The sequence below is a fragment of the Arthrobacter sp. HS15c genome, assembly GCF_040812005.1.
Taxonomy (GTDB): Bacteria; Actinomycetota; Actinomycetes; order Actinomycetales; family Micrococcaceae; genus Arthrobacter.
The window spans coordinates 1-227,633 of record NZ_JBFOHM010000010.1; the positions used below are offsets into that span (position 1 = coordinate 1).

The window sequence follows — 227,633 nt, forward strand, 5'->3', positions numbered from 1 at the left end:
CGCAGCGCCGCCTACCCCCACACGCGGTACGGATTCACTCAAGCCGGCGCTGCGGGACCGCCCGGCGATAATGGCCGACCCGGACGGGCGAACCCGCACACCCCTCACTTCATATCGTCTAGGGACGCAGTGTTTCGCGCAGGATAAATCCATAGTACGGAAATGTTTAACCGCAAAATGGAAAAGTAGCGGTCCTAGACGATATGAGCGTGGGCTTGCCGCTGGCGTAGGACTGGAACCTCGGGTTCAAAGAGGTTCGTGGGTTACCAACTCCGGGTCTTTCCGCATTCAGCTGCGGGGGGGGGGTGTGGACTGGCAGAGCCACATTTGAACGTCTGGAGGTTCCAGCCATGAATAAGCGTACTTACGTCGGTTTGGATGTCCATGCACGCAGTGTGAAAGGCTGCGCGATAGACTGGGAAACCGGCGAAATTCTGAGACAGACCCTGGCCGCCAGCGATGCCGGGATTGCCGAGTGGGTGACCGGGCTGCCGGGCCCCGTTCTGGTTGTTTATGAGGCCGGTCCCACGGGATTCGGCTTGGCCCGGCTACTGACCGGTGCAGGCATCGAGTGCCTGGTCGCGGCACCCTCGAAACTTCAGCGGCCGTCCGGGGACAGGGTGAAGACCGATGCCCGGGATGCCGAGCACCTGGCCCGGTTGGCCCTGCTGGGACAAATAACACCCGTGCGGGTCCCCGGCAGCGCGGACGAAGCCGCCCGGGACCTTGTGCGCGCCCGAGAGGACATCCGCGCGGATCTCATGCGAGCCAGAAACAGGATCTCCAAGCTCCTGCTGCGCCACGGCCTGGTCTACTCCGGAGGCAAGGCATGGACCGAAGCCCACCACACCTGGCTGCACCGGCAACACTTCGAGAACCCAGCCTTGCAGGCAGCCTTCGAGGCCAGCCTCGAAGCAGCGCAATTGACCCTGGACCGCAGGAACCGTCTGGACGCTAAGATCACCGCTCTGGCCACGACTGACCGATACGCCCCGGTGGTCCGGGCGTTGATGTGTTTACGTGGAATCTCCGTGCTCACCGCTTTCGGCTTGGCAGTGGAGATCGGTGACTGGACCCGTTTCACTGGCAGCACCATTGGCGCGTACCTGGGCCTGGTGCCTTCGGAGCATTCCTCCGGAGCTTCAAGGTCCTTGGGCGGTATCACCAAAACAGGCAACACCCACGCCCGCCGACTGTTGGTCGAGGCCGCTTGGCACCACCGCCGGCCCTACAGCAACGTCAGCCGTGAAATGCGTGCCCGCTGGGATGCAGCCGATGAGCACTCCCGGGTACGTGGTCACCAAGGTAATCACCGCTTGCATCACAAGTGGGACCAGTTCGAAGCGCGCCACAAGCGCAGGGTCATCGCGAACGTCGCCGTTGCCCGTGAACTGGCCGGCTGGTGCTGGTCCCTCGCCTCCGCGGTCCAACAGGAACAGCCATGGACGGATGAATAGACGTGTGCCGTTCCCGGCCCCGACCCGATGACTCGGCAGCGTGGAGGAGACCCGCGATTGACCTATGGACAACCGGCCATAGCCGGCGACGCCCGACATTTCTAGACCAGCGGCACCCCTCCAGCCGAACACCTCGTCCTGCGGTAACCAACCCGCGCATATCAGTCTGACAGCGCCCCCGTCGATCAAGACGCGCCAGCCACCCCAACGGACCCCGAACGGACACAAACGAGCGGTCCACGACAAGCCAGCCGCGGACCGCTCACCCTTGCCCTCTTGACAAGAAACCCCTACATATCAGTTCAGGGAAAGGACCAGGTAGAGGGCCGTGAGGACCACGACTGTGGGTGTCATGGACGTGGCGCTGCCGATCCGCAGCTTGGCGGGGAGCACGTCATGCTGGCCGCCCCAGGCGAACCTCCCCAGCGGCGCCCCGGCAATAAGGGCGGCTTGGAAGACGGCCAGCGCGGCCAGAAGGGCGCACGCGGCAATGGCGGCAAGCTGGACAATGGGCATCGGACGCACGCTCCTGGTGTCAATGGCATACCGTTGCAGGCAACCGTCGGCCTTCAGCTTATTGTGACCTCCGACGCACGGCGGGACGATCACGCGGTCCCTACCGTTAAACCATTGGCGAAAGGAGGCTACGTGCTTATTGTCTTAACCGGAATCGACGGCTCGGGAAAATCCACGGCCGCCCGCGCCTTGGTATCCGAGGCCCAGGCCGAGGGCAGGAATGCCCTGCTGCTCAGCAACCACGCCGGACGGCGCAGCATGTCTGTGCTGGCCCAGCGGCTGGGCATTCAGTGGCCGCACCGCCTTGCGGACGCCGCGGAAACCACGCTCCGCGTGATCAACGTGCTCGCTTCCCACGCCAAGGCCAGCCATTTCGACGGCCTGGTGGTCATGGACCGCCACCTCCACTGCCAGCTGGCACTGCGCACCGCCAAGGGCCTGCCGCGCGGCCGGTTGCTCCCGTGGCTCCTGTCCGCCCTGCCCGCACCCGACGCCGTCGTGCACCTGGACGTGGAACCCGCACTGGCGCACCAGCGCATCCTGGCCCGCGGCACCGACGAAGAAACGCTGGACGACCTGGCGGCCCTGCAGGACGCCTACCGCGCCATGCCCGAGTATCCGGGGTTTGTCCTGCTCGACGCCGACTGCCCGCCGGCCGAAGTGGTGGCCCGGCTCACCCGCATCGTGGACCAGGAGGCAGCCGCTGCGGCCTTGGCCGGGCTGACCTGAACCCGGCCTCAGGTCAGCGCATGCATCCCATGGCTGCGGGGGCGGCCAAACGAAGCGGCACCCAGGAATTCGATGGCGACGAACGGCTCATCCCCGACAACCCACTCATCATGCCCTGGCGGCAGTGCATAGGTGTCGTTCGCGTGGATCGTAGAGCGGACGCCGTCGGCCGTTTCAATCTGGAGCGAGCCGGAGACGCAGTAGCCGAGGTGGTTGTGCTCGCAGAACGCGGTCAGCTCGGTGGGTTTGGCGGACTCGGACCAGCGCCAGCCTGGCGCCAGGATCAGCCGGGCAACGGAGTAGTCGTCAACGGTGACAAGGTCGAACTCCGCCTTGTCCGGGCACCGCTTCCTGTCAGGAATATCAAAGGACTTAACTGCCAAAGCTCTGATGAAATTTGCGGTCATGAGGACACTGCCTACGGATCTGTTGGTGGGTGCCTGGCGGCGAACCAGACGATGGGTTCGGATACCGACGTGCGGTGAAGTTATGCGGAGACCAAGGAGTCGCGTGCGCTTCTAGCCCCGGCGCACACTCAACCAGCAGACCCCTGCTGGTGTATCTCTAAAGGTATCCCTGTGGCACCTGAAGTCAATGGGTTCCGCTAACCGGAGGATGCCGCCCTGATCAGTCGTGGGCGGGTTCGCCGGAGATCCGGTGGTCAGCGTGGTTGAACGTCTCCCGGATGAGCCGGACAAGGTGTCCGTCATGGAGGGAGTAGATGACATGGCGGCCGTTTTTGCGGGTGTCCACCAGGCCGCTGAGCCGGAGCTTGGCCAAGTGCTGGCTCGTCACAGTCCGGGGCACACCGGCTGCCGCTGTGAGTTCGGTGACGGTCTTCGGACCCTCGGCGAGCTGCCAGAGCAGATGCAGGCGGGTCGGCTCGGCGAGCATCCGCAGCGTTCCGGCAGCGGTTTCCAGCAGCTCCGGGCCCGGCGTGACCGGATGGACCAGCGAAGGCTTGTCAGGCGCGGGGACCGGTGGGTTGCCGGGTTGGGTGCTCAAGGCTGTGCTCCTCCTCCGACGATTCCAAGGCTGCTCCGGCGGGGCGCCGTGGCCAGGACAGGAACGCACTTGCGCTTCCTATCATCGCAATAATTGTCAACGCCGCGGCCGCCCAGCCCAAACCGGCCACGGCCCCGACCCACCCGGCCAGCGGATAGGTCAGGATGTAGCAGGCATGCGAGAGAGAGAACTGGGCCGTAAACACGTACGGCCGCGTCTCCTCCGTTGATGCGTCCCGCAGCAGCCGCGACGACGGCGTAAGAACCGTTGAATTCGCGGCGCCGAGCAGGAACCACAACCCCACCAGCGGCCACCAGCCCCCTCCCGGGAGACTGAGCAGCGTGAGCGTCGCCGCGCCAGCCAGGACAACCGGAATAACGGCGGCGCCGGTGAGCATCACGGCCCGGTCCCCGAACCGGTCCAGAACCCGCGGCGCCGACAGGGCCACGAGCATGGAACCGACGCCGAAGCAGGCCAGCGCCAAGGCAAGGTCCGTGTCCGGCCGGTGCAGGACGTCACGGACGTAGACCACGGTATTGACCAGCACCAGGGCCGTCGGCGCCGCGACCACCAGGTTCAGCGCCAGCAGGGACCGCAGCCGCCGGTTCCGCCAGAAAATCCTGGCGCCAAGGGTGGTCCGGTGCCACAGCGGGGCCTGCGGGCCGGACGCATCCGGAACCTTTGGCAGGACGGTGATCGCGACCATAAGTGCGGAGAAGAGGAACCCGCCCACGGTGCCGAGGAAGAGGTTGTTGTGGCTGAGCACCGTCAGCAGCAGGGCGGCCACCGCCGGGCTGACCAGGGCTTCCAGGTCATAGGCCAGCCGGGACAGGGACAGCGCCCTGGTGTAATCCTTCTCCCGGGTCACGATGGTGGGGATCAGCGACTGGAACGCCGGGGTGAACGTCGCTGACGCGGATTGGAGCAGGAAGATCACGACGTAGATCTGCCAGACGTCGGTGATCAACGGCAGGGACAGCGCCATGGCCGCCCGGATCAGGTCCGCCCCGATCAGGACAGTCTTCTTTGGCCACCGTGCCACCAGGGCGTTGATCACCGGGGCCAGCCCCACATAGGCCAGCATCTTGATTGTGAGCGCCGTGCCGAGCACCGCGCCGGCGTTGCTCCCGGCCAGATCGTAGGCCAGGAGTCCCAGCGCTACCGTCAGCAGGCCGGTGCCGATCAGGGCCACGGCCTGGGCGGCGAACAGCCGCCGGTACGTTACGTTCCTCAAAACCGACAACATCAACCCTCTTTAGGTGCACGCGTGCGCGTATATGCACTTATTATACGACCCCCCATCCCCCTTGACGCACCCGCCCTCCTTTCCCTACACTTTTCATAAAGCAGAATCTAAATTCCACAAAGCGGAAACTCGACACCGAACGAAGCGGCGGGAAGATAGATCAAAGCCCCTCCTCGGAAGGACCTACGATGACGTACACAGTGAACTGCTCCATCCTCCTGACGGAGCTGCCGTTGCTCGAGCGCCCGGCAGCCGCGAAGGCAGCCGGCTTTGACGCCGTCGAGTTCTGGTGGCCCTTCGAAACCTCAGTCCCCACCGACGCCCAGGTCACCGGATTCGAGAACGCCATCAAGGACGCCGGCGTTCAGCTCACCGGCCTGAACTTCAACGCCGGCAACATGCCGGGCGGTGACCGCGGCCTGGTGTCCTGGCCCGCACGCTCCACCGAATTCCAGGACAACATCGACGTTGTCGCCGGCATCGGCGAGCGCCTGGGCTGCAAGGCCTTCAATGCCCTCTACGGCAACCGTATCGACGACGAATCGGCTGAGAAGCAGGACGCCATCGGCGCCGAAAACCTCGCGACGGCGGCAGCCGGCGTCGCGCGCATCGGCGGCACCGTCCTCCTCGAACCGGTCAGCGGCGCACCCAGGTACCCGCTCCTCACCGCCGAAGACGCACTCAAGGTCATCGCCCGGGTGAAGGCGGAGTCCGGCGTCGACAACATCAAGCTCCTCGCGGACTTCTACCACCTGGCCGTCAACGGGGACGACGTCGCCGCCGTCATCGAAAACCACGCCAAGGACTTCGGCCACATCCAGATCGCCGACAACCCCGGCCGCGGGGCTCCCGGAACCGGCGGGCTTCCCCTCGGCGAATGGATCGCCCGCAGCCGCGAACTCGGCTACGAGGGCTACATCGGCCTCGAATACAAGGAACCGGCGGAGACCGCGTTCAGCTGGGCCATCCGCCAGCGCGTCAGCCGCTAACCGGTGATCGAGCCTGCCGAGATCCAGGTTTCGACAAGCTCAACCACCGGAATCCGCACCACAAAGACTTCAGAAAAGGAACCATCATGAGCAACGTTGCAGTCATCGGACTCGGAATCATGGGCCTGCCCATGGCCATCAACCTCGTCAAGGCCGGCCACACGGTCACCGGCTTCAACCGCAGCCAGGACAAGATCGACAAGCTCGTCTCCGAAGGCGGCAAGGGTGCCACGAGCATCGCTGACGCCGTGAAGGATGCCGACGTCGTCATCACCATGGTGCCGGATTCCCCCGATGTTGAGGGTGTCGTCAGCGGCCCGGACGGTGTGTTCGCGAACGCCAGGAAGGGCACCCTGTGGATTGACGCCTCCAGCATCCGCCCGGACGTCGCCAAGCGACTCTCCGAGGAAGCAGCGGCAGCGGGCATCCGCCCGTTGGATGCGCCGGTTTCCGGCGGCGAGCAGGGCGCCATCGACGCCGTCCTGTCCATCATGGTCGGCGGCGAAAAGGCAGACTTCGAGGCAGCCCAGGAAGTCCTAAACGCCGTCGGCAAGACCATCGTCCACGTCGGCCCAGCCGGCTCCGGCCAGACCGTGAAGGCAGCCAACCAGCTTATCGTCGCCGTCAACATCCAGGTCCTCGGCGAGGCCATCGCCTTCCTCGAGGCCTACGGCGTGGACACCGACGCCGCCCTCAAGGTCCTCGGCGGCGGTCTGGCCGGCTCCAAGGTCCTGGACCAGAAGGGCCAGAAGATGCTCGACCGCAACTTCGACCCCGGCTTCCGCCTCGCCCTCCACCACAAGGACCTCGGCATCGTCACCTCCGCCGCCCGCGAAGCCAACGTCGCCGTCCCCCTCGGCGCCGTCGTCGCACAGCTCGTCGCCGCCACCGTCAACCAGGGCGACGGCGGCCTCGACCACTCGGGACTCTTCAAGCAGGTCCTCAAGCTCAGCGGCCGCGAGTAACCGGTAATTGAGCGCGTCTAACCGGTGATTGAGCTTGTCGAAATCCAGGTTTCGACAAGCTCAACCACCAGCCGCTGAACCAACGCACTTTAGGACCCCGACGACGGGGCCTTCCCCCAGCACACCCAAAAACAGGTTTCGACAGGCTCAACCACCGGGCCGAACCACAGACTTTCCCAAGGAGCACACCATGAGCAAGATGCGTACCGTTGATGCAGCGGTTGCCATCCTGGAAAAGGAAGGCGCCATCGAGGCGTTCGGCCTGCCAGGCGCGGCAATCAACCCCTTCTACTCCGCCATGCGGGCCCACGGCGGCATCCGCCACACCCTGGCCCGCCACGTCGAAGGCGCCAGCCACATGGCCGACGGGTACTCCCGCGCCAAGGACGGCAACATCGGCATCTGCATCGGCACGTCCGGCCCCGCCGGCACCGACATGATCACCGGGCTCTACGCGGCCTGGGCCGACTCCATCCCGATGCTCTGCATCACAGGCCAGGCCCCCGTGGCCAAGCTGCACAAGGAAGACTTCCAGGCCGTGGACATCGAGTCCATCGCCAAGCCGGTCACCAAGATGGCCATGACGGTGCTGGAGCCGGGCCAGGTTCCGGGCGCCTTCCAGAAGGCCTTCCAGCTGATGCGCTCCGGCCGTCCGGGCCCGGTCCTGCTGGACCTGCCCATCGACGTTCAGATGGCCGAGATCGAGTTCGACATCGACACCTACGAGCCGCTGCCCATCGAGAAGCCCAAGGCCAGCCGCAAGCAGCTGGAAAAGGCCCTGGACATGCTGACCGCAGGCGAACGCCCGCTGATCGTGGCAGGCGGCGGCATCATCAACGCCGGAGCCTCCGAGCAGCTGGTGGAGCTGGCCGAGATCCTGAATGTTCCCGTGATCCCCACACTGATGGGCTGGGGTTCCATCGCGGATGACCACCCGCTGATGGCCGGCATGGTGGGCCTGCAGACCTCGCACCGCTACGGCAACGAGAACTACCTGCGCAGCGACTTCGTGATCGGCATCGGCAACCGCTGGGCCAACCGCCACACCGGCGGCCTGGACACCTACACGGCCGGACGTAAATTCGTGCACATCGACATCGAGCCCACGCAGATCGGCCGCGTGTTCTCGCCGGACCTGGGCATCGCGTCCGACGCCGGTGCGGCGCTGGCCGGGCTCATTGAGCTGGCCCGTGAGCGCCGGGCGGCGAAGTCCCTGCCGGACTACTCGGCCTGGGTCGCCGAATGCGCCGAGCGCAAGGCAAGCCTGCACCGCAAGACGCACTTCGAGAACATCCCGATCAAGCCGCAGCGCGTGTACGAGGAGATGAACCGGGCCTTCGGCCGCGACACCATCTACGTGTCCACCATCGGGCTGTCCCAGATCGCCGGCGCACAGATGCTGCACGTCTTCGGCCCCCGCAAGTGGATCAACGCCGGCCAGGCAGGTCCGCTGGGCTGGACCGCACCGGCGGCCCTCGGCGTCGTGCGCGGCAAGCCGGACGAAACCGTGGTTGCGCTGTCCGGCGACTACGACTTCCAGTTCATGATTGAAGAACTGGCCGTGGGCGCGCAGTTCAACCTGCCGTACATCCACGTGGTGGTGAACAACTCCTACCTGGGCCTGATCCGGCAGTCGCAGCGCGGTTTCAGCATGGAACAGAACGTGTCCCTGGCGTTCGAAAACGTCAACAGCGCGGACTTGTCCGAAAACGCACGCGGCTACGGCGTGGACCACCTCAAGGTTGCCGAAGGCCTGGGCTGCAAGGCCATCCGCGTGGAGGACCCCAACGACCTCGCCGCGGCATTCGACAAGGCCAAGGCGCTGATGGGCGAATTCCAGGTGCCCGTGGTGGTTGAAGTGATCCTGGAAAAGATCACCAACATCTCCATGGGTGTGGAAATCAACGCCATCAACGAGTTCGAGGAACTGGCCGAGACCGCCGCCGACGCCCCCACCGCCATCCTGGCCCTGCAGGCCTAACATGCGGATCGTGATCGCACCGGACAAGTTCAAGGGATCGCTGTCCGCCCCGGACGTCTGCAGGCACCTCGAAAAGGGCCTGCAGGCAGCTGCCGGAACGGCACAAATCAGCAACCTGGACATCATCCGGATCCCCGTGGCCGACGGCGGCGAAGGCACCCTCGATGCCGCCGTCGGCTCCGGCTTCACCCGCCGGAGCGCCACGGTCAGCGGCCCCACCGGCCAGCCGATCAAGGCGGACTTTGCCGTCCGCGGCCACGAGGCAGTCATCGAGATGGCGGCGGCCTCGGGCCTGGCCCTCCTCCCGCAGGTGCGGGGCGGCGGCCAGCCCGACTCAGCCACCGCCACCACGGCCACCAGCCTGGGCACCGGGCAGCTGATCCGGGCAGCGCTGGATGCCGGCTGCCGGCGCATCGTGCTGGGCGTCGGGGGCAGCGCGAACACCGACGGCGGCGCCGGGCTCCTGCAGGGACTCGGCGCCAGGTTCCTGGACGCCACGGGCAACGAACTGCCTGCTGGTGGCGCTGCGCTGGCCAACCTGCACCGCATCGACTTCACAGAGTTTGAACCCCGTCTCGTGGAAACACGCTTTGTGCTGGCGTCCGACGTCGACAACCCCCTGCTGGGCCCCCAGGGCGCCGCGGCGGTTTTCGGCCCGCAAAAGGGCGCCACACCCCAGGATGTCGATCTGCTCGACACCGCCCTGGCCAGGTTTGTCGAAGTCCTGGCCAGGGAAATCGGATTCCGCGCCGAGCGCGCGGCGGAAGCACCGGGAGCCGGGGCAGCCGGCGGAGTGGGCTACGCGGCCATCGCGGTCCTGGCCGCTACCCGCCGGCCGGGCATCGACGTCGTGCTTGAATTCACCCAGCTGTCCCACCGCCTGGCGGGCGCAGACCTGGTGATCACCGGCGAAGGCAGCCTTGACGAGCAAAGCCTGCTGGGCAAGACGCCCATGGGCGTGGCCCGGGCAGCAGCCTCGGCCGGGATTCCGGTGGTGGCCGTCTGCGGACGCACCACGCTGAGCCCGGAGCAGCAGCAGGATTCGGGTTTCCGGCAGGTCTACCCACTGACCGCCCTGGAACCCAAGGTAGATATATGTATAGCTGAAGCAGGGTCCCTGCTTGAACAATTGGGAAAGAACATCCTCCACGAGCTGGCCAACCCGGCCGCGGCGGATGCCACCGGCACAAAGGAGCCCCTGAATGTCTGAAGAACGCTTTGACCTGGTGATCCGGGGCCGGCGCATCCTCACCACCGCCGGCATCGCACCGCGCGAAGTAGGCGTGCGCGGCGGCAAGATCGTTGCCATCGAACCGCTCGGCAACGGCCTGGCCGGCACCGAAGTGATCGAACTCGCCGACGACGAGACCCTGCTCCCCGGCCTGGTGGACACGCACGTCCACGTCAACGAGCCCGGCCGCACCGAGTGGGAGGGCTTCGCCTCCGCCACCCGCGCCGCCGCGGCCGGCGGCGTCACCACCATCATCGACATGCCGCTGAACTCCATCCCGCCCACCACCAACGTGGACGGCCTCAAGCTCAAGCGCGAAGTCGCCGAGGACCAGGCGTTTGTGGACGTCGGATTCTGGGGCGGCGCCATCCCCGGCAACAAGGCGGATCTCCGCCCGCTGCACGACGAAGGTGTGTTCGGCTTCAAGTGCTTCCTGCTGCACTCCGGCGTGGACGAATTCCCGCACCTGGAAGCGGACGAGATGGAAGAGGACATGGCCGAGCTCAAGTCCTTCGACTCGCTCATGATCGTGCATGCCGAGGACTCCCACGCGATCGACCACGCCCCGCACCCGGGCGGGGACCAGTACTCCACGTTCCTCGCCTCCCGTCCGCGCGGCGCCGAAAACAAGGCCATCGCCGAGGTCATCGAGCGGGCCCGCTGGACCGGCGCCCGCGCGCACATCCTGCACCTGTCCTCCTCCGACGCGCTGCCCATGATCGCCACGGCAAAGCGCGACGGCGTCCACCTCACCGTGGAAACCTGCCCGCACTACCTCACGCTGATGGCCGAAGAGATCCCCAACGGCGCCACTGCGTACAAGTGCTGCCCGCCCATCCGCGAGGCCTCCAACCGGGAGCTTCTGTGGAAGGGCCTGCAGGACGGCACCATCGACTGCATCGTCTCGGACCACTCCCCCTCCACCCTTGACCTCAAGGACCTGGAAAACGGCGACTTCGCGGTGGCCTGGGGCGGAGTTTCCTCGCTGCAGCTGGGCCTGTCGCTGATCTGGACCGAAGCCCGGCACCGCGGCATCCCGCTGGAACAGGTGGTGTCGTGGATGGCCGAGAAGCCCGCCGCCCTGGCGCGCCTGACCACCAAGGGCCAGCTCGCCCTCGGGTACGACGCCGACTTTGCCGTCTTCGCCCAGGACGAGGCCTTCGTGGTGGACGTCTCCAAGCTCAAGCACAAGAACCCCATCACCCCCTACGACGGCAAGGCGCTCTCCGGCGTGGTCCGGAAGACCTTCCTGCGCGGCAGCGTGGTGGACGGCCAAACCCCCTCCGGCAAGCTCATCCGCCGCGGCGGGGTCTGAGGCACGCAGCCATGGCTGTGCAGGTACATTCCCCGCGGGGCATATGTGCGCGGCCGCCCCTTTCGGCGAGTCGGTCGCAAGAACGCGGCCCGTCGGAAGAGCGCGGCCCGTCCGCGCTGGCCGCAAGGGGACTGGCCGTCTGGGTCACCCCGGAGCCGGGCAGCGAGATCGACCCTGACCTCCTTGTCCGTGCAGCGCGCTTGCTGCTGGAACGCGCACTCAAGTTTGCTCCGGAGGCGGAAGTCCACTGGCCTGCCGCCGGGGCTGCCACGTCCGCCGTCGGGACTTCTCCGGCCGGAGCGCCCCCTGGGGAGGGGGCACCGGCCGGACCCGACGGCGGCACTCCCGCGCCGTCGTCGTCCGCCACGGAGGACTCCCCGCACACGGACGACGACGGCGCCTCCCCCTTCCCGCGCCCGGCCGGCCTCCCGCTGGCTGGGCTCCCGCCCGCTGCCGGACCGGTCAGCCATGTGGCTGTCGACCTCGCCGCGGACCAGGTGCTGCTGGACGGCCGGCAGGTGAACCTCACCGGCGTGGAATATAAGGTCCTGCGCTACCTCGTGGAGAACTGTTCCCGGGCCATCGGCCGCGAGGAGCTGCAGCACTTCCTCGATTCTTTTGAAAGTCCGGGGGCTTCCACCAGGGCCATCGACGTCTATGTGGGCCGCGTGCGGCGGAAGCTGGGAAATGCCCGACATGCCGTGGCCACGGTCCGGGGAGGCGGCTACCAGTTCGTCCCCGGCGCCTGCGCCACCGTCCGCGGGCCTGCCGAATACTCCATCTGAGACCAATACAAGGAGCACCATGACCGCCACCAACCAGATCATCACCGCTCTTCCCGGCAAGCTGCAGCCCGGAACCACCGCGCCGGACTTCACCCTGTCCGACGCCTCCGGGCAGGAAGTTTCCCTCGCGTCCCGCCGGGGCAGGAACGTGATCGTGTACTTCTATCCCAAGGCGGCCACTCCGGGCTGCACCACCGAAGCCTGCGACTTCCGCGACAGCCTCGCCTCGCTGCAGGGCTCCGGCTATGACGTCATCGGCATCTCCCCCGACGAACCCGCAGCCCTTGCCGAGTTCAGCGGGGACTTCGGGCTGAACTTCCCGCTGCTCTCCGACCAGGACAACGCCGTCGCGCTGGCCTACGGCGCCTGGGGCGAAAAGGTCATCAACGGCGAAATTGTTGAAGGCGTCCTGCGCTCCACCGTGGTCATCGACGCTGACGGCGCGGTCGTGCTGGCCCGGTACCAGGTGGATGCGCAGGGCCACGTCGCCGCGCTCCGCCAGGAGCTGGGACTCTAACCCCCTTCAGAACGCTCTCTCACTTCCTGCAGCTTTTTGGCCAACGCTCTCGCACTACCTGCAACTTTCCCCAACGCGGGCGTACCCCGCGTGTCACGCCGGGCAGGCTTTTGGTGAGCGGACGACGGCGGCGGCCCGGTTTGAGGGGCGAGCGGCACCCGCGGCAGGCCAAAAGAGTGCCGTGCGTGACGCCGTCGTGCGTCCTGTCCCCGACGCTCGTGACTCCCGCCTCAAAATGCCCTTCCGCATGCGGAAGGGCATTTTGCACACCGGCCGCATGGGACCGGCACAGGAAGGGCACAGCTGCGCCCGGGACGGTGGAATGAACCCATTCCCGAGCCTGAAGCAGGACCCATGCGACGTTCCCCCGGTGCCGTCCTTTCCTCCTCCGCCCTGGCGGCGGCCCTCGCCCTGACGGGCTGCGGAGCCGGAGCAGCTTCCGACGCTCCCGCCACGTCATCGGCCGCTGCCGGCGCCGGTGCCGGTGTCGAAGCGTCGGGAACCGGAACCACGACGGCGGAGACCACCCTCTTCGCGGACGGCGCCTCCCATGAGGTCAGCATTGAGTGGGACGAGGCTGCCAATGCCGACATGATCGCCGCCTACGAGGCGGACGGGTCGAAGGAGTGGATCCAGGCGGACATCACCATTGACGGCACACTGGTCTCCGACATCGGCGTCCGGCTCAAAGGAAACTCCACGTTGCGCAGCCTCAGCGGCGACGGTTCCTATGACAACGGGGCAAAAGGTGGCGGGGCCGCGGTTTCGTCCGGCATTTCCTCCGATGTTCCGGAGTCGCTGCCGCTGCTGATCGACTTCGACAAGTACGTTGACGGCCAGACGTACCAGGGGCTGACCCAGCTGTCTCTGCGCCCCGGATCGCCGGTCCTGAACGAGGCCCTGGCCCTGGCCCTCACGGAGGCGAGCGGCCAGGCGACACAGCGCTACGCCTACACCACCTACTCCATGAACGGCAGCGCCACCCAGACCCGGCTGCTGGTGGAAAACCCGGACGAAGCCTACGCCGACGCACTCTTCGATACCGCCGGGGTCCTGTACAAGTCCGACGCCGAGTCCAGCTTCACCTACCAGGGCGACGACCTGGCAACCTACGAAGAGCAGTTTAAGCAACTCAATGCAGAGGACACCGAGGACGTTCAGCCCATCGTCGATTTCCTCAAGTGGCTCTCCGAAGCCAGCGATGAGGAGTTCGACGCCGAGCTCGCCAACTGGGTGGATGTGGAATCGTTCGCCCGCTACGCCGCCACCATGAACCTGCTGGTCAACGGCGACGACATTGCCGGCCCGGGCCAGAACTACTACCTCTGGTACGACCTCGACACCAAAAAGCTTTCCGTCAATTCCTGGGACCTGAACCTGGCGATGACCGGCAACGCCACCGCCTCGCCGGATGAGCAGGTGTCCATGGGAGGAGGCGGCGGAATGCAGCGGCCCCAGGGCGAAGACGACGACGCCGGGGCCCCGCCGGCGGGAGCGCCGGGGGCGGCGGCGCAGCTGGCGGCGCCGGGGGCGGCGGCCGTGGCGGCAACGAGCTCAAGGAGCGGTTCCTGGCCTCCGACGCGTTCGCGTCCCTGTACGACGACGCGTACGCGGAGCTTTACGACCAGCTTTACGGCAGCGGAACCGCCGCCGGACTCCTGGACCGGATCGCCGCCGTCGTGCCTTCCAGCGATGGCCTGACGCAGGAGGAACTGGCCGAGCAGGTTGAGACGCTCCGCACGTTTATCCAGGAACGCACCGAAGCCCTCAAGGACCAGGTTTAGGCGCTACACCGGCCGTGGCCGGAATACAGCATGTGACGCCGGAGTTGTTCCTAGTGCGGGAAAGCCGCTTCACTTGTTGTTTGCCTGTAACTGACAGAGTCTGCCAAAGGAATGCCATGAGCCACACCCTGACCACCAAGCTTCAGCCCGGAACCCAGGCCCCTGACTTCACGCTCAAGGACGCCGCCGGCCGCGAGACAGCCCTGGCCGACTACCGCGGCAAGAACGTCATTGTCTACTTCTACCCGGAGGCTGCCACCCCCGGCTGCACCACCGAGGCCTGCGACTTCCGCGACAGCCTGGAATCACTGCAGGGCAAGGGCTACGAGGTCCTGGGCGTCTCTCCCGATGCCCCCGAAAAGCTGGCCGCCTTCACGGGCGACTTCGCTCTTACCTTCCCGTTGCTTTCCGATGAGGACCACAACGTGGCCCTCGCTTACGGCGCGTGGGGCGAAAAACTGGTGGACGGCGAAATCACCGAAGGCATCGTCCGTTCCACCGTTGTCCTGGACACCGAAGGCAAGGTCAAACTGGCCCAGTACCAGGTCAAGGCCAAGGGCCACGTCGCAGCGCTCAAGGAAGCACTCGGCGTCTAGCCTTCCCCCAGCCCCAACGCTCTCGCAGATCCTGCAGCTTTTCGCCCAACGCTCCCGCACCGCGGGGGCGTTTTGGCGTCTACCGACGTTTGCCGGTTCCACGGGGCCGGTGACAGGATGGCGGCATGGGCATCGAAGTCCGGCCGGCAACGCAGTTCGAGGACCTCAGGACAATGGTGGGGCCGAAGCGGCCCGACGCCAACGTGTGCTGGTGCCTGAGCTACCGCATCCCGTCAAAGCAGAACCTTGAGCTTCGCGGGACGGCGCGCGGCGATCTGGTCAAGGAACTCGTGGGGCAGGATCCCCCGCCTGGAGTCCTCGCGTACGACGGCGGCGATGTGGTGGGGTGGGCAGCAGTCCACCCGCGCGCGGAAACCAGCTTCGCCCGCAACCGCCGGATTCCGCAGGTGGATGACCTGGAGGTGTGGTCCGTATGGTGCATCCGGGTACGCCCCGGGCACCGCGGCGGCGGAATCTCCCACCATCTCCTCAAGGGCGCCGTAGAGCTCGCGCGCAGCTATGGGGCGCCGGCCATCGAGGGGTATCCGGTGGACAACCGCGGCAGCAAAGTGGACCTCACCATGGCCTACGTGGGCACCCGCAAGCTCTTCGAGAAGGCTGGATTCACGAAGGTGGCCGATACGGACTCGGTGCTCAACGGATTCCCGCGCGTGCTGATGCGCCTGGATCTGCGTTCAGCCGGTGACCCGCGCTGATCAGCGCTTCTTCCACCAGCGTTTGGGCCAGTCCTTGTCCATGAGCCACAGCGCAAGGAGGAGGGAATCCGTGGTCATAAGGAACGCGATGAGATAGGCCCACCCTGTGTACCAATGCACGGCAATCTCCTGACCTGGTTAGCCCCAGCCACTCGATTGACCTCAAGTGTGGCACGGAACGGGCCAGGATGGAACGGCTGCCGCGGAGCAGTCCGGAGCGCTGCCCGGGCGCAGTCAGGCGGGTCGCAGTGCGCCGCTTCCGGCTGCCCTGAAAAGTGCTGCCAGGCGGCCGTGTGCCTTGGTTTCCAGGTAGAGCCTGTGCGTGAGCTTTTCGACCCTCTCGGAGAGCTCGGCGCCTACCGGCAGGCGGTCTCCGGGCCAGCTGGAGGACTCCTTGGAGTCGGCCAACGCGTCTGCCAGCGCCTTGGCCGCTGCCCGGACCTTGAGCGAGTGGAAGTACAGCCGGAGAAGTGCCCGACTCTTGTCCATGCCGGCGCGGAACAGCTCATGCGTCCGCGACTGGTGGCCTGCCGGTTCGTCCCCGATGTTGATGTGTCCCATGTGGCTTCCCCGCCTTCCGCAAGCCGTCCAACGTCCGGGCCGGATCCGGGAGGCGCCCCGGCCGGGAGATTGCTGCCTGTTTTGAGTGTCCCGGGCCTTCCTCAACGTCTGCCCAAGCCAAAGCCAAGATTTGCTCAAGATCGGCAGGTCCGGGCGGAGCAAGTCAGCCCTACCGGCAGCCAGCACGGATTAACTGCGGCTGTGAGCCACGTGACAATGCCTGGCGCGCCTTAATACGGTAGAAGTAGAGCTATGCATTCCACGCCCGATATTCGCCGTGCCGTTGTAATAGAGGACGACCCGGACATCCGTGGGCTGCTGGTAAGGGTCCTGGCCAAACGGGGCTTCGAAGTCTCCGAAGCCGATTCCGGCCTTCCAGGCGTGGAACTTGTCCGCAGCGTCAAGCCGGACCTGGTCACCCTGGACCTGAACCTCCCGGACCTGGACGGCCTTGAGGTCTGCAAGCTCCTGCGCGAGTTTTCGGACGCGTTCATCGTGATGCTGACCGCCCGGGCCGACGAACTGGACAAGCTCACGGGCCTGGACAACGGCGCCGATGACTACATCAGCAAGCCGTTCAGCCCTCGCGAGCTCCAGTCCAGGATTAACGCCCTGTTCCGCCGCCGCCAGTCCCCCGCCGTGGACACGGCCGCGCGCAGCGAACTGGAGCGCGCCACCGAGGTCCAGCAAAGCCTCCTGCCCAAGGAGGACGTCCGGGTGGAGGGCTACGACCTCGCCGGCGTCTTCCGCCCCTCCCGCAGTGTGGGAGGCGACTTCTACGACTGGTACCGGACCCCGGACGGGCTGCATCTCACATTCGCCGATGCCATGGGCAAGGGCATGGGCGCAGCGCTCATCGCCGCCACCGTCCGCGCCGTGATGCGGTCGACGGGCCACCGGCTGGACCTGGAGGGGGCGTTCGCCTCGGCCAGCCAGGCCATCGCCACCGACCTGGATTCATCGAACTCGTTTGTCACCCTGTTCCACGCACGCCTCGACGCCGCGTCAGGCACGGTCAGCTATGTCGACGCCGGCCACGGGCTCGCGCTGCACGTCACGGCAGGCGGTGGTGTCCACCGGCTACCTTCCGGAGGACCGCCCGTGGGAGCCTGGGCCGGCAGCACCTGGCCGAAGTCCTCCATGGACCTAGCTCCCGGAGACTCCCTGGTGGTGGTCAGTGACGGCGTGCTGGACGTCTTTGATTCCGTGGAAGCCTTCACCGAGGCCGTACTCACGGCAGCGCAGGGGCAGGACTCCGCCCAGTCCGCCAGCGACGCCATCCTGGCCCTCGCCCCGGCGGAGTCCGCCGAGGACGACGTCACCGTGGTGGTGGTGCGCCGCCTGCTGGAAGGAGCCGCAGTATGACCCGCTTCTGGACCCGGCTGGTGGTGGTCCTGACTGTCCTTTTCGGCCTGAACTACGTGGCCTGGCGCTGGGCGGCCTCGCTGAACTGGGACGCCTGGTGGATCGCCGTGCCCCTGGTGGTGGCCGAAACGTACAGCCTGATCGACGTGATGCTGTTCGGCATGACGGTGTGGAACCTGAAGATCCGCGAGGCGGCCCCGGCGCCGCCCGCAGATGCCACCGTTGACGTCTTCATCACCACGTACAACGAAGAGCTGGACATGGTCATGACCACGGCACTGGCCGCCCAGAGGATCCGGCACCCGCACAGCACGTGGATTCTCGACGACGGCGCCCGGCCCGCGCTCAAGGCCCTCGCCGAGGAGCACGGCCTGGGTTATGTGACGCGCAGCGGGGACTGGACAGCCAACGTGCCGCGCCACGCCAAAGCCGGCAACCTGAACAACGCCCTGATGGTCACACACGGCGAATTCCTCCTCATCCTGGACGCGGACCAGATTCCTGAACCGGACATCCTCGAAAAGACCCTGGGCTACTTCACCAATGACCGGGTGGCCCTGGTCCAGACCCCGCAGTACTTCACCAACGTGCCCCCATCCGATCCGCTCGGCAGCCAGGCACCCCTGTTCTACGGCCCCATCCAGCAGGGAAAGGACGGCTGGAACGCCGCGTTCTTCTGCGGCTCCAACGCCATCCTGCGCCGCGAGGCACTGATGCAGCTGGGCCTGGTGGGCTACGTCAAGGAAACCGAAAAGAGCATCCGCCGTGCGCTGGCCGCCTCACGGTCCGCCATCGGCAAGGCCCGGAAATCGGCCGACGTCGGCACTCCCCTGGTAGCCGACGTGCTGGACGAGGTGGAGGCCGCCACCCGGCAGGCCCAGGAACAGCTGGAGGCCGGTGAACCGCTGAGCGAGATCACCTACCGGGTCCGCCGCCGCGTGGATGCCGCTGTGCAGACGCTGGTCCTGGCCGATGTCTCCGCGCTGCAGGCGGATCTCGAGGAGATCGCCGCCATGGAACTGGCGCACGTGGGCGACGCCGGGGTCCCTGTGGTTGCCGACGACGCCGTCCAGCGGATGTCAGCCCGGGACTGGTCACCGCTCGGCGCGCTGGAATCCGTGCAGGCCGTCCTGGATGCCCTGACCGTCGAGCGGAACGACGAAGCGCAGCCGGTCATGCCGCTGGCCACCATCTCCGTCACCGAGGACATGGCCACGGCCATGCGGATGCACGCCATGGGCTGGGAAAGTGTCTACCACCACGAAATCCTGGCCTACGGACTCGCGCCTGAGGACATCAAGACCATGCTCACCCAGCGCCTCCGATGGGCGCAGGGGACCATCCAGGTGCTGCTTCGCGAAAACCCGCTGGTGCAGAAGGGCCTGAAAATCGGCCAGCGGCTGATGTACTTCGCCACCATGTGGACCTATCTGAGCGGCTACGCAGCAGTCATCTACTTCGCCGCCCCCATCATCTACTTGCTGCTGGGGATCCTGCCCGTCACCAGCCTCAGCTGGGACTTCTTCATCCGGTTCATCCCGTTCATGATCGCCAACCAGCTGCTGTTCGCCGTGGCCGGCCGGGGCATTCCCACCTGGCGCGGCCAGCAGTACAGCCTGGCGCTGTTCCCCACCTGGATCAAGGCGTGTTCGACGGCGGCCCGGAACGTCTGGTTCGGACGTCCCCTGGGGTTCGCCGTCACCCCGAAGGCGCGCCAGACCGGCGGCCCGAGCTGGAGCCTGATCCGCCCGCAGATCGTGGTGGCAGCGCTGCTGGCGATTGCCGCCGTCGTGGGCATCATCCGGCTCGCCACCGGACTGGCCGAGCCGCTTGGCACCCTGGTGAACGTGGCCTGGGTTATTTTTGACCTGGTGGTCATGAGCATCCTGGTTCGAGCCGTGCTGTACAAGGGCTACGAACCCGCTGTGGACGTAGAGGCTGGAGAGAGGAAACCCGATGGAGTTTAGTTACGAGGTCAAGGATTCGTACGCGGAGGTCAAAGCGGACGGTCGGCTGAACATGGTGTCCGCGCCCAAGCTCCGGGAATTCGTCACCGACGTGATCGCCGGTGGTTCCTCCCGGATCGTGGTGAACCTGGAGAACACGGCCTTTATGGATTCCTCCGGCCTCGGCGCCCTGATCGGCTGCCTGAAGGCGGCCCGGCAGGCCGGCGGAGACCTCCGGATTGCGGCCGTCCAGCCGCAGGTGAGGATGGTTCTGGAGCTGACCAGCATGGACCGGGTGCTCACCTCCTACGCCTCTGCCGAAGAGGCGTTCAGCAATGACTGAGGTCCTGGCCCAGCGGAGCTTCCGTGGGTTGGCTGACGTCGAGGCCATCGATTCCGTCCACAACGAGCTGGACGGCCTCTGGGAGGATGCCCCCCTGGTCCAGGCCGTGGACCAGATGACATTCACTACGGCAGTCATCGAATCAGCGTCCAACATCGTCCAGCACGCCCAGCCGGCCAAGGCGCAAAAACCAGTGGAACTGGGCGTGGACATCAGCGTCCAGCCCACCCTCCTGCGCGCCAGGGTCAGCGCGTTCTACGCCAAGCCGCCATTCGGCACGATGGAACCGGGAACGCCCGACGACGACTCCGAGTCCGGGCGCGGGCTGGCCCTCATCCAGGCGCTGGTCACCACAGTGACGTTCGAGCGGCAGGACGGCACCAATACGTGGGTCCTCACGCGGACGTCCCAGGACTGAAGGCGCCCCGCTCCGAATTCGTTCAGTTCTCCAGGGGCTCCCTGTACCGGAACTTCCTGGCGCTGATCGGCGGAAGCGGGCGCCGCATGCTGCAGCAGCGAATTCCAGCCCTCGGCCGATGACAGGGGCTATCGCAACGCTGCTGTATTCTCTTGACACCTGCCAGTGTCATCGGCTTCACTATTACGTATGCTGAAATAACAGTTCCATGATGCGGAAGCTTCAACTGTGAAGCCGCCCAAACCCGGCCCTCCGCATAGCCGTCACCATGGATGCCAGCACCTGCAACGAGGAACCAGCCAGCATGAAGCTTGCCGAATTCAACACCGCAGTCCCGGCTGCGGCCGCCAACGCGCTAAAACCCTGCATCGATGTCCGGCGCTGGGTGGAGACCATCACCGATTCCCGCCCGTTCGCCTCCCGGGCAGCACTCCTTGACTTTGCCGCAGCAGCGGCGTCGCCCTTCACGGCCGCCGAGGTTGAAGCAGCCCTGGCGCACCACCCCCGGATCGGCGAGCGTCCCACGGCCGGCACTGCCGAGGCCTCCATGTCCCGCTCGGAACAGTCCGGCGTGGACCCGTCGGATAACGGCACCGCCGCAGCGCTGGCCGCCGGCAACCTCGCCTACGAGGAGAAGTTCGGCAGGGTCTTCCTGATCCGCGCCGCCGGACGGACTGCACCGGAAATCCTTGCTGCGCTGAACACCCGGCTCAACAACTCACCGGCGGAAGAAGACGCCATCGTCGCCCAGCAGCTGCGCGAAATCGCCCTGCTGCGGCTTGAAGGAGTGATCAGCGAATGAGCGTTTCCCATGTCACCACCCACGTCCTGGACACCGGCGCCGGACGCCCGGCGGCGGGAATCGCCGTCGTCCTTTTCCAGCACGACGGCGGCACCTGGCACCAGCTCGCCACGTCCACAACCGACGCCGACGGCCGGGCGAAGGACCTCGGGCCCGAGCAGCTGGCGCCCGGGCGCTACCGGCTCAACTTCGCCATCGGCGAGTACTACGCCGCACTGGAGACCGCTACGTTCTTCCCCGAGGTAGACCTGGTCTTCGAGGTGACCGGCGCGGAGCACTACCACGTGCCGCTGCTGCTGAGCCCCTTCGCCTACTCCACCTACCGCGGCAGCTAAACGCCCGCGTTGCCCTGCCGGCAGTAGGCTTGATGGCATGGCTTTTGAAGAAACCCCCGCCGAACGCCGCGAGGTCACCGTCCGCCGGGCACCCAAATATGTGCCCTTCCTCATCCTCGGTGGCCTCGTGGGCGTCGCGGTGGCTGCCGTCGTGGCGTACGGACTCCCCGGCGACGAGAGCTTTGACCGCGGATCGGTGTTCGGGTTTTTCCTGGTCATGTTCGGCGCCGGCGGGGCGATTCTGGGCGCAATAGCGGCCCTCCTGCTGGACCGGCGGAGCGTCAAGCGCCAGCAGCGCGCCATCGTGGAAGCCGTTCCGGACTCGGAACCCGACGACGGCGCCCAGCCCTAGGCGCAGCGCCGACACAAGCACACGCACGGGCGCGTAGCCAGTCACAAACGCCGCGGCGGAAAAGTCTTACCCCATGTCGTGAGATAATCGACCAGTGGCACGCGGCGATGGAAAACTTTCTCATGATCTTCTCCCTGGCGAAAAAGGCCCTCAGGACGCTTGTGGCGTCTTCGGGGTCTGGGCACCAGGTGAAGAAGTAGCAAAACTCACCTATTACGGGCTGTATGCACTACAGCACCGCGGTCAGGAGTCGGCTGGTATAGCCACCAGCGACGGCAAGCGGATCAACGTCTACAAGGACATGGGCCTCGTATCCCAGGTCTTCGACGAGACCACGCTGAACACCCTGACCGGGCACTTGGCGGTGGGACACTGCCGCTACTCCACCACCGGAGCCAGCCACTGGGCCAACGCCCAGCCCACCCTCGGCGCCACCAGCACCGGCACCGTTGCCCTGGCGCACAACGGCAACCTGACCAACACCGCCGAGCTCAACGCCATGATCCTGGAGCGCAACGGCGGCCAGCTCAGCGGCGAAATGAAGCAGGGCAACACCTCGGACACCGCGCTGGTGACGGCGCTCCTTGAAGGCGAAGAGGGCAAGACCCTCGAACAGACCGCCATCGAGCTCCTGCCCAAGATCAAGGGCGGCTTCTGCTTCGTCTTTATGGACGAAGGCACCCTCTACGCCGCCCGTGACACCTACGGCATCCGTCCGCTGGTCCTGGGCCGGCTGGACCGCGGCTGGGTGGTCGCGTCCGAGCAGTCCGCACTGGCCACCGTGGGCGCCAGCTTCATCCGCGAAATCGAGCCCGGCGAGTTCATCGCCATCGACGAGGACGGCGTCCGCTCCCAGCGCTTCGCCGAGGCGACGCCGGCCGGCTGCGTCTTCGAATACGTCTACCTCGCCCGCCCGGACGCCGCCATCGCCGGCCGTTCCGTGTACGAATCCCGGGTGGAAATGGGCCGCCAGCTGGCCCGCGAAAACACCCAGGAAGCGGACATCGTCATCCCGGTGCCGGAATCGGGCACCCCTGCCGCCGTGGGTTATGCCGAGGAATCCGGCATCCCCTTCGCGCATGGCTTCGTCAAGAACTCCTACGTGGGCCGCACGTTCATCCAGCCCTCGCAGACCCTCCGCCAGCTCGGCATCCGGCTCAAGCTCAACGCCCTTGAGTCCGTGATCCGCGGCAAGCGGGTGGTGGTCGTCGACGACTCGATCGTTCGCGGCAACACCCAGCGCGCCATCGTGCGGATGCTCCGGGAAGCCGGCGCCGCGAGCGTCCACATCAAGATCTCCTCCCCGCCGGTCAAGTGGCCCTGCTTCTACGGCATCGACTTCGCCTCCCGGGCCGAGCTGATCGCCAACGGCGCCACCATCGAGGAAATCACCCAGGCCATCGGCGCCGACTCCCTCGCGTACATCTCCGAAGACGGCATGATCAACGCCACCCGCCAGCCCCGCGAACGCCTCTGCACGGCCTGCTTCACGGGCAAGTACCCGATCGAACTTCCGGGCGCGGACAAGCTGGGCAAGAACCTTCTGGAACGCACCGATCTCGGCGGCCTCACGCCGTCGCCCTCCGCCCTCCCCGGCTCCACGGCCGCCCTGGCGATCGACGCCGACGAGGACCCGGCAGAGAAAGCCGGCGCCACGGGCTGCGACCCGGGACCCGACGCCGAGTTCGAGAACCTTCTGACCGAAGCCGACCTTGTGCCAGACGTGCACGCCGCCACCACCGGCGCTGACAAGAAAGAGTCCGTATGACTTCCGCAACCCCCGCCGCCGGCAACGCTTCGAACAGTCCCGCGGGCATCACCTATGCCTCCGCCGGTGTCGACGTCGAAGCCGGCGACCGCGCCGTCGAGCTGATGAAGGGTGCCGTGAAGGCAACCCACAATTCCTCCGTGATCGGCGGCGTCGGCGGGTTCGCCGGGCTGTACGACGTCTCCAGGCTGCTGACCTACAAGCGGCCGCTGCTGGCCACGTCCACCGACGGTGTGGGCACCAAGGTTGCCATCGCCCAGGCCATGGACATCCACGACACCATCGGCTTTGACCTGGTGGGCATGGTGGTGGACGACATCGTGGTGGTCGGCGCCGAGCCCCTCTACATGACCGACTACATCGCCTGCGGCAAGGTTGTCCCCGAGCGCATTGCGGACATCGTCCGCGGCATCGCCGCGGCCTGCTCCGTGGCCGGCACCGCCCTGGTGGGCGGCGAAACCGCCGAGCACCCCGGCCTGCTGGGCGAGCACGAATACGACGTCGCAGGTGCTGCTACCGGCGTCGTCGAAGCCTCTGAGCTGCTGGGCCCGGACCGCGTCCGCGCCGGCGACGTGGTCATCGGCATGGCCTCCTCCGGCCTGCACTCCAACGGCTACTCCCTGGTCCGCCGCGTGATCAACCACGCCGGCTGGGCACTGGACCGCCAGGTCTCCGAACTCGGCCGCACCCTGGGCGAGGAACTGCTGGAGCCCACCCGCGTCTACGCCGCCGACTGCCTGGACCTGGCCCGCGCCTTCCCGGTGAACACGGCCAACGCCGTGCACGGCTTCAGCCATGTCACCGGCGGCGGCCTGGCCGCCAACCTGGCACGCGTGCTGCCGCGGGGCCTCGTGGCCACCGTGGACCGCGCCACCTGGGAACTGCCCGCCATCTTCAAGCTGGTCTCGGAACTGGGCAACGTCCCGCTGGCTGACCTCGAGCGCACCCTGAACCTGGGCGTGGGCATGGTGGCCATCGTGTCCGCCGAAGCCGCGGACGCCGCCGTGGCCCGCCTCAACGACCGCGGCCTGCCGTCCTGGATCATGGGCACCGTCACGGCCGACTCGGACTCCATCCTCAAGTCCGGCCCGGACTACGTCCAGGGCGCCAAGGGCGTGGACGGCGGCGCCGTCCGCCTGGTCAACGCTTACGCCTAAGCAAGTCTCAGGATGCCCGCGCAGCCGCTACCTGCGGCTGCGCGGGCATCCGTGCTTAAACCTCCAGCAGGCTGAACACGCCGCCCTGCGGATCCTTGAGGGTTGCCGTGGAGCCGGGGGCATCGGGGTCTGAAACGTCGGGCTCGATCAGCACTTCCGCCCCGGCCGCCACCGCCTTCCGTACAGTGTCGGCAACATCTGTGGCGCCGAAGTAGATATGCCAGCCGGGCTCATCCTCAGTGGCGGCTATCCCGGCCACCTCCGCACTGCCCACCATCAGCGTGGTGTACGTGCCGCCGTCGTCCTGGGGATACTCCGTGACCTCGTGGCCGAAAAGCTGCTGGAAGAATCCGACGGCGGCCTGCGGCTCGGGCGTGAGCAGTTCCGCCCATGACAACGCACCGGCCTCGTTGTAACGTCCGGCGCCGATGTGTGTTCCGGGCTGCCAGACGCCCGTAGTGCCGCCGCCCGGCGGATCAAGGAAGACCATCACGCCGGTGTCCTCCACCTGCTCGGGGCCGAACTGGACCGCACCGCCCAGGTGGGCTGCTTCCTCCGCTACGGCCCGCGCGTCATCGGCCGCCAGGTAGATGTTCCACTGTGCCTGCGTGCCGAGGGATTCCTGGTGCGGATTCTGCGGCGCAATGGTGGCTACCAGGTCGCTGCCAAGGAATGCCTTGGCATAGCTTCGGCCGTCCGGCGTGGGCAGGTCCTCGAACCGCCAGCCGAACACCGCGCCGTAGAAGGCCTTGGCCGCCGCGACATCGCGGGTCTGGACATCCGCCCAGCAAGGCTCGCCGTGCCGGTACGTGGGTGAACTGGAGTTTCCGGGCATGAAGGTCCTTTCGCGGTGACAGCGGCGGGTGGGTTCCCTGGGTCAACAGGACCAGTCAACACCAAAAAGCCCGCTGCCTGCACCGGAGATCCGGTTCAGGCAACGGGCTTAATAACTGAGGTCAGCACAGAACGGCTGAGGTCACTGCATATAACTAAAGTCAGCACCGGGGTCCGTCCGGATTCCGGGTGCTGCAAAAGAAGCGCTGTACTGACGGACAAGATGCGGCATCCGATCGTACTGCGGCGTCACGAGGCCGGGCGCCTCGCGGCAACACCGGCTTGCGACAACTAGCCGATCCGACGGCTGTCTACGTCGTCGTCGTCTTCTTCCAAATCGTCCGCGTACTTATCCACATAAGCCGAATAATCCGGTTCGACCGGTTCATTCGCGAAATGGCTCGTGGCACGACTTCCCGGACCCGTCAGCTCACGCTGAAGTGCCGAATAGTCAGTGTTCGGGGAGTAGTACTTAATATCCCGAGCCTGCTTGGTAGCTTTTGCCTTTTGACGGCCGCGCCCCATGGCGTGACCCCCTTTTGTACTTGGACCGGAGGTGGTCACCTTGGCTATCGGTGAGGCCCCGGAATGTTTGGTCAATTTGTCGTACACCTAGATTACATGCTTTCGGCAGCACCTGCTTGCCAGCAGCCGCCACCGGATGGCATGTCGGGCGACCCGATAGAGCCGAACAACAGGGTTCCCGGGTTTTTTGTTCGGTAGAGTCGCTTCATCAACTGCTGAACACCGGCCACGGACCGGGGTTATCAGCCAAGGCAACGCAGGAGGGCACACTCCCGTGAACCAAGAGGACACCGCCACAGGACCTTCGGGCGGAGACCGGGATTTCGCTGCCGGCCGAACGGAACGCCCGCCCAAACCCGCTGCGCCGCCCACGGCAGGCCTGCCCCTAGTGCCTCCGGCGGCTCCTCCCCGTGTTGAGCTGCCGGGCCTGCCGCCGGCGCCTCCTTCGCGCAATCCGCGGCGGACCGGGCAGATCGTCCTGAAAACCGTTTTTGTCCTGGTGCTCGCGGGCGTGGTGGGATCCCTTGTCTGGTTGGCGTTGTGGCTCAGCGACAACGCACAGAACAGCGGCAATTCCGGCGCCGACGGTTCAGGAATCATCGAAATTTCGCCGACCGCGCCGGCCAGCGCCCTGCCTCTGCCCCGTGAAGGCGTGGCGCCGGCGGACTTTAAACTTGGGGATTGCTTCAAGGATTTTGATCCGGAAGCACTGAAGTCGACCGTTGTGGCTTGTGATGCCGGCCATTCGGCCCAGCTGGTGGCCACTTACCGCTACCCCGCCACTGATTCCTACCCGGGCGGCGAAGCACTCAAAGCCAAGGCCCTGGAGGCATGCCAGGCCGCGAAGCTTGCACCCCCGGCCAACGACTTCACCTTGAACTTCCAACGGGCCTATCCCAGCAGCACCAGCTGGGAATCCGGTGACCGGCGTGTGGACTGCTACGTCACCGCGCCCGGCGGGAACGTCATCACCGCGAGCGTGCTCCCGGCGATTCCGTAAGCGCGCTGGCCGGACGGGAAAGGCCGATACCCAAACGGCTCACCACAAATGGACGGCCAGGAGGAGAATGAGGGTACTGGTGGGCTTGGCCGTGTAGGAGTGCGTCCAATGCCGGGCCCCGCATACTTCTTTCAACGGCGGAAGAGATGTCGCAAGTCAGAGCCCAGATTCCGGTGACGCCTCAGCCCCTGACTGTGAGGGAGACCGAGGTGGCACTTCTCCTCGCCGAGGGCATGGGCAGCGCGGAGATTGCCACTCGGCTCAGCATCGCGCCAAGTTCAGCGAAGTGGTATCTGCGACAGATTTTCCATAAGCTCGGTGTCCACACGCGTGAGGATGCAGCGCTCCGGGCACGTCAATTGGCCCCGTCGGTCCGGGCAAATGCCGGGTCTGAGGCCCGTCCCCTCGGCGCCGTTCCCCGGCCCGTGACCAGCTTTGTAGGCCGGGAACGGGAGACTGCCGCATTGTTGAGGTGGCTGGATTCGGGGACGAGCCGCCTGCTCACGATCACCGGCGCCGCAGGTTCCGGAAAGACACGGCTGGCGCTCACCGTAGCGGCGAGGGCCGGCCAAGCCTCGCATCCGCAGGTCTGCTGGACCGATCTCACTGCCACTGCCAACCCGCAGCTCATCGGGTCAACCATCGCATCAGCCCTTGGCGTCTTCATCAAGCCTGGCCAGGGCGAGATCATGGCAATTGCTGAACATATAGGAGATTCACCGGCACTGCTGGTGCTGGACAACTGTGAGCACCTAGCCCGCGACTGCGCCAAAGCCGGCGTGGAGCTGCTGACTGGATGTCCGGGCCTGCACATCCTTGCCACGAGCAGGGTGCCATTGCCTGTAGAGGCATCAAGGACCTGGCTTCTTGACCCTCTGCCAGTACCGGCCAGCGAAGATCTTCCGGCCGGCGAGATCGCCGCGTCTGAGTCCGTCAGGCTCTTCACTGAACGTGCGTCCATGGTGCTTCCGGAATTCGCCGTCACCCGGCAAAACGCCGTCTCCCTGGCACGCGTCTGCCGCCGGCTGGACGGACTGCCGCTCGCCATCGAACTGGCCGCCAGCCGGGTGAGGATACTGACGACGGCGCAACTTGCCGAGCGCCTGGAGGGCGCCCTGGGACTCTTGGCTGGCGGCGGGCCGGTTGGCGCCCAACGACATGCCACACTCCGCGCTGCCCTGGACTGGAGCCACGGGCTCCTGCCGCCGCCTGAGAAGGCACTGTTCAGGCGGCTTTCCGTCTTTGCGGGCGGCTGGGCCCTCGAAGACGCCGAGACGGTGTGTCCCGGAGGCATTCTGGAGCCGGCGGACATCCTCCCCGCGCTCTCCGGACTGGTGGACCAGTCTCTGGTGGTGGTGGAACGGCCAAGCGGCGGGACCCGGCGATTCCGGCTGCTCGAAGTTGTCCGCCAGTACGCCGACGAGCAGTTGAGGGCGGCGGAAGAGAGGTCCTTGCTGCGAAGCTCCCATGCGGCCCGGTTTGCTGCCGTTGCCATGGAGGCGCGCGGGGAACTGAACGGTCCAAAGCAGCCCGCCTGGACCCGGCGGCTGGAGCAGGACAGGGGCAACCTGAGGGCGGCCATGGCTTGGGGCCTCGACGAGCCCGACGGGCTGGAGTCCGGAGCCGAGATCGCGGTCGCCCTTTCCCAGGTGTGGCAATTGCGTGGTGAATTCGCCGAAGGGCTGATGTGGCACCGGCGCTACCTTGCCAGCAGCCATGCCATTCCGCGCCGGCTCCAGGCGAATCTCCACGAATCGAGGGGTTTCCTCGCCGTCCATGCAGGGCACGGTGAAGAGGCGCGAAGCCACTGGGAGGAAGCAGCCGCCATCTTCGCCGAGCTTCAAGACCCTGCCGCCGTGGGACGGCAGATGCATTATCTGGCCCACGCAACCATGGGCACAGATGCTCCCCGGGCCGCGGTTCTTGCCGCGAAAGGGCTGGCGCTGGAGGAGGAGGCCGGGGACCAGTGGTGGACCTCTGCCTGCCTGTTCGCGTTGGGAGACGCCTCCTTCCTGCAGGGCGACGTCGACAAGGCGGCCGAATGCTACGAGAAAAGCCAGGTGCTCGCCCGCCGGATCGGCCACGCCTTCGCCATCGCCCGGCGGTGCGTCAGGCTGGGACAGATAGCCAGGACCCGCGGGAACCTCGAAGGAGCACGCCATCATCTTGCCGAATCACTCCGCGTGGCACGGGACGGCCACGATGACTGGGGCGTCACGATGGCCCTGGCCGCCTGGGCTTCGGTGGCTGCTTCTGGTGGGTCGCCGCGGACGTCGGCGATGCTTCTGGGCGCAGCACAAGGGCGCCTCGACCAGTATGGAGCAGTGCTCTGGGCGCTTGACCGTGCCGAATTTGACCTCACTGCGGCCGCCGCCACCGCTCTCCTCGGAGGGGGAGCCTTCAGCGAATGCCTGTCGGCCGGCCGGGCACTGACGCCGCAGGAGATTGACGCCCTGGTGAAGGAAATTCGGGAACCGCAGGCACCGGCATCCGAAACGGGATCCCTCGTTTCAGCTGCCACTCGCCTCACACCACGGGAGGCCCAGGTGCTTCACCTCATTGCCGGCGGCGAGAGCAACCAATCCATCGCGGCGGGTCTGGGGCTCAGCGTGCGGACGGTTGAAAGGCACATTTCCAACCTCTACCTGAAGATTGGAGTGGACGGCCCGGCGGCCCGAACCGCTGCCGCCAATTACGCGTTCCGCCACGGGTTGGGGCCCGAACAGGACGCCCTGGCGGTCCCGCGCAAAAACCCTCCCATGCGCTGCTGATTCCCCCTGCCGACTGGGTACGTACACGGAGTCGGATCGTCCCGCAGGCTCCTAGTGTGTGCCTATCCGGAGCATCCCGGATACGAATCGAAAGGGACAGTCCAATGACTACTGACCAGAACAAAGACGTGGTGCGCAGGTTCTTCCGGGCCTTCGAAGACCAGGACGAAGCCGGGCTCATCAGCGTCCTGTCGCCCGACCTCCAGGCGTACGTACACGGGAATACCGAACCGATGGACCGTGGAACCATGGTGCAGGCCATCAAGGGCTGGAACGCCATGTTCAGCGGCACCAGCTTCACCCTGGAGGACCAGGTCGCCGAAGGCGACCTGGTGGCGTGCCGGGTGACCATGCACGCGGTGCACAGCGGCGGCGAATTCGAAGGAATCGCCCCAACGGGGGCTCCCATCACCAGCGAGAGCCTCACCCTGGAGCGCGTGGTGGACGGCCTGATCGTGGAACGCCGCGTGGCGAGCAACTGGGAGGACATCAAGCAGCAACTGACTAGAGTGCCCTCCCAGGCACGGACCGCGGGCTAACCCAGGTGCCTAGCCCTTCCGCCGGACCACCAGGCCTGTGCCGGCGGGAGCGCCGCCGTCGGGACCGGAGAGGGCCTCCAAGCCCTCGATGGTGAGTTCATCGACGTCGGCCGCAGTGTCCACCAGCACCGTGTCACCGTCCGTGATATCGCCGGACAGGATGGCCCTGGCCAGGCGGTCGCCAATCTCCTTCTGCACGAGCCGGCGCAGTGGCCTGGCGCCGTAGGCGGAGTCGAAGCCGGACATGGCCAGCCAGGCGCGGGCGCCGTCGGTCACCTCGAGGGTCAGGCGGCGCTCGTACAGGCGCCTGCCGAGCTCTGCCACCTGCAGCTCGACGATTTTCGCCAGCTCATCCACGGTCAGGGCGTCGAACAGCACCACTTCGTCCAGCCGGTTCAGGAACTCCGGCTTGAAGGAGGCATTCACGGTGGCCATCACCGCGTTACGCTTGGCCTGCGCGTCCAGGGACTGGTCCACCAGGAACTGGCTGCCCAGGTTCGAGGTCAGCACCAGGATGGCGTTGCGGAAGTCCACGGTGCGGCCCTGGCCGTCGGTGAGGCGGCCGTCGTCGAGCACCTGCAGCAGGATGTCGAAGACTTCGGGGTGGGCCTTCTCCACCTCATCCAGCAGGATCACGGAGTACGGCCGGCGCCGGACGGCTTCAGTCAGCTGGCCGCCTTCCTCGTAGCCGACATATCCGGGGGGCGCACCGACGAGCCGTGCCACCGAGTGCTTCTCGCCGTACTCGGACATGTCGATCCGAACCATGGCGCGTTCGTCGTCGAACAGGAAATCCGCCAGCGCCTTGGCGAGCTCCGTCTTGCCCACGCCGGTGGGGCCCAGGAACAGGAACGAACCCGTGGGCCGGTTGGGGTCGCTGATGCCCGCCCGGGCGCGCCGGACGGCGTCGGACACCGCAGCTACCGCCTTGCTCTGGCCGATCAGCCGCTTCCCCAGTTCCTCCTCCATGTGCAGCAGCTTTTGGCTCTCGCCCTGCAGCATGCGGCCGGCGGGGATGCCGGTCCAGGCGGAAATGACCTCCGCGATGTCGTCCGCGGTGACCTGCTCCGCCACCATCTGGGCAGGCTTGTCCGTCACCTCGGCCTCGGCCTCCGCTGCGGCGCTCAGTTCACGCTCCAGGGCCGGAATCTCGCCGTAGAGAACGCGCGACGCCGTCTCCAGGTCGCCTTCGCGCTGGGCCTTGTCTGCGGTGGAGCGGAGCTCGTCCAGCTTGGCCTTCAGGTCACCGACGCGGTTGAGCCCGGCCTTCTCGGCTTCCCAGCGGGCGTTGAGCGCGGACAGTTCCTCGTTCTTGTCGGCCTTGTCAGCCCGGATCGCGGCCAGGCGTTCCACCGAGGCCGGATCCTTCTCGTTGGCGAGGGCCAGCTCCTCCATGGTGAGCCGGTCCACGGACCGCCGCAGCTGGTCGATCTCCTCCGGCGCGGAGTCGATCTCCATCCGGAGCCGGGAGGCGGCCTCATCCACCAGGTCGATGGCCTTGTCCGGCAACTGGCGGCCGGAGATGTAGCGGTTGGACAGCGTTGCGGCAGCCACCAGCGCGGAGTCCGCGATGGTGACCTTGTGGTGTGCCTCGTAGCGCTCCTTCAGGCCGCGCAGGATGCCGATGGTGTCCTCCACGCTGGGCTCGCCCACGTACACCTGCTGGAACCTGCGCTCCAGGGCGGGGTCCTTCTCGATGTTCTCGCGATACTCGTCCAGCGTGGTGGCGCCGATCAGCCGCAGCTCGCCGCGGGCCAGCATGGGCTTGAGCATGTTGCCGGCATCCATCGAGGACTCCCCCGTGGCACCGGCGCCCACCACCGTGTGGAGCTCGTCGATGAACGTGACGATCTGGCCGCCCGAGTTCTTGATCTCCTCCAGTACGGCCTTGAGCCGCTCCTCGAACTCGCCGCGGTACTTGGCGCCGGCCACCATTGACGCGAGATCCAGCGCGATCAGCGTCTTGCCCCGCAGGCTTTCGGGGACGTCACCGGCCACGATCCGCTGGGCGAGGCCTTCAACGACGGCGGTCTTACCCACGCCGGGTTCGCCGATGATCACGGGGTTGTTCTTGGTGCGGCGGCTCAGCACCTGAATGATGCGCCGGATCTCGGTGTCGCGGCCGATGACCGGGTCCAGCTTCCCGGAGCGAGCCATCGCGGTGAGGTCCGTGCCGAACTTCTCCAGCGACTGGAAGGTGTTCTCCGGGTCCGGGCTGGTGACCTTCCGGTCGCCGCGGACACCCGGCAGGGCGGCGAGCAGCGCCTCATGGGAGGCCCCGGCGTCGCGCATTAACCGCCCGACGGCGTCGCTCCCCGCCGAGAGCCCCAGCAGCAGGACTTCGGTGGAGACAAACGAGTCACCCAGCCGGTCCGCCTCGTTCTTGGCGTTCTGGATGGCCTGCAGTGCGGGCCGCGACAGCTGCGCCTGCTGCGTGGAGCCTCCGGAGGTTGTCGGCAGTGCCTTGATGGCGCTGCTCGCCTGGACGCTGACGGCGTCCGGATCAGCGCCGGTGGCGCGGAGGAGCGCGACGGCGACGCCCTCCCGCTGATCCATCAGCGCCTTGAGCAGGTGGGCGGGTTCCACCTGGGGATTTCCGGCCGTGGAGGCGTTCATGGCTGCTGCCGAAAGAGCCTCCTGGCTCTTGGTGGTGAATTTGACGTCCAAAGAGAGCTCCTTCCGGGGATGCGCGTTTTCCGCTAAGTTGAGTCTACTACGCTCAACTTTCACAGAGGTTGCCGCCGAGGCGATGTTTGCCCACAGCGAACCCCGCACCAGGCGAGCCCGGGGTTCCGCAAATCGTTACTCCTGCACTGTATCCCCGCGGCCGCGGCAGCCCCAGTGTCCCGAGACCGAGGTGGCACCCGCGACTTAAACAATCCCGGGCGGGTGACTCCCCCAAGGAGCCACCCGCCCGAGGCCTGCGTTCGCCGATCGGCTCAGCTGAGTGGATGGACCGACCATGGGTGCGTGGCGATCCACAAGAAATATTACTCGCTGCCGTGAACCGTGTCACGCAAAATGACAAAGCTAGTCAATTACATTTCGGGAGCTGACCGGCCACTTAGGGATGGCCGGCAGCGGGGGTCTGCTCCACGTAGTTGATGACCAGGAAGTCGCCGTCCGGGATGAGCTCCACGTACCAGCGTGTGGGCCTGTCCCACTCCTCCCATGGGGTTCCTGCCGGCGTTCCGGCGGCCGGCTTGTACACGGCATCGAACTTCAGGAAGGTGCCGTTCTCCGTGGAGCTTGAGTCGATCTCCTTCAGCAGCTCGAAGGAGCCACGGCTGCCCTGGCCTTCCGTTGCGTCGCGGACGCCCTGCAGCGTCTGGGCGTTCATCCGTTCGACGGCACTGAAGTACTGCTGCCAGGCCACGTCGGTGTGGCTGGTGAAAATGGTGGTGGAGTACGCCTCGGCGTTTGCGGCGGCCAGGCTGTCCGCACATTCCCGCGGGACCGTGCCGCCGGCCTGCCACGTCGACAGGGTCTCTGACCCTGCGTTGAGCCATGCCCCGAAGGAATTCAGCACTCCCCCGATGGCTTCCTTGGGCGTCCCCTGGGGAATCCGGACCGGGCGGACGTCCTCCGGTGCCAGGAACGGGCAGCTCGCCGGAAGCATTGATGTGGGGGTGGCCGGCAACGGAACAGGCGGCCGGGGTGACGGGAAGAGGCTGCAGCCTGCCAGTCCGGCCGCGAGCACCAACCCGGCGGCCGTCGTCGTAATTTTCCTGTTTCCTAACTTCACTGCACTCCCCCAATCATTGCCGGCGCGGTGGGGCCGGCGCTGACCAGCCTAGCCAAGGCGGCGGCGCACGGGTTCAGCCCAGGGGATGACCTCAGGCCGGATAGATGGAGACGGCGGCGGCTTTGACCACGAAATACACCTGCGTGCCGGGGACGAGCCCCAGGTCGGCGGCGGCTTCCGGCGTGACGTCGGCGCTCAACTGCCCTCCGGTTCCGGCGCGGACCCTGATCCGGTCGCCGTAGGGTTCGAGGTCCGTCACCGTGACGGCGAAGGAGTTCCGCGGGCTGCCGTGCGCCTCGGTGAGGAAAACGGAAACGGCCGACGGCGGAAAGACCGCCACCCCGGGCTGGCCTGCGGGCAGTTCCCCCGGCAGTTCGTCGTGCTGGCCGTAAATCGCCAGGTCGCCGGCCAGCAGCCCATGGCCGGCGATGGTGCCGGTGACGAGGTTCAGGCCGGCGAGCCCTGCCGCGAACCGGCTCCTCGGCACCTGCAGGACCTCGCGCGTGGGACCCTGCTCAGCGATCCGCCCGTTTTCGAGGATGACCACCCGGTCAGCGAGCATTAGGGCGTCCAGGACGTCATGGGTGATGATGATGGCGCGGCGGCCCGCGAGCACCCTTTTGAGCAGCCGCCGGAGCAACGGGGCGGTATGGATGTCCAGGGCGGCCATCGGTTCGTCCAGGAGCAGGAGGCCCGGGTCGGCGGCGAGCGCACGGGCCACCGCCACGCGCTGGGCCTGCCCGCCGGACAGCTGCGCTGGCCGGCGGGACTGCAGCTCCGCCGCTTCCACCTCGGCCAGCCAGTGCAGGGCCGACGCCCGTGCCACCTGCTTCGAAACGCCGGCGCTGCGGGGGCCGAACGCCACGTTCTCCAGGACGCTCAGGTGCGGAAAAAGCAGCGGTTCCTGCGCCAGCAGGGCAGTGCCGCGGCGGTGCGCCGCGGTCCATTCACCGCGGCCGGCGGCCAGGTTGAACAGTGTCCTGCCGTCCAGCTCGGCATGGCCCGAGTCCGGGTGCAGCAGGCCGGCGACGACGTTGAGAAGGGTGGATTTGCCCGCGCCGTTGGGGCCCATGATGGCCACGGTTTCGCCCGGCCCCACGGTCAGGGACACGTCGAAATCCCGGGCGGCCACGGCGGCCTGGACCGTAAACGTCACCGGACTGCGCTCCGCGCCGTGGGCGCCGCCGTCGGGCTTTCCCGTTGGCCCGGGGAGCCTGCCGGACCGCGGCCGGCGGTGCGGGGACTGCGGTAGGCAAGGGCCACCACGGCCGCCGCCACAGCCACCAGGACCAGGGAAAGCGCGACGGCGGCATCGGCGTCCGTCTCCCGCTGCAGGTAGATTTCCAGCGGCAGCGTCCGGGTCACCCCCTGCAGGCTTCCGGCGAAGGTGAGGGTGGCGCCGAACTCGCCCAGGCTGCGGGCGAACGACAGCACCGCCCCGGAGGCCAGGCCGGGGAGGACCAGCGGAAGGGTGACCCGGCGCAGCACGGTGGTGGGCCGGGCGCCGAGGGTTGCAGCCACCGCCTCGTAGCGGTTCCCGGCCGTACGCAGGGCGCCTTCGAGGCTGACCACCAGGAACGGCAGGGCCACAAAGGTCTGGGCGAGGACCACCGCCGTCGTCGAGAACGCGATCTGGAGTCCGGCGACCTCCAGCGTCCTGCCGAGGAGCCCCTGCCGGCCGAAGGTGTACAGGAGGGCGATGCCGCCCACCACGGGCGGCAGGACCAGCGGGAGCAGGACGAAGGAGCGGAGCAGGCCCTGCCCGGGGAAGCGCCCGCGGGCCAGGACCAGCGCCAGGGGAACCCCCAGCACCAGGCACAGGAAAGTGCTGGCCGCGGACGTGCGCAGGCTCAGCCCGAGCGCGGTCAGCGACGATTCCGAGGTGATCAGCGGGATGAACTGCGGCCAGTTGACCTTGGCCACCATCGCGGCGAGCGGCAGCAGGACGAACAGGCCGCCGGCGGCGGCGATGACGTAGATCCAGCGCGGGATGCCGCCGTACCCGCCGTTCCTGGCCTGTCCCATGGTCTCCTTCGCTGCGGCCTGCTGAGGGCGGCGCTTGCTTATGGTGCGGCTTGCTTACGGTGCGCCGAAGCCTGCCTCGCTGAGGGTTTTCCTGCCCTCGGCGCCGGTCACCATGGCGATGAAGGCGTCCGCCAGTTCCTTGTTCCGGCTCGAGCCTACTGTGGCGATGGGATAGGTGTTGACGGCCTCGCCGGACTGGTCAAACGGGATGCCCTTGACCTTGCTGCCGGCGCCATTGACGTCGGTGACGTAGACGAGGCCGGCGTCGGCCTCGCCGGAGGTTATTTTGCCCAGGACATCAGTGACGGAGGATTCCTCGCTGACCGGGGACAGCGTGACGCCCGCGGCCTTTTCCACGGTGTCCGCGGCGGCGCCGCACGGAACCTGGCTGGCACAGACAACCACCTTGACGCCGGGTTTGGCAAGGTCGGCAAAAGTGGAGATCGACGCCGGGTTGGACGGCGGGACGGCAATCTCCAGGACGTTGGTGGCGAAGTTCCTCGCGGTTCCGTCGAGGAGTTTGGCGTCGGCCAGTTTGGCCATGTTCTTGGTGTCAGCGGAGGCAAAAACGTCAGCCGGCGCACCCTGGGTGATCTGCGTGACCAGGTCCGAGGAACCGGCGAAGCTCAGCGTGACCTTGGTGCCAGGGTTCCTGGTTTCGAAGTCTGCGGCCAGCTGGGTGAACGGGGCTTTCAGGGATGCTGCGGCGAAGACGGTCACTGTTCCGGAGAGCTGGGAGGTGGCCGCGGACGCGGAGTTGCCCGCAGGGGCGGCCGAGCCGCATGCGCTGAGGGCGCCGGCCAGGCCAAGGGCAACCACCGCCGCCATGGTGCGCGATTTTCCGCGGAGGTTCCTCATACGATGCTCTTTCCCTGCTGGGTTTCGATGATGACGGTGGTGGCCTTGACCACTGCGGTTGCCACGGAACCGAGCTCCAGCCCCAGCTCGCGGACGGCTTCGCTGCTCATCAGCGACACCACCCGGAACGGCCCGCACTGGAGCTCCACCTGGGCCATGACTTTGTCTGCGGTGATGCCGGTGACCAGGCCAACGAATCTGTTGCGGGCCGAGCTTCCGGTCCGGTGCGGGTCCTCGGGCAGCTGCGCGAGCTTTTGCGCATGGCGGGCCAACTCGAGGCCGTCAACGGCCAACCGGCCGGCGTCGTCCTTGACCGGGGTCAGGCTGCCGTTCTCCGTCCAGCGGCGGACTGTGTCGTCACTGACACCAAGGAAACGGGCGGCTTCGGAAACGCGGATCGTGGGCATTTTGCCATTCTAGACCGCATATGCGGATTCATCCGTGGCTATATACCGCGAAAACCAAACATGACCTTGATTGCGGATTGCCGCACGCCGGTTGCCTGGCTCGGCCGTCTATGGAACGCCGGCGCCGGGAGTCCTACGCTAAGTGGAGGGGAAGAGCCGCACTCGCTGAGGAGCGTTGTGATGAAGTGGATCAAACCTGACAGCCCCGACTTCGACCTGGCCCGCAAGGTCTTCAATGCCATGATTGACCGGCGTCCGGCCGTCATCGCCCAGTGCTCCAACGACGCGGACGTGGCTGAGGCCCTCCGCTACGGGCGTCAGAATTCCCTCGCCATCGCCGTCCGCGCCGGCGGCCATTCAGTGGCCGGAATGTCCATGAACGACGGCGGCCTGGTGATCGACGTCCGGCCCATGAAGTCGATCGACGTGGACCCCGAATCCGGCATCGTCACCGCGGGGGCAGGCGTCACCTGGGGCGAGTTCGACCACGCCACCCAGGAGCACGCCCTGGCCGTCACCGGCGGGCGCGCCTCCACCACCGGAATCGCCGGCTTCACGCTCGGCGGCGGGTCCGGCTGGCTGGAAAGGTCCTACGGGTTCGCGTGCGACAGCCTGGTCTCGGTGAACCTGGTGACGGTCGACGGCGAGCGCGTCACCGCGAGCGCCACGGAGAATCCCGAACTCTTCTGGGCGCTCCATGGCGGAGGCGGGAACTTCGGCGTGGCCACCTCCTTTACGTTCCAGGCGCACCGGCTGGGCCCTGTGGTCCATGCCGGGATATGGCTGTGGCCAGGTGAAGAGGCACTGGACGTCTCCCGCGCGTATCGGGACCTGGCCCTGGCAGCCCCCGATGGGGTCGGGTTGGGACTGCTGTACCTGACCGCGCCGCCGGAGCCGTTCGTGCCTGAGCATCTGGTGGGAAAGTTAGCAGTCGCCGTTGGCTACGTCTTCGCGGGTGACGCCGAGGAAGGCTCCGAACATGCCCGGCCGTTCCGCGAACTAGGGCCCGCCGTCGATCTGGTGGGCGACACAGGCTATGCAGAGTTCAACGGCTCCCTGGACGATCCGCCGGACCACTACAACTACTGGAGCGCGGACTACCACGACGAACTTCCCGATGCAGCCCTGGACATCTTTGTGGAATCGGCCCGGAACCTCCCCGATGCCACATCCCAGCAGCTCATCGCGCGCTGGGGCGGCGCCGTCGGCGGGAACGCTGGATCGGCCACCCCGCTGATCAACCGGAACGCGGCCTGGGTGAGCCACCCGTACGGCATCTCCCCCACCCCCGAGGAAGGGCAGCTGGCCAAGGCCTGGGTCAAAGACTTCCGCGCCAAGATCGCCCCCTACGCCAACGGCGGCGTATGGCTCAACTTCATTGGCAATGAAGGGCAGGACCGGATCCGCGCCGCCTTCGGCAACGGCAACTACGCCCGGCTGGCCAGGGTCAAGCGCGACTTCGACCCGCAAAACGTCTTCCGCGGCAACCAGAACATCCTGCCTGCCGGCTCCTGACCGGGTGGCGCGTACGTTCCCGCCCGGTTGCCTGCGCCGCCCGTGGTGGGACACGGCGTGTCGGCCCGGTAATGCAGCAATACCAGCCACTAACTGGGCGGGAGCGTACGGTGACGGACCCGGCCAGCCCATGCCAAGTCATCACCCCGGCTGAACTTCGTCATCCTGGGTGTTGAACTGTCCGCAAGCGCGCCGTTCCGGGCAAAAAGCGCGCTTAGGGTGGAAACATGCTCCCCCTCCTGAACCGTTTCCGCAGGCCAGCCCGCGAGGCAGCCGCCCCAGCCACGGCCTTGGCCGTGCTGCTGGCCCTCCTGGTGCTGGAGCAGCGCGGCTTCAACCGGGACAGTACCCTGCTGTTTGCGCTGCTGTCCGCCGTGGCGGCCGCCCGGATTTTCCCGGCCGGCGCCCTGGTGTTCGCAGCCGGCACGCTAGCGCTGCAGGCATTCAAGGTGCTGCCCGTAGTCATGGTGTCCGGAGTCCTGAGCTATGTGGCGGTGCCGCTGCTCATCCTCTTCGCCACCCTTGGCCTCCGAGGCCGGTACCGGTGGCTGCTGCCGGTGTTTGCCGTGGCGTCAGCCGGGCTCATCACGCTCAATTGGTTTGCGGACAGCACCTGGGTCAACTTCGTGTTCGGGGCCCAGCTCTACGGCCGGGGCGCCCTGCGGACCGGCACCTATGTCTTCCTGGTCTTCGGCGCCTTCGCCGCTTTCAACCTTGCCGCGTGGGCCGCAGGCCTGGCGGTGAACAATGCCGGCAGCAGCCGTGGGGCGCAGCTCCGAGCAGAGGCCGAGCTGCAGCAGGCCGCCACGGAACTCGCCGTGGAACAGGAACGTAACCGGATCGCCCGCGAGCTCCACGACGTCCTGGCCCACTCCCTCACTGTCATCACGGCGCAAGCCGAGGGCATCCGCTACATCCACCGCAGCGAGCCGGACGCCGTCGAGGAATCAGCACAGATCATCGCCTCCGCCGCCAGGACAGCGCTGGTGGAAACCCGGCACATGCTGGAAAACGTCGCCCCTGCCGACACGTCGCCGGCACCCACCCTGGACCAGCTCGAATCGCTGGCGGGCCAATTCACGGCCAGCGGCATGCGGGTCACTGTGGACGCCCCGGCCGAGGAACGGAGCGTGACACCTTTGCAGCAGCTGACGGCCTATCGGCTGGTCCAGGAAAGCCTGACCAACGCCTTCCGTCACGGCGACAGGACCAAGGGAGCCAGAGTGTCGGTCAGGCCCGGACCGGACGGGCTGATCGTGCGTGTCAGCTCCGAACTGGCATCCGCGGGCAGCGCTCCCAGCGCCGGAAACGGGAGGGGCATCCCCGGCATGAAGGAACGCACGACGGCGGTGGGCGGCTCGTTCGCGACCCGCACCACCGGAAACCGCTTCGATATGGAGGCACTCCTGCCATGAACGCTCCCGTCACTGGCGGGGCCGGCACCGCGGCCGCCAGCACACCAGCCATCCGGGTCGCCCTGGTGGACGACCAGCCGCTTTTCAGCGCCGGCCTCAAGATGATCCTGCGCAGCCAGCCGGACCTGGACTTCGTGGGTGAGGCGCACGACGGTGCCGCGGCTGTGGAACTGGCTGCCGCCGTCGGACCCGACGTGATGCTGATGGACATCCGGATGCCCGTCATGGACGGAATTACGGCAACCCGCACCATCTCCTCCGGGCCCGGCACCCCGCCCAAAATCATTGTGCTCACCACAATCCAGCACGACGAAGCCGTGGTCCGGGCCATCCAGGCCGGTGCCGCTGGCTTCCTGACCAAGGACGTCACGCCCGAGTTCCTGCTGGCCGCGATCAGGACGGTGCACTCCGGCCACGCCGTGATGGCTCCGCATGCCACCAACCAGCTGCTCCGCGACTACACCACGCCGTCGGCCGGGAACACCTCGGCCCTGGACGCCCTGTCCGGGCGCGAGAAGGACGTGTTCCTGCTTGCCGCAACGGGCCAGGGAAATGCCGAAATCGCGGCAGGACTGGTGCTGAGTGAAGCCACGGTGAAGTCCCATGTGGGCAGCATCCTGGCCAAGCTCAAGCTCCGCAACCGCATCCAGCTGGTGGCATACGCCTACGAAAACGGGCTGCTCGGCGGCACCTGACGCCGGGCAACACCACACCATCACCAACTATTGGGGGAAACATGAACAGGAAACTGATCGGCTTGGCCGTGCTCGCGGCAGGAGCGGCCGCAGCGCTCGCCGCATCCGCCGTGCCGGGCGGCAGCATCCCGGCGTCGGGAACACCCATCAGCGGAATCACCGCCCGGGCCGAGGCTTACGCCACTCCGGATTCGGCCGCCGAAACGGGCAGAGCCGCGGCGGTCAGTGAGTGCATGGCCGCCGCCGGGTACGACTTCGCACCTGCCGTCAATACCTACACCGTGGACTTCCACAGCAACATCGGCTTTAAACGGCTGGACGTGGCCAGCGCGAAAGCAAGCGGCTACGCGTCGCTGCAGCCAGCTAGCCCGCACGAAGCTGCTGCTGGTTCAGAGGACGCAAAGCTCTGGGCTGATCCGGCGTTTGTGCTTGCGTTCTCGGGCCCCCAGACAGAGGACAACATGGTGACGGTGAACGGCGCCGGAACCTACGGCGGCGGCTGCGGCGGAGAGGCTGCCAAAAGGATCTACGGGAGCGTGGAAAACTACGTCCTGGCCACCGGCGTCGCCATGAACTCACTGAATTCCGCCGCCAGTGCAGCCGCGTCCGATTCAGGATTCGAGAAGGCCATCGACTCATGGAAGACCTGCATGGCGGAGTCGCCGTACGCCAACTTCCGGAGCCCCGCCGACGCGGTATCTGCTGGTCAGGCGGCCGGTGGCCAGAACGAGTTCAAGATCGCGGTGACCGACGCTACTTGCCGTGAACAGGTCAACTTCCATGGCCAGCTGGACGCCCTGCTGGACAAGTACCTCACCACCCGTATGCAGCAGCTGGAGCCGGAGATCACCAAGGTCACCGGGATCCGGCGGCAGGCAGTGGACCGCGCTGCTGAGCTAAGGAGCGGCCGGGATTAGACTTCCACCATGGCCATTTACCTTGATCCGCCCCTCTGGCCTGCGCACGGAACCCACTTCTCGCACCTCATTTCGGACACCTCGCTCGAGGAACTCCACGCCTTCGCCGCTGCGGCCGGGATCCCGGAGCGGGCCTTCGACGGCGACCATTACGATGTGGCGGAGCGCCGGTTCGAGGACCTGGTGGCCGCGGGCGCCATCCCGGTTGAGGGACGGATCCTGGTGCGTAAACTCATCGCCAGCGGACTTCGGATCCCGGCACGCCGGCGCAGCAAGTCGCTGAAAGTTCCGCTGTTGAACCGCTGGGAGAACATCATGCCCGGCCACGACGCCCTCTTCCTGGACCTGCTGGACCGGTGGGGTGAGGAGCACCGCAAGTACCACGGCCGAACGCACCTCCTGGCGGTGCTGGAGGCCCTGGACCTGCTCGCCGAACCCGCCGACCCTCCCCGCACCGTCCAGCTGGCAGCCTGGTTCCATGACGCCGTGTACCGCGGCTCCGCCGGCCAGGACGAGGAGGACTCCGCCCGGCTCGCCGAGGAACGCCTGGCCCACGCCGGGCTCCCCGCCGCGGACATTGAGGAAGTGGCGCGGCTGGTGCGGCTCACCTCGGATCACCGCCCGGATCCGGGGGACGACGACGGCGCACTCCTCTGTGACGCGGACCTGTCAGTACTCGGGGGCGAACCGGAGCCCTACGCCAGGTATGTGGCCGCCGTCCGGCAAGACTACGCGCACATCGGCGACGCCGACTTCGCCGCCGGGCGCGCCGCCGTCGTGCGCCACCTGCTGGAGCTGGACCCGCTCTTCCACAGTGAGCGGGCACGGGAATTGTGGCTCGACGCCGCCCGCCGGAACCTCCAGGGCGAACTGGCCTGACCCCGCACCTGCGCGCCCTGCACCGGGACGAGCCTTTACGGCATTGGCAGCCGGTGGAAGACTGCTCGGATGAACCTGCGCATCCAAGCCCTCAGCATCGACTCCACAGACCCGAAAGTACCCGCGGATTTCTGGGAGAAGGCCCTTGAGTGGCGCCGTACGTTTGAGGCGGAGGACGAGATCGTGCTGGAGCCGCCGGCAGGCAGCCCTGCCGACGGTGTCTGCCCGGACCTGCTGTTCCTGAAAGTGCCCGAGCGGAAGGAACTTAAGAACAGGCTGCACCTGGACCTCCGTCCGGACGACCAGGCCGCGGAGGTCAAGCGGCTGGAGGCCCTGGGCGCCACCCGCGTCGACATCGGGCAGGGGCCGGAGGTGACCTGGGTGGTGATGGCGGACCCGGACGGCAACGAGTTCTGCGTGCTGCGGGCCCTGCGCTCCGACGAACTGGAAGCCCAGGGCCTGGTCACGGGCACGGCCTAGCGGTAGGCGGTGATGAACGGGCGGTCGGTGGGCACTATCTGCTTGCCCAGCGGCATCAGGCTCACCGGGATGAGCTTCAGGTTGGCGATGGCGAGCGGAATGCCGATGATGGTGATGGCCATGGCGATGGCTGTTGCCACATGGCCGATCGCAATCCAGATGCCCGCGACCAGCAGCCAGATCACGTTGCCAAGCAGTGAAAACACGCCTGTGCCGCCCGGTTTGTCCACCACCATGCGCCCGAACGGCCACAGCGTGTAGGCGGCAATTCGGAAGGACGCGATGCCCCACGGAATGGTGACGATCAGCAGGCAGCAGATGATGCCGGCCAGGAAGTAGCCCAGGGCAAGCCAGAACCCGCCGAAAACCAGCCAGATGATGTTGAGCAGTGTCTTCATCTGTCCATTGTGCCCCGGCGGGTCCGGCAGAAACCTCCGGGACTGCCCTGATTCACCCCTGAGTCCTGGCCGCGGGCCGGACGCCCCGATGGACCCGCGGTCAGCCCTTGGCGGCCGTGACGAAGGCGCGGATCTTGGCCAAATCCTTCACCCCGCGTGAGATTTCCACCCCGGAGGAGACGTCCACGCCCCACGCGCCTGAGGCTGCGGCGGCGTGCGCCACGGTGTCCGGATCCAGTCCGCCGGCCAGCAGCCACTTGCGGTCCTGGAGTTCGGTCACGTCCACCATGGACGCGTAGTCCCAGGCCTCGCCGGACCCGGGCACGGCGGCGTCAATCAGCAGGAGTTCCTCGCCCCAGTCGGCGAAAGCGTCCGCAGTGGCTGCCATGGTGACCGCCCTGATCAGCTTCATGCCGGCGTCGTGCACTGTTGTGACGTCTTCCGGGGTGAGGTCCGCGTGGAGCTGGACCCACTCGAGTCCGGCGGCACGGGCGATGGCAATGGCATCGGCGACAGGTTCGTGCCGGAAAACACCGACGGCAACCACGCCGTCCGGCACATCGGCCAGAAGCGTGGAAACCTGCGACGGCGTGACCACCCGCGGGCTGGCCGTCAGGACAAAGCCGACGGCGTCCGCCCCGGCCTGCACGGCCTCACGGACTGATTCGGGCGTACTGAGACCACAGACTTTGACGAACATTTCCGGCTCCTTCAGGCTGTCTTCGTGACGTCCCCCGGGAGGACATTAGCAGGGAAGCGCCCCGTGCGCCGATGTGACGCCGGTCTTTTTCAGCCGGCGGCCAGCACCCGCTCCACCATGTCGCGCCCGGCCTGTTCGAAGGCGGTGTCCCCCATCTGGTGCGCCCACACCACCGTGCCGATGGCCTGGTTCAGGTTCTCCAGGCGCCACAGGTCCGCCTCCGCCGGCCCGACGGTCCTGCCCAGGCCGGCATGGAAAGCCTCGGCAAGTTCGGGCCTCTGAACGAATTGCTGGTGGCTGAGCCGCACGAGGTCGTGCACCCACGGACGCCGCTCCGCCCGGCCAAAGTCGATGACCTTGATCTGCCCGTTGTCCTGCAGCCAGTTCCGTGGCTGGTAGTCGCCGTGCGTGGCCACCAGCTCCACGGTGCCCGGCTTCAAGGCATCCAGGTTCCGGGCAAGGCTGGTGAGCTGGGTTTCCGGCAGCAGCCCATGGGCGCGGTCCATCCACGCGCGGGTTTTTATGGCCAGGGCGTTGGCGTAGTGCGGCGAGGGCCCGGCAGGCCGGTGGATGCTCCCCAGCAGCGCTCCCGCCTGGCGGTAGGTTTCAGGATCGCCCTCGGCCGGGGTGCCCTCGACCAGCGTCCCCGGCAGGAACTCCGTCACCAGGATTCCGGCCCGTGCGGAGGCATGCCGTAAGGCCGGCACTCGTCCGTCGAGCCCTTCGAAGCCCGCGGCGTGGGCTGCGATCTCTCGGTGGATGTGATGGCTGGTGGTACTCGCCTTGATGATGAACGCCGTGCCCGACGGCGTGACAACGTGGAGGACGTTGGTGTCCTGTAGGGGCCAGGAGTAGTCCCGGACCACTGTGAAACTGCCAAGCCAGGACGCCAGAAGCCGGTTCTGTTCGTCGGTGATCCCCTGGCGCATCTCCCCAGCATGCCACCTAAGGCAACGCGGCCCAATGAACTACACCGCCCGGTAGGACCGACAAACTAGGCTGGACGGATGGAGATCATCCGCTTTGCAGAACTCAGGTCCGAACCGTGGCGCAACGGCGGCGGGGTGACCCGTGAGTTGGCCAGCCATCCCCAGGCCGCCTCAGCGCAGGACGGCGCCTGGGACTGGCGCGTCAGCATTGCCGAAGTCACCAAAGCCGGCGACTTCTCGCCGTTCCCCGGCATGGAGCGCGTCCTGACCGTGATCGAGGGCGAGCTGCTCCTGCTGACCGTGGACGGCGAAGAGCATCCCCTGGAAAAGTACCGGCCCTTCAGGTTCTCCGGCGAAGCCGCCACCCACGGGGCGCTGCCCACCGGGGACATCCGCGACCTCAACGTCATCACCCGGACAGGCTCCTTCAAGGGCTACACGTCCATCATCGAGCTGTCCAAGAAGCGCGCACACCCCGTCTTCGACGGCCAGCTGGCGGTGCTGCTCCAGGGCCAGGCCACCGTCAGCCCCGGCGCCGCTGCGGAGGCCGACGACGGAACGGATGACATACGTGAAGCAGCCCCGGCTACCGCACCCGAGGCACTGGGCCGCTACGACGCCGTCGTGGGTTCCGAAGCCCGTTCCCCGGAAATCCTGGGCCGCGGCTTCCTGGCCGTGGTGTCGATAGACCGCGTCCAGGCCTAGCCAAGGGGTTGGCAGGCTAGCCTCGCCTTCGTTATCTGAGCCTTTCCACACTGGCCACGGGTGGGCGCCGCTCCTAGACTCGGGCTATGACCTCCACACCCTTTAATGCGCTTCTGTCCACCCAGATCGGCAACGAGTTTGCGGCCTCGCAGCAGTACATTGCCGTGGCCACCTGGTTCGCCAACCAGGACCTCCCGCAGCTGGCCCAATACTTCTACCGGCAGTCGGTGGAGGAACGGAACCACGCCATGATGATGGTGCAGTACATGCTGGACCGCGACATCGCTTTCAGCATCCCGGGAGTCCCCACAGTGCGCAACGACTTCTCCACTGTGACCGAGCCGCTGGCCCTGGCGCTGCAGCAGGAGAAGGAAGTGACAGCCAGCATCGAGGCCCTCTTCCGTGCCGCACGGGCCGAGGACGACGCCCTGGGCGAGCAGTTCATGCTGTGGTTCCTCAAGGAGCAGGTGGAAGAAGTCGCAGCCATGACCACGCTGCTGAACATCGCCGAGCGCGCTGACAACCTGTTCGACATCGAGAACTTCATCGCCCGCGAAACCATCGGCGACGGCGGCCGTGACGCCTCCGCCCCGGAAGCAGCCGGCGGCGCCCTGTAGCCCGGCCCAACTGAGTAGCAGCAGATGTCGTTTTGAGCTCTCAAAACGACATCTGCTGCTACCTACTTGGGCTCCGGAACCCGGCGGTGAGGTTGGCCACCAACGTGGCCACCCGCCGTCGGGCGTTGCTAGGCTGGAACCAAGGCTCCGCATCGGATCCTCCGGACGACGGTTCAGTACCCGGCACGCGACAAGACTGGCCAAAGGATCTGTCATGTCGTGGTTAATCCTCATTCTTTCCGGGGCGCTGGAGGCCGTCTGGGCCGCCGCGCTGCACCGCACGTTCCAGGCTTCAGGCCGGCGCCGGCTCGCCCCCGCGTTCCTCTTCCTCGCAGCCGTGCTCGCCAGCATGGCCGGCCTCGCCATTGCCATGCAGGCCATCCCCACCGGGACCGCCTACGCCGTCTGGGTGGGCGTGGGCGTGGTGCTGACGTCCGCCTACGCGATCATCACCCGGGCGGAACGTCCGACGGCGGCGCGACTGCTGCTGCTCACCGGGATCGCCGCGTGCGTGGTTGGCCTGAAGGTGGTGGCGTGATGAACAAGCGCTCCGTCGCCTGGCTGCTGCTGTTAGCTTCCGCCGTGCTGGAAGCCGTTTGGGCTACGGCCCTTGGCCTGTCCGACGGCTTCACCCGCCCGCTCCCCACCGTTGTCTTCGCCGTGACGGCAACCCTCAGCATGGTTGGCCTGGGGCTCGCCATCCGCAGCATCCCGCTCGGCACGGCCTATGCCGTCTGGGTGGGGATCGGGGCTGCCCTGACGGTCGGCTGGGCGATGGCCACCGGCGTCGAGCCTTTCAGTTTGCTGAAGGTGCTGTTCATCGCCGGGATAGTGGGCTGCGCGGCGGGGCTGAAGTCCCTGCCTGCCGGGAAATCTGCGAAGGTTATGCCTCGCTCTTCTCGGTGATCCACCAGCCGATGCCGAGCGGAAGCAGATACCAGAGGGTCAGGGACGAAACCACTTCCAGGGCCGTCGGTGCTCCCGGTCCGCCCATCAGTGCACCGAGCGCGGTAATAGTGCTGAGGTAGCCGCTGGCATCCGGGAGGAGCGTGAGGATGAGGCCATTTCCGACGAGGCTGACCAGGATGACGGTGATGATTGCCAAGGCAGTCCGGCGGATAGCTGCGGCCAGGGCAACCCCGAACATGGTGCTCAGGAGGCACGCGGCCAGCCCGTCCCACAGTTCCTGCCCTGCACCCTCGAACTGTCCGGTCCCGCTGCCGCCCAGGGCAGCAGCCACAACAGCCGACAACACAAACACGAAGAGCTGAAGGGCCACTGCCAGGAGGGCAGCAGCCAGAACCTTGGCCCAGAACTGTCCGACCCGGCCCCGCAGCAGCGGGTAGTAGACCAGCGTGGTGCGGTGCGCCGTGTCGGAGGTCATGCCTAATATGCCGATCAGTGGCATGGCCAGGGAGGTAAAAAGCCCGATGCTCCCTGCCAGGCTGGTGAACGTGACGGGGGTGCCTTGTCCCGTGCTGAAAACCGCCAACCCAACCACCAACGCCACAGCGATGACCGCGAGCACTGCGAAGATCGCCAGGGAGCTGCGTGTGTCCACCAGCTTGCGGATTTCGACGGCAACCAGGCGCGTAAAGCCGACCTGCCGGCTCTTGCCGTCACGGACAGGTGCTGACCGGAGAGTGGACTGGCTCATCGGATCTGCTCCAGAGTGTTGTTGCGGCTACTGAATTCACCAGACGTCAGCGCAAGGAATCTCTCCTCCAGCGCTGATTCGGTGACGTTGGACAGGTGCGTCAGCACGACCATGTGCTCAAGGCAGGCCCGGCTGATGTCCTCGGGGGCGGCGTCAATGTAAAGCTCTCTGCCGGAGAGGTGGAAGGTCCACCCCCGCCGGGTGCAGACTTCCGCGAGGCGGTCCGGTTCGACGGCGGCAGCTTTGGTGCTGGAGCTGACGCTGAACTCCCTGGCGGTGCCGGCAGCGACGATTCGCCCCCGGTCGATCATGACAATGTGGTCTGCCACGGCCTGCATGTCACGGAGGAGGTGGCTCGAAAGCAGCACAGTGCCGCCCTGGGCGCTGAAGTGCTTTAGGTAGTTCCGGACCCAGAGCGCACCGTCGGCGTCGAGTCCATTGGTTGGCTCATCCATGACCAGAAACTGCGGCCCGGCGAGGAGGGCCATGCCCAGGACCAATCGCTGCCGCATCCCCAGGGACAGCGATCCCACACGCTTTTTCCGCACCGTTTCGAGGCCCGCAAGGCTGAGCGCCTCCGCGACGGCGGAATGCGGCAGATCCAGCAGCATCGCGTTCAGTTTCAAGGTCTCCTGCAGCGAGCGGCCGGGGTGCAACGCTGTCGGGTCCAGGACGAAGCCGATGGTGCGTCCCGGACTTTCAAGGTCCTCGCGCCGGCGTCCGTCGAAAAGGACTTCGCCGGCGTCGGCGCGCGTCAGGCCGGCGGCAATCCGCAGCGTTGTGGACTTGCCCGCGCCGTTCGGCCCGAGGAAGCCGGTGATGGATCCTGGCGGGCAATCGAAGCTGACCGAGTCCACCACGTTCCGCCCGGCATATGCCTTGGTTACTCCCGTGAAGGAAATCCCCGAAACGGCCTCAGAAGCTAACCCCAATGGACAATCCCCTCACTATCCCCGGGCGCATCCCCTATGGCCCCGTTGAAGATATCACTAAAAATGATTGATAAACGCGGCATCCTGTGACTTGACGCCGAAGAGAACCGGCGGCCGGTTTAAGCTTTTGCCATGGACTCCCCCGAGATGAAGCAGGCACTCGCTACGCTCAGGCAGAGGCTCGACGGCGGCCGCCGGACGCTGCTGGGCATCACCGGTGCCCCCGGCTCGGGAAAGTCGACCTTCGCGGACTGGCTCCAGCAGCAATTCGGTGCGGGCCAGGCCGTGGTGGTTCCCATGGACGGTTTCCACCTGGGCAACGCCATCATCGACGGCACCCCGCTGCGGCAGCGCAAAGGGGCCATGGACACGTTCGACGTCGGCGGGTACCTCTCGCTGTTGCAGCGGCTGGTGCGGCGTGATGAGGCTGTGGTGTACGCCCCGGAATTCCGGCGCACCCTGGACGAACCGGTGGCGGCGTCGATCGCAGTCCCGGCATCCGTGCCGCTGGTGATCACCGAAGGAAACTATTTGCTTGCGGAGACACCGGAGTGGAAGAACGTCCGGGCGCAGCTGGACGAGGTCTGGTTCATGGACACCCCTTCCGCGCTTCGGTTGGACCGGCTCGTGGACCGGCACGTGGAATTCGGCATGGCGCGGACGGCGGCGGAAGCCTGGGCGATGGGCCCGGACGAGACAAACGCCGTGATGATCGAGGCCACGCGCCAGGGAGCGGACCGGATCATCCCCTGGGGCTAGGCATCAGCCCGGAATACTGGGGCCGAGGCCGGGGTTCTTGGCTGGGGAACAAGTCCACAAGGAACGGAGCACGCTCATGACTGCACCATTGATCCACCTCGGCGACGGCCTCAAGGTCAGCCGCTTGGGCTTCGGCGGAATGGCCCTCACACCGGTCTACGGCGGGACTGACCCGCACGACGCCCTCACAACCCTGCACCATGCCGTGGATGTTGGCGTCAGCTTTATCGACACCGCGGACATCTACGGCGGAGGCACCAACGAGGAACTCATCGCCCAACTGCTGAAGGACCGCCGCGGTGAAGTGCAGCTCGCCACCAAGTTTTCCCTGGTGGGCAACCCGGCGGACGGCTACACAGACATCCGGGGCGACGCCGCCTACGTCCGGCACGCCGTTGACGCCAGCCTGAAACGCCTGGGCACAGACGTGATCGACCTCTACTACATGCACCGCCGTGACCTCCGCGTTCCGATTGTGGAAACCGTGGAGGCCATGGCGGGGCTGGTACAGCAGGGCAAGGTCAAACACCTTGGCCTGTCAGAGGTGACCGCGACGGAACTGGCCGAAGCCCACGCCGTCCATCCGATCGCCGCGGTCCAAAGCGAATGGTCCATCTGGAGCCGCGATGTGGAACGCAACGTTGTTCCGACCGCGGCTGGCCTGGGTGTTGGCTTTGTGCCGTATTCGCCGCTGGGCCGGGGATTCCTCACCGGCACAGTGGACGCTTCCAGCCTCGGAGCCAATGACTTCCGACGCCGGATCCCCCGTTTCGCGCTGGAAGCGGCCGACGCGAATCAGGGAGTTGTGGAGGCAGTCCAGGCTGTGGCTGCCGAGCTTTCCGCGACGCCTGCCCAGGTGGCACTCGCGTGGCTGCTGGAGCAGGGCAAACGGCTGGGACTGGCGGTGGTCCCCATCCCCGGCACGCGCAATACGCACCGGATCGACGAAAACCTGGGCGCCCTGTCCCTGGACCTGACCCCGACGCAACTGGACGCACTGGACCTGGCCGCGAACGCCGTCGTCGGCTCCCGCTCGGCGGACCCCAACTGGGTGTCCCAGGGCCGTGAATAAACTGAAGCCCATGGACACGCTCATTCACGACTTACGAGACATCACCATCCGCCGGATTTCGGTCAGCGAGATGGACAACAACGTCTATCTGCTGACCGCCAAGGCGTCCGGCGCGCAACTGCTGATTGATGCCGCGGACGACCTTCCAGCAATCCAGGGATTGCTGCAGGATGCCGCCGCGGACACCGCGGCGACACCCAAACTGGAGCTGATCGCGACCACGCACCAGCACTGGGACCATGTCCGCGCACTGCCTGCCCTGGTGGAAGCAACCGGCGCCAGGACGTCGGCCGGAACGGACGACGCCCCGGAGCTCCCGGTGACGGTGGACGTACTGCTGGACCACGGCGACGTCGGCAACTTCGACGGCTTCGATGTGACAGCAGTACACCTGCGCGGACACACGCCCGGGTCGGTTGCTTTCGTTTACCAGGACCCGGCCGGGCCTGCCCACATCTTCTCCGGGGATTCGCTCTTTCCCGGCGGAGTGGGCAACACCCAGAAGGATCCTGAGAGGTTCAACCAGCTGATTGACGATGTCAGCGAGCGGCTGTTTGATGCATACCCGGACGACACCGTGGTGCATCCGGGCCACGGCAAACCCACTACCCTGGGCGCGGAACGCCCCCATCTGGAGGAGTGGCGCGCCCGCGGCTGGTGACAGTGCAGTACCAGAAAGGTTTCGGCAGGCTCAACCACCGGTGGTTGAGCCTGTCGAAACCGAGTTAGTGCTGGTTAGCGGCTGCGGCGTTCGTTCGACGCCGGAGCTGACGCACGGCGCGGGCCGCTGCGGGCCGGACGGCCGTTTCCGCCGCCGTTGCCTGCGTAGGATCCGCCGGACGTTCCGCCAGTGTTGGAGGACCAGACTGCCTTGTTGCCGCCGTTGCCGCCACCGGCTGCGCCGGCACCTGCTGAGCGCTGTCCGCCACCAGAGCGGGCACCTGCACCGGCGCCGGCTGCTGCACGCTGGCCCGTTGCCGGGCGTCCGCCGCGCTGTCCGCCGGTGGTTGCCGGGCGTCCGGTACCACCGCGGGGAGCATCACTGCGGGTAACGCGTGAATCCGTGCGGCCTTCAGCGGAACGTCCGTCCGAACCGCGGCCGGCCGATGCACGGCCACCTGCCGCGGGGACGTCGTTGCGATGCGTCGAAGCTGCAGTGCCGCGGCCACGGGCGTTGCGGCGTGCGGCCGCTGCTGCGATGGCGCGGTCTTCGTTCTGCTCGATGACGCGGTCTGCGGCGGCGCGCGCTTCAGTGCGGCCTTCGTAGGCCACGGCGCGTCGCTCTGCACGGGGCAGGTCGGTGCGGGGAGCCTCAGCCGAGACCCGTCCGCGTCCGCCACGTCCGCCGCGGCCACCGGCGGTGGGTGCAGCCTGGGTAGTGCGGCGGGCGCGCTTGCGCTCGGCGTTGGCACCGGTGGAGGTGCCGCCGCCCTGCTGCTTGGCTTTGGCGGCCAGCAGCGCGGCGCGGGTGCGCGGATCGATTTTGTCGGCCATTTCGCCCACGAGTTCAGCAACCAGCGGGGAGTTGGCGGTGACGCGCTCGAAGTTGACCTCGACGCCGGCAGCCTTCATCAGCTTCTTGACGTCGGACTGCTGCTCCGGAAGGGTCAGCGTGACCACGGTGCCGTCCGAACCCGCACGGGCCGTACGGCCTGAGCGGTGGAGGTACGCCTTGTGCTCGGTGGGCGGATCCACGTGGATCACCAGTTCGACTTCGTCCACGTGGACGCCGCGGGCTGCGACGTCGGTGGCCACCAGGACGCGGACTTCACCGGAGGAAAACTCGGCGAGGTTGCGGTCACGGGCGTTCTGCGAAAGGTTGCCGTGGAGGTCGACGGCGGGGATCCCGGCGTCGGTCAGGGTCTTGGCCAGCTTGCGGGCGTGGTGCTTGGTCCGCATAAAGAGGACGCGGCGGCCGGCGCCGGAGGCGAGCTCAACGATCAGCTGCTTCTTGACGGTCTGGTCGTTGACCACCAGGACGTGGTGTTCCATGGTGGTCACCGCGGCCTGCGGGTCGTCCACGGAGTGTGTCAGCGGGTTGGACAGGTAGCGCTGGACGATCTTGTCCACGCCGTTGTCCAGCGTGGCGGAGAAGAGCAGGCGCTGGCCCTGGCTGGGGGTCATGTCCATGAGCTTCTTCACGACCGGCAGGAAGCCGAGGTCGGCCATGTGGTCGGCCTCGTCCAGGACGGTGACCTCAACGGCTTCGAGGGTCAGGATGCGCTGGCGGATCAGGTCCTCCAGGCGGCCCGGGCAGGCGATGACAATGTCGACGCCGGCGCGCAGGGCCTTTTCCTGGCGGGCCTGGGAGATGCCGCCGTAGATCACGGTGGTGTTCAGGCCCATGGCCTTGGCCATCGGCTCGATGGTGGCGTTGATCTGGGTGGCCAGCTCGCGGGTCGGTGCGAGGACCAGGCCCATGGGGCGGCCCGGCTTGCGGAAGTGCTTGGCTTCCCGCTCAGCGAGTCGTGCTACAAGCGGGATGGCAAAAGCGATGGTCTTGCCGGAGCCGGTGCGGCCGCGGCCCAGGACGTCGCGTCCGGCCAGGGTGTCCGGGAGGGTCTTGACCTGGATGGGGAACGGCTCAACGATTCCCTGGGCGGTGAGGGTGTCGGCAAGTGCTTTGGGCGTGCCGAGGGCAGCAAAAGTAGTCATGTAGTCAAAGGTCTTTCAGGCGGTATCCGTGCGGATATCGGCCCCCGATGCCGGTTGGCTCAAGGGTTTCGCCGAAGAAAAGTCAGGTGATCAACCGTGCTGCTGCCCAATTCAGGGCGGCGGCTGGGACCAAATGGAACGCGTTCATCGACGCAGGATGTGCCTCTCACATGAAAAAACCCGCTTCCCAAATAAAGGGCCTCCGATTTAAGGAGCAAGCGGGCATCACTGCACATCAAGTTCCACCAGTCTAGCATCCCCGCGCGTCTGGCCCCGCCCGGGACGGAAGGCCGTTGCCAGCGGGGGCCCTCCGGGAGCAGGCTTGAGGCATGACGCAACAGGGTGAGGACCACCACCACATAACGGACGACGGCGGCACCCGGCTCACGGACGAACCCCGCCAAAGTGCCGCTGAGGCCTGGGACGAAAGGTACCGCAGCAAGCCGAAGCTCTGGAGCGGCAAACCCAACCAGCAGCTGGTCCGCGAAGGAGGCGGGCTCCGGCCGGGCAAGGCCCTGGATCTGGGCTGCGGCGAAGGGGCCGACGCCATCTGGCTCGCGCAGCAGGGCTGGACCGTCACCGCCGTCGACGTTTCCGCCGTCGCGCTGGAACGTGCCGCCACACACGAAAAAGCCGCGCTGGAACGCGAAAGCGTGCACGCCGAAGGACCCGGCGAAATTCCCAGCCGCATCCACTGGGAACAGTGCGACCTGGCGGAATGGCAGCCGGAGGGAACGTACGACCTCGTGTCCTCCCAGTTCCTGCACTCACCGCAGTTTGCGTGGCAGGGTCCGCTGCGGGCGGCCGCCGCCGCCGTCAAGCCGGGCGGAACGCTGCTGATTGTGGGCCACCACCCGGACCGGCTGCCGCCATGGGGAAACCACACAGCGGCGGAAATGTTCTACACCCCGGCACAGCTGGTACAGGAACTCGGCCTCGACTCGCCGGAATGGCAAGTGGAGGTCAAAACCACGCGCGAGCGGGTGACCGCAGGACCCGACGGCCGGGAAGCCATGATCGGCGACACCGTGCTCCGGGCCACCCGGCTGGCGTGAGTTAGCGCGTAACCCGCGGCGCCACGGCGACCGCGGCGGCCGCAACCACAGCGGCAAGGGCGAAGACGCCGCTGAACGATCCCGCCGTCGTCGTAAATGCCGCGAACACGATGGCCGTGGAGGCGAGCGCCAGCGCGCCGCCCAGCGAGTCGGAGATGGACATCGCCGAGCTGTTGAAGCCCTCGTTGTCCTTCGTGGACAGTGCCAGCGTCATGACGCTGAGCCGCGGGTACAGCAGCCCCATGCCGCCGCCGGCAAAGATCCAGCCGGCAATCGCGACGGCGGCAGGCCAGTTAAGTGCCGTGGTGGCCAGCGCCAGGGTGATGGCGGCCAGGACCAGCGCCGAGCCGATACGCACCGCCGCACGGTGGTCCAGCCGGGCGCCGAGCCGGCCTTGGATTGCGGACGCACCGGCCCACGCCAGCGCGCCGCCCGTGAGGGTGAGGCCGGCGAAGGTGGGCGAGAACGCGTACTGCTCGATCAGGAGGTAGGGCAGATACACCTCGGCCCCGAAGAACGCAGCAGATGCCAGGCCACGCGTCAGGATCACGCTCGGAAGGCCCCGCCTGGCGGTCAGCGTTCCGCGCGGCACCAGCGGCCGGACGGCCAGCAAAGCAACCGCGACGGCGGCGCCCGCGAGGACGGCAGGGGCGGCGGGAATGCCGCCGATCCGGACCTCCGCGGACAGGTTCAGTGCCAGCACAGCCAGTGCCGCGAGCGCAGCCCAGGCCAGGCGGCCCACAGCCCACGGCGGGATTACTGCCCCCTGGGGTTGCCGGTCCACGCCGCGGAGCACCGGAACGATCATCACCAGTGCGGGCACCACGAGGCCCACCACGCCCAGGAACACCCAGTGCCAGCTCAGGACCTGCGCCACCAGGCCGGCCGCGAACGGGCCCACCAGGGACGGGATCACCCAGGCGGCGGCGAACGCGGCGAAGATCTTCGGGTGCAGGATCGCGGGGTAAACCCGGGCCACCACCACGTAGAGGGCCACAGTCATGGCGCCGCCGCCGAGCCCCTGCACCAGGCGGCCGGCCACGAGCGCGGGCATCGACGCGGCCATCCCGGCAATCAGCAGACCCAGGACAAACAGTGCCACCGAGGCGTAGAGCGGGGCGGCCGGGCCGCGCCGGTCGGACCAGTTCCCCGCCGCCACCATGCCGATGACTCCGGTGGCGAGCGGCCCCGCGAAGGCCAGCGCATACAGGCTTGCCCCGTCCAGGTCGCGGCTGACCACGGGCATGATGGTGGTCACCGCCAGCGACTCGAACGCTGCCAGGAACACCAGGGCACACGCACCGATGGTCACCCACAGGTAGGGCCGCTGCAGGATCCCTGCGGCGGGGTCGGTGGCTGGGAGGGTTGAATCGCGCACGGTAACGGCCTGGTCAGATGTCATGGACGCTAACCTAGGACCTCAACTAAGGTTGAGGTCAAGGCGTGCGGCCGGCTGGCGGAGCGGACAGGACCCCCGGCCCGGAACGCCGCTGATCCAACAGGGGGAAGCATGCCACAGGTAGCAGGCGGGACGCACCATGCCCTGAGCATCGGCGAGTTATCGGACCGCAGCGGAGTGGCGCCGTCGGCCCTTCATTTCTACGAACGCAACGGGCTCATCTATTCCGAGCGCACCTCCGGCAACCAGCGCCGCTACCGCCGGGATGCGCTCCGCCGCGTGGCGTTCATCCGGGTGTCGCAGCGGGTGGGCATTCCGCTGAAGGACATCCGCGCAGCCCTGGATTCCTTGCCGGAAGGACGCACCCCCACCAAACAGGACTGGTCGCGGCTGTCCCGGCTCTGGCGCAGCGAACTGGACGCCCGGATCGAGGCGCTGGAGCACCTCCGGAGCGACCTCGACGGCTGCATAGGCTGCGGCTGCCTGAGCCTGAAGGCATGCCGGCTGCAGAACCCGGAGGACAGCCTGGGCGGCGGCGGCACGGGCGCCCGCCGCTGGGAGACCGCAGGCGGGGCGGCAGGCGCCGGCGGCCAGGCAAGCAGCCAGGGCAGCAGCTAACCGCCGAGTTGCAGGCCCACCGCCGGCACAACGGCGCCCGTGGTGGTCGAGTCCGGATTCAGCATCCAGCCCACGCGCTTGACGCTGCTGAGCATCACCACACTCTCCACCAGCTCGATCCCGGGGATGCGCTGCTGCAGTGCGAGCTCCTGGGTCAGGACATCGGCCACGGACTGCAGCCACATGATGATCACAAAGTTGGTCCGCCCGGTGGTGGACGCGGCAAGGCGGACGTTGCGGAACCCGCGGATCTCGGCGGCCGCGGCATCGTGCTGGCCGGCCGGAACATTGGCGAACCACTGGCAGGTGACCGGATACCCGGAGAACTTCTGGGCCACCTCGCAGCGGAACGACAGCACGTGGCTGGCCAGCACCCGGTTCAGCTGTCGCTGGACGGTGGCGGGGTGCCGGCCAAGGGCGCGGGCGATGTCCGCCGCCGTCGCCCTGCCGTCCCGGGCCAGGAACGGCAACAGGTCACGGTGGCTTGCGGGCAGCGGCTCGTGCGTTGACGACGGCGGTGCGGAGCCGGCCGCCTCCGGACCGGCCTTGGCGCGCAGCGCGGCGACTTGGCCGCGGTCAAGCACGTTGAGCCTCCAGGAGTAGGCGCCGGTGTGCAGCCGGGTGCACAGCGCCGTCTGGTATTTCACCAGCCCGTCGATGTCCTTGAGCCGCGAGGCCACGGCGGTGCCGAATTCCTCCAGGGACGCCGTGATGGCCGTCAGCATCAGGTCGCGGTTGCTGGCCGCTTCGTCCACCGTGACGATTTCCGGGACGGCGGCCAGCGCCTCCGTGACATCGTCGCGGCGGTGCATCTCGCATTCCACGTCCACGAACGCCAGGCACATCTGCTGCGGATCTCCCATCAGGTGCGCCGTGACCCAGGACGCGCCGGCAGACCGCAGCCGTTCCCACCGGGCCGCAAGCGTGGTGGCATGGACGCCCAGCACCTCGGCTGCATCCGCCCAGCTCAGCCGCGGCGCGATCTGCAGCGCGTTGATGAGGGCCAGGTCCTCTTCGGTCAGCTCCACGTCAACCCCCTTTCGAGTGCACGAATCCAGCTAAATATAGCTTCAGCATGCATTTTTCCAGCGGTTTCTCGGGGTGTGAAGCAAGTCACGCCAGACTGGTGGCAGCAACACGCCCCCTGCACGAGGAGAACAGATGCCGATTACCGCCGACGCCCGCGAACTCCAGCCGGACCTCGCCCGTTTCCGCCATTCCATGCACCAGGAACCCGAAATCGGGCTGGACTTGCCCCGGACGCAGGAAAAGGTGCTTCAGGCCCTGGACGGCCTGCCCTACGAAATCACCCTGGGCAAGGACACCACGTCGGTCACAGCGGTACTCCGAGGCTCGGGCACCCCCTCCTCGGCGGACAGGCCCGCCGTGCTGCTCCGCGCCGACATGGACGGCCTTCCGGTGCAAGAGAAGACCGGCGTCGAGTACACGTCCAGGATCGACGGCGCTATGCACGCCTGCGGCCACGACCTCCACACCGCCATGCTCACCGGCGCCGCCACCCTGCTGGCCGAACGCCGGCACCGGCTAGCCGGTGACGTCGTCCTGATGTTCCAGCCCGGCGAAGAGGGCTTCGACGGCGCCAGCTACATGATCCGCGAAGGCGTGCTGGACGCCCCGGGCCGCCGCGTGGACGCAGCCTACGGGATGCACGTGTTCTCCGCCCTCGAACCACACGGCACCATTTGCACCAAACCCGGCGTCATGCTCAGCTCATCCGACGGCCTCGTGGTCACCGTCCTGGGCGCCGGCGGCCACGGCTCGGCCCCGCATTCGGCCAAGGACCCGGTGACCGCCGCCGCCGAGATGGTCACCGCACTGCAGGTGATGGTCACGCGCCAGTTCAACATGTTCGATCCCGTGGTCCTCTCCGTCGGCGTCCTGCAGGCAGGCACCAAGCGCAACGTCATCCCGGAGACGGCCCGGATCGAAGCCACCATCCGCACGTTCTCCGAAGCGTCAAGGCAGAAAATGATGGCCGCCATACCCCAGTTGCTGCGCGGCATCGCCTCGGCGCACGGGCTGGAGGTCGACGTCGAATACCTCGAGGAGTACCCGCTGACCATCACCGACGAGGACGAGACGCACACCGCCGAAAACGTCATCGCCGGCCTGTTCGGCGAATCCCGGCTTTCGCGCTGGGCCACACCGCTGAGCGGCTCGGAGGACTTCTCCCGGGTCCTGGCGGAGGTTCCAGGCACGTTCGTCGGGCTGAGCGCCGTCCCCCGCGGCACCGACCACGCCACGTCACCGTTCAACCACTCCCCGTACGCATCGTTCGACGACGGCGTGCTGGCTGACGGGGCCGCCCTGTACGCGGAACTCGCCGTCGCCCGCATCGCGGCGCTGGCGGCAGCACCGGCGTCGGCCGCCTCCTGACCGCCAGTTCCCAAGCCCATCTCCTGACCGCCCCTTCCAGGAAGAGAACCATGACCACAACCGCTAACCTCCACCGCACAGACTCCAGGTCCATGCGGAAAACCATCATCGGCACCGGCATCGGCAACGCCGTGGAATGGTACGACTGGGCCATCTACGCGACGTTCACGCCCTTCATCGCCAGCCAGCTTTTCAGCAAGGCGGATCCGGCGTCGGCAGTCCTGTCCACCCTGGCGATCTTTGCCGTCGGCTTCGTTGCCCGCCCGTTCGGCGGCTTCCTGTTCGGCTGGATCGGTGACCGCGTGGGCCGGAAGACCTCCATGACGCTGGCCGTGGGGCTGGCGTCCCTGGGCAGCCTCATGATCGGCATCGCGCCTACTTTCGCGAGCGTCGGCGCCTGGGCTTCACTCATGCTGCTCGTGGCACGGCTGGTCCAGGGCCTGGCCCACGGCGGGGAGCTCCCGTCGTCGCAGACGTACCTGTCCGAGATGGCACCGAAGGAAAAGCGCGGCTTCTGGGCCACCCTGATCTACACCTCCGGCACGGTGGGAATCCTCTTCGGCACGCTGCTGGGCGCCGTCCTGAACATGGTGCTCAGCACCGAGGTGATGAACGCCTGGGGCTGGCGCATCCCGTTCCTGATCGGCGCGGCCCTGGGGCTGTACGCCCTGATCATGCGGTCCCGGCTGCACGAGACGGAAGCGTTTGAAGGCGAGGCTGCCGCCGAGAAACGCGCCCCGATCTGGCCTCAGATTGTCCGGCACCGCAAGCAGGCCCTCCAGGTCATCGGGCTTACCGTCGGGCTCACGGTGATCTACTACATCTGGGGCGTGGTGGCCCCCAGCTACGCCACCACCGCGCTGAAAATCGACCGCGGCGAAGCCCTGTGGGCGGGCGTCATCGGGAACATTGTGTTCATCGCCGCGCTGCCGTTCTGGGGCAAGCTTTCGGACCGGATCGGCCGCAAGAAGGTGCTGTGGTCCGGGGCCATCGGGGCCGGCCTGATGCACTTTCCCATGACCTGGCTGTTGAAGGATTCGGCCTGGCAGCTGGCGGTGGGCATGTCCGTGATGCTGATCTTCATCGCCGCCAGCGCCGCGATTGTGCCGGCCGTCTACGCCGAGCTGTTCCCCACCAGCATCCGGACCGTGGGCGTGGGCGTTCCGTACTCCATCTGCGTCGCGGTGTTTGGCGGCACGGCACCGTACTTGCAGCAGTGGCTCGGCACATCGCTGCAGATGCCCGGCCTGTTCAACATCTACGCCGTCCTGCTGCTCGCCATCAGCGCGGCGTTCGTCTTCACCATTCCGGAGACGATGGGCAAGGACCTGACGCACTAACGTTTATCCCAAGCAGGTAGCAGCGGGTGCCCAACACGGCACCTGCTGCTACCCGGTTAGGACCTCAGCCGCCGATGAAACGGTTCCGGCCTGCGCGATAGCCAAACACCGCAGCCAGCACGCCGATCACCAGGAAAAGCACTCCCGCGGCCGTGAAGGATCCGGTGGCCTGGTGCAGCTGGCCCACCATCAGGGTGCCCGTGGACCCCAGCCCGTAGCCCACGCCCTGCATCATCCCGGAAAGGTGCGCGGCGGTGTGGCCGTCCCGGGTCCGCAGCATGATCATGGTCAGCGCCACGGCAGTGAGGCTCCCCTGCCCCAATCCCAGCAGCCCGGTCCACACCCAGATGACGTCGAGAGGGCCGAAGATGCTCAGGGCGAATCCGCCGCCGGTCATCAGCGCCACCACGGTGTTGATGGCCCGCTGGTCACGGAACCTCGCGGCGAGCGCGGGTGCGAACAGGGAACCGAGCATCTGCAGCCCGATCGATACGGACACCATCAGCCCGGCCGTCCCGCCGTCCACGCCGCGCTCCCGCAGGATGGGCGCCAGCCAGGCGAAGACGCTGAACGACATCATGGCCTGCAGCACCATAAAGACCGTTACCTGCCAGGCCACCGCCGAGCGCCACAAGTTAACGCCGTCGGAGACGGCCTGGTGCCGGACCGGGCGCTGCCGCAGCGCTACGGGCAGGAACAGCAAAAGTACGACGGCGGCAGGCACGGCCCAGGACCACAGCGCCGAAGTCCACTCCCCCGTCGCCGCGAAGACAGGGTAGGTAAAGCCTGCTCCGAGCGCGGCCGAAGCACAGATGGCTGTGGTGTACAGCCCGCCCATGAGCCCGAGGCGGTGCGGAAAATCGCGTTTCACGAGCCCGGGCAGGAGGACGTTGCAGAGCGCTATGGCGGCACCGCACGCAGCCGTTCCGGCCAAGAGCGCGGGAAGATGTCCTGTCCCCGGGATCAGGCCGCCGGTGTCCAGCGGCCGCAGCAGCAGCCCGGCCGTGAGCACCGCCATGGCGCCCAGCAGGACGCGTTCGGCCCCAAGCCGCCGTGCCAGGACCGGCGCGAGGGGAGCAAAGACGCCCAGGAGCGTGACGGGCACGGTGGTCAGGACAACGACGGCCCAGCCCGGCAGGCCGGCGTCGGACCTGATTTCGGGCAGCACCGCGGCGAAACTGGAGAACACCGTGCGCAGGTTCAGTCCGATCAGCACCAGGCACAGGCCCAGGTACACCAGAGCGCGGCGGCTGCCCGGGCCGCCCGGAAGCGCGGTGGGGGACGCGGCGGGAACGTCGTCGATCTCGGCGTCGACCAGGAGGTCCGGCCCGTCGGCGGGCTTGGAGGCAGTCACGCGCCTATTCTGTCAGGCTGTCCGCCCGCCTGGCGCCTGGCGGACCGTGGGAGGCCGCAGGATTACGCTGGGGCATGAGCGAACAGCAAACGACCTGGCATGACGCACACAAAGCCACGCTGACCGCAGGTGAAAGGGCCGCGGATGTCATGCGCAACAGCATGGGCAGTTGGCGGTTCGTCGCGGGATTCATCGTGTTCATGCTGTTGTGGGCGGCACTGAACTCCTGGGTCCTCGCGACACAGGCCTGGGACCCGTACCCCTACATACTCCTGAACCTGTTCCTGTCCATGCTGGCCGGCCTCCAGGGAGCCATCCTGCTCATCGCAGCAAAACGGCAGGATGCCATCGCCGCGGCCATGGCCCAGCACGACTACGACACCAATCTGCAGGCCAAGGCCGAAATCGAACGGCTCACCACCATCAACTTCGAACAACTGGAAATCCTCCGCGAACTTCGCGCCCTGGCGGCCAGCCAAAACAGCCGGGGCTGATTCCTCTATTCTGGAAGGGATGAGCGAAACCCCAGAAACCCCCCAGCCTCCGCATGTCCCGCGGCCGGTCACGCCCGGCACCCAGGCGTCATTCGGCACCTACGGCGGCAGGCCGGTCAGCTTCGTGCGGCGCGGAACCCGGCTGCAGGGCCGCCGCCAGGCTGCCTGGGAGGAGCACGCCGAACGGTGGGCAGTGGACGTCCCCCGGCACGTCGCGAACACGTCGGTGCACCCTGACTACACGTTCGACGCCGAAGCCGAGTTCGGACGCACCGCGCCCCTGATCGTGGAGATCGGTTCCGGCCTGGGCGATGCCATCTGCCACGCCGCAGAACAGAACCCGGACACGGACTTCCTTGCCGTCGAGGTCTACACACCCGGCCTGGCCAACACCATCATCAAGATCAACAGCCGCGGACTCAAGAATGTGCGCGTGGTCGAGGCCAACGCCCCTGAGGTCCTGGCCACCATGCTTCCTGCCGGTTCCGTCACGGAACTGTGGGTCTTCTTCCCGGACCCGTGGCACAAGTCACGGCACCACAAACGCCGCCTCATCCAGCCTGAGTTCGCAGACCTCGCGGCGCGGGCAATCAAGCCGGGCGGGCTCTGGCGGATCGCCACGGACTGGTCCAACTACGCCGTTCACGTCCGCGACGTCCTGGCCGGTTCGGCGGATTTCGAGAACCTGCACACCGGCCAGCGCCGTGGCCCGGAGAGCCCCCTGACCCAGGTGTGGCAGTCCGGCGTCGAGTCCCTGGTGGGCGGTGCGCCGGTCCGTGAGGGCCGTGCCCCGGTGAGCACCGCGCACACCGGCCCCAACGAGGGCATCGATGAAACCGGCGGCTGGGCACCGCGCTTCGAGGGCAGGATCCGCACCAGCTTCGAAGCCAAGGCACACGAAGCCGGCCGGCTGATCTTCGACCTCTGCTACCGCCGCCTGTAGCCGGCACCGCTTACGCGGGACGCCTGACCGTTGACGCCTGACGGATGGCAGCCTAGGCGGTCCTGATGGAGGAAACGATCTCCTTCAGGAGGTCCACCCGTGGCTCGACCTCGGGATTGGCGTAGGGCCACATGACCAGAACGCCGATAAACCTGCCGCTTTCCCAAACGCCCACGCTCGCGGCCACCATCGCCGTCCCCTCGGCGTCCGTGTAGCCCACCAGGACGGCGTACGCGGACCTGCCGGGAATGTTCAGTTCACCTTCGGTGAGCAGGGTCCCCTTGCGCTCTTCGAGGTAGAACTCGGACATCAGGTGTGCCCAGCCGTTTGCCTGCGGAGCACCCTGGACCGAGGTGTCGTCCTTGATGACGGTGACCAGGACATCGCCCAGCAGGCCGTACTGCTCGGTGTTGGGTCCGGCCGACGAGTCTTCCAGTACCTGGGTGTGTTCGGGGAAGTCGGCTATGAAGCCGAGCGGGGATTCGATGTGCACGTCAGAGCCTTTCGAGCTTCGTGTCGTTGGGGACCTTATAGTACGTGGACACGTTGGTGGTGGCCTGGTTCTCGGTCTTGACCTCCACCTCGCCGAGCTTGACGTCGAAACCGGCCTGGTTGGACGCCGTCACCACGGTGTTGACCTGCACCGTGGCGGAACCGGCCTCGTAGAGCTTGGCGGCGTCGGAAGCTGCCCCGGCGTCGTTGCCCAGCGCCACATTCCGCATGTAGCTGTCGATCACGGCCTTGTTCTCCGGCGAGTAGTCAACGTTGATCTTCACCGTGCCCTGGGTGCCGGCCGTGACTGTGGACTCCAACTTGGCGGCTTTGACGTCGGTGCCTGCAGTGACGCCTTCAGCCACAGTGCCTTCCAGGGAAACGGAGACCGACTCAATGTTGTTGCCCTTGTCCATGTTCACTTCCAGGCCGCCCTTGCCGGACGCTTCAAAGACCCGCCCGTCCAGGTCCAGTTTGCCTTGCGCGGACACCTCACCGCTGGCAGTGGCCGTCCCGTCCGTCAGGTTCCGCTCGTAGGCAAGATCCAGCTTGGCTGAACCCGATGCGGGTCCCGACTCGGCCTCGGCTTCCAGCGACAGCGTCCCCTTGGCCTTGTCCGTCTGGCCCGTTGATCCGTTGTCATCGGCCGCCTCGTTGATGGTGTCCAGGATGTAGCCCGGCGGGTTGCCGGCCACGTCCTTGATTTCACCTACGCTGTCGGGCGGGAGGTCCCTGTACATCTGTTCCCGGGCGGCTCTGGCCTCTTCGACGCTGCCGAAGGTGTACTCGCGGGATACCTCTCCACTGAGCGTGACGCCGGCGGTCCCTGTGGTGTCGTTGACGCCCAGGCCCATGTTTCCGTACACCTTCATGGTGGCCGAACCGTCAGCGTTCTCAACCACCTGAGTGCCCACCTCCGCACCGCCGTGGACCCAGGCAACCCTGGCTTCGATGGAGGCCTTGCCGGATTCGGTGTAGACAGGAATGTCCGACTTGGCGAGCTCCTGCAGGTGGCGTTTGGCCTGTTCCTGGGCGGATTCCGGGATGCCGCCGTCCATCCTCATGAGATCCTCGGCGAACGGGCCGTCCGCCCCTTCACCTTCGATCAGGTACTGGCGGTCCTTGGCGGAGAGGCTTTCCCACCATTTCGCTTGCTCCTCCGGGCTCGCGTCCAGCATCTTGGCCAGGCCCTGCTCGAGTTCTTCACGGTGGGCAGCAGCTTCGGCTGCCTTCTCGGCCTGTTGCCTGAGCCACTCCTTGGCCTGGCTGGCCATCGTTTGGAGCTTGTCCCAGACGCTGCTGCCGGAGCCGCCGCCCGACGAGGCATGTGACGCTTTTTCCTGCTCGTCGGCGTGCTTCAGCAGGATTTTGGAGTTCTCCCGCAGGCTGGACACAACGCGTTCCAGGCTGGGGCGGTGGCTGCCGGTCCAGTCCTGGCGGAAACGCTCGCCGTCGTTACCTCTCCACGGCGCAGCCTGGATCTGGCCCTGCAGCGACGTTGCCCTGGAGCTGAGAAGCGAGGCCGCCCTGTCCACGGCTTTGGCCAACTCGCGCAACTGGCTGACGTCAGCGCCGTACATGGTCATGGTGTCTCCCCAACAGAAGTTTGCGGCCCCGGGGCCGCCGTTTGACCATATCGTTCCACAGCATCCCTGATGCGGCGATGGGCATCACTCCCCATCAGCCCGCGGGCTGTTCGGGAACGGCTTCCCGTGGCACGATTGGCCTTGTGGTGGGGGCACACACATTTGCGCTCCCTGGGCGCTTGCACAAAGGAACCACCATCAAAAGAGAACTCAGGCAAGCCGCGGATGCGGCGGAGGATGCCACAAATTCACGCGCGTTGGAGCTGTTTGCGAGGGCAGGGTTCGCAGCCAGCGGTGTCCTGCACTTCCTGGTAGGCCTCATAGCCATCCGGCTGGCCACGGGCGGCAGCGGAAGCGCCGATTTCAGCGGCGCCGTGTCAGAGCTCGCCAGCCAGCCCGCCGGGCCCTTCCTGTTGTGGGGCAGCTTCGCGGCCTGCGCGGCTTTGGCCATCTGGCAGGCCAGCGACGCGATCTTCGACTACGGCCACCTGCCCACCAAGCAAAAGGCCGGAAAGAAACTCAAGGCCGCGGTTCAGGCTTTGGTGTTCGCCGGCCTGGCCCTGACGGTTGCCTCATTTGCGATGGGAACCGGCTCCGGAGCCGACAACCAGAAGTCCGCGAGCGACCTCACCGTCAACCTGATGAAGGCACCCGGCGGAGTGGCCCTCCTGGTCCTGGTGGGGGTTGGAATTGCCGTCACCGGGGTGATCTACGGCGTCCGCGGTATCAGGAAATCGTTCGAAAAACACCTCAGGATGCCTTCGGATCCCAGGGCCCGCACCGCCGTCACCGTGCTTGGCGTGACAGGGTACGTCGCCAAGGGCATTGTCCTGTTCCTCACCGGCCTGCTCATCGCGATCGCCACCTTGCGTGCGCACCCGGAGGAGTCGACGGGGCTCGACGGCGGGCTCAAGGCGCTGCGGGACCAGCCCTTCGGCATTTACCTGCTTGCGGCTGTGGGTGCCGGACTGATCTGCTACGGCATCTACATGGTGGTGCGGGCACGACTGGCCAATATGAACCAGTAGGGCGCAGTCCGGCCGGGCTAGGGTGGTGGCATGCCCCAGGTACGCGCCGAACGACTCATCCGCCTCGATCCGGAGACCGCCTTCGCCTTCTCCCAGACCACCGGCGACTTCCGGCTCAAATGGGATCCGTTCATCTCCGCCCAGGGATGGCTCGACGGCGCCCCCGCGGCCGGAAAAGGTGTCCGGACGCGCACGGTTTCGCGGATGGGACTGGTCATGGTGAGCGAGTACGTCTCCTTCGCCCCGCCCAAAAACGTGGGGATGACCATGGTGTCCGGCCCATGGTTCTTTGAAAATTTCGGCGGCGGCTGGCGTTTCACCCCGGACGACGGCGGCACCCGGGCAGTCTGGAAGTACACCTTCTCCTGCCGCCCGGCGTGGCTGCGGCCTGTAGCCGAGCGGATCGGCACCTGGCTGCTGGGCAAGGAGATCAGCAAGCGGATTGAGGCGTTCGCCCGTGCCTGCGAGGACCCGGAGCTGGTGGCCGAGTTCCGGGTCCTTTCGGCACGGCAACCATTTACGGGACCGTGATCACGGCGACGGTGTGCTGCGTTTCGTCGCGCAGTTCCACGCTGGCGATGCTCGCCAGCTGGACCGGCGTTGCGCCGGTGACACGGATCCTGCCGCTCGGGGTGGCCGTCCAGGCGCACGCCCGGTCCTCGCCGCCGTCGCGGTCCCTGATCCACAGCGAGAGCGTCCCGTCCAGCGGCATGCTGCTGCCGTTCACAGCGAGTTCGGTTCCCCAGGTCTTCCGCGCAAGGTCCACGCTGAAGCGCAGGCCGTCGCCGGACTGCACCGAATAGCTGGCGTCCGGCTGCGGCGGCCGGTTGATGACCGGCCCGGCGGCCAGGCCCAAGGCGAGGCAGGCGGCGGCCACGGCGCCCACCAGCGCCGCCCACCGCCGTCGTGATGTCCGACGGCGGGAGGCCAGCTCGTCAAGAACAGAACGCGGCGGGGATCCGGCCGGTTCTGCCTGCACGGGGATGCGGTGGGCTGCGGCGAGTGCCACGGCGTCCGGCACGGGGACCGCATCCAGCAACGCCGGCAGGCTTTCCAACTCGGACAGTTCAGCCCTGCAGTCGGCACAGGCTTCGAGATGGTCCTCAAAGCGCTGCGAATCGGCTGCGTCCAGGCCGCCGAGCAGGTAGACGCCCAGCAACTGGTGCCGATCGGAGGCGTTCACCGCTCCACCCCCATTTCATCCAGGATGGTCCGCAGGGCACGCACAGCGTAGAACGCCCGGGATTTAACGGTTCCACTGGGGATGTTCAGCTGCACGGACGCCTCGTTGACGGTGAACCGACGGTAATGCAACGCCACGAGGACGTCGCGGTGTTCGGCGCTGAGGCGGAGCAAAGCCTCCTCCATCAGGACGCGGTTGAGGAGCTCGTCCACCCGTTCCACTGCTTCGGCGGGATCCGTGAGTTCACGTTCCATGGCTTCCTGCGGACGGCGCTGAGCCTTGCGGTAGTTGTCGATCATGATGTTGCGCGCTGTCCGGAACAGGTAGCTGCGCAGGCTTCCGGTGATGTCAGGAGCCTGCTGCCAGACGCGGAGCACGGTCTCCTGGACCACGTCCTCGGCCAGCTGCGGATCGCGGGAGGCACTGAGGACAAACCGGCGCAGGGCGGCACCGTGCTCACGGTAGATGGCGGCCACCACGTCCTCGTCGAGGGGCATGCCGGCGCCTCCTGTCCCTGGTCCCGGTTTTCCTTTGTGCAGGCTCCCACCTGCAGTTTCCTGCTGGTACGACGTCCGCCGTCCGCAAATGGTTCACTGCCCCTGGGCAAGTGCCGGCCGGACGCCAAAGGGGTAGCGGTCCTTTGAACCATTCTTCACCCTGGCGCGTCATACGGGTTAGCGTCCGGTGATCCGACGCCGGGCCCCAGCCGAGGAGCATTCGATGAAACAGCATCTAGGCACCGGTCTCGCCGCAATGGCCCTGATGGCCGCCCTGGCAGGCTGCGCGGGCAGCCCGGGAACCACCAGCACTACAGCCGCCGCCACAAGCCCGGCAGCGTCCAGTCCGGCGGCCACCTCCGCCGCACCGACGGCCAGCTCACCAACCGCGGCAGCCGCCGTCGGCCTCAAGACGGCATCCTCCAGCGCCGGCACCATCGTGGTGGACGCGAACGGCATGAGCGTCTACTTCTTCACCAAGGACACGAAGGATTCCGGCACCAGCGCCTGCAAGGGGAACTGCCTCACCATGTGGCCGCCGGTCACCAGCACAGCGGCAACGCCGACAGCGGAAGGGGTCAGCGGAACGCTTGGCACCATCGCGACGCCGGACGGCGCGAAGCAGGTGACCCTGAACGGGCTGCCGCTGTACTACTACGCACAGGACAAAAAGCCCGGCGACATCCTCGGGCAGGGCGTGAGCGACGTCTGGTACCTGGCGAGCCCGGCCGGCGAAATGATTAAGACGGCGTCGACAGGCTACTGACGGCGGTTTCGGTATTCCCGGGCCCCTAGGGGTGGACGCTGGGCACGGGGACCGGAGCCGTGGCAGGCAGGGGCAGGGTTGGGGGCTGCCCCTCACCGTTCAGCGGTCCTCCAGGTGCGCCCGGCGTGACATTTTCGGGCAGCGTGTTCTCCGGCAGGGGGAGGTCCGGCAGGGGAAGGTCCCCGGGATGCGTGGGGGAGGGCGTGTGCTTCGGAGCCTGGCTGGTCCCCGTTTCCGCCGAGGGAGCGGCCGGCGGGGCACTGGCCGGCTCGCCCGGCACCGATGCCGGCGAGCCGGGCTGGGCCGGGGCGGGCGTTTCAACGGGCGCAGGGGCAGGGCCTCCGCCCGCGGTGGCCACGAACGACGTCACTGCATGCTGGAGCTGGCCGATGGAATCCCGGATGCCTTGGTCTGAGGCAACGGCAACCGCTCCCCCTGCTGCGAGCGAGGCTGCGACGGTAAGCGTGGTGAGCGTGATCCTGCGCCTGGCACGACGGCGGGCGGCGAGCTCATCGGTGGCGGCTGCGGGCGACGCGGTTGCCGGCAGGTCGGAGGCTTCCGGCCCGGGGTCTGCGGTGAAGTGACGGCCGGGCGTGGCATCGGGGACTGCCGCCAGGCGCGTGGTGGCTGCCGTCTGGCCGGCCGGCACAGTCCGCTCCGCCGGGGGCGCCATGAGTGCTGCCACCGCAGCGGAAGCCTGCGGCTGCCCGGCGGCGAGGCCGCGGAGTTCCAGCAGTGCTGGCCGAAGCACAGCATCGTCGTCGAGTCCTGCCTCTCGAAGCAGCTGGTCGACAGCCCCGTCGGTGCGGGAGCCTGGGGTGTCACTCATGATCTGCCTGGTTTCTTCTAAGAGTCTGGTCCTTGAGGTTTTGCAGTGCCCTGCGCTGCAGCTGCTTGATGGCGCCCTGGGACTTGCCCATGATGCCGGCCACCTGTTCGATGGAAAGATCCGCCACAATCCGCAGCGCCAGGACCTCGCGGTGGTCGTCGGCCAGGCCTTCGAGCAAATGGGCTGCGTTTCCGCCGGTGTGGCCGAGGGCGAGGTCCTCCGCGGAGGCGGTGCTGCGTCCGTCCTGCAGGGGGTCGTACGGAGTGAAGTCCGGCCGCCGTTCAACGCGCCGGTAGTGGTCCACCATCCGGGCATGGGCGATCGAAAAAAGTAATGATTTGGCGCCCTGCAGCCCGCCGGTCAGTTCGCCGACCTTGGGGTAGAACGCCAGGAACACGTCCTGGGTGACAGCTTCGGGGTCATCAACGCCGCGGGCCTTGAGGTAGCCCAGCACTGCGCCGGAAAAAGTGCGGTAGACAGCGCCGAAGAGCACGGCCGGGTCAGCGCCGGCAGTGTCTGCGAATATCTCGATATTTTCTTCGGCCAAAGTGTCTAGCACCAGTGGCTCCTCCATCCCGGGCGGCTGGACCGCGCGTCCCGGTTTCCGGAGCGGACGGCTCCGCTGCCTGTGTGGACTGCCGTGGACTTGCCCGCTTGGGCTGTCCCCGTGGACGGCCCCTTGAACGGCGTCCCGGACTGCGGGAAATCCGGCCCGAAGGGGCGGTTCCCGCAGTCCAGACTAGCCGACAGGGTCCTAGCGGGCCGAAACGGCGGGGGCGTCCACAACGTCGCCGGGTACAGCGGGAACAGCCGGCACAGCGGGAACGGCAGGCTCGCCGTCGACACCCGGAACGGCAGGGACCGCGGGAACAGCAGGCACGGCGGGCAGCTCGGGACGCTCAGCCTTGACGGCGGCGTTGCCTTCTGCGGCAGCGGCGGCGTCAGCGGAAGCTGCACCCTGCGCGATGACGTCCGCGCAGAAAGCGTCAACGTTGGTTTCGCCTTCTGCGGCGATGACCAGCGAGGAGAAGCCTTCGGAGGATGCGTTGAGTCCGCCATTGGCGAAGGCGGTGCAGAGGCCCAGTGAGGCGGCGCCGGCGGCGTCCACGGCGGTGCCGGCTGCGGCGGAGGCCTTTGCCTCAGCGGAAACCTCGTCGCCGGAAACGGCTGCTTCGCCGGTCACTGCTGCATCGCCGGAAACGTTGGCCTCAGCGGACTGGGTGGCATCGGCGGCCAGCTGCGGTGCCGGTGCGCCGAGCAGTTCGTGGGCGGTCTGCTGTGCTTCTACGGGCAGGGCGCCGGTTGCAGCGGCCACGCCGGTTCCACCGACGGCAAGGGTGCCTGCGGCCAGGACTCCGGCGGCGACTTTGCTGGTAGCAAGAACAGTGAACAGCGACATAAAGAAACTCCAAAACCTAGGGAACAAATCAGATCCGGTTCCGTGGAGGAACCCATCACCACCTACATCGCTGGCCGGATCGGAAAAGTTACGGCCGCCCCAAAATTCCTTCAAAAAGCTCCGCAGCCCGCCACTACGATCGAAGCATGCCCAACACCCAGGAGCCCCCGAAGACCGCCAGGACCTGGCAGACCATGCTGGACAGCAACCAGGCGCTGCTCCTGCGGAAGACAGGCAAAGACGTGGCCTACTGGGCCGGGCAGGCCCGCAGCGCCGGAATGCAGAACGACGCCCAGCTCCGCGCCTGGATGCGCGATGAGCACGGGGTCACTGGCTACGCGCAGTACGCCGTCTCCTGGGAGCTGTTCGGCTACCCGGAATTCATGCTCCGGGACGCTGACGAACTGATCGAGGGCCAGTACGCCAACCACACGCAGCTGCGGCCCATCGCCGACGCCATCCTCGCCTGGGCGTCAGCCACCGACGGCGTGGAGATCCAGATGCGCAAGGGCTATGTCTCGCTGCACAGTCCGCGCCGGAAGTTCGCGCAGGTCACCCGGACCACGAACACAGCCGTGGATGTCACGCTGCGGCTTGACCCTGCGGCTGGCGGCCGCCTCGAGGCCGTAAAGGTCCGTGCCGACGACGCCTTTGACCGCCGCGTCCGCCTCACCTCCCTGGACCAGGTGGACGGGGAACTGCTGGAGATACTGGCCGCTGCCCTGGACCAGAACCGCTAGGCAAGCCCGACGGCGGGTTCCCGGCCCGTTCTGGCGCCGCGCCCCGTCGTCGAACTCGCGGGAAAGGTGCGGTGTCGCCGGAACGCTCCCGCGACACCGCACCCTTCCGGCGAACGGGGCGGACCGGGCGGACCCGGGCCTCACCCACGCAGCCAGGGCGAAACCGGCCCGGGACCGGGGCGGGACTCCTAGGCGTCGACCATCTCGTCGTCGGCCTCTTCAAACTCGACGGCGGCAACGATTTCCTGGGTCGCGGGGTCGATCATGAAGGCCTCGTCGTCGTCTTCGACCATGATGAAGTCGCCATGGTCCGTGCTGAAGTGCCACGCCAGGGTCTTTTCGCCCTGGTGCAGGTAGTTGGGGTCGCCCATGGTGATCTTTTGCAGGGCGTAGCCGGCGATGTTGCACAGCTCGCGGATGATGACCTCGAAGTCCGGAGCATCCTCCAGCGCATCGGCGTCGGCCTTGGCCTGGCGCTCGGCAAGGTCGGGGATGAGGGCGACGAGCCGCTCGATGTGGGCGGTGAGCTCCCGGTCGTCCAGCACCAGGAGCCCGTCCTGCGCCCGGAGCCAGGCAGCGTTCAGGGCGGTGATGTTCTCCGATTCCAGGAGCTCCTCGAATTCGCCGTCGAGCTCGTCGAGGGCGCGCACGCCTTCGGTGGGTTCCTCGTCGTCGTCCAGGGCGCCGTCGAGGTAGCGCTCGGCGTCCTCCTCGGACAGGTCGTCGAACGCCTTGACGGTCCGGTTGAAGAGGTCCAGGTGGGCGGTGGCGCCCATGCTGGCCATGCCGTCGCGGACCAGGGTGTCCGTTTCGTCCCGGTCGAGGGAGGTGAAGACGTACTGTGCGAAGCCGCCCTCGAGGGACTGGGTGAGGTAGAAGTCAACGTAGTAGCTGCGGATGGCTACGGGGGACATTTCGTCGGTCTGGAGGAGTTCCCGGTGCATGGCATCAACCACCAGGACGTTCGCGTCCACGACCTCCTCGTCGGTTGCTTCGATGCTGCCGGTGGTCAGAACGACGGGCTGCTGGCTCGCGGTCATGGTTATCCTCACGGTTGAAAGCTGGTGGTGCTCTGAACACTTTTCACGCTACGTGGACGCGGACGCGCACGGTTGAGGCCCAGGTGAACGTCAAGCGAAGTTTGGGCGCCCGTTTCTGCGAACTAAGATGGATCAGATAACCATCGATCGGACACGGGTCCACCGTGGCCAGCTGAAAGTAGCGCGCACCATGCCATCCCAACCGGACGAGAGTGCGGCACTGGCAATACAGACACCCGCCATCAACGACCGTTCCCTCGCGGCCGGGCTGGCGTATGCCATGGGCAGCCGGGTTTCCGGGATTTCCTTCGACGCCGCCACCGGGCTGATGCTGGGCAAAGTCCGCGGAGGCGCCGACGTTCCGTACTCCACCACGGCAAAGCTGGTGCGGAAAACCGGCGGCTGGAGCTGCACCGTGGGCGTGTGCAGCTGCCCCGTCCGCAAGGACTGCAAGCATGTGGCCGCGCTGCTTTTCGCCGCGGAGGACAACCCCGCCATCCGCGTCCAACTCCTGGCCCCGGCCGAAGTCTCCCGGCTTTCCCGCCAGCCCGCCAGCCTCGACCTGGCCGACTGGGAGCAGGCACTGAGCCCGCTCATCTCCCAGCCCGGCATCACGCAGTCCAGCAACGGCATCCCGCTGGCCCTGCAGTTCGAGATTGAGGAGCCCGCCCCGCACTTCTCCTACACAGGCCGCCGCGACCCGCTCCGCAGCGTGCGCCAGCTCAAGGCCCGGCCCGTGATCATGGGGACCAAGGGCAAGTGGATCCGCGGCGACGTCTCCTGGAACACCCTCAGCTACCTGAACTTCCGGCGCGAATGCAACGAGTCGCACATCGAGTGGATGCAGACCTTCCTCGCCGCGCACACCGCCGCCGCCAACCGGGTCCACAACTCTTCGGCGCTGTGGCTGGGCCTGAACACTTTCGCCGGCAAGAACATGTGGGGCCTGCTCGCCGACGCCAAAAAGATCGGCCTCGCCCTGGTCCACAGCCGCGGCACCGAGCCGGTCCGGCTCGCGGAGTCTCCCGCCGCCGTCGGGCTTAACCTGAGCCGCTATGGCGCACCGGTGAGCGGGGACGCCGCTGGCGCTTCTGTGCCGGAAGGAACGGACGACGACGGCGGGCTGGAGCTCGCGCCCACCATCACCGTCGAGGGGGAAGATGTTGATCCGGCGTCGGTGGGGACCATCGGCCGCCCCGCGCACGGCATTTTCCTGACCACGGGCGGCGAAGCGCTACCCGGGGTTGCCACGGACTCCGTGATCACGCTTGCGCCGCTGGAAAGCGGGCTGAGCGAGGAACTGCTGACGTTTGTGACGGCCGGCAGCACCCTGCACATCCCGGCCAGGGACGAGACGCGCTTCCTCACCGGTTTCTACCCGAAGCTCAAGCAGGCCGCCCGCGTCACGGCGAAAGACGAGTCCGTGGAGCTGCCTGCCCTGGCCGTCCCCACCCTCTCGCTGCTGGCCAATTACGGCGCGGACCACCGGGTCCGGCTGCACTGGGAATGGCATTACAGGACCGGGAACCTGGTCACGGCCCAGCCCCTGTGGCGGCATCCCGGCGACCACGGCTACCGCGACGACACCGCCGAGGCCCGCATCCTGGAAGGCATCGGCCAGCCCTGGAACGTCGTCCCTGCGCTTGGCGAGTCCGCCACCGCGGGCTGGGGCACACCCCGCCTTGCGGCGTCCGTTGAGCTGAGCGGCCTGGACACGCTGGCTTTCACCGAGGACGTCCTGCCGGTTCTGCGCCAGGCCCCGGACGTGGCAGTGGACACCGCCGGCGACATCGCCGACTACCGCGAGGCCGAGGAAGCGCCGGTGGTCTCCATCTCCACCAAGGCCACGGAGCAGCGCGACTGGTTCGACCTTGGCATCCAGATTTCGCTCGAGGGCCAGCCTGTCTCGTTCGCGGCGGTGTTCTCCGCGCTGGCGGCGGGCCAGACCAAGATGCTGCTGCCCAGCGGCGCCTACTTCTCGCTGGACCTCCCGGAGCTGCACCAATTGCGGGCCCTGATCGAGGAGGCCCGGTCGCTGCAGGACAACAAGGACGCGCCGCTGCAGATCAGCCGCTTCCAGGCCGGGCTCTGGGACGAACTCGCGCACCTGGGCATTGTGGACCAGCAGGCCGCGGCCTGGCGCTCCGCGGTGGGCGGTTTGCTCGAAGGCGGGATCGATGGGCTGCCGCTGCCTTCCACCCTCAATGCCGAACTGCGGCCTTATCAGCTTGAGGGTTTCAACTGGCTCAGCTTCCTGTACAAACACAGCCTGGGCGGGGTGCTCGCTGACGACATGGGCCTGGGCAAGACCGTGCAGGCCCTCGCACTGATGTGCGCCGCCAAGGAACTCGGGCCTATCTCTGTTGACGGCTCGCCCGCTGACGGTTCTTCTGTTGGCTCCGGCACTGCGGCGCCTTCCGGAACCCCCGCGCCCGACGGCGGCACTCCCTTTTTGGTGGTGGCCCCCACCAGCGTCGTGGGCAACTGGGCGGCGGAAGCCGCACGCTTCGCCCCCGGTTTGACGGTCCGGACCGTCAGCGAGACCTTCGCCAAGAAAGGCCAGGACGCGGCCGTTGAATTGGGCGGCGCGGACATCGTGATCACCTCGTATGCCCTGTTCCGGATCGACTACGACTCCTACGCATCCAAGACCTGGGCAGGGCTGGTGCTCGATGAGGCCCAGTTCGTGAAGAACCACCAGTCCAAGGCGTACCAGTGCGCGCGGAAGCTGCCCGCGATCTTCAAGCTGGCCATCACCGGCACCCCGCTGGAGAACAACCTCATGGAGTTCTGGGCGCTGACGTCCATCGTGGCGCCGGGCCTGTTCTCCAGCCCCAAACGGTTCGCCGAGTACTACCAGAAGCCGGTGGAAAAGAACGGCGACAAGGCGCAGCTGGATAAGCTCCGCCGTCGGGTCCGTCCGCTGATGATGCGCCGCACCAAGGACCAGGTCATCCAGGACCTGCCGCCCAAGCAGGAACAGATCCTGGAAGTGGTGCTGAACCCGCGGCACCAGAAGGTATACCAGACACACCTGCAGCGCGAGCGGCAGAAGATCCTGGGCCTGATCGAGGACGTGAACAAGAACCGCTTCACCATCTTCCAGTCGCTGACCCTGCTGCGGCAGCTCAGCCTGGACGCGTCGCTGGTTGATCCGTCGCTGTCGGGCGTCCGGTCCTCGAAGCTGGACGTGCTGTTCGAGCAGCTGGAGGACCTCGTGGCCGAGGGCCACCGCGCGCTGATTTTCAGCCAGTTCACGGGGTTCCTGGGCAAGGTCCGGGAGCGGCTGGTGGAGGAGAAGATCGAGTTCTGCTATCTCGACGGCGGCACCCGGAACCGCACCGACGTCGTCAATGAATTCAAGAACGGCACCGCGCCCGTGTTCCTGATTTCGCTGAAGGCCGGCGGATTTGGGCTTAACCTGACCGAGGCCGACTACGTGTTCCTGCTCGATCCCTGGTGGAACCCCGCGTCCGAAGCGCAGGCCGTGGACCGCACGCACCGGATCGGCCAGGCTCGGAACGTGATGGTCTACCGGCTGGTGGCCAAGGACACGATCGAGGAAAAGGTCATGGCTTTGAAGGCGCGGAAGTCGCAGCTGTTCGCGGACGTCATGGAAGGCGACGCGCTGTCCAGTGGTTCGATCACGGCCGAGGACCTGGCGGGCCTTTTCAAGGACTAAGCTTCCTCGGCGCTGGGCGCGAACGTACACTTGCGGCCCTCCGGCCGCGCGCGCGAACCCCTCCAGGAAATGGCTTTTGGAGGGGGCCCGGAGGTTATCCACATAGGGCATTTGCTTCACGGTTCTTGGGGGTGCCTCGCAGGATGATAGGGGTATGGAAAGCGCCGCAGCAGTGGATTCAATGGAGGCCATGATGGCTTCCATGGCTGCGATTGCGGTGTTGGTGGACCGAACGGAGGGCCGCTCCGGGTCCACCGGTTCGGACCCGCTTCGTGACCAGTCGGATGCGTGCCTGGAGGGTCTTGAAGAGACGGCCCGGATGGAGGCCATGCTGGCCGCCAGGAAAGTGCGTTTCACCGCCGGGTTCGCCGACGCAACCCGGGCTATGTCCCCTCCGGATGAGCATCCGCAGCAGCGCATGGCCCGGGAAATGGGCGTCGTCGCCGAGGTCGCCTGTGCCCTGACCGTGAGCGAACGGACTGCATCAGCACTGCTCGCCGAGTCCCGTGAACTCACCACCACGCTGCGGCTGACTCTGGCCGCGTTGCAGGCCGGGAACCTTTCGTGGCAGCACGCCCGGGTCATGGTCGACGAAACAAGCGGCCTTGATCCAGCGGGCGCCGCGGCGTTGGAAGGCCACTTTCTGGGCCCGGAGGTCGAGAGCCTCGCCACGTGCCCGGCCGGGGAGATGGTTCCGGCGCGGTTCCGGCACAAGGCCCGGACCTGGCGGGAACGGCACCACCCGGTCAGCATCGAAAAACGCCACGCCAGGAGTGTCCTGGACCGGAGGCTGGAGTACGCCCCGGACCGGGACGGCATGGCCTGGCTCTCCGCCTACCTCCCCGCGGACCAGGCGGCCGGGATCTGGAACGGCATCACCGCCACAGCACGGGCCCTCCAAAGCCCCACCGAGGACCGGACACTGACCCAGCTCCGGGCAGACGTCGCCGCCAAACTCCTCCTCAGCGCCGGCTTCACCACCAGCACCCCAACGGGCGGCAGCACAGACGCCTCGACTGAGGGCGAGCCCGCCACCGGTATTGCTTCCGGCATCAGAGATGCGGCCTCCCCGGCCGCGCAGGTCCTCGTGACCGTGCCGGTCTTTGCCCTGATGGGCCTCACCGACGAACCCGCCGACCTCGACGGCTACGGACCCATCCCCGCCTCGATGGCCCGCAAACTCGTCGCCGACGGGGCATCCTCATTCCGCAGGGTCCTCACCGACCCTCGCAACGGCGCACCGCTGGAAATCGGACGGAACAGCTACCCCATCCCCGCAGCGATGCGGCAATGGCTCAGACTCCGGGACCGGAAATGTTCGTTCCCCGGCTGCAACAACCAATCCCTGGACAACGAAGCCGACCACATCCTCGCCTGGGCCGACGGCGGCACCACCGGCATCACCAACCTCGAGTCAGTCTGCCGAAAACACCACCGGCTAAAACACACCACCGGATGGACCCCCACCGACGCCAGCACCCACAAACCACCCGGCTGGACCTCACCCACCGGCCGCCACTACCAAAGCGAACACCACGACTGGGAACCACCCCAATGGCCACCACAAATCCTGGACGAGCTCAAGATCCTCGAAGAGCTCAAGCGCCAGGACCCTGGCGCGGCCATGCCCGACAGCCCGCCAGCCGATGACGCCCAGATAAGAGACACGTTGGTGGCAGAAGGCCACAGCTGCGGGAAAGCACTTTCCCGCATATGCTGTACGGAAATCTGACTAAGCCTTCTTGGAGATTTCCCATGCACCCGCAATCCCCTGCCCCGGGTTCCGCCCCTGATTCAGCCCGTGAAACGGCAGCATCCGGCGTCGTCCCGCTCAGCCCTGACGCCTTCAAAAACCCCTACCGGGATCCTGTCTGGGACGGCCCCACCGACCCCATCCTGGTTTCGGACCACCTGACCGGCGAGTGGGTACTTTTCTACACCCAGCGCCGGGCAACGGAACCCGGCCTGACCGGGGTCGAGTGGGTACACGGCACGGCCATTGGAGTGGCCGGTTCGTCCGACGGCGGACTTAACTGGACCTATCAGGGCACCCTGGACGGACTGGTCCCGCCGGGAACTGAATTGCCGGCCACACTGTGGGCGCCCGACGTCGTAAGGATCGGCGAACAGTGGATCATGTACCTGACGGTCCTTGGCGGGGTCCGGACCGACTGGACCGGCAGCGCCTCCATCGTCCAGCTCGCCAGCCGGGACCTCGTCACTTGGGAGTACCTCGGTGACATCGACCTTGACTCCCCGCGCGTCATCGACGCGGCGGTGGCCCTGTGCGGCGACGGCCAGTACCGGCTCTGGTACAAGGATGAGGCCCGCGGATCCAACACCTACAGTGCCGTGAGCGACACTCCGGCCGATCCGTCGTCATGGGTTGTTGAAGGTCTCACCATTCCCGGACGGCCCCACGAAGGGCCCAAAGTGTTCAAACTTGAAGGCCAGTTCTGGATGATCGTGGACGAGTGGCGGGGCCAGGCCATCTACCGGTCCGCGGACGCCGCAGGCGGCTGGACCCGGCAGGAATACCTTGGCGGCCTCATCCTGACGGCTCCTGAAACGGTCGACGGCGGTTCAGTAGTAGGCCGGCACGCAGACGTCGTGCCGCTGGAAGCATCGGCCGATGGCAGGGAGCGCGCCCTGATCGTCTACTTCACGCATCCGCACTGGAACGGCGCCGAAATCGACGGCATGGCGGCGGACGCCAAAACCCACCTCAGCCACGTCCGGGCCGCTGTACTGGAAGTCCGCGACGGCAACCTGATCTGCACCAACGTCTGACACGGAAACATCGCGACGAGTGCCCCTGCTTGGGCACGAACCTCTCGGCGGGCACGCGCACGCATGTCACCCTGGCCCGACGCCCCGGCACGACAAAGGGCCGAACTGCGGAACTATAAGCCAGCTGATGCTGACACCGGTCCGCTGTTCGGCCCTGCGCCGGACTCGTGCCCCGGGTGGTGCCAGACGGCACCACCCGGGCTTGATTCAGGGAATTTCAGGTCCGTTCCATTGGGGCCTATTGGACATCAGGCCCCGCTCCAGACCACCCACGTGGGGATCAGACGCGCTGCGGCGAACCGAGCTCCACAGGGTCTTCGTCGGTAAGGTAGGCGAGCTCCGAGTGGGCTGCGATGTCGATGCCGCGGAGTTCGTCTTCGGGCTTGATGCGCAGGCCAATGGTCTTGTCCAGGATCTTGGCCAGGACCCAGGTGATGCCGAACGAGTACACCAAGACCGTGACGGTGGCCAGAGCCTGAACCCCCAGCAGTTCAACGCCGCCGCCGTAGAAGAGGCCGCTCACTCCGTTCGGGGCTGCGTCAGTGGCGAACAGGCCGATCAGCAGGGTTCCGAGGATGCCACCCACGAGGTGGACGCCGACGACGTCGAGTGAATCGTCATAGCCAAGGCGGAACTTCAGTTCGATGGCGAGGGAGCAGACGGCACCGGCGATGGCACCGATGGCCAGTGCGCCGAGCGGGCTGACCGCGCCACAGGCGGGCGTGATGGCAACGAGGGCAGAGATCAGGCCGGACGCTGCGCCCATGCTGGTGGCCGCTCCGTGGCGGAGCCGCTCAACCAGGGCCCAGGCGAGGAGCCCGGCAGAAGCTGCAACTGCCGTGTTCAGGAAAACAACGGAGGCGGACTGGCCGGCGGAGAGTGCAGAGCCTGCGTTGAAGCCGAACCAGCCCACCCAGAGCAGTCCGGCACCAACGAGCACCAGCGGACGGCTGTGCGGCTTGGTGTGCTCCATTTTGGGCCAGCCGGAACTCTTGCCCAGGACCAGGGCCAGGGCAAGCGCCGCGGCGCCGGCGTTCATGTGCACGGCGGTTCCACCGGCGAAGTCGATTGCCTTGATGCCGCTCGCGATCCAGCCGCCGGTAACGCTGCCGTCGGCCGAAGAGAAGGCGAACACCCAGTGGGCGATGGGGAAGTAGACGATGGTTGCCCAGATTCCGGCAAACAGCATCCAGGCGCCGAACTTCATACGTCCGGCTGCCGCTCCCGCAACCAGGGCCGTAGTGACACAGGCGAAGAACAGCTGGAATGCGGCGAAGAGAATCACCGGAATGGAGGCTGCCTCATCTGCGGCGAGCAACTGTCCCATGCCGGGGAATTCCGTAATGTCCCCGATGAGCCCCAGGCCGCCCACGGAATTTCCGAAGGCCATAGAGTAACCGAAGAGCGCCCAGAGCACTGCCACCAGGCTCGCGCCGCCGAAGCACATCATCATCATGTTGAGAATGCGACGAGACCCCACCATGCCCCCGTAAAACAGGGCCAGGGCGGGGATCATCATACAGACCAGCGCTGAGCTGGCCAGAATCCAAGCGACATTTCCCGAATCCATGGGAAACCCCTTTCGTGATGCGAAGAGAGAACGGAAATTGCCGGTCAGAGCCGCTCCGGAGGAGGGACGCGGAATCAGTACCACGTTCATCGGAGGGCAGCTATTGCCGTCTGGTTCCAACTGTATGGCGGCAGTTCCGCGGTGGGTTTCCGGCTGGTTAAATCGACGTTTCGGTCACGGGCACGCCAGTTTCACACGTCCCTCGAACGTACTTTGGATGCAGGGAATCGCCCGATCTGACGCCGGATTTGCAGGACTGATCAGCGTGGCAGGGTCAGCGTGCGCAGTTACTTGGCGGAGATGGCCAAAAACCTGATGGGCAGGTCCAGCAGCTCCAGCGGCCCGTGCGGACCCTCGCCGTCCAGCAGGAGGGAGTCGCCAGCTTCCATGGAGTACTCGTAGGCGCCGTGCCCGTAAACCATCTTCCCCGCCAGCATGTAGATGAACTCAGTGCCCGGGTGCTGGAACAGCGGAAAGACATCGGAGGCGTCGGTGAGCGTGACCAGCGTGGGTTCCAGCGCGTCGGTCCGGCCCTTGAGCGTGCCCAGGACGCGGTACTCATGGCCATGCTGCGTGCCGCTGCGGACAGTCAGGCTGCCCTGGCCGTTCTTGGTGAAGGTGGCATCACGGTCTGTGTCGGCACCGCGGAAGAGTGCGGTGACGGGAATCTTGAGGCCGTCGGCCAGCCGCTGGAGTGTCGTCAGCGAGCATGAGGTGGTTGCCGTTTCGATCCGCGAGATCATGGCCTTTGACAGGCCCGTCCGGGCAGCGAGGTCCGCCGAGGACAGGCCGTTGGCGGTGCGGTAGTGCCGGACCTGCGTGGCGATGACCTGCTCCAGTTTGCCCGCGACGGCGGCAGCATCAGCCGGGGTGCCCGGGTCCACGACGGCGGCCGTACCGGCAGCGGTGGTCGCGGTGTCTGTTTCCTCCGGGGCGTGATTGGTCATAGGAGCCATCATAGGTGGCGGGGCCGTAGCGAAAGTCCTGCCGCGAGCCTACTGTTTTGAGAGGGCATGGGAGTGAAAGGACGACCAATGCGGACCGTGACCTACGGCGCGGCATGCAGCCTCGACGGCTTCATCGCCGGCAATAACGACACCTTCGACTGGATCCACTTCAGCCGCGACGTGGAGGAAGTCATGGCCCAGTACTGGTCCACCGTGGATGCCGTCCTGATGGGCCGGAGGACTTGGGAGTTCGCGGCAGCCCAGGGCATGGGCGATGAGCCAGCGTCCGCCAGCAACGAAGGCAGCGGGATTCCGGCCGTCACCACGTACCTCTTCTCCCGCACCCTCGCCGAGGCCCCGGAAGGCGTGGAGCTAATCTCCTCCGATGCCGTCGGGTTCGTCACCCGGCTCAAGCAGCAGCCGGGCAAGGGAATCTGCCTGATGGGCGGCGGTGACCTGGCGGGGTCGCTCTTCGAAGCCGGAGCCATCGACGAAATCAGCCTCAACGTTCATCCCGTCCTGCTCGGCTCGGGTGTCCCCTTCTTCCGCGACCCCGGACGGCGGATCAGCCTCGAACTGACAGAGTCGCGCACGCTCGACGGCGGCTGCGTGCTGATGAACTACCGCGTGCGGACCTGAGGCTGCCGCGGAGGCCAGCGGAAGGAAAAGCGGCTAGCCGATGCCGCGCGCCTCGCCCAACAGCCCTGCCAGCGAGTCCGCGAGCGCAACGGCGCCTGCCTCGGCGTCCCAGTCCTCCACCAGCTCATCGGGCGAATGCGAAACGCCCGTGGGGTTGCGGATGAACAGCATCGCCGTGGGGATCTGCGAACTGAGGACCCCGGCGTCGTGCCCTGCCCCGGTGTCCAGCACAGGCGCGGCCGGAAGCAGCTCCTGCAGCCGGTCCCGCAGCCCGGCATCAAAGCGCACCGTCGGACTGAGGGACTCCATGCTGAGGCTGGAGGCGCAGCCTTCCTCGGCCGCCATGACCTGGGCGTTCAGCCCGATCGCCTCCACCAGCGCCGCCGTGATGGAGTCGTCGGGATGCCGCACGTCGATCCACAGGTCCACCCGGGAGGCGATCACGTTGGTTCCGCCGGGGACGGGCTGGATCCGCCCCACGGTGGCCCGAGCATCCCGGTACTTCCGGGCGGTGTCGCGGATGCCCACCATGACCTTGGCGGCCGCGATCATGGGGTCTTTACGGTCCTTCATCAGCGTGGTGCCCGCATGGTTGCCCTCGCCGGTAAGCGACAGTTTCCACCGCCCATGGCCCAGGATCGATGACCCGATGGCCACCGGCTGGTTCAGGTCGATCAGGCCCCTCCCCTGTTCCACGTGCAGTTCCACAAACACGCCCAGCTGCTGGAGCGCCTTGTAGTCGGCACCGATGAGCCGCGGGTCCTGGCCGCTGGCGGCGGCGACGTCCGCATACGTGTTGCCGTCAGGATCCTTGAGCCGGCGGGCCTTGTCCGGGTCGAGTTCGCCGGTCAGCAGCCGTGACCCCAGGCAGGCCACGCCGAACCGGGACCCTTCCTCTTCGGGGAACACTGCAATGGCCAGCGGGCGGCGGGGGCGGAGGCCGCGCGCCTTGAGAAGGTCGACGGCGACCAGTGCCGAGGCGACCCCCAGCGGCCCGTCGTACTCACCGCCGCCGGGGACAGAGTCGAGGTGGCTGCCGGTGACCACCGCGTTCCGCCGCGTACCTGTCGCGGTATCCCACCACGCCCAGATGATGCCGTTCTGGTCCGTATGGACGTCCAGCCCGCGGCGCCCGGCCTCCGCTATAAACCAGCTCCGCAGCTCCGTCTCGGCCCTGGAGAACACCGGCCGCGAGTAGCCTCCCCGGGTCCTGTCGCGGCCGACGTCGGCAATGTCCCTGAGCAGGCCGCTCACCGTGGCGGCGGGCTGCTCAGCCGATGGCGGCTGCGCTGCTTCCGGCTGGGTTGGCAGGAATGCGGAAGAGATGGGGGCAGTCACGGGCGTCCGTTTCTCGAGATGGGTGCAGTGAAAGGCATGCGGTCAGCGGCCGCTGACCGCATGCGTCGCGGTCCGGAAACGGAGCGGCACGTTGGCCGCTCCGGTGGCCAGGTCCGCCGCCCACCGGCCGATCAGCGGCGCGAACTTGGCGCCGTGGCCGGAACACGGCGAGAGGATGGTGAGGTTGCGCACGCGGTCGATGACGAAGTCCTCGTTGGGCGTATTGGTGAACAGGCAGGTGGTTTCGGCGTACGGCTCGGGGTCCAGGCCCGGCAGGAAACGGCGGACGTAGTCCACCACCCGGCGGCGGTTGGCGGGGTCCACTTCGCCGGTCTGTTCGGCGGCGGAGCGAAGGAACCTGCCGCCGTTGTACTCGGCCACCTTCTGCCCGGCAAAGCCGGCGTCGCGCCCGCCGGGCAGGCCGTAGACCTGGATGTCTTCACGTTTATGGATGAACGTCGGCCAGGAACCGTCGGGAACAGCGCCGGCGTCGTCATCCTTGTAGCGGAAGTGGAACGCCTGCTCCTGCCGCACCGTGATTTCGGGGAGCCCGGCAAGGAAGCCCGAGGGAAGGGACAACTCCCCCAGCAGCCCGGGCAGCCAGCCGCCTGCGCTGATGACCACATTGCCGGCGTCGAACGTTTCCCCTGTGGCTGAGGTGAGCCGGTAGCCGGCCGCGGTCTTGTCCACCCGCTGCAACTGCCACCCCGTCACCAGCCGCGCGCCGTGCCTGACCGCCTGCTCCACCATGGCGTTGACAGCTGTCTCAGCATCGATCACTCCCGCGTCCGGATGCCAGAGCACCTCCGTGTCGAAGGCGATCCGCGGCCAACGCGCCGAGGCCTCGGCCGCACTCAGCAGCTCGTGCTTGATCCCCGCCCCTGCCAGCACTCCGGCGAGCAGCCGCGGATTTCGTTCGGAGCCGAAGTCAGCTGCCCCCGCAGGAGTGATCAGCTCGGAGCCGCTGTTCAGCGCCAGGACATCCCACAATGCCTTGGACTCCTGCACTGCGTGCGTATAAAAGGGGTCCGGGTAGGCGTAGCGGAAGATCCGGGCGGACCCGTGTGAGCTGGCGTCGTGGCTGGCCGGGACGTTGCGTTCCAGGATGGTGACCTGGTGTCCGCGGGCCGCGAGCTGCCACGCCGTGGCGGCGCCGGCCATGCCGGCGCCGACCACCACGTAGTCGGAGGAATCGGTCATTGTGCGCTCCTGTTCCGGCGCTTACTTGGCGCCGGGGATCCAGCTGGTGCCGGCCAGCGGCACGCGGGCCATGGCCGAGGCTTCGATGGTGAGTGCCACGAGGTCCTCGGGTTCCAGGTTGTGCAGGTGCGACTTTCCGCAGGCCCGGGCGATGGTCTGGGCTTCCATGGTGAGGACGCGCAGGTAGTTGGCCAGGCGCTTGCCGGCCGCCACCGGGTCCAGGCGGGAGGCGAGCTCCGGATCCTGGGTGGTGATGCCGGCGGGGTCGCGGCCGTCCTGGAAGTCGTCATAGAAGCCGGCTGCGGAACCCAGGGCGGCGTATTCGGCGGCGTAGCGGGGATCGTTGTCGCCCAGGGCAATCAGCGCCGCGGTGCCGATCGCCACGGCGTCCGCGCCCAGCGCCATGGCCTTGGCGACGTCGGCGCCGGTGCGGATGCCGCCGGAAACGATGAGCTGGACCTTGCGGTGGACGCCGAGTTCCTGGAGCGCCTGGACGGCCTGCGGAATCGCGGCGAGGGTGGGGATGCCGACATTTTCGATGAACACCTGCTGGGTCGCGGCGGTGCCGCCCTGCATGCCGTCCACCACCACCACGTCCGCTCCGGACTTCACGGCAAGCGCGGTGTCGTAGTACGGCCGGGAGGCGCCGATCTTTACATAGATGGGCGTCTTCCAATCGGTGATTTCGCGCAGCTCGCCGATCTTGATCTCGAGGTCGTCCGGGCCCGTCCAGTCAGGGTGCCGGCTGGCCGAGCGCTGGTCGATCCCCACCGGCAGAGTGCGCATTCCGGCCACGCGTTCGGTGATCTTCTGGCCCAGCAGCATGCCGCCGCCGCCGGGCTTGGCACCCTGGCCAAGCACGATCTCGATGGCGTCGGCCTTGCGGAGGTCATCCGGGTTCATGCCGTAGCGGGACGGGAGGTACTGGTAGACGAGGTGCTTGGACTGGCCGCGCTCCTCAGGCGTCATGCCGCCGTCGCCCGTGGTGGTGGAGGTACCCACCTCGGATGCGCCGCGGCCCAGCGCCTCCTTCGCGTTGGCGGAGAGTGCGCCGAAACTCATGCCGGCGATGGTCACCGGGGTCTGCAGGTGCAGGGGCCGGCTCGCGTGCCGGTCGCCGAGGACGACGTCGGTATCGCACTTTTCGCGGTAGCCCTCCAGCGGGTAGCGGGACATCGAGGCGCCCAGGAACAGCAGGTCGTCAAAGTGCGGGACCTTGCGCTTCGCGCCCCAGCCGCGGATGTCATAGACGCCGGTGGCCGCGGCCCGCTGGATGTCCGCGATGGTGGCGCGGTCGAACGTGGCGGACTCGCGCAGGCCCAGTTCAGCGATGTCCTGGGGACGGTCCTGGGTGTAAATCGGTTCGGAGGTGATGGTCATGGGAGGCTCCTAGTACGACGTCGAGTTGTCGACGTGGAAGTGGTAAAGGTTCCGGGCTGAGCCGTAGCGCTTGAAGTCGGCCGGGTTGTCGCTGCGGCCGGCGGCGGCCAGCAGCTCCCCGAGTTCGGCCAGGTGCTCGGCTTTCAGGGGCTTTTCGATGCAGTCAGCGCCGAGCGACGCCACAGTGCCCTTGACGTAGATCCGGGCCTCGTAGATGGAGTCGCCCAGGGCCTCGCCGGCGTCGCCGCAGACCACCAGGCGGCCGGCCTGGGCCATAAACGCGGACATGTGGCCGATGTTGCCTCCCACCACAATGTCCACGCCCTTCATCGAGATGCCGCAGCGGGCCCCGGCGTTCCCGTCGATGACCACCAGGCCGCCGTGGCCGGTGGCGGCCGCGGACTGGGACGCGTCGCCCGTTACGTGCACCCGGCCGGACATGATGTTTTCCGCGAGTCCGACGCCGGCATTGCCGTTGATGGTCACGTCGCCTTTTTGGTGCATCCCGGCGGCGTAGTAGCCGGCATGGCCTTCGACGGTCACCGTGACGTCCGCGTTGATGCCGACGGCGAGGCTGTGCTTGCCGCCAGGGCTGGTGACCGTCCAGGACTGGCCGTCGGCTGCGTTGTGGAGGGCCTGGTTCAGGTCCCGGACCGGGCTGCCGGCCAGGTCCACGCTGAAGGAGCCAGGGCCCGTTTCCGTGCTGACGGCTTCCTCGGCTGCTTCGGTGCTGGTTTCGGGTGCTGTCAGAGTGACCATGTGTAGACCTTTCCGGGTTCCGGTTCAAAGATGCGGGCGTTGTCGATGCCCGGCAGGGCCGCCAGGGCGCGGTATTCGGAGGCCATGGCCACGTAGTCGGCGGTTTCGGCGATGATGGCGGGCTTGCAAGCGATCGGGTCCCGGACCACGGCCATGCTGTCCGCGGTGGTAACCACCAGGGTGTAGAAACCATCGAAGACCTTGCCCAGGTTCACCAGGGCCTCCTCGAGGGTGTCGCCCTGCTCCAGGCGGGAGGCGACGTAGCGGGCGCCCACCTCCGTGTCGTTGTCGGAGTCGAACACCACACCGTCGCGCAGGAGGCCCCGCCGGATGGTGGCGTGGTTGGAAAATGAGCCGTTGTGCACGAGGCAGAGGTCATCCGCCACGGAGAAGGGGTGCGAACCTCCGGCCGTCACAGCGGACTCGGTGGCCATCCGGGTGTGGGACAGGCCCTGGCTGCCGGCCATGGCCTCCAGCCCGTGCTCGGCCGCGATGTCCATCGGGTGGCCAACACTCTTCATCACGGCCACATGCTCACCGCGGCCGATGATGGTCGCCGCCGGGAGGGTTTCGCTGACAACCTTCACCAGCAGATCGGTGCCGACGGCGGCACTCACCAAAGTGGTGTCGCCCACCACGCGCACGGCCGCCTCGGCGTCCGATGGGAGCATGCCGGCGATGGCGAGCTGGATCTCCGTGATGGGCAGGCCCTGGTCCTTGCCGAGCAGGCTGAGCGTGGAGGTTCCTTCCGAGACCAGGCCGGGGGTGTTGTAGACGGCCAGGCCGGCAGAGTCCGGTCCCCGGTCCACGATCTGGCACATCATGGAAGACAGGAGGCTGCCCATTTGGGGGTGCAGCAGGGGGTTGCGCAGCTGCAGCGCGGCAATTCCACACATGGTGTGTCCTTTACTTGCTAGGGGTTCTCGGATCGGTGTTCTCCGATCGATGACGGGCTAGATGGACGTCAAATACGTGCGGATTTCCCAGTCGCTGACCTGGTTGTGCCAGCTCAGGAATTCCTCTTCCTTGGCGTCCGCGTAGTACCTGCCGATCTCGGCATCGCCGCTAAGGCTGGCAAGGATCACCGGATCGCGGCGCAGGGCTTCCACAGCATGGAGCAGCGTAGCCGGCAGCAGATGGGCATCGGGCTTCGACTCACCCGGGCCAGACGGCAGCCCGGGGTCGGCAGCCTTTTCCACGCCGTCCAGCCCGGCCGAGATGGCCGTGGCGATGGCAAGGTAGGGGTTCGCTGAGCCGTCGCCGGAGCGGAGCTCGATCCGTTTGTTGTCCGGGACGCGGATCATGTGGGTGCGGTCGTTGCCGCCGAAGGACGCCTTCCGCGGCGACCAGGTGGCGCCGGAGGAACTGGTGGTGGCGCCCGAGCGCTTGTACGAATTCACCGTCGGAGCCAGGAAGGCCTGCAACGCAGGCGCGTGCTCCAGGATGCCGGCGATGAACGAATAAGCGAGGCCGGACAGCCCAAGGCCGCGGCCGCCGTCGTCCGCTCCACTGCCGTCCCCACTGTCATCCCCAGGGAACAGCGCCTCGGCGCCGGACCACAGGGACAGGTGGAAGTGCAGGCCCGTGCCGGTCCGGTCGGTGAACGGCTTGGGCATAAACGTGGCGGTCATGCCCCGCTGCTCGGCCAGGATGTTGAGGATATAGCGGAGGGTGACCACCCGGTCCGCGGTGGTCAGCGCGTCGGCGTAGTTGAAGTTCTGCTCGAACTGGCCGGCAGCATCCTCGTGGTCGTTGGCGTAGTTGCCCCAGCCCAGCCCGTTCATCGCCTCGGAGATGGAGGTGAGGTGGTCGTACATCCGGGTGACGCCGCGGGCGTCGTAGCAGGGGCGGGGCGAATCGTCGCGGGCGTCGGCGGTACTCAGCGTCCCGTCGTCGTTCCTGTTGACCAGGAAGTACTCAACCTCGGCGCCGATTTTCGCCTGCATGCCCTGGTCCGCGAGCCGTGCGAGGGTGTTTTTCAGGATGACCCGCGGCGCGTACGGCCAGGGCTGGCCGTTGACGTGCGGATCGCAGTGGATGATGGCCAGGCCCTCCTTGATGAAGGGGACCGGGGTGAAGGAGGCCAGGTCGGGGACCGCGATAAGGTCCGCGTCCTGCGGCTTCTGGCCGATGAGGCCTGCCGCGTAGCCCGCGAAGCCCATGGCCCCGGCTTCGAGCTCGTCGGCGGCCTCGACGGGGACGAGTTTGGCGCAGGGCTTGCCGGTCATGTCCACAAATGTGGCCAGGATAAAGCGGACATCGTGGGCCCGGGCGATGTCGGCCAGGGAAATTCTGTCGGTAAGGGGTGAAGCGGATACAGCAGGGGTTGCGACACTCGTCATCGAAACGTTCCTGTCCGGTTGGCGTTAGCTACTAGTAAACCTTGTTGAACCAGAGTAGCCAATTCACCGTTACGGGCGTCGTGCGGGAATGTTAAATGCGCGTTACGCGGGGTGGGGGGACGGATCTGAGGCGCGCCACGAGAGTCGCGGCGAGCAGCGCCGTCGCGATTTCCAAGGCGATGACCAGCAGGAGTCCGCCGGCGCCAGCTGCGTCCGCAATGTTCTGGCCTGCAACGTTCGACGGCGGCACTCCGGCATGTGCGTGGCCGCCGGAACCTGCGCCGAGCAGCAGGACGCCGTGAACGGCAGCCATGGAAACGGCGCACCCCATGACCCTGCGCAGGGCGCCCACCCGGTTGTGCCGCCAGATGTGCAGGGCGCACGGCAGGCAGACACCTGCGAGTGCGAGCATGAGGACACTCAACAACGCACCGTGCTGGTTTTGGACGGCGAGCCACACGTGCACGGCACTGGAGGCTGCCACCACCGCGGCGCATACCCGAGGATGCAGGACGGGCCCGCCAATGCGGGCCCGTCGGGTCAAGGTCATGGGATTTTCCTAGCTGTGGCAGCTGCCGGAGCCGGCGTCGCTGTGGCAACCTCCCGCTGCGCTGGATCCGCCGGCGCTGGCGGGCACGTCCAGGACGGGGCTGCGGTCGAAGAAGCCCTCAGGCCGCAGTTTGAAGCCCACGGTGTCCACGGGCATGATGGGCCAGTCCTCGACGCGCGGGAAGTGGGTCAGGCCGAAGGTGTGCCAGAGCACGATGTCCTGGCCGTCGATTTCGCGGTCCTGCGCGACATAGGCGGGCAACCCTGCGCCGCCGGGGTGCTGGTTCACGAAGTCGCCCGTGGGGTAGCGCTCGTCGTCGGCGTAGCGGGTGACCCACACATCCTTGGTGGCGAAGGCAGCCCGCCGCGCGATGGACGAGTCCGGATCCGCCAGGAGCGTGGGCTGGTTCTGGGCGTGGAGCTTGTAGCCCACGGGCTCGCCCAGGCGGTTGCGGGACTGCGGGTTGGAGATGATCCAGGTTCGGCCGGCCCGGGCGTCGGCCTCGCGGACGGCATCGGATTCGCGGGCCAGCACGGTGCGCTTGCGGGAGAAGGCGTTGCCCCGTTCATTTCCCTCGCCGATGGTCTGGCGGACCACGTCCTCTTCCTCGACGCGGTTGGTGAAGCCGTCGATGGCCATGTCCAGGCGGGCGCTGAAGAGGTGCTGGTGGAAGGGTGCGCCGAGGCCGGGTGCCAGCTGGGAGATGTTGTCCGAGCCGCCCTCGGGGAAGGCGGAGGTGAAGACGACGCCGGTTGCCTTGGCTTCGAATTCGATGGTGCCGTCCAGGTAGAGGTACCAGTAGAAGCCGTAGTCGTAGTTGCCGATGGTGGTGAAGAAGGAGATCACCAGGCGGCGGTTCCGGCGGGTGTAGTTGATGCCGGTCCAGAGGTCGCTGTGCTTGGAGAGGATCCCCCAGTCCTCCTCGTGCATGCAGATGCCGTTGCGGATCTCGCGCGGGTTGCCGAAGGCGTCGCTGATGACGGGGCTGAGGTAGGTGATGTCGCCGAGGCAGTCGCAGCCCAGCTCCAGGGAGTTGGCGTACTGGCCCACGAGGTATTCGCCGGTGTCGAAGTAGTTCTGCCAGGACCGGATGGGCGACGGGTCACCGTACGGAACAACCATTTCGGCGATCGAGGCCCGGTTGATGATGGGCCTCAGCCGGTCGCCGTCCTGGAACGCGATGTTGTGCAGGACCACGCCTTCGCGGACGTCGAAGCCGACGTCGAGGCTCCATTTCTCCCACTCCACGTGATTGCCGCCGCTGACGGTGAAGCTGGGACCTTCAGGCTGGGTGATGCTGATCGGTTTCTGCGTGGTGCGGAGCGGGCCGGTCAGTTCGGGGTCTGTGTAGTTGCCGTGCTCGGCCGGGATCGGCATGGCGCCGAGGTCCAGGACCCGGGTGACTTCCTTGCTGACCACATCCACGTAGGCCACGAGCCCATCCACGGGGTGGGCCCAGGCGCTGTCCTCCCTAAAGTCCTGCACAAACGCCAGGCCGCGGAGGATGCGGCGGCCTTTTTCCTCCGGGTACTCGAAGACACCGGCCGAGAGCGGGGCGACCCGGACCTTGGCGACGTCGAGCCCGCGGTCCGCCAGCGCCTTGAGCCAGCGGTCATCCGTGGCCAGCAGCGATTCCACCACTTCGAATTCCTCTTCCAGGACCGGCAGTTCGCCGGTAACGGCAGTGTCCAGTTCGACGGCGGACACCACCTCGCCCCGCGTCACGGAAACCACCGCATCCGTGGACGCGCCGCCCGCAATGTCATGGAGGAAAATGCGGAACCTGCGGTCCTCGGCGGGGATCACGAGGGCGGTGTCCCCGACGGCGGCGGCAGCACCGCCGCCGGCGTGCACGCCGGCGAGACGTCCGGCGTCGGAATTTCCGAGGGCGGCACTTCCGCGGGCGGGGTCCAGCAGGCCCAGGTAGGCGATGCGCTTTTCAGCCCCAAGGTGTCCGGCGGCGCGCAGGATGGCCTGGACCTCGGTGATTTCGCCGCCTGATGCCAGGCGGTACTGGGTAACTGTGTCAGCTGCTGCAAGCGTCATGGGTGACCTTTGTCCGGGACCGTGGCTGGTCGGAATTTTTATTTTCTATACTTGTAGAGAATAAGCGTCCGTAAGATGACTCACAAGAGTTTGAGCAAAAACATTTCCGGGGAGCGGCCGCGGTGCCAAAGATAGTTGACCATGACGAGCGGCGCCTGGAACTGGTGGATGCCACCTGGCGGATCATCGCCCGGCTGGGCATCGAGGGCGCAACGATGCGCGAGATCGCGCTGGAGGCAGGCTTCGCCAACGGGGCCCTCAAGCCCTACTTCCCCACCAAGGACACCCTGCTGGAGTTCGCGTTCGGGCACGTCTTCAACCGGACCAACCAGCGCGTCGCCAAGGTCACCGAGGGCAAATCCGGACTGCCGGCACTGCGCGCCTTCTGCCTGGAGGTGCTTCCCCTGGACGAAGAACGGATCAACGAAGCGCGGATTGTCATCCCGTTCTGGCAGAAAGCTGTCAACGACCCGCAGAAGGCGGAGATCCACCAGCAGTCCATGGACGAGTGGCTTGCTGCCATCCGGCAATACCTCGCCGAGGCCCGGGAGGCCGGCGACGTCAGTGCCGCCGTCGACGACGCCACTCTGGCCAGCCAGCTCCTGAACATGCTGCTGGGGGCGCAGATCGGAGCAGCACTGGCCGCAGGCCCCGACGCCGATCCCGGCCTGGCCGACCAACTCGAGGGCTACCTCGCCCTGCTGGCCGGGTAGCCGGGCTTCGCCAGCCACGCGCCCGCCCTAACCCCACCAAAACCAGCCCGCCCCAGCAACAGCAGACCACCGCAGCACCTGACCCAAGCACCTGACCGCCCGGCATCCCGGGAGGCCCGCAAGGAGAATTCCACCCATGACCATCCCCGCTGAGATCGACACCCCGGACATCATGATCGACGTCGACATCCTCGAACGGAACATCGCCCGGATGGCAGAGGCCGTCCGGGCGAAGGGCCTCGCCCTCCGTCCCCACGCCAAGACCCACAAGATCACCGAGATCGCCGCCCGCCAGATGGCCGCCGGAGCGGTCGGACTGACGGTGGCAACCATCGGCGAAGCCGAAGTTTTCGTAGATGCAGGCATCGACGACATGTTCATCGCCTACCCCCTCTGGATTTCGCCACAAAAGGCCGAGCGGCTCCGGCGCTTGGCGTCAACGGCAAAAGTCGCGGTCGGCGTGGACTCCGCTGCGGGGGCCAGCATGTTGGGATCCAGCCTCGGGCAGGCGGCCGGGAGCATCAGCGTACTGGTCGAAATCGACAGCGGGCACCACCGCAGCGGTGTCCGCCCGGAGGCCGCGGCGGCGGTTGCCGAAGCCGCCTCGCGCGCCGGCCTGCAAGTAGCGGGCGTGTTCACCTTCCCGGGGCACAGCTACGCCCCCGGGATGCCGTTAGAGGCCGCCGCACAGGAGCAGCAGGCGCTGCGGGAGGCCGCCGAATCCCTGGTCGGGGCTGGATTCGAAGCGACGCGCCGCAGCGGAGGCTCTACCCCGACGGCGCTTCTGACCGAAGGATCCGAGGCCACCGAAGTGCGTCCCGGCGTGTACGTCTTCGGCGACGCCCAGCAGCTGGAGCTGGGCCGTTGCGCCGTGGAGGATATCGCGCTGACGGTTGCGGCCACCGTGGTGAGCCACCACGAGACTCCGCCGGATGCCCCGGCACGCTTCATCATCGACGCCGGCAGCAAGATCCTGGGCAGTGACCGGCCTGCCTGGGCGAGCGGTTTCGGCCGGCTGATCGACCATCCGGACGCCCGGATCACCGCCCTCTCGGAGCACCACGCCACCGTCGAGTGGCCCGACAGCCAAACCCTGCCGCCCATCGGTGGTCGACTGCGCGTGGTCCCCAACCACGTCTGCCTGGCCATCAACCTGGTGGACGACGTCGCCGTGACCAGCAACGGCGCACTCGCGGACCGCTGGGCCGTGGCAGCCCGGGGCAAAAACAAGTAACAGCTCCCCGACGGACGGCAGACCCCACATCGGAAGTCTTTTTTCGCCAACTGTTGAAAAAAGATGGCATCCGGCGCTAACCTGAGTGAACTGTGTCCCAGGACACAGCCCCGGGGAACCCGCGTTATGCGGCCATCCGTCGTCAGGACCATCCATGCCAGCTGCAGTCCAGCCCGCCAGCCAGAACCTCAAATCCAGCGTTGCGCTGACGTTTGACCACTGGAAACACCTCGTGGCGGAGTCCTTCGTGCCGCTCGCCGCCCGGACAGCAGACGTTGACGGCTTCCGCGGGCAGCTGCGGTCGCGGGTGCTGGACCGGATGTCCGTCGTCGAAGTAACCGCCACCTCCCACGAGGTCCACCGCACCCCTGCCCTGATTGCCCAGGCCAGCGAACGCTACTTCAAACTCAACCTCCAACTGGAGGGCACCGGGCTCCTGATCCAGGACAACCGCGAGGCCCTGCTGCGGCCCGGGGATCTGGCCATCTACGACACCAACCGCCCCTACACCCTCGCGTTCGAGGAAGAGGCGCGGATGATGGTGGTGATGTTCCCCTGCGACGCCCTCTCGCTGCCCACGGACTACGTGGGCCAGCTCGCGGCAGTACGGATGGCCGGCAGCACGGGCCTGAGCGGGATCGTGGGGCAGTTCATCCGGCAGCTGTCCGAAAACCTTGAGGTCCTGAGCGGCCCCAGCGGCTCACGGCTGGCAACGAACGCCCTGGACCTGGTGTCCACCCTGCTGCACGCGGAAATGGACATCGCCCCGGACCGGATGAAGCCACAGACCCTCCTGGCCGTGTCGGTGCGCGAATACATCGAAGCCAATCTCTCCGATCCCCAGCTGTCACCGGCCAGCATTGCCGCGGCGCACTTCATCTCGACGCGGCACCTGCACAATGTCTTCCACGAGTCGGGCACCACGGTGGCCACGTGGATCCGGTCCCAGCGGCTGGACGGCGCACGCCGCGAGCTGCGGGATCCGCTGCATGCCGGCAAGCCGGTAGGCGCTGTCGCCGCCCGCTGGGGGTTCCTCGACGCAGCGCACTTCAGCCGCACCTTCCGTGACGCCTTCGGCGTCTCCCCCAGCGACTGGCGCCGCGGCGCCTGACCGCTCAGCGGACGCGCCGGCGACCACCCGCCATCGGGCATTTCCGGAAGGTCGGCAGGAACAGCAATGGCCCGGCGCGGATTGATTCCGCGCCGGGCCTTTGCGCTCCCCCGTCGGTTGCCGGAGGCCGCGCCTAGTTGGCGGCGTGCCCCAGGGCGGCAAGCCCGCGGCGGCGCTCCACCTGACGCTCCACCAGCACACCGGCAGCGAACACCACCGGGACTGCCACGAGCAGGGCAACTGCGGTCTCGGCGCTGCCGCCGATCAGGGACGTGAAGTTGCTGACCACCAGGTAAAGGACCCAGGCCAGAAGTACGGACGCTAGCGCCGGCGCGAGGAGGGTCTGCCAGAGCTGCCCGTTGATCCGTTCCCGGCGGAAGAAGCCGACGACGGCGATGGAGCACAGCATGTACAGCACCAGGAGTGCCGCGACGGCCAGCCCGCTGAACCACGAGAACAGAGTCAGGACGGGGTCCAGCGCCAGCACTGCGAAGGGGACTACGAGTACGACGGCGGTGGCACTCTGGATCCAGGCAGCCGCGGCGGGCGCACGGTGCCGGTTGGTCCGGGCAACGATTGCGGGCAGGGAACCGCGCAGTGCCAGCGAGTGGAGGTAGCGGTTGATGCCGTTGTGGAAGGCGATGATCCCGGCGAGCAGGGAGGTGACCAGCAGGATGCCGGTGGTGATTCCTGCCCAGGGTCCGAACAGTTCCACCATGGGCGTGAGCACAAAGGCGGTGGAGTCGCCGGATTCCAGGGCGGCGCCGGCGGCGTCAATGACCTGGGACGGGCCGTAGTAGCTGACCAGCATCCACGAAATGAAGGAGAAAAACACGGAGATAACGCCCACGGAAAGATAGGTCGCCCGGGCCACCGTCCTGTGGGCGTCCTTGGCCTCGGCGGAGTAGATCGCCGTGGATTCGAAGCCGAACATGGAGGCCACCGCGAACATAATGGCCACGCCGGGGGCACCGGTGGCAATGGCTTCCGGCGAGAAGGATGCGGCAAGACTGAGACCTTCCGGACCGCCGCCGCGGAACAGGACGGTGAAGCCGAACATCAGCAGGACGGCAACTTCCAGCCCCACCAGCAGGGCCAGCACCCGGGCGCCGAGTTCGATGTTCAGCGACCCCAGCACCTGGACGCCGGCCATGGTGACCAGGGCAAACAGCCACCACGGAACGTCCAGCCCGATGGAGGCCAAGAGCCCGGAGAAAGCGGCGCCGTAGAGCCCGTACATGGCGGCCTGGACCGTGCTGTAGGCCAGCAGCGCCAGCCAGGCCGCGCCAGCCCCGATCCTGCGCCCGAAGGCGGCGGTGACGTAGGCGTAGAAGGCGCCGTTGGCCTGGATCTTCCGGCTCATCGCGACAAATCCCACCGCGAAGATCACGATCACGATGCCGACAATCAGGTACGCGCCCGGGGCACCGGCGCCGTTGCCGAGTGCGGCCGCGAGGGGCGAAGCTCCGACGATCCCGGTGAGGGGCGCCTGGGCGGACAGGACAAAGAACAGGATGCCCATCACGCCGATGCTGCCGGCGCGGAGGGCGGTGGAGTGCTCCGTGCGCGGAGCGGCTTCAGTGGTCCGGGACTCGGAATTCGAAATACTCATTGGATCCTTCTTAACGGTCATGAGCGTTGGGGAGAGGGCGCTCCGCGAGAGGGCAGGCGCCGATGAATCCAGCATGGCAGCGGACACGGCCTTTGCCTTGTCCTGGAGCGATCAGTTGTTGTGTGTGAGTGCAGTGACCGTCTTCCGACAATGGACAACCCCTGAAACGCCGAAGGCCGGTCACCGCATGTCTGCGGTGACCGGCCGTGGGGACCGTTGTGTGTGGGGACCGTGTGCCGGAACGGAGGATCAGCTGATCCCGGCCGGAACCTGTTCAGCGGGTTCTTCAGAAGTAATCGGGACGTTCCTGGCAGCTGCAGCCCTGACGAACCTCGGGCCGGCTGGTCCGAATGCGTCTGCAGGCTCCGGAAAGAGCCAGAGCACCAGGGGGTACAGGACAGCAGCCAGGCCGATGGAAACGGGGATGCTGAGGTCCACGCCTGCAGCGAGATCACCCAGCGATCCCGTGAATTGGCCGGGGATGTTGACAAAGAGGATCCCCATCACCGCCGCAAGGATCCAGACTCCCATGGCCCTCCAGTTCCAGCCATGGTTGAACCAGTATTTGCCGCCGGACTGCCGGCGGTTGAAGACCTGCAGGGAATCGGCGTGATACCAGCCCCGGCGGACAACGTAGCCGATCATCATGATGATCATCCACGGTGCGGTGCACGTGATGATCAGGACGGCGAACGTGGAGATGCTCTGCACCACGTTGAAGGCGAACTTGCCCACAAAGATGAAGACGATGGCGATGGCGCCGATGAAGATGGTTGCCTGGACCCGCGAAAACCGGGGGAAAACGCTGGAGAAGTCCAGCCCCGTGCCATACAGCGCCGTGGTCCCGGTGGACATGCCACCGATCAGGGCAATGAGGCAGACTGGCAGGAAATACCAGGCCGGGGAAACAGCCAGCAGACCGCCCACATAGTCAGAGCTCTCAAAGAAGGCCGGTGCCTCGGTGGCGATGATGGTGGCGGTCACCAGTCCGAAGCCGAACGGAATGAGCGTGGCGATCTGGGCAAAGAAGGTAGCAGCCATGACCCTGATCTTCGGCGTCTCAGCGGGAATGTAGCGGGACCAGTCTCCCAGGAAGGCGCCGAACGAGACGGGGTTGGACATCACGATCAACGCAGAACCGATGAACGACGGCCAGAACAGGGCGTTTGTGGCGGCGTCCGCGGCGGGGCCGAACATGCCTGCGTAGGAGGGATCGAAGGCTCCGGCAAAGGCGAAGATGCCGAGCAGGAACAGCAGCGATGCCGCCACCACCGCGATCTTGTTGACCAGGAGCATAAACCGGAATCCGTAGATGCAGACCGTTAGAATCAGGAGGGCAAACACGCCGTAGGCGATGCTGAGGGTGACCGGGTTCTGCGGTACGCCGATCAGCCGGTTGGCCCCTCCAACCAGGGCATCGCCGGAGCTCCAGACGGAGATGGAGAAGAAGGCGAAAGCCGTCAGCAGGGACAGAAACGAGCCCACCACCCGGCCGTGGACACCAAGATGGCCGGAGGATGACACGGCGTTGTTCATCCCGTTGGTGGGGCCGAAAACTGCCATCGGCGCCAGGACCAGCCCGCCTGCCACCACCCCCAGAAGCGTGGCCAGGAGCGCGTCTTTGAAGGAGAGCCCAAAAAGAATAGGGAATGAGCCCAGCACCACGGTGGCAAACGTGTTGGCGCCACCGAACACCAGCCGGAACAGGTCCAGAGGCCGGGCACTTCGGTCCTCCGCCGGGATGGGCTCAATACCGTGCTTTTCGACCTCTGTCGCTGCCGGCACGTCGGAGTTGATTGTCATGAGGAATGCCTTTGCTTAGGAAACGGAGGCTGGTGAGAGGTGTTCGTGGATGGCCAGGATCCCGCCGTCCGGGGTACTGGAAAAGATGATGGATTCACGTTCATGGAGTACATCCCTGACTCCCGCCACCTCCACTACCGTCCGCACATCATGGCTGAAGACGGCACCGGTACCCGCCACCTGGATGGCCTGGCCCGAGCTGTGGCACTCGATGACCCGCCAGCCGGCTTCCTGCCAGCCGCGCCAGAGATTTCGGTATTCCTCCAGCCAATCCGGGAAGGTTCGCTGTGGAACACGAAGGTGGCATCCTCCGCGAAGCATCCGAAGTAGGCTTCGAAGTCCGCGGCGGCGAAGGCATCAATCACCGTCGTGGCAGCTGCCTGCACGTCGGCCTCGCAAAGTATTTTCATGGTCCGCTCCTGGGCCGCTGGGCCTGATCGTCATCGAGCCGGGACCGGGTGATCCAACTCACAATGTGACCATTGAACATCAAGTATTGCCTGCAGGGCAACAAGTGCCGAGGCATCTCTCCGTTTGTTACGCCAACGGACAGCTTGACTGTTCGCCTCAGGTCAACCGCCGTTCGCTGATACACAAGACGGCCCGGAGGCAGCGGGGCAGACTCAAGGCATAGCCTCAGGCCACGCCGGCCGGTGCGCATTGCCTACTCGAAGTGGAGTACCCCATGGAAACCTACGACGCCCTGCTGGCCTCGATCACCCCGGCCTCCGGCGAAACCCGGACCATCCTTGACCCCGCCACCGGCAGCCTTGTCGGCGAAGCCCCGGTTCACACCGTCGAGGACCTCGAAACCGCCATCAAAACTGCCTCTGCGGCGCAGCCGGCCTGGGCCGCCCTCGGCCACGGCGCCCGGTCCGCCGCGCTCCTCAAGGCCGCCGACGCCGTCGAACGCTCCGCCGAAGAACTCGCCCGGCTGCTCTCCCGCGAGCAGGGCAAACCCCTGAACGGCCCGAACGCCCGGTTCGAAGTGGGCGCCTGCGCCGCCTGGCTGCGGGCCACCGCCGGCACCCCGCTGGAACCTGAAACGGTGGTGGACGACGGCGAAACGTACGCCGAACTGCACTACCGGCCCATCGGCGTCGTCGGTGCCATCGGCCCCTGGAACTGGCCAATGATGATCACCATCTGGCAGATCGCCCCGGCCCTCCGGATGGGCAACGCCGTCGTCGTCAAACCCTCCGAATACACCCCGCTGTCCGTCCTTGCCCTGGTCAAGGTCATCAACGAGGAACTGCCCGAAGGCCTCCTGACCGTCGTTTCCGGCGGCCGCGAGGTAGGCGCACGCCTCTCCGAACACCCCGCCATCGGCAAAGTCATGTTCACCGGCTCCACCGCCACCGGAAAAGCCATCATCAAATCCTCCGCGGACACCATCAAACGGCTCACCCTTGAGCTCGGCGGCAACGACGCCGGCATCGTCCTGCCCGACGCCGATCCCGCAGCCATCGCCGAGGGCCTGTTCTGGGGCGCCTTCATCAACACCGGACAGACCTGCGCCGCCCTGAAGCGCCTCTACGTCCACGACGACATCTATGACGCCGTCTGCGAGGAACTCACCAAGGTCGCCGCCGCGATGCCGATGGGCGTGGGACTGGACGAAAACAACGTCCTCGGCCCGCTGCAAAACAGGGCGCAGTACGACATTGTGGCAAGCCTTGTGGAAGCCGCCCGCGACTCCGGCGCCCGGATCCTCCTCGGCGGCGACCCGGACACCGGCCAGCCAGGCCATTTCTACCCCACCACCCTCGTGGCCGACATCGACAACAACAACCCCCTGGTCACCGAGGAACAGTTCGGCCCCGCCCTGCCGATCATCCGCTACAGCACCGTGGACGAAGCCATCAGCATGGCCAACGGGCTCGACGTAGGACTCGGCGCATCCGTCTGGTCCCCCAACCTCGCCGAAGCCCGCAAAGTCGCCGCCCGGCTCGAAGCCGGCACCGTCTGGATCAACAAGCACGGCGCCGTGGACCCCCGAGTCCCCTTCGGCGGAGCCAAGCAGTCCGGCTACGGCCTCGAATTCGGCGTCGAAGGCCTGAAGGCCCTTGGCGTCCCGCAGGCCATCAACGGCTGAGGCGCTGGGTTCCTCGTAAAGCCGGCGGAGGGCCCCGCGCATGGAAGACTTGCGCGGGGCACTTAGCGACAGAAATGAGGAAAGCGGCTTGGACGGAGTCTTAAAGGGATTCTTTGTGGTGGGCGTGGTCCTGCTCATCGGCTATCTCCTGGCGAGGACCAACGCCCTGGGACCGCACGGGACAAAGGTGCTCTCCACGCTCACCTTCATGGTGGGGCTGCCGAGCCTAATGTTTTCCATCATCGCGACCCGCCACATCTCCGAAGTCCTCAGCCAGACAGGGCTGATCGCGCTGATCACCGCCGTGTCCGTCATGGCCCTGTTCGCCATCACCGGGGCAATCTGCCGGTGGGGTGTCCGGCGGACCACCATCGGAGCACTGGCCACGGGAATCGTGAATTCCACCAACCTCGGGGTTCCGCTGTCGCTCTACGTCCTCGGCAGCGCCACTTTCGTCACGCCGATCATGCTGTTCCAGCTGGCCATCCTTACCCCGGTGGCGCTGACCATCCTGGATCTTACGGACCCTGCGGGGAAAAAGGCGTCGGTGCGGCGTATCCTCGCCACCCCCTTCCGCAACCCCGTCACGGTGGCCGCGATTCTCGGGATCATCGTCAGCGCCGCCGGGATCGAACTGCCCGCGCTGGCATTGGATCCCCTGGTCCTCGTGGCCCAGCTGACCGTGCCGCTGATGCTGATCATTTTTGGCATGTCACTCCATGGGCTTTCGCCGCGCCAAGGGACCGGCGACCGCGCCCCCACGCTGCTGGCTGTCATCCTCAAATCGGGAGTCCAGCCCGCCCTTGCCTGGGCCCTGGCCGTGTTTGTTTTCCACCTCGACGACTTCAGCACGTTCGTTGTCACGGCCTGCGCAATCCTACCCACCGGCCAGAACGTGGTCCTCTACGCGGTCCGGTACGGCGTGGGGCAAAACCTCGCGCAATCAACGGCCGTCATCACGTCGGTCCTTGCGGTCCCGCTGCTCCTGGGCGCGGCCTGGCTCCTGGGCTGATTCCCGACGGCGGCGGGCCGGGACACGTCATGCCCCGGCCCGCCGTGGTGCTCGCCTGAGTCCGGCCGCCGCAGCGGCTCAGCCCTGCTGGAGCGCGGGCTCCTGCAGCCACGGCCTCGTGGGGGTCTGTCCCAGCTGGTCGTTGAACTCCTGGGCTTCGCGGTAGTAGTCGAGCATGGACAGCCGGGATGCTGCCGCAGGATCCAGCAGGATCACGGCCCGGCGGTGAAGCTGCAGCACCGAGGCCGGGCAGTTGGCGCTGACCGGACCCTCCACCATCGCCTGGACGGCGGCGGCCTTGTTCTCCCCCATGGCCACCAGCACTGCCAGCTTCGCCTCGCGGATGGTCCCCAGCCCCTGGGTCAGGCAGAGCCGGGGGACGTCGCCGTCAGGGAAGAAACGGGCGTTGTCCGTGCGGGTGGCCCCCGCCAGGGTCTTCACCCGGGTCCGCGAAGCAAGTGACGACGTCGGCTCGTTGAACCCGATGTGCCCGTTGGCCCCGATGCCCAGGATCTGGATGTCCACTCCCCCGGCTGCCGCGATCGCTGCGTCGTAGCGCTCTGCTTCGGCAACCAGGTCGGCCGCGTCCCCCTGCGGGGTAAAGAGCCTCTCCAGGGGCAGGTCCACATGGTCGACGAACTCGCGCCGGATGGTGGAGTAGTACGACTGTTCGTGTTCCTTCGGCAGGCCCGCATACTCGTCCAACGTAAAGCCGGTGACCTGGCTGAAGCTGAGCTGCTCCTCGCGATGCCGCCGGATGAGCTCCTGGTAGGTGGAGCTCGGGGACCCTCCGGTGGCAAGGCCCAGGACGGCCGGACCCTGCCGGACCCTGGCCTCGATAATGTCCGCCGCCCGGGCTCCTACATGGTCGACGGACTCACACAGAACTATCTGCACGGTCATTCCTTTCCTGCGTTTGTGGTGTGCCGGCACGGTAGGCCTGCACGAGTTCAAGTTCTTCGGTGGCCGCCAGCACGTCCGCGCGGTATCCCGCGGCGATGGCGCCGACCCGGGTGGGGCCCCGGTCGAGCCCCATCAGCCGGGCCGGGGTGGAGGAAGCGGCGGCCACGGCGTCGGCGAGCGGGATCCCCCATTCGACGCAGCGGCGCAGGTTCTCCAGCAGGAAGCTCGTGGCCCCCGCGATCGCGCCGGGCTCATCCCCTTCCGCCGCGTGGGCACCTCGCGCGGGGGCCAGCCTGGCCACCCGGTCGTGGACCAGCACGTCCAGGCTGCCGAGGGTGTAGTGCCCGTCGGACATACCCGCCGCCGCCATCGCATCCGTGATGAGGGCAATGGAGCGGGAGCCCACGAGGTTGAAGACCATCCGGACGATTTCCGGGTCCAGGTGCACGCCATCGGCAATCAGCTCCAGGACCATGTGCCCGGGTGACTGCTCGGCGGCCTGCAGCATCACCGCGACCGGCCCGGCAGCCCGGTGGCCCAGCGCTGGCATCCGGTTGAACAGGTGCGTTGCCGACCACGAGCCCGCGTCCCCTGCGCCGGCGCCCTCCCCGTCGGCAGCGCCCAGGACGTCCCGGGTCTGCGCCGCGGTGGCATTAGTGTGGCCCAGCGAAGGCACCACGCCGTAGTCCCGGCACAGCTGTACCAGCTCCGCAAAATGGGGGGTTTCCGGGGCCAGGGTCAGTGACCGCACCGTCCCGCGTCCGGCCTCCAGCCATTGCTTCAGGAGCGCCGGATCGCCGTCGATAATGGCGGCAGGGTCCTGCGCGCCGCACATGCTTTTGGTGATGAACGGCCCCTCCAGGTGCAGGCCCGCCAGCGTGCCGTCCGCCACCAGGTCCCGCAGCACCGCGATCTGCTCCAGCAGCACCTTCGACGGCGCCGACACGAGCGAGGCGAGGACCGACGTCGTGCCTTCAGCCGCGTGATGGGCGGCGGCCAGGCGGGCCCCCTCGGCGTCCGCGGAGAAGGTGTCCCCTCCGGCGCCGTGGCAGTGCACGTCCACGAGCCCGGGCAGGATGAGTGGCACCTGCCGGATCCCGGCGTCGAAAGTTTCCGGCAGGTCCGACGTCGGGCCGCACCACTGGATGGTTCCGCCGGCCATCACCACGGTGCCGTCGTCAATCACCGGATCGCCGGGGAGGCCGGTGACGAGGCGGCCCCGCAGCCCCACCACGCCGCCGTCGCCTTCGTTTACCAGGTCCACCGGACGCTCAGCTTGCATCGGCTTTGGCCATGGAGCCGTTCTCGTCCGTTTCATCCTCGCGGCCCATGGTGCGCAGGTTCCAGCGGCGGATCACAAAGCGGAACACCACGTAGTAGATGGCGGCGTAGACCAGCCCGATGGGGATCAGCCAGAGCGGGTTCTGCGCGATGCCAAAGTTCAGGACGTAGTCGATGGCCCCGGCGGAGAACCCGAACCCGTGGTGGATGCCCAGGAAGTTGACCAGCATCATGGACGTTCCGGTCAGGAACGCGTGCACGATGTACAGCGGCCAGGCCACGAACATAAAGGAGAATTCGAGCGGTTCGGTGATGCCCGTGAGGAACGCAGTGAGGCCGGTGGAGAGCATCACGCCGCCCACGATCTTCCGCTGCGACGGCTTGGCTTCCTGCCAGATGGCCAGGGCGGCGGCGGGCAGGGCGAACATCATGATGGGGAAGAAGCCGGTCATAAAGACGCCGGCGGAAGGGTCGCCGGCGAAGAACCGGTTCAGATCGCCGTGGACGCCGTTGTAGTCACCAAGGATGAACCACACAACGGAGTTCAGGATGTGGTGCAGCCCCAGCGGGATCAGCAGCCGGTTCAGGGTGCCGTACACGCCGCTGCCCACGACGGTGTTGTCCGCCACGGCGTTGCCGACGGCGGTCAGGCCGGTGTTGAAGTACGGATAGATCAGGGCCAGGAGCACGCCGATCACAATCGCGGCGAAGGACGTCAGGATGGGCACCAGCCGGCGGCCGGCGAAGAATCCCAGCCAGTCCGGCAGGGTGGTGCGGTGGAAGCGCTGCCAGAGCAACGCCGTCGTCAGGCCCATCACGATGCCGGCCAGCACGCCGTAGTTGATGACGGGAGCCTTGCCGCCCTCCTCGGCTGCGCCCAGCACCAGCGGCGCCATCACCTTGAAGACGTTGGTCAGGACCAGGTAGCCGACGACGGCGGCGAGGGCCGTGGAGCCGTCGCCCTTCTTGGCGAAACCGAAGGAAATGCCGACGGCGAAGAGCAGCGGCAGGTTCTCGAACAGTGCACCGCCGGCGGCGCCGATGACCTGGGCGACGGTGGTCAGGGATTCGAACCTGCCCAGCAGGTCGTCCTGGCCCAGGCGGAGCAGGAGCGCGGCCGCGGGAAGGGCCGCGATGGGCAGCATGAGGCTGCGGCCGAAGCGCTGCATGTTCTGCAGCGCTTTGCCATTGCCCTTGGTCTTGCCCGGTGCGGGGGCGGCCGCTGTGGGATTTTCCGTGGTCATGATGTTCCTCGTCTCGAAGAAGGTGGTGCTTGTGCGGGGATGCTTGTTTCAGTAGAGTCTAGCTAACTGGTTATAACCAGTGACAACCATCACTGTGAAGGGCGGCGGCCTCAGTTGTCAACCTCAAGCCGAAAATTGGCTTCTGGAACCGCCGCCTTTCACCGCTTACCAACACCGGGAGTGGACATGTCCAAAGCAGAAATCATCCTCGCCGCCCTTGGCGGCGCCGGGAACGTCGAAGAGATCGAAGGCTGCATCACGCGCCTACGCACCGAAGTGGTGGACGCATCCCGCGTGGACGAGGCCGCGCTGAAGGCTGCCGGCGCCCACGGCGTCATGATGTCCGGCACGGTGGTCCAGGTTGTTGTGGGTCCCGAAGCAGAGAGCCTCGCCGAAGACATCCAGGACCTGATGTGAGCACGGCTGAAGTGAGCAGCCCCGACGTGAGCACCCCCCAACTGGGCACCGAAGCGCCGGCCCTGGCCATCAGCGTCGCCTCGCCGCTGCCCGGCCGGCTCATCCCGTTGAGTGAAGTGCCGGACCCGGTGTTCGCCAAAGGGCTCGTGGGCGGCGGCGCCGCTGTGATCCCGGATGACGACGCCGGTGTGGTCACGGCCGTCGCGCCGCTGGACGGCAAGGTGGTCAAGGTGATGCCGCATGCCTACATCGTCCAGCACGCGTCCGGGCCTGCCGTCCTGGTCCACGTCGGAATCGACACCGTGGGCCTGAAGGGCGAGGGCTTCACGGTGATCGCGCAGAAGGGCGACCAGGTCCGCGCCGGCGATCCCATGATCACTGTGGACGTCACCCTCGTCCGCTCGAGGAACCTCAGCATGTGCAGCCCCGTGGTGGTCCTGGACACCGCGGCGGACACCATCGCGGCCCCGGCCGCCGGCGGGCGCGTGGAAGCGGGCGCGCACCTGTTCGATCTTCCTGGAAAATAGGAGACATGGATACGGCAGGGGAACTGAAGCACGTCTGGGTACGAAGGCAACTCCAGGACCTGGTGTCCAGCACGTTGCGGCCCGGCGATGCCCTGCTGGGCGAGCGCCAGCTGGAGGAACAGTTCGGGGTCTCGCGGATCACGGTCCGCCGGGCCATCTCGGACCTGGTCCAGGACGGCGCGCTGGTCCGGATCAAGGGCAAAGGGACCTTCGTTTCGCACGGGCTGGTCCGGTCCACCCTGCATCTGGCCTCCTTTAACGAGGACATGCGGCAGGCCGGCTTTGAGCCCAGCACCCGGGTTATCAACGTGTCCACGGCCCTGCCACCGACGGCGGCCGCCGAGCACCTGGGGCTGGCTCCGGACGAGCCTGCCTACCTGGTCCGCCGGCTCCGCCTGGCCAACGGCGCACCGGTCAGCGTGGACGAGTCCTGGCTGCCCCCGAGCCTGCTGCCGGACCTGCTCTCCTCGGACCTGACCGGCTCCCTCTACCGGGCCTTGGGGGCTTCCGGGTTCCCGGTCCAGCAGGCGGAGCAGACGGTGGAGGCCGCCGCGGCGTCGGAGGATACGGCCGCACTGCTGGACATCGAACCGGGGGCACCCGTCCTGCTCTTCAAGCGCCGGTCCTTCACCGGGACCGAGGAGCCGGGAACCCCCATCGAGTACGCGGTCTCGACGTACCGTTCAGACCGCTACCAGGTGTCCATGCGCCTGGCGCTGGGCTGACCCGGCCGGGTCCCGCGACCTGGCCGGGGGGCGGCATTAGGCCGCTTTGGGCTGGTTTGCGGACGGCGGCCATTGCCGCTGGTAGGTTGGCTCCATGCGTGAAACCGCCGATGTGGATGAGGCTGCCAGGCAGCAAGTACTGAGCGTCCTGGAGGCCGACGACGGCATCCAGCGCGCGGATCCTGACTGGCCGGAATTTGTTCGAAGGCTGGACGTTCACTTCCCTGATCTGTGCGGACTGTTCCGTTCCCTGTACGGGTCCCGGGCGGACTGGCAGGACCAGCTGGGCGCCCTGGTCCTGCAGTGTGCCCGCTCCTGGCAGGAACGTCCTGCGGGCCTGAAGGCGCTGGACGCCGAGCGTGAGGGCGACAGCAACTGGTTCCAGTCCAACCGGATGCTCGGCGGTGTCTGCTACGTGGACCGGTACGCCGCCAGCCTCGACGGTGTCCGCGACCGGATTCCTTATTTCAAGGAGCTGGGGCTGACCTACCTGCACCTGATGCCGCTGTTCCTGGCACCGGAACCGTTCTCCGACGGCGGATACGCCGTCTCCAGCTACCGGGAAGTCAACCCGAAGCTGGGCACCATGGAACAGCTGCGGGCCCTGGCATCGGAGCTCCGCGAAAACGGCATCTCCCTGGTGGTGGACTTCATCTTCAACCACACCTCCAACGAGCACCACTGGGCCCGCCGGGCGGCTGAAGGGGACCCCGAATACAGCGACTACTTCTGGATCTATCCGGACCGGACCATGCCCGACGCCTTCGAACAGACAGTCCGCGAAATCTTTCCCGACGACCATCCCGGCTCCTTTGTCCCGCTGACGGACGGGCGGTGGGTGTGGGCGACATTCCACACCTACCAATGGGACCTGAACTACGCCAATCCGGCCGTGTTCCGCGCCATGGCGGGCGAAATGCTGTTCCTGGCCAACCAGGGCGTGGACATCCTCCGCATGGACGCCGTTGCCTTCATCTGGAAGCAGCTGGGCACACCGTGCGAGAACCTGCCCGAGGCCCACTTCCTGCTGCGTGCGTTCAACGCCGTGTGCCGGCTGGCGGCGCCGTCGCTGCTGTTCAAATCGGAGGCGATTGTGCACCCGGACGAGGTGGCGCTCTACATCGATCCGGCCGAGTGCCAGCTCTCCTACAACCCGCTGCAGATGGCGCTTATCTGGGAATCGCTGGCCACACGCAACGTTTCCCTGCTGTCACAGGCGCTTGAGCGGCGGCACAACATCGCCGACGGGACGTCCTGGGTGAATTATGTCCGCAGCCATGACGACATCGGCTGGACGTTCGCCGACGAGGACGCGGCAGAGCTGGGGATCAACGGCTTTGACCACCGCCGGTTCCTCAACGCCTTCTACGTCAACCGGCACCCCGGCAGCTTTGCCCAGGGCGTCCCGTTCCAGGACAATCCGCGCACCGGCGACTGCCGCATCTCCGGGACCACCGCCTCCCTGTGCGGACTGGAGGACGATCCTGACCACGCGGTAGGCAGGATCCTGCTGGCCCACTCGGTCGCGTTCAGCACCGGGGGCATCCCGCTCCTGTACCTCGGCGACGAGGTGGGGCAGCTGAACGACTACCAGTACGCCATGGAGGACGGGCACGAGTCGGACAGCCGCTGGGTCCACCGGCCACACTATCCGGCGGAGCAATACGCCCGCCGGCACGATCCGGCCACTCCTGAGGGTGCCATCTACGCCGGCCTGAAGCGCATGATTTCCGTGCGTGCCCAGACGCCCGAACTGGCGGGCACACGCCTCATCGATTTCCACACCAACGCCCCGGGAGTCCTGGGCTACCAGCGCCCCGGCGAATCCGGCACAGTCCTGGTCCTCGCCAACTTCAGCGACGGCCCGCAGCAGCTTCCGGCGGTGACGTTCTCGGGGTTCTCGGCTGCCGCCGTCGACCTTCTCACGGACGCAGCGCGCAGCCTCGCGGACGGCGTCACCCTGGCCCCGCACGAATACGTCTGGCTCCGCGTCACCCCCAAGTAAGTAGCAGCAGATGCCGTTTTGAGGGGACGGTTTCAGGCGGTCATCGCAACAGGAATGTTCTGATCATTTCATTTGGGGTGCAGTAGTCGAAGCGTTGTCGGGGTCTGTCGTTGATTTGGTGGGCGACGTAGTCGAGGTCGGTTTGGCTGTGGACGCTGAGATCGGTTCCCTTGGGGAAGTACTGGCGGAGCAGGCCGTTCATGTTCTCGTTCGAACCGCGCTGCCAGGGTGAGTGGGGATCGCAGAAGTAGATATCAATATCGGCTGCGATCTTCACTTCCTTGTGGCGGCGCATTTCGGTGCCCTGGTCCCAGGTCAGAGACTGGCGCAAGTGGTCCGGGAGGGCGCCCATTTTGGCGATCAGCCCGTTCCTGACAGCTTCGACCCGGTTCACGCCGTGCTGGATGTGGATCAGCATCAGGAATCCTGTGGTCCGCTCCACAACGGTGGCGATACTGCTCTTGCCGTCCTTGCCCAGGATGAGATCGCCTTCCCAGTGGCCGGGAACGGCCCGGTCTTCGACCTCGGCGGGGCGGTCCGCGATCATGACCATGTCCTGGATCCGGCCGCGGCGTTCATCGGGCCGGCGCTGGGGCTTGCGCAGGGTCCGGCCGGTGCGCAGGTTCTTGGCCAGTTCCCGCTTCAGCCCGCCGCGTGACTCCACATAGAGGGACTGGTAGATCGTTTCGTGTGACACCCACATCTCCGGGTCGTCGGGATAGTCCTTGCGGAGCCGGCCGGCGATCTGCTGCGGGGATGACCGGCCCTGAAGCCCGTCCTGGACCTTTTCGCGCAGCTTCTCGTTAGTCACGAGCTTAGCCAACTTCGGACGCCCCGCACGGTCGTGGGCGCGGGCATGGGCGGTCGTCGCCCGGTAGAGATAAGGCTGGTCTGCGTTGCGGCGCAGTTCCCGTGACACGGTCGAGGGAGCCCGGCCCAGCCGCCGGGCCATTTCCCGGACGGCCACGCCCTGAGCCCGCATCACGGAGATTTCCTCGCGCTCACGGAAGGTCAGCGAACGTCCCGCCAAGGCGCGGCCACGGCGGGGCCGGATCCCGCCCACGGCCCGCAATTCATTCCGGACAGTGGTCACCGACCACCCAACCGCGGCGCCGGCGTCGTAATACCCGCCGCCCTCAGCCACCTGCTGCCAGAACCTCTGGACAACCTCAGCCACCAACCGATTCGAGAACTTCGCCATGGAAATCAACACCCCTTAATAATCAAGGTGTTGCGATCACCGCATGAAGCCAAGGGCTGAAAACGACATCTGCTGCGACCCAGTTGGGAGGCTGGGCGCGGGGCGTGACACCATACGGATCATGGCCCAGAAGATTGCGTACCAGGGTGAGCCCGGCGCCAACTCCAATATCGCGTGCAAGCAGATGTTCCCCGAACTGGAAAGCGTTCCGTGCGCCAGCTTCGAGGACGTCTTTGAAGTGGTGTCCAGCGGCGACGCGGACCTTGCCATGATCCCGATCGAGAACTCGATTGCCGGCCGGGTGGCGGACATCCACACCCTCCTGCCGCACTCTGGACTGCAGATCGTGGGCGAGTATTTCCTGCCCATCCATTTCGACCTGATGGGGATCCCGGGCAGCACCATCGAGGCCGCCACCGAGGTCCACAGCCACATCCACGCCCTGGGCCAGTGCCGCCGCCTGATCCGCGACGCCGGCCTGCGTCCGGTCATTGCCGGTGATACCGCCGGTTCAGCCCGGGAAGTCCGGGAGTGGAACGACCCCAGGAAGCTCTCCCTCGCTCCCCCGCTTGCGGCGGTCCTGTACGGGCTGGAGGTGCTCGCCTCCCGGGTGGAGGACGACCCCTCCAACACCACCCGGTTTGTGATCCTGGCCCGCGAAAAGGAACTGCCGGCCCGGGAAACCCTCCCCGGACCGGCAATGACCAGCTTCGTCTTCCGCGTGCGGAACGTACCGTCAGCGCTCTACAAGGCGCTGGGCGGCTTCGCCACAAACGCCGTGAACATGACCCGGCTCGAGAGCTACATGGTGGGCAACGAATTCTCCGCCACGATGTTTATGGCCGATGTCGAGGGCCACCCCGAGGACCTGCCGCTGAAGCTGGCCCTTGAGGAGCTGGACTTCTTCACCACCGAGGTGCGGATCCTCGGCGTGTACGCCGCCGCCGAGTACCGGGCGGTTCAGGCCGCCGCAGCCGTCTGACGCCGTTTTAGCAGCGGCGCGAAGAACGCGGCGAGCTCCGCAGTCGCCGTCAGGGGCAGGACGTTTGCCACGTACTGGTCCGGCCGGACCACCACCACAACGCCGCCGCGGTCCAGGCCGCGCTGTTCAAAGATGTCGGCTTTCGGGTCGGTGCCAAAGACCTTCTCAAGGTAGGTGAGCCGGAACGGGCCCACCGTCGGCTTGAAGGCGGCCGGGACAGCGTTGATATCGATGTCCGTATGCGGCTGCTGGTAGATAACCTTCACATCGAACCACGCGTCAACGTCGGCGCCCGACGGCGTTGCCGCCAGCGGTGAGTCGGGCGAGTTCGCGATCCACTCGGCGAAGTCCGCGGTCGCCGATGCGGTGCCCGCCTCTTTCGTGCCGGGTGAGGCCGCGTCTGCGAAGACGTAGATGCGCCACCGGCCGTCCGCTGTGGCGTGGTGGCCCAGCTGCATCGGGTTGGTGTCGCAGACCCGGACGACGGGTGCGGACTTGAACCGCTTGCCGACGGAGAAGCCGGTGGCCAGGTCCTGGTGCTTCGCCTCGGCGACCACCATGGAGGGCGCATACTGCGTCATGAATCCGGCGGGGAACTCGGCAGTGCTGACGTAGAAGTTCTCCAGCTCCGTGGGGTCTTCGAACTCCTCGGGCTTTTTGGCCATCAGGGTGGACCACTCTTTGTCGAAGTCGATGAGGTTCTTCGCCACCACCTGGCGCTCGGCCGAGTACGTGGCCAGCAGGGATTCCGGGCTGCGGCCCTCGAGGACGTGCCCTAGCTTCCAGCCGAGATTAAAGCCGTCCTGCATGGAAACGTTCATGCCCTGGCCCGCCTTCGCGCTGTGCGTGTGGCAGGCGTCGCCCGTGATGAACACGCGCGGCGAGCGCGTACCGCGCTCCTCCGGGAGGACGTCGTCGAACCGGTCAGTCAAGCGGTGGCCCACCTCGTAAACGCTGTGCCACGCTACGTTTCGGACGTCCAGCGTGTACGGGTGCAGGATCGCGTTGGCCTTAGCGATGATCTGCTCGATGGTGGTGTTGCGGACGGCGCCATGGCTGTTCGGATCAACCTCGCCGAGGTCCACATACATGCGGAAAAGGTGGCCGCCTTCGCGGGGAATCAGCAGGATGCTGCCGCCGGCGCCGGACTGGATGGCGCACTTGGTGCGGATGTCCGGGAAGTCCGTGACGGCGAGGACGTCCATCACACCCCAGGCGTGGTTAGCCTGGTCGCCGGCCAGGTGGCAGCCGATCGACTCGCGGACCTTGCTGCGTGCTCCGTCCGCACCCACGACGTACTTGGCGCGGATGACGCGTTCGTGGCCCTCGTTCGGGCCGGCGGTGTGAAGGAGCGTCACGGTGACGGGGTACTCGCCCTCGCCGGTGACCTTGAGACTGCTGAACTCGTAGCCGTAGTCGGGGGCCATGCGGGTTGGGGAATTCGCCATGAACTCGGCGAAGTAGTCCAGCACACGGGCCTGGTTGACGATCAGGTGCGGGAACTCGCTGATGCCTGTTTCGTCGTCGACGGCGCGGGCGGCACGGATGATGCGGGAGTGGTCCGCGGGGTCCGGCTTCCAGAACGCCATCTCGGTGATCCGGTATGCCTCGGCGATGATGCGCTCGGCGAAGCCGAAGGCCTGGAAGGTCTCGACGCTGCGCGCCTGGATGCCGTCGGCCTGGCCGATGGCGAGCCGGCCGCCGCGGCGCTCAACGATGCGGGTGGTGACGCCGGGGAACTGGGAAAGCTGCGCGGCGGCGAGCATGCCGGCAGGCCCGGAGCCGACGATGAGAACGTCGATTTCGTCGGGAAGCTCAGTGGGCCGGTCGATGCCGACGCCGGCGGCCGGCTGGACCCGGGGGTCACCGGATACGTAGCCGTGGTGGTGGAACTGCACGGGATGTCCTCACTTCGTTGTGTGGCTGGGTATCGCCAAATCGGTGTTCGATAATAGAATTTTACGTTCGATAATAGAAAATTTGCTCTGTGATCCAGAACTCTACGCCAGGTTTGAACCGCGCGACAAGTGCCAATTCTTCGGCCCGGAAAGGTGTTGACGGATCCGGCAGTCCGGGTCCATAGTGATTCGTATACGATTTCGTACTCGATGAGGAGTAACTCTTGGAACAGGTCACCGACCACATCCTGGCCGCGGCCCGCAAGGTCATCGCGGTGCATATCAACTACCCCAGCCGGGCCGCCCAGCGCGGCCGCACGCCGGAACAGCCCTCCTACTTCCTGAAGCCGGCCTCCTCGCTGGCTACCGGTTCGGTGGGGGCCCCTTCCGTTGTGGAGCGCCCGGCGGGCTGCGAACTCCTCGGCTACGAAGGCGAGATCGCCCTGGTGATCGGCAAGCCGGCCCGCCGCGTCGGCCTCGAGGATGCCTGGAGCCACGTCGAGTGGGTCACCGCCAGCAACGACCTCGGCGTCTACGACCTCCGCTACGCGGACAAAGGCTCCAACCTCCGCTCCAAGGGCGGCGACGGCTTCACCCCCGTCGGCCCGGGACTGATCGCGGCAGACACGGTGGACCCCGCCGGACTCCGCGTCCGCACCTGGCACAACGGCGAACTGGTCCAGGACGACACCACCGAAGACCTGCTCTTCCCGTTTGCCCGCCTCGTCGCCGACCTGTCCCAGCTGCTCACCCTCGAAGAGGGCGACATCATCCTGACCGGCACCCCGGCCGGCGCCTCCGTTGCCAAGCCGGGCGACGTCGTCGAGGTTGAAGTCAGCGCCGGCGATGCCACCACCGGCCGCCTGGTCACCCGGGTGGAGGAAGGCACGACGGCGTTCGCGGACTTTGGTGCCCAGCCCAGGACCGATGATGTGCAGCGGGAGGAAGCGTACGGTTCGCGGGAAGCGGCAGGCCTTTCGCCTGACCAAAGCGCCGCCGTCGGGCCTGTCCTGACTCCCGAGCTGAAAGCCAAACTGGAGAGCGTCTGCACCGCCACCCTCTCCTCCCAGTTGCGCAAGCGGGGGCTGAACAACGTCAGCATCGACGGGCTGACCTCCACCCGGCCGGAGAAGCGGATCGTGGGCCTCGCCCGCACCCTGCGTTACGTGCCCAACCGCGAGGACCTGTTCAAGACCCACGGCGGCGGCTTCAACGCCCAGAAGAAGGCGATCGATTCCGTGAACCCGGGCGAGATCCTGGTCATGGAGGCCCGCGGTGAGAAGGGCACCGGCACCATCGGCGACATCCTGGCCCTGCGCGCCCAGGTCCGGGGAGCTGCCGCCATCATCACCGACGGCGGTGTCCGGGACTTCTCCGCCCTGGCCGCAATGGACATGCCCACGTACTACGCCAATCCGCACCCCGCTGTCCTGGGCCGCCGGCACATCCCGTGGGACACCGACATCACCATCGCCTGCGGCGGCACCACCGTCCAGCCCGGCGACATCATCGTGGCGGACTCCGACGGCATCCTGGTGATTCCGCCGGCCCTCGCCGACGAACTGGCGGACGACTCCATCCAGCAGGAAAAAGAAGAGACGTTCATCTTCCAGATGGTCCAGGAAGGCAACAGCGTCGATGGGCTGTACCCCATGAACAAGGAATGGCAGGCACGCTTCCTGGAGTGGCAGAGCCGGCAAGGAGCCCAAGGTGACTGAGACCGCCGTCGAAAGTAAGTCCCAGCAGGCGTATGCCGCCGTCAAGGCCCGGATCGTGGAGGGCACCTACACCCCGGGATACCGGCTGGTCCTGGCCGGCCTGGCCAAGGACCTCGGCTTCAGCGTGGTCCCGGTCCGCGAAGCCATCCGCCGGCTCGAGGCCGAAGGCCTGGTGAAGTTCGAGCGGAACGTCGGTGCCACGGTGTCCGGGATCGACCCCACCGAGTACCTCTACACGATGCAGACCCTGAGCATCGTGGAGGGCGCCGCCACTGCCCTGTCCGCTCCGCTGATCGGGGAAGCGGACATCGCCCGGGCACGTGCTGTGAATGAGGAAATGCGCGACTGCCTCCAGCACTTTGACCCCATCCGCTTCACCCGGCTCAACCAGGACTTCCACAGCGTCCTGTTCGAGCACTGCCCCAACCCGCACATCCTTGACCTGGTCCACCGCGGCTGGAACCGGCTCGCCTCGCTGCGGTCCTCGACGTTCCGCTTTGTTCCCGGCCGTGCACACGACTCCGTGGACGAACACGAAGCCCTCCTGAAGCTCATCGAAACCGGTGCCGACGCCGACACCATCGAAAAAGCCGCCCGGCTCCACCGCTCCGCCACCCTGGACGCCTACCTGGCCCAGGCCAAGAACATCTGACAGTCCCCAGACCCGCACGAAAGCAGTAAGGAAACAACAATGACGTTCACTGCAGCAGACACCGCCACGCACTACGTGCCGCAGGACCTGCCCACCCACATCCAGCACTACATCAACGGCGAGTTCGTTGACTCCGTGGGCGGGAAAACCTTCGACGTCCTGGACCCGGTCTCCAACACCAACTACGCCACCGCCGCGGCCGGCCAGAAAGAGGACATCGACCTCGCCGTCGCCGCCGCCCGCGAAGCGTTCACCAATGGCCCGTGGCCGAAGATGAAGCCGCGCGAACGCGCCCGCATCCTGAACAAAATCGCCGACGCCGTCGAGGCCCAGGAAGAGCGCCTGGCCGAACTGGAAACGTTCGACACGGGTCTGCCGATCACCCAGGCCAAAGGCCAGGCCCTGCGCGCGGCCGAGAACTTCCGCTTCTTCGCGGACCTGATCGTCGCCCAGTTCGACGACGCCATGAAGGTCCCCGGCGCCCAGATCAACTACGTGAACCGCAAGCCGATCGGCGTCGCCGGCCTCATCACGCCGTGGAACACCCCCTTCATGCTGGAGTCCTGGAAGCTCGCCCCGGCACTGGCCACCGGCAACACCGTGGTCCTGAAGCCAGCCGAGTTCACGCCCCTTTCGGCCTCGTTGTGGGCGCAGATCTTCAAGGACGCTGGCCTCCCCGACGGCGTGTTCAACCTGGTCAACGGCCTCGGCGAGGAAGCCGGCGACGCCCTCGTCAAGCACCCCGACGTCCCGCTGATCTCCTTCACCGGCGAGACCACCACCGGCCAGACGATCTTCCGCAACGCCGCGGCCAACCTCAAGGGCCTGTCCATGGAACTCGGCGGCAAGTCACCCTGCGTGGTGTTTGCCGACGCCGACCTCGACGCCGCGATCGACTCCGCCCTGTTCGGGGTCTTCTCCCTTAACGGCGAACGCTGCACGGCCGGCTCCCGCATCCTGGTCGAACGCGCCATCTACGACGAGTTCTGCGAAAAGTACGCCGCCCGGGCCAAGAACATCGTCGTGGGCGACCCGCACGACCCCAAGACCCAGGTGGGCGCACTCGTCCATCCGGAGCACTACGAGAAGGTGGCCTCTTACGTGGAGATCGGCAAGTCCGAAGGCCGGCTCCTGGCTGGCGGCGGGCGGCCCGAGCACCTGCCGGAAGGCAATTACATCGCACCCACGGTGTTCGCCGACGTCGCCCCCGATGCCCGGATCTTCCAGGAGGAAATTTTCGGCCCGGTCGTCGCGATCACCCCGTTCGAGAACGACGACGAAGCCCTCGCCCTCGCGAACAACACCAAATACGGCCTCGCCGCCTACATCTGGACCCAGAACCTCACCCGCGCGCACAACTTCTCGCAGAACGTCGAGGCCGGCATGGTGTGGCTGAACAGCCACAACGTCCGCGACCTCCGCACCCCGTTCGGTGGCGTCAAAGCCTCGGGCCTGGGCCACGAGGGCGGCTACCGCTCCATCGACTTCTACACCGACCAGCAGGCAGTCCACATCAGCCTCGGTTCCGTCCACACGCCCAAATTCGGCGCCTAACCACCCGACCCCCTTTCAAAGAAGAGAGAATCCGATGACAAACTTCGTCCCCACCCCAAACGCCCCGGCACCGGACATCGTCCGCTGCGCCTACATGGAAATCGTGGTCACCGACCTCGCCAAGTCCCGCGCGTTCTACGTGGACCTGCTGGGCCTGCACGTCACCGAGGAAGACGAGAACAACATCTACCTGCGCTCCCTCGAGGAGTTCATCCACCACAACCTGGTGCTCCGCAAAGGTCCCATCGCCGCCGTCGCCGCCTTCGCCTACCGGGTGAAGTCCCCCGCCGAAGTGGACGCCGCCGAGGCGTACTACAAGGAACTGGGCTGCCGGGTTGAGCGCCGCAAGGAAGGCTTCACCAAGGGCATCGGCGACTCCGTCCGCGTCGAGGACCCGCTGGGCTTCCCCTACGAATTCTTCTACGACGTGGAGCACGTGGAACGCCTCACCCAGCGCTACGACCTCTACTCCGCCGGCGAGCTGGTCCGGCTGGACCACTTCAACCAGGTCACCCCGGACGTCCCCCGCGGCCGCAAGTATCTGGAGGACCTCGGCTTCCGCGTCTCCGAGGACATCCAGGATTCCGACGGCGTCACGTACGCCGCGTGGATGCACCGCAAGCAGACCGTGCACGACACCGCCCTGACCGGCGGCAACGGCCCGCGCATGCACCACGTCGCGTTCGCCACGCACGAAAAGCACAACATCATCCAGATCTGCGACAAGATGGGCGCCCTGCGCATCAGCGACAGGATCGAACGCGGCCCCGGCCGGCACGGCGTCTCCAACGCCTTCTACCTTTACATCCTGGACCCGGACGGCCACCGCATCGAGATCTACACCCAGGACTACTACACCGGCGACCCGGACAACCCGGTCATCACCTGGGACGTCCACGACAACCAGCGCCGCGACTGGTGGGGCAACCCCGTGGTCCCGTCCTGGTACACAGAAGCCTCCCTGGTCCTGGACCTGGACGGCAACCCGCAGCCGGTCGTCGTCCGCGAGGAGAAGAGCGAAATGGCCGTGACCGTGGGCGCGGACGGGTTCTCCTACACCCGCAAGGAAGGTACTGACGGCGCGGTCGAGGGGTTCAAGCTCGGGGCGCAGGTCTAGCCATGCTGGACGTGAAGACGATCGAGGCCATCGCCGACGAGCTGCTGGAGGCCGGGCGTTCCCGGACTCCGGTGCCGCGGCTCACCACACGCTACCCGGAGATGACGGTGGAGGACTCCTACGCCGTGCAAAGGCTGTGGCGGGCCCGGAACGAGGAAGCCGGCCGGACGCTCGTGGGCAGGAAGATCGGCCTCACTTCCAGGGCCATGCAGGCCGCCACCGGCATCACCGAGCCGGATTACGGCGCCATCTTTGATGACATGGTGCTCGAAACCGGCTGCTCGGTGGCCTGGGACAAGTACACGCATCCGCGCGTGGAGGTGGAGCTCGCGTTTGTCCTGAAGGACGCGCTCAAAGGCCCGGGCTGCACCATCTTCGACGTCCTGAACGCCACAGACTACGTGGTTCCGGCCCTCGAGATCCTGGACTCCAGGATCGAAATGGAGGGCCGGACCATCGTGGACACCATCGCGGACAACGCCGCGATGGGAGCCATGGTGGTGGGCGGGCGCCCGGTGAAGCCCGACGCCGTGGACCTCCGCTGGGTCTCGGCCATCCTGTATAAAAACCAGACAGTGGAGGAGACCGGCGTGGCCGCGGGAGTCCTGGACCACCCCGCCAACGGCGTGCACTGGCTGGCCAACAAGATCGCCGCCCACGGCGACGGCATGAAGGCCGGCGACATCATCCTCGCCGGCTCCTTCACCCGCCCGCTGTGGGTGTACAAAGGCGATACAGTCCACGCCGACTACGGACCACTGGGGAGCATCACATGCCGCTTCGAGTAGAACCGGACGCCACGTTCCGCGACGCCCTCCGCAGTCAGAACGGTAAAGCAGGCCGCCCGCTGGCCGGAATGTGGGTGTGCTCCGGCAGCCCGCTCATCGCAGAACTCTGCGCCGGGGCCGGCCTGGACTGGCTCCTGGTGGACGCCGAGCACAGCCCCAACGGGCTCGAATCCATCCTCGCCCAGCTGCAGGCCATCCACGGCTACCCGGTCCACACCCTGGTCCGGCCGCCGGTCAACGACACCGTGGTGATCAAGCAGTACCTGGACCTCGGCGTGCAGAACCTGCTCATCCCCATGGTCAACTCCGTGGCCGACGCCGAAGCCGCGGTGGCCGCCACCCGCTACCCGCCCCAGGGCGTCCGCGGCGTCGGCTCCGCCCTGGCCCGCGCCGCACGCTGGAACCGGATCCCGGACTACCTGGCACGCGCTTCGGAAACCGTCAGCGTGACCGTCCAGATCGAATCCGCCGCGGCCGTCGAAGCCGTGGCGGAAATCCTGGCCGTGGAGGGAGTGGACGCCATCTTCCTCGGCCCGTCCGACCTCGCCGCTTCCATGGGCGTACTGGGACAGCAGGAACACCCTGACGTCCGTGCCGCCGTCGAACACTGCCTCGCCGCCGCCAAAGCAGCCGGCAAACCGGCCGGCGTTAACGCCTTCAACCCGGCCACCGCACGCAGCTACATGGCATCCGGGGCCTCGTTTGTCCTGGTGGGCGCCGACGTCGCCATCCTGGCCCGCGGCTCCGAAGCCCTCGCCGCCGAGTTCATCCCCGCTGCAACGGTGGTTGAGCCTGCCGAAACCCCCGCCAGCTACTGACACGAAACCCGGTGGTTGAGCCCGTCGAAACCCCCGCATCTCGACAAGCTCGATCACCGTCCCCGACCTAAAGGACTCCCCCGATGACACTTTCTGTGATCTCCCCTGCCATTTCGCCGGAGCGCGAGGCCGCCCTCCTCGCCTCCGTCCCCACCGGCCTGCTCATCGGCGGTCAGTGGGTGGACGCGTCCGACGGCGGCACGTTCGACGTGAACGACCCCGCCACGGGGAAGGTTCTCGCCACCCTCGCCTCGGCCACGAGCGAAGACGCCGTCGCGGCGCTGGACGCCGCGGACAAGGTCCAGGCGGCCTGGGCACGGACTGCGCCACGCGTGCGGGCTGAGATCCTGCGCAGGGCCTTTGACCTGGTCACTGAACGGGCGGAGGACTTCGCCCTGCTTATGACGCTGGAAATGGGCAAGCCGCTGGCCGAAGCCCGCGGCGAAGTCACCTACGGCGCGGAATTCCTGCGCTGGTTCTCCGAAGAAACCGTCCGTGACTACGGCCGATACCTCACCACCCCCGAGGGCAAAAACAAGATCCTCGTCCAGCACAAACCCGTCGGCCCGTGCCTGCTGATCACACCATGGAATTTCCCACTGGCGATGGCCACCCGCAAAGTCGCCCCAGCCGTCGCGGCAGGCTGCACCATGGTCCTCAAACCGGCCAAACTCACCCCGCTCACCGCGCAGTACTTCGCCCAGACCATGCTCGACGCCGGCCTGCCCCCAGGGGTCCTGAACGTTGTCTCCTCCGCCTCGGCTTCCGGCATCTCCGGCCCGCTCCTGAAGGACTCCCGGCTGCGGAAGGTGAGCTTCACCGGCTCCACACCGGTGGGCAAGCGTTTGATGGCTGACGCTGCGCAAAACGTGCTGCGGACCTCGATGGAACTGGGCGGCAACGCACCGTTCATTGTGTTCGAGGACGCGGACCTGGACAAGGCCGTCGAAGGGGCCATGGCCGCAAAGATGCGGAACATGGGCGAAGCCTGCACCGCCGCCAACCGGTTCCTCGTCCAGGACACCGTCGCACCCGAATTCACCCGGAAGTTCGCCGCCGCCATGGGCGCCCTCACCACCGGCCGCGGCACCGACCCCGGCACCCAGGTGGGCCCGCTCATCGACGCCGGCGCCCGCGACGACGTGCATGCACTGGTGAGCGCCGCCGTCGACGCCGGAGCCACCGCCCTCACCGGAGGCACACCCGTGGACGGTCCCGGCTACTTCTACCCGCCCACCGTCCTGGCCAACGTCCCCAACAACGCAGCAATCCTCCGCCAGGAGATCTTCGGACCCGTCGCCCCGGTCACCACCTTCAGCACCGAGGAAGACGCCATCCGGCTCGCCAACGCCAGCGAATACGGCCTCGCCTCCTACCTCTACAGCCGCGACTTCAACCGGCTGCTGCGGGTGGCTGAACAAATCGAGTTCGGCATGGTGGGCTTCAACGCCGGCGTCATCTCCAACGCCGCAGCACCCTTCGGCGGAGTCAAGCAGTCCGGACTCGGACGCGAAGGCGGCTCCGAAGGCATCGCCGAATACACCACCACCCAGTACATCGGCATCGCCGACCCCTACGCCAGTTAGCCCATGGCCGGGGCCGCCGCCGTCCGGGAGCTGAACTGGCGGCGGGCCCAGCGGGCGAGCTTCTTGCCCTTGCCCTTCCACCAGTTGTCCTCGTCCGTGTCGTGGTGGAGCCGGAAAATGATGGCCACCATCACGAACATGGACATCACCACATCCATCCAGGACCAGGTGACAGCGCCGATCAGGACGCTCAACCCCGTGGACACAATCGACGGGATGGCCAGTGTCCGGAAGACGGTGGAAGCCACATACCGGCGGTGCGACCTCGGTACGGACAGAACGCGGACCATGTCGAAACAGACGCAGACCACCACCACCACCTGACCGATGGCAAGCAGGATCTGCCCCGGTACTGAACCGGCGAACATGATGAATGATGAACCAAACACTCGAATGCACCCCCAAAGGCTTGAAACCTGCGCTGTGAGACTCAGCTGCAGGTTCCATTCAAGCCAGGGGCGCCCGGCCCGTCACGAGTAGTGGGTACTCGAATTGCTGGTGGGGGTTCTACTAACTACTCGCCCAGGGCGCGGGGCCGCCAGACCACCACGGCCTGTGACCTCGCGCGGGGGCGCTGGCCGCGGGCCAGGCTGACCACGTCGCCGGCAGCGCCGGCGGCAAAGATCCGCGAGTCAAGGGGATCACGACGGCGGCCCAGCTCCTCGGTCAGTTCGGTCACCCTGCGCTGCAGCGCAGCCACCTGGTTTTCGAGTTCGAGGATCCGTTTGATGCCTTCGAGTGAAACTCCTTCGTGCGACAGCCGCTGGACTTCGCGCAGCATGTTGACGTCCCGCTGCGAGTAGCGGCGGGACTTGCCCGGGGCCCGGCTCGGCGAAACGATGCCCAGCCGGTCGTACTGCCGGAGCGTCTGCGGGTGCATGTCCGCCAGTTCGGCCGCCACCGAGATCACGAAGATCGGCTGGTCAGCGCTGATGTCCACGGTCTGCTCCGTTGCTTAGAGCCGGGCCTTGGCGGCCAGGCCTTCACGGACATCGGCGTCGGCCGTGGCCTCGGCAAAGGCCTTCACGGCAGCTTCCGCTTCCTTGTTCAGGTTTTTCGGAACCGCCACGTCGATGGTCACCAGGAGATCGCCGGTGACCTTGGAGGTCTTCACGCCGTGTCCCTTGACCCGGAGCGTACGCCCGGACGGTGTGCCGGCAGGTACGCGGACCTTGACCGTCTCGCCGTCGATGGTGGGCACCTGGATGTCGGCGCCCAAAGCGGCTTCCGGGAAGGTGACCGGTACGTGGATGCGGAGGTTGTCGCCGTCTCGCGTGTAAAAGTCGTGGGCCTTGACCGTGACAGCCACCATGAGGTCGCCGTTGCCTGCCGGTCCGGGCTGGCCCCGCCCGCGGACGCGCACCTTCTGGCCGTCCTTGATGCCGGCGGGGACGCGGACCTCGATGACGTCGCCGCTGGGTTCGCGCAGGCCGATGGTGGTGCCGCGGATGGACCCGGCGAAGGAAATGCTGGTTGTTGCGGTGCGGTCCGCGCCCTTTGTCGGCGGGCGCTGGAAACCTGTCTGGCCGCCGAACCCTCCGCCGCCGAACAGGTCAGCGAACTCGGGCGGAATGCCGCCGGACGTGCTGAACCCGCCAGCGTGCCGCCCAGCGTTTCCGGTGAAAAGGCCTCCGAACATGTCCTCGAAGCCGCCATTGCCGCCGCCGGCACCGCCGGGGGCGAAGCGCGCCCCGCCGCCCATGGCCCGGATGGCGTCGTACTGCTGGCGTTCGTCCGGATCCGAGAGCACCGAATAGGCCTCGGAGATGTCCTTGAATTTCTTCTCCGACGCAGCGTCCCCCGAGTTGGTGTCCGGGTGGTGCTGGCGGGCAAGTTTCCGGTAAGCCTTCTTGATATCGGCGTCGGAAGCGTCCTTGGCGATACCAAGGATCGCGTAAAAGTCCCTGTCCACCCAATCCTGGCTAGCCAATGGCGTTTCCTTTCTCGTTCAAACCTTAAATGCCCGGCGCGTTGATGCTCCGCTGGATAGGGGGCCGTGCCCGCTTCGCGGTGCCCGCCACGCCGCGGCCCCCTATCCAGCTGCGCTGCGCTCATCTCACCTTAGGCGAGACAACCGCCGAGCGACGGACGGATAAGGGGGCCCGGGAGTGGCATCGGGCCTGCCGGAGCTGGGTGGCTAAGGATCGCAGATCCTGGCCACCCAGCGTAGGGGCGGGGCCCCCTTATCCGTTCGGCGCGTTCACGAGCGGACTACGCCGGAACTGCGACGATGACCTGTGCGGCCCGGAGGACGCGTTCGCCTGACTTGTAGCCGGAGCGGAGCACCTGGCTGACGGTGTCAACTTCGATGTCCTCGCCGGGCTGCTGGATGAGGGCCTCGTGGATCGTGGGATCGAACTCCACGCCGGTCTCATCGATGCGGACCAGGCCGTACGTCTTCAGCGCATTCTCCAGCTTGGTGGCGATCGCGGCGAACGGTCCGTCGGTCAGGTCACCGTGCTGGCGGGCAGCGTCGACGTCGTCCAGGACCGGAAGCAGCGAGTTCAGGACGCCGATGACGGCCATCTCCCCTGCCACGGCACGGTCGCGTTCGACGCGCTTGCGGTAGTTGACGTACTCGGCCTGGAGGCGGAGCAAGTCGTTCTTCAGCTCGGCTGCCTCGGCATGTCCTGCGCCCTGGGCCACGGATTCCTCGGCCGGCACCTCGATGCCGTTGAGGATTTCCTCGGCCTGGGCCAGTGCGTCACCGTCGGTGTCGGCGGGCTCGGCGGCCGGCGAAGCCGCCTTGGCAGCCGATTCGCCTTCCGGGTGCCGTGCCTGCCCGGTCACCGGGTCAACCTTGCGGTTGTCCCGGATGACCGGCTCCTGGTGGCTGCTGCCGTTTTTGTCCCCGTGGTCGGATGAAGAGTTGTGCTCTTCCTCGTTACCGTGGTGCGGCATGGCTACTTCTTCGCTTCGTCTTCGTCGATGATTTCGGCGTCGACGATGTCTTCTTCGCCCGAGGCAGAACCCGTCTTGTCACCTGCGGGAGCGGCGCCTTCGGCACCTGCAGCGCCGGTGGCGCCGTCCGGTGAACCGGCCTGGGCGTAGATGGCCTCGCCGAGCTTGGACTGGGAAGCCTGCAGCTTCTCGAACGCGGTCTTCACTGCTGCGTCGTCCGTGCCTTCGAGGGCCTTCTTGAGGGCGTCGACGTCGGCCTGGACCTCGGTTTTGACCTCTTCAGGCAGCTTGTCGGCGTTGTCGGCGATCAGCTTGTCCACGGAGTAGGCGAGCTGCTCGGCCGTGTTGCGGGTGTCGGTCGCCTCGCGGCGTGCCTTGTCCTCCGCTGCGTGCTCCTCGGCGTCCTTGACCATGCGGTCAATGTCTTCCTTGGAGAGGCTGGAACCGCCCGTAATGGTCATGGACTGTTCCTTGCCGGTGCCCTTGTCCTTCGCGGAGACGTGGACGATGCCGTTGGCGTCGATGTCGAACGTAACCTCGACCTGCGGGACGCCGCGCGGAGCCGGCGCGATGCCGGTCAGCTCGAACGTGCCCAGCGGCTTGTTGTCGCGGGTGAACTCGCGCTCGCCCTGGAAGACCTGGATGGCCACGGACGGCTGGTTGTCGTCAGCGGTGGTGAAGGTCTCGGACCGCTTGGTGGGGATGGCGGTGTTGCGCTCGATCAGGTGCGTCATGACGCCACCCTTGGTTTCGATGCCGAGGGACAGCGGGGTGACGTCGATCAGGAGGACGTCCTTGCGCTCACCCTTCAGCACGCCGGCCTGGAGTGCTGCGCCAACGGCCACAACTTCATCCGGGTTGACGCCCTTGTTCGGCTCCTTGCCGCCGGCGAGTTCCTTGACCAGATCGTAGACGGCGGGCATGCGGGTGGAACCACCCACCAGGACGATGTGGTTGATGTCGGAAAGCTTGATGCCGGCTTCCTTGATGACATCGTGGAACGGCTTCTTGGTGCGCTCCAGCAGGTCCTTGGTGAGGTCCTGGAACTTGGCGCGGGTCAGCTGCTCGTCCAGGTGCACCGGGCCGTCGGGGGTGACGGACAGGTACTGGAGGGAAACGTTGGTGCTGGTGGAGGAGGACAGTTCCTTCTTGGCCTGCTCGGATGCTTCGCGGAGGCGCTGCAGGGCGATCTTGTCCTTGGACAGGTCGATGCCCTTGACCTTGAGCTGGTTCAGCAGGTAGTCCACAACGCGCTGGTCCCAGTCGTCGCCGCCGAGGCGGTTGTCACCGGCCGTGGAGCGGACCTGGATGGTGGAGAAGTTGTCTTCGTCCTTGCCAACTTCGAGCAGGGAGACGTCGAACGTACCGCCACCGAGGTCGAAGACGAGGATGAGTTCGTCTTCCTTGCCCTTGTCCAGGCCGTAGGCCAGGGCTGCGGCGGTGGGCTCGTTGACGATGCGCAGGACGTTCAGGCCCGCGATTTCGCCGGCCTCCTTGGTGGCCTGGCGCTCGGCGTCGTTGAAGTACGCGGGAACGGTGACCACTGCGTCGGTGACCTTTTCACCCAGGTACGCCTCGGCGTCGTTCTTCAGCTTCATGAGGATACGCGCGGAGATTTCCTGCGGGGTGTACTTCTTGTCGTCAATGGCGACGCTCCAGTCAGTGCCCATGTGGCGCTTGACGGAGGCGATGGTGCGGTCAATGTTGTTGACGGCCTGGCGCTTGGCGATCTCGCCGACCAGGACTTCGCCGGACTTGGAGAATGCAACGACCGACGGCGTGGTGCGGCCACCCTCGGCGTTGGCAATAACGGTGGGCTCGCCACCTTCGAGAACGGAGACGACGGAGTTGGTGGTTCCGAGGTCGATACCTACTGCACGTGACATGTGTTGCTTCCTTCTTTCCTTGGAAACTTGCTGGCGCCCACTCATTGAGCGTTCTGCACTCAACTTTACCCCGGGCCGGAAAGATGTCAATCCAAAGTTGAGTCAAGTACGCTCAACTCTGGATTCTCGACCGCAGGAAAGGCGTCACCTACCCCGGATTTCCGGGGTTTTCGTTTGGCCAGACAGGGCGTTCGGACCCGTTTCGCTGTGCGTGAACGGGCCGCGGTGGGCGATGCACAGAGGGGATGGGGTCCGTTCTAAGAGTTCCGGTCCTCATCCACCTCAACCTCGCGCGCAGTTCCAGACGTGCCCGCATCGCCGTAGTCGCCGTCGGGATATTCCCCGTCCACGGGCTGATCGGCGGGAGCCTCCACGCTGCCCGCGTCGCCGTAGTCGCCTTCGGTGTACTGCCCGCCTTCGCCTTCCAGCCCCGGGGCCGAACTGCCCTTGCGGGGCTGCCCGCCGGCTGCGGATTCACGGTTTTCGGTCATGGCGGCATCTCTCCCTTGAGCTTCCGCGTCCCTTCGGGCGCATTTGGAGTCTACTCAGCATGGAGCCGGCAAAACAGGGGCGGCCAGGACGCCGTCGGCGTCACGGACGGCACGCTTTTGCGGCTGCAACGATGTTTCCGGCGCGGAAATCCGGGAGGCACCACCTGCCGGAGCCGCCAAAAGCGTGCCCAGCGTGACGCCCCGCCGCCAATTAGCTCGACCGCAGCCCCACCAGACCCGCAAGCACGGTGAGATGGTGCTCAAAGAGTTCGTCGCGTGCACTGAAGGTATCCGGGCCGTACTGGCCGAATACCTCGAAACTGACGGCACCGAATATCGACGTCCACACGAGCGCGCCGTTCGCCAGGATCTCGCGGGGCACGGCAAGCCCAAGTTCGGTACGGATTGCGTCAAAGTCTGCGGACAAGGAAGGCACGACGGCGGCACTCGCCGCCGGCACCAGTGCACCGTCGCGGTGGGCGGCGTCAAAAATGCTGATCAGACGGAACACCACGCGAGTGCCCGGCATGGTGGTCCGCCCCGCGGGCGCCTGGTAGCCGGGCACCGGACTGCCGAACAGCAGCCCGTAGCGCGCAGGCTCGCGCAAGGCCCAATCCCGGACGGCCCTGCCGAGCGCCCTAAACCGGCCGGCGTGGTCGCCCGAAGGCACCGCGTCCACCGCCTTGTCGACGGCGTCGCCGAGTTCGCCGTAGGCGTCCACCAGCAGGAGGGTAAGGAGTTCGTCGCGGTTGGCCACGTAGCGGTAGACGGCCGAGGAGACCACGCCCAGGTCCCTGGCGACGGCCCGGAGGGACAAGGCCGCTGCGCCATGCGTGGCCAGGTGGTCCCTGCCCAGCAGGACGATGTCGGCGATGGTCTGGGCCCGGGCCCGTTCGCGCGGCGTCCGACGGGCGGTTTCCGCTTCCGCGGCAGCGTCACTCATGGCTCCAGCATCGCACAAAGCAGAGCACTGTCAACAATTGAGAGCACCGCTCTTGACATGTTCCCGGCGCAGGCGCAGGCTTAATAGAGAGCGGTGCTCTCTAGCGGAATCCTTGAGGCGAAATCATGAACGATGTCTACGTTGTTACCGGAGCCGGGCCCGTGGGCTGGACGGTCGCAGAGCAGCTCGCGGAGCGGGGAAAGAAGGTCCGGATCCTCACCCGGTCCGGCAATGGTCCCGAGCACCCCTTGGTGGAGCGGGTGAAGGCGGACGTGCAGGACGCGGCCCAGCTGCGGGACGCCTTCTCGGGCGCCACCGCCGTCTTTCACTGCATCCACGGCTCGTCCTACACGGAGGACGCGTGGCAGGCCGAACTGCCCGTTGCCGAGCAAAAGGTGCTGGCCGCGGCCGGCGGGGCGGGCGCCGTCGTCGTTTTTCCCGAGAGCCTCTACTCATACAGCGAGCCCGGACGCCCCATGACCGAGGCTGGGCCGCGGACGGCGCATGGAGGCAAGCGGGGCGTGCGGACCGCGCTGCTGGACGCGAGGAACGCCTCACCGACGGACACTGTCAGCGTGGTGGCCGGCGACTTTTTCGGACCGCGGGTCAGGACCTCCCACGCCGGCGAGCGCATGGTCCCCGCCGTGCTGGCCGGCAAGAAGGTGTGGGTGATCGGGAGCGCCGACCAGCCGCATTCGTTCACCTACGTACCGGACCTGGCCGCGGCGATGATCCAGGCAGCGGGGACGCCCCCGCTGTGGAACAAGGTGTGGCACGCCCCCACCGGCCCGGCAGTCACGCAGCGGCAGCTGGCCACAGCCTTCACCGACGCCGGCGGGGTGGCCGCCCCCAAGCTGGCAGGCATACCGGGCTGGGCGCTCAGCGCGCTCGGGGTGTTCTCGAAGGATGTCCGCGAACTGGCCGAATTGCAGTACCAGTTCGCTGAGCCTTTCGTGATGGACTCGGCCGCGAGCCAAGCAGCCCTCGGCCTGCGCCCCATGCCCCTTCCGGAAGCGGCTGCGGCCACGGTGGCCTGGTGGCGCGCGCAGGGCTAAGTGCGAGGCCTAGCGGCGGCCGGCGCCCTCCGGCTCGGCCTCCAAGGCGCCGGAGTCCCCCGCCAGGGCCGCATCCAGCTCCGGGCGCCCCAGCTTCGACGGCCACCAGATACGCGGGCCGATGTCGTATGCCAGTGCGGGGACCAGCAGCGAGCGCACCAGCACGGTGTCCAGCAGCACGCCGAAGGCCACAATGAACGCCAGCTGCACCAGGAACATGATGGGAATGACCCCGAGGGCAGCGAACGTGGCGGCGAGCACCACGCCGGCCGAAGTAATCACCCCTCCCGTCACGCCGAGGCCACGGAGGATGCCTGGCCGTGTCCCGTGCTTGAGAGACTCCTCGCGCACCCGGCTCATCAGGAAGATGTTGTAGTCCACGCCCAGTGCCACCAGGAACACGAACCCGAACAACGGAACGGTGGCGTCGGCGCCCGGAAATCCGAAGACATTGTTGAATACCAGAGCGGAGACGCCCATGGCAGCCGCATACGACAGCACAACGGAGAGCACCAAGAGGACAGGCGCCACCACGGAGCGAAGCAGCAGCATCAGGATGAACAGGATGACCACCAGCACGATGGGGATGATGATTACCAGGTCGCGCTGGGCTGTGGTGTTCGTGTCCAGCGCCGTGGCCGTCACGCCGCCCACCAGGGCGCCGGCGTCGATCGTTTGTACATCCTCACGCAGGACCCTGACGGCGTCCTCCGCCTCAATGGAATCCGCCGCAAAGTTGAGCGTGGCATTGATCAGCACCTTGCCTTCCCGGACGTCCGGTGCGCTGGGAGTCCCGGGGGCGCCAGTGATGGGCACACTGCCTGCAGCCAGGAGGTAGGCGCCCCCTACGCCGTCGGCCGCCTTCACCTTGGCCAGCACCTCGTCAGCCTTGCTTTGGTCCGCAACCACGACGGCGGGGCTGCCGCTGCCGGCGTCGAAATGGCGCGCCAGCGCGTCCTGGCCGTCCACCGCGTTGGAGGCTGAGAGGATGACGTCGGTCTGCGGCACACCGTTGGCCTTCAGCTGCAGCACGCCGGCAGAAGCCACGAGCAGCAGGAGGACCGATGCGACCCAGACCGTGCGCGGGCGGCGCGATACCAGCGAACCCGTGGCCCGCCAGATGCCCTTCTGCCCTTCGAGTCCGGTGACCAGCTCGGGCTCGCGCTCGCCCGCCGGAACGAGCTTGGGACGGAACGGCCAGAACGCCGCCCGGCCCAGGAGCGCCATCAGCGCAGGCAGCAGGGTCAGGGCCGCAAACAGCGAGCAGAGGATACCGGCCGCCGCCACCGGACCCAGCGCCTTGTTCGAATTGAGATCGGAGAAGAGCAGGCACAGCAGGGCGATGATGACGGTGGCGCCGGAGGCCAGGATCGGTTCGAACGAGGCCTTCCAGGCGGTCAATACGGCGGCTGTCCGGTTGGTGGTGTGGGTCAGCGCCTCCCGGAACCGTGCCACGTAAAGCAAGGCGTAATCCGTGGCGGCGCCGATCACCAGGATGGACAGGATGCCCTGGCTTTGGCCGTTGAGCTGGATCCAGCCGAGCTTGGCCATGCCGAACACCAGCAGGATGGCGGCGCACAGGGCGAAGACGGAGCTCAGGAGCACGGCAATGGGCAGGAGGAGGGAACGGTAGACGATCAGGAGGATGACAAACACCGCACCGAGCGCCACCAGCAGCAGGATGCCGTCGATACCGGCGAAGGCGCTGACCAGGTCGGCCGTCAGCCCGGCGGGTCCCGTCACAAAGGTCTGCATGCTTTCGGGCGCAGCCTCAGCGAGGAAGGCCCGCAGCTCCTGGACCGACTCCTTGGTCTCCCCGGAGGACCCCATCGGGGCGATGAACTGCACGGCCTTGCCGTCTTCCGACCGGATGGGGCCGATCACCGCGCTGCCGAGGTCCAGCTCTTCCAGGCCGGTTTTCAGGGAAGCCAGCTCGCCCAGCTGGGCAGGGCTGATGGCGGCCCCGCTCTCAATAACGATGACGGCCGGGATCTCGTCTGAATCGCGGAACTTCGCCTGCCAGTCCTGCGCGGCGGTGGCCTCGGCGCCGGCGGGAAGGAACGAGGCCTGGTCGTTGGAGGAGACCTCATCGAGCCGGCCGAAGGTTGGTCCGCCCACCCCGGCGATGGCCAGCCACGTAAGCACCAGCAGGACGGGAATGAGCCAGCGCAGCCAGAACGGGACCCTTGCGCTGTGTTGGGGACTGGATTTCATGATTCCTTCTGGGCTCGGGAACGGAAGCAATACAATTGATTCCATCATAGAGTATCTCCATCATAGAGATAAGTGAGTAGGCGATCGCAGTTGCGGAGAGTCCGCCCGGCCGGCATTGCTGGAGTAATATCCGTCAGGGCACCAGGCAAGCGAGCAGAGGAGGTGGAACATGACAGAGGAAGCGTTCCAGCGTCCTGCCAACTCCGCGCCGCAGTCCCTGGTCCGCCTGCTACAGGACTTCACGCTTGAGGCCAACCGCTACGTGGATACCGCGGGCGGCCGGAACGACATGCACCGGACGGACCTCAACGCACTCGCCGTCATCATGCGCCACACCGCGAAGGGCACGGTGGTCACTCCCGGCATCCTGCGCAAGGAGCTCCACCTCAGCTCGCCGGCCACCACCGCCCTGATCGACCGGCTGGACCAGTCCGGGCATGTGGTCCGCGAGCGGCTTGGCACGGACCGGCGGCAGGTCCAGCTCCGCATGACGCCCAAGGCGTTCCAGGACGGCGGAGCCATGTTCATGCCGCTCTCGCGCCACATGGGCACGGCCATGGCCGCGTTCTCCCCTGAAGAGCTGGAGCTCGTGACACGCTTCATGACCGCCATGGTGGAGGCCACCATCACGGCCCGCCAGGAAGCGGCCGACGGCGGCCCCGCCTCCGCCACACCGCCAGCCTAGGGCGAACGCGCGACGGCGGTTCCTCCCATTCGAAGCACCGCGGCGGTAGCGTTTGGTTATGAGTGCGGAGCAGCCCGGAGACGATGTGTACACCCACGGCCACCACGAGTCGGTGGTCCGCGCCCATGCCTCCAGGACCGCTGAGAATTCGGCGGCCTTTGTTCTCCCGCACCTCACACCCGGAACCTCAGTGCTCGACGTGGGCTGCGGGCCCGGGAGCATCACCTGCGATTTCGCAGGGCTGGTGGCGCCGGGAAAGGTCACCGGGCTGGACCGGTCGCCGGACATCATCGCGCAGGCCTCGGCGCTTGCCGCCGAACGCGGCGTGGACAATGCGGAGTTCCTGGCCGGGAACATCTACGACCTTGATTTCGAGGACGAAACGTTCGACGTCGTCCACGCCCACCAGGTGCTGCAGCACCTCACCGACCCGGTGGAGGCGCTCCGGGAGATGCGGCGCGTGGCAAAACCGGGCGGGATTGTGGCGGTGCGGGACGCCGACTTCCACGGCATGAGCTGGTACCCCGCCTTGCCAGAGCTGGACGAGTGGATGGATCTGTACCAGCGGATCGCCCGCCGCAACGGGGCGGAGCCCGACGCCGGGCGGCGCCTGGTTTCGTGGGCGCAGTCCGCCGGCTTCACCGACGTCGCCCCCACCAGCAGCAACTGGCTCTACGCCACCGGACAGCAGCGCCGCTGGCAGGCCCGCGTCTGGGGCGAGCGCGTGCTGCATTCCGCCTTCGCCGAGCAGGCTTTGGAGTACGGCTTCGCCAATGCCGCGGACCTCGCGCGCATATCCGCGGGCTGGCACCGCTGGGGATCCACCGACGACGGCTGGTTCCTGATCCCGAACGGCGAGGTCATCGCCCGGGCATAGGAATACTGGGCTGCCGCTACGCGGGCGCACCTTCTGGCCTGGCCCGACTTTTCCACATGGGGAAGTTCATCTCTGCCCCTCACCACTGCGCCCTTATAGCGTCATTCCATGATCATTCAGGCAGGCTTTGACCTCGAGATTCTTGCCCGCTTGTTGATAGTGCCCGAAGGCAATGTACTGCCCAAGCTCGTTGTCATTGAACTGGACGCCGACATGCAGTTCGCGGACATCCAGGTTGTCAGCCATCAATTCGGCGGGCGGCTGGAGCCCCATTTCGACGCCATCCTGCGCCAACTGAATACCGACAGGACACGCTACTTTGCCATCGCCCACGCCGGGGCCTGGCCGGAGTGCACGGCCGTCGACGCGCCGATTCTTGCAGAAGCGGAGGCGCTGCGAGCAAGTGCCTTGCAGCGCGGGTTCCTCATGATCGGGCATTTTGGCCTCGAAGGTGACGAATACATGTCCAATGGGCCGCACTACTACTTTGACCGCTACCACCTCAGCCTCCCTTGCACCATGGACCATTGGGTGCACTCAAGGCATGGCAAGTGTGGCTGACCCTTTTCGGATGACAGGTCTGCCTGAGAGCGCGCGTCCTCGGGAGAGGCTGCTTCGGTTGGGAATTGGGGCCCTCAGCGATCCGGAACTGGTGGCTATTCTGCTTGGTTCAGACAGGCCGGAAGGACTCACCCTGGTGACCGCCGATGAGGATCTCCAGGCATTTGGCCCCGTGACCACCCTGTGGTGAACGGGCACTAAACTTGGCAGGTGCAATTCTCCCTTTGGCTCGCCCTCGCGGGCGCCGGCGTCCTGGTCAGCTTCACTCCGGGTGCCGGCGCGATCAACACCATGAGCAACTCCCTGACGTCCGGATTCCGCCGGTCCATCTGGGGGATCCTGGGCCAGCAGGCAGCCCTGGTCCTCCACGTGATGATTGTTGCCCTCGGGGTGGGGGTGCTGGTGGCCAGTTCCCCGGTCGCCTTCAACGTGATCCGTTACGCCGGAGCCGCCTATCTGGTGTACCTGGGCATCCGCCAGTTCCTGGCCAAACCGCAACCCGACCAGGAAACGGCCGGGTCCCTCCGCAACGAGCCCGCCTGGTCCATGTTCCGGCGCGGCCTGTGGGTCAACCTGCTCAACCCCAAGGCGATCGTCTTTTTCCTGGCATTCATGCCGCAGTTCATCCGACCCGAACAGCCGCTCATGCCGCAGTACGTTGTGCTGACGGCCACGGTGGTCGCGATCGACATCCTGGTCATGTGGTTCTTTTTCGCCACTGCCGCCAAGTCGTTCCAGCGCTTCACGCACAATGCCCGCGGGCAGCAGATCCTCAACCGGATCTTCGGCGCCCTGTTTGTGGCTGTCGGCATTCTCCTTGCCCTGATCCACTGACCCAGGACCGCGCAGCGGCCCAAAATGAACAGTCGCAACCGTAATGTGACGGGTTTTGCAATTCTCTTTACGAATCCACGAAACATCCGGAAAACCGGCTAGCCAAGAGCGGTGGTATCAAGCATGCTTAGCACCATGAACTCATCGTCGAGCCCATACCGGATCATTGCCGTCTGCACCGGAAACATCTGCCGGTCACCCATGGCCGAACTGATGCTGGCCGCGGCACTGCAAGCGGAGGGGCTCGACTCCGCCGTGAAGGTGGACTCCGCCGGGACCACCGGCTACGAGGCCGGGCGTCCCATCGACCCGCGGGCGGCCCGCCGGCTCGCGGCCACGAAACTCACTTCCGACCGTCACATCGCCCGCGAATGGCAGGCCGGCTGGTTCCGTGAGCGGGACCTGATCCTCGCCCTGGATGTCGACCACTACGCCTGGCTGCGCGAATACGCTCCGGACCAGGAAGCCATGGACAAGGTCCGCATGCTGCGCAGCTTCGACCCGGCGGTTGCCCACAAGGACCTGCTGGACCAGGGCATCGAGGACCCCTGGTACGGCGGCCAGGCTGACTTCGACGCCGTGTGGCACCAGATCCACGCGGCCCTGCCGGGGATCATTGAGCACGTCCGGTCCGTCGTCGGGAACCAGGGTTGGCACCGGCTGCAGGAGCATCAGCAGGTACGCTCTATTTCATGACCCCCGCACCTGTGATCATCGCCATCGACGGGCGATCCGGCGCAGGGAAAACCACTCTTGCCATCGAACTTGCCGCCCGGCTGCGGAACCACCACAAGGTCGCCCTCTTCCACCTCGAGGACATCTACCCCGGCTGGAATGGCCTCGCCGCCGGCATCGAGCGCTACATCTCCACTGTCCTGACGCCCCTGAGCCACGGCGAACGCGCCACCTGGACCAGCTGGGACTGGGAAAAACACTACGACGGCGACACCCGGGTCACGCTGCCCGCCGAGATCGTGATCATTGAGGGAGTGGGCGCCGCAGCAGCCGGGGCCCGGCCGCTGCTCAGCGCCGTGATCTGGGCCGACTCCCCTGACGACGTCCGCCGGACTCGGGCGCTGGACCGTGACGGTGGAACCTATGAGCCGTTCTGGGACCAGTGGGCTGCCCAGGAGGACGCGTGGCTCGCCGGCGATGACGTCCCGGGCCACGCGGACATCCGCGTGCTGAACCAGGCGGACGGCGCGGCCCCCGCCGATGTCCTGCAGCTCCTGACCTACCTGCCCTCGCTGGCACCGGCATTGGTCCCTGAGCTGTCCGCCCGCCGGGGCCTCCGGCTCCGCGCGGAACGGCTGGACTGCCGCCCGGACGCGGCGGAACTCTTCGCCGGGCTGTACGGCGGTTCACTCAACGCCGTCTGGCTGGACTCCTCCAATGCCTCCTCGACCCCGCCGGTCGGGCAGTCCCCCGCCGCCGGGCGCGGCCGCTTCAGCATCCTGGCGGACGACGACGGCGTGTTCGGCCAGACGGTCACGCACCGGTCAGGCGAGAGCCAAATCGCCGCCGGCTGCGCCACCGCCCGGGTGCCGGGTCCTTTCTTCCGCTGGCTGGACACTGTCTGGGGACGCCGGGCGGTCCGCACTCCGGAGGGTTATCCCTGCGACTTCGCCCTTGGCTGGCTGGGTTGCCTGGGCTACGAGCTCAAGCGCGAAACCGGCGGCTCGGATGTCGCCGCAGCAACCCCGGATGCTGCCCTGATCTTCGCCGGCCGGGCCGTGGTCCTGGACCACGCCGAGGGCGCCGCCTGGCTGCTCGCGCTGGAGGCACCGGACACGGACGGCTGGCTGGAAGCGGCACGGAGCACCGTGCTGGCCGCGGCCGCAACTGCGGAAGCACCCTCAGCGGCCCAGCAAAATGGCGCGACGGCGGACCAGGCCGGCGGCAGCACCGCCGTCGTACGTCCGCCGGTGTTCAGCAGCCGCGACAGCGAGCCGGAGTACAAGGACAAGATCGTGGCCGCCCAGCACGAAATCGGCGACGGAAACTCCTACGAGGTCTGCCTCACCACCATGCTTTCGGCGCGCGTGCCCGCGGCGGAGGCTGCACCATGGAGCACGTACCTGGCCCTGCGCCGAAGGAACCCGGCGCCGTTCGCCAGCTACCTGCGGTTCGGCGGGCTGGCGGTGGCCAGCACGTCGCCGGAACGGTTCCTCAAGATAGCGTCCGACGGCGGCATGCGCGCCGAGCCTATCAAGGGCACCCGCCGCCGGGCCTCGGATCCGGTCCTTGACGCCCAGCTGCGCCGCGACCTGGAAACCTCGCTGAAGGACCGGGCCGAGAACATCATGATCGTGGACCTGCTGCGCAATGACCTCAGCCACTTCGCGGAACCCGGATCCGTCACCGTCAGCAGGCTGTGCGCGATCGAAAGCTACGCCACAGTGCACCAGATGGTCAGCACCATCGACGCTAAGCTGCTGCCCGGCTCGCCGCGGGCCGAGGCCGTGGCGGCGTGCTTCCCGGCAGGATCCATGACCGGCGCCCCCAAGATCAGCACCATGGCCATCCTGGACCGGCTGGAGCAGGGCCCCCGCGGCCTCTACTCCGGGGCGATCGGCTACTTCTCGCTCAACGGTGCCACGGACCTGGCCGTGGCCATCCGCACCCTGGTGATCGACACCGGCTCCGCGGACGTGGATGGCTCCGGGGACGGGGACGGCGGCGGGCCCGTGGCGGAACTGACGCTCGGCATCGGCGGCGCCATCACCTCGGACTCCGTTCCGGACGAGGAATACGACGAGATCCGGGTCAAGGCCTACGGCGTGCTGTCCACGCTGGGCGCGGACTTCCCCGAGGGCTAGGGCCTACTGGACCGTCGCGGTCAGCCTGGCAACGTTGTCGATATAGCGGGCAGCGAGCGGCCTGTTCAGCCAGTCCTCGAGCTTGAGTTCGTGGGAAATGTCCCGGTACGTGTTCTCCACCGCACGCATGTCATTGACAATGTCCGCGCCCAGGAGCATCACGGACACTTCCATGTTCAGCGAGAAGGAGCGCATGTCCATGTTGCTAGAGCCGAGGACCGCCACTTCATCGTCAATGGTGAAGTGCTTGGCGTGGAGCACAAACGGGGCCCGGTAGAGGTAGATCTTCACCCCGGCCTCCAGCAGCGCCTCATAGTAGGACTGCTGCGCGTGGTGGACCAGGAACTGGTCGCCCTTCTCCGAGACGAACAGTTCCACATCCACGCCGCGCTGGGCGGCCGTGGTGATGGCATAAAGCAGTGAATCGTCTGGCACAAAGTAGGGGCTGCAGATGGAGATTCGGTGCTGGGCGGAGTAGATCAGGGTGGTGAAGAGACGCAGGTTGTTTTCGGTGATGAACCCCGGGCCGCTGGGAACCACCTGGGCGGTGACCGTGCCAGGGGAGGGATTGGCCGGCAGCTGCAGCTGGTGTTCCAGGGACTCGTCGGTCTCGCTGAGCCAGTCAGTGGCGAAAACAACGTTGAGCGTGGTGACGATGGGACCGCGCAGGCAGGCCATCAGCTCCACCCATTCGCGGCCGGCCTTACGGTGCTTGGGGTTGTTGTAGGAGGGCTCGATCAGGTTCTGCGATCCGGTGAAGGCGAGTTCGCCGTCGATCACCATGATCTTGCGGTGGTTGCGGAGGTCCGGCCGGCGCCATTGGCCATGGATGGGCAGCAGCGGCAGCATGCGCTTCCACTGGATCTTGCCTGATCTCAGCCGCTTGAGCAGGTTGCGGTAGCCCTTGACCCGGAGGGTGCCGATGTGGTCGAACAGCACCCGGACTTCCACGCCGCGCTCAGCAGCCTCTTCCAGCGCGGTGAGCAGGTCGTCGGTGATGTGGTCTGTGCTCATGATGTAGAACTCGGCGTTGACGAACGTTTTCGCCTTGCGCACCGCCTCGGTCATGGCCAGCATCGAGTCCGGATAGCCGGGGATAAGCTCCACCGAGTTGCCGTCCACCATGGGAAGGGAGCCCAACCTGCGGTTCAGCTCACCAGCGGACCTCACCCACTCCGGTCCGGGGTATTCACTTTCGACGTCGGCGAGCGCCGAGATGCCGGACCGCACGCGGGCGTTGACGGTTTCCTGCTGCTGGCGGCGGCGGCTGGACAGCTTGAAGTTACCGAACAGCAGGAACAGGACCAGGCCCACGAACGGGACAAAGAAGATGACCAGCAGCCAGGCCATGGCGGTGGTGGGGCGCCGGTTGCCGGGGATGATGCCCAGGGCTGCTACCCGGATCACGAGGTCGGCGGCGGCGAGCAGCAGGGTCAACCAGCCCGGCACCGTGCCGGCAAGCGAAAACGGCCACAACACTTCGAAAACCCCCGGACTATGTGCACCCTCCGGACGGTTTCCGGCCAAGGCGTTGACCACAGCTTAGCCGCGGGCGGCCGGACTAAGCTGGAGCCATGACTTCTCCTGCTTCCGTGGTGCTCGTTTTCCTGGATCCCGGGTTCCCGGCCGGCCGACTGGCGGATGCCTCGCAGCCGCAGCTGATGGTCACCGACCAGGGGGCCACCCGTGGTGACGGCGTGTTCGAGACAATGCTGGCAGTGGGCGGAACGGTCCGGAAGCTCCAGGCGCACCTGGACCGGCTGGAGGGTTCTGCGGAGGCACTGGACCTGGTGATTCCGAACCAGGACCAGTGGCGTGCGGCCATCGCGACGGGCGTGGCGGACCACCGGGCGCAGCATCCCGCGCCCGCCCCCGCGGAGGACGAGCTGGTGGTCAAGCTCGTAGTCACCCGCGGGGTGGAGGGCGCAGCATCCCCCACGTGCTGGGTCCAGGTTTCCCCGGTGGGCGCTGCCGCCCGCCGCCAGCGCGAGACCGGCATCGACGTCATCCTCCTGGACCGTGGCTACGACAGCGGCGTGGCCGAGCGCGCCCCGTGGCTGCTGATGGGCGCCAAGACCCTGTCCTATGCGGTCAACATGGCAGCGCTCCGGCACGCGCACAAACAGGGCGCCGACGACGTCATCTTCACGTCCTCCGACGGCCGCGTCCTGGAGGGGCCAACGTCCACTGTGCTGCTTGCGCATCTGGAAACGTCCGACGGCGGCGCCCGCCAGGTCAAGCGGCTCATCACGCCGCAACTGGACAGCGGCATCCTTCCCGGGACGTCCCAGGGGGCGCTCTTCACTGCCGCCAAAGCAGCGGGCTGGGAACTCGGCTACGGGCCCCTGGAACCGCAGGACCTCCTGGACGCCGATGCCGTCTGGCTTATTTCCAGCATCCGGCTGCTTGCGCCCGTGAACCACATCGACGGCAAGGAAATCGGCACGCCCGCCATCCAGAAGCAGCTGACATCCGAATTGAACGAGCTGTTCGCCGGGATTAAATAGGCCTGCTTTCCGGGCTAGTTAATCCCGGCGTGCTGCGTTCCGGGGTACTCCGGCCCGGTGACGTGGCTGCCCCACTGGGTCTCCGGGCCTTCCTGCCCCTCGCCCAGCGCCTCCCACATGGCGAGGTGGCTCATAAAGTGCTCCGGTGCCGCGCCGTGCCAATGCCACTCCCCCGGGGGTGTGTAGATCGTGTCGCCGGGCCGGACCTCGATGACCTCGCCGCCGCGGGACTGGACCAGGCCCAGGCCCTCGGTCACGTGCAGGGTCTGTCCGTTGGCATGGGTGTGCCAGGCGGTGTGGGCGCCGGGGCCGAACCGGACCATGTTCACGCGCAGCTGCGAGGGCTCCTCGCCCCGGGCGATGACGTCGAACCAGACGTCACCGGTGAACATTTCGGCGGGTCCCTTGGTGCTGGGGGTTTTGGGTTGGATTTCCAAAATTCTCCTTGGTTGGGCTGTGGACGGTGGTCCACCCTTCAACGCTAGGGCGCCCCGCGTTCCCGTGGGAGGGTCTGTCAGTACCTGTACCAGCAGGGCCTTCCGCGCAGATACAGTAGGGGGTTTGCTGGATAAGTAGCGACACCGCTCCCACATCTTCCACCCAACCAACCGATCCCCTACCCAACTTACGGAGAACCATGCTTACCGCCAATGCCTACGCCGCCCCGTCCGCAACGGGCGACCTCATCCCCACAACCGTCGAACGCCGCGACGTCGGCGCGCATGACGTCCTGATCGAAATCAAGTTTGCCGGCATCTGCCACTCGGACATCCACACCGTCCGCGGCGACTGGGGACCCCAGCAGTACCCGCTCGCCCCAGGCCACGAAATCGCCGGCATCGTCACCGAGGTCGGTTCCGCCGTCACCAGGCACACCGTCGGCGACCGCGTGGGTGTCGGCTGCATGGTCAATTCCTGCCGCGAATGCGTCAACTGCAAGAAGGGCGAGGAGCATTACTGCCTCAACGGCATGACCGGCACGTACGGCGCCGTGGACCGCGACGGCACCATCACACAGGGCGGCTACTCCACCCACGTGGTGGTGACCGAGGACTTCGTCGTCAGCATCCCCGAAGGCATCGAACTCGACGTCGCCGCTCCCTTGCTGTGCGCGGGAATCACCACCTACTCCCCGCTGCGGCACTGGGGTGCGGGTCCCGGGAAGAAGGTCGCCGTCGTCGGACTGGGCGGCCTGGGCCACATGGCCGTCAAGCTCGCACACGCCATGGGCGCCGAGGTCACCGTGCTCTCACAGTCCCTGAAGAAGCAGGAAGACGGGCTGAAGCTGGGCGCGGACCACTTCTACGCCACCAGCGACGAGACCACGTTCCCGGACCTGGCTGGCTCCTTCGACCTGATCATCAACACGGTCAGCGCAGCGATCGATATCAGCGCGTACCTGCAGCTGCTGACCCTCGACGGCGCCCTGGTGAACGTGGGCGCTCCGGCCGAGCCGCTCCCGGTCAACGTCTTCTCGCTGATCATGGGGCGCCGGTCCTTCGCGGGCTCCGCGATCGGCGGCATCCGCGAGACCCAGGAAATGCTCGACTTCTGCGCCGAGCACAACCTGGGCGCCGAGATCGAGGTCATCCCGGCGAGCAAGATCAACGACGCCTACGAGCGTGTCCTGGCGTCAGACGTGCGCTACCGGTTCGTCATCGACGCCTCCACACTTTAACTAGGAGCGTGGCCGGGGAACCTGCGGGCTTTACGCGGGTTCCCCGGCCCGGTAGTCGAAGCGTTCCAGGACGGCGCTGCCATTCCGCACGGACAGGCCCATGACCCGGCCGGTGAACCCTCCGGCCACTTCGCTGGACAGATAGCGGCCGTCCAGCGTGGCCAGGGCGGTCAGCTGCCCGTCCTGTTGGAAGCCCAGCGAGACATCGTCCGGCCCGTAGTTCTTCCCGGGCAGCCCGGCATTGGGCGCTGCACTGCTGACGATCACAAGCTGCACGTCGCCCTCAGCCGGCGCCCCGCCGTCGACGTGCCCGCAGGCGGCCGAACCCAGCTCCTGCTGGAGCGGCCCGATCCGGGCGACGGCGCGGACAGTGGTCCCGTCCGTTTCCACCCCGTACCAGTGCGAGGCATCGACCCGCAGTTCGAACCTGGCCGTGGCACCGTCCCGGGGCCGGACCGACGCGCATCCCGTCCATGCCTCGTCCCTGACACGCGTGGCCAACAACGGCCCAACGTCCCCGTTGCCGCTTCCGCTGATCAGCAGGCCTTCAGCATCCGGTGAAGTGAACGACGCCGGGTCCTCCCCGGGCGCGATCCAGCGCAGGTGCAGCTCCCCTGAGCGGAAATCGTCGGTGAACGAAGTGGGCACGCGGGGCACCTGGTAGTGGTCCTCCTCGAACGCCGGCCAGCCCTGGTCCCACCGGATGCCTGCCAGGAAGGTCTCCCTGCCCAGCACGTGGTAGCCGGGGACGGAGCCGCGGGGGCGCACGCCCAGGTAGACCGCGGCCCATTCTCCCGACGCTGTCTGCACCAAATCAGCGTGGCCGGTGTTCTGGGCTACGGCAGCAGTGCTCCGGTGGCTGAAAATGGGGTTCTGCGGGTGCGGCTCGAAAGGCCCCTCCGGCGCCGCGCTCCGGCTCACCGACACCGCGTGGCCGCGCTCGGTTCCACCCTCGGCCAGCAGCAGGTACCACCAGTCCCCGACGCGGTACAGGTGTGGCCCCTCAGGGAAGGCCAGCCCGGTCCCCTGCCACACCTTCCGGGGCGGTTCGAGCAGTTTGCCGGCCTGCGGATCCAGCCGGGCCTGGACAATGCCGGACCCGTTGTCGGCCGGGCCGAAACCCATCCAGGTCAAGTAGCAGTTTCCGTCGGCGTCCCACGCAAGGTCCGGGTCGATGCCGAGTGTCCCGGGAATCTGCACCGGATCGCTCCACGGACCGGCCGGATTATCTGCCGTCAGCAGCAGGTGTCCGCCGCCGAACTCGCTCATGTTGGTTGTCACGAACCAGAAGGTGCCGTTGTGGTACCGGAGGGTGGAGCCGAAGATGCCGCCGGAGGGCCGCCTGTCGCCGGCTGCGAACTGGGAGCGCCGGGTCAGGATGTTTCCCACCTGCTCCCACGTGACCAGGTCGCGGCTGTGGAACACCGGAGCCCCGGGAAAGTACTCAAAGCTGGAGGTGGCCAGGTAGTAGTCGTCACCGGCGCGGCAGATGGTCGGATCCGGAAAGAATCCGGGGATGACGGGTGCGGTGGAGGCGGGGAAGGAAACGGGGAAGCCCGCAGCCGGAGGAGAAGCCAAAACTGCGTTCTCAAAAACGTCGTCGGTCATGCGCTGTCCACCCTGGATCGGGGCCTGTGGTGAGCCAGCAGGCCGGGAGATTCCACCCTAGGGTCCAGAGCAGCCGCGGGGCACCGGTCTTTTCATTGGCTGAAAGCCTTGGCCATCGACGCCGAGACCACGCACCATCACCCTGTTGGGGTGGCGGGCAGAGCCGTAAGGTGTGATCCATGACCTCAATTGAAGTGCCAGACGACAAGCTGACGTTCGACGAGTGCTGGGAGCTGCTGGCGGATGAAACGCTGGGGCGGATCGCCGTCATCGTGGACGACCATCCGGAGATCTTCCCCGTGAATTTTGTGCTGGACCGGCGGAGCCTCGTGTTCCGCACCTCCGGGGTGACCAAGCTCTGGGCGGCGCTGACGGAGAAACCGGCAGCCCTGGAAGTTGACGGCTATGACCCGCACACCGAAACAGCCTGGAGCGTGGTGGCCCGCGGCGACATCGACGTTATCGAGGACCCGGCCGAAAAGGCCGCTGTGGACGCCCTCAACCTGGAGCCGTGGCACCCCGGAGCCAAGAACCACTACGTCCGGCTCACCCCGCGGGCCCTGACCGGGCGCCGTTTCAAGGTCAACAAGCCGGACGTCTGGAACACAAGGTTGTCCGACCGCCGTCGCGCCTCATTCGAGTAGCGACAGGACGGGCCAACAAGCGTGGCCGGCCGTGCCATCCGTCAGGGTGTTGCGGCGACCGCCCGGTCCAGGTGGGCCTCCAGCCCGGACAGCAGGATGGTGATTCCCTGGTCGAGTTCCGCCTCGCCGTCGTAATCAGCCAATACCGGCGCCAGCGCCCGGAGCCGGGGGAAGTCCTTGGCCGGCAGCCGGTGCAGCCCAAGCCGCAGCAGGGCTTCGTTTTCCTCCGGGTCCACGATGTATTCCTGGAGCTCGTTGAGGATGTGGCCGTAAAGGAAGCCGTAGTACGCCCGGTACACGTGCAGGGCATCCGTGGGGGCGAAGCCGGCGTCGATAAGCAAAGCCAGGATCTGTTCCAGGGGCCGCACGGTACCCAGCGGCCGCATGCCCAGCGGCGTGGACAGCGGCCGTGTCACCAGCAAAGGAATAACGTTGGGGTGGCGGAGTGCCAGGAGCCGCAGGTCGTGGGCGATGCGGCGGAGCTGCGCCTTCCAGTCGGGATCGGCCGGAAAGATGGCCAGCTCATTGAGGACCATTTCCGATACCCCGTCCAGCAGTGCGGCACGGTTCTCTGCGTAGCGGTAGAGGCTCATGGGGTCACGTTCAAGCACCTGCCCCAGCCGGCGCATGGTGAGCGCGTCGAGGCCTTCGTCATCCACGAGTTCCAGTGCTGCGGACAGCACCAATTCCCTGCTGAGCCGTGGTTTTTGGCTGGCCATTTCATATCTCCGACTTCTTCGGGCGGACGTGGCATTCGGTCCAATGTGGTCGGGCCCCCGCCTGGTGGCGGAAAATCAAGACGCTTGCCTAATCTGTAGTCTACGCGTAAAGTCTACATCGTAGAGCAAGTGCTGACACGGGTTTCAGACAAGGGACCGTGTTGCAGGCCAGACAAGCCAGCCAAAGCCACCCTCTCAGCCTGCCCGGCCCCTCATCCAGGCACGAAAACCCCTGAACGCCCGAGTGCACGGCGTTGAGGACTGCGCTGCTGTAGCCGAACGGCGGCACCGAATGCACCCAGCGAAAGAGAAGCCAACCATGGCACATTCGCAGTTCGACACATTCCTCCACGAAGCCACCACCTGCGACCGCGATTCTGATTTCGCGCTCGCCCGCGATCCCCTGTACGGCCTTTACACAAGCTGGTGCTTCATCAACCAGCGGGCGCCCCGCGCCGAGACCACTTTTTGGGCTGCCATGGCCCGCCGGCTTGACCCCGACCACAATGGCCTGCGTATGAAGGGCCCGGCAGCAACCGACTACATCCTGACCAGCTACCCCGGACTGGTCTAAGCCAGATGGCGAAACCATCCTGCACCTACCTGCCCCGCGACTCGCTTCAGCCGCGGGGAGGACGTCCGTGGTGCGCCGCCTGCGACACCGATTCGTACCTCGCGGTGGACTCAGTGGTGGTCCTGGATGCGCGCAGGAATACGCTGGCTGCGGCCGTCAGCTGTTCGCAGTGCCGGGGCTCCCGCGTCCTGGCAACAACCTCGGAACTCATAGCCGCTGTGCTGGCAACGGCGCCACACCTGGCTGCTTCATGAACACGCGCACCACGGTCGCCGCCGCGGCTTAACAGCATCCATCCCGCCGGAATCCGCGGTCCCGAGTAAGCGGGCGCAGGCAACCGGCTGGCTGACAGCACAAGAAGGGCCGGGATCACCCCGGCCCTTCTGCGTTCCATCCCTGGAGTTACCGGAGTGGGCTATTTCCCGGAGGCGGCGGGATACGCCGCGTCAACCTCCACTTCAACCAGCCAGCCGTTCACCGGCAGGTTCTCGATCTCCAGCGCGAACCGCGACGGCCTGGCCGGGTTCACTACAAACGGATCGGCGGGCGGGGCCGTGCCCAGCGAGACCTGGACCGGAGCGCCGTCGGCAAGGCTGGTGTTGGCGAAGTACTGCCGGTACGCGCGGTTCCAGCCGTCAAAGTCGGCCTTCTCAGCACCAGCAGCATTCTGGAGGAAGACGCGCATGGTGATGACGTCGTCGTAATCCAGCCCCGCCTGCGCGAGGTTCTCGCCAATGCGGCGCAGGGCGTTGATGCCCTGCGCCTCGGTCAGGGTCACGCCGGCTGGCAGCACCCCGCCCGGAAAGACCGCCGTATCGATGTACCGCTGCTCGCTGCCGGCAGGCGCTGCCGTATTCAAGGCCGAGGGACCAAGGCCGCTGGTCTTGTAGATGGCAGTGTTCGCCCCGATGGCCACCCCAGAAGCGATCATCGGGTTGTCCTGGCCGGCCGGGAGGTTGGAGACTGTGGTTCCCGGCTTGGGCGAGGTGAGGTCCTGGAAGACTGCCGGCCCGGCAAAGGCGGCGGTGGCAGTGAGGCAGAGGCCGGCCACGCCGGCGGCGATCAGGGAAGTACGGCGGATCATCGGCTTCTTTCTTGGATTCAGGGAATTGCTGGTGTGGTGTTCCTGCCGCGGGCTCAACCGGCCACCGCCGCCGCCACCCGGGTGTGCAGCGCGGTGACAGCCGCGCGGGCAGAGGTCATGGCTCCGTGCTGCCAGGCGATGGCGTGGCTCAGGTGGTCACCGGCGAAGTAGATGTTGCCGGCGGGCTCCAGCAGCTTGGCGTATTTTGCGTCCGTCTGCGACGGCCAGCCAACCCACGCCCCTTCCGAGAACGCGGTGCTTTTCCAGTCAACGGAGAACGATGCCGCAACGTCCTTCCGGTACACGTCACCATGGATCCGCGCGCCCTGGTCGAGGGCGCGGCTGAGCCGCTTTTCCGGCGGCAGCGCCTGGTAGATGCGCGCACTGGCGCCGGTGTTGTAGTAGCCAACCATGGTGCCGCGCTGGCCGTGGAAGCCCGTGGACGGGTACCACATGTTACCCAGGTCGATGTTGGTGTTGGTGATTCCGCCGTAGATGCGGTGGTCCTCTTCCCACCACCGGCGCGAGTACTCGATGCCGATCTTGCCGGCGTCGCTGGGGGTGGCGAACTTCAGGGCGTCGATAACGTCGGCGGGCAGGTTGCCGGGGATCTTGGCGGCAAGGTGCGGGGGCAGGGTGCAGACCGCGAAATCGGCCTGCAGGGTCTTGGTCTGGCCGCCCGGATTGGTGTAGTCCACCGAAACGCCCGCGGCAGTGTTGTTCAGCGACTGGACCTTGGCGCCGTAGACAATCTTGTCCTTCCCGATGGCGGCTTCGAAGGCATAAGGGATCCGGTCCATGCCGCCCACCGGCTGGAACATCATCATGGCCTGGTCCCAGCCAAATTCGAACGAGAAGTAGTTGCCCACGCCGCTGGCGAACACGTCAGACAGGGCATCGGGCGCCAAAGGTGTGCCCGCCTCCAGGCCCGCGCCCGGTGCGACGGAGTAGCCCTTCCTGCCGCTGCCCGAGTACTTGAAGCTGGCAGCGGCATCGCCCGGGACCTTGGCGCCGATGGCGCCGAAGTTGCCCAGGAAGGAGATGAGGTTTTCCTTGTCCGCCGGGCTCAGGTAGCTGTCCAGGGAGCCCTGGTCGGTGGCCTTCGCCAGCAGTTCTGACACATATCCGTAGACGTCCGCCTTGGCCGCGCGGTGCCGGACCGGCGTGTTGGACAGTTTGGTGCTGCCTTCGCGGAACAGGTAGCCGTCGGCGTTCTGGTTGGTGAAGGGCTCGATGGCGACGCCGAGTTCCTTGCAGTAATCCAGCGTGATGTGGTGCTGCGGTATCCGGCCGGGCCCGGCATTCATGTACTGGTCCTTGGAGAACGTGGCCCGCTGGGTGATCCCGTTGAGGTCCGTCTCCTCGGTGCCGCCGCGGACCGTCCAGTTGCGCCCGCCCGGCCGCATCCGGGCTTCCAGGATGGTCACCTTGTAGCCCGCCTTGCCCAGCTCATAGGCTGTGGTGAGCCCCGCAATGCCGCCACCGAGCACCACCACGGACTTCCCTGCCCCGTTCAGGTCGCCTGCCCGCGGCGCGGCAAACGCCGGGGTCGCAGAATCCGGCGCAAGGCCCATGGCCTCCATGGTCTGGTACATAACACCTGCGCCACCCACCATGCCCACGTAGCGGAGAAAATTCCTGCGAGTCGCACTTGCCATATTGTTTTCCCTTTTCTGTCAGACGTTACGAAAGGGAGCGTATTGAGTGAATGTTTCGTCAAATGGCGTGACAATTTCGTGGCCGTACCGTTCATATTTCGGTAAAGTAAACAGGCTTTACGCTGGGTAAACCCGAAGCCTGTACCCCGTTCCACGCTCCCGGCGCCCGTGGCATGCTGGAGGAAACGGCAACCGGACGTGCACTCAAGGGTCCGGCACACCACACCGCCACCACCGAAAGGCAGCATCATGGGCAACGACGCCACGGCCAACATTTCCCCGGCCAGCGGGGACCGCACCGCCGTCATCCTCGGTGGGGCCCGGACGCCGTTCGGCCGGTTCCGCGGCAGCCTCGCCTCCCTGACCAGCAGTGAACTGGGCGCGCACGCGATCCGCCATGCCCTGGAACGCAGCGGTGTGGCGCCGGACCAGGTGCAGGCCGTGATCGTGGGGCAGGTCATCCAGGCGGGAGCCGGCCAGGGACCGGCGCGGCAGGCCAGCCTCGCGGCTGGCATCGGCTGGGATGTCCCCACCGTGACCATCAACAAGCTGTGCCTCTCGGGGCTGACCGCCGTGATTGACGCGGCCCGGATGATCCGTGCCGGCGAAGCGGACTTCATCGTGGCCGCTGGCCAGGAGTCCATGACCAACGCCCCGCACCTGCTGCCGCGGCTGCGTTCCGGCGTGGCAATCGGCGATGCACCCCTGCTGGATTCGCTGAACCATGACGGGCTGCAGGATCCGGTATCCGGGGTCCTGATGGGTGCCGCCACGGATGCGGGCAACGCGGAGCGGGGCATCAGCCGGGCGGAACAGGACCAGGTGGCTGCCCGGTCGCACCAGCGCGCCGAAGCAGCCCGTGACGCTGGGCTGCTGGCTGAGGAGATCGCTCCCCTTGAGATTCCCCAGCGCCGCGGTCCGGCACTGACCGTGGACGCTGATGAGGGGATCAGGCCGGGCACGACGGCGGAGGCACTGGCGGCGCTGAAGCCTGCCTTCTCCACGTCGGACTCAGCCACCATCACCGCGGGTTCCGCCTCTCCCCTCTCCGACGGCGCAGCCGCCGTCGTGGTGGCCAGCAAGGCAGCCGCCGAGCGCGCGGGGCTGGGCTGGATTGCCGAGATCTGCAGCCACGGCCAGACGGCCGGGCCGGACGGTTCGCTGCATTCCCAGCCGTCCCGCGCCATCGAAAAAGCCCTCCGTGCGGAAGGGATTTCCGTGGCGGACCTGGACCTCGTCGAAATCAATGAGGCTTTCGCCTCGGTGATCGTCCAGTCTGCCCGGGACCTCGGCATTTCAGCCGGGAAGATCAACGCCGAGGGCGGGGCCATCGCACTGGGCCACCCGGTGGGGGCCTCCGGCGCGCGGCTGGTGCTGCACCAGGCCCTGGCGCTTAAACGGCGCGGCGGCGGTACCGGCGTCGTCGCGCTGTGCGGCGGCGGCGGCCAGGGCGAAGCCCTGATCCTCAAGGCCTGACGGCTGCTGCCCGGGTGGCATGCCGGGCTTAGACCGCGCGGCTCAGGTGGGGATAATCCCGAACAGGACGCGCTTTTTCACCATCAGCCACAGGACCCCCAGAACCACGGCGTAGGCTGCAGTGTTGATGAGGATGTCGCCCTGCCGCAGCAGCGGAATGTTCGCGATGACGGCGATCAGCACCACGTGCAGGATAAAGACGTACAGCGTGGCCTGCCCCAGGGGGATGAGGAACCAGCCCAAGGCCCGCTCCAGGGGCTTCCAGTAGGCGCTAAGCAAGGCGTACGCGGTGACCACCAGCACCAGCACATTGAGCAGGCGGCCCGGGTCGAGGTAGGTCCGGCCGAAGAAGGTGTCGTACATGGCCCGGTAGGCGGTGTCCGGGATGACGGCCAGGCGCAGGTCATACCCGTTGGCCAGGTAGGGGTTGCACCAGGACAGGAAGGTAAACGCCACCGCCAGCACCGTGCAGGCAGCCACCACCCAGGCGTGCGCGGACAGCCACGCGGCGATCCGGTGGCGGTGGAAGCCTGCTACCAGGCCGATGACAAAAAGCACCTGCCACACCAGCAGCGGGAACGAGTCCTCGAATTGGGAGGGCAGCAGCCGGAACCGGGTGGCCGCACCCACGGCGTAGAGGCCGAGCGTGGCCGCAAGAACCCACACGGCCTTGCCCCGGTTGAGTGCTGCGAGGATCATCGGGCTGGCAAGCAGCAGGACCACGTAGAGGCCCATGACGTTGAACTGCCACGGGCCGAACTGCAGCAGCACGATGGCGGGCAGGACCTGGGCGGGAACCGGGAACTGCAGCAGCGTCTCCATTCCGGCGTACAGGTCATAGGTCCGGCCCACGGCGTTGTGCCCGGCGCCGCCCGTCCCCTGGTCCACGTACGTGGTCAGGGCATCGGTCTGGAAAAACGGCAGCAGCGACATCACGAAGACGCCTACCAGCACTGCCAGGGCCGTCAGATAGAGCTTGCCCGCCCGCCGGGACGTCAGGTCCACCACCTTGCCGAAATCGTCCTTGACCCGGGGGCCGTAGACCATGCCCACCACCAGGCCGGAGAACAGGACAAACAGCTCCGCCCCGGACACAAACCCGACGGCCTCCTGGGTGAGCAGCTGGAACAGGGAGGTCATGCCGAGATGGTTGACCACCACAAACACGATGGCGAGCCCCCGCAGGAAGTCAATGCGGGAGTCGCGTTTGGTTGGTTCGCCGTATCCCCAGGCGGCCACCGCGCCTACGCGCCGCGGGAGTTGCCACAGCGCGACCAGGAGGATGGCCATGGCGGCGGCCACAGTCCACGCAGCGGCTCCGGTCAGGGAATTGGCCCTGGTGGCCTGCTGGCCCCCGCTGGTGACCGTCACCGGCCCGGTGGTCAGCCCGGATTGCGCCAGAGCCGCGCGCGCGGCCCCAGCTGTCCCGGCGTCGCCGGTCAGCCGCCAGTCGATGCTGGCCACACCGGTGTCGCGGGTGCTGGTCCGTTCGTCCCACACGACGGCGGCGATCCGGTCAAAACGCGTGGAGGTGCTTGCTTGGAGGGCCTGCGCCCACCAGGAAGTTTTGATGTCCCGGTTCCCGGCGCCACCGGAGGCCGGGCTGTAGAAGGCCGAGGTCTGCAGGACCAGAGGCTTGTTCCGGTCAACGACATAGGAGGCGTAGAAATCCTCGCTGCCGGAGCGCGTGAGCATCGTGGCCAGCTCACCCGCCACGGGAAGGGTGTTGACCGCGGATTTGCCGCCGGTGTCATCGTGATACGCGGTAAACCCCACCCATTCCACGGCGTCGTTGCCGGGATAATAGGGCGCATAGGCCGCATCTGAGCCGTTCCAGGTCCCGTCACCGTTCGTGTCCAGGGCGGCGAAGCCCTCGGATCCCGGAGCCGGGGCACTCCGGTGGCGCTCGAAAGGGTAGTCCCGCCCGAGGTATGGCTGCCACACCATGACCGTGCCGGCGTCGTCAGCGGCTTTGAACCCTGCGGCGACGTTCCGGAACGCCGCCTTGTAAGCGGGCGGCTGCTGCCCCCATTCCACCCAGCTCGAGTTCATGTCCGGCGCGAACCGGATCAGGAGCTGGCCCTGGAAGCCGGCGGCCAGCGCCTGGACCTTGGTGGCGAACGCCGCGGCGGCCGCGGCGTCCACCTGCGCCAGCGCAGCGGATGGGCGCACCGTGAGCATGGCGTGGGAGCCCAGGGCAGACGCCTGGCCAAGGAACTCCCGGACATCATTTTCCTCGGCGGAGCGGACGGGGAGTGAAATATCGTGCCCGAGCAGCGCGGGTGAGGCGCCCAACCGTTCGGCGAAGCCCTCGGCCGAATCCTCGCCCCACTCCAGCACAGCTCCAAGGAGCGGCTTGCCGTTCCCCGGGACAGGCTCGGCAGCGCTGGCAGTGCCCGCGGGGAGTACGGTCAGAAGCAGAAGCAGGGCCGCCAGCAGCGCTGCCGGCAACGGACGAAGACGGGCCGCGGCCGCGGGTTTCATCACGGGCCGGAAGGCGGTGGCAGTTGGCATGCTGGTGTTGACCCCCCAAGGACGGCTGCGCTTCGGCATTTGGTGGCCGGTGCCCCAACAAACTCTAATCGGTTTCCGCGTCCTATCCGGGATCGCCCCGTCCGGGCATCGCCCCTGTTCAGCCCCCGGTACTACCCACGATCACCAGCGGCACCCTGCGTTCGGCACACGAGACCAGGACGAGGGTCTGGGGGCCAGCGCCGGCCCGGTTGTTGACTCCGGTGTCGTCGCACCAGTCCAGGTTGTACGGGTACGCCATCACGGCGGCCTCTCCGGGAGCCGCCGCAGGCGGGACGGTGAACAGAAGGGTGAAGCCGCCGTCGTCGGTCATGGGAGCGAGCTCCTCCAGCATCACCGCCCGGTTCGCATCCCGGACCGTCACCTGGACCTGCGCGTCCCGGCCGTAGCGGGCACCGCAGGTGGTGTCCGGCGCGCTGACCGTGGCCTGGTCACCGGGCTTAACCTCCGACGGCGTTACGGTGTACGCCGGCGGCATGCACGGCGGCGGCGCGAGGATGTCCCGGCAACCGCCCAGACCCAGGGCTACTGTGGCCACCGCGAGGATGGCCGCGGCTGTTCTCACCCGCGCAAATGCAGCCGGTCCCCGCCGAGATATCCCCATGGATTGATTGTCCCGGCCGGCTGCCGGCGGTGGAAGCACGTGTTGGTTACGGAACATGACGACGGCGGCGGTGCGGCCGGGCGGGCCAAGTGTTACGTTTTTGGGGAGTAATGAGAACCGGCGCCAAGCCCTGACTGGCCGGTCGGCAACCCTCCCTTTCGCGGCGGGGTGCCTCAGGTGAATACTCGGCATATCGACCGATTCGAGCTGCAAGCGTGAGAGAAGGAGATCCGTCGTGTCTGACGCACCTGCCCCTGAAGAAAGACTGTCGTACCGGCTTATTACAGGCCCGGACGACCGTAATTTTTGTGAGCGGATTTCCACCGCCCTGGCCGAAGGTTATGTCCTTCACGGAAGCCCGGCCGCAACGTCCAACGGCGGCCAGGTGATTGTGGCGCAGGCACTCATCCTCCCTGCAGCCATCGCCAGCGCGGACGCCGCCGTCGCCACAGCAGTAGAAGACCTTGAGTTCGACGGCGAGGGCCACGCGTGAGCTACGCCGGAGACCTGACCCCGCAGGAAGCCTGGGCCAAGCTGGAGCAGGGCGCCATCCTGGTGGATGTCCGCACGGAGGGTGAGTGGGCGCACATCGGCATCCCGGACACCAAGGCCACCGAGAACGATCCCCTGTTCATCCAGTGGACGTTCCCCGGCGGCATTCCCAACCCGGATTTCATCACGGATCTCACGCAGCAGGCGCCGGAGGACAACGGCACCGAACTGCTGTTCATCTGCCGCTCCGGGCAGCGTTCCATCGCCGCCGCCAATGCTGCGACGCGGGCCGGCTTCACGTCCTACAACGTCCTGGAGGGCTTCGAAGGCGAGCCGGACCGCTATGGCGAGCGCACCGTCAACGGCTGGAAGAACCGCGGCCTGCCAACCAACCTGGGAAAGAACTAAGTGACTTTTAACGACGATGCCGCCGGCTGGAGCCCTGACACCCAGGCAGTCCGCGGCGGGCTGGACCGCACCAACTTCCAGGAGACCACCGAGCCGGTGTTCCTGAACTCCGGGTTCGTCTACGAATCCGCTGCCGCTGCCGAGCGCGCCTTCACCGGCGAGGACGAGCGCTTCGTCTACTCCCGGTACGGTAACCCCTCCGTGGCCACGTTCCAGGAACGCCTCCGGCTGCTCGAGGGAACCGAGGCGTGCTTCGCGACGGCGTCCGGCATGTCCGCCGTGTTCACTGCCCTCGGTGCCCTGCTCGCCGCCGGTGACCGCGTGGTTGCGGCCCGTTCACTGTTCGGTTCCTGCTTTGTGATCCTGAACGAGATCCTGCCGCGCTGGGGCGTGGAGACCGTGTTCGTCGACGGAACTGACCTGGAGCAGTGGCGCGCCGCCCTGTCGGAGCCCACCACCGCGGTGTTCTTCGAGTCGCCGTCCAACCCGATGCAGGAAATCGTTGACATCGCCGCGGTCAGCGAACTGGCGCACGCCGCCGGCGCCACCGTCGTCGTCGACAATGTCTTTGCCACTCCCCTGCTGCAGCGCTGCGGCCAGCTCGGCGCGGACGTGATTGTCTACTCCGGCACCAAGCACATCGACGGCCAGGGCCGGGTTATGGGCGGGGCCATCCTGGGCACGAAGGAATTCATCGACGGCCCGGTTAAGCAGCTGATGCGCCACACCGGTCCTTCGCTGTCCGCCTTCAACGCCTGGGTGCTCACCAAGGGCCTGGAAACCATGGCGCTGCGCGTCAACCACTCCTCCGCCACCGCACTGCGGCTGGCCGAATGGCTCGAACAGCAGCCTGCCGTCAGCTGGGTCAAGTACCCGCTGCTGAAATCGCATCCGCAGTACGAGCTCGCCGCCAAGCAGATGAAGGCCGGCGGCACCGTCCTCACGCTGGAGCTTGCGACGACGGCCGGGCGCTCCGGCAAGGACGCCGCCTTTGCGTTGCTGGACGCGCTGCGCATCATCGACATCTCCAACAACCTGGGCGACGCCAAGTCCCTCATCACCCACCCGGCAACCACCACGCACCGCGCCATGGGTCCCGAAGGCCGCGCCGCCATCGGGCTCAGTGACGGCGTGGTACGGCTGTCCGTGGGCCTCGAGGACGCGGACGACCTCATCCGCGACCTGGAGCAGGCGCTCAAGCAGATCTGACTTGGCGCGAACTGGCAGATAATGACCTATAACTCGCGTTTTGAGGTGATTATCTGCATGTTCGCGCATGGGTTGGGCGGTGATCGGATGACATCACGCCGGGAGTGGAGCAGGCTGCTTTCAAATTTCCCGCTGCCGGAGCAGAACCTGGCGGGAATCGCCGCCGGCATGGTCCTCCAGCGCGTGCAGCCACACCGGCTCGTGCAGTCGTCCGGCCTGCCGGTGGCTGCCCTGCGCCTGGCCGGCGGGGCATCGCTGGCTGCCGGAGGAACACTCATCACGTGGGCGTGGCTCGCCGCCCGGGACACACGCCTGGCCCGGCCCGAAACCCTGGTGACTTCGGGCCCCTATGGCCGCTCGCGGAACCCCATGTACGTCGGGTGGGCGTTGGTTCACCTGGGTGTGGGGCTGCTGCGGAATGATGCGTGGACGACGGCGGCCCTTCCGGTCGCGTCCGCCGCGGTGCACCGTGAAGTACTCCGGGAGGAGGCTCTGCTGGAGGCAACGTTCCCGGCGGAGTTCAGCCGGTACCGTCAGTCCGTGCCCCGGTATGTGCCCCATCGTCATGCTGGATTTCCAGCCGCACTGCCACTTCGTCGCCGGCGCTGATGCGGGCCGCGGCCCTGACAGCCTTCTTGACGGGCAACAGGTAGGAGGCGCTTTTGCTGTCCGGAAAGACCGACGTCTGCCACGTATGGCCGGCGATTTCGGCGGTGACTTTGATCGAGCCGAAGCCCTTCCGGAACGCTGCCGTTTCCTCGCGGAGATCGTCGGCCACATCCGCCGGGAGCGTCAGGAAGTGCCAGCCCGCTTCTTCGGGGTAGAGCCACAATTCGGCGCGGAAGGAGTACGACGACGTCACGGCCTGAGTATGGCATGGCGCCTTTGGCGCCGCATCCCCGCGGTGGCCGGGCCAGGCGCGGCAGGTCAGGCGCGGGAGGTCAGGCTCCAGGCTGGCGGAGGTGACGGGACGCCGTCTGACGTACCGCAGCGGAGAGCTGGTTGAGCAGCGGGGAATCAATCTTCCACCGTTGCCAGAACAGCGACACGTCCACAGGATCGGCCGGTGCCAGCCCCACGAGCGCCCCGCTCCGGATGTCGGCCAGGCACTGCTGCTCCGGCAACAGGCCCCACCCCAGTCCCAGGCGGATGGCCTGGGCGAACTCGGCCGACGACGGGACGTAGTGCCGCGGCGCGGTCAGTTCCGCGCCGGTCAGTTCGCGGAAAAATCCGCCCTGCAGGTCGTCCTTGCGGTCAAAATCCATGACGGGGGCACGGCTGCCGGCAGTGAGGTCCGGCCCGTCCGGCCACCAGCGGCGGACGTAGCCGGGGCTGGCCACGGCGTAGTACCTCAGGGCACCCAGTGGTTCCACGCTGCAGCCCTGGACGGGCTCAGGGGTCGCCGTCACGGCGGCCATCACCGTTCCGGTGCGCAGGAGCTGCGTGGAGTGCTGTTCATCCTCCCTGCGCAGTTCAAAGTACGCGCCGGCGTCGGTGGGAAGGCTTGCCAGCGCCGGCAGGAACCACGTGGACAGCGAGTCGGCGTTCACCACCAGGGGAATGGGCGCAGTTGGCCCGTCCGCGCCGTCGCCGAGTTCCCGCAAGGCATCCCACTCCAGCTGCCGGACCTGCCGCGCGAACCGCAGGACCGCTTCCCCGGCAGGGGTGGGACGGACGGGGTTGGTGCGCTGCAGCAGGATCTGTCCGGCGGCGTCCTCCATTGCCTTCAACCGCTGGGACACGGCCGACGGCGTGACGATGAGGCTCCGGGCCGCCGCCTCGAACGTGCCTTCATCCACGACGGCGGCGAAGGTCCGCAGCTGCTCAAACTGGAAGGTCTTCATTAGCTTTCCTTAATAGTCATAAGAATATTTAGCTGGAGTAATCTTACGGTCCGCCATACGTTGGAGGATATGGATCTGACGCACTTCCTCGCCCCCACTTTGCTCGGCTTCGGCACGGGGCTGGCGCTCATCGTGGCCATCGGCAGCCAGAACGCCTTTGTGCTCCGGCAGGGCATCCGCGGCGAGCATGTGGCCGCCGTCGTCCTGGTCTGCAGCGTCTCCGATGCGCTGCTGATCGCCGCCGGCATCGCCGGAATCGGGGCACTGGTTGAGGCGAACCCGGTGGTGGTGGGGGTGGCCCGCTACGCCGGCGCGGCGTTCCTGGTGGGTTATGGCGTTATGGCGGCCCGGCGGGCGATCCGCCCGGGGGCGCTGAAGGCCTCGGGACACCAGAAAGCCCTCCGGGCCGGGGCAGCGGTTTCCACGGTGCTTGCCCTGACGTGGCTCAACCCGCACGTTTACCTCGATACAGTGCTGCTGCTCGGGTCGGTGGCCAACCAGCAGTCGAAGGACCTGCGGTGGTGGTTCGGGGCCGGGGCCATTGCCGCCAGCATCGTATGGTTCAGCGCACTCGGGTTCGGCGCACGGATCCTGCGTCCGTTTTTCGCGCGGCCCTCGTCGTGGCGCATCCTCGACGGCCTGATCGCCGTCGTGATGCTGGCACTGGGGCTGCGCCTGGCGGTGGGTGCCTGAGGCTGGAACCTGCCGGCCTCCTGCCCGTTGACCGCGACGGCACTGCGGCGTAACTTCATGGTCACCACCGCGATGGTGCCGGGCCACCGCACCCTCCGGACCGGGAGCCAGCCATGCAGCGAAAACAGGCAATGCAGGGGAACAGGCCGTATCGGAAGGCCGGAGCGGTCATCATTGCGGCGAGTACCTGCTGGGGTGTGGGGATTTCCTTTGTGGGAATGGTGCACGCCACCAAGGACCCGGCCACCAGGCTGGCGATGCTGCAGCGCAGCCGCGGATCCTGGATCGCGGGCCAGTTCCTGGCGGCGGCCGGCACTGCGGCCGTTCCGGTCGGATTCGTCCGGTTCGCGCAGGCCCTCGGGCCCGGCCCCGCGAAAACCATGGCCAGTGGCGCGGCGGCAGCCTTGGTTGCAGGCGCACCGCTGTTCGTCGTTTCCCTCGCGAACCGCGCCTCGGACCTGGAGAGGTTCGCCTACCGGCGGGGCGCCAACTGGCCGTTCCTGACGTATTCGGGACTCCATATCGGCGCCCTTGCGGCGCTTGGGGCGGCCCTCCTGCTGCTGCCGCTGAAGCCGTGGGCCGGCATCACGGCGGTCACTGGCGCCACCGCGTTCGGCGCCATCCTGTCAGGGGCGAAGGACATCCCGCCGTTCGTCTTCTACCTCGTGGAGGGCGCCGTCGGTGCCCAGCTGATGCGCTATGAAGAACCTTCCGCGCCGGAGGAAGAGGACCGGGAAACTTAGGACTGGCGCACCCTCAGCAGTTCGGGGGCCTCATCAACCTCGGGCAGCCCGGAGGTTCCGCGCATCGTGACGCCCACGGCGTGTAAGACCACGGCCCCCAGCCCGCCGTCGTCGGGCGCTGATTTTTCCATGGCCGAGTCACGGACCCGGCGTTGCTCCACCGAGCCTGTGCCGCGGGCAATGATGTCCTCAACGCCCTGCCGGGCCAGGGCCAGTTCGTCCTGTTCGGCGAGGACCGGAGCCAGGTAATCCACCAGGGAACGCGCCACATCCACGGCCGGCGCGGGCCGGAAGGTGCCGAAATCCAGCAGTTCACCGCTCAGGCCGCTGCTGCTCGCCTGCCACGCCGCCATCCGGAGCAGGACTGTGGGCACCGGGGCAGGGTCCACGCCGTCGCGCCATTCCCGGCTTGCCGATTCGACCATCGCCCGCACCAGCACGGCGATCAGGGCGGCGTCCTCGGCGCGCAGGCAGACATCGGCCACCCGGACCTCAACGGTGGGGTGGTTCCGGGACAGCCGGGCGTCGAAGTAGAGCATGCCTTCGTCGAGCATCACGCCGCTGTCCAGCAGGCGCGTCACCACGCGCCGGTAGGCAGAATAGGTGCCGTAAATGCCGGACGGGCCGGACGTGGGCCAGCGGTTCCAGGCCTGCGTGCGGTAACTCTCGAATCCCGTGGGCATCCCGTTCCAGAACGGCGAGTTGGCGCTCAGTGCGGTGAGAACGGCCAGTTTGTCGCGGATCCGGTCCAGCACAGCCACGCCCTCATCCTTCGATTCGATGTAGGTGTGGACGTGGAAACCGCACGTCAGCTGCTCCTGCGCCGTCAGGCCAAACCGCTCCAGCATCCGCGCGTAGCGGGGATCCGGTGTGGTGTGGGTCGTGGAACCAAGCGGAGATGTGGCCAGGGCGGCCACCCTGGCGCCATTCTTGAGCGCCGCCTGGTCGGCGAGCAGCCGCCCGGCCCGGATCTGCGGCAGCAGCTCCGAGTATTCAAGGCAGGGACGGGTCTGCGTCTCGATCTGCTCAAGCTTCAGCTCGGCACTCAAGCCCATCTCGTCGTCGTATGCGGTCTTGGCTCTGGTGTCCAGCGCATGCGGATCCTCCGGGGCGTCATCGGCGGCGAGCCGCCGGCCGGACAGCAGGGCGTCCGCCAGGGCAAGGGGCGCCCCGGTTTCCGGATCAACGATCAGGAGCTCTTCCTCGACGCCGAATGTTCGCATGCTTATATTGTGCTTCAACGCCCGCCGGGTTGGCCGGGGTACTGCCGATCATGACGAAGCGCGAACTGGCAGATTACACCCTCAAATCCGTGTGGAGGGGGCATTATCTGCCAGTTCGCGCCGGGCGGCGGGGCCGCAAGTGTACGTTCGCGCTAGTCCTGGAAGTACTCGATCTTCGCGCCGATGGTGTTCAGCCGCTCGGCCAGGTCCTCGTAGCCTCGCTCGATCACGTAGATGTTCCGCAGCTCCGACACACCGCGGGCCGCGAGCATGGCCAGCAGCAGGCAGGCGGCCGGGCGGAGGGCCGGCGGGCAGCCCACCTCGGCCGCACGCCATTTGGTGGGGCCCTTGACGTAGATCCGGTGCGGGTCCAGCAGCTGCACCTGGGCGCCCAGCCGGTTCAGCTCCGTCAGGTAGATGGCCCGGTTCTCGTAGACCCAGTCGTGGATCATGGTCTGGCCGTCGGCATTGGCCGCGATCACCGCGAAGAACGGCAGGTTGTCGATGTTCAGGCCCGGGAACGGCATCGGGTGGATCTTGTCCTCCGGCGCCCGCAGCTCGGACGGCTTGGTGGTCACATCCACCAGCCGGGTGCGGCCGTTGCGCGCCATGTACTCCCCGGAAACCTCCAACTGCTGGCCCATCTGCTCCAGCGTCGCCAGCTCAATTTCCATGAACTCGATGGGGACCCGGCGGATGGTCACCTCCGAGTTCGTGACAATGCCGGCCGTAATCAGGCTCATCGCCTCAATGGGGTCCTCGGACGGGAAATACTCTATGTCGACGTCGATCAGCGGCAGGCCGGTGATCTTCAGCGTGGTGGTGCCAACGCCGTCGATCTTCACCCCCAGCATCTCCAGGTAGAAGCAGAGGTCCTGGACCATGTAGTTGGGGCTCGCGTTGCGGATGATCGTTGTGCCGCGGCGGTGGGCGGCTGCCATGATGGCGTTCTCGGTGACCGTATCGCCGCGTTCGGTCAGGACGAAGGAGCGGTCGAGGTCGTCGGCCAGTGGCGCCTGCACGGCATAGAAACCGGCGGTCGCCTCCACAGAGAGTCCGAACTGGCGCAGTGCCTGCATGTGCGGCTCCACGGTGCGGGTGCCCAGGTCGCAGCCGCCCGCATACGGGAGCCGGTATTCCGCGGATTCGTCCAGGAGCGGGCCAAGGAGCATGATGACGCTGCGCGTGCGGCGGGCGGCCTCCACATCCATGGCGTCCAGGTCCAGGACCGCCGGCCGGCGGAGCTGGAGGTCGGTGTCATTGAGCCAGGTGCACTCGACGCCGATGCTGGTCAGCACCTCCACGATCCGGTTGACCTCCTCGATCCGTGCCAGCCGGCGCAGGACAGTGGTGCCGCGGTTGATCAGGCTGGCGCAGAGCAGCGCGACGCCGGCGTTCTTGCTGCTGTTCACATCCACCGCCCCGGACAGCGTGCGCCCGCCCTCGACCCGCAGATGGGTCATCTGGGACGTGCCCACCTTGACGATGCTGTGCCCAAAAATCGTTTCCAGCCGCTGGATCATTTTCAGGCTCAGGTTCTGCTTCCCCTGTTCCATCCGTGCGACGGCGCTCTGGCTGGTTCCGAGCTCGGCGGCCAGCTGGCCCTGGGTCCAGCCCTTCTGGCTGCGGGCATCCCGGAGTGTGGCGGCAACATGTTCGGCAGTTTCCTGAGTCATACCAAAAAAATATCACGCATGAGCTATTTTCGGGCATTACAGGAGGCGCAACGCGCCGAATCTCACACATTACCCACTTCATGCGATAGAGTCGCGCGCTTGGCTGGCTTCCTTGACCCCTGCCACCCGGGCGGAGGACACTGAAAAGAGCGGTCCGCCGGGCTGCCAGGGAGGTCACCCATGCGCAAGGACGCGACCCGAACGGGGCTCGCAGCGGCCTGCGCGCTGTGGCTGATGATCCTCGCCCTGGTATTCGCACCGCCGGCCGCCGCGGCACCGCCGCCAGGAGACGGCGCCCCGTTGCTGCTGGGTAACGACGTGTCCTGGCCGCAGTGCAACAAAGCACTTCCCAAAGGCGCGGCGTTCGGCATTGTGGGCGTCAACAACGGCCTGGCCAACACCACCAACCCGTGCCTGAAGGAGCAGTTGGCGTGGGCCGGGACCACTGCAGGGCTCACCGGCCAGCCCCAGGTCGCTTTGTACGTCAATACCGCCAACCCGGGGACGGCCGGTTCGTGGTGGCCCACCAACGACAAATACCCGGCCGGGACTGCCGTCCACAATCCCTACGGGCCGTGCAGGGCAGGCGATGTAGGCGCCGCGTGCTCGTACATGTACGGCTACGCCAAGGCCTACGATGACGCCAACATCCGCGGAGTCCGCGACCCTGCCGGCTATCTCTGGTGGCTGGACGTGGAAACCGGCAACTCCTGGTCCTCCAGCGACAAGACCGCCAACCGTGCGGTCCTTGAAGGCATGACCGAGTTCTTCCACAGCATCGAGGCCGACGTCGGCATCTACTCCACCGGATACCAGTGGGGACAGATCGTGGGCACTGTCAGCAGCACGAGCAACCTGTACACGCTGCCCAGCTGGCTGGCAGGCGCCCGCACCGCATCAGGAGCGAAGGCCAACTGCTCCAATGCCCCGCTCACCGCCGGCGGCAAGGTCACGCTGACGCAGGTCGTGTCCAGGGGATTCGACTACGACTACTCCTGCATCTAGGCGCCTGAAGCCCCCGGGTCACCGGGTTCCACGCGGGCGCCTCACTTGCCGATGGCGGCCTTGCCCTCGCTGATCCACTGTTCGGCGGCCTTCTCCGGCGTCAGCCGCTTGAAGAGCACCTCGGTGTTGATCCGGGCGGTGATCTCCGCGACCGCCGTCGATCCGGTGGGGCCAATGAAGGTGGGCGCGAATTTCAGCTTCCCGATCTCATCAACGTAGGCGGCTTCCGCCTTGCCCTGCGGCGTCAGGAGATCCTGGATGGCTGACCGCATCTCCGGGTTACTGGGCACGCCGCGGTCGCTCTGGACCACCTTGGCGGCTTCTTCATTGTTGACCAGGAAGTTGACCAGCTTCGCCGCGGCTTCGGTGTGCTTGCTTCGGGCTGAAATTGTGTAGAACTGCGAGGACTGCAGCCAGATTCCGGGCGTGGGAGACTCGCCCGGCAGCCTAAGGAGCTGGAGTTCGGCGCCGGATGCCTTGCTGAGTGCGGTCAGCGAGTTGCTCCAGGTCAGCATCATGGCGGCTTTGCCCATGCCCATGAGGGTCTGTTCGGTGCTGACGTTGAGCTTTTCCACGGTTTCCGAGGCGCTCGGCGCCGCACGCGTTGCGCTCAGGTTCAGGGAGTAGTCGAAGTAGTCGCGGACAGTGTCCTGCTCCAGCCCCAGCTGGCCGTCCTTGGTGTAGAGGGATTCGCCGCGCTGGCGTGCGAAGGCGTCCAGGGAGTCGTGGGTCAGGACGGTGGCGGTGCCGTAGGTGCCCTGGGGGCTCTTGGCGGTCACGTCCGCGGCGACCCGGGCAAAGTCTTCCCAGGTCCAGGTGCTGTCATCGGGCAACGGCACCCCGGCGGCCTGGAAAACTGCCGGGTTCGCCACGATGGAGAGCGCGTTGGCGCCGGTGGAGACGCCGTATTGCTTGCCGTCCACCTGTCCGTTCTGCAGGGCACCTTCATCGAAGCGCGACAGATCCAGCGGGCCGTCAACCTTGGAGAGGTCCAGCAGCGCCCCGCGGTTGGCGTATTCGGCCGGGTAGGCGCCGCCCATGGTGATGACATCCGGCGCGTCATTGGCCGCCACCTGGGTGGCGAGCTTGTCGAAGTAGCCGCCGATGTCCCCATATTCGGGCTTGACCTTGATGGTGGGGTTTTCAGCTTCGAAGGCCTTGATGGCCTTGTTGGTCAGCTCGGCCCGGGTGGCGTTGCCCCACCACGAGAACCGGATTTCGACGGGGCCGGACTCCGCCTGGTTCGAGGAACCGCTGGAGCAGGCCGTGAGGCCAAAGAGGGCCACAGCCGTCAGGACAGCGATGGATTTGCGGGCTCTGCGGATGTTGTTACGCGCCATTGGGTACACGACCTTCTGCTTAGAAACCGATTTCCCGAAACTATCAAGATGTTTCAGGAAGATCAATGGTTACTGTGCAAAGGTTCCGGTGCGGAGGTCCCGGCATACGGACGCCTGGCCGCAGGACTAGCCGCCGACGAAACTCCAGGTCCCGGCCCACATCGCCGCGGCCACCGCGGCTGCGGCCATCAGCGCCCCGGCAACCAGGACCCACCCGTCGAGCCGGCTGTAGGTGGATTCACGCGCCCAGGTCCGGTCCCCGCCGCCGAATCCGCGCGCCTCCATGGTGACCGCGAGCCGCGACGCCCTGCGGATGGCCTGGACAAGGAGCCCGAAGCTCTGGCCCAGCGTGGCCTTGAGCCGCTGCAGCGGATTGCCCCGCGAGCCCACGCCGCGGGCGCGGCGGGCCATGCCGATGGTCTGCCATTCTTCGGCCATCAGGCCAACGAGCCGCATGGCCGCGAGCGTGCCCAGCACAAACCGGTGCGACAGCCGTGCCTTCTGCGCCAGGGCATCGGCGAGGTCTGTGGGATCCGTGCAGCTCATCAGCAGGACGGCCGGCAGCGCGATCGCCAGCCCGCGCAGCATAAAGCCCAGCCCCAGCTCCAGCGAGCCTTCGCTCATGGACCAGATGCCGACGTCGAGCAGGATCCTTCCGCTGTCCGGCGCCAGGATGGAGGTGCTCCAGCCGCCCACGGCGGCGGCGAGGATCAGCGGCCAGCCGCGCTGCCACAGCAGCGTCAGGGTCAGTCCGGCCAGTGGGAACAGCAGCAGCTCACACACGAGGGCCACGGAGGCGGACACCCAGTCGATGGAGAGAGCCAGCACCACGGTCATAAACACGACGGCGGCGAACTTGCTCAGCGGATTGGCGCGGGTCAGCAGGGCCTTGTTTCCCGCGAGGGTGAGTTCCTGCCTCATGGGGCCACCGCCTCGGTGGTGCCGAGCCGGAGCTCGGCGCCGCCCAGGACTGCACTGAATTCGGCGTCGTGCGTCACGGACACCACGGCGGTGCCGGCATCGAGCAGTTCGGAGAGGAAGGAGGCCAGCTCGGCCCAGGTGTTGGCGTCCTGGCCGAAGGTCGGCTCGTCCAGGACCAGCACCTGCGGATGCGCGGCGAGCACGGTGGCCACGGACAGCCGCCGCTTTTCACCGCCGGAGAGCGTGTACGGGTTGGCGTCCACGAGCTCGGTCAGCCGGAGCCGCTCCAGGAGCTCATCCACGCGTTCCTCGCCGTGGCCCAGATGGCGCGGCCCGAACATCAGCTCGTCCAGGACGTTGCCGGTGACAAACTGGTGCTCCGGTTCCTGGAAGACGGTTCCGATCCGGGCGATCAGCTGCTCCGCCTTCCACTTGTAGGGGTCGATGCCGGCCCCCCGGCTCAGATCCACGGTGGCAGAAACTTTGCCCTCGACCGGAGCCAGTAGGCCGGCGAGGGTCAGCGCAAACGTGGACTTGCCGGCGCCGTTGGGGCCCGTGATGGTGAGGGCCTGCCCTGCCCGGACCTGCGCCGAAATATCCTGCTGGACGGGCACCGGCGGGATGGTTTTGAAGCGTCGGCGGCGGGGCCGTTCGCGCGAAACGGCCAGGTCCTCGGCGGCCAGGAGGAGATCGCCGGTGCCACCGGAAATACGGTTCCGGGTGGCGGGGACAAAGCCGGGCACCCAAACACCGGCGGCGATCAGCATGTCGCGGGCCTCGGCGAGGACCTGGTCCGGCGGCCCGTCGAGCAGCACCGCGGGATCGGCCGCGGAGCCGGGCTGCAGCACCACGACCCTGTCCACCAGGTCCTTCCAGACGGACACCCGGTGCTCTACCACAACGAGCGTGGCCCCGGTCTTGTCCAGGCAGCGGCCCACCGCGTCCCGGACTTCCAGCACGCCCACGGGGTCCAGGTTGGCGGTGGGCTCGTCCAGCAGGATCAGGCCCGGCCGCATGGCCAGGATGCCGGCCAGCGCCAGGCGCTGCTTCTGGCCGCCGGAGAGGGCCGACGTCGGGTGGTCCAGCGGCAGGTGGGAGAGCCCGACGTCGTCCAGCGCCCCGTGCACGCGCGTCCAGATTTCGCCGCGGGGCACGGCGAGGTTCTCGGCACCGAAGGCGACGTCGTCGCCCACCCGGGAGAGGACCACCTGCGTTTCGGGGTCCTGCTGCATCAGGCCGGCGCGGCCGCGCCGTTCACGCGGGGACGCGCCGTCGATCAGCAGCGAACCGGATTCGTCGGAATCGCCGGCCTCGCCGTCGTCGTTCACGTCCCCCAGCACCCCGGCGAGGGCGTGCAGCAGCGTGGACTTGCCGGCGCCTGACGGGCCAAGCAGGAGCACCCGCTCCCCGGGCCGGATGTCCAGGTCCAGGGCGCGGACCGCGGGCCGGGACCGGCCGGCGTGGCGCCAGCCCCAGCCGCGGGCGGTGACGGCGGCGGGCCGCACCGCTGCGGAGGCGGCGCCGTCGTGAGCTGCGGGCATCAGGAGAAGACGGGCTCCGTCGCTGCCTTGCGGGACGCGAAGGAGCTCAGCACGCCGGTCCTGGCCAGGCCGCGGGTGGCGATCCAGGAAAGGGCTCCGGCGATGACCGCACCGGAGATGGCGGTGAACACGATGTACGCGAGCTTGTCGCCGCCGGCGTAGGCGATGTTCCAGCCCCAGGGGGCAAAGGAGTCGTTCAGGCCGCAGAAGAGTCCGGCAGCGGCGCCGGCCAGCAGAGACACGGGCAGGTTGAACTTCTTGTAAACGAAGACGGCGAAGATGATTTCAGCGCCGAGGCCCTGGACGAATCCGGAGAACAGTACGGAGGCGCCGTACGGCGAGCCCATGATCAATTCGCCCATGGCGGCCACGGTTTCGCAGAACAGGGCGGCGCCCGGCTTGCGGATGACAAGCATGCCCAGCACGGCCGGGATCATCCAGCCGCCGGCGATCAGGCCGGTCAGCGGCGGGTAGACGGCGTTCATGGGCGGCGAAACCGCGGCGGCACCCTGGGACCAGGCCCAGAAGATCACGCCGCCGGCGATGGCGATGAGGGCGGCCACCACGATGTCCACGATGCGCCAGGTGTTGCCGGTCTTTTTGATTGCTGCAGTACTCATGTGATCCTCCTGAGGAACAGGAGGGGAAAGTGTCCCGGCGATCGGCTGGACGCCGGCTGCCGCACACTTCGAGAACTCGACTCCCTTGCGCCGGTACTAGCCGGATCAGGTTCGAGGGTCTGCGGCTGTCCCGCACTCTCAGCGCCCACCTGCGGTTCCCTGGCAATGCCAGTGATGCCCGACGGCGGCGCTCCCCTGTCGTTGAATAATCTGCCCTGATGGGCGTGGTCCAGTTTACACCGCAGGGGCGGTAGATTGTGGGCCATGACTGCCAATAACCCGACTGTGACTGCCTTCAATCCCGATTCGACCGTGCCCCAGCCGGCGGGCCTGCTCGAGGCCCTGATCGCCCGGATCGAAGCCGAGATCACCGAGCTGCAGTTCCCGCATTTCACGAAGGACGATTCCCTCAATTTGGGGCTGCTGCTGGTGGAGCTGGGAAAGACGCGCCGGCTGCCCGTCGCGATCGACATCACCAAGGGCGACCAGGTCCTTTTCCACGTGGCCCTGGACGGTGCAACCCCGGACAACGAGCGCTGGATCCGGGCCAAGCAGCGGACCGCGGCCAGGTATGAGGTGCCGTCGCTGCTGGTGGGCCTCCGCGGCCGGCTGCATGGCGGCCGGATCGAGGACCACGGCTGGTTCGACGAAACCACCTATGCCCCGCACGGCGGCTCGTTCCCGGTTTATGTGGCTGGCGTGGGCGCGGTGGCCACCGTCACCGTCTCGGGACTGCCGCAGCAGCAGGACCACGACCTCGTGGTGGAGGCGCTGCGTGAAATCCTGGGGGCCATGCGCGCGGAGTGAGCCTGGCCGGCAAGGCGGCCCTCCTGAACCTGGAGGTTGACACCTGCTCCGGATGCCACAAGGATTGAAAGGCTTCGGAAAGCGTTTTCTCAGTGGAGGAAACACTTGTGGAAGCAGCAGCCAGAGCCGACAGCCTCAGGAGGGCGTGCCCATGCACAGCCAGCACACGATCGACCGCGAAGCCCTGGTCCGCCGCCATAATGTGGAACAGCGGAGCCTTGATCCCCGCAGCCCGGTGTCCGTGGGCAACGGCGAGTTCTGCTTCACGGTGGACCTCACGGGGCTGCAGACCCTCCCGGCCGAGTACCCCGTGGGAGCGCGCAGCGAACTTCCGCCCGGAACGCTGCTGGGCACGCAGTCCCAGTGGGGCTGGCACTCCATTCCCGCGGCAGAGCACTACAGCCTGGCCGGGTCCACGGTCCTCTACGACTCTCCCCGCGGCCCTGTCCCCTATGTGGATATGGTGGGCGACATCGTGGACGGGCGTGAAACCGAGGTCTCCCGCGCTGAAACCTGGCTCCGGGCCAACCCGCACCGCCTGGACCTGGGCCGGATCGGGTTTGCGTGGGCGGATGCGGACTCGGCGGCGGGCGGCGCGCGGCCGCTCGCGCCGGCAGACATCGTCCACCCCGTCCAGACCCTCGACCTCTGGACCGGGACGGTCACCAGCACCTTCAGCCTCCGGGGCCACCCGGTAAGGGTCACCACCGCATGCCATCCGGACCGGGACCAGGTGGGCCTCATCGTGGAGTCCCCGGCCCTTCAAGACGGCCTGATGGTCACCTTCGCTTTCCCCTACGGTTCCGACGCCTGGCACGACGCAGCAGACTGGAACCGGCCCGATGCCCACACCACCAGCCTCACCGGACCTGCCGGGGCCGGGGATGGCCAACAGCTGTGGATCGTGGACCGCAGCATGGACGGCTCCGGGTACCAGGTCACGGTGTCCGGGCAGGACCTCCGCCTGGACCAGCCCGGCCCGCACCAACTCGTGCTGCGCGCCGCGTCCGGACAGGACGTCCTCGACCTGGCAGTCCAGTTCACCAGCACCGGCCAGGGCGACTGTGTCCTGCGCGGCACCGGCGGGCTGCCCCGGCCGGACAGCGGAACCGCCGTCGTCGAGGCTTCCCGCGCCCACTGGCCGGAATTCTGGCACTCCGGCGGCGCCGTCGAACTGCACGGCACACCGGATCCCCGGGCGGCGGAACTCGAGCGCAGGATCGTCCTCTCGCAGTACCTCACTGCGATCAACTGTGCCGGCTCGCTGCCGCCGCAGGAAACAGGGCTGGTGTGCAATTCCTGGCGCGGCCGTTTCCACCTGGAGATGCACTGGTGGCACGCCGCCCACTTCGCGCACTGGAACCGCACCGGGCTGCTGCTTCCCAGCCTCCGCTGGTACGCGACCATCCTGGAACCGGCGCGGCAGACGGCCAAGGCGCAGGGGTTCGACGGCGTCCGCTGGCCCAAGCAGGTAGGCCCGGACGGGCGCGAGAGCCCCAGCCCGATCGGCACCTTCCTGATCTGGCAGCAGCCGCACCCCATCCACCTGGCCGAGCTTGCGTACAGGGCCGAACCGTCCCGGGAACTGCTGGAGGAATTCGCGGAGATCGTCTTCGAAACGGCCGCGTTCATGGCCAGCTTCGCGCACCCCACCGCCCGCGGCTTTGAGCTCGGGCCTCCCCTGATCCCCGCGCAGGAAAGTTATGAATCCGTCCGCGGCACGGTCACCAACCCCACGTTCGAACTCGCGTACTGGCAGTGGGCCCTCCGCACCGCCAACACCTGGCGCGAACGCCTGGGCCTGGAGCTGCGGGGGGACTGGAAGGCCGTTGCGGACGGCATGGTCCGCCCGCGGACGGTCAACGGCGTCTACGCGGCGATCGACCTCGAGGCCTTCACCATCCGCACGGACCACCCGTCCATGCTGTGTGCGCTGGGCGTGCTGCCGCAGACAGACCTCATCGACCCGGAGACCATGCGCGCCACGCTCGCCGATGTCCTCGCCGGCTGGGACTGGGACAGCACCTGGGGCTGGGACTACCCGGTGATGGCCATGACCGCCGCCCGGCTCGACGACCCGGAGACCGCCGTTGACGCCCTCCTGCAAAGTGCCGGGAAGAACGCCGCGCTGCCCAACGGACACAACCGGCAGACGGATTCACTCCCCCTCTACCTGCCGGGAAACGGCGGACTGCTGGCCGCCGTCGCCCTGATGGCTGCGGGCTGGGATGGCGGGCCGGACCGGCACGCCCCGGGTTTCCCGGCTGGCTGGACGGTTGCGTGGGAGGGCCTGGTGCCGGCGCCGTAGCGAGGCAAAAGGCGCTGTCCGGCGCCAGCCCCGATGCCGCTAGGCTAGGGGAAGTCCTGAATTCGAGACGCAAGGAGGCACCGGAATGAACTTATTCATCAAGCTGCTGGGCACGGGCATCAGCCTGCTGGCCGGATTCGCCGGCACTAAGGCCGTAGACGCGATCTGGGAAAAGACCACCGGCAACAAGCCGCCGAAGGGTGGCAAGGACGACGTTCCCACCACGCTGCGTTCCGCGCTGACGTTCGCGCTGGTCTCCGCTTCGGTGAGTGCAGTGATCCAGGTCCTCGCCAACCGTGGCACCCAGCGCGCCATCACGCGGTTCGCGAAGAGCCAGGACATCGTCTAGGGCGTATGCAAAAGCCGGGCTGCAGTCAGTCCGGCCGGCCGCCGTCGGAAGCATCCTCCCGGGACGCTTTGGCGGCGGCTTTCTGCACTACGGCCTCCAGCTCATCGGAGCTGAGCAGCTCGCGATGCAGGTGCTTGGTTCGGTAGCCGGCCCGGCCCACCATGTGCGCCGACACGGGCACGGTGAGCAGCTGGAAGATCCAGGCGACCAGCAGCACCGGCCACACCCACCAGGTCCGCATCTGCAGGCCGATGGACGCCAGCAGCAGGAACAGTCCCAGGACCTGGGGCTTGGTGGCGGCGTGCATCCTGCTCAGGAGGTCCGGGAACCGCAGCAGGCCCACGGCGGCCGCCAGCGACATCAGGGCCCCCACGACCATAAAGACGGCGGAAACAGCGTCAATGACGGTGTCCACGGCGGTTGGCTCAGGACTCATGGGGCTGCTCCCGCCGGTCAGCCACAAAGCGGGCCACGGTCACCGAACCGATAAAGCCAATGATGGACAACGCCACCAGCAGCATGAGGTTGTTCAGGTGCCTGTTCACGGCCATGTCGATGCACAGGGCGGCGCCGAGGATGGCCAGCAGGACGTCCGAGGCCAGCACCCGGTCCAGCAGCGAGGGACCCCTCGCGATCCTGATGATGGCGCCCGCCGCGGCGAGCGAAAGAATGACTGCCGTGACAGCCAGGACAATCTGCATCATGCCGCGGCCTCCTGCCTGATTGCGTCCAGTTCCTGCCGGGTGCCCATGATGCGGATCAGCCCGGCCTCGATGTCCCTGACTTCCCGGCGGAGCTTCTCCACGTCGTCGGGGGTGCTGACATTGAGCCCGTGGAGGTAGAGGGTGGACGTTGAGCGGTCCACCTCCACCACCAGGGATCCCGGGATCAGGGAGATGACGTGCCCGGTGGCGGTCACCATCAGGTCCTCGTGGCTCCGCAGCGGAACGGCGACGACGGCGTTGGTCACCGTGGGCCCGCGGACGGCCGCCAGGTACATGACCTGGAAGCTCGCTGCCACCACCTTGCCCATGAAGGAAAGGGCGAAGGGCACGGCGTGGAGGACGTTAAAGCGGCCGCTCAGGTCCACGGGCGGAAGGTAGAACATCCGGGCCACGGCGACGGCCAGGATGGCGCCGAACAGGAGGTTGCCCGGGCTGAAGTCCTGCCAGAGTGCACCCCAGACGATGACCAGCCAGACCAGGAGGGGCAGCTCCTGGCGAAGGGATATGCGGCGGCGGCTCATTTGCCGCCTCCGGACGTCAGGATCAGGGGCACGGCCGTTTCTTCGCCGAGGACCGCCTGGATGTACGAGGACCGGTCCAGCATGTCCCGGGCGGCCTGGTCCGAAACTTTGAACAGCGGGCCGGCGAAGACCGTGAGCGATACGCCCAGGAGGACCAGGCCAAGGGTGGAGCCCACCATGGTCCGCGGCAGCAGCGTGACGTTGTTGCGTCCGCCGCGGCGGCCGGTGTCGGAGGTCTCGCGCGGGGCGAGGAGCACGGGGTCGGGGTGTTCGGCGTCGGACGGTTTGCGCCAGAACGCGCGGTTCCAGACCCTGGCGACGGCCAGCAAGGTGAGCAGGCTGGTGAGTACGCCGCCGATCACCAGCGTGTAGGCCAGTGGCGTGCCGAGCTCGATGCCGGCCTGCATGAGGCCCACCTTCCCCAGGAACCCGGAAAACGGCGGGATGCCCGCCAGGTTCATGGCCGGAATGAAGAACAGCAGTGCCAGCAGGGGCGAGAGTTTGGCCAGGCCGGCCAGCCGGTCAACGGACGAACTGCCTCCACGGCGTTCGATGAGCCCGGTGACCAGGAAGAGGCTGGTCTGGATGGTGATGTGGTGGGCCACGTAGAACACGGCCGCGCCCAGTCCTGCCACCGAGGACATGGCCAGGCCGAACACCATGTAGCCGATGTGGCTGACGAGGGTGAAGGAGAGGAGTCGTTTGATGTCGTTCTGGGCCAGGGCGCCGAGGATTCCCACCACCATGGTCAGCAGGGCCGCCACCATTAAGGGAGTGTTGAGGGAGTCCCCGGGGAACAGGAGCGTCTCGGTGCGGACCATGGCGTAGACGCCCACCTTGGTCAGCAGGCCGGCGAACACCGCCGTGACCGGCGCGGGCGCCGTGGGGTAGGAGTCAGGGAGCCAGAAGGACAGCGGGAACACGGCGGCCTTGATGCCGAACGCCACAAGCAGCATGACGTGCAGGAGGGTCTTGGTGCCCGGGTCCAGGTCCGCGAGCTTGAGGGCGAGGTCTGCCATGTTCACCGTTCCGGTGGCGCCGTAGACCATGGCGATGGAGATGAGGAACAGCACCGAGGAGACGACGGAGACCACAACATAGGTGACGCCGGCGCGGATGCGGGGGCCGGTGCCGCCCAGCGTCATCAGGACGTAGCTCGCCGTCAGCAGGATCTCGAAGCCCACGTACAGGTTGAAGAGGTCCCCGGAGAGGAAGGCGTTGGACACGCCCGCCACGAGGATCAGGTACGTCGGGTGGAAGATCGACACCGGGGCGTCCTGGTCGCCGTCGGCCATGCCCTGCCCGGTGGCGTACACGAGCACCGCGAGGCTGACCGCGGAGGACACCACCAGCATCAGGGAGGAGAACTGGTCCACCACCATGACGATTCCCCAGGGCGGCAGCCAGCCGCCGATGTTCACCGCAGCGGTCCCGCCCTCCCAGACGGAGGCCAGGAGCAGGCATTCGAGCGCCAGGGTGAGGGACAGCAGCGCGATGCTGACCGTGCGCTGCGCCCTCGAGTGCCGGATCAGCACAAAGGTCAGGGCGGCGCCCAGGATGGGAAGTACGACGGCGAGCGGGGCAAAGCTTGCGATGTTCACTTCACACCTCCTTCTGGGCCTGGGGTGACGTTCTGTGAGCCGGGCTGCTCTTCCGCGGCGGCGTCGACGGCGGCGATCTTTGTGTCGCCTGCCTGGACGGTTCCCCCGGCGGTTTCCTCGCCGCCTCCGGCCGGGGTGTGGTCAGGCGCCGTGCCGTGGTCGGACACGGAGCGCCCGTCGCTGCCGAGCATGGTCAGCGGAAACTCGGAGGTCTCCATGGGGATTTCGGCGTCGTCCTCGGCGTCGAAGCTGGGCGTCTCGGCGACGCGGAGGTCTTCGAGGTCGTCCTGGATCTCATCCTGTCTGGCCAGGACCCAGGTCCGGTAGATGATGCCGAGCATAAACGCCGTCACCGCGAAGGAGATGACGATCGAGGTCAGGATCAGCGCCTGGGGAAGGGGATCGTTGTAGTCCTGGGCGGGTGTGTCCTTGGCATAGAACGGCGCCAGCCCTGCGTACCCGCCCGTGGCGAGGATCAGCAGGTTGGTGGCGTTGGCGAGGAGCATCAGGCCCAGCAGCACGCGGGTGAGGCTGCGTTCCAGGATCAGGTAGATGCCGCACGCGTAGAGGGCCCCCATGACGGCCAGGAGGGTCAGGTTGACGCTCATGCTTGGCCCTTTGCTGTGGTTTCGGCGGGGACGCCCTGGGGTTCCTGTTCCTCGGCAGGCGCGGTGGCCTGTGCTTCGAAGTTCTCGTCGATCTCGGCACCCAGGCTGCGCAGGACGTCGAGCACCAGGCCCACCACCACGATGTAGACGCCGATGTCGAAGATGGTGGACGTGACGAACTTGATGTCGCCGAAGACCGGCAGCCACAGTTCGATGATGGCCGTCTGGAAGACCTGGCCGCCCAACAGGAGCGGCACCACCCCGGAGGCCGCCGCCGTCGCGAGTCCGATGCCCAGGAGGGTTCCGGCGCTGATGGGGGTGGCCTCCCGCAGTTCAAAGCGGCCGCCCGCGAGGTAGCGGATGGTCAGCGCCAGGCCGGCGGTGAGCCCGCCGGCGAAACCGCCGCCGGGCAGGTTGTGCCCCGCCAGCAGCAGGTACAGGGAGAAGATGATCATCGAGTGGAAGATCAGCCTCGTGACCACTTCGAAAATGATGGAGCGCCGTTCCGGGGCAAGGGTCCGGCCGGCCACAATCCAGGCGTCGCGGGTGGACGCGGCGAACTTCCGGCTGATGGCCAGGGCGGCGGCGTCGCGGGACCCCGGGTCGACGCCGGTGTGCCGGCCCACCGTGCCCTCGGCAACGTCGGAGGACATCTGGATCCGGTCGCCGCGGCCGCGGACGAAGATCAGGCTGGCAACGCCGGTGGCGGCCAGCGCCAGGACCGAAATTTCACCAAACGTGTCCCAGACGCGGATGTCCACGAGGGTCACATTGACGATGTTCAGGCCGCCGCCGCCCTCGTAGGCGAGGCGCGGGAACTCGAGGGAGACGGGCGTGGCAATCCGGGAACCCATGGCATAAATGGCGGCGAAGATCATGGTGACGCCGAAGCCCAGCCCGATGATGACGCGCACCACCCGGTACTTGCCGCCGGTGCGGTCCCGGAGTTCGGCGGGCAGGCTGCGCATGGCGAGGACAAAAGCCACCAGGATGATGGTTTCCACCAGCATCTGGGTCAGGGCCAGGTCCGGCGCGCCCTGCAGGGCAAACATCAGGGCGATGCCGTAGCCCGTCACGGACACCATCAGCACGGCGAGGAACCGCTTGTTGGCCTTGACCGCGGCGAGCGCGCCGATCACGATGCCCGCGGCCGCCACCAGCTGCAGCGGCGAATTGGGGTCGATGAAATACAGGTTGTCCGGGAGCGGCTTATTGAACACCAGCATGGTGGAGAGCGGAAGGACGCAGGCCACGGAGAGGATGACTGCGAGGTAGAAGTACAGCGAACCACGCTGGGTGCGGCCGGTGATCCAGACAGCGGTGTCATCCAGCGCCCCGATGGTGTGCTGGTAGGCCCGGTCCGCGTCGATCCAGCCCGGCACACGGTCCTGAGCCCGCGCCACGAGGGTGCGGCCGAAGTACATCGCCAGGCCCAGGGCAAACGTCAGCGCCGTCATGCCCAGGGCCGGGGTGAATCCGTGCCACAGCGCGAGGTGGCCGGCCTGCGCGGCCGGTGTTCCGGCGTCGGGCGCTGTGGAGGCGAACAGTGCGGCGTACGGCTGGATCCATTCATCCACGGGTGCCGGCCACAGCCCGTATACGATGGTGAGGAGGCTGAGGAGGGCGGGGGCGGCGAGGAACGACGGCCGGACGGCCTTGAACGGGGTTCGCTCGACTCCCGGTTTGGAGGCGAAGGCGCCCCACATAAAGCGGGCGCTGTACGCGAACGTCAGGATGGAGCCGAGGACGATGCCCGCGAGCACCACCATGCCCCACGGACCGCCCTGAGCGTGGTGGACGAAGGCTTCGAGCACCGATTCCTTGGCCACGAACCCTGCCAGCAGCGGGACGCCGGCCATGGACGCGGCCCCGATGCCGGCGACGATTCCCAAGGCACGGGACGACGTAAACACGCCAGACAGCTTCCGGACGTCACGGGTCCCGGACTGGTGGTCGATGATGCCCACCACCAGGAACAGTGTTGCCTTGAAGAGGCCGTGCGCCAGGAGCATCGCGAGTCCGGCGAGCGCGGCGTCCGGGGTGCCCAGGCCCACCACCATGGTCAGGAAGCCCAGCTGGCTGACGGTGCCGTAGGCGAGGATCAGCTTGATGTCGGTCTGGCGGAGCGCCCGGTATCCGCCCACCAGCATGGTGGCCAGGCCGAGCCCCAGCACCACGGGCTGCCAGTACGTGGTCTCCGCGAAGCCCGGCGCCAGCCGTGCCACCAGGTAGATGCCGGCCTTCACCATCGCGGCGGCGTGCAGGTAGGCGCTGACCGGGGTGGGTGCCGCCATGGCCCCGGGGAGCCAGAAGTGGAAGGGGACCAGCGCGGATTTGGTGATGGCGCCAACCAGGATGAGGACGACGGCGGCCGCCACCGGTGCGGCGGCAGGCCCGGCTACCAGCTCGGAAGCCTGCGCCAGGATGGCCGAGATCCGGTACGTTCCCGCGCTGAAGCCCAGCATGATGAGGCCCACCAGCATGGCCAGTCCGCCGGCTGTGGTGACCATCAGTGCCTGCAGCGCAGAGCGGCGGGCCGCGAGGCGTGTGCGGGCGAACCCAATCAGCAGGTAGGACAGGATAGTGGTGAGTTCCCAGAAGATGAACAGCAGGAGAAGGTCGTCCGCCACCACCAGGCCAAACATGGCCCCGGCGAACGCCAGGAGCTGCGCGCCGAAGCCGCCGAGGTCCTGGTCCTTTTTCTTGAAATACCGGGCACAGTAGACCAGCACGAGTGCGCCGACTCCCAGCACCAGGAGCGACATCACCCAGGCAAGGGCATCCAGCCGGAAGGCGAACTCCAGCTTGAGCCCCGGAATCCAGGGGAATACCTCACTGACAAAGCCGGAGTCCGAGTAGACCGCTCCGTACTGCAGGACCAGCCAGAGGAATGAAACCGCGGGGACGGCAGCCAGCGCGTAGAACGCGTTACGCCCCCAGGCCCTGAACAGAAACGGCGCCACAGCAGCCACCGTAAAGTGCACGGCAAGAACTGTGATCACTGGTATCTCCGCAACGTCAGGGATTCGATTGTCAAAAGTAAGAGCAGGCGGTCATTCGTAAGATTTCAGTGCCCACAGTTTATCAAGGTGCAACAGGCACTCCTGCCGCGCCGGGCGGGAGACGGGCCAGGTTCGGCTGGTGTCCGGGGTATCGTCCACCGGTTGTTCGCCACGGGCGGATACCATTCAGCCTATGAACACCGCCAGCGCTCCCGAGGCCATGCAGCCGTCATCGGAACTCGAAGCCGGAAGCCACGCCACCAGCAAGGGCCGCGTCCTGGCCTGGGCCTCCTGGGACTGGGGATCGGCCGCCTTTAATGCGGTGATGACCACGTTCGTGTTCACCGTGTACCTGACGTCCAACGCCTTCGGCGGCGAGGACCACGCCTCCGCGGTCCTCGGCGGCGCACTGGCCGTTGCCGGCGCCGCCATCGCGCTGCTGGCCCCCGTGACCGGGCAACGGTCGGATGCGGGCGGGCGGCGCAAGCTGTGGCTGGGAGTCAACACTGCCGCCGTCGCCGTCCTGACCGCGCTGTGTTTCTTTGTGTTCCCGCGGCCGGAGTTCCTGCTGCTGGGAGTGTCCCTGATTGCGCTGGGCAACGTGTTCTTCGAATTTGCCGGCGTCAACTACAACGCCATGCTCGCGCAAATCTCCACGCCGGCGAACATCGGCAAGGTGAGCGGCTTCGGCTGGGCCATGGGGTACCTGGGCGGCATCGTGGCGCTCCTGGTGGTCCTGCAGCTGTTCGTCCAGCCGAGCTTCGACTGGTTCGGCGCCTCCAAGGAGGACAGCCTCAACATCCGCCTGGTGGCCGTGTTCTCCGCCCTGTGGTTCTTCATCTTCGCGCTGCCGGTCCTGTTCGCGGTCCCGGAACTCCCGCGGCCCAGGCAAGCCAGGTCCCTGGGCTTCCTCGCCTCGTACGGCCTGCTCATCCGCCGGATCAGAGCCATCTACGCCACCAGTCCGCACACCATCTATTTCCTCCTCGCGAGCGCGGTGTTCCGCGACGGCCTGGCCGCCGTCTTTACCTTCGGCGGAATTATCGCGGCCGGCACGTTCGGCTTTGAGCTGTCGCAGGTCATCTTCTTCGCCATCTTCGGCAACGTGGTGGCGGCCGTGGGCGCCGTAATCGGCGGCTTCCTGGACGACAGGGTAGGGCCCAAGGCTGTGATCATCGGTTCGCTAGTGGGCCTGCTGATCGCCGGAACAGCCATCCTGGTGCTGGGCAACGGCGATTACGTGTTCTTTGGCTGGCAGTGGGCCGGCAGCACCACTTTCTGGGTCTTCGGCCTGTTCCTGTGCCTGTTCGTCGGTCCGGCGCAGTCCTCCTCGCGGGCCTATCTGGCGCGGCTCGCTCCGCATGGCGAGTCCGGCGAGCTCTTTGGCCTGTACGCCACCACGGGCCGTGCCGTCAGCTTCCTGGCGCCGTCGCTGTTCACGCTCTGCATCGCGCTGGCCACCCCCCTCGTGGCACAGGGCGAGGCGCAGCGCTGGGGCATCCTGGGCATCATGGTGGTGCTGCTCGCCGGCCTGCTGGTGCTGCTGCCGGTCAAGTCGCCGGACAAGGCCCCCATCGCCGTCGTCCCCGCCGCCTAGGAGAAGCGCCACCCACCAGCGCGAACGTACACTTGGGGCCCGGCGTCCGCGTCTTGTGCGGCGGACGCCCCAAACCGCCGCGCGCGGATTAGGCTGGAGCTATGAACGTGGATGAGACGGACCTCCCCGGCCTCGGCCGGCGGAAGGATTTTATGACCGCTTCAGGGCGCCGCATCGGCGTTGTGGAGCTGCGGGAAGGCCAGACGGAGCTGATCGTCTCCACCTGGGATGATCCCGACACGTGCCAGGCCTCCATTCCCCTGACCGGGGATGAAGCCGCCACCCTGGGCAACCTCCTGGGCGGCCAGCACCTGGCCATGAAGCTGACGGAAGAGCACAAGGAAATCCCCGGCATCGTGACCCGGCAGTTCTCCATAGCTCCGGATTCCCCGTTCCAGAACCAGCCGATGGGCAAGGCGTGCATCCGCACCCGCTGTGGTGTCTCCATCGTGGCGATCATGCGTGAAGGCGAGGTGCTCCCGTCGCCGGGTCCCGACGTCGTACTCCACTCGGGTGATCTGCTCATTGCCGTCGGTACGCAAGAAGGCCTCGACAACGCGGCCGATATCCTCCGCAACGGATAGCCGACATGGACCCGCTGGCCCTGACCCTCATTGAACTGGGGGCCGTTGTGTTCTGCCTTGGCCTGCTGGCCAGGCTGGCCGGACGGATCGGAATGTCCCCCATCCCGCTGTACCTTGTGGGCGGCCTCGCCTTCGGCGCGGGCGGGGTGGTGAAGCTTGAAGGCATGCAGGAATTCGCGCATCTCTCGGGTGAGATCGGCGTCATCCTGCTGCTGCTTATGCTCGGATTGGAATATACGGCTGCCGAGCTTTTCACCGGTCTGCGCAGGTCCTGGCAGGCCGGTGTTCTTGACCTCGTGCTGAACTTCCTGCCGGGGGCCGCACTGGCGCTGCTGCTGGGCTGGGGCATGGTGGGCGCGATGGTGATGGGCGGCGTCACGTACATCTCGTCCTCCGGCATCGCCGCCAAGGTGATCACTGATCTGGGCCGGATCGGTAACCGTGAAACGCCGGTGGTGCTGTCCATCCTGGTGTTCGAAGACCTGGCCATGGCCGTCTACCTGCCCATCCTCACCGCCACCCTCGCCGGCGTGAGCTTCCTGGGCGGGCTGACCACCGTGGGCATTTCCCTGGCCGTTGTCACCGTGGTCCTGATGGTAGCCCTGCGGCACGGCCACCGCGTGTCCCAGGCCGTCCACAGCGAAAACTCCGAAGTGTTCCTGCTGAACCTGCTGGGCGCAGCATTGCTGGTGGCCGGGGTTGCCTCGGCGATGCAGGTCTCGGCGGCGGTGGGCGCGTTTATGCTCGGCATCGCGATATCAGGCGCCACGGCCCACAACGCCACCCGCATCCTTGAGCCGCTGCGCGACCTGTTCGCAGCCATCTTCTTTGTGGCTTTCGGGCTGAACACTGATCCGACGTCCATTCCGCCGGTGCTGGGCTGGGCCCTGGTCCTGGCCGTCATCACCGCGGCCACCAAGATGATCACGGGCATCTGGGCAGCCAAGCGGGCCGGCATCGCCCGGCCCGGCCGTTTCCGTGCAGGTGCGGCGCTGATTGCCCGCGGCGAATTCTCCATCGTCATCGCGGGCCTGGCGGTTGCCTCGGGCGTGGTCCCGGACGAACTCGCCGCCCTGGCCACCGCCTACGTGCTGCTCATGGCCATCATGGGACCGCTCGCCGCCCGCTACGTCGAGCCGGCAGTGAAGGCTTTCAGCCGCCCGGCCCGGGTGCCCGCACAGGCATAGCCCACGCCGCGGGCCCGCCGGCACCGCGCCAACCTGCGCCCCGCCACCCCCAACCTGCGCCGAGGGGTGAGATCTCGGCGCTGTGGCAAGGGCTATCCGCCGAGAGCTCACCCCTCGATCCGCAAACCCGCCCTGACAAGCGCGGCCAAGACCCTGTGAGCGCAGCCGTCGTGCCCCACTTAACAGAGGACAGGCTCAGGCATACCCAACCGTCCAAGGGCGAGCCGGAGCCGGGTCTCCGGCGCGGAGTCCGAGCCCACCCGGCAGAGCTCCAGCGCACGACGGGCTGTGCGGATGCCCCGTGCTCCCGGGTTGGCGAGGACCTGATCGTGGAGTTCGGCAAGGGAGCACAGGGCTTCCTTCCTGGGTCCGAAGCTGCGGGACTGGCTGCAGATGAAGTGGTCGGCCGCCACAACCAGGTCTTCAAGCCCCAATACGGACGCCAAGTCCAGCCACGTCCGGGCTGGCGTGGTGACCGGGACGCCGTCGAGCTTTGCCACGTCAGTGGACCGGAGCATCAGTTTGTGACCGGCAACTCCCTTGCGCACCGGGCGGGTTCCACCGGCCATCTTTGCCAGATGGATGCGGAGGTCGTTCTGCATGGCCAGGGGCAGTGGGCAGCCCCAGAGCATCGCGGCCGTCCCGAGGCAGCATACGGACCCGGGCGTCAGGCACGTGAGTAACGCACAGGTGTGGTGGAGTGGCTGCGCTTCACCCCAGGGAACGCGGACGCCGCGGCTGGCGACCCGCAGGTCCCGGCGCCATGCACGGTCCGCCGGCACGCCGGCGTCGCGCTGTTGTTCCAGGGTGAAGGAGCGTCCGGAAAGGTGCGCTGGAAGTTGTGATGGCCGCCGCATAGGAAATTGTTGGCACAGCCGGAACGGGCAAGGCCGGTTTTCCACAGTGGGGAGGAAGAGTGCGGCCAACCCCGGAGCGCCGGGGGGTGAGCTTTCGGCGCTAAGCCGGGGCGATACCGCCGAGATCTCACCCTTCGGCGGTGGAAGGACTAAATCTCTGTGCGGTGGAAGTTCAGGTGGCTGCGGCTGGCGGTGGGGCCGCGCTGGCCCTGGTAGCGGTTGCCGTATTCGCCGGAGCCGTACGGATGCTCGGCGGCGGAGGTCAGCCGGAAGAAGCACAGCTGGCCAATCTTCATGCCCGGCCACAGCTTGATGGGCAGCGTGGCCATGTTGGACAGCTCCAGCGTCACGTGGCCGGAGAATCCGGGGTCGATGAACCCGGCGGTGGAGTGGGTCAGCAAGCCCAGCCGGCCCAGGGAAGACTTTCCTTCGAGGCGCGCAGCGATGTCATCGGGCAGGGTGACGGCCTCGTAGGTGGAGCCGAGCACAAACTCGCCGGGGTGCAGGATGAACGGTTCCCCGGTCTCCACTTCCACCAGGCGGGTCAGCTCCGGCTGCTCTTCCGCGGGGTCGATGTGCGCGTATTTGTGGTTGTCGAACAGCCGGAAGAACCGGTCGATCCGTACGTCCACCGAGGACGGCTGGACCATCGCGGAATCGTACGGTTCAAGGACAATCCGTTGGGAGTCTATTTCGGCACGAATATCGCGGTCAGAGATCAGCACGCCTCCCAAAATACCGCATCCATTGTTACCGCCGTGCGCCGGGTCTAATGTTGCCTCAGAATGACAGCCGCCGGATGGTCTCCCGGTTGGTCCGAATGAGCTGGGGATAGTTTTGAAAAAATTTGCATCGCCTGCGATTGTTGCCCTGTTCTGCGTCGTGGCGCTGGCGTCCCCGGGCGCCGGCAACCTGGCGGATTCCGCCCCAGAGCCTCCCGGCCAGTCCGCAGGCGCCGCGGGCCCCCGGGCGGTGACTCTGGGTCCGGCGTCATGGGCGGACGACGGCGGTGCGGCCTTGCCGGACAGCGGCACCGGTGCGGGGCTCGCCCCAGCCGTGGAACCGGGCATACGCCCCGCTTCCCCCGTGGGCGAAGCGGGCTCATCCGGCACCGCATCCGCAACCACGGCAGAGAAGCTGACCGCTCCGGCGACGGCCGGTGCGACGTCTGCGTCCCTCCCTGCGGAGTCCGTAGCACCCGAGCCCGCTTCCATACCGCCTTTGTGGGCTCCGGACGCCGAACTGGCCCAGCCCACGCCCACGCCTTACAGCGAGTCGGCAACGGCAGCGCCGGCGACGGAGGCCCTGGTGCCGGACAGCAACACCGCAGCCATCCTGACGGTGTTCAACCGGATCAATGAATACCGGGCGGCCAACGGCCTCGCCGCGGTGAAATACAACGCCACGGTGGCGGGCATGGCCCAGGAATGGTCCAACAACATCGCCACGCGGGAGGTCATTGAACACCGCGCGAGCTTCTGGACCGATCCGCGTGCGCTGAACCCCAACAACGGCGCCGGGGAGGTCATCGCAGTCCGCTGGGACAGGGATGCGGCGCAACTGGTGGAGTGGTGGAAGACCTCACCGGGCCACAACGCCATGCTCCTCGATCCGCGCTTCAACGTGATGGGTGCCGGCATCACGTACACCGACGGCAACTGGCAGACCACCCCCAACCGCTACACCCTCTGGGGCGTGGTCAACTTCTTCGGCTACACCACGCTGCCGGCGGGAACCACCACGGCCCCGGGCGGAAGTCCGGAACTGCCTCCGCCGACGCCAAGCGCCTGCGATGCCTCCGGCAAGCACATGCCACCCACCCTGGATCTCACCAACGCAGCCATCACCGGCCCGGCCGACCTCGTCACCATTAACGCGTCCGGCCAACTGATCAACCGCCCCTCCACCGGCAACAGGACCTACGGGAGCGCAAAACAGATCGGATCCGGCTTCGGTACCGCCAAGGAAGTCTTCGTCACTGACTGGCAGCGGGACGGCGCCTACGATCTCCTTACGCAGTGGGCAGACGGACGGCTCACACTGCATCCCGGAATCGAAGGCGGCGGCTTCGGTGCTGTTGTCACCCTTGGACAGAGTGGCTGGGCCGGCATGACCCTCGCCGTCGGAGGCTGGTGCGCCAACAACCGGCTGCCCCAGATCGTGGCCAAGGACACCGCCGGATACGTTTATCTGTACCCGAACAAGGGACTGGCCGACCTGTCAGCACGCACCCTGATGGCCAGCGGCGTCACCGCCGGCAGGCTGGCCATGGTGGACTACGACGCCGACGGATTCCAGGACCTCCTGGCCCTCCAGAGCACCGGCGCCGTCCTGCTCTACCGCGGCGCCGGGACCCCCGCCCCGCGTGCAGAAGCCCGGGCCACCGTGGCCACGGGCTGGCAGGATGTCACGGCAATCCGGCCGCTGAAGGATGTCACGGGCCTGAACTCCACCGGCGTCGCCCTCCGCCGGGCCAACGATGTGGTGCAGTACTGGGACCTGACCGGCGGAAGCCTCGCGTCGCCGTCGAACATCGCGGGAAGCTGGTCAGGCCAGCGCCTCGCACAGTAGTCTCGGCGGTCCGCGAAACGGGCGGACAATAAGGCCCGACGCCGGCACGTACCTTACGTGGCCGGCTGGAGTTCCAGGACGTTCTTGAGCCGCTCCAGCTGGGCCACTTCGGCCTTCATGGTCCGCTGCACCACCGTGTTCAACAGGCCCTTGAACCCCTTCGGCTGGAACTCGAGCGCGAACCTGACCCTGGTTCCCTCCTGCTCCGTGCTGAGGTAGTACCCGCCCGCCGGCCTGGCGGGCCCGGCGATGACCTGGAACTGTATTTCTGCCCCTGGCCGGGCCTGCGTGATTTCGAAGTCCCCGGCAACGGGCCGCCCGGACCGGCCTGCCAGCGTCTGCTGGTACACGGCGCCCTTGGTTCCGGCGGCTCCCGCTGCCAGGCCGATGCTCCGGATCCCGTCCCGCCACTGCGGAAGATTCATCCCGTCAACCAGGAAGGTGTAAACAGCCATCGCGTCACGACGGATGAGTACCTCGTGCTCTGCGAATGCCATGGGAATCCTTTGTTTGACGTCTAACCTTCGATAGCCCGTCTCCCCCCATGACACGGCGGCTATCCGGTTCAGAGTAGTCAGTCGTTTCGCCGCGCACCTAGCTACGGACGGGTACGTTATTGAAGAGTTACTGGATGACGCCGGCGCCTCGGCAGACACGATGCGGGCCCGATGGCGCCGGTGACGGCGGGGCGGCGCAACTGCGCTAAGCTAAGTTCTGCCCCGCCCACATCGGGGCACTGCGGCTGTAGCTCAATGGTAGAGCGCTAGCTTCCCAAGCTTGATACGCGGGTTCGATTCCCGTCAGCCGCTCCACTTCCCTGCAGCACCCGGATGCCGCGTTCGACGCCGGAACTAACCTTTCTTCCCCAGCCTCACCGCATGCAGTCGCGCCCGGGAACCTGCCGGCGCAACCACCGCCGCGCCGAACGGTGCCCATCGGCCCCGTCCCGCAGCCACCCACGGCCCGTTAGGTGCTGCCGTGTATCGTCAGAAGTCAGGAACCTCTTCGGTTCCGCTACAGGAGCAAACATGGCTGACAAGTCCCCGCGTCAAGCAGCATCCAAAAAAGCCGGCAAGTCCATCAAGGAAAAGCGCGCCGACAAGCGCGCAGCCGCAGCGCCGGCAAGCTCCCTGGACATCACGTCCAGCAAGGCCGCCAAAAAGAAGTGAGTGGCAGACAGACCCAGCTGAGCCTGGGAGTCCTGGCCTCCACCCGGAAACCGGACGAGCGCCGCCTTCCCATCCATCCCCTGCACTTCGAGCGCATTGCCCCGGAAGTGCGCGAACGCATCATCCTGGAGCAGGGCTACGGCGAGCGCTTCGGCATCTCGGATGGCCACCTCTCCACCCTCGTGGGGAAAATGGCCACCAAGGAAGCGCTGCTGGCGGAGGCCGACGTCGTACTCCTGCCCAAACCGCAGCCGGAAGACCTCGCGGAACTGCGCGACGGCCAGGTCCTCTGGGGCTGGCCGCACTGCGTCCAGGACCGCGCGATCACCCAGCTGGCCATCGACAAGAAGCTCACGCTGATTGCGTTCGAGGCCATGAACCACTGGGCCAGCGACGGCGGTTTCGGCCTGCACGTGTTCCACAAGAACAATGAGCTCGCCGGGTATTGCTCGGTCCTGCACGCGCTGGCGCTGACCGGCTCAACCGGCGATTACGGGCGGCGCCTCAGCGCCGTCGTGATCGGTTTCGGCGCCACTGCCCGCGGCGCGGTGACTGCGCTGAACGCCCACGGCATCCACGACGTCCAGGTACTGACCAACCGCGGAGTCGCCGCGGTGGGCGCCCCGATCCACTCGGTCAACATCGTGCAGTTTGATCACGACGCCGAAGCCCCCTTCCTGAGCCAGGTCATCACAGAGCGGGGCCGGGTTCCGCTGGCACCGTTCCTGGCCGAAAGCGACATCGTGGTCAACTGCACGCTGCAGGATCCGAACAATCCGCTCACCTACCTGCGGAGCGAGGACCTGGCGGCGTTCAGCCCGGGCAGCCTGATTGTCGATGTGTCGTGCGACGAGGGCATGGGCTTCAGCTGGGCGCGGTCCACTACGTTCGCCGAGCCGATGTTCACCATGGGCGACCACATCAGCTACTACGCGGTGGACCACAGCCCGTCCTACCTCTGGAATTCATCCAGCTGGGAGATCAGCCAGGCCGTGCTGCCTTTCCTGGAGACGGTCATCGGCGGCCCGGAAGAGTGGGACGCTAACGAAACCATCTCCCGGGCCATCGAAATCCGCGACGGCGTGGTCCTGAACAAGGACGTGCTGGAGTTCCAGCAGCGCCGGGCTGAGTACCCGCACCTGGCCGTTTAGCATCACGGCAGGTAGCCGGGTCAGCTTAACAGGCCCTTCTTAGGCCGCCGCCGGCCGGTTGACGATCCGCACCGGGTGGCGGCGGTCCTTCAGGTCGACCCTGAGCTTCAGCGCACCCTTGCGGGCCAGGACGACGCCGACTGTCAGGGCCGCGAGCGCCGGCACCCCGCCGGAGACGAGCAGCGCCACGTGCGGGTCCAGGTGCTCGGCGATCCAGCCGAGCATGGGCCCGCCGATGGCCTGGCCGCCGATCAGCACCATGATGTACAGGCTCATGACCCGGCCGCGGATGCCCATGTTGGAGCTGATCTGGACCAGCTGGTTCGATCCGGTGAGGAACATCAGGCACCAGAAGCCGGACAGGACCATCACCACACTGAACCACAGCATGGACGGCGCCAGCGCGGCCAGGCACAGCATCAGGCCGTACATCCCGGCGCAGAACACCACCGAGCGGAGCCGCAGCTGCCGGCGCCTGGTGGACGCGACGGCACCGCAGAGTGCGCCCAGCGCGACCAAGGCGTTCAGCAGGCCGTAGCCGCCGGCGCCGACGTCGAACACGTGGTCCGCGAACGCCGCCAGCAGCACCGGCAGGCTCATGGCGAACACCGCGATGAACCCGGCCATCAGCCATGGCCAGTAGATGGTCGGCTTGCTCAGGGCGTACTGCAGCCCCTCGCGCAGCATGCCCTTTTTCTTGGGTGCGGGCGTGCTGACGAACAGCTGGTCCTTCCGCAGGAGAAGCAGCATGGCCACGGTGGAGCAACAGGCCAGCGCATTCGCGGCGAAGGCCCAGCCGGCTCCGACGGCGGTGAGCATGAGGCCAGCGAGCGCCGGGCCGATCAGCCCGCCCAACTGGAACGTGGTGGAGTTAACGCTGATGGCGTTCCGGAGGTATTTCGGTCCCACCAGCTCATTGACGAAGACCTGCCGCGCGGGCTGATCCAGCACGGTGACCAGGCCCAGCACCAGGGCGATGACGTAGACGTGCCAGACCTGCACCGCGCCGCTGAGGGCCAGGACAGCCAGCGCCGCGGCGAGGACCCCGGCCATGCACTGGCAGACAATGAGGATCTTCCGCTTGGCGAACCGGTCCGCCATCATGCCTCCCCACGGGCCCAGGAGGAGCGAGGGCATAAACTGCAGCGCCACGGTGATACCCACTGCGGTCACCGAGCCGGACAGTTCCAGGACCATCCAGTCCTGGGCAATCCGCTGCATCCAGATGGCGATCACCGCCACAAAATGGCCGATGGCGAAGATGCGGAAGTTGGGGACCTTCAGGGAGATGAACGTGTGCTTCCAGGGGAGCCGTTCACTGACGACGGCGATGGGCTGGGTTTCGGAACTGGCGGAGTCGATGACGGGCTGGCTGACGGTTGCCGACGATGGCGGTGGGGGTGCCACAGGGGTGTCCTCAAGTAAACGGGCGGGCTGGGATGCCCTTAACGCTAGGCTGACAACGCATGATTATGTAGGGTTATTGTGTCTATAACTCGCATTGCGGAACGTAATAGCCCGTTCCGGGCCACCTTCAGGCGGCCGGCATCAGGCAGCCAAAGGAGCCACCCGTGTTCGAACCCGCCCAGCTCCGTTCCTTCCTCGCCGTGGCGGAAACGCTCAGTTTCACCAAGGCGGCCGAACGGCTGGGGCTCGCGCAGCCCACCGTCAGCCAGCACGTGCGGAAACTGGAAGCGGCCGCCAAGCGTGTCCTGGTCACGAGGGACACCCGCGACGTCCGGCTGACAGACAACGGGGATGCCATGGCCGGGTTCGCCCGCACCATCCTCTCCGCCCACGATGCCGCCTCGCGCTACTTCTCCGGCTCCGCCATGCGCGGCCGGTTGCGTTTCGGCACCGCGGACGACCTCGCCATCACGGGTCTGCCCCGGATCCTGCGCGAATTCCGGCAGATCTACCCCCAGATCAACCTCGAACTCACCGTCGGCCAGAGCGACCAGCTGTACAAAAGGCTCAACGCCGGCCAGCTGGACCTCGTCTTCGTGAAGTGGGTGGCCGGAGCCAAGGACGGCACGGTGGTCCAGCATGATTCCTTCTCCTGGGTGGGGCTGGAGCAGACGTCGCTGGAGCCCGGAAATCCGGTGCCGCTGATCGCATACCCATCCCCCAGCCTCAGCCGGAAACTGGCCATCGACGCCCTGGAATCCCACGGCCGGACCTGGCGGATCACGTGCACCACCCGGCAGATCAGCGGCGTGCTGGCCGCTGTCAGGGCCGGCATCGGCGTCGCGGTGATGCCGTCGTCGCTGGTCCCGGAGGACCTGAAAATCATCACCCGGCGCTTTGACCTCCCGCCGGTGGGGGACGTCGATTTCACGCTGATCCGCAACCCGCTGGCCAACGCCGAAGTCATCGATGCCCTGACCCAGGCCATCGTCGGAAGGACCCTGAAAAAGTCGGCATAGGGCGTCCCGGCGCCTCCCTAATCCGGAGCGTCAGGGCTGCGCCTTCGCCAAAACCATTGATGCCGAAGCCCGCATCGCCTATGCTGGATTCCCATGGGTCAAGCAGAGGCCGGTTTTGACACAACGAGCGCGCGCCTGCAACCCATGGGCCGGTCGCGCTCGGGATAGGCAGCCAATGAAGACAGCCAGTAACTCCCATCTCCACTCAGCACCTCCACGTCCGCACACCGCACGGCCACAGGTCTCACACCATTCCCATTTTGGGGCAGGAATGCCCACAGCCGAGTCCGAGTACGTCGGCAAGCCCACCTGTGACAACTGCGGCACGGACGAATTCATCTATCTGGAGTCATACATTCCTCCGGTCTACCGGCGTGACGGGGCGGTCAGGACACTGGGCGAAGTCGCCTACACCTGCACCCGTTGCGAACAGTTCTCCGCCCACAGCGTTCCCGCGTCGTGGACTCCCCCGGGCTGGTACCTGGGCTAACTTCCAAGGTCTTAGGGCTCGCACCACACGCAGCCGACCCCCTACTACAGCGAAAGGCCCGGCGGCCACCCTGAAGGTGGCTGCCGGGCCTTTCGCTTGTCCGGGTTTTGGGTGCCTTAGATCAGGGCATCGGAGAGGTGGTTCGGGGTGCCGAAGCGGTGGGCCGTGATGCTGATGGCCTGCTCGTGCAGGAACGGCAGCAGCTCCACACGTCCGGCCTCGGTGACCGGGTGGGCGTAGATCGCCAGGTCCGGGCGGCCGTCGGTGGCCTCCGCCAGGGCGGTTGCGTCGCCGCCGATCAGGCGGATCCGCGCACCGGAGAGCTTGCCCGCCTTGGCGAGGCGGGCCGCTGAAGCCAGCCAGCCGGCGTCGGACTCCACCGTGACGGTGATGTCCAGGCCGGTGAGCACGGAGCCGAGCTGGGCGGGAAGTTCGACGGCGGTGGACACTGTCAGTGCCGAACCGGCCAGGGTTCCGGCGGCCACGGTCCGCGCCAGGTGGGCGAGCGGGGCACCTTCGGAAAGCCGTACGGTGACCGGCAGCGCACGGTAGCGGAAGATGTTCCGCTCAGCGCTCAGGCCGGAGACGTCCTTGGCGGTGCCGAACTCGTCGGCCCAGGCCTCGGCGTCGGAGGCCAGCGAACGCTGCAGGGACTCAAGCCCGGCCGGCTGCAGGGAGCCCGCAGCCGCGTCGAGGATGCGGCGGACGGCCGCGTTGCTGACGGCTGCCGTGGCGGACGCTTCGGCGCTGACCCAGTCGCCGAGGCCGGCCAGGTAATTGGGTCCGCCGGCCTTGGTGCCCGCGCCCACGGCGGACTTCTTCCAGCCACCGAACGGCTGGCGCTGCACGATGGCACCGGTGATGCCGCGGTTGACGTACAGGTTGCCGGCCTGGATGGAGTCCAGCCAGATGCCGAGCTCGTCCGGGTTCAGCGAGTGCAGGCCGGCGGTGAGGCCGTACTCGATCTGGTTCTGGATGGCGATGGCTTCTTCAAGGGTCTCAGCCGTCATCACACCAAGTACCGGTCCGAAGAATTCGGTGAGGTGGAAGTAGGATCCGCGGCGGACGCCGTGGCGGACCCCCGGGCTCCAGAGCCGGCCGGTCCCGTCCAGCTTGCGCGGTTCAACGGCCCAGCTTTCGCCTTCGCCGAGAGTGGTGAGCGCGTTCAGGAGCTTGCCGTTGGCGGGCTCGATGATCGGGCCCATCTGGCTGGTGGGGTCCTGTGGGTAGCCCACCTTCAGGGAAGTGACGGCGTCGACCAGCTGGTTGTGGAACCGCTTGGACTTGGCCACGGAGCCCACCAGGATCACCAGGGAGGCTGCGGAGCACTTCTGGCCGGCATGGCCGAAGGCGGAGTACGCCACGTCCTTGGCGGCAAGATCCAGGTCAGCGCTGGGGGTGACGATGATGGCGTTCTTGCCGCTGGTCTCAGCCAGGAGCGGCAGGTCCTTGCGGAAGGAACGGAACAGCTCGGCGGTTTCGTAGCCGCCGGTAAGGATGACGCGGTCCACGGCGGGGTGGGAGATCAGCTGCTGGCCGAGCTCACGCTCGCCAAGCTGCACCATGGTCAGCACGTCCTTCGGGACGCCTGCTTCCCAGAGCGCTTCGATCATCACGGCACCGCTGCGGCGGGCCTGCTTGGCGGGCTTGATGACGACGGCGGAGCCGGCGGCGAGTGCCGCGAGGGTGGACCCCGCGGGGATGGCGACCGGGAAGTTCCATGGCGGAGTCACCACGGTGAGCTTGGCAGGAACGAACGTGGCGCCGTCGACCTTTTCCAGCTTCCGCGCGGACTCGGCGTAGTAGTGCGCGAAGTCAACGGCCTCGCTGACCTCGGGGTCGCCCTGGTCGATGGTCTTTCCGGTCTCGCTGGCCATGACCTCCAGGAGGTCGGCGCGGCGGGCCTCCAAGACGTCGCCGGCGCGGTGCAGGATCTCGGCCCGCTCGTCGCCGGACAGGGCGCCCCAGGCCTTACCCTTTTCGACGGCCGTTTCGATGACGGTGTTGAGGGTGTCCGCGTCGGTGATGGTGGCGGCGTCTACGGCGGCGTTGCCCAGGGTGGAGGACGGGATACGGCCCAGGATGGCGCGGCCCCAGTCGCGGTTGGCGGGCAGCGACGGGTCGGTGTCCGGGGTGTCCTTGAACGAATCGTGCGGCAGGGGCTGCGGCGGGAGGCTGCGGTTCTGCTGGCGGTTGGCCGGCGGCACGGCGTCGTCGAGCCTGTCCAGGGAGGCGAGGAAGCGCTGCTTCTCACGTTCGAAGAGGACCTCGTTCTCGCTCAGCTCAAACACGGCGGACATGAAGTTGTCCTGGCTCGCGCCCTCTTCGAGGCGGCGGATCAGGTAGGCGATGGCGACGTCGAACTCGGCCGGGTGCACCACCGGGGTGTAGAGCAGGAGCGAGCCGACATCCTTCTTGACGGCTTCGGCCTGGCCCTGCGCCATGCCCAGCAGCATCTCGAATTCGATACTCTGCCGTGCGGTATCCGCGATGCCGCGCTGCTTGGCCAGCAGCCAGGCGAAGGCGATGTCGAAGAGGTTGTGGCCGGCAACGCCGATCCGGACGTTCCTGATCCGGTCCGGGTGCAGCGAGTAGTTGATGACGCGCTTGTAGTTGGTGTCGGAGTCCTGCTTGGTGCCCCAGGTGGCGAGCGGCCAGTCGTGCAGCGAGGATTCGACCTGTTCCATGGGCAGGTTGGCGCCCTTGACCACGCGGACCTTGATGGCGGCGCCGCCGTTGGCGCGGCGCTCCGCGGCCCAGTCCTGGAGCCGGATCATGGCGGAGAGTGCGTCGGGGAGGTAGGCCTGGAGCACGATGCCGGCTTCGAGGTTCTTGAACTCGGGCTTGTCCAGGATCCTGGTGAAGACCGCGATGGTCATGTCCAGGTCCTTGTATTCCTCCATGTCCAGGTTGATGAACTTGGCCTTGCTTCCCTTGGTTGCGAAGGAAGCGGCGCGGGTGAAGAGCGGGGTGAGCTTCTCGACGACGTGCTCCACCGCTTCGTCGAAGGCCCATGGCGAGTGCGGGGCCACGGTGGAGGAGACCTTGATGGAGACGTAGTCCACGTCGGGGCGGGCCAGCAGCGTGTGGGTGCCTTCGAGCCGGCGGGAAGCCTCATGCTCGCCCAGGACTGCTTCGCCGAGGAGGTTGACGTTGAGCTTGACGCCGTCCTTGCGGATTTTGGCGATGGCCGGGCCCAGCTTGGCGTCGGTGGCGTCCACGATCAGGTGGCCCACCATTTCGCGGAGCACCTTGCGGGCGATCGGGATGACCACCTGCGGCAGGACCGGTGCCATGGCACCGCCGAGCTGGACAGCGCTGCGCATGTACCAGGGCAGGAACGCCGGGACCTTCGGCGCGAGGGCCGCGAGGTTGCGGGCGGCGACGTTCAGGTCCTCCGGGCGGACCACGCCGTCGACGAATCCGACCGTGAAGTCCAGGCCGTTCGGGTCCTTCAGCACGCCGGCGAGCTGCTCGGCCGAAGCGTCCACGGGAACCTTCGAAGCCTCCGTCAGCCAGCGGCGCACCAGCGCGATGGTTTCCGCCGCGAGGGCACGCGCCTGGGGCACGTCAACGTCAGCTGTGCGGGGCGCGGATCCGGCGTTCACACCGGGCTCCATAGCAATGTTGGTCATGGCTGCAACTCGTTCTTTCCGTGGGTTCTGAGGAGGTCTTATTCATCAGTATGAGCCTGCAATCACATAAGATAAAGCGATGTTTTCTAAGCAATACAGGTTAGAAAACCCAACTCTTTATTTTGCCGTCCGATCGGTCAGGAATCCCCCGGACCCTCTCTCACTTCCTGCATCTTTTGGGCCAACCCTCTCTCACTTCCCGCAAGTTTTTGGGCAACCATCTATCACTTCCTGCGGGTGTTGGGCCAACCCTCCTTCACCCCACAAACAGATGAACCCTCCCCCACATGATGTGAGAGAGGGTTCATCATTTTTGCCCCAAAAGTGAGGGAGCGTTTGGAAAAAACCTGTAGGAAGTGAGAGAAGGTCCCCGAGTGGGCAGGATGGTCCCGTGAGTGGGTCAGCCGATGGGGCGGTGCATTTCCACTGCTTCCTCATGGCGCGGGCTGTTCGGGTTCATCAGCGAGTTCTTCTTGCCGTAGAAGAAGTAGATGGCAAGCCCGATGACCAGCCAGACGCCGAAGCGTGCCCAGGTCTCCCAGTGCAGCTGGAACATCAGGAAGGCGGAGGCCAGCACGCCGAAGGCGGGGATGCCCGGCATGAGCGGCAGGCGGAACGTGCGCGGGGCGTCCGGCTTCTTGTAGCGGAAGATGATCACCGAGAAGCAGACGACGACGAAGGCGGCCAGGATGCCGATGTTGGTCAGGTCGGCGACGGCCTTGATGGGAAACACTCCGGCCAGCAGGGCCGAGGCGACGCCGGCGATCCAGGTCACGCGCTGCGGAGTTCCGTGGCGGTCGGTCTTGGCGAACCAGCCCGGGAGCAGGCCGTCGCGGCTCATGGAGAACCAGACGCGGGTGACGCCCAGGAGGAAGGTCAGCATCACGGTCAGGATCGACAGGACTGCGAACACCGAAATGATGGTGGCAATGATCGGCAGGCCCACACCGGTGAACGCGGAGGCGAAGCCGGCCTTGGGGTCGATGTCCTTGTAGTTCTGCATGCCGGTCAGCACCAGGGTGGCGGCCACGTAGAGCAGCATGGCGATGATCAGGGACAGGATGATGGCCTTAGGCATGTGCTTCTTGCCGTCTGTAGCCTCTTCTGCCGCAGTACTCATGGCGTCGTACCCGAACACCGCGAAGAACACAGTGGCCGAGCCCGCCAGGACCGGTCCAAAGCCGCTGGGCATAAACGGGTTGTAGTTGTTGGTGTCGATGTAGAAGATACCCAGGCCGATGATGAAGAGAATCAGGATGACCTTAATGGCAACGGCCACCAGCTCGAACCGGCCGAAAGCCTTGGTACCGCGGGAAAGGATCCAGGTCACCAGGAGGCAGACCATGATGGCGGGGATGTTCACGATGCCGCCCTTGCCTTCATCCGGCGTGGACGTCATCCAGATGGGCATGTGGATACCGATGCCCGACAGGAACGCATCGAAGTAGCCCGAAATACCGATGGCCACCACGGCCACAATGGCAATGTACTCCAGCAGCAGGTCCCAGCCGATGAACCAGCCGATCACTTCACCGAGCGCAACGTAGCCGTAGGTGTAGGCCGAGCCGGCGCGGGGAATCATCCCGGCGAACTCGGCGTAGGACAGCGCTGCCGCGGCGGAGGCCAGTCCTGCGATAAGGAACGAAACCAGCACCGCAGGCCCCACGCCGGGTGAGCTTTCACTGCCCGCGGCCACCAGGCCGGCGAGCGAGAAGATGCCGACGCCGATGATGCCGCCGACGCCAATGGCGGTGAGCTGCCACAGGCCGAGGGATTTGAACAGTCCACTGTGCTTGTTTTCTTCTTCAATGTCGTCAATGGGCTTGCGCCGCAGGATCGACTGCGTCATGTCTTTGGTGCTCATCAGGAACTCCTGGTTGGGGATGCGGCCCCATCACGGCGCCCTTGTGACGGGCTGTGACGGGGGTAACTCAGGTACTACAGTATGCAAGCGCTGTTGCATTAGATAAAGTGAATACTTCTAACCAATATTCATTAGATTCATCAAGGAATGTGGCTATGCTCGATGTCCGCCGCCTCAGGCTGCTGCGAGAACTGAAGATCCGGGGCACGCTGGCCGAGGTGGCCGAGGCGCTGCAGTACAGCCCGTCGTCGGTCTCCCAGCAGCTGGCCCTGCTGGAAAAGGAAGCCGGGGTGGAGCTCCTCCGGAAGACCGGGCGGCGGGTCCAGCTGACTCCGCAGGCAGAAGTCCTCGTGGCACACACCGCCCAGCTGCTCGAAACACTGGAACAGGCGGAGGCCGATCTGGCCGCCTCGCTGACCACCGTCACCGGCACCGTCCGCATTGCCGTGTTCCAGTCGGCGGCCCTGGCCCTGATGCCGGAGACCCTCTCAAGGATGGCCACGGCGTACCCCGAGGTCCGGATCGAAATGATCCAGCGCGAGCCCGAAACTGCTCTGCATGAGACATGGGCCCGGGACTTCGACCTCGTGATCGCCGAGCAGTATCCGGGCCACGCCGCCCCGCGGTACCCGGAACTGGACCGCATCAAGCTCACCACCGACGCCATCCGGCTCGCGGTCCCGCCGGCATCCCCGGCCCGGCCCCGGATTACCTCCATCGAGGACACGGCCGGACTGGCCTGGGTGATGGAGCCGCGCGGTGCCGCCTCCCGCCACTGGGCCGAACAGGCCTGCCGGAGCGCCGGCTTCGAGCCCGACGTGCGCTTCGAGACCGCCGACCTGCAGGCCCAGATCCGGCTCATCGAGTCAGGGAACGCCGTGGCCCTGATGCCGGACCTCGTCTGGACCGGCCGCGGCACCACGGCCCAGCTGCTGGACCTGCCCGGCAACCCGCACCGCACGATCTTCACCTCCGTGCGCCGCTCCAGCGCGAAGCGGCCGGCCATCCTCGCGGCCCGCGAGACCCTGGACATCACCGCGGAATCGGTGCGGAATCCCGACGGCGGCCAAGGGCTTCAGTGAGCATTCCCGCCATGCAAGACGTCTCCGTGACGCCCCGCGCACCAGTGTTTCCTGCGTCACTGCGCGATCAGGACCCCGACGCTAGACTGATCTGGTTATGAATCGCACAATGTTCAAGTCCAAAATCCACCGGGCCACCGTCACGCACGCTGACCTGCACTACGTTGGTTCGGTCACCGTCGACCTGGACCTGCTGGACGCTGCCGACATCCTGCCCGGTGAGCTAGTTGCCATTGTGGACGTCACCAACGGCGCCCGCCTGGAGACCTACACCATCGCCGGCGAGCGCGGTTCAGGGGTCATTGGCATCAACGGGGCCGCCGCGCACCTGATGCACGAGAACGACATCGTCATCCTGATCACCTACGCCCAGATGACCACGGAAGAGGCCAACGCCTACACCCCGAAGGTTGTCCATGTAGACCAGGACAACAGGATTGTGCAGATCGGAAACGATCCCGCGGAGGGCCACACCCCGGGACTGATGCGCCCCCCTTTCGCCCTTAACAACGCCGTCCTGTAACCAGGAGCGTGAGACCTGGCCCTGACTGGCGCTGCGCCTTAGGAGATCATCCTTGTTAGGCGTGCTCGCGGGCTTTTTTGTTGTCTGGTGCATCATCCTGGTGGGCTGGTTTGTGGGCCGGCGGAAGATCCTGGGCGAGAACGCACGCCAGGTCCTCAGCGGCCTGACATTCTTTGTGGCCAGCCCTGCGCTGCTCTTCGAAACCCTCAGCAAGGCACGGCTGCAGGAAGTCTTCGCGGAGCCGCTGCTGGTAACGGCCGTGGCAGCGATCGCCACGGCCGCGATCTTTTTTGCCATCGCCAAGTTCCTGCTCAAGCGCGCGCTGCCGGAAGCCCTGATGTCCTCCATGGCCGCTTCGGTTTGTGGTGATGATCCTCGGGAAGGGCACGCGCTCTTCGCCGTCGTGGTGACGTCCGTCCTCCCCACCGCCCAGAATGTCTTTGTGGCCGCCAGCCGGTACAAGACCGGCCTGACCGCGGCCAAGGACACCGTGCTGCTCACCACGGTGGTGGCCGTGCCCGCCATGATCGGCGTGGCGCTGCTGCTCGCCTGACCCGAACCTGAGGAGGAACAGATGGGAACAATCCTGGACACTGTGGTGATCGGCGGAGGAGCCATGGGATCGGCCGCCGCCTGGGCCCTGGCCCGCCGCGGCCGGCAGGTCACGCTGCTGGAGCAGTTCGCGCCCGGACACCGCATCGGGGCGTCCCACGGCACCACCCGCAACCTGAACCCGGGCTACCACCGGCCGGAATACGTGGCCATGCTTGCCGAAGGGCTGGCGCTCTGGGACGAGCTGGAGCAGGACAGCGGCGAACAGCTCCTCACCCGCACCGGCATCGTCAACCACGGCCCCGATCCGCGCCTCCCCCAGGTGCAGGCCGCGCTCACCGCGGCAGGCATCCGGGCGGAGTCCCTCAGCCCGGACGAGGCAGCCGAACGGTGGCGCGGCATCCGGTTCGACCAGCAGGTCCTGCACATGCCCGACGGCGGCCAGCTGAACCCCGAAGCAGCGCTCCCCGCCTTCCAGCGGCTCGCCAAAGCCCGGGGCGCCGAGATCCGGCACCGCACCAAGGTGGTGGCACTGGACATCATGGACGACGGCGTCCGGCTCACCCTGGAGTCCGACGGCCCCGGCGCGTCAGGCGGAACCGAGGTGGTCACCGCCGCCCAGGCAGTGGTGACGGCGGGCGGCTGGACGGCGAAACTGCTCGCCGGTGCGGCCGGAAACGGAAAGCTGCGGATTCCCCGGCTCAGGGTCACGCAGGAACAGCCGGCCCACTTCCGCGTCGCCGACGAGGGCGCCGTGTGGCCGGGCTTCAACCACACGCCGGGAACCAGCACGGCCTACAAAGGCTGGTACTCCCCGGTCTACGGCATGCAGACGCCGGGCGAAGGCATCAAGGCGGGCTGGCACGGTGTGGGCCCGGGGGTGGACCCGGACAAGCGGTCCTTCCTGCCTGAGCCCGTCCAGCTCGCGGCCCTGCAGGACTACGCGCAGACCTGGCTGCCGGGCGTCGACGCCAACTCGCTCGAGGCCATCAGCTGCACGTACACCACCACGCCGGATGAGGACTTCGTCCTTGATCGGATCGGCCCCGTGGTCATCGGCGCTGGCTTCTCCGGGCACGGCTTCAAGTTCACGCCCGTGGTGGGCCGGATCCTCGCGGACCTGGCCACCGGCACCCGGCCAGCGCCGCAGATCTTCTCCGCCGCCCGCTGACCGCCCGCATCTTAAACGGGTTAAGGCACGCGGGCACCGGGCTGTTGCTGGTCCAGCAGACGGGCGCAGCGGATGAAGCCCAGGTGGGAGTAGGCCTGCGGGTGGTTGCCCAGATGCGTCTCGGTACCGGGATCGTACTCCTCGGGCAGCAGTCCGGTGGGCCCGAAGAGATTCACCAGCTGGTCGAAAAGGTCCCAGGCCTCCTCGATCCTGCCCACCGCAACGTACGCCTCAATAAGCCAGGTGGTACAGATGTGGAAGCCGCCCTCCAAACCCGGCAGGCCGTCGTCGTACCTGTACCGAAAGACGGTAGGCCCCACCCGGAGTTCGCGTTCCACTGCCGTGACGGTGTCCAGGAAGCGCTGGTCGCGGACGTCCAGCATGCCGGACAGCCCGATGTGCAGGACGGCGGCGTCGAGGTCCGGGCTGTCATAGGCCACGGTGTAAGACTGCGCGGAGTCGTCCCATCCTTCACGCAGGACCTCCTCCCGGATTGCGTGTGCCGTGGGTTCCCAGGCCGGTTCCGGCGCCCTGCCGTGCCGGGAGGCCGTGCGGAGTGCCCGGTCCAGCGTCACCCAGCACATCACCTTGGTGTAGACGTGGTGGCGCGGCGGCCGGCGGGCTTCCCAGATGCCGTGGTCGGGCTCGTGCCAGCGGGCCAGCACGGCTGAGGCCATCTGCACCATCAGCTCCCAGTGTTCGTCCGCCAGCTCCCCGCTCCGTTCACTGAGCGAGTGGATGAGCTCGGCGATCGGGCCAAAGACATCCAGCTGGACCTGGTGGTCTGCGGCGTTTCCGATCCGGACGGGCCGGGAACCGGCGTACCCGGGCAGGCTGTCGATGACGGCCTCCGTGGACAGCGGCGCCCCTGTGACGGAGTACAGCGGATGCAGCCATTCCGGCCCGGGCGCGTGCTCGAGGATCCGGCCGAGCCAGCTCAGGAACCCGGCCGCCTCAGACGTGGAACCCAGGTCCACCAGGGCGTTCACCGTCATCGAGCCGTCCCGCAGCCAGCAGTATCGGTAGTCCCAGTTCCTTGTTCCGCCTATTCCTTCGGGCAGGGAGGTGGTGGGCGCGGCCAGCACGGCCCCCGTGGGCTCATGCACCAGCGCCCGAAGAACCAGGGCTGAACGGCGGACCAATGACGGCTTCACCGAGGGAAGTTCCAGCTCCTGCACCCAGCGGCGGGAGTGGAGGGCCACCCTGCCCCGCCGGTCATTCTCATCGCCGGGGTCCTCTGCCGCAGGTTCAGTGTCGCCGCAGCGCAGGTTGAGGACCACCGGCCCGTCCTGCAGGTTCACCGACGCGGTGGCGGTGGCGTGCCGGCCGTCGGAGGTGATGCTGAAGCTGACGCCGGGGGCATAGAGGAAGATGGGATCGGACGTGCCCACCACGTGCAGCTCGTCGCCCCGGGCCTCCATGCTGAACGGCGCATTGGCGTAGTCCGGCCGCGGCGCGAAGACGATCTTGGCGCCTCCGGTGCCGGACAGCACCCGGACCAGGCTGGTGATGCCCTCCGGTGCCGGCTCCAAGTAGTCCGTGACGGTCACATCCGCCCACCGGGTCTCCACGATCATGGTGCTGTCCACGTAGCGCTGGCCCAGCACCTGCGAGGTCTTGACCGGTTCCACGGAAAAGTGCCCTGCGGCGTCCCCGCCCAGGATGTGGGCGAACAGGGATCCCGAGTCCGGCAGCGGGTGGCTCATCCAGCAGATTTTGGCATCGGGGGTGACCAGGGCAGTGGATGATCCGTTGCCGACCATCGAATGCCGCTCCAGGCCTACGGCGTCCTCGCCGAAGAGCCAGGCGCGCCGCAGCTCGAAGAGAATGGCCAGGACACGGGCAAACGATTCCGGGTCGCGGAGCCGGTGGGCTGCCCGGGTCTCCCCCGGACCCACGCGCAGCCCCATGTCAGGGCCGCGCAGCGTGGCGATGGCCAGCTCGTCGCTGTAGGCATCCCCTGCATACAACGCGGCACTGGCGCTGAGCCGGGACCTGAGGTTTTCCAGGGCGTCCGCCTTGGACGGTTCCACTATCGAGAGGTCCAGAACGGACCCGTCGACGATGAAGAACAGCCCATGTGCCTTGGCGATCTCCCGCGCCGTTTCGGTCACGGCCTCAACGACGTCCGGCGAAGCGGGCCTGGTATGCACGGAGACCGCCACGGGCTTGCGTTCGATCCAGATGCCTTTCTGGAAACCTACTGCCTCGGACAGGGCGGTGCTGACCTTCTGGAGGGTGGCTTCGGTGGCCAGGGTCTGGACATGCGCGAAGCCCATGTCAGACTCCGCACCGTGCGATCCGATCAGGTGCACTTCCGCCGGCAGCCGGGACACCGCGGCGAGGTCGCGCAGCGAACGTCCGGAAATCACGGCGGCATGCGTGTTGGGCAGGGCGGCCAGGGCGCGGAGCGCGATCGCGGCGCTGCCCAGCGGCAGGGTTTCGGTGGAGATGCCCTCGGCGTCGCACAGGGTGCCGCCGTAGTTGCAGGCCACGAGCAGCCCGGGCACGCGGGCCAGGACCTTAAGTTCTGCCAGCAGGTTGGGGGTGAAGCCTTCGTCCGCGCCATCCGACTGGACAAACGTCCGGAGCAGGCCCAGCGGCAGCGACCTGGTCAGCAGCGCGGAATCCGCCACACTCTGGTTCAACGGAGTAGGCATGTGTAACCCCTTAGAGCAGAACCCGGCCCGGAAAGGCAGCCGCTGGATTACCTGGCGGACTTCCGGGTGGTGCCCCTCCCCGGAACTCCATGCGGCGTTCCAGAGGGGGCAATTGTCATTCTCCGCCCGTGTGGTTTCCCCCGAAAGTCCCCCTGATTGCAACTGTGTAAAAGTCGCAACAGTGGGTACGCGGCGTGCCGTCACGCGGTGCACCTTCTTGGACCACGACGGCGGTTCCGCCCGCGTGATTCCGGGGAACCCGCCGTCGTGCTTGCCAAAAACCGTGCCGGGCGTGACGCCGGACAGCCGGCCGCCGGCCCGTCAGCCGGCGGTGAGCGTCACCAATGTGAAGCCGCCAGGGGCTACCATGACGCGGCCGGACGTGGTGCCGGCGGCGTCCTTGGAGCCCTTGACGGGCTTGCCGGCGGAATCGTACTGGCGCTGGACCAGCACAAAGCCCTCCGGCACGATCAGCTCCTTGACCGTGATGGCCTTGGCGGCGCTGACATACAGCGTGGTGTCGCCACCGGAGCCGGAGACGGACACTGTGGAAATCAGCGGCTGGACCAGGAGTGCGTCCAGTGCCGCCTGCCCGTCGGTGCTGGCGGTGACCGAGGTCAGTCCGGCGGCCAGGGCACGCTGCAGCGTGAACGGGAAGAGGATGCCGGGCGCGTCGGTGATTCCCTGCGCGCCTGCCCCGCCGTTGGCAGTGGTTCCCAGCGGCCCCCTGGCCGAGGTCCAGGTGGTGGAGCCGGACGGTGCGATCCGCTGGTTCACGATCGGGAAGATGTTGCTGGGCTGGTCAGCTGCCGGCAACGGGATGGAGAGGCTGCCGCCGGCGCTCAGGTCAACATATGCCCCGCCGGATATATTCGCTTCGCCGGTCCAGGACGACGGCGGCCGCACCACGGTGCCGTTGCCCGTGATGGTGCCCGCTTCGGCTTCCACCACGCTGAGTCCGTTGGTCCCTTCGGTCACGCTGATCCCCAGAGCCTTGGCCCGGAGTTCCGGGTCGGCGTCGAGGGCCAGCATGGTGAGCAGCGCGTGGATGGTGGATTCGGCGCCGGAGTTGGGGTTGATCCGGCCGTCCGTCTCGATCCCGTCGATGGCCGCGCCGGTGGCGGGGTTGTAGGCGGGCGCGCCGTTGGGGTTGGCACCGAAGAACCAGCCGGCGGCAATGGCGGCCACGTCCAGGAGTCCCGGAGCGTCAGCGGCTTCCGCTGTTGCCACCAGGCTCTGGACGCGGGAGTCCACGCCGTAGGCAATCTGCGCCTCGCCAGGAGTGGGGCTCCAGGCGTTGTCCGGTCCGCCCGCTGCGAGCAGCTGCGGGGTGAACTGGGCGGTGTCCTTCACGGCTGCCGCCAGCAGGTCAGGCCGGTCCAGGACGGTGGACGCGGTGGCGACGGCGGCCGGGGCCATGCCGCCCCACGCATGCCAGAGGCTCTGGGACTTGTTCCACGGCATGATCGCGCCGAACGGCCATTGCGTGGCCGAGCCGGACGACATCGCGGCCACACCCTCGCTCAGCCGGGACAGTGCCGTGGCCGCCACCGCATCGGTGGGAACGGCCTCAACATACGCGGCAAGGCCCAGGACCGCCTCGGCGGAGGCATCCGCGCCGCCGGCGATGAGCCAGGCCGGGACCTGGACGCCGTCCGCGGTGTCGAACGTGCCGTATTTGGCCAGGGACTGGCGGTTCAGGGCAGCCAGGGAAAGGTGCAGCCGGTCCTCCAGGAAGGCGGCAAACTCGGGGTCGGAGTCTGCAAACCCTGCGAAGCCTTCGCCCAGGGCCCACACCGTGCGGGCAAGCCAGTAGGATTCCGCGGAGTCGGACGGATCCGGCAGTTCCACCGGGATGGCGCTGGGGTTAAGGCTGCCGTCCGTCTGCTGCCACAGGACCACGTTCCCGGCGTTCGGGCCGTCCACGGTCTGCAGGTAGGTGAGGGCACGAAGGTTCTCGAAGGCGTGCGCCTTGCTCGCCGGGTCCCCTGTCTGTTTCCAGTGCCGCAGGTACACCACGGCGGTGCGGGCAATGTCGTCCGCGTTGTACGCACCCTGGCTCCAGTCACCGGTGGCCGGGTCAAGATTCCCGCCGCCTACCCTGTCATAGCTGCCGTCGTCGTTCCGGTCGGCGTACGTCCACGGCGCTTCGGCCTCAGGATCCTGCTCCAGCTGGAAGGTGGTGTGCCCGGGCACCGGTGCCAGCGGAACCGTATCCAGCAGGAAGTCCAGGTGGTCCAGGTTGGTCAGGCTGCCGCCGTCGGCCAGCACCGGCGCAAGGCTGGGTGCCGCCGGTGCGGTGAGTGCAGGGACGGACGACGGCGGCGCGCCGGGGGCCGCCGTCGCGGCACCGGCCTGCAACGAAACAGCAAGCATGGAAACGGCCACCGCCGCCACCACCGGCCGCGTGGCTTTCGGTGAATACGCCACCGGGCTCAGATCCGGTCCAGTTTGGCCACGCCGATTTTGGAGTCCGCCATGCCGTAGAAGACAAACAGCTGGTCGCCGATTTTTTCGACCGCGGTGGGGAACACCACGTTCGGCACGATTCCGGAGATCTCGTCCTCGGTTTCCGGTGCCAGCAAAGGCTTGTCGCTGCGGGCGATGACCTTGGAGGGATCGTTGGCATCCAGGATCATGGCGGCGGCGGTGTAGTTGACGTTCTGCTGCTGTTCGAACGCGGAGGCCGCCATCTTGCCGGCCACGCCGTGGTGGATCAGGAGCCAGCCTTCGTCCACGCGCAGGGGTGGCGGACCGCCGCCGATCTTCAGTTCCTCGAATGGGAACTCGCTGAGGGCCACGAGGCGGTGCTTGCCCATGTGGACCAGGTTGCGCAGGTCCCGCTCCACGTCGGCCACTGCCACGTAGGAGATCCAAATGCCGGGGCGGTTGTCCGTGACGCCGGCGGGAAGGTGCTCGCCTTCGCCGGGGCGGATCCAGCCGAGGTCCCACATGGGGCGGTGCAGCATGGCGTAGGAGGGCACGCCGTCGGGATCGTTCACCGGTTCCGGGAAGAACACCGCGTCCTTGTTCGGGAACAGGTTCAGGTCCATGGACAGGTCGGCCTGGTATTCAAAGAAGCACGGGCCAAGGCGTTCCCAGTTACGGAGGTCCTCGGAGTGCGCGAAGGCCAGGCGGGGACCCAGCGGGCCGTAGGCCACGTACGTCATCAGGTGCTTGCCCAGGGTCGGGACCCAGGTGGTGCGCGGGTCCTCGGTGCCGGCGTTGTTCATGCCGCGTTCCCAGCCCTCGTCCGGGGCCAGGACCACGCCTTCGCGCTCCACGCCGGTCGGCACGCCGTCGTCGTTGATGATCACCTTGGCGAGCCCCACGCGGGACACGTTGCCCGTGGCCACAAGCCTCGGCAGCAGGTACAGCCCGCCGTCCGGGCCGCGGCCGCTGGCGGGGTTGAGGACACCCTCGGCTTCGAAGTCGTTGCCGGGCTCGGGGGTCATGATGACGCCCGCGCGGGTGAGTGTGAAGGGAACAGTGGGCAGTGCTGAAGTCTGGGGGGAGGTCATGAATTAGCCCTTTACGCTGGAACCGATATTGGTTGAGATGAACTGGCGCTGGAAGAAAATGAACAGCGCGACGGCGGGCGCCGCCAGGACGCAGGCACCGGCAAGGATGGCACCGAAGGGGTTGCCAGCCTGCGCGGCCAGGTTGGAGATGAAGTTGGCCAGCGATACGGCCAACGGCTGGAGGGACTGGTCCTTGGTGACCAGGAACGGCCACAGGAACTCGTTCCACGGGCCGATGAAGGTCAGCAGCACGGCCGTGACGATCGCGGGCCGGACCAGCGGGATGGCAATCTGCCACAGGATCCGCAGCTCGGAGGCGCCGTCGATCCTTGCGGCTTCGAACAGGGTTGAGGGCAGCTGGAGGAAGTACTGGCGGAACACAAACACGGCAGTGGAATTGATGGCGAACGGCAGGATCATGCCCAGGTAGCTGTCCGCCAGGCCGTAGTCGCGGACGATCATCACATACAGCGGGATCAGCAGCAGCTGGAACGGAATCATTTGGACCAGGAGCATCAGTCCGAACACCACGCCGCGCCCCCGGAACTGCATCTGTGCCAGGGCATAGCCCACCAGCAGCCCGAAAATCACGGTGAAGAGGATGACACCCCCGGTGAAGATACCCGAATTCACGAGGCCCTTGAAGAGATTGATCGAGCCGTTGATGTCCGCGTAGTTCTGGCCGGTGATGTTCGCCGGGTTGGGAAATGCACCGAAAATCGATGTGTCCGGGGAGGTCTGCAGGGACCCGATCAGCATGTAGTAGAAGGGGAACAGGAAAACGAACGCACCCAGGGCCAGCAGGATGAAGCTGCCGACCCCCAGGTTGCGGCGTTTCTCGACGCCCGAGTCGGGACGCAGGGCAGGTTCCGACAGCTCCGGACGCCGGCTGGCGTCGTCGTTCTTGGCGTTTTGTGCGTTGGTGACGGACATGTCAGTCCTCCTTCCCGCCCACGAGGCGTTTCTGGATCAGGGCGATCAGCAGCACGCCGATCACCAGCACCACGCCGAGCGCGGCAGCCACGTCAGGGTTCCCCTGAAGGATCCCCTTCTGGTACATGATGAAAACGGGTGAGGCCGAGGCCCCGTCCGGGCCGCCGCCGCCGGTCAGCAGGTAGGGCTCGGTGAAGAGGTTCGCGCCGGTGATCGTGGCCAGCAGGGTCACAAGCACGCTGGCCGGCCGGACACCCGGAACAGTGATGTTCCAGAACTGGACCCACTTGTTGCCGCCGTCCACCGCCGCGGATTCGTACAGCTCATCGGGGATGTTCTGCAGCGCCGCGAGGTACAGCAGGATGAAGAACCCCAGCTGTTTCCACGTCACGTACAGCGCCACGGTGGGCATGGCCAGCCAGGAGTTGACCAGCCAGGACGGTGTAGGGGCCAAGGGGCCCAGGATGGCGTTCAGCAGGCCCTTCTCCTGGAAGAGGAAAAGCCAGACGCCGACGACGGCAACACTCGCCGTCACGTACGGAACGTAGTAGCTAAGGCGGAAGAACGTCTTGAGCCGGGTGACCCGGTTCAGGGCGTTGGCCAGCAGCAGCGACAGTCCCACGGTGAGCGGGACGTTGATGATGAGGAAGACGCCGATGTTCAGGAAGGACCGCTGGACGGCGGGGTCGGACAGGATGGTGACGTAGTTGTCGAACCCCACGAACGGCCGGTCCACCTTGACCCGGGGGGCGGTGAAGAAGAAGTCGTGGAAGGAAATGTAGACGGCGTAGCCAAGGGGGAAGGCCAGGACGCCAAGGATGTAAATGACATAGGGGGCGCTGAACAGCAGGCCCAGCGGCTGGGGACCCAGGAAGTTTTTACGCTTCCTGGGTCCCGGCCGCCGGTCCGCCGTCCCGCCAGCCGGTTTCCCCGTGACGGGGTTCCCACCAGAAGAGCGGAGTGACATTGGGGGTCACCGCTACTTCTGGGCTACCAGTTGGTTGATCTTGTCCGCAGCGCCCTTGAACGCGGTGTCGATGCTTTCGTTGCCGAAAATCACTGACTTCGCGTAGGCGGTGCGGAAGGTCTGCCAGACTTCAACGGAGTTGGAGACGTTGGGGACCTCCACGGTCCGCGCCGCCTGCTCAGCGAACTGGGTATAGGCCGGGTTCTTGGCGAAGTAGTCCGCATAAACCGTGGGGAGATCCTTGCGCATCGGCATCTGGCCGGTGTCGGTCAGCAACTTGCCGTCCTGCTCCTTGCTGGTGGCAAACTTCATGACCTCCCACGCGGTGCCCTGGTTCTCGCAGGCGGAGTACATGGCCACGTTCTTGGCGTCGGAGAACGTCGAGGTTTCGGGGTTGGCTTCGGCGGCCGGGACCGGCACCGCGCCCCAGTTGATCTTGTCCTTGTACGCAGCGATGGCCCAGGGGCCGGCCAGCGACATGGCTGCCTTACCTTCGGCGAATGAATCGCCCTGGTAGACCTCCTTGGAGGCGAGGTTCTCCTTGTAGAGGGTCTCGAACATGGTGGCCACCTGTTTGCCCTGCTCGCTGTCGAACGTGGCCTTGCCGTCCTTCACCAGCGGGGTGCCGTCGGAGTTGGCTGCATAGAAGGAGTAGAAGTCGAACCAGGCCTGGAAGAAGTCGCTGGCCGGTGAGGGCCACATGGCGTTGGGTGCAGCACCTGAGGACACCAGGGTCCTGGCGGTGTCCAGCAGTTCCTTGTGCGTGCCCAGCTTGGGCTTCTCCGGATCAAGGCCGGCCTTGGTGAACATGTCCTTGTTGTAGAAGAGGACTACGGGGTTGGACTTCCACGGCAGCTGGTACATCTTGCCGTCCGCGGATTTGTACTGGTCGGCCAGGTCGCCGGTGCGGTCCTTGATGTACTGGAGCCCGTCCGGGAACTCATCCAGGGCCACCAAACCGCCCTGCTTCTGGAATCCCGGCACGGCAACCGGTGCGGTGTTGAAGACCAAGCATGGTGCGTTGCCGGCGGTGATGGCGGCGCCGATGACTTCCTCGGAGCTCTTGCCGGCAGGGATCTCCTGCGCGTCGATCTTTTCGTCAGGGTGGGCGGAGTTCCACGATTCGACCATCGCCTTGCCCCATTTCACCTCGAACTCATTGTTGGAGTACCAGATCTTGATGGGGCCCTTGGCGGAGGTCACGGAGTCGGTGCCGCCGCTTTCTCCGCCGCCGCCACCGCAGGCTGCCAGGCCGGCGCCCATCACGGTGAGGGCGGCCACTGACAATACGCGCGTGGCTTTTGTAAAGCGCTTCATTGCGACTCCTTGGATCCTTGTGGGGATTTTTTTCTGGGTTTTTGTGTTTGTGGGAACAGTTTTTGACAGGCGTCTGCTGCCTGAAAATGGGCGCGGCTGATCGCGCGTCCGGGTGTGTGGGTTACGAGGTGGCGGTCGAGGATGCCCGTGGTTAGCCGGACAGGCCTGGCGGGCTGGACCTGCCGGCGGCCGGGACCGGGGCAGGGCCGGTGGAGGCACGGACCAGCAGCACGGGTGCCTGCAACTGGGTGTCTTCACCGGAGTGGGTGCCGTTGAGCTGGTTCAGGAGGGCCTGTGCAGCTGCGCGGCCCCAGAGCATGGGGTCAGTGGCAATAGTAGTGAGCGGAGGATTCAGGTATTGGGTGAACTCGGCGTTGTCATAGCCGGTCACGGAGAGGTCGCCGGGCACGGACAGCCCCTGGGTCTGGGCGTAGGACTGGCCGGAGGTGGCCATCAGGTCGTTCGCGTAGACAATCGCCGTGGGGCGATCGGCCCGGCGGAGCAGCTCCGCCGTTGCAGCCACTCCTCCGGGGGCCGTGAAGTCAGCCTCGGCGAAGAGGTCCGCGGCAAGGCCCGCCTTGGCCATTGCGGCCTCCCAGGCCTCGCGCCGGCTGCGGCCGTGGATGTACTCCTGGGCACCTCCGACGTGGCCGATGCGGACGTGGCCCAGCGCCACCAGGTGGTCCACGGCGGCGGTGATGCCGTCGGTGTCATCCATGGAGACTGCCGGGAACGGGGAATCCGCGTCCGGCCGGTTGAGGGTGACGGCAGGGAGTCTCAGTTCGCGCAGCAGTCCGATCCGGGAATCGTTGTGCCGCACATCGGTGAGGATGACGCCGTCCACTCGGCCGCCGTCCGCCAGCTTGCGGTAGGCCCGCTCCTCGGCTCCGGGAGCCGTCGCGACGCTGAGGACGAGGGTGTAATCGTGCTCGGCCAGCGTGGTTTCAATGCCGGCAATAAACGCCGGGAAGAACGGATCCGTGCCAAGGAGCTTCGGGTCCCGGGCCACCACCAGCCCCAGCGCGTAAGCCTTGGCCGAGGACAAGCCCTTGGCGCGCAGGCTCGGCTTCCAGCCCAGTTCCTTGGCGACCTTGAGGATGCGGTCCCGCGTGGCGTCGCTGACGCCGGGCTGGCCGTTCAGGGCATACGACACGGCACCTTTGCTGACGCCGGCCGCCTGGGCGACGTCGCTGATGGTTACTGCCATGTTGTGTGGGCCCTTTGAGGATCGGGGTCCGGTGATTTGCATCACCTGAACCGGTTCAGTGATATCTACTAAACCGGTTCAGTTGTTAATTGTCAAGGTTTTATCTATAGCTCGCCGCTTTCCGCGTCACGCCGGGCATCCTTTTGGATCGCGACGGCGGCACCCTCCGCGTGTTTCCGGGGAACCCGCCGTCGTGCTTTCCCAAAAGCGTGCCGGGCGTGACGCTGGCCGCTGGGCTAAGTCCGCCTAGACCCGGGCGAGTCCGGCGGCCTGCGCCAGCAGCTCCACGGAGCGGATCCTCGCGTCGGTCCCGGTGCTCTGGTGCGCGACGATGAGTTCGTCGGCGTCGGCGTGCCTGCCAAACTCGTCCAGGTATTCGATGACCGCGTCCGGAGTGCCGACCGCGGAGTAGGTCATCATCTGGGACACGTGCTGGCCCTGAGGGGAATCCAGGATCATGTCGGCCTCGTCGTCGGTGAACTCGCGGCCGCCGCCGAAGAACAGGGACACGCGGGCACGCTTGGTGGCCTGGAACGTTGCCTGCGCCTCGGCGACAGTATCCGCGGCAATGACGTTGACGCCGGCGATCACGTGGGGTGCGTCCAGCTGCGCCGACGGCTTGAACTCCCGGCGGTACACGGCCACGGCATCCTGCAGGGCGTTGGGCGCGAAGTGCGACGCGAACGCGTAGGGCAGGCCCAGCTGGGCAGCCAGGCGGGCGCCGAACAGCGACGACCCGAGAATGTACAGCGGAACGTTGGTCCCCTTGCCCGGGGTGGCCTCCACGCCCTGGATCCGGGTGGGGCCGGTGAGGTAGCCCTGAAGTTCCAGGACGTCCTGCGGGAAGCTGTCGGCGGACATCGGATCCCGCCGCAGCGCCCGCATGGTGTTCTGGTCGCTGCCGGGGGCGCGGCCCAGGCCGAGGTCGATCCGGCCGGGGTGCAGCGTCTCCAGGGTGCCGAACTGCTCAGCGATGGTCAGCGGCGAGTGGTTGGGCAGCATGATGCCGCCGGCGCCCAGCCTGATCGTGTTCGTGTGCGCTGCCACGTGGGCGATCAGGACGCTCGTGGCGGAGGACGCGATGGATGACATGTTGTGGTGCTCGGCGTACCAGATCCGGCGGTATCCCAGTTCCTCGGCCCGCTGCGCCATGGCCACGCTGCCCGCGAAACTCTCCGCCGCCGTCTGGCCCTTGCCGATGGTTGCCAGATCAAGAATGGAGAGCGGAAGAGTCACGTCGGTGCCGGCCTTTCAATGCGTTGCGTAGGGTGGGCCGGCCGGGTCGCGGCAGGCACACTGTGGACAACGACGGCGGCGCCCGGGTTATTTCTGCGGCAGGCGTTTCCCGCGTCACACGGAGTGGAAGGGGCAGTTCAGGAGGCGGACCGAATAGCCGGACCAATAGCAGCCGACCACCAGCGAACAGGAGGAGCCCGGCGGCGGGGTTCCTCCTGTTCTATGGACTCGGATCAGGCGACGCAACTGCCCAGCGCGATTGATCCGTCAAGAGCCTTGATCTGGTTCTGGACTGAACCGAGCTGGACTTCAAGGCCGCTGACGACCGCTTTCTGGGAAGCGACGGCCTCCTTGTTGGTCTTCTTCACGGCCTGAAGATCACGGAGAACTGCCTGGGCCGCCGTGACCTTGGCATCGAGCGCGGACAACTGCAGCTGCAGGGCCGCCAGCGACGCCTCGGCAGCAGTGATCTCGTCATTGAACTTGCTCAACGCCGCCAGGAGGGGTGTCACCCGGCCCTGCAGCGTCAGGACTTCTGTTTCCTTGACGGTGATCTGCGCATTTTTGGTGCTGAGCTGAGCGACCAGGTATTCAGAAAGTTGGTTCAGGGCCGAGATCTCACCGGTCTTTACGGTGACGGCGCTATTGGCTGCGGTCACCGCCCCTTCAAGACCAGGAAGCTGGCCCTTCAGGGTGTCTAGGTCGGTTTGCTTGTCCACCACAGCCTTGTCAGCAGCGGCCTGTGCCGCCTGCGCGTCGGTCAGACCGGCTTTTAGCGTTGCCAGCACCGTCTTCTGCAGGGCAATGGCCGCGTTCGCGGCTTCCAACCCGTCGGTCAGGCCCGGCAACTCGCTCTCGAGGCCGGCTACAACGTCTTCCTGGGCTGCCACGGCACTGGCGGCTGTTGCAGCGGCATCCTCGTGGGCGGTCAACTCGACCTGCAGTGCGGTCAACTCGCCCTGTTTGGCCGCAACCGCGCCAGACGCCGCCTGGGCAGCTGACTGGAGCGCCGGCACCTGGACTTTCAGGTCGGCAATCTCCGTTTCCTTGGCCGTCACGGCGGCGTTCGCCGCGTCCAGGGCCGCTTGCAGCGGTACTGCCTGCAACTGGAGTGCGCTGCTTTCCCCCTGCTTGGCCAGCAACTGGGAATTGAGACTGTTAACCTGCGTCTGAAGTGTCGTGAGATTGCCCTGCAGAGCAGAGATCACGCTGTTCTTGTCCGCGATCTGGCCGGTCACGGTAGCCAGCTGGCCTTCTTTGGCCGTGCGCGCATCCAGGAGCGCCTTCTTGCCGCCGCCATTTCCGTTGTTGTTGATCGCGTCGATCTGGGCCGTCAAGGCAGCAATCTCCGCCTGCAGGCCATTCTTCGTGGTGTTCAGCGCGGCCAACTGCGTCTGGGCCAAGGTCAGCTGGCCCTGCTTCGTCGTGATCTCCGTGTTCGCGGCTGCGATCTGGCCTTGGAGCGCGGCGACAGCAGCTTGGGCAGTGGCAATCTTCGCGGTGTTGGCCAGTACGGCCCCGTCAGCCGTTGCGGCAGCTGAACGCAGGCCCGGAAGTTCCCCCTGGGCCACCTCGATCGCGGCGTTCTTATTGCTGAGGGCCGTGGCGGCAGCAGTTGCGGCGGCCTCGAGAGTGGCCAGCTGCCCCTGCGCGGTGCTGATCTGCGCCTTCTTTGCCGCCACCGCAGCGTCGGCGTCGTCAGCAGTTTCCTGAAGACCACCCAGTGTCGCCCGCGCGTCGGCCACCTTGTCCTGCTGCGCTTGCAGGGCATCCTGGGCGGCAGTCCCTGCAGCCACCAGCTCAGCCAGCTCGCCTTCTGCGTCGCTGACCTCCTGGGCCGCTTTGTTGACGGCGGCAGCCGCCGCCTCCGCCTGCGTCGTCAGCGTTGCGAGCTGGATCTGGGCAGCGTCGATTTCGCCTTTCTTGGCGGAGAGATCGAGAGCAGCCTTGTCGGCGGCCTGCTGCAGCGAAGCGAGCTCGAACTGGGCGGTGGCAATAAGCGCATTATTGGCGGCAATCTGTCCCTTGAGGTCAAGCGCCTGCGCCTGGAGGCCCGCGGCTTCAGCCGTCGCGGCATCCAGCTGCTGCTGCAGCGGCGACAGCTCTTGTTGGAGACTTGCCGCGTCCACCTTCATCTTCGCGAGAGAGACCTCGGCACCGGCCACAGCCTGCCGCAAGGACTCTTGCTCAGCTTCGAGGGTATTGACCTCTGCCAGTGCCTTCGTTTCCGCAGCCTTAAGCGCAGATTCCTGCGCCGCCAGATCAGCCAACGACTTGTCCGTATCGGAAATCTGGGCCTTCAGGGCCGCTTCTGTTGCCTGCAGCGTGTCGCGTTCGGCCTGCAGTGCGGCGATGGCGACGGCATTCTTCTTCGCCGCTGCCTTGAGCAGGTTCTCTTGGACGAAACCGCGGTGCGCTTGCTGGTTGACTACTCCGTTGCAGATGCCTGTGACGGCACCGGTGCCGGCTGTAGCCGGCACCGCAATCACAAGCGTGCTCGTCAGCAGACCGGGTAGCACCACGGCAGCGGCAAGACGACGGACGAGGACTGATCTGGGGGCAGTCGGCATGAGAACTCCTAGGAAGACCTGTCGTGCGGCCAGCTCTGGACGCGACGTAGTCCCACCGTAGGGACCGTCCGCGTCTGGCACACGCGTAATCCCCACCCGTCTTTCCGGCCCGGGTACTCGTTTTCCCGGCCTCCGTGCGGCGCGCTACTTGGTTTGGCCGGGCAGGGCCGCCAAAACACGCGCTGAGTACTCTCTAAGCCGCCAAATGTGACCGTGGCGGTCGCCCGGTTAACCGCCGTTACGCCTTGTATCTCCGGGTTTCGGCAGCTTTGGTTCCCGGTCCGGGGCTGCCGGATAGTTGCTGCCAAGAACACCGTTCCGTTCGGCATTCAGCAAATTTTTGAGGGGTAATCATGGCGAAATTTAGGGCAAGGCAGGCTGCCGGCGCAGCAGTCGCAATCACCACACTGCTGGCGCTGGCGGCATGCTCGGACCCGGGCGCGACGGCGGCGTCAGCACCGTCGTCGGGATCCACCGTGACCGCAGCGGGCAAGACGTTCAACCTGGCCCCGGAGCAGAACCGCGTCAAGGTGACGGTGGATGCCAAGGCCGCCGCGCTGGTCCCGGACGCCATCAAGGCGGACGGCAAGCTCACCGTGGTGAGCACCGGCGGCACGGCCCCGCTGAGCCTCTTCGCCACCGACAACAAGACGCTCATCGGCAGCGAGGTGGACATCGCCTATGCGGTCGGCGAGACCCTCGGGCTGACAGTCGAGGTGCTTCCCGTGGCCTGGGCCGACTGGCCGCTGGGCGTTGAATCCGGCAAGTACGAGGCAGTCCTTTCCAACGTCACCGTCACCGAGGCCCGCAAGGAGAAGTTCGACTTCGCCAGCTACCGCAACGACCTCCTGGGCTTCTACGCCAAGACCGATTCCACCATCGGCGAGATCAAGGAAGCCAAGGATGTTGCCGGCAAGCGCATCATCGTCGGCTCGGGCACCAACCAGGAAGCGATCCTGGTGCGCTGGGACGAAGAGAACAAGGCCAAGGGCCTCGCGCCGGTCGAGTTCCAGTATTACGACGACGACTCCGCCTCCACGCTGGCCCTCCAGTCCGGCCGGGCGGACCTGACGTTCGCCCCGAACGCCGGCTCGGCCTACAAGGCAGCGAAGGACGGCAAGACCAAGGAAGTGGGCACGCTCAACGGCGGCTGGCCACTGACCGCCGAGATTGCCTTCACCACGCAGAAGGGCAACGGCCTGGCGGTCGCCGCCCAGGCTGCCCTCAACCAGCTGATCGAGAACGGCGCGTACGCCGAGATCCTGGACCGCTGGGGCCTGTCATCGGAGGCCATCAAGAAGTCCGAACTGAACCCGCCGGGCCTGCCCAAGAAGTAAGGGCACCTGCCGACCAATGAATCCCCGCCTTGCTTCCGCGAGGCGGGGATTCTTCTGCATTTCCCCTGGCGGCAAACGGAAGTCTTCTGAGCGGCAGGCCACGGCCTTCGTCTGCCGTCCCGGAAAGTGCGCTCCTGGCGGGTTTGGCAATAGTCTGGCCAGATGGGGACAAAGACCGTGAACTCCGGCGAACAGATTGACAGGCAGTCGCGCATTCTCGAGGCGGCGCTGGATCTTCTGTCGCGCCACGGCATCGCAGGCGTGAGCATGCGTGCCGTGGCGCGCGAAGCCGGCGTCGCACTGGGCCTGGTGAACTACTACTACGACGATAAAACGAGCCTCATCCGGGCAGCCCTGCACCGGGTGGACGAGCAGGACCTCCAACTGGTGGCCCAGGACCCGTCGTTGACGCCGGACGAACAGCTCCGCCAGGCCCTGCGGCGGGTTGCCGGCGCCGAGCTGCTGACCACGCGGTACCTGTCCCTGCGCCTGCACCTGTGGGCCCTCGCCCAGGCCGACGAAGGCTATGCCGAGATCAACGCTGCGGCCTTCGACCGGTACCTCGACGGCGTTGCCGCACTCGTGTCCAACGCCAAACCCGAACTCTCCTGGGAGGAATGCCGGGAGCGGGCAGCGGACATCGTCGTCATACAGAACGGCATGTGGCTGACGTCGCTTCTAGGCGTGGACAAAGCCTCCATCCAGCGCAGCATCGCCAGCACGGAGGAGATCGCCTTCGCCCCGAGCCGCAGGAGTACCAGCGGGGAAGCCGCACTCCGGGAACTCTAAAGCAGCCGCCGCGCGGCGGTGCAGTAGCCCACGTCACACTTGAACGAGTGTTCAAAAAAGTCTTGAACACTCGTTCAACTTCCATTACTGTGCTCCGTATGACTTACGCCACAACGTCGCATGACGTGACAGCATCCACCCTCTTCATCAACGGCTCGTGGGAGCCGGCCGCTTCCGGCGCGGTGCGCCACATCCACAACCCGGCCGACGGCGAACTGGCCGCCACGGTGTCCGAGGCCGGCCGGGAAGATGCCGGGCGTGCCATCGCTGCAGCCCGGGCGGCCTTCGACTCCGGCGTCTGGTCTTCGGTACCGGCACCCGAGCGCGGCACTTTCCTGCTCAAGGTCGCCGCGGAACTGCGCCAACGCCGGGAAAAGTTCGCCCGCGCCGAGTCGCTGGACACCGGCAAGCGCATGGTCGAGAGCCGCATCGACATGGACGACATCGCCGCCTGCTTCGAGTACTTCGGCAGGCTCGCCGGGCAGCAGGCGGGCCGCATCGTCGACGCCGGGAATCCCGCCGTCGTCAGCAAAATCGTCTACGAACCAGTGGGCGTCTGCGGACTCATTACGCCGTGGAACTACCCCCTGCTCCAGGCGGCATGGAAGATCGCGCCCGCACTGGCCGCCGGCTGCACCTTCGTCCTCAAGCCCTCCGAGCTCACCCCGTCCACCGCCATCCTGGCCATGCAGCTGCTGCAGGACCTCGGCCTGCCGGACGGCGTCGCCAACCTCGTGACCGGCGCCGGCGCAGAGGCGGGCGCCCCGCTCTCCGAGCACGCCGCCGTCGACCTTGTTTCCTTTACCGGCGGGCTGGAGACCGGCAAGCGGATCGCCGCAGCAGCAGCGGGAACGGTGAAGAAGGTGGCACTGGAACTTGGCGGCAAGAACCCCAACGTGGTTTTTGCCGACGCGGACTTCGACGCCGCCGTGGACAATGCCCTGAACGGAGCGTTCGTGCACTCCGGCCAGGTCTGCTCCGCCGGGGCGCGGCTGGTGGTGGAGGAATCAATCGCCGAGCGCTTCGTCGACGAGCTGGTCCGCCGTGCGCGGGACATCCGGCTCGGCGGCCCGTTCGACGAGGCTGCCGAAAGCGGCCCGCTGATTTCCGCGGCCCACCGGGAGAAGGTCCACGCCTACATCCAGCGCGGCATCGCGGAGGGCGCGCGGCTGCGGTGCGGCGGTGCGGCACCCGAGGGGGAAAAGTTCGACGCCGGCTTCTACTACCAGCCGACCGTCCTGGACCGCGTGCAGCGGGGGATGTCCGTCGTTGTGGATGAAGCGTTCGGCCCGGTGGTGACCGTCGAGACCTTCCGTACCGAGGACGAGGCCGTGGAAACTGCCAACGACACCGTCTACGGGCTGGCCGGCGCGGTCTGGACCCAGGACGCCGGCAAGGCGCAGCGCGTGGCATCCCGGCTGCGGCACGGCACCGTCTGGATCAATGATTACCACCCCTACCTGCCCCAGGCCGAGTGGGGCGGCTTCGGCCAGTCAGGCGTCGGCCGCGAACTGGGCCCGACCGGCCTGGCCGAGTACCAGGAAGCCAAGCACATCTACCAGAACACCAGCCCGCAGGTCACCGGCTGGTTCGCTGACCACGGCAAGGAGAACTAGATGCACGTCGACAACATCGAAAACCTCAGCGAGCGCGGGTTCGACTACATCATCGTCGGCGGCGGATCGGCGGGGGCCGCAGTCGCCGCCCGGCTGAGCGAGGATCCGGAGGTGTCCGTTGCGCTGGTGGAGGCCGGCCCGGATGACCGCGGCCTGCCCGAGATCCTGCAGCTGGACCGCTGGATGGAGCTGCTGGAATCAGGCTACGACTGGGACTACCCGGTGGAACCGCAGGAGAATGGCAACTCATTCATGCGCCACGCCCGCGCCAAGGTCATGGGCGGCTGCTCCAGCCACAACTCCTGCATCGCATTCTGGGCCCCGCGCGAAGACCTGGACGAGTGGGAATCCAAGTACGGCGCCACCGGCTGGAACGCTCAAACCGCCTGGCCGCTCTACCAGCGGCTGGAGACCAACGAGGACGCCGGCCCGGACGCACCGCACCACGGGGACTCAGGCCCCGTGCACCTGATGAACGTGCCCCCGGTGGACCCTGCCGGCGTCGCGCTCCTGGACGCCTGCGAACAGGCCGGCATCCCCCGGGCAAAATTCAACACCGGAAGCACGGTGGTCAACGGCGCAAACTTCTTCCAGATCAACCGCCGCGCGGACGGCACCCGGTCCTCCAGCTCGGTCTCCTACATCCACCCCATCATGGAGCGCGAAAACTTCACCCTGCTGACCGGCCTCCGCGCCCGCCAGCTGGTGTTCGACGCGGACAAGCGCTGCACGGGCGTGGACGTGGTGGACTCGGCGTTCGGCCGGGCCCACCGGCTCTCCGCGTACCGCGAGGTCATCCTGTCCACCGGCGCCATCGACTCGCCCAAGCTCTTGATGCTCTCCGGCATCGGCCCGGCAGCGCACCTCGCCCAGCACGGGATCGAGGTCCTGGTGGACTCCCCCGGCGTGGGCGAGCACCTGCAGGACCACCCCGAAGGCGTGGTGCAGTTCGAGGCCAGGCAGCAGATGGTCCAGACGTCCACACAGTGGTGGGAAATCGGCATCTTCACCCCCACGGAGGAGGGCCTGGACCGCCCGGACCTGATGATGCACTATGGCTCCGTCCCGTTCGACATGAACACCCTGCGGCACGGCTACCCCACCACGGAGAACGGCTTCAGCCTCACCCCGAACGTCACGCACGCCCGCTCCCGCGGCACCGTCCGGCTGCGCAGCCGCGACTTCCGGGACAAGCCCATGGTGGACCCACGCTACTTCACGGATCCGGACGGCCACGACATGCGGGTCATGGTGGCCGGCATCCGCAAGGCGCGCGAGATCGCCGCCCAGCCGGCCATGGCCGAATGGACCGGCCGGGAACTCTCGCCCGGCGTCGAAGCACAGACAGACGAGGAGCTGCGGGACTACATCCGCAAGACGCACAACACCGTGTACCACCCCGTCGGCACCGTCCGCATGGGCGCGGCCGACGACTGCATGTCACCTTTGGATCCCGAGCTGCGGGTCAAGGGCGTCACCGGGCTGCGCGTTGCGGACGCCTCGGTCATGCCTGAACATGTCACCGTCAACCCGAACATCACCGTCATGATGATCGGCGAGCGCTGCGCCGACCTGATCCGCGCAGGACGGTCCAGCAGCGAGACGGAGGAAGAGGTGCAGCTCAGCGCATCCTTCGCCTGAGTGCCAGCGCACAGTTACGGGCGGAACGGCCGGCCATCCCCGGGGTGGCGCCAGGCCTTTGACCTTCCCTGCCACAGGGCGACCGGTCATCACTATCGTGCTTTTCTGATTGAGGAGTCCAAATGATGGAACCCAGCAAGAGTATTGATTCAAGCGGCATGGATGAATTTGGCTACACCCAGACCCTGGACCGGAGCATCGGCAAGTTTGCCAGTTTCGCCGCCGGCGTCAGCTACATCTCCATCCTCACCGGCGTTTTTCAACTGTTCTATTTTGGTTTTGCCATGGCCGGCCCGGCATATGCCTGGTCCTGGCCCATTGTCTTCGTCGGCCAGCTGATGGTGGCGCTGTGTTTCGCCGAACTGGCCGGCCGCTACCCCGTTGCGGGATCGGTCTACAACTGGGCCAAACGGCTGGCGTCCGGGACCTCGGCATGGCTGGCCGGCTGGCTGCTGCTGCTGTCCTCCATCATGGCGCTCGGGTCCGTGGCACTGGCACTGCAGCTCACTCTGCCGCAGCTCTGGTCCGGCTTCCAGTTCGTCGGAGACGGTACCGGCCCGTACGACTTCGCCATGAACGGCGTAGTGCTGGCCACCATCATGATCACCATCTCCACCCTCATCAACGCGTTCGGCGTGAAGCTCATGACCCGGATCAACAGCGTCGGCGTCTTCGTGGAGCTGGTGGCTGCCGTCCTGCTGATCCTCGCACTGGGCTGGCATGTGGTGCGGGGGCCTGAGGTCTTCTTTGACACCGCCGGTTACGGGGAAGGCCATGACCTTGGCTTCTTCGGCGTCTTCCTGATCGGCGCCATGGCTTCGGGCTATGTCATGTACGGCTTTGACACGGCCAGCTCCCTCGGGGAGGAAACCAAGGACCCCAAACGCACCGCGCCCAAGGCCATCCTGCGGGCCGTCACGGCCTCGTTCCTGCTCGGCGGCCTGATCCTGCTTTTTGGCATCCTGGCCGCGCCGGACCTCACCGATCCCAAGGTGGGCTCGGCCGACGGCGGTCTGCAGCACATCGTGCTTTCCGTCCTGGGCGGACCCTTCGGCAAGGCGTTCCTCGCGTGCATCGTGGTGGCCGTCGTGGTCTGCACCCTGTCCGTCCACGCGGCCGCCATCCGGATGATGTTCGCCATGGCCCGGGACAATAACCTGCCGTTCAGCCGGCAGCTCAGCAAAGTGGATCCGGTCCGCAGGACGCCCACTATTGCGGCCATCGTGATCGGCGTCCTGGCCGTCATGCCACTGCTCATCAACGTTATGCAGCCGGCGATTTTCACGATCTTGTCCAGCATCAGCATCGTGCTGATTTACCTGTCCTACCTCCTGGTCACCGCACCCATGCTGCGCAACCGGCTCCTGGGGAGGTGGCCGGGTGATGATTCCGACGCCGGATTCAGCATGGGCAAATGGGGACTTCCGGTGAACATCATCGCGGTCCTGTGGGGCGGCGCCATGACCTTGAACCTGATCTGGCCACGCCCTGAAATCTACAACTCGGTGCCGCCGTTCGAGTGGTACCTGCAGTGGGGCGGCGTGCTGTTCGTTGCCGCCGTCACCGTGGGCGGGGCCCTGCTGTACCGCCTGAAGATCCGCCATCAGACGGGCGTGCTGGCCGAGCACGCCGCGGCTGTGGCAGCCCATCCGTCGTCGGGCAACGACCTGCAGTTAACTTCGGCTGAAACCGGCGCTGCGGACGCCAAAGTCCCCTAGAGCCGCTGCTCCCACACCGTCAGCTGCAGCTGCACACTCCCCTGGGAAGGGGCGTGTGCAGCGTTCCCCGACCCCGCCGCCGTCGAACACCCCGAGGAAGCTGCGGCGGGCGGTACGGAACCAGCGCAGCAGCCACCCGCCGGGGCGGTCCGTGCTCATAACGCGCGGACCGCTTCGGCAGTTTCGTCGGCAGTGCGGACGGGCGTTTCCAGGCCCAGGTTTTCACGCAGGGTGCTCCCCCGGTACTCCGTCGGGTAGACGCCGCGTTCCTGCAGTTCCGGCACCAGGTGGTTCACGATGTCATCCAGGCCGGAAGGGACCAGCCACGGCGAGATGTTGAAGCCGTCCACCGCGCCAACCCGTGCGTACTCAGCCAGCTGGTCCGCCACCGCGGAGTACGAACCTGTGAAGGTGGCGTCCACGCGGGCTGTGCGGGACGTAACGAACTGGCGGATGGAGAGGCCCTTGTCCTTGGCCTCTGCCCGCCACTGGTCCGCCAACTGCCGGGCTTTGGCGCCGTGGAAACCGCTGCCGCGGGTCTCGGAGGTTTCCTCCACCACGGGGTCGATCTCCGGCAGCGGCCCGTCCGGATCGTATTCGGACAGCTCGCGGCCCCAGAACTGCTCCAGGTACGCCACGGCCTGCTGCGGACCGATCTGCAGGCTGCGCACCCATTCCTTCTTCGCCGCAGCCTCGTCCGCGGTGGGTGCCAGGATGAATTCGCTGGCCGGCATGATCTGCACCGCATTGGCTCCGCGGCCCGCGTTCAGCGAGCGTGCCACGAGGTCCTTGCGGAACTCGACGGCGGCATCGAACTTCGGGTGCGCCGAGAAGATGACATCCGCCTGGCGGGCCGCAAAGTCGCGGCCTTCCGGGGAGTCGCCTGCCTGGAAGAGCACGGGCCGGTACTGCGCGCTTCGCGGCAGCCGGGGGGTTACGTCCACCGTGTAGTGCTGCCCTTCATGGAGCACCCGGCGCGCGGGCCCCTCCTCGGTTTCCCAGGAATCCCAGATGCGCTTGGCCGTCTCCACGAATGCTTCGGCATGCCTGTAACGGTCTGCGTGGTCCAGGTACCCGCCGCGGCGGAAGTTGGCCCCGGTCCAGGCGTTGTCCGTGGTCACGATGTTCCACGCCGCGCGGCCACGGGAGATCAGGTCCAGTGACGCGAGCCGGTGTGCCAGGTCGGCGGGGTCGTTGTACGTGGTGTTCTGGGTAGCCACCAGGCCGATGTTGGTGGTCACGGAAGCCAGCGCCGCCAGCATGGTCTGCGCGTCCGGCCGGCCCACCACGTCCAGGGCGTGCGGCCTGCCGAGGTGTTCGCGCAGGCGGAGGCCTTCGCCCAGGAAGAACGCGGCGAACAGCCCCCGCTCGGCCGTCTGCGCAATCCGGCGGAACGATTCGAAGTCGGTCTGGGAACCGGATTCGGCCGCCTTCCAGATGGTTCCGGAGTTGACGCCCTGGAAAAAGACGCCGAACTGCAGCTTGCCCGTCGGCACAAAAACGTCGGATTTGGCACGGTTGTGCTGTGTCATGGTCTTCCCCTTAGTTTCCGGCGGCAGTGGCCGCGGACGAGTGTGCATAGCGGCTGGCCGGGCGCTCAAGTCCCAGCAGGTCCCGGAAGGTGCCGTCAAGGACCGGCGCGCGCAGTGCGCCGCGGCGCCGAAGTTCGGGCAGGACCAGCCGTGAAAGTTCGTCCAGTTCCAGGGCGAGCGACGCCGGGTGGAGGCGGACGCCGTCGGCCTCCACCAGGAGGGACTCAAGGAGGTCCGCGAGCCCGGCGGCCGTGCCGGCGTACCGCGCACGGCCGCCATCGGCAGTCGAACCGGAACCAACCAAACGCTCAACGGCGGCAAGCCCGCGGGAGTCCAGGACCACGTCGAGCTCGGCGATGACCGCCACGGACGCTCCCAGCCGGCTACGAACATCCCGGACTTCGGCGGCGAGCAGTTCCGGCGTCGGAGCGGTGACCAGCACCGCGTCAACGCCGTCCGCCGGAACCTGCCCCTCACCCACTAGCGACGCGGCAGCAAGCACCGGCAACTGCCCCTGCAGCGGCCGGGGAATGATGGACGGGCCCTTGACCGAGTAGCCGGCCCCGGCAAAATCCGCCGGTGTTTCAAAATCCGCATAGTGCAGCTTGTCCACGTCGATGTACCGGCCGGTGGCGACGTCGCGGATGACGGCGTCGTCCTCCCAGGAGTCCCACAGCCGGCGGGACACCTCAATCGATGCGGCGGCTTCCTGTGCCAGGGCGGCGCCGGTGACGTTGTTGCGCCCGACGGCGGCTGCCGCCTCCGGTGATTCCGCTGCGGTGGCGATCCACCCGGCACGGCCGCCGGAGACGTAGTCAAGGCTGGCGAGCTGGGTGGAGACGTGGAACGGCTCGGTGTGCACCGTGTCCACTTCGGGAACCAGTGCGATGGTCCGGGTTACCGGCCCGGCGTAGGCGGCGCGCTGCAAGGCGTTGGTCCGGCCGGCAACGGGCGCGTCGGTGAAGGTGGCGGCGTGGAAACCCGCGGATTCGGCGGCGAGGACGGCCTCGGCGAGGCTCGCGAAGTCCCCGCCGTCCCACCCGGCTCCGTCAAGTTCGATGGCCAGGAATCCGGCGCGTCCCGCTTCGGTGGCGTGCTTTTCTGTTGTGCTCACTGCTGGTCCTGACGTTCGTAGGGGATCTTTTCGCCGGCCTCGATGGCCACCGGCAGCCGGTTTTCCGCAGGCGGCAGCGGGCAGGTGGCGAGGTCGGTGTAGGCGCAGGGCAGGTTCACGGCGCGGTTGAAGTCCAGTTCCACGGACCCGTCCGCCGCAGGGACCACCGACAGCGACCGGTTGGCCGCGTAGGTGGTTGTGCCGGAGGTCTGGTCGGTAAACAGCACGGACAGTGATCCCGGGGCGTGGCCGTTGAACGCGGTCAGCGCCAGCTCCTGGCCGGCCAGCTTGAAACGGATCTCGCCCGGCGCCTCGTAGACATGCTGGATGCCTTCGACGGCGGCGCCCACCGTGGTGGGCCGCGGCACCTCGAACGGCACATAGGTTCCGCGGACGGCGTACGCGGCATTAGGTGAATAGGCGGGCGTGCCCTGGTACTCGCGCAGGAGCCCGTTCCCGGGGTTCCGCGGCCGGACAATGTACTCCCCGCCGCGCTTTGCCACCTCGATGACGGTGTCGCCGGAGGCCAGGTTGATGCCGCCGCGCTCCTGGATGGGCCCGAACTCCAGGGTGGCCCCCGACGCGCCGTTCAGTTCCTGGCCGTCCCGCTGCAGGCTTTCGCCCGGCTCCAGGACCACGCGGACGACGTCGGCATCCGTACTCCAGGTGCCCGGGGCGCCTTCCAGCCGGGCGGCTTCGCTGCCCAGCCAGTGCAGGTGGGTCACCGCCAGGAAGCCGTGCGGATGGGCGCGGTGGCGCTCATGGGCAGCGTGCCAGTCCTGCCAGTCAGCTTCAAAGGATTCAAGGGCGGTATCAGTGTGCCTGGGCCCACGCCTGCCGGGTTCCCTGGCCGAGCCTGCGAGGTTAGGGGGCAGGTGGGGATTTTCACTCCTGTTCGTGTTGTCGTTGGCTCCGGGGCGGGCAAATTCGGGGCGGCTGCCGTACGGATCGATGTCCTCCCAGAGGGTTGTGGGCGCAGCGGCCCGGACGGCGGGAATCACTTCGAGGGCAAACCGTTCCAGGATGTCCAGCTGCTGTTCGAAGGGCAGCGTGGTGGGCAGCGAGATGGACTGCAGATCATGCCCGTACAGCGCGTGGTAGCTGAGGATCTTGTCGATGACCTGCTCGGGGCTGCCCACCAGCGCAGGCCCTTCGGCGACGGCGTGCTGGATATCGCGGAACGGAGAGTTGTTGCCCGGCACATTGCGGTTTGCCGTCAGCGCCTCGTAGACCGGCCCGAACTGGCGGATGGCCTCCTGGGTGGTGTCGGCGATGAACACACCGCCGGCGCCGCTGCCCGAACCGACGTACTGCTGCTTCGGATCGTGGCCGTGGCGTTCGTATTCTTCCCGGTAGTGCTGGATCAGCACGTGGTAGTTTTCCCGCGGCTGGATGGCGTTGGCGGTGAACAGCGGGTCACCCCATTGGGCTGCCAGCGCGGCCGAGGTCAGGGTTGTAGCAGACCCGTGCCAAATACGTGGCGGTCCATCGAACGGCCGGGGCGTTGTGGTGGTCGGCTCGGTCAGCGGGGCCCGGAACCGACCGGACCAGGTCACGTTTTCTTCACGCCAGAGCCGCCGCAGCAGCGCGTACTTCTCGGCCAGCAGGACCCACTGGTCCTCAAGGTCCAGGCCGAACAGCGGGTACTGCAGCACCTCGTTTCCCTTGCCGATGACCAGCTCCAGCCGGCCGCGGCTCAGCTGGTCGATGGTGGCATAGTCCTCGGCCACACGGACCGGATCCAGCACGGACAGCACGGTGACACCGCTCTGCAGCCGGATCCGGTCCGTCACGGCAGCAATCGCCGCGAGCACCGTGGTGGGCGAGGAGGAGATGAACTCCCCGGCGTGGCGCTCCCCTACCGAGAAGCCGTCATAGCCGAGGTCCTCCGCCCGGCGCGCCGTTCCCACCACCTGGTTGAGCCGGTCCGCAGTGGAGACAATCTCCCCCGTGAGCGGATTCTTCAGGTGCGGGATGATGTCCAGGACCTGGAACTTCACTTTGCTGCTCCGGTTGCGGTTGCTCCGCCCTGGGCGGCGGCGAAGCTTTCCTCGGTGATGGTCTTGGATTCAGGCAGGGCTTCCTCGGAGAGGCCCCAGCGTTCCAGCACCTCGCCGTAGGAACCGTCCTTGATGGCGGAGTTCAGCGCGTCCGTGATCGCGGGGGCCAGGCCGTTGCCCCGGAGCGTTGTGGCTGCCACCAGCGTTTCGGACGGCCAGCCGGCGTTGACCTTGCCCACGACCTTGAGGTCGTCGCGCGTGTTTTCGCGGTACACCGTGGACGGGTACGGGGCGATATTCAGGTCGGTCCGGCCGGAGGAGAGAGCCAGGATGGTGTCCGCGTCGGAGGAGTAGTACTGAAGGACGGCCGGGGCCTTGCCCTTGCCTTCGAGCTCCTTGTTCCAGGCCAGCAGGATCTTCTCCTGGTTGGTGCCGGACCCCACGGACACCTTCAGGCCGGAGATGTCATCCGCGCCCTTGATGTCATAGCTGGCGGACTTCTTGGCTTCGAAGCCCATGTACGCTGCCCTGTAGCTGGCAAAGTCGAACAGCTTCACGCGGTCCTTGTTGACACCCACGTTGGAGAAGACCGCTTCGAAGTCGCCGGACTGGGTCTTCAGGGGCCAGTTCTCCCATGACGTCACCTGGACATCGAGCTCGAGCCCGAGTTTGTCGGCTACCAGCTGGGCGATGTCCAGCTCCACGCCGATCGGCGTTTTGTCATCCGTGGCGTGGAAGGTCAGCGGGATGGAGCCAGCCGTGGTGGCGATCGTCAGCTTGCCGTCCTTGCCGATCAGCTCCGGAACCTTGGCCGCGAGCGCGTCATCCTTCTCGGCGCGGATGCGCTGCTGGTCCGGTGAGGTGTTGTAGACCACGCCGTTGCGTGCCGCCGTCGTCTGGGCTTCGCCGGAGGCTCCTGAAGCGGACGCGCCGGGGTCCGAGCAGGCGGACAGCGCCACTGTTCCCAGCAGGACGACGGCGGGCAGGGCCGCCAGGGAGCGGACGCGGCCTGCGCCGGGCTTGCGGGCTGTGAAAAATGCCATTCGGGGAGTTCCTTAGATATTGAAAGCCGGTTCGAGCACCTTGGAGAAGAAGCTCCGGGTGCGGGGTTCTTGCGGGTTGGTGAAAATTTCCTGGGGACTGCCCTGTTCCACGACCTGGCCCTCGTCCATGAACACCACGGTGTCGGCCACGTCGCGGGCGAACCCCATTTCGTGGGTCACGATGATCAGCGTGGTGCCTGACTTTGCCAGTTCGCGGATGACGTCCAGCACCTCGTTGACCAGTTCGGGGTCAAGGGCGGACGTGGGCTCGTCGAACAGCAGGATTTTGGGGTCCAGGGCCAGCGCGCGGGCAATGGCCACACGCTGCTGCTGGCCGCCCGACAGCTGCCGCGGGTAGGCGCCGGCACGGTCTCTCAGCCCCACGCGGTCCAGGAGTTCCAGGCCGCGGCGCCGGGCTTCCTCCTTGGAACGGCCCTGCGCGACCACCGGCGCTTCGACCACGTTTTCCAGGGCGGTCAGGTGCGGGAACAGGTTGAAGTTCTGGAAGACCATGCCGATCTCGGTGCGCTGCTTGAGGATGTCCTTCTCGCGCAGCTCGTGCAGCCGCCTGCCCCGGACCTCGTAGCCCACCAGCGTCCCGTCGATGGCGATGTGGCCGCCGTCGACCTTTTCCAGGTGGTTGATGGTGCGCAGCAGGGTTGATTTGCCGGAGCCTGACGGTCCCACGATGACGGCCACGCCGCCCGGTTCGACCGTGAGGGTGATGCCCTTCAGGACTTCGGTGGTGCCGAACGATTTCCGGACCTTGGTGATTTCCACCAGCCCGCGGGTGGGCCCTGAAACGGTGGCCGAAGCGGCAGCTGTGGACGTTTCCGTGGACGGCTGGGCAGCAGTGGCAGTACTCATCGCGGGCTCCTTGCGCGGTTGGGTGCCACGGCGTGGGTGGCGAAGAATTTCCGGGCCTTCTGCAGCGGCGTCAGCGGCAATGTCCGCACGGCGCCCTTGGAGTAGTGCCGCTCGATGTAGTACTGGAAGACGCTGAGGACGGACGTGATCACCACGTACCAAAGGGTGGCCACCAGGAGCAGCGGCAGGACCTGCTGCGTGCGGTTGTAGATGACCTGCACGGTGTAGAAGAGCTCGGAGTAGGCCAGGACGTAAACGATCGAGGTGCCCTTCACCAGGCCGATGATCTCGTTGAACGCGGTGGGCAGGATGGCGCGCATGGCCTGGGGCAGGACAATCCGGGTGGACCGCCGCCAGGCCGGGATGCCCAGCGCCGCGGCCGCCTCGAGCTGGCCCTGGTCCACGGAAAGGATGCCGCCACGGATGATCTCGGCGGAATAGGCGGCCTGGTTCAGGGTCAGTCCCAGCACTGCTGCCGCGAACTGGCTGATCAGTGTGGTGGTCTGGACCTCAAAGAACCGGACGTCCGTGAAGGGGATGCCGAGGCTGACTTTCTCGTACAGGTAGCCCAGGTTGTACCAAAGCAGCATCTGGACCAGCAGCGGGGTGGAGCGGAAGATCCAGGAGAACGTCCAGGACACCGAGACCAGCAGCGGCGACGCGGACAGCCGCATCAGCGCCAGGATGAAGCCCAGTGCAAATCCGAGCAGCCCGGAGATGGCGGTGAGCTTGAGTGTCTCGAGGAGCCCGTTGATGACGGACTGGGCGGTGAACCACTGCGCCACCACGCCCCATTCCCAACGCGGGTTGGTGGCCAGGGACCAGGCCACTGCGGCCACGCCGAGCGCCACAGCGGCCGTTCCCACCCAGCGCCACGGATGCTTCGCGGCCACCAGCGGGTAGCCGGAGTAGTCGGTGGCGGCCCCGCGTGATCCGGGGTTGGCACCGGACGGGCCATTGGTACCCTGGCCGTTTCCCGGCCCGTTGGTCGCTGGTTCGGTGGACGCCGGTTCGGCGGCCTGCCGTGCTTTTGCTGACTCTGCCGGCTGGGCCACTTTGGTTACTGCTGAACTCATGCGCCACCTCGCTTCTTCACTGGTTGTTATGCGTCGGACTTTCGTCGCAGGACCGGAACGCTCCGGGCCGATGGCTGCAAATCTAGGCGGGCCGGGAAAGGGGCAGCAAGGCGCCAAGTTGCATAACTTCACCGGAGTTCGCACGGCGTCATGAGTCGGTTTTTTGCGCCCCTTGACGCCTTGTGACGCGGAGTTAACGGGCGTTACCGGCCCGTCGACCGGCGCTGTCAAGGCTGCCTAGCATGGGCACTCAACCACCCGTCCAGCCTTAATAGCCAACCGCCCCATAGCAGCGTCCCGTCAGGAGCCCCCATGCCAGCCAACGTCCCTTCCGTTGTCTTCATCGGCGGCGGTCCGCGGGCTGCGGGCGTCCTGGAGCGGCTGGCGGCAAACCGTGCCGGGCTTTTCTCCGGCCCGCTGGATATCCATGTGGTGGAGCCGTACGAGCCGGGTTCCGGCCGGATCTGGCGCTATGACCAGCATCCGGGCCTCATGCTCAACTCGGCGGCGGCGGACGTGACCATGTTCACCGACTCGTCGGTGGCCTGCGAAGGACCTGCCGCGGACGGGCCCGGGCTCGCCGGGTGGGCCGCCGGGGTGCTCGACGGATCCATCACGGACGTTCCGGACTTTCCGCTCGCCATCCGGGAACAGCTGCGCACGCTCACCGGCGGAACCTTCCCCACCCGGCAGCTGCAGAGCCAGTACCTCGAGTGGTTCTTCCGCCGGGCCGTCACGGCACTCGGCGGGAACGCCACCGTCCACCGCACCACCGCCGTCGCCGTCGAGCGCGCCAGTTCCTCCCATACCGCGTCCGACGCCGGCACGCACGTCGTGCGCCTGGCCAACGGCGGCGAGGTGCGGGCCGACGTCGTGGTCACCGCGCTGGGCCACACCGACTCAAGGCCGGACGCCGCCTCGGAGGCCTGGTCCGGCTTCGCCGCCCGGCACGGCGGCTTCCATGCGGCACCCAGCTACACCACCGACGTCGACTATTCACCCCTCGCCCCGGGCCAGGACGTGATCGTGGCCGGCATGGGGCTGGCGTTCGTTGACCTGCTGGTCCTTCTCACGGAAGGGCGCGGCGGTCGGTTTGAGGAAACTCCCGACGGCGGCCTGCGCTACGTTGCGTCGGGCCGCGAACCGCGGCTGCTGGCCGGGTCCCGGCGCGGCGTGCCCTACCACTCCAAAGTGTCCGCGCCGCTCCGCGGTGAGGCTCCGGGCGAGCTGCGGTTCTTCACCCGCGGCGCCGTGGACAGCCTCCTGGAGCTGAATGCCGAACTCGACTTCCGCAGCCACCTCTGGCCGCTGATCGCCAAGGAAGCCGGCTACGGCTACTACCGTGAGCTCTTCACCGGCAGCCCGGAGCGGGTCAGCACCGGCTGGGCCGAATTTTCCGGCCGGTTCGCGGCGCTCGACTGGTACAGCACTGCCCGCGAGGACCTCGTGGCCGGCTCCGTCCCGGACACCCGCCTGCACCTGGACCTGGAGCGCCTGGACCGGCCCTTCGCCGGGCAGTCCTTCGCAGGCCACGCCGAAGTGCAGGACGCGGTGGCGGAATACATCGAACACGACCTCGTCCTCCGCGACGGGCCGGACCACCCCGAGACGATGGCCCTGTTCGTGGCGCTGCTGAAGGTGTACATGGACCTGGGGCGGCTGGTTCCCGCGGAACGGCTCAATGCCCGCTCGCAGCAGACCGTCCACGGCTGGTGGCACGGATTCTTCAGCTTTGTGGACTCCGGGCCGCCCCCTCGGCGGCTGCGGGAGATGCTGGCCCTCCACCGTGCCGGGCTCCTGGACTTCCTGGGCCCTGAGATCTCCGTGGACACGGACGAGTCCACCGGCGAGTTCGTGGCAACCTCAGCGCAGTCGGGCGTGGCTGTCCGGGCCAAGGCCTTCATCGAGGCCCGGCTGCCGGCAACGTCGGTGGCCCGGTCGCTGAACCCGGCGCTCCAGTCGGTACACACCGCTGGGATCGGAAGCGAACAGCAGCTCCTTACCGCCGACGGCATCCACTCCACCGGCAAGCTCCTGGTGTCCGGAAAGCACCAGCTGGTGGACGCCCAGGGCCGGGCCCAGAACCGGATCTTCGGCATCGGCCCGGGCACCTCCGGCTGGGGGGCCGGGGCCTTCGCCCGGCCGGGCACCAACGCCGCACCGTTCCGCGAGAACGACGCACTGGCCAGGCACATCCTCACCGTCGCGGCCGGGCTTCATGCGGCCGCCCCAGTCACGGAGTTTGCTGACGCCGCCGTTGCATCCCAGCCCGCCCACGCTGCCGCCCGCCCATCCGGAGCCGCCGCAGCCGCCCAGCCCGCCGCCGTCGGAAAGGCC

At 66.9% G+C, this 227,633-nt stretch carries 209 protein-coding genes, 1 tRNA gene, 1 pseudogene and 3 riboswitches (1 of these 214 running past the window's edge); of the genes and pseudogenes, 111 read left to right on the plus strand and 100 right to left on the minus strand.

The genetic code is table 11. The features are described 5' to 3' along the window. The first annotated feature begins 350 nt into the window (after positions 1–350). Positions 351–1,457 (plus strand): IS110 family transposase, encoded by a 1,107-nt coding sequence (locus tag ABV518_RS16855; RefSeq protein WP_367769018.1) that lies wholly within the window; start codon positions 351–353, stop codon positions 1,455–1,457. A 297-nt stretch (positions 1,458–1,754) separates the two neighbouring features. Here the strand turns inward: ABV518_RS16855 and ABV518_RS16860 are convergent, their stop codons facing one another. Further along, a complete protein-coding gene (locus ABV518_RS16860) occupies positions 1,755–1,973 on the minus strand; it encodes a hypothetical protein (RefSeq protein ID WP_367769021.1) in 219 nt (72 codons plus the stop codon). Positions 1,974–2,105: 132 nt separating this feature from the next. Here ABV518_RS16860 and ABV518_RS16865 point away from each other — a divergent pair, with 132 nt between their 5' ends. After that, positions 2,106–2,702: a dTMP kinase gene (locus ABV518_RS16865; RefSeq protein ID WP_367769024.1), complete on the plus strand. Its 597-nt coding sequence runs from the start codon at positions 2,106–2,108 to the stop codon at positions 2,700–2,702. Positions 2,703–2,710: 8 nt separating this feature from the next. Here the strand turns inward: ABV518_RS16865 and ABV518_RS16870 are convergent, their stop codons facing one another. From ABV518_RS16870 to ABV518_RS16880, 3 genes are all read right to left on the minus strand, one after another. Further along, positions 2,711–3,109 carry a cupin domain-containing protein gene (locus tag ABV518_RS16870; RefSeq protein ID WP_367769027.1) on the minus strand — a complete coding sequence of 133 codons (399 nt, stop codon included), beginning with the start codon at positions 3,107–3,109 and terminating at the stop codon, positions 2,711–2,713. A gap of 220 nt (positions 3,110–3,329) precedes the next feature. Next, entirely contained in the window at positions 3,330–3,707 is a 378-nt protein-coding gene (locus ABV518_RS16875; protein WP_367769030.1) for an ArsR/SmtB family transcription factor, read from the minus strand. Further along, the gene (locus ABV518_RS16880; RefSeq protein ID WP_367769032.1) at positions 3,667–4,953 is read right to left on the minus strand and encodes an MFS transporter; all 1,287 of its coding nucleotides are present in this window, start codon (positions 4,951–4,953) and stop codon (positions 3,667–3,669) included. Before ABV518_RS16880 ends, ABV518_RS16875 begins: the two co-directional genes overlap by 41 nt. Before the next feature lie 188 nt (positions 4,954–5,141). Here ABV518_RS16880 and ABV518_RS16885 point away from each other — a divergent pair, with 188 nt between their 5' ends. The 10 genes from ABV518_RS16885 to ABV518_RS16930 all read left to right on the plus strand — a co-directional run bounded on the left by ABV518_RS16885 (position 5,142) and on the right by ABV518_RS16930 (position 15,832). After that, positions 5,142–5,942 (plus strand): hydroxypyruvate isomerase family protein, encoded by an 801-nt coding sequence (locus tag ABV518_RS16885; RefSeq protein WP_367769035.1) that lies wholly within the window; start codon positions 5,142–5,144, stop codon positions 5,940–5,942. 86 nt (positions 5,943–6,028) lie between these two features. Beyond that, complete coding sequence (locus ABV518_RS16890; RefSeq protein ID WP_367769038.1) at positions 6,029–6,907, plus strand: 2-hydroxy-3-oxopropionate reductase; 879 nt, start codon at positions 6,029–6,031, stop codon at positions 6,905–6,907. A gap of 190 nt (positions 6,908–7,097) precedes the next feature. Next, positions 7,098–8,888, plus strand: coding sequence for a glyoxylate carboligase (gene gcl / locus ABV518_RS16895; RefSeq protein ID WP_367769041.1), 1,791 nt, complete (start codon positions 7,098–7,100; stop codon positions 8,886–8,888). Position 8,889: 1 nt separating this feature from the next. Further along, positions 8,890–10,098 (plus strand): glycerate kinase, encoded by a 1,209-nt coding sequence (locus ABV518_RS16900; RefSeq protein WP_367769044.1) that lies wholly within the window; start codon positions 8,890–8,892, stop codon positions 10,096–10,098. Next, positions 10,091–11,434 (plus strand): allantoinase AllB, encoded by a 1,344-nt coding sequence (allB, locus tag ABV518_RS16905; protein ID WP_310165102.1) that lies wholly within the window; start codon positions 10,091–10,093, stop codon positions 11,432–11,434. The genes ABV518_RS16900 and allB overlap by 8 nt, the downstream gene beginning before the upstream one ends. An 11-nt stretch (positions 11,435–11,445) precedes the next feature. After that, positions 11,446–12,219 carry a winged helix-turn-helix domain-containing protein gene (locus ABV518_RS16910; RefSeq protein ID WP_367769048.1) on the plus strand — a complete coding sequence of 258 codons (774 nt, stop codon included), beginning with the start codon at positions 11,446–11,448 and terminating at the stop codon, positions 12,217–12,219. Positions 12,220–12,238: 19 nt separating this feature from the next. Beyond that, positions 12,239–12,736, plus strand: coding sequence for a thioredoxin-dependent thiol peroxidase (gene bcp, locus ABV518_RS16915; RefSeq protein ID WP_367769051.1), 498 nt, complete (start codon positions 12,239–12,241; stop codon positions 12,734–12,736). Positions 12,737–13,090: 354 nt separating this feature from the next. After that, the gene (locus tag ABV518_RS16920) at positions 13,091–14,437 is read left to right on the plus strand and encodes a CotH kinase family protein (protein ID WP_367769053.1); all 1,347 of its coding nucleotides are present in this window, start codon (positions 13,091–13,093) and stop codon (positions 14,435–14,437) included. 199 nt (positions 14,438–14,636) lie between these two features. Next, positions 14,637–15,116 carry a thioredoxin-dependent thiol peroxidase gene (gene bcp, locus ABV518_RS16925; protein ID WP_367769055.1) on the plus strand — a complete coding sequence of 160 codons (480 nt, stop codon included), beginning with the start codon at positions 14,637–14,639 and terminating at the stop codon, positions 15,114–15,116. 125 nt (positions 15,117–15,241) lie between these two features. Next, a complete protein-coding gene (locus ABV518_RS16930) occupies positions 15,242–15,832 on the plus strand; it encodes a GNAT family N-acetyltransferase (protein ID WP_367769058.1) in 591 nt (196 codons plus the stop codon). 234 nt (positions 15,833–16,066) lie between these two features. Here ABV518_RS16930 and ABV518_RS16935 read toward each other — a convergent pair whose 3' ends face one another. Further along, on the minus strand, positions 16,067–16,393 hold the full coding sequence (locus ABV518_RS16935) for a hypothetical protein (RefSeq protein WP_367769062.1): 327 nt from the start codon (positions 16,391–16,393) through the stop codon (positions 16,067–16,069). A gap of 252 nt (positions 16,394–16,645) precedes the next feature. On the opposite strand from ABV518_RS16935, the gene ABV518_RS16940 reads away from it, so the two are divergent. The 9 genes from ABV518_RS16940 (at position 16,646) to purM (ending at position 24,879) form a co-directional block, all read left to right on the plus strand. Then, positions 16,646–17,758: a PP2C family protein-serine/threonine phosphatase gene (locus ABV518_RS16940; RefSeq protein ID WP_367769065.1), complete on the plus strand. Its 1,113-nt coding sequence runs from the start codon at positions 16,646–16,648 to the stop codon at positions 17,756–17,758. Beyond that, on the plus strand, positions 17,755–19,725 hold the full coding sequence (locus ABV518_RS16945; protein WP_367769067.1) for a glycosyltransferase family 2 protein: 1,971 nt from the start codon (positions 17,755–17,757) through the stop codon (positions 19,723–19,725). Before ABV518_RS16940 ends, ABV518_RS16945 begins: the two co-directional genes overlap by 4 nt. After that, positions 19,715–20,047: an STAS domain-containing protein gene (locus tag ABV518_RS16950; protein WP_367769069.1), complete on the plus strand. Its 333-nt coding sequence runs from the start codon at positions 19,715–19,717 to the stop codon at positions 20,045–20,047. The genes ABV518_RS16945 and ABV518_RS16950 overlap by 11 nt, the downstream gene beginning before the upstream one ends. Beyond that, complete coding sequence (locus ABV518_RS16955) at positions 20,040–20,465, plus strand: ATP-binding protein (RefSeq protein ID WP_367769072.1); 426 nt, start codon at positions 20,040–20,042, stop codon at positions 20,463–20,465. The genes ABV518_RS16950 and ABV518_RS16955 overlap by 8 nt, the downstream gene beginning before the upstream one ends. Before the next feature lie 304 nt (positions 20,466–20,769). After that, positions 20,770–21,267, plus strand: coding sequence for a 2-oxo-4-hydroxy-4-carboxy-5-ureidoimidazoline decarboxylase (gene uraD, locus ABV518_RS16960; protein ID WP_367769075.1), 498 nt, complete (start codon positions 20,770–20,772; stop codon positions 21,265–21,267). After that, positions 21,264–21,602, plus strand: a complete 339-nt coding sequence (gene uraH, locus ABV518_RS16965; RefSeq protein ID WP_367769078.1) for a hydroxyisourate hydrolase — start codon at positions 21,264–21,266, stop codon at positions 21,600–21,602. Before uraD ends, uraH begins: the two co-directional genes overlap by 4 nt. A gap of 37 nt (positions 21,603–21,639) precedes the next feature. Next, entirely contained in the window at positions 21,640–21,954 is a 315-nt protein-coding gene (locus ABV518_RS16970) for a hypothetical protein (protein WP_367769081.1), read from the plus strand. A 94-nt stretch (positions 21,955–22,048) separates the two neighbouring features. Beyond that, the gene (purF, locus tag ABV518_RS16975; RefSeq protein ID WP_131134479.1) at positions 22,049–23,722 is read left to right on the plus strand and encodes an amidophosphoribosyltransferase; all 1,674 of its coding nucleotides are present in this window, start codon (positions 22,049–22,051) and stop codon (positions 23,720–23,722) included. Continuing rightward, complete coding sequence (gene purM / locus ABV518_RS16980; RefSeq protein WP_367769085.1) at positions 23,719–24,879, plus strand: phosphoribosylformylglycinamidine cyclo-ligase; 1,161 nt, start codon at positions 23,719–23,721, stop codon at positions 24,877–24,879. The genes purF and purM overlap by 4 nt, the downstream gene beginning before the upstream one ends. 55 nt (positions 24,880–24,934) lie before the next feature. Here purM and ABV518_RS16985 read toward each other — a convergent pair whose 3' ends face one another. Both ABV518_RS16985 and ABV518_RS16990 read right to left on the minus strand, forming a co-directional pair. Further along, a complete protein-coding gene (locus tag ABV518_RS16985) occupies positions 24,935–25,714 on the minus strand; it encodes a VOC family protein (protein ID WP_367769088.1) in 780 nt (259 codons plus the stop codon). Positions 25,715–26,004: 290 nt separating this feature from the next. Further along, positions 26,005–26,238, minus strand: a complete 234-nt coding sequence (locus ABV518_RS16990) for a DUF3073 domain-containing protein (protein ID WP_310165386.1) — start codon at positions 26,236–26,238, stop codon at positions 26,005–26,007. Positions 26,239–26,512: 274 nt separating this feature from the next. On the opposite strand from ABV518_RS16990, the gene ABV518_RS16995 reads away from it, so the two are divergent. The 3 genes from ABV518_RS16995 to ABV518_RS17005 all read left to right on the plus strand — a co-directional run bounded on the left by ABV518_RS16995 (position 26,513) and on the right by ABV518_RS17005 (position 30,548). Continuing rightward, positions 26,513–27,238, plus strand: coding sequence for a septum formation family protein (locus ABV518_RS16995; protein WP_367769091.1), 726 nt, complete (start codon positions 26,513–26,515; stop codon positions 27,236–27,238). 146 nt (positions 27,239–27,384) lie between these two features. Beyond that, on the plus strand, positions 27,385–30,009 hold the full coding sequence (locus ABV518_RS17000) for a LuxR C-terminal-related transcriptional regulator (protein WP_367769094.1): 2,625 nt from the start codon (positions 27,385–27,387) through the stop codon (positions 30,007–30,009). A 104-nt stretch (positions 30,010–30,113) separates the two neighbouring features. Beyond that, the gene (locus tag ABV518_RS17005; RefSeq protein ID WP_367769097.1) at positions 30,114–30,548 is read left to right on the plus strand and encodes an ester cyclase; all 435 of its coding nucleotides are present in this window, start codon (positions 30,114–30,116) and stop codon (positions 30,546–30,548) included. Positions 30,549–30,557: 9 nt separating this feature from the next. Here ABV518_RS17005 and clpB read toward each other — a convergent pair whose 3' ends face one another. From clpB to ABV518_RS17035, 6 genes are all read right to left on the minus strand, one after another. After that, positions 30,558–33,215 carry an ATP-dependent chaperone ClpB gene (clpB, locus tag ABV518_RS17010; protein ID WP_367769100.1) on the minus strand — a complete coding sequence of 886 codons (2,658 nt, stop codon included), beginning with the start codon at positions 33,213–33,215 and terminating at the stop codon, positions 30,558–30,560. A gap of 397 nt (positions 33,216–33,612) precedes the next feature. After that, positions 33,613–34,293 carry a hypothetical protein gene (locus ABV518_RS17015; protein WP_367769102.1) on the minus strand — a complete coding sequence of 227 codons (681 nt, stop codon included), beginning with the start codon at positions 34,291–34,293 and terminating at the stop codon, positions 33,613–33,615. A gap of 91 nt (positions 34,294–34,384) precedes the next feature. Continuing rightward, complete coding sequence (locus ABV518_RS17020; RefSeq protein WP_367769105.1) at positions 34,385–35,449, minus strand: sulfate/molybdate ABC transporter ATP-binding protein; 1,065 nt, start codon at positions 35,447–35,449, stop codon at positions 34,385–34,387. Beyond that, positions 35,446–36,318: an ABC transporter permease gene (locus ABV518_RS17025; protein ID WP_367769108.1), complete on the minus strand. Its 873-nt coding sequence runs from the start codon at positions 36,316–36,318 to the stop codon at positions 35,446–35,448. Before ABV518_RS17025 ends, ABV518_RS17020 begins: the two co-directional genes overlap by 4 nt. 54 nt (positions 36,319–36,372) lie before the next feature. Then, entirely contained in the window at positions 36,373–37,176 is an 804-nt protein-coding gene (gene modA / locus ABV518_RS17030) for a molybdate ABC transporter substrate-binding protein (protein ID WP_367769111.1), read from the minus strand. Beyond that, positions 37,173–37,583 carry a molybdopterin-binding protein gene (locus tag ABV518_RS17035; protein WP_367769114.1) on the minus strand — a complete coding sequence of 137 codons (411 nt, stop codon included), beginning with the start codon at positions 37,581–37,583 and terminating at the stop codon, positions 37,173–37,175. Before ABV518_RS17035 ends, modA begins: the two co-directional genes overlap by 4 nt. Before the next feature lie 180 nt (positions 37,584–37,763). Here ABV518_RS17035 and ABV518_RS17040 point away from each other — a divergent pair, with 180 nt between their 5' ends. The 6 genes from ABV518_RS17040 to ABV518_RS17065 all read left to right on the plus strand — a co-directional run bounded on the left by ABV518_RS17040 (position 37,764) and on the right by ABV518_RS17065 (position 43,484). Further along, positions 37,764–39,098: an FAD-binding oxidoreductase gene (locus ABV518_RS17040; RefSeq protein WP_367769117.1), complete on the plus strand. Its 1,335-nt coding sequence runs from the start codon at positions 37,764–37,766 to the stop codon at positions 39,096–39,098. A 227-nt stretch (positions 39,099–39,325) separates the two neighbouring features. Beyond that, positions 39,326–40,513, plus strand: a complete 1,188-nt coding sequence (locus ABV518_RS17045) for a sensor histidine kinase (protein ID WP_367769120.1) — start codon at positions 39,326–39,328, stop codon at positions 40,511–40,513. Further along, positions 40,510–41,208 (plus strand): response regulator, encoded by a 699-nt coding sequence (locus tag ABV518_RS17050; RefSeq protein ID WP_367769124.1) that lies wholly within the window; start codon positions 40,510–40,512, stop codon positions 41,206–41,208. The genes ABV518_RS17045 and ABV518_RS17050 overlap by 4 nt, the downstream gene beginning before the upstream one ends. A 41-nt stretch (positions 41,209–41,249) precedes the next feature. Next, positions 41,250–42,125, plus strand: coding sequence for a hypothetical protein (locus tag ABV518_RS17055; RefSeq protein WP_367769127.1), 876 nt, complete (start codon positions 41,250–41,252; stop codon positions 42,123–42,125). Between the two features lie 9 nt (positions 42,126–42,134). Continuing rightward, the gene (locus ABV518_RS17060; RefSeq protein ID WP_367769130.1) at positions 42,135–43,004 is read left to right on the plus strand and encodes a DUF4031 domain-containing protein; all 870 of its coding nucleotides are present in this window, start codon (positions 42,135–42,137) and stop codon (positions 43,002–43,004) included. A gap of 69 nt (positions 43,005–43,073) precedes the next feature. Then, positions 43,074–43,484 (plus strand): VOC family protein, encoded by a 411-nt coding sequence (locus ABV518_RS17065; RefSeq protein ID WP_367769133.1) that lies wholly within the window; start codon positions 43,074–43,076, stop codon positions 43,482–43,484. On the opposite strand, the gene ABV518_RS17070 is transcribed toward ABV518_RS17065, so the two are convergent. The 3 genes from ABV518_RS17070 to ABV518_RS17080 all read right to left on the minus strand — a co-directional run bounded on the left by ABV518_RS17070 (position 43,481) and on the right by ABV518_RS17080 (position 45,511). Then, on the minus strand, positions 43,481–43,882 hold the full coding sequence (locus ABV518_RS17070; RefSeq protein ID WP_310165047.1) for a YccF domain-containing protein: 402 nt from the start codon (positions 43,880–43,882) through the stop codon (positions 43,481–43,483). The two genes, ABV518_RS17065 and ABV518_RS17070, sit on opposite strands and share 4 nt — an antisense overlap. Positions 43,883–43,982: 100 nt before the next feature. Next, a complete protein-coding gene (locus tag ABV518_RS17075; protein ID WP_367769137.1) occupies positions 43,983–44,582 on the minus strand; it encodes a phosphoribosylanthranilate isomerase in 600 nt (199 codons plus the stop codon). 89 nt (positions 44,583–44,671) lie between these two features. Next, the gene (locus ABV518_RS17080; RefSeq protein WP_367769140.1) at positions 44,672–45,511 is read right to left on the minus strand and encodes an aminoglycoside phosphotransferase family protein; all 840 of its coding nucleotides are present in this window, start codon (positions 45,509–45,511) and stop codon (positions 44,672–44,674) included. 78 nt (positions 45,512–45,589) lie between these two features. On the opposite strand from ABV518_RS17080, the gene ABV518_RS17085 reads away from it, so the two are divergent. The 4 genes from ABV518_RS17085 (at position 45,590) to ABV518_RS17100 (ending at position 47,739) form a co-directional block, all read left to right on the plus strand. Next, positions 45,590–46,216: a HutD family protein gene (locus ABV518_RS17085; protein WP_367769143.1), complete on the plus strand. Its 627-nt coding sequence runs from the start codon at positions 45,590–45,592 to the stop codon at positions 46,214–46,216. An 86-nt stretch (positions 46,217–46,302) separates the two neighbouring features. Beyond that, the gene (locus ABV518_RS17090; RefSeq protein ID WP_367769147.1) at positions 46,303–46,833 is read left to right on the plus strand and encodes a ferritin; all 531 of its coding nucleotides are present in this window, start codon (positions 46,303–46,305) and stop codon (positions 46,831–46,833) included. Between the two features lie 139 nt (positions 46,834–46,972). After that, positions 46,973–47,038, plus strand: a riboswitch (guanidine-III (ykkC-III) riboswitch). A gap of 9 nt (positions 47,039–47,047) precedes the next feature. Then, positions 47,048–47,371 carry a multidrug efflux SMR transporter gene (locus ABV518_RS17095; protein ID WP_367769150.1) on the plus strand — a complete coding sequence of 108 codons (324 nt, stop codon included), beginning with the start codon at positions 47,048–47,050 and terminating at the stop codon, positions 47,369–47,371. After that, positions 47,371–47,739 carry a multidrug efflux SMR transporter gene (locus ABV518_RS17100; protein ID WP_367769597.1) on the plus strand — a complete coding sequence of 123 codons (369 nt, stop codon included), beginning with the start codon at positions 47,371–47,373 and terminating at the stop codon, positions 47,737–47,739. Before ABV518_RS17095 ends, ABV518_RS17100 begins: the two co-directional genes overlap by 1 nt. On the opposite strand, the gene ABV518_RS17105 is transcribed toward ABV518_RS17100, so the two are convergent. Together ABV518_RS17105 and ABV518_RS17110 are read right to left on the minus strand one after the other, a co-directional pair. Then, a complete protein-coding gene (locus ABV518_RS17105; RefSeq protein WP_367769152.1) occupies positions 47,717–48,490 on the minus strand; it encodes a hypothetical protein in 774 nt (257 codons plus the stop codon). The two genes, ABV518_RS17100 and ABV518_RS17105, sit on opposite strands and share 23 nt — an antisense overlap. Further along, positions 48,487–49,422: an ABC transporter ATP-binding protein gene (locus ABV518_RS17110; protein ID WP_367769155.1), complete on the minus strand. Its 936-nt coding sequence runs from the start codon at positions 49,420–49,422 to the stop codon at positions 48,487–48,489. The genes ABV518_RS17105 and ABV518_RS17110 overlap by 4 nt, the downstream gene beginning before the upstream one ends. Positions 49,423–49,554: 132 nt before the next feature. Here ABV518_RS17110 and ABV518_RS17115 point away from each other — a divergent pair, with 132 nt between their 5' ends. The 3 genes from ABV518_RS17115 (at position 49,555) to ABV518_RS17125 (ending at position 51,914) form a co-directional block, all read left to right on the plus strand. Beyond that, a complete protein-coding gene (locus ABV518_RS17115) occupies positions 49,555–50,181 on the plus strand; it encodes a nucleoside/nucleotide kinase family protein (protein WP_367769158.1) in 627 nt (208 codons plus the stop codon). A 76-nt stretch (positions 50,182–50,257) separates the two neighbouring features. Next, the gene (locus ABV518_RS17120; RefSeq protein WP_367769161.1) at positions 50,258–51,253 is read left to right on the plus strand and encodes an aldo/keto reductase; all 996 of its coding nucleotides are present in this window, start codon (positions 50,258–50,260) and stop codon (positions 51,251–51,253) included. Positions 51,254–51,263: 10 nt separating this feature from the next. Beyond that, entirely contained in the window at positions 51,264–51,914 is a 651-nt protein-coding gene (locus ABV518_RS17125; protein ID WP_367769164.1) for an MBL fold metallo-hydrolase, read from the plus strand. Positions 51,915–51,988: 74 nt separating this feature from the next. On the opposite strand, the gene ABV518_RS17130 is transcribed toward ABV518_RS17125, so the two are convergent. Next, a complete protein-coding gene (locus ABV518_RS17130; RefSeq protein WP_367769166.1) occupies positions 51,989–53,908 on the minus strand; it encodes a DEAD/DEAH box helicase in 1,920 nt (639 codons plus the stop codon). A gap of 329 nt (positions 53,909–54,237) precedes the next feature. On the opposite strand from ABV518_RS17130, the gene ABV518_RS17135 reads away from it, so the two are divergent. Next, positions 54,238–54,963 carry a cyclopropane-fatty-acyl-phospholipid synthase family protein gene (locus ABV518_RS17135; protein WP_367769168.1) on the plus strand — a complete coding sequence of 242 codons (726 nt, stop codon included), beginning with the start codon at positions 54,238–54,240 and terminating at the stop codon, positions 54,961–54,963. A gap of 1 nt (position 54,964) precedes the next feature. Here ABV518_RS17135 and ABV518_RS17140 read toward each other — a convergent pair whose 3' ends face one another. After that, positions 54,965–56,365, minus strand: a complete 1,401-nt coding sequence (locus tag ABV518_RS17140) for an MFS transporter (protein ID WP_367769170.1) — start codon at positions 56,363–56,365, stop codon at positions 54,965–54,967. Positions 56,366–56,473: 108 nt separating this feature from the next. On the opposite strand from ABV518_RS17140, the gene soxR reads away from it, so the two are divergent. Then, positions 56,474–56,980, plus strand: a complete 507-nt coding sequence (soxR, locus tag ABV518_RS17145; RefSeq protein WP_367769172.1) for a redox-sensitive transcriptional activator SoxR — start codon at positions 56,474–56,476, stop codon at positions 56,978–56,980. Here the strand turns inward: soxR and ABV518_RS17150 are convergent. Then, positions 56,977–58,008, minus strand: coding sequence for an Lrp/AsnC family transcriptional regulator (locus ABV518_RS17150; RefSeq protein ID WP_367769174.1), 1,032 nt, complete (start codon positions 58,006–58,008; stop codon positions 56,977–56,979). The two genes, soxR and ABV518_RS17150, sit on opposite strands and share 4 nt — an antisense overlap. A gap of 133 nt (positions 58,009–58,141) precedes the next feature. On the opposite strand from ABV518_RS17150, the gene ABV518_RS17155 reads away from it, so the two are divergent. Both ABV518_RS17155 and ABV518_RS17160 read left to right on the plus strand, forming a co-directional pair. Next, positions 58,142–59,377, plus strand: a complete 1,236-nt coding sequence (locus ABV518_RS17155) for a M20 family metallopeptidase (RefSeq protein ID WP_367769177.1) — start codon at positions 58,142–58,144, stop codon at positions 59,375–59,377. Positions 59,378–59,427: 50 nt separating this feature from the next. Beyond that, on the plus strand, positions 59,428–60,717 hold the full coding sequence (locus ABV518_RS17160; protein WP_367769180.1) for an MFS transporter: 1,290 nt from the start codon (positions 59,428–59,430) through the stop codon (positions 60,715–60,717). Positions 60,718–60,781: 64 nt separating this feature from the next. Here ABV518_RS17160 and ABV518_RS17165 read toward each other — a convergent pair whose 3' ends face one another. Then, positions 60,782–62,071, minus strand: a complete 1,290-nt coding sequence (locus ABV518_RS17165) for an MFS transporter (RefSeq protein WP_367769183.1) — start codon at positions 62,069–62,071, stop codon at positions 60,782–60,784. Between the two features lie 74 nt (positions 62,072–62,145). Here ABV518_RS17165 and ABV518_RS17170 point away from each other — a divergent pair, with 74 nt between their 5' ends. Both ABV518_RS17170 and trmB read left to right on the plus strand, forming a co-directional pair. Further along, a complete protein-coding gene (locus ABV518_RS17170) occupies positions 62,146–62,565 on the plus strand; it encodes a DUF1003 domain-containing protein (RefSeq protein WP_367769186.1) in 420 nt (139 codons plus the stop codon). Between the two features lie 19 nt (positions 62,566–62,584). Continuing rightward, positions 62,585–63,508, plus strand: coding sequence for a tRNA (guanosine(46)-N7)-methyltransferase TrmB (trmB, locus tag ABV518_RS17175; RefSeq protein ID WP_367769189.1), 924 nt, complete (start codon positions 62,585–62,587; stop codon positions 63,506–63,508). Between the two features lie 52 nt (positions 63,509–63,560). Here the strand turns inward: trmB and ABV518_RS17180 are convergent, their stop codons facing one another. Both ABV518_RS17180 and ABV518_RS17185 read right to left on the minus strand, forming a co-directional pair. Further along, positions 63,561–64,001 (minus strand): hypothetical protein, encoded by a 441-nt coding sequence (locus ABV518_RS17180; protein WP_367769192.1) that lies wholly within the window; start codon positions 63,999–64,001, stop codon positions 63,561–63,563. A gap of 1 nt (position 64,002) precedes the next feature. After that, positions 64,003–65,586 (minus strand): hypothetical protein, encoded by a 1,584-nt coding sequence (locus ABV518_RS17185; protein WP_367769195.1) that lies wholly within the window; start codon positions 65,584–65,586, stop codon positions 64,003–64,005. Between the two features lie 179 nt (positions 65,587–65,765). Between ABV518_RS17185 and ABV518_RS17190 the strand changes: the two genes are divergently transcribed. Then, entirely contained in the window at positions 65,766–66,614 is an 849-nt protein-coding gene (locus ABV518_RS17190) for a DUF1206 domain-containing protein (RefSeq protein ID WP_367769198.1), read from the plus strand. Positions 66,615–66,644: 30 nt separating this feature from the next. Continuing rightward, positions 66,645–67,145, plus strand: a complete 501-nt coding sequence (locus tag ABV518_RS17195) for an SRPBCC family protein (protein WP_367769202.1) — start codon at positions 66,645–66,647, stop codon at positions 67,143–67,145. Here the strand turns inward: ABV518_RS17195 and ABV518_RS17200 are convergent. Together ABV518_RS17200 and ABV518_RS17205 are read right to left on the minus strand one after the other, a co-directional pair. Beyond that, positions 67,132–67,797 (minus strand): anti-sigma factor, encoded by a 666-nt coding sequence (locus ABV518_RS17200; RefSeq protein WP_367769205.1) that lies wholly within the window; start codon positions 67,795–67,797, stop codon positions 67,132–67,134. The two genes, ABV518_RS17195 and ABV518_RS17200, sit on opposite strands and share 14 nt — an antisense overlap. Further along, positions 67,794–68,294 carry a sigma-70 family RNA polymerase sigma factor gene (locus tag ABV518_RS17205; protein WP_367769208.1) on the minus strand — a complete coding sequence of 167 codons (501 nt, stop codon included), beginning with the start codon at positions 68,292–68,294 and terminating at the stop codon, positions 67,794–67,796. The genes ABV518_RS17200 and ABV518_RS17205 overlap by 4 nt, the downstream gene beginning before the upstream one ends. A gap of 223 nt (positions 68,295–68,517) precedes the next feature. On the opposite strand from ABV518_RS17205, the gene ABV518_RS17210 reads away from it, so the two are divergent. Beyond that, positions 68,518–69,060 carry a hypothetical protein gene (locus tag ABV518_RS17210; RefSeq protein ID WP_367769212.1) on the plus strand — a complete coding sequence of 181 codons (543 nt, stop codon included), beginning with the start codon at positions 68,518–68,520 and terminating at the stop codon, positions 69,058–69,060. Between the two features lie 25 nt (positions 69,061–69,085). On the opposite strand, the gene ABV518_RS17215 is transcribed toward ABV518_RS17210, so the two are convergent. From ABV518_RS17215 to ABV518_RS17225, 3 genes are all read right to left on the minus strand, one after another. Next, entirely contained in the window at positions 69,086–69,889 is an 804-nt protein-coding gene (locus tag ABV518_RS17215; RefSeq protein ID WP_367769215.1) for a hypothetical protein, read from the minus strand. Next, positions 69,882–70,463 (minus strand): RNA polymerase sigma factor, encoded by a 582-nt coding sequence (locus ABV518_RS17220; RefSeq protein WP_367769218.1) that lies wholly within the window; start codon positions 70,461–70,463, stop codon positions 69,882–69,884. Before ABV518_RS17220 ends, ABV518_RS17215 begins: the two co-directional genes overlap by 8 nt. A 180-nt stretch (positions 70,464–70,643) precedes the next feature. Then, the gene (locus tag ABV518_RS17225; protein ID WP_367769222.1) at positions 70,644–71,288 is read right to left on the minus strand and encodes a protein tyrosine phosphatase; all 645 of its coding nucleotides are present in this window, start codon (positions 71,286–71,288) and stop codon (positions 70,644–70,646) included. A gap of 146 nt (positions 71,289–71,434) precedes the next feature. Between ABV518_RS17225 and ABV518_RS17230 the strand changes: the two genes are divergently transcribed. After that, positions 71,435–72,028: a DUF5655 domain-containing protein gene (locus ABV518_RS17230; protein ID WP_367769225.1), complete on the plus strand. Its 594-nt coding sequence runs from the start codon at positions 71,435–71,437 to the stop codon at positions 72,026–72,028. 188 nt (positions 72,029–72,216) lie between these two features. Here the strand turns inward: ABV518_RS17230 and ABV518_RS17235 are convergent, their stop codons facing one another. Next, a complete protein-coding gene (locus ABV518_RS17235; RefSeq protein ID WP_367769228.1) occupies positions 72,217–73,068 on the minus strand; it encodes a hypothetical protein in 852 nt (283 codons plus the stop codon). Positions 73,069–73,258: 190 nt separating this feature from the next. Between ABV518_RS17235 and ABV518_RS17240 the strand changes: the two genes are divergently transcribed. From ABV518_RS17240 to ABV518_RS17250, 3 genes are all read left to right on the plus strand, one after another. Beyond that, positions 73,259–76,750: an SNF2-related protein gene (locus ABV518_RS17240; RefSeq protein WP_367769231.1), complete on the plus strand. Its 3,492-nt coding sequence runs from the start codon at positions 73,259–73,261 to the stop codon at positions 76,748–76,750. A 154-nt stretch (positions 76,751–76,904) separates the two neighbouring features. Further along, positions 76,905–78,482, plus strand: a complete 1,578-nt coding sequence (locus ABV518_RS17245; RefSeq protein WP_367769235.1) for a DUF222 domain-containing protein — start codon at positions 76,905–76,907, stop codon at positions 78,480–78,482. 23 nt (positions 78,483–78,505) lie between these two features. Next, entirely contained in the window at positions 78,506–79,540 is a 1,035-nt protein-coding gene (locus ABV518_RS17250) for a glycoside hydrolase (RefSeq protein WP_367769238.1), read from the plus strand. 280 nt (positions 79,541–79,820) lie between these two features. Here the strand turns inward: ABV518_RS17250 and ABV518_RS17255 are convergent, their stop codons facing one another. Both ABV518_RS17255 and ABV518_RS17260 read right to left on the minus strand, forming a co-directional pair. Then, positions 79,821–81,110 (minus strand): ammonium transporter, encoded by a 1,290-nt coding sequence (locus ABV518_RS17255; RefSeq protein ID WP_367769240.1) that lies wholly within the window; start codon positions 81,108–81,110, stop codon positions 79,821–79,823. A gap of 287 nt (positions 81,111–81,397) precedes the next feature. Further along, a complete protein-coding gene (locus ABV518_RS17260; protein ID WP_367769242.1) occupies positions 81,398–82,057 on the minus strand; it encodes a helix-turn-helix domain-containing protein in 660 nt (219 codons plus the stop codon). An 87-nt stretch (positions 82,058–82,144) separates the two neighbouring features. Here ABV518_RS17260 and ABV518_RS17265 point away from each other — a divergent pair, with 87 nt between their 5' ends. Further along, positions 82,145–82,696, plus strand: a complete 552-nt coding sequence (locus ABV518_RS17265) for a dihydrofolate reductase family protein (RefSeq protein ID WP_367769245.1) — start codon at positions 82,145–82,147, stop codon at positions 82,694–82,696. Between the two features lie 33 nt (positions 82,697–82,729). Here the strand turns inward: ABV518_RS17265 and ABV518_RS17270 are convergent, their stop codons facing one another. From ABV518_RS17270 to ABV518_RS17305, 8 genes are all read right to left on the minus strand, one after another. After that, positions 82,730–84,007 carry an allantoate amidohydrolase gene (locus ABV518_RS17270; RefSeq protein WP_367769600.1) on the minus strand — a complete coding sequence of 426 codons (1,278 nt, stop codon included), beginning with the start codon at positions 84,005–84,007 and terminating at the stop codon, positions 82,730–82,732. A 69-nt stretch (positions 84,008–84,076) separates the two neighbouring features. After that, positions 84,077–85,234, minus strand: coding sequence for an FAD-dependent oxidoreductase (locus ABV518_RS17275; protein ID WP_367769248.1), 1,158 nt, complete (start codon positions 85,232–85,234; stop codon positions 84,077–84,079). A gap of 21 nt (positions 85,235–85,255) precedes the next feature. Further along, a complete protein-coding gene (locus ABV518_RS17280; protein WP_367769251.1) occupies positions 85,256–86,614 on the minus strand; it encodes an FMN-binding glutamate synthase family protein in 1,359 nt (452 codons plus the stop codon). A 9-nt stretch (positions 86,615–86,623) separates the two neighbouring features. Beyond that, the gene (locus tag ABV518_RS17285; protein ID WP_367769253.1) at positions 86,624–87,373 is read right to left on the minus strand and encodes a protein glxC; all 750 of its coding nucleotides are present in this window, start codon (positions 87,371–87,373) and stop codon (positions 86,624–86,626) included. Beyond that, positions 87,361–88,269, minus strand: a complete 909-nt coding sequence (locus tag ABV518_RS17290) for a glutamine amidotransferase (protein WP_367769255.1) — start codon at positions 88,267–88,269, stop codon at positions 87,361–87,363. Before ABV518_RS17290 ends, ABV518_RS17285 begins: the two co-directional genes overlap by 13 nt. Before the next feature lie 57 nt (positions 88,270–88,326). Continuing rightward, complete coding sequence (gene glnT, locus ABV518_RS17295; protein WP_367769258.1) at positions 88,327–89,715, minus strand: type III glutamate--ammonia ligase; 1,389 nt, start codon at positions 89,713–89,715, stop codon at positions 88,327–88,329. Positions 89,716–89,806: 91 nt separating this feature from the next. Further along, positions 89,807–90,265, minus strand: coding sequence for a hypothetical protein (locus tag ABV518_RS17300; RefSeq protein ID WP_367769261.1), 459 nt, complete (start codon positions 90,263–90,265; stop codon positions 89,807–89,809). A 9-nt stretch (positions 90,266–90,274) separates the two neighbouring features. Next, positions 90,275–92,311, minus strand: a complete 2,037-nt coding sequence (locus ABV518_RS17305) for a primary-amine oxidase (RefSeq protein ID WP_367769263.1) — start codon at positions 92,309–92,311, stop codon at positions 90,275–90,277. A 122-nt stretch (positions 92,312–92,433) separates the two neighbouring features. On the opposite strand from ABV518_RS17305, the gene ABV518_RS17310 reads away from it, so the two are divergent. The 3 genes from ABV518_RS17310 to ABV518_RS17320 all read left to right on the plus strand — a co-directional run bounded on the left by ABV518_RS17310 (position 92,434) and on the right by ABV518_RS17320 (position 95,369). Further along, entirely contained in the window at positions 92,434–93,024 is a 591-nt protein-coding gene (locus ABV518_RS17310) for a TetR/AcrR family transcriptional regulator (protein ID WP_367769266.1), read from the plus strand. Positions 93,025–93,160: 136 nt separating this feature from the next. Further along, complete coding sequence (locus ABV518_RS17315) at positions 93,161–94,258, plus strand: D-TA family PLP-dependent enzyme (protein ID WP_367769268.1); 1,098 nt, start codon at positions 93,161–93,163, stop codon at positions 94,256–94,258. A 154-nt stretch (positions 94,259–94,412) separates the two neighbouring features. Further along, complete coding sequence (locus tag ABV518_RS17320; RefSeq protein ID WP_367769271.1) at positions 94,413–95,369, plus strand: helix-turn-helix domain-containing protein; 957 nt, start codon at positions 94,413–94,415, stop codon at positions 95,367–95,369. 133 nt (positions 95,370–95,502) lie between these two features. On the opposite strand, the gene ABV518_RS17325 is transcribed toward ABV518_RS17320, so the two are convergent. The 3 genes from ABV518_RS17325 to ABV518_RS17335 form a co-directional block, all read right to left on the minus strand. Further along, a complete protein-coding gene (locus ABV518_RS17325; RefSeq protein WP_367769274.1) occupies positions 95,503–96,981 on the minus strand; it encodes an APC family permease in 1,479 nt (492 codons plus the stop codon). Between the two features lie 249 nt (positions 96,982–97,230). Continuing rightward, positions 97,231–98,784 (minus strand): cytosine permease, encoded by a 1,554-nt coding sequence (locus tag ABV518_RS17330; protein WP_367769277.1) that lies wholly within the window; start codon positions 98,782–98,784, stop codon positions 97,231–97,233. A gap of 15 nt (positions 98,785–98,799) precedes the next feature. Next, complete coding sequence (locus ABV518_RS17335; RefSeq protein WP_367769279.1) at positions 98,800–99,105, minus strand: hypothetical protein; 306 nt, start codon at positions 99,103–99,105, stop codon at positions 98,800–98,802. A gap of 364 nt (positions 99,106–99,469) precedes the next feature. On the opposite strand from ABV518_RS17335, the gene ABV518_RS17340 reads away from it, so the two are divergent. Then, complete coding sequence (locus ABV518_RS17340; RefSeq protein WP_367769282.1) at positions 99,470–100,879, plus strand: aldehyde dehydrogenase family protein; 1,410 nt, start codon at positions 99,470–99,472, stop codon at positions 100,877–100,879. An 88-nt stretch (positions 100,880–100,967) separates the two neighbouring features. Next, complete coding sequence (locus ABV518_RS17345) at positions 100,968–101,891, plus strand: AEC family transporter (protein WP_367769285.1); 924 nt, start codon at positions 100,968–100,970, stop codon at positions 101,889–101,891. A gap of 78 nt (positions 101,892–101,969) precedes the next feature. On the opposite strand, the gene nagB is transcribed toward ABV518_RS17345, so the two are convergent. The 3 genes from nagB to ABV518_RS17360 are packed head-to-tail and all read right to left on the minus strand — an operon-like array spanning position 101,970 to position 105,319. Further along, positions 101,970–102,788, minus strand: a complete 819-nt coding sequence (gene nagB, locus ABV518_RS17350; protein WP_367769289.1) for a glucosamine-6-phosphate deaminase — start codon at positions 102,786–102,788, stop codon at positions 101,970–101,972. After that, complete coding sequence (locus ABV518_RS17355; protein WP_367769293.1) at positions 102,769–104,076, minus strand: N-acetylglucosamine-6-phosphate deacetylase; 1,308 nt, start codon at positions 104,074–104,076, stop codon at positions 102,769–102,771. Before ABV518_RS17355 ends, nagB begins: the two co-directional genes overlap by 20 nt. After that, positions 104,066–105,319, minus strand: coding sequence for a PTS transporter subunit EIIC (locus tag ABV518_RS17360; protein ID WP_367769297.1), 1,254 nt, complete (start codon positions 105,317–105,319; stop codon positions 104,066–104,068). Before ABV518_RS17360 ends, ABV518_RS17355 begins: the two co-directional genes overlap by 11 nt. A 186-nt stretch (positions 105,320–105,505) precedes the next feature. Here ABV518_RS17360 and ABV518_RS17365 point away from each other — a divergent pair, with 186 nt between their 5' ends. From ABV518_RS17365 to ABV518_RS17380, 4 genes are all read left to right on the plus strand, one after another. Continuing rightward, positions 105,506–105,736, plus strand: a complete 231-nt coding sequence (locus ABV518_RS17365; protein ID WP_131134548.1) for a glucose PTS transporter subunit EIIB — start codon at positions 105,506–105,508, stop codon at positions 105,734–105,736. A gap of 26 nt (positions 105,737–105,762) precedes the next feature. Further along, positions 105,763–106,263: a PTS glucose transporter subunit IIA gene (locus ABV518_RS17370; protein WP_367769302.1), complete on the plus strand. Its 501-nt coding sequence runs from the start codon at positions 105,763–105,765 to the stop codon at positions 106,261–106,263. A gap of 5 nt (positions 106,264–106,268) precedes the next feature. Next, positions 106,269–106,988, plus strand: coding sequence for a GntR family transcriptional regulator (locus ABV518_RS17375; RefSeq protein ID WP_367769305.1), 720 nt, complete (start codon positions 106,269–106,271; stop codon positions 106,986–106,988). Positions 106,989–107,082: 94 nt separating this feature from the next. Beyond that, the gene (locus tag ABV518_RS17380) at positions 107,083–108,993 is read left to right on the plus strand and encodes an alpha-amylase family glycosyl hydrolase (protein WP_367769308.1); all 1,911 of its coding nucleotides are present in this window, start codon (positions 107,083–107,085) and stop codon (positions 108,991–108,993) included. Between the two features lie 40 nt (positions 108,994–109,033). Here the strand turns inward: ABV518_RS17380 and ABV518_RS17385 are convergent, their stop codons facing one another. Next, entirely contained in the window at positions 109,034–110,170 is a 1,137-nt protein-coding gene (locus tag ABV518_RS17385; RefSeq protein WP_367769310.1) for an IS30 family transposase, read from the minus strand. A gap of 145 nt (positions 110,171–110,315) precedes the next feature. On the opposite strand from ABV518_RS17385, the gene ABV518_RS17390 reads away from it, so the two are divergent. After that, positions 110,316–111,176 (plus strand): prephenate dehydratase, encoded by an 861-nt coding sequence (locus tag ABV518_RS17390; protein WP_367769314.1) that lies wholly within the window; start codon positions 110,316–110,318, stop codon positions 111,174–111,176. Here the strand turns inward: ABV518_RS17390 and ABV518_RS17395 are convergent. Beyond that, positions 111,155–113,074, minus strand: coding sequence for an FAD-binding monooxygenase (locus ABV518_RS17395; RefSeq protein ID WP_367769317.1), 1,920 nt, complete (start codon positions 113,072–113,074; stop codon positions 111,155–111,157). The two genes, ABV518_RS17390 and ABV518_RS17395, sit on opposite strands and share 22 nt — an antisense overlap. 224 nt (positions 113,075–113,298) lie before the next feature. Here ABV518_RS17395 and ABV518_RS17400 point away from each other — a divergent pair, with 224 nt between their 5' ends. The 7 genes from ABV518_RS17400 to ABV518_RS17430 all read left to right on the plus strand — a co-directional run bounded on the left by ABV518_RS17400 (position 113,299) and on the right by ABV518_RS17430 (position 121,307). Then, a complete protein-coding gene (locus ABV518_RS17400) occupies positions 113,299–114,792 on the plus strand; it encodes a fumarylacetoacetate hydrolase family protein (RefSeq protein ID WP_367769320.1) in 1,494 nt (497 codons plus the stop codon). Continuing rightward, positions 114,785–115,444 carry a GntR family transcriptional regulator gene (locus tag ABV518_RS17405; protein ID WP_367769323.1) on the plus strand — a complete coding sequence of 220 codons (660 nt, stop codon included), beginning with the start codon at positions 114,785–114,787 and terminating at the stop codon, positions 115,442–115,444. The genes ABV518_RS17400 and ABV518_RS17405 overlap by 8 nt, the downstream gene beginning before the upstream one ends. Before the next feature lie 39 nt (positions 115,445–115,483). After that, entirely contained in the window at positions 115,484–116,998 is a 1,515-nt protein-coding gene (gene hpaE / locus ABV518_RS17410; RefSeq protein ID WP_367769326.1) for a 5-carboxymethyl-2-hydroxymuconate semialdehyde dehydrogenase, read from the plus strand. Positions 116,999–117,032: 34 nt separating this feature from the next. After that, on the plus strand, positions 117,033–118,115 hold the full coding sequence (gene hpaD, locus ABV518_RS17415) for a 3,4-dihydroxyphenylacetate 2,3-dioxygenase (protein WP_367769329.1): 1,083 nt from the start codon (positions 117,033–117,035) through the stop codon (positions 118,113–118,115). Positions 118,116–118,117: 2 nt separating this feature from the next. Continuing rightward, positions 118,118–118,903, plus strand: a complete 786-nt coding sequence (hpaH, locus tag ABV518_RS17420) for a 2-oxo-hept-4-ene-1,7-dioate hydratase (RefSeq protein WP_367769332.1) — start codon at positions 118,118–118,120, stop codon at positions 118,901–118,903. Next, on the plus strand, positions 118,888–119,721 hold the full coding sequence (locus ABV518_RS17425) for an aldolase/citrate lyase family protein (protein ID WP_367769335.1): 834 nt from the start codon (positions 118,888–118,890) through the stop codon (positions 119,719–119,721). The genes hpaH and ABV518_RS17425 overlap by 16 nt, the downstream gene beginning before the upstream one ends. A gap of 83 nt (positions 119,722–119,804) precedes the next feature. Beyond that, positions 119,805–121,307 (plus strand): NAD-dependent succinate-semialdehyde dehydrogenase, encoded by a 1,503-nt coding sequence (locus tag ABV518_RS17430; RefSeq protein WP_367769338.1) that lies wholly within the window; start codon positions 119,805–119,807, stop codon positions 121,305–121,307. Here the strand turns inward: ABV518_RS17430 and ABV518_RS17435 are convergent. The 7 genes from ABV518_RS17435 to ABV518_RS17465 all read right to left on the minus strand — a co-directional run bounded on the left by ABV518_RS17435 (position 121,304) and on the right by ABV518_RS17465 (position 127,528). Continuing rightward, on the minus strand, positions 121,304–121,675 hold the full coding sequence (locus tag ABV518_RS17435; protein WP_131134636.1) for a hypothetical protein: 372 nt from the start codon (positions 121,673–121,675) through the stop codon (positions 121,304–121,306). The genes ABV518_RS17430 and ABV518_RS17435 overlap by 4 nt on opposite strands. A 146-nt stretch (positions 121,676–121,821) precedes the next feature. After that, on the minus strand, positions 121,822–122,247 hold the full coding sequence (locus ABV518_RS17440) for a helix-turn-helix transcriptional regulator (protein ID WP_310164926.1): 426 nt from the start codon (positions 122,245–122,247) through the stop codon (positions 121,822–121,824). 15 nt (positions 122,248–122,262) lie between these two features. Beyond that, on the minus strand, positions 122,263–123,237 hold the full coding sequence (locus ABV518_RS17445) for a DnaJ C-terminal domain-containing protein (RefSeq protein ID WP_367769343.1): 975 nt from the start codon (positions 123,235–123,237) through the stop codon (positions 122,263–122,265). 281 nt (positions 123,238–123,518) lie between these two features. Continuing rightward, complete coding sequence (locus ABV518_RS17450; RefSeq protein WP_367769346.1) at positions 123,519–124,208, minus strand: nucleotide exchange factor GrpE; 690 nt, start codon at positions 124,206–124,208, stop codon at positions 123,519–123,521. Between the two features lie 2 nt (positions 124,209–124,210). Beyond that, positions 124,211–126,094 carry a molecular chaperone DnaK gene (dnaK, locus tag ABV518_RS17455; RefSeq protein ID WP_367769349.1) on the minus strand — a complete coding sequence of 628 codons (1,884 nt, stop codon included), beginning with the start codon at positions 126,092–126,094 and terminating at the stop codon, positions 124,211–124,213. Positions 126,095–126,351: 257 nt separating this feature from the next. Continuing rightward, on the minus strand, positions 126,352–126,585 hold the full coding sequence (locus tag ABV518_RS17460) for a hypothetical protein (RefSeq protein WP_367769352.1): 234 nt from the start codon (positions 126,583–126,585) through the stop codon (positions 126,352–126,354). A gap of 211 nt (positions 126,586–126,796) precedes the next feature. Beyond that, positions 126,797–127,528, minus strand: a complete 732-nt coding sequence (locus ABV518_RS17465; RefSeq protein WP_367769357.1) for a TetR/AcrR family transcriptional regulator — start codon at positions 127,526–127,528, stop codon at positions 126,797–126,799. Between the two features lie 125 nt (positions 127,529–127,653). Between ABV518_RS17465 and ABV518_RS17470 the strand changes: the two genes are divergently transcribed. Beyond that, positions 127,654–128,583 (plus strand): NAD-dependent epimerase/dehydratase family protein, encoded by a 930-nt coding sequence (locus ABV518_RS17470; RefSeq protein ID WP_367769360.1) that lies wholly within the window; start codon positions 127,654–127,656, stop codon positions 128,581–128,583. A gap of 9 nt (positions 128,584–128,592) precedes the next feature. On the opposite strand, the gene ABV518_RS17475 is transcribed toward ABV518_RS17470, so the two are convergent. Next, complete coding sequence (locus ABV518_RS17475) at positions 128,593–130,797, minus strand: MMPL family transporter (RefSeq protein WP_367769363.1); 2,205 nt, start codon at positions 130,795–130,797, stop codon at positions 128,593–128,595. Positions 130,798–130,966: 169 nt separating this feature from the next. Between ABV518_RS17475 and ABV518_RS17480 the strand changes: the two genes are divergently transcribed. From ABV518_RS17480 to ABV518_RS17510, 7 genes are all read left to right on the plus strand, one after another. Beyond that, entirely contained in the window at positions 130,967–131,482 is a 516-nt protein-coding gene (locus tag ABV518_RS17480; RefSeq protein ID WP_367769366.1) for a MarR family winged helix-turn-helix transcriptional regulator, read from the plus strand. A 58-nt stretch (positions 131,483–131,540) separates the two neighbouring features. Then, complete coding sequence (locus ABV518_RS17485) at positions 131,541–132,359, plus strand: methyltransferase domain-containing protein (protein WP_367769369.1); 819 nt, start codon at positions 131,541–131,543, stop codon at positions 132,357–132,359. Between the two features lie 108 nt (positions 132,360–132,467). After that, positions 132,468–132,920, plus strand: coding sequence for a hypothetical protein (locus tag ABV518_RS17490; RefSeq protein WP_367769372.1), 453 nt, complete (start codon positions 132,468–132,470; stop codon positions 132,918–132,920). A gap of 10 nt (positions 132,921–132,930) precedes the next feature. Next, the gene (locus ABV518_RS17495; protein WP_367769375.1) at positions 132,931–133,110 is read left to right on the plus strand and encodes a UPF0758 domain-containing protein; all 180 of its coding nucleotides are present in this window, start codon (positions 132,931–132,933) and stop codon (positions 133,108–133,110) included. A 20-nt stretch (positions 133,111–133,130) separates the two neighbouring features. Continuing rightward, positions 133,131–133,754 (plus strand): LysE family transporter, encoded by a 624-nt coding sequence (locus tag ABV518_RS17500; protein WP_367769378.1) that lies wholly within the window; start codon positions 133,131–133,133, stop codon positions 133,752–133,754. Positions 133,755–133,877: 123 nt separating this feature from the next. Next, the gene (locus ABV518_RS17505; protein WP_367769381.1) at positions 133,878–134,450 is read left to right on the plus strand and encodes a low molecular weight protein-tyrosine-phosphatase; all 573 of its coding nucleotides are present in this window, start codon (positions 133,878–133,880) and stop codon (positions 134,448–134,450) included. Further along, complete coding sequence (locus tag ABV518_RS17510) at positions 134,447–136,573, plus strand: chorismate-binding protein (protein WP_367769385.1); 2,127 nt, start codon at positions 134,447–134,449, stop codon at positions 136,571–136,573. The genes ABV518_RS17505 and ABV518_RS17510 overlap by 4 nt, the downstream gene beginning before the upstream one ends. A 3-nt stretch (positions 136,574–136,576) precedes the next feature. On the opposite strand, the gene cls is transcribed toward ABV518_RS17510, so the two are convergent. Further along, complete coding sequence (gene cls, locus ABV518_RS17515) at positions 136,577–138,049, minus strand: cardiolipin synthase (RefSeq protein ID WP_367769604.1); 1,473 nt, start codon at positions 138,047–138,049, stop codon at positions 136,577–136,579. A 98-nt stretch (positions 138,050–138,147) separates the two neighbouring features. On the opposite strand from cls, the gene ABV518_RS17520 reads away from it, so the two are divergent. Continuing rightward, positions 138,148–139,080 (plus strand): aminodeoxychorismate lyase, encoded by a 933-nt coding sequence (locus tag ABV518_RS17520; protein ID WP_367769388.1) that lies wholly within the window; start codon positions 138,148–138,150, stop codon positions 139,078–139,080. Between the two features lie 14 nt (positions 139,081–139,094). On the opposite strand, the gene ABV518_RS17525 is transcribed toward ABV518_RS17520, so the two are convergent. Then, positions 139,095–139,517 (minus strand): cupin domain-containing protein, encoded by a 423-nt coding sequence (locus ABV518_RS17525; protein WP_367769392.1) that lies wholly within the window; start codon positions 139,515–139,517, stop codon positions 139,095–139,097. Positions 139,518–139,717: 200 nt separating this feature from the next. Between ABV518_RS17525 and ABV518_RS17530 the strand changes: the two genes are divergently transcribed. Continuing rightward, positions 139,718–140,758, plus strand: a complete 1,041-nt coding sequence (locus ABV518_RS17530) for an NAD(P)-dependent alcohol dehydrogenase (RefSeq protein WP_367769395.1) — start codon at positions 139,718–139,720, stop codon at positions 140,756–140,758. Between the two features lie 30 nt (positions 140,759–140,788). Here ABV518_RS17530 and ABV518_RS17535 read toward each other — a convergent pair whose 3' ends face one another. After that, positions 140,789–142,366 carry a family 43 glycosylhydrolase gene (locus ABV518_RS17535; RefSeq protein WP_367769398.1) on the minus strand — a complete coding sequence of 526 codons (1,578 nt, stop codon included), beginning with the start codon at positions 142,364–142,366 and terminating at the stop codon, positions 140,789–140,791. A gap of 179 nt (positions 142,367–142,545) precedes the next feature. Between ABV518_RS17535 and ABV518_RS17540 the strand changes: the two genes are divergently transcribed. Beyond that, the gene (locus tag ABV518_RS17540) at positions 142,546–143,010 is read left to right on the plus strand and encodes a pyridoxamine 5'-phosphate oxidase family protein (protein WP_367769402.1); all 465 of its coding nucleotides are present in this window, start codon (positions 142,546–142,548) and stop codon (positions 143,008–143,010) included. A 41-nt stretch (positions 143,011–143,051) separates the two neighbouring features. On the opposite strand, the gene ABV518_RS17545 is transcribed toward ABV518_RS17540, so the two are convergent. Further along, positions 143,052–143,729 carry a TetR/AcrR family transcriptional regulator C-terminal domain-containing protein gene (locus ABV518_RS17545; RefSeq protein ID WP_367769405.1) on the minus strand — a complete coding sequence of 226 codons (678 nt, stop codon included), beginning with the start codon at positions 143,727–143,729 and terminating at the stop codon, positions 143,052–143,054. 319 nt (positions 143,730–144,048) lie between these two features. Here ABV518_RS17545 and ABV518_RS17550 point away from each other — a divergent pair, with 319 nt between their 5' ends. Further along, complete coding sequence (locus ABV518_RS17550; protein WP_131134577.1) at positions 144,049–144,303, plus strand: hypothetical protein; 255 nt, start codon at positions 144,049–144,051, stop codon at positions 144,301–144,303. A 5-nt stretch (positions 144,304–144,308) separates the two neighbouring features. After that, positions 144,309–144,557, plus strand: coding sequence for a hypothetical protein (locus ABV518_RS17555; RefSeq protein WP_367769408.1), 249 nt, complete (start codon positions 144,309–144,311; stop codon positions 144,555–144,557). 161 nt (positions 144,558–144,718) lie between these two features. Here the strand turns inward: ABV518_RS17555 and ABV518_RS17560 are convergent, their stop codons facing one another. Further along, positions 144,719–145,387, minus strand: a complete 669-nt coding sequence (locus ABV518_RS17560) for a Rid family hydrolase (RefSeq protein ID WP_367769411.1) — start codon at positions 145,385–145,387, stop codon at positions 144,719–144,721. Positions 145,388–145,440: 53 nt separating this feature from the next. Continuing rightward, positions 145,441–147,045, minus strand: coding sequence for a flavin monoamine oxidase family protein (locus tag ABV518_RS17565; RefSeq protein ID WP_367769414.1), 1,605 nt, complete (start codon positions 147,043–147,045; stop codon positions 145,441–145,443). 249 nt (positions 147,046–147,294) lie between these two features. Here ABV518_RS17565 and ABV518_RS17570 point away from each other — a divergent pair, with 249 nt between their 5' ends. Next, positions 147,295–148,521, plus strand: coding sequence for an acetyl-CoA C-acyltransferase (locus ABV518_RS17570; protein ID WP_367769417.1), 1,227 nt, complete (start codon positions 147,295–147,297; stop codon positions 148,519–148,521). A 42-nt stretch (positions 148,522–148,563) separates the two neighbouring features. On the opposite strand, the gene opgC is transcribed toward ABV518_RS17570, so the two are convergent. Both opgC and ABV518_RS17580 read right to left on the minus strand, forming a co-directional pair. Further along, on the minus strand, positions 148,564–151,035 hold the full coding sequence (gene opgC, locus ABV518_RS17575) for an OpgC domain-containing protein (RefSeq protein WP_367769419.1): 2,472 nt from the start codon (positions 151,033–151,035) through the stop codon (positions 148,564–148,566). Positions 151,036–151,153: 118 nt separating this feature from the next. Further along, positions 151,154–151,618, minus strand: a complete 465-nt coding sequence (locus ABV518_RS17580; protein WP_367769422.1) for a hypothetical protein — start codon at positions 151,616–151,618, stop codon at positions 151,154–151,156. Between the two features lie 145 nt (positions 151,619–151,763). Further along, positions 151,764–151,879, plus strand: a riboswitch (SAM riboswitch). Positions 151,880–151,892: 13 nt separating this feature from the next. Here ABV518_RS17580 and ABV518_RS17585 point away from each other — a divergent pair. From ABV518_RS17585 to ABV518_RS17600, 4 genes are all read left to right on the plus strand, one after another. Beyond that, the gene (locus ABV518_RS17585; RefSeq protein WP_367769425.1) at positions 151,893–152,150 is read left to right on the plus strand and encodes a DUF1737 domain-containing protein; all 258 of its coding nucleotides are present in this window, start codon (positions 151,893–151,895) and stop codon (positions 152,148–152,150) included. Continuing rightward, complete coding sequence (locus tag ABV518_RS17590) at positions 152,147–152,557, plus strand: rhodanese-like domain-containing protein (RefSeq protein ID WP_367769428.1); 411 nt, start codon at positions 152,147–152,149, stop codon at positions 152,555–152,557. The genes ABV518_RS17585 and ABV518_RS17590 overlap by 4 nt, the downstream gene beginning before the upstream one ends. After that, positions 152,558–153,766 (plus strand): O-succinylhomoserine sulfhydrylase, encoded by a 1,209-nt coding sequence (locus ABV518_RS17595; protein WP_367769431.1) that lies wholly within the window; start codon positions 152,558–152,560, stop codon positions 153,764–153,766. A gap of 87 nt (positions 153,767–153,853) precedes the next feature. Then, the gene (locus ABV518_RS17600; protein ID WP_367769434.1) at positions 153,854–154,375 is read left to right on the plus strand and encodes an isoprenylcysteine carboxylmethyltransferase family protein; all 522 of its coding nucleotides are present in this window, start codon (positions 153,854–153,856) and stop codon (positions 154,373–154,375) included. Here the strand turns inward: ABV518_RS17600 and ABV518_RS17605 are convergent. Then, positions 154,287–154,628 carry a DUF1905 domain-containing protein gene (locus ABV518_RS17605; RefSeq protein ID WP_367769436.1) on the minus strand — a complete coding sequence of 114 codons (342 nt, stop codon included), beginning with the start codon at positions 154,626–154,628 and terminating at the stop codon, positions 154,287–154,289. The two genes, ABV518_RS17600 and ABV518_RS17605, sit on opposite strands and share 89 nt — an antisense overlap. Before the next feature lie 79 nt (positions 154,629–154,707). Continuing rightward, positions 154,708–155,610 carry a LysR family transcriptional regulator ArgP gene (locus ABV518_RS17610; RefSeq protein ID WP_367769438.1) on the minus strand — a complete coding sequence of 301 codons (903 nt, stop codon included), beginning with the start codon at positions 155,608–155,610 and terminating at the stop codon, positions 154,708–154,710. A 69-nt stretch (positions 155,611–155,679) separates the two neighbouring features. Between ABV518_RS17610 and ABV518_RS17615 the strand changes: the two genes are divergently transcribed. Both ABV518_RS17615 and ABV518_RS17620 read left to right on the plus strand, forming a co-directional pair. After that, positions 155,680–156,303, plus strand: coding sequence for a LysE/ArgO family amino acid transporter (locus ABV518_RS17615; RefSeq protein WP_367769441.1), 624 nt, complete (start codon positions 155,680–155,682; stop codon positions 156,301–156,303). 113 nt (positions 156,304–156,416) lie between these two features. Beyond that, positions 156,417–157,046 (plus strand): hypothetical protein, encoded by a 630-nt coding sequence (locus ABV518_RS17620; protein WP_367769444.1) that lies wholly within the window; start codon positions 156,417–156,419, stop codon positions 157,044–157,046. Here ABV518_RS17620 and ABV518_RS17625 read toward each other — a convergent pair. Next, entirely contained in the window at positions 157,043–158,269 is a 1,227-nt protein-coding gene (locus ABV518_RS17625; protein WP_367769447.1) for a glutamate--cysteine ligase, read from the minus strand. The genes ABV518_RS17620 and ABV518_RS17625 overlap by 4 nt on opposite strands. A gap of 152 nt (positions 158,270–158,421) precedes the next feature. Then, the gene (locus ABV518_RS17630) at positions 158,422–159,945 is read right to left on the minus strand and encodes a UDP-N-acetylglucosamine 1-carboxyvinyltransferase (protein WP_367769450.1); all 1,524 of its coding nucleotides are present in this window, start codon (positions 159,943–159,945) and stop codon (positions 158,422–158,424) included. A gap of 180 nt (positions 159,946–160,125) precedes the next feature. On the opposite strand from ABV518_RS17630, the gene ABV518_RS17635 reads away from it, so the two are divergent. After that, positions 160,126–160,950, plus strand: a complete 825-nt coding sequence (locus ABV518_RS17635) for a hypothetical protein (protein WP_367769453.1) — start codon at positions 160,126–160,128, stop codon at positions 160,948–160,950. A 41-nt stretch (positions 160,951–160,991) separates the two neighbouring features. Here ABV518_RS17635 and ABV518_RS17640 read toward each other — a convergent pair whose 3' ends face one another. The 4 genes from ABV518_RS17640 to ABV518_RS17655 form a co-directional block, all read right to left on the minus strand. Further along, positions 160,992–162,290 (minus strand): ABC transporter substrate-binding protein, encoded by a 1,299-nt coding sequence (locus tag ABV518_RS17640; RefSeq protein WP_367769455.1) that lies wholly within the window; start codon positions 162,288–162,290, stop codon positions 160,992–160,994. Between the two features lie 126 nt (positions 162,291–162,416). Next, positions 162,417–163,211 carry an energy-coupling factor transporter transmembrane protein EcfT gene (locus ABV518_RS17645; protein WP_367769457.1) on the minus strand — a complete coding sequence of 265 codons (795 nt, stop codon included), beginning with the start codon at positions 163,209–163,211 and terminating at the stop codon, positions 162,417–162,419. After that, positions 163,208–164,752, minus strand: a complete 1,545-nt coding sequence (locus ABV518_RS17650; RefSeq protein ID WP_367769460.1) for an ABC transporter ATP-binding protein — start codon at positions 164,750–164,752, stop codon at positions 163,208–163,210. Before ABV518_RS17650 ends, ABV518_RS17645 begins: the two co-directional genes overlap by 4 nt. After that, on the minus strand, positions 164,752–165,372 hold the full coding sequence (locus tag ABV518_RS17655) for an ECF transporter S component (RefSeq protein WP_310164856.1): 621 nt from the start codon (positions 165,370–165,372) through the stop codon (positions 164,752–164,754). Before ABV518_RS17655 ends, ABV518_RS17650 begins: the two co-directional genes overlap by 1 nt. 64 nt (positions 165,373–165,436) lie before the next feature. Beyond that, positions 165,437–165,579, minus strand: a riboswitch (TPP riboswitch). Positions 165,580–165,636: 57 nt separating this feature from the next. Here ABV518_RS17655 and ABV518_RS17660 point away from each other — a divergent pair. The 3 genes from ABV518_RS17660 to ABV518_RS17670 all read left to right on the plus strand — a co-directional run bounded on the left by ABV518_RS17660 (position 165,637) and on the right by ABV518_RS17670 (position 168,836). Beyond that, complete coding sequence (locus ABV518_RS17660; RefSeq protein ID WP_367769465.1) at positions 165,637–166,179, plus strand: heme-degrading domain-containing protein; 543 nt, start codon at positions 165,637–165,639, stop codon at positions 166,177–166,179. A 151-nt stretch (positions 166,180–166,330) separates the two neighbouring features. Beyond that, a complete protein-coding gene (locus ABV518_RS17665) occupies positions 166,331–168,487 on the plus strand; it encodes a hypothetical protein (RefSeq protein ID WP_367769468.1) in 2,157 nt (718 codons plus the stop codon). Positions 168,488–168,572: 85 nt separating this feature from the next. Further along, positions 168,573–168,836 carry a DUF4235 domain-containing protein gene (locus ABV518_RS17670; protein WP_367769471.1) on the plus strand — a complete coding sequence of 88 codons (264 nt, stop codon included), beginning with the start codon at positions 168,573–168,575 and terminating at the stop codon, positions 168,834–168,836. 25 nt (positions 168,837–168,861) lie between these two features. On the opposite strand, the gene mnhG is transcribed toward ABV518_RS17670, so the two are convergent. From mnhG to ABV518_RS17700, 6 genes are read right to left on the minus strand one after another with little or no spacing between them, the layout of a single operon-like run. Then, positions 168,862–169,272, minus strand: coding sequence for a monovalent cation/H(+) antiporter subunit G (mnhG, locus tag ABV518_RS17675; RefSeq protein WP_367769473.1), 411 nt, complete (start codon positions 169,270–169,272; stop codon positions 168,862–168,864). Beyond that, entirely contained in the window at positions 169,262–169,540 is a 279-nt protein-coding gene (locus ABV518_RS17680) for a monovalent cation/H+ antiporter complex subunit F (protein WP_131134599.1), read from the minus strand. Before ABV518_RS17680 ends, mnhG begins: the two co-directional genes overlap by 11 nt. Beyond that, complete coding sequence (locus ABV518_RS17685) at positions 169,537–170,082, minus strand: Na+/H+ antiporter subunit E (RefSeq protein ID WP_367769477.1); 546 nt, start codon at positions 170,080–170,082, stop codon at positions 169,537–169,539. The genes ABV518_RS17680 and ABV518_RS17685 overlap by 4 nt, the downstream gene beginning before the upstream one ends. After that, a complete protein-coding gene (locus ABV518_RS17690; RefSeq protein ID WP_367769480.1) occupies positions 170,079–171,683 on the minus strand; it encodes a Na+/H+ antiporter subunit D in 1,605 nt (534 codons plus the stop codon). The genes ABV518_RS17685 and ABV518_RS17690 overlap by 4 nt, the downstream gene beginning before the upstream one ends. Continuing rightward, positions 171,680–172,291 (minus strand): Na(+)/H(+) antiporter subunit C, encoded by a 612-nt coding sequence (locus ABV518_RS17695; RefSeq protein WP_367769483.1) that lies wholly within the window; start codon positions 172,289–172,291, stop codon positions 171,680–171,682. The genes ABV518_RS17690 and ABV518_RS17695 overlap by 4 nt, the downstream gene beginning before the upstream one ends. Continuing rightward, positions 172,288–175,293 (minus strand): Na+/H+ antiporter subunit A, encoded by a 3,006-nt coding sequence (locus ABV518_RS17700; protein WP_367769486.1) that lies wholly within the window; start codon positions 175,291–175,293, stop codon positions 172,288–172,290. Before ABV518_RS17700 ends, ABV518_RS17695 begins: the two co-directional genes overlap by 4 nt. Positions 175,294–175,486: 193 nt before the next feature. On the opposite strand from ABV518_RS17700, the gene ABV518_RS17705 reads away from it, so the two are divergent. The 3 genes from ABV518_RS17705 (at position 175,487) to ABV518_RS17715 (ending at position 178,661) form a co-directional block, all read left to right on the plus strand. Beyond that, the gene (locus ABV518_RS17705; protein WP_367769489.1) at positions 175,487–176,890 is read left to right on the plus strand and encodes an MFS transporter; all 1,404 of its coding nucleotides are present in this window, start codon (positions 175,487–175,489) and stop codon (positions 176,888–176,890) included. Between the two features lie 101 nt (positions 176,891–176,991). Beyond that, positions 176,992–177,474 carry a cation:proton antiporter regulatory subunit gene (locus tag ABV518_RS17710; protein ID WP_131134605.1) on the plus strand — a complete coding sequence of 161 codons (483 nt, stop codon included), beginning with the start codon at positions 176,992–176,994 and terminating at the stop codon, positions 177,472–177,474. A 5-nt stretch (positions 177,475–177,479) separates the two neighbouring features. Further along, complete coding sequence (locus ABV518_RS17715; RefSeq protein WP_367769492.1) at positions 177,480–178,661, plus strand: cation:proton antiporter; 1,182 nt, start codon at positions 177,480–177,482, stop codon at positions 178,659–178,661. Between the two features lie 179 nt (positions 178,662–178,840). Here the strand turns inward: ABV518_RS17715 and ABV518_RS17720 are convergent, their stop codons facing one another. After that, on the minus strand, positions 178,841–179,518 hold the full coding sequence (locus ABV518_RS17720) for a hypothetical protein (RefSeq protein ID WP_367769495.1): 678 nt from the start codon (positions 179,516–179,518) through the stop codon (positions 178,841–178,843). 149 nt (positions 179,519–179,667) lie between these two features. Then, positions 179,668–180,243 carry a dCTP deaminase gene (gene dcd / locus ABV518_RS17725; protein WP_131134608.1) on the minus strand — a complete coding sequence of 192 codons (576 nt, stop codon included), beginning with the start codon at positions 180,241–180,243 and terminating at the stop codon, positions 179,668–179,670. A gap of 112 nt (positions 180,244–180,355) precedes the next feature. On the opposite strand from dcd, the gene ABV518_RS17730 reads away from it, so the two are divergent. Continuing rightward, complete coding sequence (locus tag ABV518_RS17730) at positions 180,356–182,089, plus strand: CAP domain-containing protein (RefSeq protein WP_367769499.1); 1,734 nt, start codon at positions 180,356–180,358, stop codon at positions 182,087–182,089. A 53-nt stretch (positions 182,090–182,142) separates the two neighbouring features. On the opposite strand, the gene ABV518_RS17735 is transcribed toward ABV518_RS17730, so the two are convergent. After that, the gene (locus ABV518_RS17735) at positions 182,143–182,586 is read right to left on the minus strand and encodes an SRPBCC family protein (RefSeq protein ID WP_367769502.1); all 444 of its coding nucleotides are present in this window, start codon (positions 182,584–182,586) and stop codon (positions 182,143–182,145) included. A 241-nt stretch (positions 182,587–182,827) separates the two neighbouring features. Here ABV518_RS17735 and ABV518_RS17740 point away from each other — a divergent pair. From ABV518_RS17740 to ABV518_RS17750, 3 genes are all read left to right on the plus strand, one after another. After that, a tRNA-Gly gene (locus ABV518_RS17740) sits at positions 182,828–182,901 on the plus strand. 216 nt (positions 182,902–183,117) lie between these two features. Then, positions 183,118–183,258, plus strand: a complete 141-nt coding sequence (locus tag ABV518_RS17745) for a hypothetical protein (protein WP_165478350.1) — start codon at positions 183,118–183,120, stop codon at positions 183,256–183,258. Further along, the gene (locus tag ABV518_RS17750; protein ID WP_367769505.1) at positions 183,255–184,409 is read left to right on the plus strand and encodes a N(5)-(carboxyethyl)ornithine synthase; all 1,155 of its coding nucleotides are present in this window, start codon (positions 183,255–183,257) and stop codon (positions 184,407–184,409) included. Before ABV518_RS17745 ends, ABV518_RS17750 begins: the two co-directional genes overlap by 4 nt. Positions 184,410–184,448: 39 nt before the next feature. Here the strand turns inward: ABV518_RS17750 and ABV518_RS17755 are convergent, their stop codons facing one another. Continuing rightward, positions 184,449–185,816 (minus strand): MFS transporter, encoded by a 1,368-nt coding sequence (locus ABV518_RS17755; RefSeq protein ID WP_367769508.1) that lies wholly within the window; start codon positions 185,814–185,816, stop codon positions 184,449–184,451. A 164-nt stretch (positions 185,817–185,980) separates the two neighbouring features. Here ABV518_RS17755 and ABV518_RS17760 point away from each other — a divergent pair, with 164 nt between their 5' ends. After that, positions 185,981–186,835, plus strand: coding sequence for a LysR substrate-binding domain-containing protein (locus ABV518_RS17760; protein WP_131134618.1), 855 nt, complete (start codon positions 185,981–185,983; stop codon positions 186,833–186,835). A 271-nt stretch (positions 186,836–187,106) separates the two neighbouring features. Then, positions 187,107–187,325: a hypothetical protein gene (locus tag ABV518_RS17765; protein ID WP_242633488.1), complete on the plus strand. Its 219-nt coding sequence runs from the start codon at positions 187,107–187,109 to the stop codon at positions 187,323–187,325. A gap of 116 nt (positions 187,326–187,441) precedes the next feature. On the opposite strand, the gene ABV518_RS17770 is transcribed toward ABV518_RS17765, so the two are convergent. Together ABV518_RS17770 and ABV518_RS17775 are read right to left on the minus strand one after the other, a co-directional pair. After that, positions 187,442–190,960, minus strand: coding sequence for a bifunctional proline dehydrogenase/L-glutamate gamma-semialdehyde dehydrogenase (locus ABV518_RS17770; RefSeq protein ID WP_367769513.1), 3,519 nt, complete (start codon positions 190,958–190,960; stop codon positions 187,442–187,444). A gap of 400 nt (positions 190,961–191,360) precedes the next feature. Next, positions 191,361–192,824, minus strand: coding sequence for an amino acid permease (locus ABV518_RS17775; protein ID WP_367769515.1), 1,464 nt, complete (start codon positions 192,822–192,824; stop codon positions 191,361–191,363). A gap of 155 nt (positions 192,825–192,979) precedes the next feature. Here ABV518_RS17775 and ABV518_RS17780 point away from each other — a divergent pair, with 155 nt between their 5' ends. The 4 genes from ABV518_RS17780 to ABV518_RS17795 all read left to right on the plus strand — a co-directional run bounded on the left by ABV518_RS17780 (position 192,980) and on the right by ABV518_RS17795 (position 196,152). Then, a complete protein-coding gene (locus ABV518_RS17780) occupies positions 192,980–193,906 on the plus strand; it encodes a LysR substrate-binding domain-containing protein (protein ID WP_367769518.1) in 927 nt (308 codons plus the stop codon). Between the two features lie 97 nt (positions 193,907–194,003). Next, complete coding sequence (gene panD, locus ABV518_RS17785) at positions 194,004–194,429, plus strand: aspartate 1-decarboxylase (protein WP_310168075.1); 426 nt, start codon at positions 194,004–194,006, stop codon at positions 194,427–194,429. Between the two features lie 52 nt (positions 194,430–194,481). After that, entirely contained in the window at positions 194,482–194,982 is a 501-nt protein-coding gene (locus ABV518_RS17790) for an AEC family transporter (protein ID WP_367769521.1), read from the plus strand. 21 nt (positions 194,983–195,003) lie between these two features. After that, positions 195,004–196,152, plus strand: a complete 1,149-nt coding sequence (locus ABV518_RS17795; RefSeq protein ID WP_367769524.1) for an FAD-dependent oxidoreductase — start codon at positions 195,004–195,006, stop codon at positions 196,150–196,152. 20 nt (positions 196,153–196,172) lie between these two features. Here the strand turns inward: ABV518_RS17795 and ABV518_RS17800 are convergent, their stop codons facing one another. The 9 genes from ABV518_RS17800 to ABV518_RS17840 form a co-directional block, all read right to left on the minus strand. Continuing rightward, positions 196,173–198,812: a trehalase-like domain-containing protein gene (locus ABV518_RS17800; RefSeq protein ID WP_367769527.1), complete on the minus strand. Its 2,640-nt coding sequence runs from the start codon at positions 198,810–198,812 to the stop codon at positions 196,173–196,175. 321 nt (positions 198,813–199,133) lie between these two features. Beyond that, positions 199,134–201,242, minus strand: coding sequence for a hypothetical protein (locus ABV518_RS17805; RefSeq protein ID WP_367769530.1), 2,109 nt, complete (start codon positions 201,240–201,242; stop codon positions 199,134–199,136). Positions 201,243–201,247: 5 nt separating this feature from the next. Then, entirely contained in the window at positions 201,248–202,333 is a 1,086-nt protein-coding gene (locus ABV518_RS17810; protein WP_367769532.1) for a glycosidase, read from the minus strand. A gap of 3 nt (positions 202,334–202,336) precedes the next feature. Beyond that, complete coding sequence (locus ABV518_RS17815; RefSeq protein WP_367769534.1) at positions 202,337–203,266, minus strand: carbohydrate ABC transporter permease; 930 nt, start codon at positions 203,264–203,266, stop codon at positions 202,337–202,339. Position 203,267: 1 nt separating this feature from the next. Next, positions 203,268–204,233 (minus strand): carbohydrate ABC transporter permease, encoded by a 966-nt coding sequence (locus ABV518_RS17820; protein ID WP_367769537.1) that lies wholly within the window; start codon positions 204,231–204,233, stop codon positions 203,268–203,270. A gap of 12 nt (positions 204,234–204,245) precedes the next feature. Next, positions 204,246–205,550 (minus strand): extracellular solute-binding protein, encoded by a 1,305-nt coding sequence (locus ABV518_RS17825; RefSeq protein ID WP_367769540.1) that lies wholly within the window; start codon positions 205,548–205,550, stop codon positions 204,246–204,248. Positions 205,551–205,701: 151 nt separating this feature from the next. Next, positions 205,702–206,757, minus strand: coding sequence for a LacI family DNA-binding transcriptional regulator (locus ABV518_RS17830; RefSeq protein WP_367769543.1), 1,056 nt, complete (start codon positions 206,755–206,757; stop codon positions 205,702–205,704). A gap of 246 nt (positions 206,758–207,003) precedes the next feature. Next, positions 207,004–207,993: an LLM class flavin-dependent oxidoreductase gene (locus tag ABV518_RS17835; RefSeq protein WP_367769546.1), complete on the minus strand. Its 990-nt coding sequence runs from the start codon at positions 207,991–207,993 to the stop codon at positions 207,004–207,006. Positions 207,994–208,226: 233 nt separating this feature from the next. Beyond that, positions 208,227–210,563: a chromosome segregation ATPase gene (locus tag ABV518_RS17840; RefSeq protein WP_367769549.1), complete on the minus strand. Its 2,337-nt coding sequence runs from the start codon at positions 210,561–210,563 to the stop codon at positions 208,227–208,229. Positions 210,564–210,916: 353 nt separating this feature from the next. On the opposite strand from ABV518_RS17840, the gene ABV518_RS17845 reads away from it, so the two are divergent. The 5 genes from ABV518_RS17845 to ABV518_RS17865 all read left to right on the plus strand — a co-directional run bounded on the left by ABV518_RS17845 (position 210,917) and on the right by ABV518_RS17865 (position 217,664). Continuing rightward, positions 210,917–211,900: an ABC transporter substrate-binding protein gene (locus tag ABV518_RS17845; RefSeq protein WP_367769552.1), complete on the plus strand. Its 984-nt coding sequence runs from the start codon at positions 210,917–210,919 to the stop codon at positions 211,898–211,900. Between the two features lie 162 nt (positions 211,901–212,062). Beyond that, on the plus strand, positions 212,063–212,689 hold the full coding sequence (locus ABV518_RS17850) for a TetR/AcrR family transcriptional regulator (RefSeq protein WP_367769554.1): 627 nt from the start codon (positions 212,063–212,065) through the stop codon (positions 212,687–212,689). Between the two features lie 98 nt (positions 212,690–212,787). Then, entirely contained in the window at positions 212,788–214,305 is a 1,518-nt protein-coding gene (locus tag ABV518_RS17855) for an aldehyde dehydrogenase family protein (protein ID WP_367769556.1), read from the plus strand. Beyond that, entirely contained in the window at positions 214,306–215,946 is a 1,641-nt protein-coding gene (locus ABV518_RS17860; protein ID WP_367769558.1) for a GMC family oxidoreductase, read from the plus strand. Between the two features lie 122 nt (positions 215,947–216,068). Then, on the plus strand, positions 216,069–217,664 hold the full coding sequence (locus tag ABV518_RS17865) for an APC family permease (RefSeq protein WP_367769561.1): 1,596 nt from the start codon (positions 216,069–216,071) through the stop codon (positions 217,662–217,664). 155 nt (positions 217,665–217,819) lie between these two features. Here ABV518_RS17865 and ABV518_RS17870 read toward each other — a convergent pair whose 3' ends face one another. The 7 genes and pseudogenes from ABV518_RS17870 to ABV518_RS17900 all read right to left on the minus strand — a co-directional run bounded on the left by ABV518_RS17870 (position 217,820) and on the right by ABV518_RS17900 (position 225,296). Further along, positions 217,820–219,196, minus strand: a complete 1,377-nt coding sequence (locus ABV518_RS17870) for an NtaA/DmoA family FMN-dependent monooxygenase (RefSeq protein ID WP_367769564.1) — start codon at positions 219,194–219,196, stop codon at positions 217,820–217,822. Positions 219,197–219,206: 10 nt separating this feature from the next. Then, complete coding sequence (locus ABV518_RS17875) at positions 219,207–220,310, minus strand: LLM class flavin-dependent oxidoreductase (protein ID WP_367769568.1); 1,104 nt, start codon at positions 220,308–220,310, stop codon at positions 219,207–219,209. After that, positions 220,307–221,185: a DUF1684 domain-containing protein gene (locus tag ABV518_RS17880; protein WP_367769607.1), complete on the minus strand. Its 879-nt coding sequence runs from the start codon at positions 221,183–221,185 to the stop codon at positions 220,307–220,309. The genes ABV518_RS17875 and ABV518_RS17880 overlap by 4 nt, the downstream gene beginning before the upstream one ends. A gap of 45 nt (positions 221,186–221,230) precedes the next feature. Further along, positions 221,231–222,310: pseudogene (locus ABV518_RS17885) on the minus strand (LLM class flavin-dependent oxidoreductase); the annotation flags it as partial. Next, complete coding sequence (locus ABV518_RS17890) at positions 222,307–223,353, minus strand: transporter substrate-binding domain-containing protein (protein ID WP_367769571.1); 1,047 nt, start codon at positions 223,351–223,353, stop codon at positions 222,307–222,309. The pseudogene ABV518_RS17885 and the gene ABV518_RS17890, both read right to left, overlap by 4 nt. A gap of 12 nt (positions 223,354–223,365) precedes the next feature. Further along, the gene (locus ABV518_RS17895) at positions 223,366–224,220 is read right to left on the minus strand and encodes an amino acid ABC transporter ATP-binding protein (protein WP_367769574.1); all 855 of its coding nucleotides are present in this window, start codon (positions 224,218–224,220) and stop codon (positions 223,366–223,368) included. Next, positions 224,217–225,296: an amino acid ABC transporter permease gene (locus tag ABV518_RS17900; protein WP_367769577.1), complete on the minus strand. Its 1,080-nt coding sequence runs from the start codon at positions 225,294–225,296 to the stop codon at positions 224,217–224,219. The genes ABV518_RS17895 and ABV518_RS17900 overlap by 4 nt, the downstream gene beginning before the upstream one ends. A 312-nt stretch (positions 225,297–225,608) precedes the next feature. On the opposite strand from ABV518_RS17900, the gene ABV518_RS17905 reads away from it, so the two are divergent. Beyond that, positions 225,609–227,633 carry the 5' portion of an FAD/NAD(P)-binding protein gene (locus ABV518_RS17905; RefSeq protein ID WP_367769580.1) on the plus strand. 3 nt of this gene lie beyond the right edge of the window, so 2,025 of the gene's 2,028 nt are visible here — the first part of the coding sequence; it begins with the start codon at positions 225,609–225,611; its stop codon lies beyond the right edge, outside the window.

Coding starts and splice junctions, on each gene's coding strand:
- ABV518_RS17425 (WP_367769335.1), top strand. CDS start 118,888: ATGCCGCTTCGAGTAGAACCGGACGCCACGTTCCGCGACGCCCTCCGC.
- ABV518_RS17715 (WP_367769492.1), top strand. CDS start 177,480: ATGGACCCGCTGGCCCTGACCCTCATTGAACTGGGGGCCGTTGTGTTC.
- ABV518_RS17650 (WP_367769460.1), bottom strand. CDS start 164,752: ATGCCCGCAGCTCACGACGGCGCCGCCTCCGCAGCGGTGCGGCCCGCC.
- opgC (WP_367769419.1), bottom strand. CDS start 151,035: ATGCCAACTGCCACCGCCTTCCGGCCCGTGATGAAACCCGCGGCCGCG.
- ABV518_RS17550 (WP_131134577.1), top strand. CDS start 144,049: ATGGCACATTCGCAGTTCGACACATTCCTCCACGAAGCCACCACCTGC.
- ABV518_RS16885 (WP_367769035.1), top strand. CDS start 5,142: ATGACGTACACAGTGAACTGCTCCATCCTCCTGACGGAGCTGCCGTTG.
- bcp (WP_367769051.1), top strand. CDS start 12,239: ATGACCGCCACCAACCAGATCATCACCGCTCTTCCCGGCAAGCTGCAG.
- ABV518_RS17775 (WP_367769515.1), bottom strand. CDS start 192,824: ATGAGCACCAAAGACATGACGCAGTCGATCCTGCGGCGCAAGCCCATT.
- ABV518_RS17315 (WP_367769268.1), top strand. CDS start 93,161: ATGACCATCCCCGCTGAGATCGACACCCCGGACATCATGATCGACGTC.
- ABV518_RS17600 (WP_367769434.1), top strand. CDS start 153,854: ATGACATCACGCCGGGAGTGGAGCAGGCTGCTTTCAAATTTCCCGCTG.
- ABV518_RS17380 (WP_367769308.1), top strand. CDS start 107,083: ATGCGTGAAACCGCCGATGTGGATGAGGCTGCCAGGCAGCAAGTACTG.
- ABV518_RS17655 (WP_310164856.1), bottom strand. CDS start 165,372: ATGAGTACTGCAGCAATCAAAAAGACCGGCAACACCTGGCGCATCGTG.
- trmB (WP_367769189.1), top strand. CDS start 62,585: ATGAGCGAAACCCCAGAAACCCCCCAGCCTCCGCATGTCCCGCGGCCG.
- ABV518_RS17615 (WP_367769441.1), top strand. CDS start 155,680: ATGGATCTGACGCACTTCCTCGCCCCCACTTTGCTCGGCTTCGGCACG.
- ABV518_RS17705 (WP_367769489.1), top strand. CDS start 175,487: ATGAACACCGCCAGCGCTCCCGAGGCCATGCAGCCGTCATCGGAACTC.
- ABV518_RS17770 (WP_367769513.1), bottom strand. CDS start 190,960: ATGACCAACATTGCTATGGAGCCCGGTGTGAACGCCGGATCCGCGCCC.
- ABV518_RS17130 (WP_367769166.1), bottom strand. CDS start 53,908: ATGACTACTTTTGCTGCCCTCGGCACGCCCAAAGCACTTGCCGACACC.
- ABV518_RS17135 (WP_367769168.1), top strand. CDS start 54,238: ATGACGCAACAGGGTGAGGACCACCACCACATAACGGACGACGGCGGC.
- ABV518_RS17745 (WP_165478350.1), top strand. CDS start 183,118: ATGGCTGACAAGTCCCCGCGTCAAGCAGCATCCAAAAAAGCCGGCAAG.
- ABV518_RS17100 (WP_367769597.1), top strand. CDS start 47,371: ATGAACAAGCGCTCCGTCGCCTGGCTGCTGCTGTTAGCTTCCGCCGTG.
- ABV518_RS17075 (WP_367769137.1), bottom strand. CDS start 44,582: ATGTTCGTCAAAGTCTGTGGTCTCAGTACGCCCGAATCAGTCCGTGAG.
- ABV518_RS16870 (WP_367769027.1), bottom strand. CDS start 3,109: ATGACCGCAAATTTCATCAGAGCTTTGGCAGTTAAGTCCTTTGATATT.
- ABV518_RS17105 (WP_367769152.1), bottom strand. CDS start 48,490: ATGAGCCAGTCCACTCTCCGGTCAGCACCTGTCCGTGACGGCAAGAGC.
- ABV518_RS16945 (WP_367769067.1), top strand. CDS start 17,755: ATGACCCGCTTCTGGACCCGGCTGGTGGTGGTCCTGACTGTCCTTTTC.
- ABV518_RS17035 (WP_367769114.1), bottom strand. CDS start 37,583: ATGCCCACGATCCGCGTTTCCGAAGCCGCCCGTTTCCTTGGTGTCAGT.
- ABV518_RS16855 (WP_367769018.1), top strand. CDS start 351: ATGAATAAGCGTACTTACGTCGGTTTGGATGTCCATGCACGCAGTGTG.
- ABV518_RS17140 (WP_367769170.1), bottom strand. CDS start 56,365: ATGACATCTGACCAGGCCGTTACCGTGCGCGATTCAACCCTCCCAGCC.
- uraD (WP_367769075.1), top strand. CDS start 20,770: ATGAAGCTTGCCGAATTCAACACCGCAGTCCCGGCTGCGGCCGCCAAC.
- ABV518_RS17895 (WP_367769574.1), bottom strand. CDS start 224,220: ATGAGTACTGCCACTGCTGCCCAGCCGTCCACGGAAACGTCCACAGCT.
- ABV518_RS17320 (WP_367769271.1), top strand. CDS start 94,413: ATGCCAGCTGCAGTCCAGCCCGCCAGCCAGAACCTCAAATCCAGCGTT.
- ABV518_RS16890 (WP_367769038.1), top strand. CDS start 6,029: ATGAGCAACGTTGCAGTCATCGGACTCGGAATCATGGGCCTGCCCATG.
- ABV518_RS17375 (WP_367769305.1), top strand. CDS start 106,269: ATGGATACGGCAGGGGAACTGAAGCACGTCTGGGTACGAAGGCAACTC.
- hpaH (WP_367769332.1), top strand. CDS start 118,118: ATGCTGGACGTGAAGACGATCGAGGCCATCGCCGACGAGCTGCTGGAG.
- ABV518_RS17225 (WP_367769222.1), bottom strand. CDS start 71,288: ATGTCGCTGTTCACTGTTCTTGCTACCAGCAAAGTCGCCGCCGGAGTC.
- ABV518_RS17360 (WP_367769297.1), bottom strand. CDS start 105,319: ATGACCACGGAAAATCCCACAGCGGCCGCCCCCGCACCGGGCAAGACC.
- ABV518_RS17060 (WP_367769130.1), top strand. CDS start 42,135: ATGGCCATTTACCTTGATCCGCCCCTCTGGCCTGCGCACGGAACCCAC.
- ABV518_RS17535 (WP_367769398.1), bottom strand. CDS start 142,366: ATGACCGACGACGTTTTTGAGAACGCAGTTTTGGCTTCTCCTCCGGCT.
- ABV518_RS16985 (WP_367769088.1), bottom strand. CDS start 25,714: ATGCCCGGAAACTCCAGTTCACCCACGTACCGGCACGGCGAGCCTTGC.
- ABV518_RS17780 (WP_367769518.1), top strand. CDS start 192,980: ATGCTCGATGTCCGCCGCCTCAGGCTGCTGCGAGAACTGAAGATCCGG.
- mnhG (WP_367769473.1), bottom strand. CDS start 169,272: ATGAGTCCTGAGCCAACCGCCGTGGACACCGTCATTGACGCTGTTTCC.
- ABV518_RS17890 (WP_367769571.1), bottom strand. CDS start 223,353: ATGGCATTTTTCACAGCCCGCAAGCCCGGCGCAGGCCGCGTCCGCTCC.
- ABV518_RS17620 (WP_367769444.1), top strand. CDS start 156,417: ATGCAGCGAAAACAGGCAATGCAGGGGAACAGGCCGTATCGGAAGGCC.
- ABV518_RS17695 (WP_367769483.1), bottom strand. CDS start 172,291: ATGAGCGTCAACCTGACCCTCCTGGCCGTCATGGGGGCCCTCTACGCG.
- ABV518_RS17355 (WP_367769293.1), bottom strand. CDS start 104,076: ATGCAAGCTGAGCGTCCGGTGGACCTGGTAAACGAAGGCGACGGCGGC.
- ABV518_RS17840 (WP_367769549.1), bottom strand. CDS start 210,563: ATGCCGACTGCCCCCAGATCAGTCCTCGTCCGTCGTCTTGCCGCTGCC.
- ABV518_RS16930 (WP_367769058.1), top strand. CDS start 15,242: ATGGGCATCGAAGTCCGGCCGGCAACGCAGTTCGAGGACCTCAGGACA.
- ABV518_RS17485 (WP_367769369.1), top strand. CDS start 131,541: ATGAGTGCGGAGCAGCCCGGAGACGATGTGTACACCCACGGCCACCAC.
- ABV518_RS17120 (WP_367769161.1), top strand. CDS start 50,258: ATGACTGCACCATTGATCCACCTCGGCGACGGCCTCAAGGTCAGCCGC.
- ABV518_RS17065 (WP_367769133.1), top strand. CDS start 43,074: ATGAACCTGCGCATCCAAGCCCTCAGCATCGACTCCACAGACCCGAAA.
- ABV518_RS17830 (WP_367769543.1), bottom strand. CDS start 206,757: ATGGCAGTAACCATCAGCGACGTCGCCCAGGCGGCCGGCGTCAGCAAA.
- ABV518_RS17210 (WP_367769212.1), top strand. CDS start 68,518: ATGAAACAGCATCTAGGCACCGGTCTCGCCGCAATGGCCCTGATGGCC.
- glnT (WP_367769258.1), bottom strand. CDS start 89,715: ATGACGAGTGTCGCAACCCCTGCTGTATCCGCTTCACCCCTTACCGAC.
- ABV518_RS17005 (WP_367769097.1), top strand. CDS start 30,114: ATGACTACTGACCAGAACAAAGACGTGGTGCGCAGGTTCTTCCGGGCC.
- ABV518_RS17860 (WP_367769558.1), top strand. CDS start 214,306: ATGCACGTCGACAACATCGAAAACCTCAGCGAGCGCGGGTTCGACTAC.
- ABV518_RS17720 (WP_367769495.1), bottom strand. CDS start 179,518: ATGCGGCGGCCATCACAACTTCCAGCGCACCTTTCCGGACGCTCCTTC.
- hpaD (WP_367769329.1), top strand. CDS start 117,033: ATGACAAACTTCGTCCCCACCCCAAACGCCCCGGCACCGGACATCGTC.
- ABV518_RS17560 (WP_367769411.1), bottom strand. CDS start 145,387: ATGATCCGCCGTACTTCCCTGATCGCCGCCGGCGTGGCCGGCCTCTGC.
- ABV518_RS17470 (WP_367769360.1), top strand. CDS start 127,654: ATGAACGATGTCTACGTTGTTACCGGAGCCGGGCCCGTGGGCTGGACG.
- ABV518_RS17255 (WP_367769240.1), bottom strand. CDS start 81,110: ATGGATTCGGGAAATGTCGCTTGGATTCTGGCCAGCTCAGCGCTGGTC.
- ABV518_RS17450 (WP_367769346.1), bottom strand. CDS start 124,208: ATGCCGCACCACGGTAACGAGGAAGAGCACAACTCTTCATCCGACCAC.
- ABV518_RS17080 (WP_367769140.1), bottom strand. CDS start 45,511: ATGCGCCAGGGGATCACCGACGAACAGAACCGGCTTCTGGCGTCCTGG.
- ABV518_RS17530 (WP_367769395.1), top strand. CDS start 139,718: ATGCTTACCGCCAATGCCTACGCCGCCCCGTCCGCAACGGGCGACCTC.
- ABV518_RS17000 (WP_367769094.1), top strand. CDS start 27,385: ATGTCGCAAGTCAGAGCCCAGATTCCGGTGACGCCTCAGCCCCTGACT.
- ABV518_RS17850 (WP_367769554.1), top strand. CDS start 212,063: ATGGGGACAAAGACCGTGAACTCCGGCGAACAGATTGACAGGCAGTCG.
- ABV518_RS17810 (WP_367769532.1), bottom strand. CDS start 202,333: ATGACCTCCCCCCAGACTTCAGCACTGCCCACTGTTCCCTTCACACTC.
- ABV518_RS16920 (WP_367769053.1), top strand. CDS start 13,091: ATGCGACGTTCCCCCGGTGCCGTCCTTTCCTCCTCCGCCCTGGCGGCG.
- ABV518_RS17155 (WP_367769177.1), top strand. CDS start 58,142: ATGCCGATTACCGCCGACGCCCGCGAACTCCAGCCGGACCTCGCCCGT.
- ABV518_RS17800 (WP_367769527.1), bottom strand. CDS start 198,812: ATGCCTACTCCGTTGAACCAGAGTGTGGCGGATTCCGCGCTGCTGACC.
- ABV518_RS17330 (WP_367769277.1), bottom strand. CDS start 98,784: ATGACAATCAACTCCGACGTGCCGGCAGCGACAGAGGTCGAAAAGCAC.
- ABV518_RS17235 (WP_367769228.1), bottom strand. CDS start 73,068: ATGACCGCGAGCCAGCAGCCCGTCGTTCTGACCACCGGCAGCATCGAA.
- ABV518_RS17435 (WP_131134636.1), bottom strand. CDS start 121,675: ATGTTCGCCGGTTCAGTACCGGGGCAGATCCTGCTTGCCATCGGTCAG.
- ABV518_RS17025 (WP_367769108.1), bottom strand. CDS start 36,318: ATGGGACAGGCCAGGAACGGCGGGTACGGCGGCATCCCGCGCTGGATC.
- panD (WP_310168075.1), top strand. CDS start 194,004: ATGAATCGCACAATGTTCAAGTCCAAAATCCACCGGGCCACCGTCACG.
- ABV518_RS17625 (WP_367769447.1), bottom strand. CDS start 158,269: ATGCGAACATTCGGCGTCGAGGAAGAGCTCCTGATCGTTGATCCGGAA.
- ABV518_RS17085 (WP_367769143.1), top strand. CDS start 45,590: ATGGAGATCATCCGCTTTGCAGAACTCAGGTCCGAACCGTGGCGCAAC.
- ABV518_RS17185 (WP_367769195.1), bottom strand. CDS start 65,586: ATGACCATGTACGGCGCTGACGTCAGCCAGTTGCGCGAGTTGGCCAAA.
- ABV518_RS17265 (WP_367769245.1), top strand. CDS start 82,145: ATGCGGACCGTGACCTACGGCGCGGCATGCAGCCTCGACGGCTTCATC.
- ABV518_RS17250 (WP_367769238.1), top strand. CDS start 78,506: ATGCACCCGCAATCCCCTGCCCCGGGTTCCGCCCCTGATTCAGCCCGT.
- ABV518_RS17815 (WP_367769534.1), bottom strand. CDS start 203,266: ATGTCCGTCACCAACGCACAAAACGCCAAGAACGACGACGCCAGCCGG.
- ABV518_RS17240 (WP_367769231.1), top strand. CDS start 73,259: ATGCCATCCCAACCGGACGAGAGTGCGGCACTGGCAATACAGACACCC.
- ABV518_RS17665 (WP_367769468.1), top strand. CDS start 166,331: ATGCACAGCCAGCACACGATCGACCGCGAAGCCCTGGTCCGCCGCCAT.
- ABV518_RS17290 (WP_367769255.1), bottom strand. CDS start 88,269: ATGTGTGGAATTGCCGCGCTGCAGCTGCGCAACCCCCTGCTGCACCCC.
- ABV518_RS17820 (WP_367769537.1), bottom strand. CDS start 204,233: ATGTCACTCCGCTCTTCTGGTGGGAACCCCGTCACGGGGAAACCGGCT.
- ABV518_RS17335 (WP_367769279.1), bottom strand. CDS start 99,105: ATGCTTCGCGGAGGATGCCACCTTCGTGTTCCACAGCGAACCTTCCCG.
- ABV518_RS17480 (WP_367769366.1), top strand. CDS start 130,967: ATGACAGAGGAAGCGTTCCAGCGTCCTGCCAACTCCGCGCCGCAGTCC.
- ABV518_RS17325 (WP_367769274.1), bottom strand. CDS start 96,981: ATGAGTATTTCGAATTCCGAGTCCCGGACCACTGAAGCCGCTCCGCGC.
- ABV518_RS17170 (WP_367769186.1), top strand. CDS start 62,146: ATGAGCGAACAGCAAACGACCTGGCATGACGCACACAAAGCCACGCTG.
- soxR (WP_367769172.1), top strand. CDS start 56,474: ATGCCACAGGTAGCAGGCGGGACGCACCATGCCCTGAGCATCGGCGAG.
- dnaK (WP_367769349.1), bottom strand. CDS start 126,094: ATGTCACGTGCAGTAGGTATCGACCTCGGAACCACCAACTCCGTCGTC.
- ABV518_RS16935 (WP_367769062.1), bottom strand. CDS start 16,393: ATGGGACACATCAACATCGGGGACGAACCGGCAGGCCACCAGTCGCGG.
- ABV518_RS17260 (WP_367769242.1), bottom strand. CDS start 82,057: ATGACCAATCACGCCCCGGAGGAAACAGACACCGCGACCACCGCTGCC.
- ABV518_RS17390 (WP_367769314.1), top strand. CDS start 110,316: ATGGCCCAGAAGATTGCGTACCAGGGTGAGCCCGGCGCCAACTCCAAT.
- ABV518_RS16880 (WP_367769032.1), bottom strand. CDS start 4,953: ATGTTGTCGGTTTTGAGGAACGTAACGTACCGGCGGCTGTTCGCCGCC.
- ABV518_RS16990 (WP_310165386.1), bottom strand. CDS start 26,238: ATGGGGCGCGGCCGTCAAAAGGCAAAAGCTACCAAGCAGGCTCGGGAT.
- ABV518_RS17300 (WP_367769261.1), bottom strand. CDS start 90,265: ATGACCTTGACCCGACGGGCCCGCATTGGCGGGCCCGTCCTGCATCCT.
- ABV518_RS17710 (WP_131134605.1), top strand. CDS start 176,992: ATGAACGTGGATGAGACGGACCTCCCCGGCCTCGGCCGGCGGAAGGAT.
- uraH (WP_367769078.1), top strand. CDS start 21,264: ATGAGCGTTTCCCATGTCACCACCCACGTCCTGGACACCGGCGCCGGA.
- ABV518_RS17490 (WP_367769372.1), top strand. CDS start 132,468: ATGATCATTCAGGCAGGCTTTGACCTCGAGATTCTTGCCCGCTTGTTG.
- ABV518_RS17045 (WP_367769120.1), top strand. CDS start 39,326: ATGCTCCCCCTCCTGAACCGTTTCCGCAGGCCAGCCCGCGAGGCAGCC.
- ABV518_RS17475 (WP_367769363.1), bottom strand. CDS start 130,797: ATGAAATCCAGTCCCCAACACAGCGCAAGGGTCCCGTTCTGGCTGCGC.
- ABV518_RS17280 (WP_367769251.1), bottom strand. CDS start 86,614: ATGACCATCACCTCCGAACCGATTTACACCCAGGACCGTCCCCAGGAC.
- bcp (WP_367769055.1), top strand. CDS start 14,637: ATGAGCCACACCCTGACCACCAAGCTTCAGCCCGGAACCCAGGCCCCT.
- ABV518_RS17765 (WP_242633488.1), top strand. CDS start 187,107: ATGCCCACAGCCGAGTCCGAGTACGTCGGCAAGCCCACCTGTGACAAC.
- ABV518_RS17645 (WP_367769457.1), bottom strand. CDS start 163,211: ATGAGGCAGGAACTCACCCTCGCGGGAAACAAGGCCCTGCTGACCCGC.
- purM (WP_367769085.1), top strand. CDS start 23,719: ATGACTTCCGCAACCCCCGCCGCCGGCAACGCTTCGAACAGTCCCGCG.
- ABV518_RS17095 (WP_367769150.1), top strand. CDS start 47,048: ATGTCGTGGTTAATCCTCATTCTTTCCGGGGCGCTGGAGGCCGTCTGG.
- ABV518_RS17630 (WP_367769450.1), bottom strand. CDS start 159,945: ATGACTCAGGAAACTGCCGAACATGTTGCCGCCACACTCCGGGATGCC.
- ABV518_RS17845 (WP_367769552.1), top strand. CDS start 210,917: ATGGCGAAATTTAGGGCAAGGCAGGCTGCCGGCGCAGCAGTCGCAATC.
- ABV518_RS17275 (WP_367769248.1), bottom strand. CDS start 85,234: ATGACCGATTCCTCCGACTACGTGGTGGTCGGCGCCGGCATGGCCGGC.
- ABV518_RS17160 (WP_367769180.1), top strand. CDS start 59,428: ATGACCACAACCGCTAACCTCCACCGCACAGACTCCAGGTCCATGCGG.
- ABV518_RS17340 (WP_367769282.1), top strand. CDS start 99,470: ATGGAAACCTACGACGCCCTGCTGGCCTCGATCACCCCGGCCTCCGGC.
- ABV518_RS17040 (WP_367769117.1), top strand. CDS start 37,764: ATGAAGTGGATCAAACCTGACAGCCCCGACTTCGACCTGGCCCGCAAG.
- ABV518_RS16955 (WP_367769072.1), top strand. CDS start 20,040: ATGACTGAGGTCCTGGCCCAGCGGAGCTTCCGTGGGTTGGCTGACGTC.
- ABV518_RS17610 (WP_367769438.1), bottom strand. CDS start 155,610: ATGAAGACCTTCCAGTTTGAGCAGCTGCGGACCTTCGCCGCCGTCGTG.
- ABV518_RS17870 (WP_367769564.1), bottom strand. CDS start 219,196: ATGACACAGCACAACCGTGCCAAATCCGACGTTTTTGTGCCGACGGGC.
- ABV518_RS17205 (WP_367769208.1), bottom strand. CDS start 68,294: ATGCCCCTCGACGAGGACGTGGTGGCCGCCATCTACCGTGAGCACGGT.
- ABV518_RS17540 (WP_367769402.1), top strand. CDS start 142,546: ATGACCTCAATTGAAGTGCCAGACGACAAGCTGACGTTCGACGAGTGC.
- ABV518_RS17795 (WP_367769524.1), top strand. CDS start 195,004: ATGGGAACAATCCTGGACACTGTGGTGATCGGCGGAGGAGCCATGGGA.
- ABV518_RS17050 (WP_367769124.1), top strand. CDS start 40,510: ATGAACGCTCCCGTCACTGGCGGGGCCGGCACCGCGGCCGCCAGCACA.
- ABV518_RS17685 (WP_367769477.1), bottom strand. CDS start 170,082: ATGAGCCGCCGCCGCATATCCCTTCGCCAGGAGCTGCCCCTCCTGGTC.
- ABV518_RS17070 (WP_310165047.1), bottom strand. CDS start 43,882: ATGAAGACACTGCTCAACATCATCTGGCTGGTTTTCGGCGGGTTCTGG.
- ABV518_RS17660 (WP_367769465.1), top strand. CDS start 165,637: ATGACTGCCAATAACCCGACTGTGACTGCCTTCAATCCCGATTCGACC.
- modA (WP_367769111.1), bottom strand. CDS start 37,176: ATGAGGAACCTCCGCGGAAAATCGCGCACCATGGCGGCGGTGGTTGCC.
- ABV518_RS16940 (WP_367769065.1), top strand. CDS start 16,646: ATGCATTCCACGCCCGATATTCGCCGTGCCGTTGTAATAGAGGACGAC.
- ABV518_RS17670 (WP_367769471.1), top strand. CDS start 168,573: ATGAACTTATTCATCAAGCTGCTGGGCACGGGCATCAGCCTGCTGGCC.
- ABV518_RS17565 (WP_367769414.1), bottom strand. CDS start 147,045: ATGGCAAGTGCGACTCGCAGGAATTTTCTCCGCTACGTGGGCATGGTG.
- ABV518_RS17055 (WP_367769127.1), top strand. CDS start 41,250: ATGAACAGGAAACTGATCGGCTTGGCCGTGCTCGCGGCAGGAGCGGCC.
- ABV518_RS16950 (WP_367769069.1), top strand. CDS start 19,715: ATGGAGTTTAGTTACGAGGTCAAGGATTCGTACGCGGAGGTCAAAGCG.
- ABV518_RS17245 (WP_367769235.1), top strand. CDS start 76,905: ATGGAAAGCGCCGCAGCAGTGGATTCAATGGAGGCCATGATGGCTTCC.
- ABV518_RS17640 (WP_367769455.1), bottom strand. CDS start 162,290: ATGGCGCGTAACAACATCCGCAGAGCCCGCAAATCCATCGCTGTCCTG.
- ABV518_RS17825 (WP_367769540.1), bottom strand. CDS start 205,550: ATGAAGCGCTTTACAAAAGCCACGCGCGTATTGTCAGTGGCCGCCCTC.
- ABV518_RS17900 (WP_367769577.1), bottom strand. CDS start 225,296: ATGAGTTCAGCAGTAACCAAAGTGGCCCAGCCGGCAGAGTCAGCAAAA.
- ABV518_RS16860 (WP_367769021.1), bottom strand. CDS start 1,973: ATGCCCATTGTCCAGCTTGCCGCCATTGCCGCGTGCGCCCTTCTGGCC.
- ABV518_RS17220 (WP_367769218.1), bottom strand. CDS start 70,463: ATGGAGGAGCCACTGGTGCTAGACACTTTGGCCGAAGAAAATATCGAG.
- allB (WP_310165102.1), top strand. CDS start 10,091: ATGTCTGAAGAACGCTTTGACCTGGTGATCCGGGGCCGGCGCATCCTC.
- ABV518_RS17510 (WP_367769385.1), top strand. CDS start 134,447: ATGACCCCCGCACCTGTGATCATCGCCATCGACGGGCGATCCGGCGCA.
- ABV518_RS16910 (WP_367769048.1), top strand. CDS start 11,446: ATGGCTGTGCAGGTACATTCCCCGCGGGGCATATGTGCGCGGCCGCCC.
- ABV518_RS17430 (WP_367769338.1), top strand. CDS start 119,805: ATGACACTTTCTGTGATCTCCCCTGCCATTTCGCCGGAGCGCGAGGCC.
- ABV518_RS17460 (WP_367769352.1), bottom strand. CDS start 126,585: ATGACCGAAAACCGTGAATCCGCAGCCGGCGGGCAGCCCCGCAAGGGC.
- ABV518_RS17570 (WP_367769417.1), top strand. CDS start 147,295: ATGGGCAACGACGCCACGGCCAACATTTCCCCGGCCAGCGGGGACCGC.
- ABV518_RS17115 (WP_367769158.1), top strand. CDS start 49,555: ATGGACTCCCCCGAGATGAAGCAGGCACTCGCTACGCTCAGGCAGAGG.
- ABV518_RS17495 (WP_367769375.1), top strand. CDS start 132,931: ATGACAGGTCTGCCTGAGAGCGCGCGTCCTCGGGAGAGGCTGCTTCGG.
- ABV518_RS17215 (WP_367769215.1), bottom strand. CDS start 69,889: ATGAGTGACACCCCAGGCTCCCGCACCGACGGGGCTGTCGACCAGCTG.
- ABV518_RS17635 (WP_367769453.1), top strand. CDS start 160,126: ATGCGCAAGGACGCGACCCGAACGGGGCTCGCAGCGGCCTGCGCGCTG.
- ABV518_RS17735 (WP_367769502.1), bottom strand. CDS start 182,586: ATGGCATTCGCAGAGCACGAGGTACTCATCCGTCGTGACGCGATGGCT.
- ABV518_RS17555 (WP_367769408.1), top strand. CDS start 144,309: ATGGCGAAACCATCCTGCACCTACCTGCCCCGCGACTCGCTTCAGCCG.
- ABV518_RS17195 (WP_367769202.1), top strand. CDS start 66,645: ATGCCCCAGGTACGCGCCGAACGACTCATCCGCCTCGATCCGGAGACC.
- ABV518_RS17465 (WP_367769357.1), bottom strand. CDS start 127,528: ATGAGTGACGCTGCCGCGGAAGCGGAAACCGCCCGTCGGACGCCGCGC.
- ABV518_RS17680 (WP_131134599.1), bottom strand. CDS start 169,540: ATGATGCAGATTGTCCTGGCTGTCACGGCAGTCATTCTTTCGCTCGCC.
- ABV518_RS17090 (WP_367769147.1), top strand. CDS start 46,303: ATGACCTCCACACCCTTTAATGCGCTTCTGTCCACCCAGATCGGCAAC.
- ABV518_RS16970 (WP_367769081.1), top strand. CDS start 21,640: ATGGCTTTTGAAGAAACCCCCGCCGAACGCCGCGAGGTCACCGTCCGC.
- ABV518_RS17505 (WP_367769381.1), top strand. CDS start 133,878: ATGCTTAGCACCATGAACTCATCGTCGAGCCCATACCGGATCATTGCC.
- ABV518_RS17305 (WP_367769263.1), bottom strand. CDS start 92,311: ATGACGCTTGCAGCAGCTGACACAGTTACCCAGTACCGCCTGGCATCA.
- ABV518_RS17865 (WP_367769561.1), top strand. CDS start 216,069: ATGATGGAACCCAGCAAGAGTATTGATTCAAGCGGCATGGATGAATTT.
- ABV518_RS17545 (WP_367769405.1), bottom strand. CDS start 143,729: ATGGCCAGCCAAAAACCACGGCTCAGCAGGGAATTGGTGCTGTCCGCA.
- ABV518_RS16900 (WP_367769044.1), top strand. CDS start 8,890: ATGCGGATCGTGATCGCACCGGACAAGTTCAAGGGATCGCTGTCCGCC.
- hpaE (WP_367769326.1), top strand. CDS start 115,484: ATGACGTTCACTGCAGCAGACACCGCCACGCACTACGTGCCGCAGGAC.
- ABV518_RS17365 (WP_131134548.1), top strand. CDS start 105,506: ATGTCCAAAGCAGAAATCATCCTCGCCGCCCTTGGCGGCGCCGGGAAC.
- ABV518_RS17855 (WP_367769556.1), top strand. CDS start 212,788: ATGACTTACGCCACAACGTCGCATGACGTGACAGCATCCACCCTCTTC.
- gcl (WP_367769041.1), top strand. CDS start 7,098: ATGAGCAAGATGCGTACCGTTGATGCAGCGGTTGCCATCCTGGAAAAG.
- ABV518_RS17125 (WP_367769164.1), top strand. CDS start 51,264: ATGGACACGCTCATTCACGACTTACGAGACATCACCATCCGCCGGATT.
- ABV518_RS17520 (WP_367769388.1), top strand. CDS start 138,148: ATGACTTCTCCTGCTTCCGTGGTGCTCGTTTTCCTGGATCCCGGGTTC.
- ABV518_RS17230 (WP_367769225.1), top strand. CDS start 71,435: ATGCCCAACACCCAGGAGCCCCCGAAGACCGCCAGGACCTGGCAGACC.
- ABV518_RS17285 (WP_367769253.1), bottom strand. CDS start 87,373: ATGGTCACTCTGACAGCACCCGAAACCAGCACCGAAGCAGCCGAGGAA.